This window comes from Beduini massiliensis (genome assembly GCF_000829905.1).
Lineage (GTDB): Bacteria > Bacillota_I > Bacilli_A > Erysipelotrichales > Coprobacillaceae > Beduini > Beduini massiliensis.
On the sequence record NZ_CDPP01000006.1, the window covers coordinates 173,014 to 403,699 of the forward strand.

General features: G+C 37.2%; 242 protein-coding genes, 3 rRNA genes and 2 other annotated features (2 of these 247 running past the window's edge). Of the genes, 60 read left to right on the forward strand and 185 right to left on the reverse strand.

Translation table 11 applies throughout. From position 1 onward, the window contains the following. The 40 genes from rplM to BN1225_RS11040 all read right to left on the reverse strand — a co-directional run. Positions 1-249: the 5' portion of a 50S ribosomal protein L13 gene (gene rplM / locus BN1225_RS10840; protein WP_041139844.1), read on the reverse strand. 189 nt of this gene lie to the left of the window's left edge; only the first 249 of its 438 coding nucleotides appear in the window; its start codon is at positions 247-249; the stop codon falls past the left edge of the window. Positions 250-504: 255 nt separating this feature from the next. Further along, positions 505-1,071, reverse strand: coding sequence for a GNAT family N-acetyltransferase (locus tag BN1225_RS10845; RefSeq protein ID WP_187117556.1), 567 nt, complete (start codon positions 1,069-1,071; stop codon positions 505-507). Beyond that, entirely contained in the window at positions 1,055-1,804 is a 750-nt protein-coding gene (gene truA, locus BN1225_RS10850; RefSeq protein WP_041139846.1) for a tRNA pseudouridine(38-40) synthase TruA, read from the reverse strand. The genes BN1225_RS10845 and truA overlap by 17 nt, the downstream gene beginning before the upstream one ends. A 1-nt stretch (position 1,805) precedes the next feature. After that, positions 1,806-2,603: an energy-coupling factor transporter transmembrane component T family protein gene (locus BN1225_RS10855; protein WP_041139847.1), complete on the reverse strand. Its 798-nt coding sequence runs from the start codon at positions 2,601-2,603 to the stop codon at positions 1,806-1,808. Further along, positions 2,604-3,446, reverse strand: coding sequence for an energy-coupling factor transporter ATPase (locus BN1225_RS10860; protein WP_041139848.1), 843 nt, complete (start codon positions 3,444-3,446; stop codon positions 2,604-2,606). After that, positions 3,422-4,252: an energy-coupling factor transporter ATPase gene (locus BN1225_RS10865; RefSeq protein ID WP_041139849.1), complete on the reverse strand. Its 831-nt coding sequence runs from the start codon at positions 4,250-4,252 to the stop codon at positions 3,422-3,424. The genes BN1225_RS10860 and BN1225_RS10865 overlap by 25 nt, the downstream gene beginning before the upstream one ends. 105 nt (positions 4,253-4,357) lie before the next feature. Further along, the gene (gene rplQ / locus BN1225_RS10870) at positions 4,358-4,720 is read right to left on the reverse strand and encodes a 50S ribosomal protein L17 (protein ID WP_041139850.1); all 363 of its coding nucleotides are present in this window, start codon (positions 4,718-4,720) and stop codon (positions 4,358-4,360) included. Between the two features lie 26 nt (positions 4,721-4,746). Next, complete coding sequence (locus tag BN1225_RS10875) at positions 4,747-5,694, reverse strand: DNA-directed RNA polymerase subunit alpha (protein WP_041139851.1); 948 nt, start codon at positions 5,692-5,694, stop codon at positions 4,747-4,749. Between the two features lie 30 nt (positions 5,695-5,724). Then, positions 5,725-6,120, reverse strand: coding sequence for a 30S ribosomal protein S11 (gene rpsK / locus BN1225_RS10880; protein WP_041139852.1), 396 nt, complete (start codon positions 6,118-6,120; stop codon positions 5,725-5,727). Between the two features lie 17 nt (positions 6,121-6,137). Continuing rightward, positions 6,138-6,503, reverse strand: coding sequence for a 30S ribosomal protein S13 (rpsM, locus tag BN1225_RS10885; protein WP_041139853.1), 366 nt, complete (start codon positions 6,501-6,503; stop codon positions 6,138-6,140). Between the two features lie 17 nt (positions 6,504-6,520). Next, the gene (gene rpmJ, locus BN1225_RS10890) at positions 6,521-6,634 is read right to left on the reverse strand and encodes a 50S ribosomal protein L36 (RefSeq protein ID WP_041139854.1); all 114 of its coding nucleotides are present in this window, start codon (positions 6,632-6,634) and stop codon (positions 6,521-6,523) included. Positions 6,635-6,659: 25 nt separating this feature from the next. Continuing rightward, on the reverse strand, positions 6,660-6,884 hold the full coding sequence (gene infA / locus BN1225_RS10895; protein WP_041139855.1) for a translation initiation factor IF-1: 225 nt from the start codon (positions 6,882-6,884) through the stop codon (positions 6,660-6,662). Positions 6,885-6,903: 19 nt separating this feature from the next. After that, entirely contained in the window at positions 6,904-7,650 is a 747-nt protein-coding gene (gene map, locus BN1225_RS10900) for a type I methionyl aminopeptidase (RefSeq protein WP_041139856.1), read from the reverse strand. A 1-nt stretch (position 7,651) separates the two neighbouring features. Further along, entirely contained in the window at positions 7,652-8,296 is a 645-nt protein-coding gene (locus BN1225_RS10905) for an adenylate kinase (protein WP_041139857.1), read from the reverse strand. A 24-nt stretch (positions 8,297-8,320) separates the two neighbouring features. Next, on the reverse strand, positions 8,321-9,634 hold the full coding sequence (gene secY / locus BN1225_RS10910) for a preprotein translocase subunit SecY (RefSeq protein ID WP_041139858.1): 1,314 nt from the start codon (positions 9,632-9,634) through the stop codon (positions 8,321-8,323). Between the two features lies 1 nt (position 9,635). Continuing rightward, on the reverse strand, positions 9,636-10,076 hold the full coding sequence (gene rplO / locus BN1225_RS10915) for a 50S ribosomal protein L15 (RefSeq protein ID WP_041139859.1): 441 nt from the start codon (positions 10,074-10,076) through the stop codon (positions 9,636-9,638). Between the two features lie 14 nt (positions 10,077-10,090). Then, positions 10,091-10,273 carry a 50S ribosomal protein L30 gene (gene rpmD / locus BN1225_RS10920; protein WP_041139860.1) on the reverse strand — a complete coding sequence of 61 codons (183 nt, stop codon included), beginning with the start codon at positions 10,271-10,273 and terminating at the stop codon, positions 10,091-10,093. A gap of 12 nt (positions 10,274-10,285) precedes the next feature. Continuing rightward, positions 10,286-10,828, reverse strand: a complete 543-nt coding sequence (rpsE, locus tag BN1225_RS10925; protein WP_041139861.1) for a 30S ribosomal protein S5 — start codon at positions 10,826-10,828, stop codon at positions 10,286-10,288. Between the two features lie 13 nt (positions 10,829-10,841). After that, positions 10,842-11,198: a 50S ribosomal protein L18 gene (rplR, locus tag BN1225_RS10930; RefSeq protein WP_041139862.1), complete on the reverse strand. Its 357-nt coding sequence runs from the start codon at positions 11,196-11,198 to the stop codon at positions 10,842-10,844. A 27-nt stretch (positions 11,199-11,225) separates the two neighbouring features. Beyond that, entirely contained in the window at positions 11,226-11,771 is a 546-nt protein-coding gene (rplF, locus tag BN1225_RS10935) for a 50S ribosomal protein L6 (RefSeq protein WP_041139863.1), read from the reverse strand. A 29-nt stretch (positions 11,772-11,800) separates the two neighbouring features. Further along, complete coding sequence (gene rpsH, locus BN1225_RS10940; RefSeq protein WP_041139864.1) at positions 11,801-12,196, reverse strand: 30S ribosomal protein S8; 396 nt, start codon at positions 12,194-12,196, stop codon at positions 11,801-11,803. A gap of 44 nt (positions 12,197-12,240) precedes the next feature. Next, complete coding sequence (locus BN1225_RS10945; RefSeq protein WP_003536834.1) at positions 12,241-12,426, reverse strand: type Z 30S ribosomal protein S14; 186 nt, start codon at positions 12,424-12,426, stop codon at positions 12,241-12,243. Between the two features lie 18 nt (positions 12,427-12,444). Then, positions 12,445-12,984 (reverse strand): 50S ribosomal protein L5, encoded by a 540-nt coding sequence (gene rplE / locus BN1225_RS10950; protein WP_041139865.1) that lies wholly within the window; start codon positions 12,982-12,984, stop codon positions 12,445-12,447. A gap of 18 nt (positions 12,985-13,002) precedes the next feature. Next, positions 13,003-13,326, reverse strand: coding sequence for a 50S ribosomal protein L24 (rplX, locus tag BN1225_RS10955; protein ID WP_041139866.1), 324 nt, complete (start codon positions 13,324-13,326; stop codon positions 13,003-13,005). Between the two features lie 14 nt (positions 13,327-13,340). Next, positions 13,341-13,709 carry a 50S ribosomal protein L14 gene (rplN, locus tag BN1225_RS10960; RefSeq protein WP_041139867.1) on the reverse strand — a complete coding sequence of 123 codons (369 nt, stop codon included), beginning with the start codon at positions 13,707-13,709 and terminating at the stop codon, positions 13,341-13,343. A gap of 26 nt (positions 13,710-13,735) precedes the next feature. Next, positions 13,736-13,996, reverse strand: a complete 261-nt coding sequence (gene rpsQ / locus BN1225_RS10965) for a 30S ribosomal protein S17 (RefSeq protein WP_041139868.1) — start codon at positions 13,994-13,996, stop codon at positions 13,736-13,738. A 12-nt stretch (positions 13,997-14,008) separates the two neighbouring features. Then, positions 14,009-14,203 carry a 50S ribosomal protein L29 gene (rpmC, locus tag BN1225_RS10970; protein ID WP_041139869.1) on the reverse strand — a complete coding sequence of 65 codons (195 nt, stop codon included), beginning with the start codon at positions 14,201-14,203 and terminating at the stop codon, positions 14,009-14,011. Between the two features lie 2 nt (positions 14,204-14,205). Beyond that, positions 14,206-14,616 (reverse strand): 50S ribosomal protein L16, encoded by a 411-nt coding sequence (rplP, locus tag BN1225_RS10975; RefSeq protein ID WP_041139870.1) that lies wholly within the window; start codon positions 14,614-14,616, stop codon positions 14,206-14,208. Between the two features lie 2 nt (positions 14,617-14,618). Beyond that, positions 14,619-15,272, reverse strand: coding sequence for a 30S ribosomal protein S3 (gene rpsC / locus BN1225_RS10980; RefSeq protein ID WP_041139871.1), 654 nt, complete (start codon positions 15,270-15,272; stop codon positions 14,619-14,621). An 18-nt stretch (positions 15,273-15,290) separates the two neighbouring features. Further along, positions 15,291-15,623: a 50S ribosomal protein L22 gene (gene rplV, locus BN1225_RS10985; protein ID WP_041139872.1), complete on the reverse strand. Its 333-nt coding sequence runs from the start codon at positions 15,621-15,623 to the stop codon at positions 15,291-15,293. Between the two features lie 17 nt (positions 15,624-15,640). Beyond that, a complete protein-coding gene (rpsS, locus tag BN1225_RS10990; protein ID WP_041139873.1) occupies positions 15,641-15,922 on the reverse strand; it encodes a 30S ribosomal protein S19 in 282 nt (93 codons plus the stop codon). 14 nt (positions 15,923-15,936) lie between these two features. Continuing rightward, positions 15,937-16,770, reverse strand: a complete 834-nt coding sequence (rplB, locus tag BN1225_RS10995) for a 50S ribosomal protein L2 (protein WP_041139874.1) — start codon at positions 16,768-16,770, stop codon at positions 15,937-15,939. 49 nt (positions 16,771-16,819) lie between these two features. Then, positions 16,820-17,110 carry a 50S ribosomal protein L23 gene (gene rplW / locus BN1225_RS11000; protein WP_041139875.1) on the reverse strand — a complete coding sequence of 97 codons (291 nt, stop codon included), beginning with the start codon at positions 17,108-17,110 and terminating at the stop codon, positions 16,820-16,822. Continuing rightward, positions 17,110-17,733, reverse strand: a complete 624-nt coding sequence (gene rplD / locus BN1225_RS11005; protein WP_041139876.1) for a 50S ribosomal protein L4 — start codon at positions 17,731-17,733, stop codon at positions 17,110-17,112. Before rplD ends, rplW begins: the two co-directional genes overlap by 1 nt. A gap of 24 nt (positions 17,734-17,757) precedes the next feature. Beyond that, positions 17,758-18,507 (reverse strand): 50S ribosomal protein L3, encoded by a 750-nt coding sequence (rplC, locus tag BN1225_RS11010; protein WP_041139877.1) that lies wholly within the window; start codon positions 18,505-18,507, stop codon positions 17,758-17,760. Positions 18,508-18,531: 24 nt separating this feature from the next. Next, on the reverse strand, positions 18,532-18,840 hold the full coding sequence (gene rpsJ, locus BN1225_RS11015; protein ID WP_041139878.1) for a 30S ribosomal protein S10: 309 nt from the start codon (positions 18,838-18,840) through the stop codon (positions 18,532-18,534). Between the two features lie 477 nt (positions 18,841-19,317). After that, a 5S ribosomal RNA gene (rrf, locus tag BN1225_RS11025) occupies positions 19,318-19,426 on the reverse strand. A gap of 48 nt (positions 19,427-19,474) precedes the next feature. Then, a 23S ribosomal RNA gene (locus tag BN1225_RS11030) occupies positions 19,475-22,383 on the reverse strand. Positions 22,384-22,549: 166 nt separating this feature from the next. Continuing rightward, positions 22,550-24,075 (reverse strand): 16S ribosomal RNA (locus BN1225_RS11035). Together the 16S, 23S and 5S rRNA genes form the textbook arrangement of a ribosomal RNA operon. Before the next feature lie 274 nt (positions 24,076-24,349). Next, complete coding sequence (locus BN1225_RS11040; protein WP_041139880.1) at positions 24,350-25,702, reverse strand: PTS sugar transporter subunit IIC; 1,353 nt, start codon at positions 25,700-25,702, stop codon at positions 24,350-24,352. Between the two features lie 218 nt (positions 25,703-25,920). Here BN1225_RS11040 and BN1225_RS11045 point away from each other — a divergent pair, with 218 nt between their 5' ends. Continuing rightward, complete coding sequence (locus BN1225_RS11045; RefSeq protein WP_041139881.1) at positions 25,921-27,084, forward strand: MerR family transcriptional regulator; 1,164 nt, start codon at positions 25,921-25,923, stop codon at positions 27,082-27,084. Between the two features lie 164 nt (positions 27,085-27,248). On the opposite strand, the gene tuf is transcribed toward BN1225_RS11045, so the two are convergent. From tuf to rplK, 13 genes are all read right to left on the reverse strand, one after another. After that, the gene (gene tuf / locus BN1225_RS11050) at positions 27,249-28,433 is read right to left on the reverse strand and encodes an elongation factor Tu (RefSeq protein WP_041139882.1); all 1,185 of its coding nucleotides are present in this window, start codon (positions 28,431-28,433) and stop codon (positions 27,249-27,251) included. 95 nt (positions 28,434-28,528) lie between these two features. Next, complete coding sequence (gene fusA / locus BN1225_RS11055; protein ID WP_041139883.1) at positions 28,529-30,601, reverse strand: elongation factor G; 2,073 nt, start codon at positions 30,599-30,601, stop codon at positions 28,529-28,531. Positions 30,602-30,634: 33 nt separating this feature from the next. After that, positions 30,635-31,105 (reverse strand): 30S ribosomal protein S7, encoded by a 471-nt coding sequence (gene rpsG / locus BN1225_RS11060; protein WP_041139884.1) that lies wholly within the window; start codon positions 31,103-31,105, stop codon positions 30,635-30,637. A gap of 42 nt (positions 31,106-31,147) precedes the next feature. Further along, positions 31,148-31,561 carry a 30S ribosomal protein S12 gene (gene rpsL, locus BN1225_RS11065; RefSeq protein WP_041139885.1) on the reverse strand — a complete coding sequence of 138 codons (414 nt, stop codon included), beginning with the start codon at positions 31,559-31,561 and terminating at the stop codon, positions 31,148-31,150. Positions 31,562-31,770: 209 nt separating this feature from the next. Continuing rightward, the gene (locus BN1225_RS11070) at positions 31,771-33,585 is read right to left on the reverse strand and encodes a glycerophosphodiester phosphodiesterase family protein (protein ID WP_041139886.1); all 1,815 of its coding nucleotides are present in this window, start codon (positions 33,583-33,585) and stop codon (positions 31,771-31,773) included. 96 nt (positions 33,586-33,681) lie between these two features. Then, positions 33,682-37,350, reverse strand: coding sequence for a DNA-directed RNA polymerase subunit beta' (gene rpoC, locus BN1225_RS11075; protein WP_041139887.1), 3,669 nt, complete (start codon positions 37,348-37,350; stop codon positions 33,682-33,684). Between the two features lie 14 nt (positions 37,351-37,364). Then, entirely contained in the window at positions 37,365-41,060 is a 3,696-nt protein-coding gene (rpoB, locus tag BN1225_RS11080; RefSeq protein ID WP_041139888.1) for a DNA-directed RNA polymerase subunit beta, read from the reverse strand. Positions 41,061-41,196: 136 nt separating this feature from the next. After that, positions 41,197-41,793 carry a class I SAM-dependent methyltransferase gene (locus tag BN1225_RS11085; RefSeq protein WP_041139889.1) on the reverse strand — a complete coding sequence of 199 codons (597 nt, stop codon included), beginning with the start codon at positions 41,791-41,793 and terminating at the stop codon, positions 41,197-41,199. After that, a complete protein-coding gene (locus BN1225_RS11090) occupies positions 41,790-42,050 on the reverse strand; it encodes a hypothetical protein (protein ID WP_041139890.1) in 261 nt (86 codons plus the stop codon). Before BN1225_RS11090 ends, BN1225_RS11085 begins: the two co-directional genes overlap by 4 nt. 58 nt (positions 42,051-42,108) lie before the next feature. Continuing rightward, complete coding sequence (rplL, locus tag BN1225_RS11095; RefSeq protein ID WP_041139891.1) at positions 42,109-42,483, reverse strand: 50S ribosomal protein L7/L12; 375 nt, start codon at positions 42,481-42,483, stop codon at positions 42,109-42,111. 19 nt (positions 42,484-42,502) lie between these two features. Continuing rightward, on the reverse strand, positions 42,503-43,021 hold the full coding sequence (rplJ, locus tag BN1225_RS11100) for a 50S ribosomal protein L10 (RefSeq protein WP_041139892.1): 519 nt from the start codon (positions 43,019-43,021) through the stop codon (positions 42,503-42,505). A gap of 38 nt (positions 43,022-43,059) precedes the next feature. Beyond that, positions 43,060-43,181 (reverse strand) — a sequence feature (ribosomal protein L10 leader region). Positions 43,182-43,193: 12 nt separating this feature from the next. Then, a complete protein-coding gene (gene rplA, locus BN1225_RS11105; protein WP_041139893.1) occupies positions 43,194-43,880 on the reverse strand; it encodes a 50S ribosomal protein L1 in 687 nt (228 codons plus the stop codon). Positions 43,881-43,962: 82 nt separating this feature from the next. Then, positions 43,963-44,379 carry a 50S ribosomal protein L11 gene (rplK, locus tag BN1225_RS11110; protein ID WP_041139894.1) on the reverse strand — a complete coding sequence of 139 codons (417 nt, stop codon included), beginning with the start codon at positions 44,377-44,379 and terminating at the stop codon, positions 43,963-43,965. Between the two features lie 221 nt (positions 44,380-44,600). Here rplK and BN1225_RS11115 point away from each other — a divergent pair, with 221 nt between their 5' ends. After that, on the forward strand, positions 44,601-45,056 hold the full coding sequence (locus tag BN1225_RS11115) for a GAF domain-containing protein (protein ID WP_041139895.1): 456 nt from the start codon (positions 44,601-44,603) through the stop codon (positions 45,054-45,056). A 24-nt stretch (positions 45,057-45,080) separates the two neighbouring features. Here the strand turns inward: BN1225_RS11115 and nusG are convergent, their stop codons facing one another. From nusG to BN1225_RS11155, 8 genes are all read right to left on the reverse strand, one after another. Further along, the gene (gene nusG / locus BN1225_RS11120; protein ID WP_041139896.1) at positions 45,081-45,638 is read right to left on the reverse strand and encodes a transcription termination/antitermination protein NusG; all 558 of its coding nucleotides are present in this window, start codon (positions 45,636-45,638) and stop codon (positions 45,081-45,083) included. 1 nt (position 45,639) lies between these two features. After that, on the reverse strand, positions 45,640-45,828 hold the full coding sequence (gene secE / locus BN1225_RS11125; protein WP_041139897.1) for a preprotein translocase subunit SecE: 189 nt from the start codon (positions 45,826-45,828) through the stop codon (positions 45,640-45,642). An 11-nt stretch (positions 45,829-45,839) separates the two neighbouring features. Next, on the reverse strand, positions 45,840-45,989 hold the full coding sequence (gene rpmG, locus BN1225_RS11130) for a 50S ribosomal protein L33 (protein WP_041139898.1): 150 nt from the start codon (positions 45,987-45,989) through the stop codon (positions 45,840-45,842). A 52-nt stretch (positions 45,990-46,041) separates the two neighbouring features. Beyond that, positions 46,042-46,659, reverse strand: coding sequence for a sigma-70 family RNA polymerase sigma factor (locus tag BN1225_RS11135; RefSeq protein ID WP_041139899.1), 618 nt, complete (start codon positions 46,657-46,659; stop codon positions 46,042-46,044). 16 nt (positions 46,660-46,675) lie between these two features. After that, positions 46,676-47,401: a 23S rRNA (guanosine(2251)-2'-O)-methyltransferase RlmB gene (gene rlmB / locus BN1225_RS11140; protein ID WP_041139900.1), complete on the reverse strand. Its 726-nt coding sequence runs from the start codon at positions 47,399-47,401 to the stop codon at positions 46,676-46,678. 10 nt (positions 47,402-47,411) lie between these two features. After that, a complete protein-coding gene (locus tag BN1225_RS11145; protein ID WP_052466589.1) occupies positions 47,412-47,822 on the reverse strand; it encodes a Mini-ribonuclease 3 in 411 nt (136 codons plus the stop codon). After that, complete coding sequence (gene cysS, locus BN1225_RS11150; protein WP_041139901.1) at positions 47,822-49,159, reverse strand: cysteine--tRNA ligase; 1,338 nt, start codon at positions 49,157-49,159, stop codon at positions 47,822-47,824. The genes BN1225_RS11145 and cysS overlap by 1 nt, the downstream gene beginning before the upstream one ends. Positions 49,160-49,326: 167 nt before the next feature. Further along, a complete protein-coding gene (locus BN1225_RS11155) occupies positions 49,327-49,866 on the reverse strand; it encodes a hypothetical protein (RefSeq protein ID WP_041139902.1) in 540 nt (179 codons plus the stop codon). 323 nt (positions 49,867-50,189) lie between these two features. Here BN1225_RS11155 and BN1225_RS11160 point away from each other — a divergent pair, with 323 nt between their 5' ends. Together BN1225_RS11160 and gerQ are read left to right on the forward strand one after the other, a co-directional pair. Beyond that, positions 50,190-50,558 (forward strand): cell wall hydrolase, encoded by a 369-nt coding sequence (locus tag BN1225_RS11160; RefSeq protein ID WP_074434820.1) that lies wholly within the window; start codon positions 50,190-50,192, stop codon positions 50,556-50,558. 10 nt (positions 50,559-50,568) lie between these two features. Beyond that, positions 50,569-51,009 carry a spore coat protein GerQ gene (gene gerQ, locus BN1225_RS11165; protein ID WP_074434821.1) on the forward strand — a complete coding sequence of 147 codons (441 nt, stop codon included), beginning with the start codon at positions 50,569-50,571 and terminating at the stop codon, positions 51,007-51,009. 22 nt (positions 51,010-51,031) lie between these two features. Here gerQ and BN1225_RS11170 read toward each other — a convergent pair whose 3' ends face one another. Then, positions 51,032-52,225 (reverse strand): bifunctional folylpolyglutamate synthase/dihydrofolate synthase, encoded by a 1,194-nt coding sequence (locus tag BN1225_RS11170; RefSeq protein ID WP_041139904.1) that lies wholly within the window; start codon positions 52,223-52,225, stop codon positions 51,032-51,034. Between the two features lie 124 nt (positions 52,226-52,349). Between BN1225_RS11170 and ung the strand changes: the two genes are divergently transcribed. After that, positions 52,350-53,018: a uracil-DNA glycosylase gene (ung, locus tag BN1225_RS11175; protein WP_041139905.1), complete on the forward strand. Its 669-nt coding sequence runs from the start codon at positions 52,350-52,352 to the stop codon at positions 53,016-53,018. Between the two features lie 35 nt (positions 53,019-53,053). Here the strand turns inward: ung and BN1225_RS11180 are convergent, their stop codons facing one another. From BN1225_RS11180 to BN1225_RS11200, 6 genes are read right to left on the reverse strand one after another with little or no spacing between them, the layout of a single operon-like run. Beyond that, positions 53,054-54,505 carry a UDP-N-acetylmuramoyl-L-alanyl-D-glutamate--2,6-diaminopimelate ligase gene (locus BN1225_RS11180; protein ID WP_041139906.1) on the reverse strand — a complete coding sequence of 484 codons (1,452 nt, stop codon included), beginning with the start codon at positions 54,503-54,505 and terminating at the stop codon, positions 53,054-53,056. 15 nt (positions 54,506-54,520) lie between these two features. After that, positions 54,521-54,763 carry an FtsB family cell division protein gene (locus BN1225_RS11185; RefSeq protein WP_052466591.1) on the reverse strand — a complete coding sequence of 81 codons (243 nt, stop codon included), beginning with the start codon at positions 54,761-54,763 and terminating at the stop codon, positions 54,521-54,523. 8 nt (positions 54,764-54,771) lie between these two features. Then, a complete protein-coding gene (gene yabQ / locus BN1225_RS14795) occupies positions 54,772-55,218 on the reverse strand; it encodes a spore cortex biosynthesis protein YabQ (RefSeq protein WP_052466594.1) in 447 nt (148 codons plus the stop codon). Beyond that, positions 55,218-55,517: a sporulation protein YabP gene (gene yabP, locus BN1225_RS11190; RefSeq protein ID WP_443984280.1), complete on the reverse strand. Its 300-nt coding sequence runs from the start codon at positions 55,515-55,517 to the stop codon at positions 55,218-55,220. The genes yabQ and yabP overlap by 1 nt, the downstream gene beginning before the upstream one ends. A 50-nt stretch (positions 55,518-55,567) precedes the next feature. Further along, positions 55,568-55,840: an RNA-binding S4 domain-containing protein gene (locus BN1225_RS11195; protein ID WP_041139909.1), complete on the reverse strand. Its 273-nt coding sequence runs from the start codon at positions 55,838-55,840 to the stop codon at positions 55,568-55,570. Next, positions 55,837-56,562 carry a glycerophosphodiester phosphodiesterase gene (locus tag BN1225_RS11200; RefSeq protein ID WP_041139910.1) on the reverse strand — a complete coding sequence of 242 codons (726 nt, stop codon included), beginning with the start codon at positions 56,560-56,562 and terminating at the stop codon, positions 55,837-55,839. The genes BN1225_RS11195 and BN1225_RS11200 overlap by 4 nt, the downstream gene beginning before the upstream one ends. 156 nt (positions 56,563-56,718) lie before the next feature. Here BN1225_RS11200 and BN1225_RS11205 point away from each other — a divergent pair, with 156 nt between their 5' ends. Next, positions 56,719-57,501, forward strand: a complete 783-nt coding sequence (locus BN1225_RS11205) for a Cof-type HAD-IIB family hydrolase (protein ID WP_041139911.1) — start codon at positions 56,719-56,721, stop codon at positions 57,499-57,501. Positions 57,502-57,511: 10 nt separating this feature from the next. On the opposite strand, the gene BN1225_RS11210 is transcribed toward BN1225_RS11205, so the two are convergent. Both BN1225_RS11210 and BN1225_RS11215 read right to left on the reverse strand, forming a co-directional pair. Then, positions 57,512-58,210 (reverse strand): transglutaminase-like domain-containing protein, encoded by a 699-nt coding sequence (locus BN1225_RS11210; RefSeq protein WP_041139912.1) that lies wholly within the window; start codon positions 58,208-58,210, stop codon positions 57,512-57,514. A gap of 9 nt (positions 58,211-58,219) precedes the next feature. Next, positions 58,220-58,966, reverse strand: a complete 747-nt coding sequence (locus BN1225_RS11215) for a DeoR/GlpR family DNA-binding transcription regulator (protein ID WP_041139913.1) — start codon at positions 58,964-58,966, stop codon at positions 58,220-58,222. Between the two features lie 169 nt (positions 58,967-59,135). Between BN1225_RS11215 and BN1225_RS11220 the strand changes: the two genes are divergently transcribed. After that, positions 59,136-60,029: a glycyl-radical enzyme activating protein gene (locus tag BN1225_RS11220; protein WP_041139914.1), complete on the forward strand. Its 894-nt coding sequence runs from the start codon at positions 59,136-59,138 to the stop codon at positions 60,027-60,029. Here the strand turns inward: BN1225_RS11220 and BN1225_RS11225 are convergent. The 7 genes from BN1225_RS11225 to kdpA form a co-directional block, all read right to left on the reverse strand. Then, a complete protein-coding gene (locus BN1225_RS11225; protein WP_041139915.1) occupies positions 60,026-60,217 on the reverse strand; it encodes a hypothetical protein in 192 nt (63 codons plus the stop codon). The two genes, BN1225_RS11220 and BN1225_RS11225, sit on opposite strands and share 4 nt — an antisense overlap. Positions 60,218-60,317: 100 nt before the next feature. Further along, positions 60,318-61,028, reverse strand: a complete 711-nt coding sequence (locus tag BN1225_RS11230; protein ID WP_041139916.1) for a response regulator — start codon at positions 61,026-61,028, stop codon at positions 60,318-60,320. Beyond that, positions 61,021-63,759, reverse strand: coding sequence for an ATP-binding protein (locus BN1225_RS11235; RefSeq protein WP_317621639.1), 2,739 nt, complete (start codon positions 63,757-63,759; stop codon positions 61,021-61,023). Before BN1225_RS11235 ends, BN1225_RS11230 begins: the two co-directional genes overlap by 8 nt. 57 nt (positions 63,760-63,816) lie before the next feature. After that, positions 63,817-64,683, reverse strand: a complete 867-nt coding sequence (locus BN1225_RS11240) for a hypothetical protein (protein ID WP_147585211.1) — start codon at positions 64,681-64,683, stop codon at positions 63,817-63,819. A gap of 14 nt (positions 64,684-64,697) precedes the next feature. Then, complete coding sequence (kdpC, locus tag BN1225_RS11245; RefSeq protein WP_041139919.1) at positions 64,698-65,303, reverse strand: potassium-transporting ATPase subunit KdpC; 606 nt, start codon at positions 65,301-65,303, stop codon at positions 64,698-64,700. An 11-nt stretch (positions 65,304-65,314) separates the two neighbouring features. Continuing rightward, the gene (gene kdpB / locus BN1225_RS11250) at positions 65,315-67,384 is read right to left on the reverse strand and encodes a potassium-transporting ATPase subunit KdpB (RefSeq protein WP_041139920.1); all 2,070 of its coding nucleotides are present in this window, start codon (positions 67,382-67,384) and stop codon (positions 65,315-65,317) included. Between the two features lie 15 nt (positions 67,385-67,399). After that, positions 67,400-69,136, reverse strand: coding sequence for a potassium-transporting ATPase subunit KdpA (kdpA, locus tag BN1225_RS11255; protein WP_317621640.1), 1,737 nt, complete (start codon positions 69,134-69,136; stop codon positions 67,400-67,402). Between the two features lie 218 nt (positions 69,137-69,354). Between kdpA and BN1225_RS11260 the strand changes: the two genes are divergently transcribed. Then, on the forward strand, positions 69,355-69,822 hold the full coding sequence (locus BN1225_RS11260; protein ID WP_041139922.1) for a GNAT family N-acetyltransferase: 468 nt from the start codon (positions 69,355-69,357) through the stop codon (positions 69,820-69,822). Here the strand turns inward: BN1225_RS11260 and BN1225_RS11265 are convergent. Both BN1225_RS11265 and BN1225_RS11270 read right to left on the reverse strand, forming a co-directional pair. Next, complete coding sequence (locus BN1225_RS11265; protein WP_041139923.1) at positions 69,819-70,319, reverse strand: 2'-5' RNA ligase family protein; 501 nt, start codon at positions 70,317-70,319, stop codon at positions 69,819-69,821. The two genes, BN1225_RS11260 and BN1225_RS11265, sit on opposite strands and share 4 nt — an antisense overlap. Continuing rightward, on the reverse strand, positions 70,309-70,767 hold the full coding sequence (locus BN1225_RS11270; RefSeq protein WP_041139924.1) for a GNAT family N-acetyltransferase: 459 nt from the start codon (positions 70,765-70,767) through the stop codon (positions 70,309-70,311). Before BN1225_RS11270 ends, BN1225_RS11265 begins: the two co-directional genes overlap by 11 nt. 161 nt (positions 70,768-70,928) lie before the next feature. On the opposite strand from BN1225_RS11270, the gene BN1225_RS11275 reads away from it, so the two are divergent. Further along, positions 70,929-71,561, forward strand: coding sequence for a CatB-related O-acetyltransferase (locus BN1225_RS11275; protein WP_041139925.1), 633 nt, complete (start codon positions 70,929-70,931; stop codon positions 71,559-71,561). 123 nt (positions 71,562-71,684) lie between these two features. Here the strand turns inward: BN1225_RS11275 and BN1225_RS11280 are convergent, their stop codons facing one another. The 6 genes from BN1225_RS11280 to BN1225_RS11305 all read right to left on the reverse strand — a co-directional run bounded on the left by BN1225_RS11280 (position 71,685) and on the right by BN1225_RS11305 (position 78,214). Beyond that, on the reverse strand, positions 71,685-73,931 hold the full coding sequence (locus BN1225_RS11280; protein WP_041139926.1) for an ABC transporter permease: 2,247 nt from the start codon (positions 73,929-73,931) through the stop codon (positions 71,685-71,687). 2 nt (positions 73,932-73,933) lie between these two features. Continuing rightward, on the reverse strand, positions 73,934-74,629 hold the full coding sequence (locus tag BN1225_RS11285) for an ABC transporter ATP-binding protein (protein WP_041139927.1): 696 nt from the start codon (positions 74,627-74,629) through the stop codon (positions 73,934-73,936). A gap of 62 nt (positions 74,630-74,691) precedes the next feature. Further along, the gene (locus BN1225_RS11290) at positions 74,692-75,276 is read right to left on the reverse strand and encodes a TetR/AcrR family transcriptional regulator (protein WP_041139928.1); all 585 of its coding nucleotides are present in this window, start codon (positions 75,274-75,276) and stop codon (positions 74,692-74,694) included. Between the two features lie 182 nt (positions 75,277-75,458). Next, on the reverse strand, positions 75,459-76,301 hold the full coding sequence (locus tag BN1225_RS11295; RefSeq protein WP_041139929.1) for a hypothetical protein: 843 nt from the start codon (positions 76,299-76,301) through the stop codon (positions 75,459-75,461). A 258-nt stretch (positions 76,302-76,559) separates the two neighbouring features. Beyond that, complete coding sequence (locus BN1225_RS11300; RefSeq protein ID WP_187117557.1) at positions 76,560-77,726, reverse strand: aminotransferase class I/II-fold pyridoxal phosphate-dependent enzyme; 1,167 nt, start codon at positions 77,724-77,726, stop codon at positions 76,560-76,562. Further along, complete coding sequence (locus BN1225_RS11305; protein ID WP_041139931.1) at positions 77,726-78,214, reverse strand: Lrp/AsnC family transcriptional regulator; 489 nt, start codon at positions 78,212-78,214, stop codon at positions 77,726-77,728. The genes BN1225_RS11300 and BN1225_RS11305 overlap by 1 nt, the downstream gene beginning before the upstream one ends. A gap of 117 nt (positions 78,215-78,331) precedes the next feature. Between BN1225_RS11305 and BN1225_RS11310 the strand changes: the two genes are divergently transcribed. The 6 genes from BN1225_RS11310 to BN1225_RS11335 all read left to right on the forward strand — a co-directional run bounded on the left by BN1225_RS11310 (position 78,332) and on the right by BN1225_RS11335 (position 84,285). Further along, a complete protein-coding gene (locus tag BN1225_RS11310) occupies positions 78,332-78,880 on the forward strand; it encodes a manganese efflux pump MntP (protein WP_041139932.1) in 549 nt (182 codons plus the stop codon). Between the two features lie 137 nt (positions 78,881-79,017). Continuing rightward, the gene (locus tag BN1225_RS11315; protein ID WP_041139933.1) at positions 79,018-79,584 is read left to right on the forward strand and encodes a peptidylprolyl isomerase; all 567 of its coding nucleotides are present in this window, start codon (positions 79,018-79,020) and stop codon (positions 79,582-79,584) included. Between the two features lie 62 nt (positions 79,585-79,646). Beyond that, on the forward strand, positions 79,647-81,779 hold the full coding sequence (nrdD, locus tag BN1225_RS11320; RefSeq protein WP_041139934.1) for an anaerobic ribonucleoside-triphosphate reductase: 2,133 nt from the start codon (positions 79,647-79,649) through the stop codon (positions 81,777-81,779). Continuing rightward, the gene (nrdG, locus tag BN1225_RS11325) at positions 81,779-82,270 is read left to right on the forward strand and encodes an anaerobic ribonucleoside-triphosphate reductase activating protein (RefSeq protein WP_041139935.1); all 492 of its coding nucleotides are present in this window, start codon (positions 81,779-81,781) and stop codon (positions 82,268-82,270) included. Before nrdD ends, nrdG begins: the two co-directional genes overlap by 1 nt. Before the next feature lie 105 nt (positions 82,271-82,375). Further along, entirely contained in the window at positions 82,376-83,371 is a 996-nt protein-coding gene (locus tag BN1225_RS11330; protein WP_041139936.1) for a sensor domain-containing diguanylate cyclase, read from the forward strand. Between the two features lie 14 nt (positions 83,372-83,385). Further along, positions 83,386-84,285: an ROK family protein gene (locus BN1225_RS11335; RefSeq protein WP_041139937.1), complete on the forward strand. Its 900-nt coding sequence runs from the start codon at positions 83,386-83,388 to the stop codon at positions 84,283-84,285. Between the two features lie 39 nt (positions 84,286-84,324). Here BN1225_RS11335 and BN1225_RS11340 read toward each other — a convergent pair whose 3' ends face one another. From BN1225_RS11340 to BN1225_RS11355, 4 genes are all read right to left on the reverse strand, one after another. Next, a complete protein-coding gene (locus BN1225_RS11340; protein WP_041140396.1) occupies positions 84,325-86,865 on the reverse strand; it encodes a cation-translocating P-type ATPase in 2,541 nt (846 codons plus the stop codon). Positions 86,866-87,084: 219 nt separating this feature from the next. Beyond that, a complete protein-coding gene (locus BN1225_RS11345; RefSeq protein ID WP_041139938.1) occupies positions 87,085-87,765 on the reverse strand; it encodes a fructose-6-phosphate aldolase in 681 nt (226 codons plus the stop codon). Between the two features lie 12 nt (positions 87,766-87,777). Further along, positions 87,778-90,183: a glycyl radical protein gene (locus tag BN1225_RS11350; RefSeq protein ID WP_041139939.1), complete on the reverse strand. Its 2,406-nt coding sequence runs from the start codon at positions 90,181-90,183 to the stop codon at positions 87,778-87,780. Positions 90,184-90,316: 133 nt separating this feature from the next. Further along, positions 90,317-90,709: a zinc-ribbon domain-containing protein gene (locus BN1225_RS11355; RefSeq protein WP_041139940.1), complete on the reverse strand. Its 393-nt coding sequence runs from the start codon at positions 90,707-90,709 to the stop codon at positions 90,317-90,319. 391 nt (positions 90,710-91,100) lie between these two features. Between BN1225_RS11355 and BN1225_RS11360 the strand changes: the two genes are divergently transcribed. From BN1225_RS11360 to BN1225_RS11370, 3 genes are all read left to right on the forward strand, one after another. Then, complete coding sequence (locus BN1225_RS11360) at positions 91,101-91,406, forward strand: DUF1648 domain-containing protein (protein WP_041139941.1); 306 nt, start codon at positions 91,101-91,103, stop codon at positions 91,404-91,406. Positions 91,407-91,532: 126 nt separating this feature from the next. After that, positions 91,533-92,153 carry a bis(5'-nucleosyl)-tetraphosphatase (symmetrical) YqeK gene (yqeK, locus tag BN1225_RS11365; protein ID WP_074434823.1) on the forward strand — a complete coding sequence of 207 codons (621 nt, stop codon included), beginning with the start codon at positions 91,533-91,535 and terminating at the stop codon, positions 92,151-92,153. Continuing rightward, a complete protein-coding gene (locus BN1225_RS11370; protein WP_052466596.1) occupies positions 92,150-92,737 on the forward strand; it encodes a VanZ family protein in 588 nt (195 codons plus the stop codon). The genes yqeK and BN1225_RS11370 overlap by 4 nt, the downstream gene beginning before the upstream one ends. Positions 92,738-92,822: 85 nt before the next feature. Here BN1225_RS11370 and BN1225_RS11375 read toward each other — a convergent pair whose 3' ends face one another. From BN1225_RS11375 to BN1225_RS11395, 5 genes are all read right to left on the reverse strand, one after another. Next, positions 92,823-93,569 (reverse strand): copper homeostasis protein CutC, encoded by a 747-nt coding sequence (locus tag BN1225_RS11375; RefSeq protein WP_041139942.1) that lies wholly within the window; start codon positions 93,567-93,569, stop codon positions 92,823-92,825. Between the two features lies 1 nt (position 93,570). Beyond that, positions 93,571-94,686, reverse strand: a complete 1,116-nt coding sequence (locus BN1225_RS11380) for a Sapep family Mn(2+)-dependent dipeptidase (protein ID WP_041139943.1) — start codon at positions 94,684-94,686, stop codon at positions 93,571-93,573. Between the two features lies 1 nt (position 94,687). Next, positions 94,688-95,638: a glycosylasparaginase gene (locus BN1225_RS11385; protein ID WP_041139944.1), complete on the reverse strand. Its 951-nt coding sequence runs from the start codon at positions 95,636-95,638 to the stop codon at positions 94,688-94,690. 141 nt (positions 95,639-95,779) lie between these two features. Next, entirely contained in the window at positions 95,780-96,442 is a 663-nt protein-coding gene (locus BN1225_RS11390; RefSeq protein ID WP_041139945.1) for a potassium channel family protein, read from the reverse strand. Positions 96,443-96,454: 12 nt separating this feature from the next. Then, entirely contained in the window at positions 96,455-97,747 is a 1,293-nt protein-coding gene (locus BN1225_RS11395) for a TrkH family potassium uptake protein (RefSeq protein ID WP_041139946.1), read from the reverse strand. A gap of 148 nt (positions 97,748-97,895) precedes the next feature. Between BN1225_RS11395 and BN1225_RS11400 the strand changes: the two genes are divergently transcribed. Continuing rightward, positions 97,896-99,335, forward strand: coding sequence for a DUF4118 domain-containing protein (locus tag BN1225_RS11400; RefSeq protein ID WP_052466598.1), 1,440 nt, complete (start codon positions 97,896-97,898; stop codon positions 99,333-99,335). Next, positions 99,325-100,005: a response regulator gene (locus BN1225_RS11405; RefSeq protein WP_041139947.1), complete on the forward strand. Its 681-nt coding sequence runs from the start codon at positions 99,325-99,327 to the stop codon at positions 100,003-100,005. The genes BN1225_RS11400 and BN1225_RS11405 overlap by 11 nt, the downstream gene beginning before the upstream one ends. A 374-nt stretch (positions 100,006-100,379) precedes the next feature. On the opposite strand, the gene BN1225_RS11410 is transcribed toward BN1225_RS11405, so the two are convergent. The 9 genes from BN1225_RS11410 to BN1225_RS11450 all read right to left on the reverse strand — a co-directional run bounded on the left by BN1225_RS11410 (position 100,380) and on the right by BN1225_RS11450 (position 107,535). Continuing rightward, the gene (locus tag BN1225_RS11410; RefSeq protein ID WP_041139948.1) at positions 100,380-101,681 is read right to left on the reverse strand and encodes a hemolysin family protein; all 1,302 of its coding nucleotides are present in this window, start codon (positions 101,679-101,681) and stop codon (positions 100,380-100,382) included. Positions 101,682-101,770: 89 nt separating this feature from the next. Next, positions 101,771-102,286: a DUF6568 family protein gene (locus BN1225_RS11415; RefSeq protein WP_041139949.1), complete on the reverse strand. Its 516-nt coding sequence runs from the start codon at positions 102,284-102,286 to the stop codon at positions 101,771-101,773. 58 nt (positions 102,287-102,344) lie between these two features. Beyond that, complete coding sequence (locus tag BN1225_RS11420; protein WP_041139950.1) at positions 102,345-102,932, reverse strand: recombinase family protein; 588 nt, start codon at positions 102,930-102,932, stop codon at positions 102,345-102,347. A 155-nt stretch (positions 102,933-103,087) separates the two neighbouring features. Further along, positions 103,088-103,522 carry a PH domain-containing protein gene (locus tag BN1225_RS11425; protein WP_041139951.1) on the reverse strand — a complete coding sequence of 145 codons (435 nt, stop codon included), beginning with the start codon at positions 103,520-103,522 and terminating at the stop codon, positions 103,088-103,090. A 46-nt stretch (positions 103,523-103,568) separates the two neighbouring features. Next, positions 103,569-105,083: a 2,3-bisphosphoglycerate-independent phosphoglycerate mutase gene (gpmI, locus tag BN1225_RS11430; protein WP_041139952.1), complete on the reverse strand. Its 1,515-nt coding sequence runs from the start codon at positions 105,081-105,083 to the stop codon at positions 103,569-103,571. Positions 105,084-105,203: 120 nt separating this feature from the next. Continuing rightward, a complete protein-coding gene (locus BN1225_RS11435) occupies positions 105,204-105,386 on the reverse strand; it encodes a LiaF transmembrane domain-containing protein (protein WP_041139953.1) in 183 nt (60 codons plus the stop codon). Between the two features lie 50 nt (positions 105,387-105,436). Then, positions 105,437-105,841 carry a hypothetical protein gene (locus BN1225_RS11440; RefSeq protein ID WP_041139954.1) on the reverse strand — a complete coding sequence of 135 codons (405 nt, stop codon included), beginning with the start codon at positions 105,839-105,841 and terminating at the stop codon, positions 105,437-105,439. A 1-nt stretch (position 105,842) separates the two neighbouring features. Further along, positions 105,843-106,469 (reverse strand): response regulator, encoded by a 627-nt coding sequence (locus BN1225_RS11445; protein WP_041139955.1) that lies wholly within the window; start codon positions 106,467-106,469, stop codon positions 105,843-105,845. Position 106,470: 1 nt separating this feature from the next. Next, a complete protein-coding gene (locus BN1225_RS11450; protein WP_052466600.1) occupies positions 106,471-107,535 on the reverse strand; it encodes a sensor histidine kinase in 1,065 nt (354 codons plus the stop codon). 144 nt (positions 107,536-107,679) lie between these two features. Between BN1225_RS11450 and BN1225_RS11455 the strand changes: the two genes are divergently transcribed. Genes BN1225_RS11455 through BN1225_RS11465 form a run of 3 tightly spaced genes read left to right on the forward strand, consistent with a single transcriptional unit; the run spans position 107,680 to position 110,905 of the window. Next, positions 107,680-108,618 carry an ABC transporter ATP-binding protein gene (locus BN1225_RS11455; protein ID WP_041139956.1) on the forward strand — a complete coding sequence of 313 codons (939 nt, stop codon included), beginning with the start codon at positions 107,680-107,682 and terminating at the stop codon, positions 108,616-108,618. A 21-nt stretch (positions 108,619-108,639) separates the two neighbouring features. Further along, positions 108,640-109,749, forward strand: a complete 1,110-nt coding sequence (locus tag BN1225_RS11460; RefSeq protein ID WP_187117558.1) for an ABC transporter permease — start codon at positions 108,640-108,642, stop codon at positions 109,747-109,749. Then, complete coding sequence (locus BN1225_RS11465) at positions 109,736-110,905, forward strand: ABC transporter permease (RefSeq protein ID WP_041139957.1); 1,170 nt, start codon at positions 109,736-109,738, stop codon at positions 110,903-110,905. The genes BN1225_RS11460 and BN1225_RS11465 overlap by 14 nt, the downstream gene beginning before the upstream one ends. A 22-nt stretch (positions 110,906-110,927) precedes the next feature. Here the strand turns inward: BN1225_RS11465 and BN1225_RS11470 are convergent, their stop codons facing one another. The 5 genes from BN1225_RS11470 to BN1225_RS11490 form a co-directional block, all read right to left on the reverse strand. After that, on the reverse strand, positions 110,928-111,359 hold the full coding sequence (locus BN1225_RS11470; protein WP_041139958.1) for a DUF3788 family protein: 432 nt from the start codon (positions 111,357-111,359) through the stop codon (positions 110,928-110,930). A 37-nt stretch (positions 111,360-111,396) separates the two neighbouring features. Beyond that, positions 111,397-112,158: a GNAT family N-acetyltransferase gene (locus tag BN1225_RS11475; protein ID WP_041139959.1), complete on the reverse strand. Its 762-nt coding sequence runs from the start codon at positions 112,156-112,158 to the stop codon at positions 111,397-111,399. A gap of 61 nt (positions 112,159-112,219) precedes the next feature. Then, entirely contained in the window at positions 112,220-112,765 is a 546-nt protein-coding gene (locus tag BN1225_RS11480; protein ID WP_041139960.1) for a GNAT family N-acetyltransferase, read from the reverse strand. Between the two features lie 96 nt (positions 112,766-112,861). Then, a complete protein-coding gene (tpiA, locus tag BN1225_RS11485; protein ID WP_041139961.1) occupies positions 112,862-113,605 on the reverse strand; it encodes a triose-phosphate isomerase in 744 nt (247 codons plus the stop codon). Between the two features lie 24 nt (positions 113,606-113,629). After that, on the reverse strand, positions 113,630-114,814 hold the full coding sequence (locus BN1225_RS11490) for a phosphoglycerate kinase (RefSeq protein WP_041139962.1): 1,185 nt from the start codon (positions 114,812-114,814) through the stop codon (positions 113,630-113,632). Positions 114,815-115,007: 193 nt separating this feature from the next. Here BN1225_RS11490 and BN1225_RS11495 point away from each other — a divergent pair, with 193 nt between their 5' ends. From BN1225_RS11495 to BN1225_RS11505, 3 genes are all read left to right on the forward strand, one after another. Further along, on the forward strand, positions 115,008-115,340 hold the full coding sequence (locus BN1225_RS11495; protein WP_052466604.1) for a rhodanese-like domain-containing protein: 333 nt from the start codon (positions 115,008-115,010) through the stop codon (positions 115,338-115,340). An 89-nt stretch (positions 115,341-115,429) separates the two neighbouring features. Continuing rightward, positions 115,430-115,750 carry a DUF6442 family protein gene (locus tag BN1225_RS11500; RefSeq protein ID WP_041139963.1) on the forward strand — a complete coding sequence of 107 codons (321 nt, stop codon included), beginning with the start codon at positions 115,430-115,432 and terminating at the stop codon, positions 115,748-115,750. Between the two features lie 5 nt (positions 115,751-115,755). Then, positions 115,756-115,971: a helix-turn-helix transcriptional regulator gene (locus BN1225_RS11505; protein WP_041139964.1), complete on the forward strand. Its 216-nt coding sequence runs from the start codon at positions 115,756-115,758 to the stop codon at positions 115,969-115,971. 275 nt (positions 115,972-116,246) lie between these two features. Here BN1225_RS11505 and BN1225_RS11510 read toward each other — a convergent pair whose 3' ends face one another. The 8 genes from BN1225_RS11510 to BN1225_RS11545 all read right to left on the reverse strand — a co-directional run bounded on the left by BN1225_RS11510 (position 116,247) and on the right by BN1225_RS11545 (position 122,347). Beyond that, positions 116,247-116,825, reverse strand: coding sequence for a TetR/AcrR family transcriptional regulator (locus BN1225_RS11510; protein ID WP_041139965.1), 579 nt, complete (start codon positions 116,823-116,825; stop codon positions 116,247-116,249). Between the two features lie 107 nt (positions 116,826-116,932). Continuing rightward, positions 116,933-117,901, reverse strand: a complete 969-nt coding sequence (locus BN1225_RS11515; RefSeq protein WP_041139966.1) for an aldo/keto reductase — start codon at positions 117,899-117,901, stop codon at positions 116,933-116,935. A gap of 88 nt (positions 117,902-117,989) precedes the next feature. Then, positions 117,990-118,745: a helix-turn-helix domain-containing protein gene (locus BN1225_RS11520; RefSeq protein ID WP_041139967.1), complete on the reverse strand. Its 756-nt coding sequence runs from the start codon at positions 118,743-118,745 to the stop codon at positions 117,990-117,992. Between the two features lie 168 nt (positions 118,746-118,913). Further along, positions 118,914-119,654, reverse strand: coding sequence for a carboxymuconolactone decarboxylase family protein (locus BN1225_RS11525; RefSeq protein ID WP_041139968.1), 741 nt, complete (start codon positions 119,652-119,654; stop codon positions 118,914-118,916). A 1-nt stretch (position 119,655) separates the two neighbouring features. After that, positions 119,656-119,994, reverse strand: coding sequence for a MerR family transcriptional regulator (locus BN1225_RS11530; protein ID WP_041139969.1), 339 nt, complete (start codon positions 119,992-119,994; stop codon positions 119,656-119,658). Positions 119,995-120,008: 14 nt separating this feature from the next. Further along, positions 120,009-120,410 (reverse strand): cupin domain-containing protein, encoded by a 402-nt coding sequence (locus tag BN1225_RS11535; RefSeq protein WP_041139970.1) that lies wholly within the window; start codon positions 120,408-120,410, stop codon positions 120,009-120,011. Between the two features lie 138 nt (positions 120,411-120,548). Then, positions 120,549-121,436: a LysR family transcriptional regulator gene (locus BN1225_RS11540; RefSeq protein ID WP_041139971.1), complete on the reverse strand. Its 888-nt coding sequence runs from the start codon at positions 121,434-121,436 to the stop codon at positions 120,549-120,551. A gap of 95 nt (positions 121,437-121,531) precedes the next feature. Next, a complete protein-coding gene (locus BN1225_RS11545; protein WP_041139972.1) occupies positions 121,532-122,347 on the reverse strand; it encodes a Cof-type HAD-IIB family hydrolase in 816 nt (271 codons plus the stop codon). Positions 122,348-122,530: 183 nt separating this feature from the next. On the opposite strand from BN1225_RS11545, the gene BN1225_RS11550 reads away from it, so the two are divergent. Continuing rightward, positions 122,531-123,088 carry a GNAT family N-acetyltransferase gene (locus BN1225_RS11550; protein ID WP_041139973.1) on the forward strand — a complete coding sequence of 186 codons (558 nt, stop codon included), beginning with the start codon at positions 122,531-122,533 and terminating at the stop codon, positions 123,086-123,088. Positions 123,089-123,179: 91 nt separating this feature from the next. On the opposite strand, the gene BN1225_RS11555 is transcribed toward BN1225_RS11550, so the two are convergent. After that, the gene (locus tag BN1225_RS11555; RefSeq protein ID WP_041139974.1) at positions 123,180-124,598 is read right to left on the reverse strand and encodes a family 1 glycosylhydrolase; all 1,419 of its coding nucleotides are present in this window, start codon (positions 124,596-124,598) and stop codon (positions 123,180-123,182) included. A gap of 126 nt (positions 124,599-124,724) precedes the next feature. On the opposite strand from BN1225_RS11555, the gene BN1225_RS14165 reads away from it, so the two are divergent. Further along, a complete protein-coding gene (locus BN1225_RS14165; RefSeq protein ID WP_187117559.1) occupies positions 124,725-125,285 on the forward strand; it encodes a TetR-like C-terminal domain-containing protein in 561 nt (186 codons plus the stop codon). A gap of 29 nt (positions 125,286-125,314) precedes the next feature. Here the strand turns inward: BN1225_RS14165 and gap are convergent, their stop codons facing one another. Continuing rightward, the gene (gene gap, locus BN1225_RS11565; protein ID WP_041139975.1) at positions 125,315-126,331 is read right to left on the reverse strand and encodes a type I glyceraldehyde-3-phosphate dehydrogenase; all 1,017 of its coding nucleotides are present in this window, start codon (positions 126,329-126,331) and stop codon (positions 125,315-125,317) included. A 154-nt stretch (positions 126,332-126,485) separates the two neighbouring features. Here gap and BN1225_RS11570 point away from each other — a divergent pair, with 154 nt between their 5' ends. Continuing rightward, positions 126,486-127,064: an ATP-dependent Clp protease proteolytic subunit gene (locus BN1225_RS11570; protein ID WP_041139976.1), complete on the forward strand. Its 579-nt coding sequence runs from the start codon at positions 126,486-126,488 to the stop codon at positions 127,062-127,064. A gap of 24 nt (positions 127,065-127,088) precedes the next feature. Here the strand turns inward: BN1225_RS11570 and BN1225_RS11575 are convergent, their stop codons facing one another. From BN1225_RS11575 to BN1225_RS11600, 6 genes are all read right to left on the reverse strand, one after another. Next, entirely contained in the window at positions 127,089-128,180 is a 1,092-nt protein-coding gene (locus BN1225_RS11575; protein WP_041139977.1) for a radical SAM/SPASM domain-containing protein, read from the reverse strand. Positions 128,181-128,273: 93 nt separating this feature from the next. After that, positions 128,274-130,028, reverse strand: coding sequence for a sulfatase (locus BN1225_RS11580; protein ID WP_041139978.1), 1,755 nt, complete (start codon positions 130,026-130,028; stop codon positions 128,274-128,276). 15 nt (positions 130,029-130,043) lie between these two features. After that, entirely contained in the window at positions 130,044-131,045 is a 1,002-nt protein-coding gene (locus tag BN1225_RS11585) for a LacI family DNA-binding transcriptional regulator (protein WP_041140404.1), read from the reverse strand. An 80-nt stretch (positions 131,046-131,125) separates the two neighbouring features. Then, positions 131,126-132,445, reverse strand: coding sequence for a PTS sugar transporter subunit IIC (locus BN1225_RS11590; protein WP_197066564.1), 1,320 nt, complete (start codon positions 132,443-132,445; stop codon positions 131,126-131,128). 131 nt (positions 132,446-132,576) lie between these two features. Next, complete coding sequence (locus BN1225_RS11595; protein WP_041139979.1) at positions 132,577-134,064, reverse strand: sulfatase family protein; 1,488 nt, start codon at positions 134,062-134,064, stop codon at positions 132,577-132,579. 134 nt (positions 134,065-134,198) lie between these two features. Next, positions 134,199-135,686 (reverse strand): sulfatase family protein, encoded by a 1,488-nt coding sequence (locus tag BN1225_RS11600; protein WP_041139980.1) that lies wholly within the window; start codon positions 135,684-135,686, stop codon positions 134,199-134,201. A 188-nt stretch (positions 135,687-135,874) separates the two neighbouring features. On the opposite strand from BN1225_RS11600, the gene BN1225_RS11605 reads away from it, so the two are divergent. Then, on the forward strand, positions 135,875-136,639 hold the full coding sequence (locus BN1225_RS11605; protein ID WP_041139981.1) for a MurR/RpiR family transcriptional regulator: 765 nt from the start codon (positions 135,875-135,877) through the stop codon (positions 136,637-136,639). 93 nt (positions 136,640-136,732) lie between these two features. Here the strand turns inward: BN1225_RS11605 and rpoE are convergent, their stop codons facing one another. From rpoE to BN1225_RS11620, 3 genes are all read right to left on the reverse strand, one after another. Beyond that, positions 136,733-137,086, reverse strand: a complete 354-nt coding sequence (gene rpoE / locus BN1225_RS11610; RefSeq protein WP_041139982.1) for a DNA-directed RNA polymerase subunit delta — start codon at positions 137,084-137,086, stop codon at positions 136,733-136,735. Positions 137,087-137,098: 12 nt separating this feature from the next. Continuing rightward, a complete protein-coding gene (gene argS / locus BN1225_RS11615) occupies positions 137,099-138,760 on the reverse strand; it encodes an arginine--tRNA ligase (RefSeq protein ID WP_041139983.1) in 1,662 nt (553 codons plus the stop codon). A 106-nt stretch (positions 138,761-138,866) separates the two neighbouring features. Beyond that, positions 138,867-139,253 (reverse strand): YwiB family protein, encoded by a 387-nt coding sequence (locus BN1225_RS11620; RefSeq protein WP_041139984.1) that lies wholly within the window; start codon positions 139,251-139,253, stop codon positions 138,867-138,869. Positions 139,254-139,310: 57 nt separating this feature from the next. Between BN1225_RS11620 and BN1225_RS11625 the strand changes: the two genes are divergently transcribed. The 4 genes from BN1225_RS11625 to BN1225_RS11640 all read left to right on the forward strand — a co-directional run bounded on the left by BN1225_RS11625 (position 139,311) and on the right by BN1225_RS11640 (position 144,937). Continuing rightward, positions 139,311-141,230 (forward strand): transglycosylase domain-containing protein, encoded by a 1,920-nt coding sequence (locus tag BN1225_RS11625; protein ID WP_052466608.1) that lies wholly within the window; start codon positions 139,311-139,313, stop codon positions 141,228-141,230. Between the two features lie 148 nt (positions 141,231-141,378). After that, positions 141,379-142,128, forward strand: coding sequence for a DeoR/GlpR family DNA-binding transcription regulator (locus BN1225_RS11630; protein WP_041139985.1), 750 nt, complete (start codon positions 141,379-141,381; stop codon positions 142,126-142,128). After that, a complete protein-coding gene (pfkB, locus tag BN1225_RS11635) occupies positions 142,125-143,045 on the forward strand; it encodes a 1-phosphofructokinase (protein ID WP_041139986.1) in 921 nt (306 codons plus the stop codon). The genes BN1225_RS11630 and pfkB overlap by 4 nt, the downstream gene beginning before the upstream one ends. Next, positions 143,045-144,937, forward strand: a complete 1,893-nt coding sequence (locus BN1225_RS11640; RefSeq protein ID WP_041139987.1) for a PTS fructose transporter subunit IIABC — start codon at positions 143,045-143,047, stop codon at positions 144,935-144,937. The genes pfkB and BN1225_RS11640 overlap by 1 nt, the downstream gene beginning before the upstream one ends. 7 nt (positions 144,938-144,944) lie before the next feature. Here BN1225_RS11640 and BN1225_RS11645 read toward each other — a convergent pair whose 3' ends face one another. Continuing rightward, a complete protein-coding gene (locus BN1225_RS11645) occupies positions 144,945-146,192 on the reverse strand; it encodes an HD domain-containing protein (protein WP_041139988.1) in 1,248 nt (415 codons plus the stop codon). A 180-nt stretch (positions 146,193-146,372) separates the two neighbouring features. On the opposite strand from BN1225_RS11645, the gene BN1225_RS11650 reads away from it, so the two are divergent. Further along, the gene (locus tag BN1225_RS11650; RefSeq protein ID WP_041139989.1) at positions 146,373-147,191 is read left to right on the forward strand and encodes a purine-nucleoside phosphorylase; all 819 of its coding nucleotides are present in this window, start codon (positions 146,373-146,375) and stop codon (positions 147,189-147,191) included. 106 nt (positions 147,192-147,297) lie between these two features. Here BN1225_RS11650 and BN1225_RS11655 read toward each other — a convergent pair whose 3' ends face one another. Genes BN1225_RS11655 through BN1225_RS11675 form a run of 5 tightly spaced genes read right to left on the reverse strand, consistent with a single transcriptional unit; the run spans position 147,298 to position 150,548 of the window. Further along, on the reverse strand, positions 147,298-147,768 hold the full coding sequence (locus tag BN1225_RS11655) for an NUDIX hydrolase (RefSeq protein ID WP_041139990.1): 471 nt from the start codon (positions 147,766-147,768) through the stop codon (positions 147,298-147,300). Positions 147,769-147,797: 29 nt separating this feature from the next. Further along, positions 147,798-147,980 carry a glycine zipper domain-containing protein gene (locus tag BN1225_RS11660; protein ID WP_041139991.1) on the reverse strand — a complete coding sequence of 61 codons (183 nt, stop codon included), beginning with the start codon at positions 147,978-147,980 and terminating at the stop codon, positions 147,798-147,800. Positions 147,981-148,015: 35 nt separating this feature from the next. Further along, on the reverse strand, positions 148,016-148,765 hold the full coding sequence (locus BN1225_RS11665) for a class I SAM-dependent methyltransferase (protein ID WP_052466610.1): 750 nt from the start codon (positions 148,763-148,765) through the stop codon (positions 148,016-148,018). 48 nt (positions 148,766-148,813) lie between these two features. Next, complete coding sequence (locus BN1225_RS14425; protein WP_074434824.1) at positions 148,814-150,034, reverse strand: acyltransferase family protein; 1,221 nt, start codon at positions 150,032-150,034, stop codon at positions 148,814-148,816. Further along, complete coding sequence (locus BN1225_RS11675; RefSeq protein WP_041139992.1) at positions 150,027-150,548, reverse strand: GNAT family N-acetyltransferase; 522 nt, start codon at positions 150,546-150,548, stop codon at positions 150,027-150,029. The genes BN1225_RS14425 and BN1225_RS11675 overlap by 8 nt, the downstream gene beginning before the upstream one ends. 175 nt (positions 150,549-150,723) lie before the next feature. Here BN1225_RS11675 and BN1225_RS11680 point away from each other — a divergent pair, with 175 nt between their 5' ends. The 4 genes from BN1225_RS11680 (at position 150,724) to BN1225_RS11695 (ending at position 154,364) form a co-directional block, all read left to right on the forward strand. Next, the gene (locus tag BN1225_RS11680; protein WP_041139993.1) at positions 150,724-151,605 is read left to right on the forward strand and encodes a YitT family protein; all 882 of its coding nucleotides are present in this window, start codon (positions 150,724-150,726) and stop codon (positions 151,603-151,605) included. A 77-nt stretch (positions 151,606-151,682) separates the two neighbouring features. Further along, complete coding sequence (locus tag BN1225_RS11685) at positions 151,683-153,071, forward strand: MATE family efflux transporter (RefSeq protein ID WP_041139994.1); 1,389 nt, start codon at positions 151,683-151,685, stop codon at positions 153,069-153,071. A gap of 62 nt (positions 153,072-153,133) precedes the next feature. Then, the gene (locus BN1225_RS11690) at positions 153,134-154,015 is read left to right on the forward strand and encodes an SPL family radical SAM protein (protein WP_041139995.1); all 882 of its coding nucleotides are present in this window, start codon (positions 153,134-153,136) and stop codon (positions 154,013-154,015) included. A gap of 31 nt (positions 154,016-154,046) precedes the next feature. Then, positions 154,047-154,364 carry a PTS sugar transporter subunit IIB gene (locus BN1225_RS11695; protein WP_041139996.1) on the forward strand — a complete coding sequence of 106 codons (318 nt, stop codon included), beginning with the start codon at positions 154,047-154,049 and terminating at the stop codon, positions 154,362-154,364. A 35-nt stretch (positions 154,365-154,399) separates the two neighbouring features. On the opposite strand, the gene BN1225_RS11700 is transcribed toward BN1225_RS11695, so the two are convergent. From BN1225_RS11700 to BN1225_RS11720, 5 genes are all read right to left on the reverse strand, one after another. Beyond that, positions 154,400-154,765, reverse strand: coding sequence for a GntR family transcriptional regulator (locus BN1225_RS11700; protein ID WP_041139997.1), 366 nt, complete (start codon positions 154,763-154,765; stop codon positions 154,400-154,402). Between the two features lie 12 nt (positions 154,766-154,777). Next, positions 154,778-155,506, reverse strand: a complete 729-nt coding sequence (locus BN1225_RS11705; RefSeq protein WP_041139998.1) for a hypothetical protein — start codon at positions 155,504-155,506, stop codon at positions 154,778-154,780. Then, complete coding sequence (locus BN1225_RS11710) at positions 155,500-156,201, reverse strand: ABC transporter ATP-binding protein (RefSeq protein ID WP_041139999.1); 702 nt, start codon at positions 156,199-156,201, stop codon at positions 155,500-155,502. Before BN1225_RS11710 ends, BN1225_RS11705 begins: the two co-directional genes overlap by 7 nt. Positions 156,202-156,591: 390 nt before the next feature. Further along, the gene (gene gltA / locus BN1225_RS11715; protein WP_041140000.1) at positions 156,592-157,980 is read right to left on the reverse strand and encodes an NADPH-dependent glutamate synthase; all 1,389 of its coding nucleotides are present in this window, start codon (positions 157,978-157,980) and stop codon (positions 156,592-156,594) included. A 1-nt stretch (position 157,981) separates the two neighbouring features. Further along, positions 157,982-158,809, reverse strand: a complete 828-nt coding sequence (locus BN1225_RS11720; RefSeq protein WP_041140001.1) for a sulfide/dihydroorotate dehydrogenase-like FAD/NAD-binding protein — start codon at positions 158,807-158,809, stop codon at positions 157,982-157,984. A 92-nt stretch (positions 158,810-158,901) separates the two neighbouring features. Here BN1225_RS11720 and BN1225_RS11725 point away from each other — a divergent pair, with 92 nt between their 5' ends. Beyond that, on the forward strand, positions 158,902-159,921 hold the full coding sequence (locus BN1225_RS11725; protein WP_041140002.1) for an NAD-dependent epimerase/dehydratase family protein: 1,020 nt from the start codon (positions 158,902-158,904) through the stop codon (positions 159,919-159,921). Between the two features lie 2 nt (positions 159,922-159,923). Beyond that, entirely contained in the window at positions 159,924-160,709 is a 786-nt protein-coding gene (locus BN1225_RS11730) for a Cof-type HAD-IIB family hydrolase (protein WP_041140003.1), read from the forward strand. 10 nt (positions 160,710-160,719) lie between these two features. On the opposite strand, the gene BN1225_RS11735 is transcribed toward BN1225_RS11730, so the two are convergent. The 6 genes from BN1225_RS11735 to BN1225_RS11760 all read right to left on the reverse strand — a co-directional run bounded on the left by BN1225_RS11735 (position 160,720) and on the right by BN1225_RS11760 (position 167,477). Next, positions 160,720-161,073, reverse strand: coding sequence for a hypothetical protein (locus BN1225_RS11735; protein ID WP_041140004.1), 354 nt, complete (start codon positions 161,071-161,073; stop codon positions 160,720-160,722). Between the two features lie 13 nt (positions 161,074-161,086). Further along, positions 161,087-162,364, reverse strand: coding sequence for a DUF308 domain-containing protein (locus BN1225_RS11740; protein WP_052466612.1), 1,278 nt, complete (start codon positions 162,362-162,364; stop codon positions 161,087-161,089). A 36-nt stretch (positions 162,365-162,400) separates the two neighbouring features. Further along, entirely contained in the window at positions 162,401-163,084 is a 684-nt protein-coding gene (locus BN1225_RS11745) for a VanZ family protein (RefSeq protein ID WP_041140005.1), read from the reverse strand. Between the two features lie 109 nt (positions 163,085-163,193). Then, entirely contained in the window at positions 163,194-165,854 is a 2,661-nt protein-coding gene (gene adhE / locus BN1225_RS11750) for a bifunctional acetaldehyde-CoA/alcohol dehydrogenase (protein WP_041140006.1), read from the reverse strand. 415 nt (positions 165,855-166,269) lie between these two features. Further along, positions 166,270-166,578, reverse strand: a complete 309-nt coding sequence (locus BN1225_RS11755; RefSeq protein ID WP_041140007.1) for a rhodanese-like domain-containing protein — start codon at positions 166,576-166,578, stop codon at positions 166,270-166,272. A gap of 26 nt (positions 166,579-166,604) precedes the next feature. Continuing rightward, a complete protein-coding gene (locus BN1225_RS11760; RefSeq protein WP_041140008.1) occupies positions 166,605-167,477 on the reverse strand; it encodes a LysR family transcriptional regulator in 873 nt (290 codons plus the stop codon). A 111-nt stretch (positions 167,478-167,588) separates the two neighbouring features. Here BN1225_RS11760 and BN1225_RS11765 point away from each other — a divergent pair, with 111 nt between their 5' ends. Beyond that, entirely contained in the window at positions 167,589-168,167 is a 579-nt protein-coding gene (locus BN1225_RS11765; protein WP_041140009.1) for a chromate transporter, read from the forward strand. After that, positions 168,160-168,708 (forward strand): chromate transporter, encoded by a 549-nt coding sequence (locus tag BN1225_RS11770; RefSeq protein ID WP_041140010.1) that lies wholly within the window; start codon positions 168,160-168,162, stop codon positions 168,706-168,708. The genes BN1225_RS11765 and BN1225_RS11770 overlap by 8 nt, the downstream gene beginning before the upstream one ends. Before the next feature lie 24 nt (positions 168,709-168,732). Here the strand turns inward: BN1225_RS11770 and BN1225_RS11775 are convergent, their stop codons facing one another. Beyond that, positions 168,733-169,521 carry a Cof-type HAD-IIB family hydrolase gene (locus BN1225_RS11775; protein ID WP_041140011.1) on the reverse strand — a complete coding sequence of 263 codons (789 nt, stop codon included), beginning with the start codon at positions 169,519-169,521 and terminating at the stop codon, positions 168,733-168,735. A 91-nt stretch (positions 169,522-169,612) separates the two neighbouring features. After that, a complete protein-coding gene (locus BN1225_RS14800; protein ID WP_052466614.1) occupies positions 169,613-172,792 on the reverse strand; it encodes an SEL1-like repeat protein in 3,180 nt (1,059 codons plus the stop codon). Positions 172,793-173,114: 322 nt separating this feature from the next. Between BN1225_RS14800 and BN1225_RS11785 the strand changes: the two genes are divergently transcribed. The 10 genes from BN1225_RS11785 to BN1225_RS11825 all read left to right on the forward strand — a co-directional run bounded on the left by BN1225_RS11785 (position 173,115) and on the right by BN1225_RS11825 (position 183,322). Next, entirely contained in the window at positions 173,115-173,465 is a 351-nt protein-coding gene (locus BN1225_RS11785) for a helix-turn-helix domain-containing protein (protein WP_052466617.1), read from the forward strand. Positions 173,466-173,672: 207 nt separating this feature from the next. Next, positions 173,673-174,290: a recombinase family protein gene (locus tag BN1225_RS11790; RefSeq protein WP_041140012.1), complete on the forward strand. Its 618-nt coding sequence runs from the start codon at positions 173,673-173,675 to the stop codon at positions 174,288-174,290. 271 nt (positions 174,291-174,561) lie between these two features. Then, complete coding sequence (locus BN1225_RS11795) at positions 174,562-174,972, forward strand: RrF2 family transcriptional regulator (protein WP_041140013.1); 411 nt, start codon at positions 174,562-174,564, stop codon at positions 174,970-174,972. 18 nt (positions 174,973-174,990) lie between these two features. Then, a complete protein-coding gene (locus BN1225_RS14170; RefSeq protein ID WP_052466618.1) occupies positions 174,991-179,670 on the forward strand; it encodes a Cna B-type domain-containing protein in 4,680 nt (1,559 codons plus the stop codon). Between the two features lie 224 nt (positions 179,671-179,894). After that, a complete protein-coding gene (locus tag BN1225_RS15130) occupies positions 179,895-180,089 on the forward strand; it encodes a helix-turn-helix domain-containing protein (protein ID WP_052466621.1) in 195 nt (64 codons plus the stop codon). A gap of 184 nt (positions 180,090-180,273) precedes the next feature. Beyond that, positions 180,274-180,717 (forward strand): MarR family winged helix-turn-helix transcriptional regulator, encoded by a 444-nt coding sequence (locus tag BN1225_RS11810; protein ID WP_052466622.1) that lies wholly within the window; start codon positions 180,274-180,276, stop codon positions 180,715-180,717. A 90-nt stretch (positions 180,718-180,807) separates the two neighbouring features. Further along, positions 180,808-181,638, forward strand: a complete 831-nt coding sequence (locus BN1225_RS11815; protein WP_041140014.1) for a sialate O-acetylesterase — start codon at positions 180,808-180,810, stop codon at positions 181,636-181,638. Between the two features lie 563 nt (positions 181,639-182,201). Then, positions 182,202-182,408 (forward strand): hypothetical protein, encoded by a 207-nt coding sequence (locus BN1225_RS15170; RefSeq protein WP_187117560.1) that lies wholly within the window; start codon positions 182,202-182,204, stop codon positions 182,406-182,408. Positions 182,409-182,470: 62 nt separating this feature from the next. Next, entirely contained in the window at positions 182,471-182,830 is a 360-nt protein-coding gene (locus BN1225_RS14600; RefSeq protein WP_443984279.1) for a DUF4368 domain-containing protein, read from the forward strand. 147 nt (positions 182,831-182,977) lie between these two features. Continuing rightward, on the forward strand, positions 182,978-183,322 hold the full coding sequence (locus tag BN1225_RS11825; RefSeq protein ID WP_052466626.1) for a hypothetical protein: 345 nt from the start codon (positions 182,978-182,980) through the stop codon (positions 183,320-183,322). A gap of 79 nt (positions 183,323-183,401) precedes the next feature. Here the strand turns inward: BN1225_RS11825 and BN1225_RS11830 are convergent, their stop codons facing one another. The 3 genes from BN1225_RS11830 to BN1225_RS11840 all read right to left on the reverse strand — a co-directional run bounded on the left by BN1225_RS11830 (position 183,402) and on the right by BN1225_RS11840 (position 185,388). After that, positions 183,402-183,845 carry a DUF1893 domain-containing protein gene (locus BN1225_RS11830; RefSeq protein WP_041140015.1) on the reverse strand — a complete coding sequence of 148 codons (444 nt, stop codon included), beginning with the start codon at positions 183,843-183,845 and terminating at the stop codon, positions 183,402-183,404. Between the two features lie 116 nt (positions 183,846-183,961). After that, a complete protein-coding gene (locus BN1225_RS11835) occupies positions 183,962-184,486 on the reverse strand; it encodes a GNAT family N-acetyltransferase (protein WP_041140016.1) in 525 nt (174 codons plus the stop codon). A gap of 77 nt (positions 184,487-184,563) precedes the next feature. Continuing rightward, positions 184,564-185,388 (reverse strand): oxidoreductase, encoded by an 825-nt coding sequence (locus BN1225_RS11840; RefSeq protein WP_041140017.1) that lies wholly within the window; start codon positions 185,386-185,388, stop codon positions 184,564-184,566. 167 nt (positions 185,389-185,555) lie between these two features. Between BN1225_RS11840 and BN1225_RS11845 the strand changes: the two genes are divergently transcribed. Then, positions 185,556-186,656: a GGDEF domain-containing protein gene (locus BN1225_RS11845; protein ID WP_041140018.1), complete on the forward strand. Its 1,101-nt coding sequence runs from the start codon at positions 185,556-185,558 to the stop codon at positions 186,654-186,656. 48 nt (positions 186,657-186,704) lie between these two features. Here the strand turns inward: BN1225_RS11845 and BN1225_RS11850 are convergent, their stop codons facing one another. The 19 genes from BN1225_RS11850 to BN1225_RS11935 form a co-directional block, all read right to left on the reverse strand. After that, on the reverse strand, positions 186,705-187,331 hold the full coding sequence (locus tag BN1225_RS11850; RefSeq protein ID WP_041140019.1) for a VanZ family protein: 627 nt from the start codon (positions 187,329-187,331) through the stop codon (positions 186,705-186,707). A gap of 255 nt (positions 187,332-187,586) precedes the next feature. Then, on the reverse strand, positions 187,587-189,260 hold the full coding sequence (gene ilvB / locus BN1225_RS11855) for a biosynthetic-type acetolactate synthase large subunit (RefSeq protein ID WP_317621642.1): 1,674 nt from the start codon (positions 189,258-189,260) through the stop codon (positions 187,587-187,589). 12 nt (positions 189,261-189,272) lie between these two features. After that, positions 189,273-190,949: a dihydroxy-acid dehydratase gene (ilvD, locus tag BN1225_RS11860; protein ID WP_041140021.1), complete on the reverse strand. Its 1,677-nt coding sequence runs from the start codon at positions 190,947-190,949 to the stop codon at positions 189,273-189,275. A gap of 14 nt (positions 190,950-190,963) precedes the next feature. Beyond that, positions 190,964-192,046 carry a 3-isopropylmalate dehydrogenase gene (leuB, locus tag BN1225_RS11865; RefSeq protein WP_041140022.1) on the reverse strand — a complete coding sequence of 361 codons (1,083 nt, stop codon included), beginning with the start codon at positions 192,044-192,046 and terminating at the stop codon, positions 190,964-190,966. Then, on the reverse strand, positions 192,046-192,546 hold the full coding sequence (leuD, locus tag BN1225_RS11870) for a 3-isopropylmalate dehydratase small subunit (RefSeq protein WP_041140023.1): 501 nt from the start codon (positions 192,544-192,546) through the stop codon (positions 192,046-192,048). Before leuD ends, leuB begins: the two co-directional genes overlap by 1 nt. A gap of 11 nt (positions 192,547-192,557) precedes the next feature. Beyond that, the gene (leuC, locus tag BN1225_RS11875) at positions 192,558-193,823 is read right to left on the reverse strand and encodes a 3-isopropylmalate dehydratase large subunit (protein WP_041140024.1); all 1,266 of its coding nucleotides are present in this window, start codon (positions 193,821-193,823) and stop codon (positions 192,558-192,560) included. Positions 193,824-193,914: 91 nt separating this feature from the next. Beyond that, positions 193,915-194,925, reverse strand: a complete 1,011-nt coding sequence (gene ilvC / locus BN1225_RS11880; protein ID WP_041140025.1) for a ketol-acid reductoisomerase — start codon at positions 194,923-194,925, stop codon at positions 193,915-193,917. A gap of 17 nt (positions 194,926-194,942) precedes the next feature. Continuing rightward, positions 194,943-195,446 (reverse strand): acetolactate synthase small subunit, encoded by a 504-nt coding sequence (gene ilvN / locus BN1225_RS11885; RefSeq protein WP_041140026.1) that lies wholly within the window; start codon positions 195,444-195,446, stop codon positions 194,943-194,945. Positions 195,447-195,450: 4 nt separating this feature from the next. After that, positions 195,451-197,133 (reverse strand): 2-isopropylmalate synthase, encoded by a 1,683-nt coding sequence (gene leuA / locus BN1225_RS11890; protein ID WP_041140027.1) that lies wholly within the window; start codon positions 197,131-197,133, stop codon positions 195,451-195,453. A 52-nt stretch (positions 197,134-197,185) separates the two neighbouring features. Next, positions 197,186-197,446: a binding site (T-box leader), on the reverse strand. A 124-nt stretch (positions 197,447-197,570) separates the two neighbouring features. After that, positions 197,571-198,041: a GNAT family N-acetyltransferase gene (locus BN1225_RS11895; RefSeq protein WP_041140028.1), complete on the reverse strand. Its 471-nt coding sequence runs from the start codon at positions 198,039-198,041 to the stop codon at positions 197,571-197,573. 59 nt (positions 198,042-198,100) lie between these two features. After that, positions 198,101-199,741, reverse strand: coding sequence for an alpha,alpha-phosphotrehalase (treC, locus tag BN1225_RS11900; RefSeq protein WP_041140029.1), 1,641 nt, complete (start codon positions 199,739-199,741; stop codon positions 198,101-198,103). After that, positions 199,728-201,551 carry a PTS trehalose transporter subunit IIBC gene (gene treB / locus BN1225_RS11905; protein WP_041140030.1) on the reverse strand — a complete coding sequence of 608 codons (1,824 nt, stop codon included), beginning with the start codon at positions 201,549-201,551 and terminating at the stop codon, positions 199,728-199,730. The genes treC and treB overlap by 14 nt, the downstream gene beginning before the upstream one ends. 86 nt (positions 201,552-201,637) lie before the next feature. Then, a complete protein-coding gene (treR, locus tag BN1225_RS11910; RefSeq protein ID WP_041140031.1) occupies positions 201,638-202,348 on the reverse strand; it encodes a trehalose operon repressor in 711 nt (236 codons plus the stop codon). Between the two features lie 76 nt (positions 202,349-202,424). Then, complete coding sequence (locus BN1225_RS11915) at positions 202,425-203,468, reverse strand: D-alanine--D-alanine ligase family protein (RefSeq protein ID WP_041140032.1); 1,044 nt, start codon at positions 203,466-203,468, stop codon at positions 202,425-202,427. A gap of 84 nt (positions 203,469-203,552) precedes the next feature. Continuing rightward, complete coding sequence (locus BN1225_RS14805; protein WP_156133057.1) at positions 203,553-203,699, reverse strand: hypothetical protein; 147 nt, start codon at positions 203,697-203,699, stop codon at positions 203,553-203,555. Between the two features lie 158 nt (positions 203,700-203,857). Continuing rightward, a complete protein-coding gene (locus BN1225_RS11920) occupies positions 203,858-204,220 on the reverse strand; it encodes a hypothetical protein (protein WP_041140033.1) in 363 nt (120 codons plus the stop codon). A gap of 131 nt (positions 204,221-204,351) precedes the next feature. After that, positions 204,352-205,209, reverse strand: coding sequence for a polyphosphate kinase 2 family protein (locus BN1225_RS11925; RefSeq protein WP_041140034.1), 858 nt, complete (start codon positions 205,207-205,209; stop codon positions 204,352-204,354). 65 nt (positions 205,210-205,274) lie between these two features. Then, positions 205,275-206,033 carry a peroxide stress protein YaaA gene (gene yaaA, locus BN1225_RS11930; protein WP_041140035.1) on the reverse strand — a complete coding sequence of 253 codons (759 nt, stop codon included), beginning with the start codon at positions 206,031-206,033 and terminating at the stop codon, positions 205,275-205,277. Between the two features lie 41 nt (positions 206,034-206,074). After that, on the reverse strand, positions 206,075-207,421 hold the full coding sequence (locus BN1225_RS11935) for a UDP-N-acetylmuramoyl-tripeptide--D-alanyl-D-alanine ligase (RefSeq protein ID WP_041140036.1): 1,347 nt from the start codon (positions 207,419-207,421) through the stop codon (positions 206,075-206,077). A 163-nt stretch (positions 207,422-207,584) separates the two neighbouring features. On the opposite strand from BN1225_RS11935, the gene BN1225_RS11940 reads away from it, so the two are divergent. Both BN1225_RS11940 and BN1225_RS11945 read left to right on the forward strand, forming a co-directional pair. Then, on the forward strand, positions 207,585-208,010 hold the full coding sequence (locus BN1225_RS11940) for a PTS sugar transporter subunit IIB (protein ID WP_041140037.1): 426 nt from the start codon (positions 207,585-207,587) through the stop codon (positions 208,008-208,010). Between the two features lie 51 nt (positions 208,011-208,061). Then, positions 208,062-208,919, forward strand: coding sequence for a GNAT family N-acetyltransferase (locus tag BN1225_RS11945; RefSeq protein ID WP_041140038.1), 858 nt, complete (start codon positions 208,062-208,064; stop codon positions 208,917-208,919). A 432-nt stretch (positions 208,920-209,351) separates the two neighbouring features. Here BN1225_RS11945 and BN1225_RS11955 read toward each other — a convergent pair whose 3' ends face one another. The 3 genes from BN1225_RS11955 to BN1225_RS11965 all read right to left on the reverse strand — a co-directional run bounded on the left by BN1225_RS11955 (position 209,352) and on the right by BN1225_RS11965 (position 212,463). Next, positions 209,352-210,095 carry an AAA family ATPase gene (locus tag BN1225_RS11955; protein ID WP_041140040.1) on the reverse strand — a complete coding sequence of 248 codons (744 nt, stop codon included), beginning with the start codon at positions 210,093-210,095 and terminating at the stop codon, positions 209,352-209,354. A 74-nt stretch (positions 210,096-210,169) separates the two neighbouring features. Continuing rightward, a complete protein-coding gene (locus BN1225_RS11960) occupies positions 210,170-210,904 on the reverse strand; it encodes a helix-turn-helix domain-containing protein (RefSeq protein WP_041140041.1) in 735 nt (244 codons plus the stop codon). Between the two features lie 95 nt (positions 210,905-210,999). After that, positions 211,000-212,463 carry a PstS family phosphate ABC transporter substrate-binding protein gene (locus tag BN1225_RS11965; RefSeq protein ID WP_041140042.1) on the reverse strand — a complete coding sequence of 488 codons (1,464 nt, stop codon included), beginning with the start codon at positions 212,461-212,463 and terminating at the stop codon, positions 211,000-211,002. Between the two features lie 132 nt (positions 212,464-212,595). Here BN1225_RS11965 and BN1225_RS11970 point away from each other — a divergent pair, with 132 nt between their 5' ends. Together BN1225_RS11970 and BN1225_RS11975 are read left to right on the forward strand one after the other, a co-directional pair. Further along, the gene (locus BN1225_RS11970; RefSeq protein WP_052466628.1) at positions 212,596-213,318 is read left to right on the forward strand and encodes a glycoside hydrolase family 25 protein; all 723 of its coding nucleotides are present in this window, start codon (positions 212,596-212,598) and stop codon (positions 213,316-213,318) included. 63 nt (positions 213,319-213,381) lie between these two features. Beyond that, on the forward strand, positions 213,382-214,197 hold the full coding sequence (locus BN1225_RS11975; protein ID WP_041140043.1) for a prenyltransferase/squalene oxidase repeat-containing protein: 816 nt from the start codon (positions 213,382-213,384) through the stop codon (positions 214,195-214,197). Between the two features lie 3 nt (positions 214,198-214,200). On the opposite strand, the gene BN1225_RS11980 is transcribed toward BN1225_RS11975, so the two are convergent. The 12 genes from BN1225_RS11980 to BN1225_RS12035 all read right to left on the reverse strand — a co-directional run bounded on the left by BN1225_RS11980 (position 214,201) and on the right by BN1225_RS12035 (position 224,224). Further along, complete coding sequence (locus tag BN1225_RS11980; protein ID WP_041140044.1) at positions 214,201-215,568, reverse strand: MATE family efflux transporter; 1,368 nt, start codon at positions 215,566-215,568, stop codon at positions 214,201-214,203. After that, on the reverse strand, positions 215,552-216,010 hold the full coding sequence (locus BN1225_RS11985) for a MarR family winged helix-turn-helix transcriptional regulator (RefSeq protein WP_041140045.1): 459 nt from the start codon (positions 216,008-216,010) through the stop codon (positions 215,552-215,554). Before BN1225_RS11985 ends, BN1225_RS11980 begins: the two co-directional genes overlap by 17 nt. Positions 216,011-216,098: 88 nt before the next feature. Then, positions 216,099-216,359: a hypothetical protein gene (locus BN1225_RS11990; protein ID WP_041140046.1), complete on the reverse strand. Its 261-nt coding sequence runs from the start codon at positions 216,357-216,359 to the stop codon at positions 216,099-216,101. A 234-nt stretch (positions 216,360-216,593) separates the two neighbouring features. Beyond that, positions 216,594-217,034 (reverse strand): hypothetical protein, encoded by a 441-nt coding sequence (locus tag BN1225_RS11995; RefSeq protein WP_041140047.1) that lies wholly within the window; start codon positions 217,032-217,034, stop codon positions 216,594-216,596. Beyond that, positions 217,034-217,240 (reverse strand): helix-turn-helix transcriptional regulator, encoded by a 207-nt coding sequence (locus BN1225_RS12000; protein WP_041140048.1) that lies wholly within the window; start codon positions 217,238-217,240, stop codon positions 217,034-217,036. Before BN1225_RS12000 ends, BN1225_RS11995 begins: the two co-directional genes overlap by 1 nt. Before the next feature lie 101 nt (positions 217,241-217,341). Next, positions 217,342-218,139 (reverse strand): 7alpha-hydroxysteroid dehydrogenase, encoded by a 798-nt coding sequence (gene hdhA, locus BN1225_RS12005; RefSeq protein WP_041140049.1) that lies wholly within the window; start codon positions 218,137-218,139, stop codon positions 217,342-217,344. A gap of 225 nt (positions 218,140-218,364) precedes the next feature. Next, positions 218,365-218,619 (reverse strand): hypothetical protein, encoded by a 255-nt coding sequence (locus BN1225_RS12010; RefSeq protein WP_052466630.1) that lies wholly within the window; start codon positions 218,617-218,619, stop codon positions 218,365-218,367. A 40-nt stretch (positions 218,620-218,659) separates the two neighbouring features. Beyond that, a complete protein-coding gene (locus BN1225_RS12015) occupies positions 218,660-219,055 on the reverse strand; it encodes a hypothetical protein (protein ID WP_041140050.1) in 396 nt (131 codons plus the stop codon). A 38-nt stretch (positions 219,056-219,093) separates the two neighbouring features. Continuing rightward, the gene (locus tag BN1225_RS12020) at positions 219,094-220,593 is read right to left on the reverse strand and encodes a carboxypeptidase M32 (protein WP_041140051.1); all 1,500 of its coding nucleotides are present in this window, start codon (positions 220,591-220,593) and stop codon (positions 219,094-219,096) included. An 84-nt stretch (positions 220,594-220,677) separates the two neighbouring features. Continuing rightward, the gene (locus tag BN1225_RS12025) at positions 220,678-222,048 is read right to left on the reverse strand and encodes an MATE family efflux transporter (protein WP_041140052.1); all 1,371 of its coding nucleotides are present in this window, start codon (positions 222,046-222,048) and stop codon (positions 220,678-220,680) included. A 112-nt stretch (positions 222,049-222,160) separates the two neighbouring features. After that, the gene (locus BN1225_RS12030; protein ID WP_041140053.1) at positions 222,161-222,946 is read right to left on the reverse strand and encodes a hypothetical protein; all 786 of its coding nucleotides are present in this window, start codon (positions 222,944-222,946) and stop codon (positions 222,161-222,163) included. 87 nt (positions 222,947-223,033) lie between these two features. Beyond that, positions 223,034-224,224 (reverse strand): FprA family A-type flavoprotein, encoded by a 1,191-nt coding sequence (locus BN1225_RS12035; RefSeq protein ID WP_041140054.1) that lies wholly within the window; start codon positions 224,222-224,224, stop codon positions 223,034-223,036. Between the two features lie 183 nt (positions 224,225-224,407). On the opposite strand from BN1225_RS12035, the gene BN1225_RS12040 reads away from it, so the two are divergent. Continuing rightward, on the forward strand, positions 224,408-226,312 hold the full coding sequence (locus BN1225_RS12040; protein ID WP_041140055.1) for an NAD(+) synthase: 1,905 nt from the start codon (positions 224,408-224,410) through the stop codon (positions 226,310-226,312). A gap of 113 nt (positions 226,313-226,425) precedes the next feature. Next, positions 226,426-227,418, forward strand: coding sequence for an HRDC domain-containing protein (locus BN1225_RS12045; protein ID WP_041140056.1), 993 nt, complete (start codon positions 226,426-226,428; stop codon positions 227,416-227,418). A gap of 39 nt (positions 227,419-227,457) precedes the next feature. On the opposite strand, the gene BN1225_RS12050 is transcribed toward BN1225_RS12045, so the two are convergent. After that, a complete protein-coding gene (locus BN1225_RS12050; protein WP_041140057.1) occupies positions 227,458-228,900 on the reverse strand; it encodes an ABC transporter substrate-binding protein in 1,443 nt (480 codons plus the stop codon). Between the two features lie 33 nt (positions 228,901-228,933). Then, positions 228,934-230,686 carry the end of an SdrD B-like domain-containing protein gene (locus tag BN1225_RS12055; protein ID WP_041140058.1) on the reverse strand. Its footprint extends 19,031 nt past the window's final position, so only the last 1,753 of its 20,784 coding nucleotides appear in the window; its start codon lies off the right edge, out of view; the stop codon is at positions 228,934-228,936.

Genomic DNA, 230,686 nt, shown 5'->3' on the forward strand with positions numbered 1-230,686 from the left:
ACCTAACCATCCTGAGTGACTGTAATATTTTACTTTATCTAATTTCTTACCAGTCATTACTACTTTTTCAGCATTAATAATAATTACATAATCACCTGTATCCACATGTGGTGTATAAGTTGGTTTGTGTTTTCCTCTTAATACTGTTGCTACTTCAGAAGCTAAACGTCCTAAAGTAAGTCCTTCAGCGTCAACTACGAACCATTTACGTTCAATTGTTGATTCCTTCGCCATTGTTGTTTGTCGCATTGTAAATTCCTCCTGTAGTTTCCGGGGCTACTAGGCATAACAGTGCCAGTATTCATTATACTTTTTCGTATTTTGAATGTCAATAGATTAAAATAAAATATTTTATCTATTTAACTATTAAAAAGCCACTCTGTCATTCTTTATGAACCCATTAGTAGACTTCTTCTTTTAGGGATAGAAAAAATAATTAGTTATCATTTAATCCCGATAATGTCACATCATTATTTAAGGTAGTAATATTTTTGATTGCCCATACTATTTTGTTAAATAAGTATCTCTTGATAAGGAATAATGCAAAACATCATGACTGCATTCCTGCCAAAAGATTCCGTTCATTGTTTTTCCGATCAACTGCATTCCATTCTTTTCAAGTACACGACAGCTTGCCTGATTTTCACTCATGCAATCTGCCGTTAGCCTTTGATACCCCACCGTAACAAACAAATGATTTAAAACGGTAGAGATAGCTTCACTCATATATCCGTTATTCCAATGATGAGGAGAAAGAGCGTAACCGATCTCGGCAGAAGCATGATCATCATTGACATCAAAGAGGCGGATCAGACCGATCCATTCGTTTCCCTCTTTTAAAGTAACAGCCCAGTTATATGTCTTAGAGCGATAGGCTTTAATCATCTGTGTCATCATCTTTTTTGTTTCAAAAATATCTTGATGATAAGGAATCAGAAAATAGCGTCTTACCTTATTATTACTGGTGATATATTCATGAAAAGCAAATGTGTCCTCCAAAGAAAAAGGACGCAGGCAGAGACGATCCGATATTAATTCGATCGTTCCTGTATGATTAAGCGCCATTTTCATCTTCCTCATAATTTACTTGACATAAATATAGCCCTTGTGGCTTTGCTTTAAATAAAATATGTTTTTCGCCGCAGCTTTCCAATCGCTTTTTAGCTTCTTCTACGGTAAAACGATGAGCTCCAATCTGAATTAAAGCCCCTACTAAATGACGCACCATATAGCGTCTAAAGCCATTTCCACTGACAATAAATTCTACAATGCCTTCTTTCTCTGTCACATCAAACTGATAAATCGTACGTACGGTTGTTCCGTGTTGATCACTGACACAATATGAGGCAAAATCATGCTCACCTACAAAAATTTTTGCGGCGTCATTCATTAGTCCTACATCTAAAGGACGATTATACTGATAGATATAATGAGTATCAAAAACAGAATATTCATTTGTATTTAGATAATAGCGATACTCTTTCCCCACTGCACTATAGCGAGAATGAAACTCTTGACTTACTTGATGGGCTTCATGGATATAGATATCATTTGGTAAAAAATGATTCAGTGCCATCTTCCATCTCTCATCGGGCAATTCTTTTTCTGAATCAAAATGGAAGACTTGCTTTCTGGCATGAACTTTTGCGTCGGTTCTTCCCGAAGCATGGATAATAATGTTTTCCCGGGTAATATTATGAAGAGCTTTCTGAATTTCTCCTTGAATTGTCCTTTGTTTATCCTGAACCTGAAATCCATAGAATTTCGATCCGTCGTAACTGACTATACATTTAATTCTCGGCATCTTAGATCACGCTCATTACAATGATTCCAACACACATCACTACTGTTGTCAATAAACTTAATGTATCGCTCATACGCCATTTTAATACTTTATATTTTGTTCGTTTGCCGTCTGGATTATAACCTCGGCTTTCCATTGCATTGGCTAAGTCTTCGGCTCGCTGAAATGCGGAAATAAATAAAGGAACAATCAATGAAACAATAGCTTTTACTTTATCTTTTAATGAACCTTCTTTGAAATCAACCCCTCGGCTTGCCTGTGCTTTCATGATTCTTTCTGTTTCTTCTAATAAGGTTGGAATAAAACGCAAAGCAATTGAAATCATCATAGATACTTCGTGTGCCGGAAATCCGATTTTTCTTAGTGGATTAAAGAGATGCTCTAATCCTAAAGTAAGATCCAACGGTTTTGTCGTTGCAGTCAAAACAGTCGTTAAAGCAACGATTAATACTAAACGAATCAGAATATAGGCGGTTTGAATTAAACCTCCTGAATAGATTGCTAGGGGGCCTATACTGAATAATACAGTTCCTTTTTGTATCATAAATACATTTAAAATCATTAAAAAGGACATCATAAAGATCATTGGTTTTAATGATTTAAGGATATACGTAATTTTAATTTTTGATAATACGACTACCAAACAAACAAATAATCCAATAATCCCGTATCCGATAAATCCTGCATCAAAGAAAACACTAATCAGTAAGAATAATAGGCTGACAATCTTCATGCGGGGATCTAGGCGATGAATAAACGAATCAAACGGTAAATATTTTCCTAACGTCATGTTTCCCATTTATTTACCTCCTATCGCTTTAATCAAAGTATCTAAATCTTTTATAGATGGATCAATATGAAATCCATTTTTATTTAATTCATGAATAAAATGTGTCATAATCGGTAAATCAATACTTAATGTTTCCAAATACTCCGGATCTTTAAAGATTTCCTCTACTGTTCCTGTTTTGATAATTTCTCCCTTATTCATGACAACCGCATGATCACAATAGTTCAGAACTTGATTCATATCATGTGTAACAATAATGACTGTTTTCCCTTGATCATTTAACGCTTTAAACAGTTCCATCATTTCTTTAGCACCTTGAGGATCTAAACCGGCAGTAGGTTCATCTAACACAAGAATATCGGGTTCCATTACTAAAATCCCTGCAATCGCAATGCGGCGTTTCTGTCCGCCAGAAAGATCAAAAGGAGACTTTTCTAAATAACTTTCATCCATTTTGACCATGGCTAAAGCTTCTTTAGCTTTTTGCTTAGCCGTTTCTTCATCTACGCCAAAGTTTTTAGGACCAAAAATAATATCTTTTTCTACACTGTCCTCAAACAACTGATATTCCGGGAATTGGAACACTAGTCCCGCCATCTGACGCAATGGACGCAATACTTTAGGTAAGTTATTGGCATCTACCACAAAATCATTAACAGTGACGATTCCCGAAGTAGGTAAAATTAATCCATTGATATGCTGTATCAAAGTAGATTTTCCGCTTCCGGTATGCCCGATGATTGCCGTAAACGATCCTTTTTCAATCGCTAAATCAACATCCTTTAAAGCTATATATTGAAAAGGAGTATTCTTTGAATATGTATGGCTTACTTGTTCAAATTTAATAGACATAACTTCTCAATCAACTCCTTTTCTTTAAGATTCTTTCCTACTTCAATGCCGTTTTCAGCAAGCTTTTTTGATACTTTATAAGCAAACGGAACATCAAGTTCCAAGGAATACATTAATGCTTCATCTGTTAATATGTCTTCCGGTGTTCCGTCTTTCACTACTTTTCCGTTGTTTAAGACAACCACACGGTCGGCATTGACGGCCTCTTCGATATCATGGCTGATAGAAATGACAGTCATGTTCGTTTCTTCGTTCAATTCTTTTACCAGTGCATTAATTTCTCGGCGTCCTTTTGGATCTAACATACTGGTCGCTTCATCCAAAATAATAATGTCCGGAGACATGGCTAAAATACCGGCTATTGCCACGCGCTGCTTCTGTCCGCCCGATAATTTTGTCGGCTCATGGTCAAGGAAATCAATCATATCTACTTTTTTGGCATACTTATTAATAATCCCATCCATTTCTGTTTGTGGGACACAGCGATTTTCTAAACCAAAGGCAATATCATCGCGAACAGTAGCACCGATAAATTGATTATCCGGATTTTGAAAAACGATTCCTACTCTTTCCCTGACTTTATATACATTCTCATCATTTAACTCAATACCATCAACAACGATCTTACCGCTTTTTGCTTCCAACAGTCCAATGATCAATTTCGCGATTGTACTCTTACCGCTCCCGTTATGACCTAAAATGACTGTATAGCTTCCGTTTTCTACATCAAAAGAAACATCATCGATCGTATTTAAGTTTTCATCATATTCAAAAAACAAGTTTTTAATCTCGATACTTTTGGTCATAGTTCCTCCTTATTTTTCTATTTGAAAAATACACTGTATTTATTGTAGTGTTAATCAAGACATCTGTCAAGACATTAAAAAAAGGAGGTCTACCCTCCTTGATTGTTATGCTAAAGTGATGATTGCCATTGGAGCATTGTCACCTTTACGATTGTGAGTTTTTAAGATACGAGTGTATCCTCCGTTCACGTCTGCATATTTAGGTGCAATTTCATCAAATAACTTTTGAACTGCATTCATAGATGAATCTTCATCTTTGATGTTACGAAGCACAGCTGCTGCTTGTCTTCTTGCATGCAAATCTCCACGTTTTCCTAAAGTAATCAATTCATCAACAACAGAACGAACTTCTTTAGCTCTTGTTTCAGTCGTTTCGATCTGCCCGTACATAATTACTTCAGTAGCAAGATTACGTAACATAGATTTTCTTTGAGCAGATGTACGTCCTAATTTTCTATTTCTAGCCATTAATTAGCGCTCCTTCCTATCTAGAATTATTCAACCGGTTTAAAACCTAATCCTAATTCATGTAATTTTTCTTTTACCTCTTTAAGAGATTTCTTACCTAAGTTTCTAACTTTGATCATATCATCTTCACTCTTATCTGCTAATTCTTGTACAGTTTGAATGCCTGCACGTTTTAAACAGTTATAAGAACGAACAGATAGATCTAATTCTTCAATTGTCATATCTAATACTTTGTTAGTAGAATCAGTAGTAGCTTCTGACATGATTTCCATATTAACCGCCATATCATTTAATTCAACAAATAAATTCAAATGTTCAACTAAAATCTTTGCCGCTAATGCTAGTGCTTCATGAGGTTTGATAGATCCATTTGTAGTGACTTCCATCATTAACTGATCATATTTAGCACTTTGTCCTACACGTGTTGGTTCAACAGAGTAAGATACCTTTTCAATTGGAGAGTAAATAGAGTCAGTTGGAATAATTCCAATTTGATTAATCGACTTTTTATTAATATCTGAACTAATGTATCCACGATCTTTCTTCGCGTACATCTCCATGTAAAAATTAGCTCCTTCTGCTACGTGGCAGATAACTAAATCATTACTAATCATTCTTACATTTGACGGACATTGGATATCTGCTGCAGTTACTGTAGCAGGTCCTTGTACATCAATGACCATAGTGACCTGTTCATCTTCCTTATCAATATCAAAAACTAATTGTTTTAAATTAAGGATAATCGTTGTCACATCTTCAACTACCCCATCAACTGCTGAGAATTCATGGATTGCTCCTTGAACTTTAATTGAGTTTACAGCTGACCCAGGAAGAGATGATAATAATACACGTCTTAATGAATTCCCTAAAGTCGTACCGAATCCTCTTTCTAGAGGTTCGATGACAAACTTTCCATAATTTGCTGACTCATCATATTCTTGGATATTAAAGTTTGCTTTTTCAAATTTCTGCATGCCTTTTCCCTCCTCTTTGGAATTTAGTTATTATCCACGAGGACGTTTTGGTGGACGACATCCGTTATGTGGAATTGGTGTTACATCATTGATAGCTGATACTTCTAATCCAGCTGCTTGTAAAGCACGAACTGCTGCTTCACGTCCAGGTCCAGGACCTTTTACGTTTACTTCAACAGTTTTCATTCCTTGATCCATTGAAGCTTTAGCTGCTGCTTCAGCTGCCATTTGCGCTGCGAATGGAGTAGATTTTCTTGATCCCTTGAATCCTAATGCTCCAGCACTAGACCAAGTTAATACGTTACCATGTTCATCTGCAATGGTAATGATGGTGTTATTAAAAGTTGAATGCACATGTGCTACACCTTTTGCAATATTTTTCTTAACACGTTTTTTAGTACGTGTACTTGTTTTAGTCTTTGCCATTTAGTACAACCTCCTCACTATTTCTTCTTTCCAGCAATTGGACGTGCCTTACCTTTACGTGTACGAGCATTTGTCTTAGTTTTTTGCCCACGTACAGGAAGTCCTTTACGATGACGGATTCCACGGTAGCTACCAATTTCCATTAAACGTTTGATGTTTAATGCTGTTTCTCTACGAAGGTCACCTTCAACTTTAAAATTTTCTACTTCTTTTCTGATTTTTGTAACTTCTTCTTCAGTTAAATCTTTAACTCTGACATCTTCACTGATACCAACAGTTTTTAAGATTTCCTGAGCTCTTGGCTTACCAATTCCATAAATATATGTTAATGAGATTACAACGCGCTTTTCACGTGGTATATCTACACCTGCAATACGTGCCATTTACTATTTCCTCCTAATTATCCTTGTCTTTGTTTATGTTTAGGGTTCTCACAAATAACCATGACTTTTCCCTTACGTTTAATAACTTTACATTTATCACAGATTGGTTTAACTGATGTTCTTACCTTCATCTTCATTTACCTCCTTTTGGAAGACTTATTTATGTCTAAATGTGATGCGCCCACGTGTTAAATCATATGGAGATATTTCCACTGTTACCCTATCCCCTGGTAAAATACGAATGTAGTTCATACGGATTTTACCAGAAACGTGAGCATCAATAACAGCTCCATTTTCCAAAGCAACCTTAAAAGTCGTATTTGGCAATACTTCTATAACGGTTGCCTCAACTTCAATTACATTATCTTTTGATTTAGCCATTGAATATCGCTCCTTCACCTTAAAGTTTTGTTAGAATTTCATATCCATCTTTTGTAACCACGATGGAATGTTCATAATGAGCTGCTAAAGAGCCATCCTCCGTTATAGCAGTCCAATGATCTTCTAGTATATGAATATCTGCTTTTCCGCCATGACCCATCGGTTCAATAGCGAGGGTCATTCCTTCAACAAGCCTTGGTCCGCGTCCCGGTGCACCATAATTAGGCACCGCCGGATCTTCATGCAATGCACTTCCAACCCCATGACCAGTATATTCTAAAGGAGTTGTACAACCATGTTCATTTAAGTACACTTCAACAGCGTGAGAAATATCAGACAATCGATTACCGGGCTTAACCATTGCCAGACCGGCAAATAAAGAACCTTTTGTCGCTTCCATCACGCGCTTTGCCTCATCACTGATGCTGCCAACAGCATAAGTCCAAGCACTATCGCCATGATATCCCTTATAACAGGCTCCAACGTCAATAGAGATGATATCTCCTTCTTTTAAAGCATACTTACTCGGAATTCCATGAACGATCTGTTCATTGATCGAAGTACAAATACTTGCAGGAAAACCATTATAGTTCTTGAATGAAGGCTTAGCTCCATGATCTAAAATGATTTTTTCTGCAATAGCATTTAGTTCTAAAGTAGTGATTCCTGGTCGAACCACTTCTGCCATCTTTTGATGAACCAAAGCAACAATACGACCAGCTTCTCTCATGAGATCAATTTCTCTTTGATTTTTAGTAATGATCATTCTATTTCTCCAACTGAGTTTTGATATCATTGAAGACATCATCCATAGCTTGATCACCATTGATATTGATCAGTTCCCCTTTGTTTGTATAATAATCAATCAAAGGCTGAGTTTGTTCCACGTAAGTGTTTAAACGTGTTTTCACTGTTTCTTCATCTTCGTCGCTGCGCTGATAAAGTTCGCCACCACATTTATCACAAACTCCTTCAACTTTACTAGGTTTGAATTTAAGATTGTAAGTTGCCCCACAGCTTCTGCAAATTCTTCTTCCAGAAAGTCTGCCAATCAATTTTTCAAAATCAACGTCAATATTGACTACTGCGTCAATTTTAATATTTAACTCTTCAGAGATTTTTTCTAAAGATTCTGCCTGGAATACATTACGAGGATAACCATCCAAGATAAATCCATTACCAAAGTTACCTTGAAGAAGTCTTTCTTTTACGATATCATTAGTAATTTCATCAGGTACTAACAGCCCTTGATCCATAAAGGATTTAGCTCTTACACCAGCATCTGTATTTTCTTTCATGGCAGCTCTAAACATATCTCCGGTTGAGATTTGTACAAGTCCCAGTTTCTCAACTAATTTCTCAGCTTGAGTTCCTTTTCCGGCACCTGGAGGACCCATTAAAATAATATTCATTGTAATGCCTCTTTTCTATTATTGTTATCTACGAATGTAGCCTCTGTATTCTTTACGAGTCAAGTGCGTCTTAATCTGATTTACTGTTTCAAGGGCAACACCGGTTACGATAATTAACCCGGTACCATATAAAGTAACGGCTGAATTGGCTACTGTTTTCCAAATAACCGGAATCATAATTGGGATAACCGCAACAATCAGTAAGAAGATCGATCCGACAACTGTTACTCGGTTTAATACTTTTTTAATATAGTTTTGAGTTTCGATTCCTGAACGAACACCAGGAATAGATCCTCCGTTCTTTCTTAAGTCACCTGATATCTTCTCTGCATCGATTTGCAGGTTTGCATAGAAGAATGAAAAGGCAACGATCAATACCAAATACAGAACAAATCCGATTGGGTATTGTACGGGTTGATTATACGTACAAATCTTTTGAATCACATTACTTACACTAGTATTCCCAATTAATTGCGAAACTGTCAGCGGTGTCGCTAAAACAGATGATGCAAAGATAACCGGAATTACTCCTGATGTATTAATTTTGATTGGCATATGAGTTCCATCTTTGGTTCTCATCATTGGATTTGAATTCGTCGCATAAACAATTGGAATTTTCCTATTAGCGCCTTCGTTATACACTACAAATACTACAATCAGCAAGTAGAGTAGGACGAACAGGCCATAGTTAAGTGCACCCATCACTAATTTCTGAGTGCCTTGGTTCGTAACAACTAAAGTATTGAAGACGGTGATAAAGCTTGTAGGTAAGTTTGAAACAATTCCTGTAAAGATCAATAAAGAAACCCCATTTCCGATTCCTTTATTTGTGATCTGATCACCCATCCACATTGCAAACATAGCTCCGGCTACCATGATGATAACCACATAGGCATATGAAAGCGGCGTAGATTCTCTCAAAATTCCATAACTCTTATCAAATGCATATGTCAATGAGAAGGCTTGAACCGCAGCTAGAATAACTGTTACATAACGTGTTACTCTGTCTTTTTTCTTTCTTCCCGTTTCTCCTTCTTCACGCCACTGCGTTAAAGTCGGAATAACGTCCATTGATAATAATTCAATAATGATGGATGCCGTAATATACGGCGAAACCCCTAATGAAAATAGGGAGAATCTTTCTAATGAACCCCCGCCTAACATATTCATGATAGCAAGGATTCCCGTTGTTTCTAAACCGGAAGATAATTTCGCTGAATTGATCGCCGGGATAGTTACTGCACTTCCGATACGGAAGACAAATAACATCCCTAGCGTAAAGATTACCTTATGTCTCAATTCACCTTTTTGAAATATCTTTTTTAAGAAGGTAAACATATTAGATCACCTCAGTTTTTCCACCTGCTGCTTCGATAGCGGCAATAGCAGACTTAGAGAACTTGTTAGCTTTTACAGTTAATTTCTTTTCTAATTCACCATTACCTAATACTTTAATACCATCTAATTCTTTTTTAACTAATCCAGTTTCGATTAATAATTCTGGCGTTACTTCAGTTCCATCTTCAAATTGATTTAATGAATCTAAATTAACGATTGCGAATTCTTTTCTAGTGAAGTTAGTAAACCCACGTTTTGGAAGACGCATGAATAAAGGAGTTTGTCCACCTTCAAATCCAGGTTTCTTACCTCCACCTGAACGAGCACCTTGACCTTTTTGTCCTCTACCAGATGTCTTACCAGTACCTGAACTTGTTCCACGACCTACACGTTTTCTAGATTTACGAGCACCTTCAGTGTATTGCAATTCATGTAATTTCATTGTGACACCTCCTATTAAATATCTTTAACTTCTACAAGATGAGCAACTTTTTTGATCATTCCTTGAATCATCACGTTGTCCTCTTTAGTAACACATTTTCTAATTTTTGTACATCCTAACGCTTTAAGAGTGTCTTTTTGGCTCTTAGAAGACCCAATTGGACTTTTTACAAGCGTAATCATCACTTGTTTGGCCATTATTTACGCCTCCTATCCGTATATTTCTTGTTCAGTTTTATCTCTTAACTGAGAAACTTGTTTAACTGTTTTTAATCCGGCTAAACCTTCCATAGTCGCTCTAACCATATTGATTGGTGTTCTTGATCCAATACATTTAGATAAGATATCTGTGTATCCTGCCAATTCGACAACCGCACGAACAGGTCCTCCGGCAATAATTCCAGTACCTTGAGCAGCCGGTCTAATAAATACTTTACCAGAACCATATACTCCAGTTGCTTCATGAGGAATTGTTCCGTGAAGAATAGGTACATTAATTAAGTTACGTTTTGCAGCTTCAGAAGCTTTTCTGATTGCATCTGGTACTTCGTTTGCTTTACCTGTACCAAACCCAACACGACCTTTTTTATCTCCAATTACTACTAAAGCAGCAAAACGGAATTTACGTCCACCTTTAACTACTTTTGTAACACGGTTAATCGTAACAACACGTTCTTCAAATTCTTTTTCTTGATTTCTTGGATTCTTAGGACCTCTAGAGTTTCTAGGATTTCTTTGTCTACGTTGTTCCATGTTTTACCTCCTTTTAGAATTTAAGCCCAACTTCTCTAGCTGCTTCAGCAACAGCTTTTACACGTCCATGGTATACATATCCACCACGGTCGAATACTACTTTTTCAATATTTTTAGCTAATGCTCTTTTAGCGATTTCAGCACCAACAGCTTTAGCGGCTTCAATATTTCCACCGTTTTCTAATTTCATTTCTACACTTGATGCAGACACTAAAGTTACACCGTTAACATCATCAATGATTTGTGTATGAATGTGAGAATTAGAACGGAATACGTTTAAACGTGGGCATTCTGGAGTTCCACTAATTTTATTACGAACTCTAGCATGACGTTTTAATCTAACATCATTACGTGAAACCTTTTTAATCATAATATTGTAACTCCTTTCTTAAGTTAACTATTTCTTACCAGCAGTTTTACCTTCTTTACGGATAATAGTTTCATCTTTGTATTTAATCCCTTTTCCTTTATAAGGTTCAGGTTTTCTTACGGCTCTGATCTGAGCGGCAACTTCGCCAACTCTTTCTTTATTGATTCCAGAAACAACGATTGTTGTTTGGTTAGGAGTTTCAACTGTTACTCCTTCTTCAGGAATCATTTCTACTGGATGAGAATATCCAATATTAATTACTAATTTATTACCTTGCATAGCAGCACGATATCCGATACCAACGATTTGTAATTCTTTTTTGAATCCAACGCTGACACCTTCGATCATATTCGCTAAAAGCGCTCTTGTTGTACCATGCAATTGTTTATGTGATTTAACTTCACTGCTTCTTTTTACAGTGATTGTTTCTCCGTCTTTTTCAATTGTAATAACGGGAGAAAATTGTTTCACTAAAGTCCCTTTAGGTCCTGTTACAGTAACAGTATTATCTGCTGCGATATCAACCGTTACTCCTGCAGGTACCTGGATAAGTTTATTTCCAATACGAGACATTTATAGTACCTCCTGGATTAATTTTTTTATTACCAAATATAAGCTAATACTTCTCCACCGATTTGTTTAGCTTTTGCTTCTTTATCAGTCATAATACCTTGAGAAGTTGATAAGACAACGATACCTAAACCATTTAATACTCTAGGAATTTCGTTTACTTTCGCATAAACACGTAACCCTGGTTTAGAAATTCTTTTTAACCCAGAAATTACTCTGTCATTACCTTTGTATTTTAAAGTCAATGTGATATTTCTCTCTGCTTTTTCACCTTCGACTTTATACCCTTTGATAAATCCTTCATTTTTCAAAATTTCAGCGATTTCCACTTTCATATTTGAAGCTGGCACAACAACTGTTTCATGACGTTGTTGATTAGCATTACGGATTCTTGTTAACATATCTGCAATTGGATCTGTCATAACCATCTGCAAGTCCTCCTTCCACTTGGATCATTATATCTAAGTCTATATTACCAGCTTGCTTTCTTTACACCCGGAATTTCACCTTTATAAGCTAATTCACGGAAGCAAATACGGCAAAGCTTAAATTTACGAATAACTGAATGTGGTCTTCCACAACGTTCGCAACGTGTATATTCACGTACTTTATACTTCTGAGGACGTTGTTGTTTCACTTTCATAGATGTTTTAGCCATGCGTTAAGTCCTCCTTTACTATTTTTGGAAAGGCATTCCTAATTGTCCTAGCAATTCGCGACCTTCTTGGTCTGTATTTGCTGTTGTTACAATTACGATGTCCATTCCTCTGATTTTATTTACTTTATCAAAATTGATTTCAGGGAAAATTAATTGTTCTCTGATACCTAATGTATAGTTACCTCTACCGTCAAAAGCATCTTTAGATACACCTCTAAAGTCTCTTACACGAGGTAAGCTGATAGATACTAATTTATCAAGGAATTCGAACATTTTTTCTCCACGTAAAGTTACTTTGCAGCCAATTGGCATACCTTCACGTAATTTGAACCCCGCAATTGATTTTTTAGCTTTAGTTACAACTGGTTTTTGTCCTGTGATTTGTGCTAATTCATTTACAGCATCATCCAATACTTTAGAATTAGATACAGCATCACCAACTCCCATGTTGATTACAATTTTTTCGATAGCAGGAACTTGCATTACTGATTTGTAATTAAATTTTTCCATCATCGATTTCACTACTTCTTGTTTGTAACGTTCTTGTAAACGGTTCATTCGTTATGTCCTCCTTCCTTATTTTTTCTTACTTTTATCAATTTGTTTTCCAGATTTTTTAGCGATACGAATTTTACGTCCGTCAACTCTTTCAAAACCGATTTTTGTAATTGATTTAGCTTTTTCATCATAATAAGCTACGTTAGATACATGGATTGGGGCTTCTCTGGAGATAATACCACCTTCAGGATCTTGCTGAGAAGGTTTGATATGTTTTGTTACCATATTAACGCCTTCAACAACGACTCTGTTTTCTTTAGGAAGAGTTTGTAGTACTTCACCTTGTTTACCTTTATCTTTACCTGCGATAACTTCTACTTTGTCACCTACACGTATTTTCATACTTATACCTCCTATTATAATACTTCAGGAGCAAGTGAAACGATTTTCATGAAATCTGCATCTCTTAACTCTCTGGCAACAGGACCAAAAATACGAGTCCCTCTAGGTGATTTATCATCTTTAATAAGAACAACTGCATTGTCATCAAATTTAATGTAAGATCCGTTTGTACGACCTACACCGTATTTTGTTCTTACCACAACTGCTTTAACAACATCACCTTTTTTAACGGCACCACCTGGAGCGGCACTCTTTACTGTACATACAACGATATCACCGATACCGCTTGATTTTTTATTTGAACCACCAAGATTTCTGATAACTAATACTTCCTTAGCACCAGTATTGTCGGCTACTTTTAATCTAGATTCATTCTGGACCATTTCTATTTGACCTCCTTTCGAAGTATTTAGATAACTTCAGCTTTTTTAACGACCTCTACTAAACGGAAACGTTTTGTAGCAGATAACGGTCTTGTTTCCATAACTGTTACTGTATCACCGATTTTTGCAATACCTTCTTCATCATGAGCTTTAAACTTTTTAGAAGATTTCACACGTTTTCCGTACAACTTATGTTTAACATGAGTTTCGACTAATACTGTAATTGTCTTATCCATTTTGTCAGAAATAACAGTTCCAGTATATACTTTACGACTATTTCTTTCCATTGTTCATCCTCCTTACTGGTTTAATTCTCTTTCTCTAATTACTGTCTTGATCTTTGCAATTGATTTACGCACTTGTCTAACACGAGCTGTGTTTTCTAATTGACCAGTTGCTTGTTGGAATCTTAATTCGAATAATTCTCTTTTATACTCTTCTACTTTGTTAAGTAACTCTTTAGTTTCGATTTCTCTGATTTCTTGAACTTTCATCATTACTCACCTTTCTTAATGATTTTACATTTGATCGGTAGTTTATGAGATGCAAGTCTTAAAGCTTCACGTGCTGTATCTTCATCAACACCTGCTACTTCAAACATCACTCTACCTTGTTTTACTACTGCTACCCATTCTTCTGGATTACCTTTTCCGGAACCCATACGTACTTCTAATGGTTTTTTTGTTTTTGCTAAATGAGGGAAGATTCTAATCCATACTTGACCACCACGTTTCATGTGACGGTTGATGGCGATACGTGCAGCTTCGATTTGACGGCTTGTAATCCAAGCACCTTCAGCTGCTTTTAATCCATATTCTCCAAATGATACTTCTGCTCCACCTTTTGTTTTACCTTCGTATCTAACTCTGTGTGGTCTTCTGTATTTTGTTCTTTTAGGCATCAACATGGTTATTTATCCCCTTTCTTCTTTTCTGGTAAGATTTCTCCCTTGCAAATCCAAACTTTAACTCCTAATTTACCATAAGTAGTATCCGCTTCAGCAGTAGCATAATCAATGTCAGCTCTTAAAGTATGAAGAGGTACGTTACCTTCAGAATATCCTTCGGCACGAGCCATATCAGCTCCGCCAAGACGTCCTGAAACGCTAGTTTTAATTCCTTTTGCTCCAGCTCTCATTGCTCTTTGAATAGCACGTTTTTGTACTGTTCTGAATGAAGCACGGTTTTCTAATTGTTCAGCGATGCTTCTAGCAACTAACTGAGCAACTACATCCGGATTTTTGATTTCAACAATGTTAATAAATACTTGTTTATCACCAGTAATTTTTGCTACTTTTTTACGTAATGCTTCTACTGATTCACCATCTTTACCGATAACGATACCTGGTCTAGCAGTATGAACATAAACGTTTACACGATTTTTAGTTCTTTCAATTTCAATTCTTGATACAGAAGCAGATTTCAATTCTTTTCCTAAGAATTCACGGATTTTGATATCTTCATGTAATAATCCTGCGAAATCTTTATCATTAGCGTACCATCTTGAATCCCAATTACGGTTAATACCTACACGTAATCCTATTGGACTAACTTTTTGACCCATTGTGTAACCTCCTTCTTACTATCTTTCATCTACCACAACTGTGATATGACTAGTTCTTTTTAAAATTTGAGCGCCACTACCTTTTGCTTTAGTAGTATATCTCTTTAAAGTTGGACCTTCATCAACATAAATTTCCTTGATGAATAATTTATCTGCATCTAATCCTTGATTGTTAACAGCGTTTGAAGCTGCTGATTTTACTACTTTATAAACTGCCGGACTAGCTGATTTGTTAGTATATTCTAAAATACCTAACGCTTCCTTTACATCCTTACCCCTAACCAAGTCTACAACTAATCTTGTTTTCTGAGGGGCAACACGAATCATTTTAGCTGTTGCTCTAGCTTCCATGACATCTTCCTCCTCTCTTATTTCTTACCTGCTTTTTTGTCATCTGCACCATGACCATGGTAAGTTCTTGTTGGAGCGAATTCTCCTAATTTGTGTCCTACCATATCTTCAGTTACATAAACTGGAATATGTTCTTTTCCATTATACACTGCAAATGTATGCTCAATAAATTGAGGGAAAATAGTTGAACGTCTTGACCAAGTTTTAATAACTTCTTTTTTACCAGAAGCGTTTAATGCTTCTACTTTTTTCATTAAGTGACCATCTACGAAAGGCCCTTTTTTAAGACTACGTGACATTATTTTATCCTCCTTTATTTAGCATTACGACGACGAACTATTAATTTAGTTGAAGCCTTTTTAGATTTTCTAGTTTTAACACCAAGTGCTTTTTTACCCCAAGGTGTCATTGGTGCTTTACGACCGATTGAAGTTTTACCTTCACCACCACCATGAGGGTGATCATTAGGGTTCATTACAGAACCACGAACAGTTGGTCTTACACCTTTCCATCTCATACGTCCGGCTTTACCATAGTTTACTAGTCCATGATCTTCATTTCCTACTACACCAACAGTTGCTGTACATACTGATAAGAATTTTCTAACTTCACCAGAAGCTAATCTGATAATAACATATTTGTCTTCTTTCCCTAAGATTTGAGCAGACACACCAGCAGCTCTTGCTAACTGTCCACCTTTACCTGGGTGCATTTCGATATTGTGGATAACAGTACCTTCAGGCATATTTCCCATTGGCAATGAGTTTCCTACTTTAATATCGGCATTTTCAGAAGCAATGATTTGCATTCCTACTTCTAATCCTTTTGGAGCTAAGATATATCTTTTTTCACCATCAGCATAATTGATCAACGCAATGTTTGCTGTTCTGTTTGGATCATATTCAATAGTTGCTACTTTTCCAGGAACGTCTAATTTATTACGCTTGAAATCGATAATACGGTATAAACGTTTATGCCCACCACCATGATGACGAGTAGTGATAACACCTTGGTTATTACGTCCACCTTTTTTACCGAAACGAACAACTAGTGATTTTTGTGGTTTATTTGTTGTAATTTCATCATAAGTTAATGATGTCATATTACGACGACCATTTGTGACTGGCTTATATTTCTTAATTGCCATCTCTAGTTTCCTCCTATTTTCTGGGTAAGCTTACCCAATAATGTATCGACTATTCTTCACCGAATAAATCGATTGAGCTTCCTTCAGCTAATGTAACAATAGCTTTTTTTCTTCTGTTAGTTTTACCTGTGTATTTACCAACACGTTTAGTTTTAGCTCTAACTCTGATTACGTTTACTCTCTCAACTTTAACGTCGAACATTTTTTCTACAGCAGTTTTGATTTCATTCTTGTTTGCTGTTAATTCAACGTCAAATGTATATTTATTTTCTTCAGCTTGTAATGTTAAAGATTTCTCTGTTAATACAGGTTTCTTTAATACGTCAGTAATATGTGCCATTATGCAAGCACCTCCTCAATTGCTTTTACAGCAGCTTCAGTGATGATCATTTTATTACTGTTTAAGATATCATATACGTTGATTTTGTTAGCTTCTAAAATCATCACTCCTGGGATGTTTCTAGCAGATAACGCTACATTCATATCGATTTCATCAACAACTAATAATGTTTTTGCTGGAGCTTGAAGATTTTCTAATACTTTTATCATCGCTTTAGTTTTTGGAGCTTCCATAGTGATTGTATCTACTACAGTCAATTCAGAATCCACAACTTTGCTTGATAATGCAGATCTTAATGCAAGTCTACCAACTTTACGATTAAGTTTGAAGCCATATTTTCTTGGAGTAGGTCCGAAAACAACTCCCCCACCACGCCATTGAGGCGCACGAGTTGAACCTTGTCTTGCTCTACCTGTTCCTTTTTGTCTCCATGGTTTTTTACCACCACCGGCAACTTCTGTACGATTTTTAACTTTATGTGTTCCTTGTCTGATAGATGCTCTTTGTAATAACACCATATCAAACATCGCTTGTTTATTTGGTTCGATACCGAATACCATATCGTTTAATTCGATTTCTTTTACATTAGCACCATCTTGGTTGTATACTGCAACTTTTGCCATTTGTAAAATCCTCCTTCCCTACAATTATTCAGCAGCTTCAGCTGTCACTTCAACTGCCGCTTCTGTATTTTCTTCTACAGCTGTTACTTCTTCGATTTCTTCCACTGGTTGTTGATTTACTACTAATTCAACAGCAGGGTTTACTTTTCCGTTTCCTTTAACAGCAGATTTTACAATTACTAAACCTTTTTTAGGTCCTGGAATTGAACCTTTGATTAATAATAAGTTATTTTCAACGTCAACTGCTACGATTTCTAAGTTCTGAATCGTTCTCGTTACGTTCCCCATTTGTCCTGGTAATTTTTTACCTGGAGCAATACGGTTTGGAGCAATTGGCCCCATTGATCCAACGATTCTATGAGCTCCTGACCCATGTCCTTTAGGACCAATTTTTTGACCATGTCTCTTAATTACACCTTGATAACCTTTACCTTTTGAAGTTCCTTGTACATCTACTACTTCGCCAGCTACAAAGCTATCAACTTTAATTGAGTCTCCAACTTCATAACTCATCATTTCGCTATAACGAAACTCTCTAACGAAGCGCTTAGGGGCAGTATTTGCCTTGCTAGCAATTCCCTTTTCAGGTTTGTTTGCTAAACTTTCTCTTTTGTCTTCGAAACCAACTTGGATGGCTTCGTAACCGTCGTTTTCTACTGTTTTCTTTTGTAATACAACGTTTTCAGTAGCTTCAACTACAGTTACAGGAATTAAAGACCCATCAGTTGTAAATACTTGAGTCATTCCTAATTTACGACCTAAGATTCCTTTCATGAGTTACACCTTTTACCTTTCATTCTATAATTTGATTTCGATATCCACACCACTAGGTAATTCTAATCTAGTTAAAACATCAATTGTTTCTGGTGTTGGATTAACGATGTCGATTAAACGCTTATGTGTTCTGATTTCGAATTGTTCACGTGAATCTTTGTACTTGTGAACCGCTCTCAATACTGTGTAAATTTCTTTTTCAGTTGGTAAAGGTACTGGACCTACCACCTGTGCACCAGTCTTTTTAGCTGCTGCTACGATTTTTTCAGAAGACCCGTCTAAGATCTTGTGATCAAAAGCTTTTAATCTAATTCTAATTTTGTTGTTTGCCATGTTTACTTCCTCCTTTCGCCTATTTAAATAATAGACTGCTCCATGCGAATTACCTGAAACACTGCCATGACAACGTTTATCGGTGTTTCAGCAACCTCGCACTTCTTCGCACGCCAACGGATAGATTATATACTAAATATTCCCTATTTACAAGCCTTTTTTTCATTTATTTTAAAAAAATTTCAATATTCTTCATTCCTCTTATAAAGTAAGAAAAGATAGATTAAAAGCCCTGCTTTTTCATTCTATCTTTTCCTATTCTATTATATATAAATACATTCTTTTTCTGCCAAGCTCAATATATATGTTCCAAATTCTTTCTTATTAAGCCATTTTGTTTTTAAAACGTGATTGCTGCTTATCCTAATAAGATGAAAAGAGAAATAGTACACAAAAAAGAGTAGAAATCTCTCTTCTCTCTCTATAGACAAGTCTCTTTCCAATACATAAAAAAAAGGAGGAACTCCTCCTTCTCTTACCCGGCAATCTGCTATTTTCGCGATCGCTCACTATCTTCGCCGTTGATATGCTTAACTTCTGTGTTCGAGATGGTTACAGGTGTCTCCATATCCCCATCATCACCGGATTCCTCTGAGCTCTCACTCAAAACTGGATAATAAGTTCTTTCTTCTTCTAGGTTAAGTTCTCGACCTATTAGTATCAGTCCGCTCCATATATCACTATACTTCCACTCCTGACCTATCTACCTTATCGTCTTTAAGGGGTCTTCCAACTTGCGTCCGGAAGTCTCATCTTGAAGGGGATTTCACGCTTAGATGCCTTCAGCGTTTATTCCTGCCACACTTAGCTACCCAGCTGTGCCACTGGCGTGACAACTGGTCCACCATTGGTGTGTCCATCCCGGTCCTCTCGTACTAAGGACAGCTCTTCTCAAACTTCCTGCGCCCACGACAGATAGGGACCGAACTGTCTCACGACGTTCTGAACCCAGCTCGCGTACCGCTTTAATGGGCGAACAGCCCAACCCTTGGAACCGACTTCAGCTCCAGGATGCGATGAGCCGACATCGAGGTGCCAAACCTCCCCGTCGATGTGAACTCTTGGGGGAGATCAGCCTGTTATCCCCAGGGTAGCTTTTATCCGTTGAGCGACGGCCCTTCCATTCGGTACCGCCGGATCACTAAGCCCGACTTTCGTCCCTGCTCGACTTGTCTGTCTCGCAGTCAAACACCCTTTTGCCTTTGCACTCTGCGCTTGATTTCCATCCAAGCTGAGGGTATCTTTGGGCGCCTCCGTTACTCTTTGGGAGGCGACCGCCCCAGTCAAACTGCCCACCTGACACTGTCCCGTTGCTTGCTTCAAAGCATCCGGTTAGAACCCCAATCAAGGAAGGGTAGTATCCCAACGTCGACTCCTCACACACTGGCGTGCATGTATCCCTGTCTCCTACCTATTCTGTACATCCTTCATCAAAGTCCAATATCAAGCTACAGTAAAGCTCCATGGGGTCTTTCCGTCTAGTCGCGGGTAACCTGCATCTTCACAGGTACTAAGATTTCACCGAGTCTACAGCCGAGACAGCGCCCAAATCGTTACGCCTTTCGTGCGGGTCAGAACTTACCTGACAAGGAATTTCGCTACCTTAGGACCGTTATAGTTACGGCCGCCGTTTACTGGGGCTTCAATTCATTGCTTCGACCTTACGATCTTACAACTCCTCTTAACCTTCCAGCACCGGGCAGGCGTCACCCCATATACTTCGCCTTGCGGCTTCGCATAGAGCTGTGTTTTTGATAAACAGTCGCTTGGGCCGTTTTACTGCGGCTTATTTTCATAAGCACTCCTTCTCCCGAAGTTACGGAGTCATTTTGCAGAGTTCCTTGGCCATAGTTCTCTCGCTCACCTTAGGATTCTCTCCTCACCCATGTGTGTCCATTATCGGTACGGGCTAATAAAAATTTGCTAGAAGCTTTTCTTGGAAGCTTGCTTCGACAGCTTCTGTACTTGGGTCGCCCCTTTCCATACGCTTCACGTCTTCTCCTTGCGGTATGCGCATTTTTCTACACACCAGATATCCCGCTTGCTCCGGCTCTTCCATCCGCCGGACCTGTCTAGCCTTCTCCGTCACTCCATCACTCTTTATTAGGTACAGGAATCTCCACCTGTTGTCCATCGACTACGCCTTTCGGCCTCGCCTTAGGTCCCGACTTACCCAGAGCGGACGAACCTTCCTCTGGAAACCTTGGGTTTTCGGTGCGTGGGATTCTCACCCACGTTCCGCTACTCACACCGGCATTCTCTCTTCTATCCTCTCCACATGTCCTTACGATCATGCTTCTCCGATGATAGAACGCTCCCCTACCACTCACATTTTTCAATGTCAATCCATAGCTTCGGTATATTGCTTAGCCCCGGTAAATTTTCGGCGCAGAGTCATTCGACTAGTGAGCTGTTACGCACTCTTTAAAGGGTGGCTGCTTCTGAGCCAACCTCCTAGTTGTCTGGACATCTCCACATCCTTTTCCACTTAGCAATAATTTTGGGACCTTAGCTGATGGTCTGGGCTGTTTCCCTTTTGACAATGGACCTTATCACCCACTGTCTGACTGCCAGGTATGTTTTCGTGACATTCGGAGTTTGATTATGTTCAGTACCCCGGGATGGGGCCATCACATATTCAGTGCTCTACCTTCACGCTACTTTACCCTGACGCTAGCCCTAAAGCTATTTCGGGGAGAACCAGCTATCTCCGAGTTCGTTTGGAATTTCACCCCTAGCCACAACTCATCCGCCAACGTTTCAACGGGGGTCGGTTCGGTCCTCCATCGGGTTTTACCCCAACTTCAACCTGGTCATGGCTAGATCACTCGGTTTCGGGTCTATGACATCCAACTATTCGCCCTTTTCAGACTCGCTTTCGCTTCGGCTCCGCATCTCCTGCTTAACCTCGCTGACTATCATAACTCGCCGGTTCATTCTACAAAAGGCACGCCATCACCCCTTAACGGGCTCTGACTTCTTGTAAGCATATGGTTTCAGGTTCTCTTTCACTCCCCTCCCGGGGTTCTTTTCACCTTTCCCTCACGGTACTGGTTCACTATCGGTCACAATGGAGTATTTAGCCTTTCGAGATGGTCCTCGATCCTTCCGACAGGATTTCTCGTGTCCCGCCGTACTCAGGATCAGTCTTGGCTTCGCTCTACTTCGAATACGGGGCTCTCACCCTGTCTCGCATACCTTCCCATGTATTTCTTCTGTAAAGTGTCTTGCCTTTCTTGACTGTCCTATAACCCCAAGATAACTCTTGGTTTGGGCTCCTTCCCTTTCGCTCGCCACTACTCAGGAAATCATTCTTTATTTTCTTCTCCTACAGGTACTTAGATGTTTCAGTTCCCTGCGTCTTGCTTCCTATGCATTATGTATTCATGCATGGATACTATCTCGTAGATAGTGGGTTCCCCCATTCGGATATCAGCGGCTCTTGCGTGTGCTTACCACTCGCCGCTGCGTTTCGCCGTTTGCTGCGTCCTTCTTCGCCTCATTGTGCCTAGGCATCCTCCATACGCTCTTCTTTTCTTATCCTAGATTTGCTTTTGTTACTTTTTCTTAGTTTTTTCGACTATTAGGAAAGATCCTTGATTTCTCCTGATCTTTCTAATATTTCTTTTCATCTTATTATCCAGTTTTCAATGATCTCTTTTCCTTGAGTGTCTCCACTCAAAACTGAACAGAACCTTTTTCTCCTTAGAAAGGAGGTGATCCATCCCCACGTTCCCGTAGGGATACCTTGTTACGACTTCACCCCAATCATCGATCCCACCTTAGACAGCTCTCTCCTTTCGGTTAAGCCACCGGCTTCGGGTGTTATCAACTCTCATGGTGTGACGGGCGGTGTGTACAAGGCCCGAGAACGTATTCACCGCGGCATGCTGATCCGCGATTACTAGCGATTCCATCTTCATGCAGGCGAGTTGCAGCCTGCAATCCGAACTGAGAACGGGTTTTTGAGTTTCGCTCCAAGTCGCCTCTTCGCTTCCCTTTGATCCGTCCATTGTAGCACGTGTGTAGCCCAGGTCATAAGGGGCATGATGATTTGACGTCATCCCCGCCTTCCTCCGGCTTGTCACCGGCTGTCTCGTTAGAGTCCCCATCTTACTGCTGGTAACTAACGACAAGGGTTGCGCTCGTTGCGGGACTTAACCCAACATCTCACGACACGAGCTGACGACAACCATGCACCACCTGTCTTGGATATATCTATCCCTCTATCTCTAGAGTCTTTATCCAGATGTCAAGACCTGGTAAGGTTCTTCGCGTTGCTTCGAATTAAACCACATGCTCCACCGCTTGTGCGGGCCCCCGTCAATTCCTTTGAGTTTCATTCTTGCGAACGTACTACTCAGGCGGAGTACTTATTGCGTTAACTGCAGCACTGAGGCTTGTCCCCCCAACACTTAGTACTCATCGTTTACGGCGTGGACTACTAGGGTATCTAATCCTATTTGCTCCCCACGCTTTCGGGACTGAGCGTCAGTTACAGACCAGATCGTCGCCTTCGCCACTGGTGTTCCTCCATATATCTACGCATTTCACCGCTACACATGGAATTCCACGATCCTCTTCTGCACTCTAGCTATTTGGTTTCCATGGCTTACTGAAGTTAAGCTTCAGCCTTTTACCACAGACCTCCATTGCCGCCTGCTCCCTCTTTACGCCCAATAATTCCGGATAACGCTTGCCACCTACGTATTACCGCGGCTGCTGGCACGTAGTTAGCCGTGGCTTCCTCACAAAGTACCGTCACTCTAATACCATTCCCTGTATTAGCCGTTCTTCCTTTATAACAGAAGTTTACAACCCGAAGGCCTTCTTCCTTCACGCGGCGTTGCTCGGTCAGGGTTCCCCCCATTGCCGAAAATTCCCTACTGCTGCCTCCCGTAGGAGTCTGGGCCGTGTCTCAGTCCCAGTGTGGCCGTTCACCCTCTCAGGCCGGCTATGCATCGTCGCCTTGGTAGGCCTTTACCCCACCAACTAGCTAATGCACCATAAGCCCATCTGTTCCCTATCCCTTAGGATATTTAACTTTATCTAAATGCTTAGTTAAAGCCTATGCGGTCTTAGCGCATGTTTCCACGCGTTATCCCCCTGGTACAGCCAGGTTGCTTATGTCTTACTCACCCGTTCGCCACTCATCACCAAGGTGATGCGTTCGACTTGCATGTATTAGGCACGCCGCCAGCGTTCATCCTGAGCCAGGATCAAACTCTCCATGATATTTTATATCATCAAAGTGTTTTTCTTTGACTCTTTTGTCTTCTGACTTTTGTTTCTTTTTTTCTTCTCAATTTTCTTTCTTTCGATCGAAATTGTTTGACGTGTTCTGTTCAGTTTTCAATGGTCTCCGCGGCCCTTGATTGGACTGCCTGTTTATATTACCACGTCCTTCCTCTCTTGACAAGTCTTTTTTATTATTTTTTGAATTTTTTTGAATAATATGGAAAACAAAAACCAGAGATTTCTCTCTGGTTTGTTGAGCAATAGCTAGTTTTTATTCTGCATTGGCATTTTGTTTGTTTGATACCATAACGAATGGCATCCATAATAATGTCAATAGTACAATTTCGATAGCGTTGTAAATCGCTGCCTTGATTCCTCCACCTGTTGCTAAGAATGCATACAAGATTGGCGGTGTTACCCAAGGTGCTGTTAACGAAACTCTCTCGATAATGTTCAAATCCATTAAGATATAAGTCAATGCTGCCAAAATAACTGGTCCTGCAATGAACGGTAACATGTAGACAGGGTTCATTACGATAGGTACACCAAATGTGATAGGTTCATTAATTTCGAATAAACCTGGTGCAATTGAGATTCCGATAACTGTACGTTCTGCTTGTACTTTACCAAAGATCAATACGGCAATGATTAATCCTAATGTTGATCCTGATCCACCGATAACAGCAAATGGTGACATACCATGAGCGATGTTTGGAATATCTGCTCCTGTTTTTCCTGCTTCATAAGCTGCTGTGTTTTCTAGTAACATTGGAGTAAAGATTGGTGTTGTTACTGATCCAACAATGTTTGCCCCATGTAACCCGAATACCCATAAGAAGTTAATTAAGAAGTAAACTAAGATTACTGTACCTAATGTATCGGCTACACTGTTTAATGGTGCAGACACGAATTTCTGTACGATTACCCATAAGTTCATTCCTGCTAATTTGTCAATATAGATTCCAGCTGCTACAATTAAGATAACTGTAATGATAGCTGGGATCAATACTGTAAATGATCCGGCTACTGCTGGTGGTACTCCATCAGGCAACGTGATTTTTAATTTATCGTTTCTTGATAATCTTACGAAGATTTCTGCAACGATAATCGTTAAAATCATCCCTACGAACATCCCGTTTGAATCCAGTTTGTTCGCTGCTAATCCGCCGCTGGCTACATCTGCTGTTAATACATCTACATTCGTTGCTTTATCAGCCCATTTGTAGCTGTTCGTTAATGTTTGCACTGCTGGCGCTAATCCTAAATAGCAAGTTAAGGCTACAACTGAAGTGGCAATCCCATCTCCGTTTAATCCTTTTGCCATTTGGTATCCTAATGTCACAACTAACAAGATCGCCATCATGTTGATAGATCCTTTGTTAACTGCATTCATTACATCTTGAATACCTGTTGTTTTGATAAAGTTTGTGTATCCTTCTTGAATTGAAACAACGTTCAACCCGTTTTCTGCGAATACACCTTGGATGTTGTTGATCAATACCGCAATCGCACCAACGATTGTAACTGGCATGATAACAACGAAGGCATCCCTGATTGCAACTAAGTGTCTTTGAGACCCGATTCTAGCTGCAAGAGGGACAAATTTTTCTTCCAAAAATTTCATTGTCTTTTTTCCTCCCGTAAGGTTCAGCTAACGCCTGCTCAGAGCGCTAACTGATTGCTGTGTCTGTGCACTATTGTAGTATATATTGTGGAAGCGCTTTTGTCAATCATTTTGGAAGCGATTTCCGAAAAAAGTTCACATAAAATTCACAATTCAAAAAACATTATCTTGACAGTGACGCATGGTCAATCGCTATACTAAATACAGGAGGATGACATATGTTATATTATACAATACTTGAATTTTCAAGAGCAGCGCAGACTACCCCAAGAACTATTCGATTTTATATAAAAAAAGAATTATTAAAATCAGAATATGACAAAACACGTAATATTACCGTTTTATCGGAAAAAGAGTTTATAACATTGCAAATCATTGATCTTTTAAAATCCGCACACTTTACATTAAAAGAGATTAAATTCATATTAGAAAATAACAATTTCAAAGAACGTTTAACATTACAAAAAAATATTTTGCTTAAACAAATTGCCCAAAACCATGCAATGTTGGAAATGATCGAACACATTGAAAACAGCAGCGAAGATTCCCCTCAAGACTATTTGAAGCTGTATCATCACCACTTAAAAGATCATCATTATAAACAACAATTTTTAGATACTTCACCGTTAGATATCCGGATTCGTTTTCATGAACGTTATAATACTATTAAACCGGAATGGTTTTTATGGCTTTTTGAACAATATCAATTCAATGCACACGATTGTGTGTTGGAGGTAGCCTGCGGTCAAGGCACATTATGGAGAAAAAATCAAAAAATGATCCCTCCGGATATTTCCATTACCCTTACTGACTTATCAGACAAAATGATTGCCAGCTGCATGGATCTGCTTTCTTTCCCGCAAATCAAAGAAGTAAAAACCGCTGACGTCCATCACTTACCCTTTCCTGATAATACTTTTAATATTGTCATAGCCAATCACTTATTCATGTATTTTAATGATTTAGATCATGTTTTAAAAGAAATAGCACGTGTATTAAAACCAAACGGTCGTCTATACGCATCTACGATTTCACAGTACCATAATTTAGAATTAGAGAGCTTATTAAAACAGTTTAATGCTCGCGCCAATATGGGACAAAAACAATTAACCGATCAATTTTCATTGGAAAACGGTGAAGAAAAGCTATCTTACTACTTTAAAAATATAAGGCAAACAAAACGTCAGATTCCCTACCTGATTGATGATCCGGAAATGCTTAGCCAATATATTTATTCGACAAGATGGATCGGTAATATTCAAGAGATTCTTGACGATCGCTATAATGATTTCAAGAGTTTTGTTGAAAAAGAGCTATTAAAGCATGGATGCTTTAAGACAACCAATTATAGTGGGCAATTTATCGCAACAGTAAAAAAATAAATTTATGTGTTTTCTTTAAAAGATGCTTGTTGGCATCTTTTTTCTAGTCATGCCGATATAGTAAAAATCTCTATAGAAGTCCATTCAACAGTTTAAATATTGTTTCCTTATAACAACTTTTTTTGACAAAAGAAAAATCCCGCCTAAGCGAGATTTTAGTTTAATTATTCAATGATTTCTGATACGTTACCAGCACCAACTGTTCTACCACCTTCACGGATAGAGAATTTAGTACCGTTTTCGATAGCGATTGCGTGAATTAATTCTACAGTTAATTCAACGTTATCACCAGGCATAACCATTTCAACACCTTCTGGTAATTCGATTACACCAGTGATGTCAGTAGTTCTGAAATAGAACTGTGGTCTATAGTTTCCGAAGAAAGGAGTATGACGTCCACCTTCGTCTTTTGATAATACGTATACTTGACATTTGAATTTTTTGTGAGGATGTACTGAACCTGGTTTAGCTAATACTTGTCCACGTTCGATTTCATCACGGTTAACACCACGTAATAATACCCCTACGTTATCTCCTGCTTCAGCGTAATCTAATAATTTACGGAACATTTCGATACCAGTAGCTACAGTATTTTTAGTTTCATGGATACCAACGATTTCTAATGGGTCATTTAATTTTAATTGTCCACGTTCAACACGTCCAGTAGCAACAGTTCCACGTCCAGTGATTGTGAAAACGTCTTCAACTGGCATTAAGAAAGGTTTGTCAGTGTCACGAGTTGGAGTTGGAATGTAAGAATCTACAGCAGCCATTAATTCATCAATAGCTGGAGTCCATTTTGGATCTCCTTCTAATGCTTTTAATGCTGATCCACGGATGATTGGAGTATCATCTCCAGGGAATTCATATTCGTTTAATAATTCACGAACTTCCATTTCAACTAATTCTAATAATTCTTCGTCATCAACCATATCACATTTGTTTAAGAATACGATGATGTAAGGTACACCTACTTGACGAGATAACAAGATATGTTCTCTAGTTTGAGGCATAGGTCCGTCAGTTGCAGCTACTACTAAGATAGCTCCATCCATTTGTGCTGCACCAGTGATCATGTTTTTGATGTAGTCAGCATGGCCTGGACAGTCAACGTGTGCATAGTGACGAGTTTCAGTTTCGTATTCAACGTGAGAAGTATTGATTGTAATACCTCTTTCTTTTTCTTCAGGTGCGTTATCGATCGCAGCATAATCCATTGCAGCAGCTCCACCTTTTTTTGCTAAGCAAGTAGTGATAGCAGCTGTTAAAGTAGTTTTACCATGGTCAACGTGCCCGATAGTACCAATATTTACGTGCGCCTTTGAGCGGTCAAATTTTTCTTTAGCCATTCTAAAGTTTCCTCCTATATTTAGTATATTTATTAAACAATTACAACATCATTGTAATTTATTTAACTGTAAAAATCAACAGTATTTTTTAAGAATTAATTACCAGTATTTTTCTTGATAATTTCATCTCTAATACTCTTAGGAACTTGTTCATAACGATCAAATTGCATTGTGTAATTTCCACGTCCCTGAGTAAATGAACGCAAGTCAGTTGCATAACCGAACATTGCTGAAAGTGGGATGCTTGCCTGAACAACAATCGCATTTCCTCTTTCTTCTTGTCCTTCGATCATACCACGTCTAGAAGACACATCTCCCATAACGCTTCCTAAGTATTCTGAAGGTGCTGTTACTTCTACTGCCATGATTGGTTCTAGTAATACTGGATCACATTTCTTAGCAGCAGCTTTTAAAGCCATAGAAGCAGCGATCTTATAAGCCATTTCTGATGAATCGACATCATGGTAAGATCCATCAAATAATGTAGCTTTAACATCTAATACCGGATATCCAGCAATGATACCTGTATTTAATGCATCTTCAAGACCAACTCTTACTGAGTTAATGTACTCTCTAGGTACTGATCCACCAACGATAGCATCAACGAATTCAAATCCTTTACCTTCATTAGGTTCAAATTTGATCCATACGTGACCGTATTGTCCACGACCACCTGATTGTTTAACGTATTTCCCTTCACATTCAGCAGCAGATTTAATTGTTTCTCTGTATGCTACTTGTGGAGCTCCTACGTTAGCTTCAACTTTAAATTCTCTTTTCAAACGGTCAACGATAACGTCTAAGTGTAATTCACCCATTCCGGCGATAATCGTATCTCCAGTTTCTTCGTCTGTATAAGTTTTAAAAGTTGGATCTTCTTCAGCTAATTTAGCTAAAGCTAAACCTAATTTATCTTGGTCTTGTTTTGTTTTTGGTTCAATCGCAACGTTGATAACTGGTTCAGGGAATTCCATTGATTCCAAGATTACGAAGTGATCTTCATCACAGATAGTATCCCCTGTTGTTGTGTTTTTAAACCCAACCGCTGAAGCGATATCCCCAGCGTATACAGTTGAGATTTCTTCACGTTTATTAGCATGCATCTGTAAGATACGTCCTAATCTTTCTTTCTTGTCCTTTGTAGAGTTCAATACATATGAACCTGATTCAACAGTACCAGAATATACACGGAAGAAAGTTAACTTTCCAACAAATGGATCTGTCATGATTTTGAAAGCTAATGCTGCAAATGGTTCATCATCTGATGCATGTCTTTCTACTTCTTCACCTTTTGCATCAATTCCTTTGATTGAAGGAATATCAGTAGGTGCAGGTAAATAATCGATTACGGCATCCAACATCTGTTGAACCCCTTTGTTTTTGTAAGCAGAACCACATAATACTGGGAAACATTCAACAGCGATCGTACCTTTACGCAAAGCTGTTTTGATTTCTTCTTCAGTGATTTCTTCTTCTTCTAAGACTTTCATCATTAAATCGTCATCGAATGAAGCAGCAGCATCAATCATTTTAGCACGATATTCTTCTGCTTGAGCTTTGTATTCTTCAGGAATATCAGTATATTTTTGATGTTCACCTTTTTCATCTTCATTGAAGATAGCTTGCATCTTAATTAAGTCGATAATTCCTTCAAAATGATCTTCTGCACCGATTGGAAGCTGTACTGCCACGGCATTTGCTCCTAATCTTTTGTGTAACGTTTCTAATGACATAATGAAGTCAGCACCCGTTGCATCCATCTTGTTACAGAATACGATACGAGGTACTTTATAAGTTGTAGCTTGGCGCCATACTGTTTCAGTTTGAGGTTCAACCCCAGCTTTTGAATCCAATACGGTAACCGCACCATCTAATACACGTAATGAACGTTCAACTTCAACAGTGAAGTCAACGTGACCCGGAGTATCAATAATGTTTACACGATGTCCAGCCCATTGTGCTGTAGTAGCGGCTGAAGTGATTGTGATACCACGTTCTTGTTCTTGTTCCATCCAGTCCATCTGAGAAGCACCTTCATGTGTTTCACCGATCTTATGGATTTTTCCTGTATAGTACAGGATACGTTCAGTCGTAGTTGTTTTACCAGCATCGATGTGAGCCATGATCCCGATATTACGAGTTTTTTCTAGTGAAAATTGACGAGCCATAATAATCTCCTTTCTAAATTGTTAATGAGAATATTACCAACGGAAATGTGCAAATGCTTTGTTTGCTTCTGCCATTTTGTGAGTATCTTCTTTTTTCTTAACTGAAGCACCAGTTCCATTAGATGCATCAATAATTTCGTTAGCTAAACGATCTACCATTGTATTTTCGTTTCTTAAACGAGAATAGTTTACTAACCATCTTAATCCTAAAGTAATTCTTCTTTCAGGTGATACTTCAACTGGTACCTGATAGTTAGCTCCACCGATACGTCTAACTTTAAGTTCTAATACCGGCATGATATTGTTAATCGCTTTATCAAAAACTTCCATCGCTGGAGTTTGTGTTTTCGCTTCAATTTTAGTAAATGCATCATAAAGAATGTTTTGTGCAACACCTTTTTTACCATCTAGCATAATATTGTTTACTAATTTAGTAATTAATTTTGAATTGTATACTGGATCTGGTAATACATCTCTTTTAGCAACATGACCTTTTCTTGCCATTGCGTCTTCCTCCTTCCAAAGATTAAATATCTATTTCTAAGCTTATTGTTTTGGTTTTTTTGCTCCGTATAAAGAACGTCCTTGCATACGATCTTTAACACCAGCACAGTCCATAGTTCCACGAATGATATGGTAACGTACCCCTGGTAAGTCTTTAACACGTCCACCACGAATTAATACAACACTATGTTCTTGTAGGTTGTGACCAATTCCTGGGATATATGCTGTAACTTCCATACCATTAGATAAACGAACACGGGCATATTTACGTAAAGCCGAGTTAGGTTTCTTTGGTGTCATTGTAGCAACACGAGTACAAACTCCACGTTTTTGTGGTGCAGCAACTTTAGTAGGTCTCTTAGATAAAGAGTTATATCCTCTATTTAATGCTGGAGATTTTGATTTTGATACTTTATCACTACGTCCTTGTTTTACTAATTGATTAATTGTAGGCATTTCTTATCTCCTTTCTTGAACTAAACACACATTACCAGGTGTTTCAAATTCAATTGTTATTTTTATGCTCAATAACGAGCACCTTTGACATTGTATTATAAATATTTCATAGTGTCAACCTAAAATTTAAAATTTTTATTGAAAAATTCCGCTTTTTATCTATTTATGCAAAAACGGATCATTAGTAAGTATGATCCGTTTATCGATTCTTATTCATCTAATAACTGTTTATAGAAATTCCGCAATTCGTTGTCACTGGCAAAAACTTCTTCACGTGCTTTGATCGGATGATCGGTAATCATCGCATCTCCGTCCAATCCGATACAACGCTGCATGTCCCCTTCGGTATTAACCGTCCAAATATAAACATCTTTTCCTGCCAAATGCACCTTTGCTACTTCATCTTTACTTAAATAGGTTTGTTCTAAAGTGAAGAAATCAGCTGCCGGCAGCTTCCAATATTGTCCATAGCTCATCGAAATGATAAATCCACACTGCATATTGGGATCGATCGCTTTAACACTTTCCAAGATGGAATAATCCAAACAATGAATTTGAACATCCTTGCTCATGCCGGTTTTTTTCACAACTTCCATTGTGGCTTCAGCCAAACGCTGATCATGCCCATTCGGTTTAGGTTCAATTAAGACTTTGATACGGCCACGGCACAATTTTAAAACATCTTCTAAGGTAGGCACTGTAGCAGAGGCATATTGACCGTTAAAATCATTTCGACTGTTGACATGTAAGGTTTGCAGTTCTTCTTTAGTCCATTCCCAAACATTGACATCCTGATCAAAGATACGTCCTAAACTGCTGTCATGCGTGACCATCACTACGCCATCCTTTGATTCCTGAACATCGAGTTCTATGTAGTCTGCTTTAGCATCAATCGCGGCGATAAATGCTGGCAAGGTATTTTCTGGTGCGACAGACGAATAACCGCGATGAGCAATAATCTTCATTTTATTGCTGGCTAAGCTTTGATCCCAATCTCCTTGTCGAAGTGAATTCATGGAAATCAGATTGACAAAAAAGACGCCTGCCACAAAAGCTGCCAATACCCCTATTGTTAAGAACCCATTTTGAATCTTTCGGTGCTTTCGGGTAGGTTCAATTGCTTTCGGCAATTCTTCTTTTTTCTCTTCACGTAATCGAAAATAGAGCTGAGATACATAAGCATACGTTGTAAACATTGCCAATGAATTGGAAAAAGAAGTAAAAATACTTTCCAGTGAATCTGTAATCGTCAGATACATGGCGCCTTTTACCCCTTGTGGATAATAGTGATTGACTACTAGGAAAACTAAAGCTGAAATTCCTGCAGAAATCAATGTAGTCACCAAAAAAACAAGCAGTGTTAATAAAATGTAATCCCAAATCATTTTAATACGGTGCTTTGCACTTAATTTCCAACTGGCAATCATTGATTTTAAACCACCGTAGCCATCCAAAGTAAAATACTGATATGTAAATAAAGTGCCTAAGGCAAAGACGGATAATAAAATAAGTGTACCATAATAAAGTATTTCCAGTCTAAATGGCAATGCTTCGGTGATAAAACGAGGCAGTTCTAAATTACTGATAAAGCTGGAAGTCAAAATCAATTGTGTAAACGGAATAATGACTACCGTAAAAGGAATCAATATCCAATTGCGTGGTGACAACAGTTTTTTAGAACGAGAAAAGCCCTGTTTAAAAAGCTGAATGATCCCCAATTCTTTATTTTCCCTTGCCTGATTGAAACAGATTGCTAAGCAATTGAATTCAAAGATCATGACAACTGCCATCACAATGATTGCCGTTATAATAAAGAACATCATTCCCGGTGACGTGGCAATCCGATATATATTAGTACTGCTGATATAATTAATTTTAGTTAAACTCAGCCCTATATTAAGCCAGCCGTGAAGCAAGGGAATCAGAATCAATGATCCCAGCCCCTTATAGAATATTTCAAAAAGAAATAGGACCCGCCAGCTCTTCAATGTCAGTTTGAGTGCATTTCGAATGCTCTTTTTCATTTTATCGCTCCTATCTACTCTTTCTATTCTACACATTTTTAGACAAACTTTCTACTTTCATTAAAAGAAATAAAAAAGAGCGGGTTTCTCCACTCTTTATGCATTGATTTGTGTTTCTTCTGCTTCAGATGTTTCTTCATTCAATCCTTCATAATCGAAATCTTCATCATCTTCCATCATATCTTCTACCAGTTCCGCTTTATTTGGATCTACTAACGGTCCTCTTAATCCAGTTCCGGCAGGCAATAATTTACCGATAATAACGTTTTCTTTTAATCCGGCTAAATGATCTACTTTTCCTTTGATCGCTGCATCAGTCAAGATACGTGTTGTTTCTTGGAATGAAGCGGCTGATAAGAATGAATCTGTTTCTAATGAAGCCTTTGTAATCCCCAGCAAGATTGGACGGCCAACTGCCGGACGTTTTTGCAAACGCAGAGCTTCTTTATTTAATTCAGTGAATTGTGTCACGCTGACATGGATACCCGGTAATGTTCCTGTATCTCCGCCTTCGACGATTGACATCTTTCTTAACATCTGTTTGATGATAACTTCGATATGCTTATCTGAAATCTCGATCCCTTGAATACGGTATACTTTTTGTACTTCTTTTAAGATATAGTTTTCAACAGCTTTGATATCGGCTACCGCCAATAATTCTTTTGGATCGATTGAACCTTCGGTAATCTTTCCACCAATCTTCACTTCGTCTCCGGTATTGACTCTTAACTTAGCACCATAAGGTGTTAAATAGCTTCTTGTTTCAAGATCGTTGCTGACCACCACTTCCGCACGGCCATCATGATCTAAGATTGTTGTGACAACCCCTTCGATTTCAGAAATAATTGATTTTGCTTTCGGATTACGGGCTTCAAACAACTCTTGAATACGAGGTAACCCCTGAGTGATATCGGCACCACCGGCAACTCCACCCATGTGGAATGTACGCATGGTTAACTGTGTCCCTGGTTCACCGATTGACTGTGCTGCCATAATACCGATTGCTTCACCGATTTCAACTTCGTTTCCAGTGGCTAAGTTACGTCCGTAACACTTCTGACAAACACCACGTTTAGCATTACATCCTAATACTGAACGAATTTCTACTTCCTTTACTCCGGCATTCACAATTTCCGTTGCCATTGCTTCTGTAATTAAAGTATTTCTTTTGACAATGACCTCTTTTGTTTTTGGATGCAGGATATCTTTTTGTGTATAACGTCCTACTAAACGGTCATATAACGGCGCAATGATTGAGTTATCTGATGTATCATATAAGTCCGTTACGATAAATCCTTTATCTGTTCCACAGTCCTCTTCTGTAATAATGACATCTTGAGCAACGTCAACTAAACGACGTGTTAAATATCCTGAATCGGCTGTTTTTAATGCAGTATCGGTAGATCCTTTACGGGCACCATGGGTAGAAATAAAGAATTCTGATGCGGTTAACCCTTCACGGAATGAAGATTTGATAGGCAATTCGATGGTTTCTCCCTTAGGGTTAGACATCAGCCCACGCATCCCTACTAACTGCGTAAAGTTTGAAACGTTACCACGGGCACCAGAGTCTGACATGATGAAGATTGGGTTCAATGGATTGCTTTCAAAGTCTTCTTTTACGACATCCTGAACACGATCTTTAACATCGGTCCATAAACTGATTACCTGTTGTTTACGTTCTTCTTCCGTTAACTTACCTTTACGATAATATTTTTTAATAACCTCTAATTGTTCATCGGCTTCATCGAATAAACGATATTTTCTTTCCGGTACTTGGATATCATCTGCCGAAACGGTAATTCCGGCGATAGTTGAATAATAGAATCCTTGATCTTTCATTTTATCCAGCATGACGCTTGTATCGGAAATTCGGTTTGCTTTAAAGGCAGCATTGATGATATTTCCCAAAGCCTTCTTATTTAAAGGCTTGATAATCGGTTGATTTTGAATATGTTCCTTAATGTTCGTTCCCATTGGCACAAAGAATTTATCCGGTGTACGAATTAAGTTCTCTGATGATGGTTCATTGATGAATGGGAAATCCCCATTAAAGATCGTATTGAAGATAATCTTCCCTACACTGGTAATTAGGAATTTTTCATTTTGTTCTTTTGTGAACGTGACATTGTTCATCGCTTTTGCCGGAACTGCCACACGTGTATGCAAATGTACAGCTTTCGCATTATAGGCTAGCAAAGCTTCATTAACATCCTTAAAGACGCTTCCTTCACCGACTGCTCCCGCTTTTTCAAGTGTTAAATAATAGTTTCCTAATACCATGTCCTGAGAAGGCGTAACGATAGGCTTACCATCTTTAGGTCCTAAGATATTGTTAGACCCTAACATCAATTGACGTGCTTCTTGAATCGCTTCATCTGATAAAGGAACATGGACTGCCATTTGGTCCCCATCGAAATCGGCGTTGAATGCCGGTGTTACCAATGGATGCAGACGGATTGCACGTCCTTCTACTAATTTAGGTTCAAACGCTTGAATTCCTAAACGGTGAAGTGTTGGGGCACGGTTCAATAATACCGGATGCTCTTTAATGACTCTTTCCACGATTGGCCAGATCTTATCATCCATTTTATCGATTAAACGTTCTGCAGCTTTAATGTTTGTTGCTAACCCATCGCTCACTAATCCAGAGATAACAAATGGTTTAAATAAGTTCAATGCCATCTCACGAGGAATTCCACATTGATACATTTTCAAGTCAGGTCCTACGGCGATAACTGAACGTCCAGAGTAATCAACACGTTTACCTAATAAGTTCTGACGGAAACGTCCCTGTTTCCCTTTTAATGTATGTGATAGTGACTTTAACGGTCTGCTTCCTGCACCGGTAATCGGTTTAGAACGACGTCCATTGTCAATCAAAGCATCGACTGCTTCCTGCAACATACGTTTTTCATTTTGTACGATAATAGAAGGTGTTCCTAATTCCAATAGTTTTTTAAGACGATTGTTACGAGTAATGACACGACGATATAAGTCATTCAAATCACTTGTTGCAAAACGTCCACCATCTAATTGCAGCATTGGTCTTAAATCAGGAGGAATAACCGGAAGAACATCCATGATCATCCATTCTGGTTCATTTTGTGAACTTCTGAAAGCTTCGATTGCTTCCAAACGTTTTAATAATTTAGCACGACGCTGTCCTTGTGCTTCTTTTAATTCTTTGGTCACATTGGCAAATTCAAAATCAAGATCTACTTTTTGCAGTAAGATTTTAATTGCTTCTGCTCCGATTTTTGCTTCAAAGTTGTTGCCGAATTTTTCGCAACAGTTACGATAGTCTCTTTCAGATAAAACTTGCTTATACTCTAATGGTGTAGATCCTTTATCAGTTACCACATAAGATACGAAGTAAATGATTTCTTCTAATTGTTTTGGTGACATATCCAAGATTAATCCCATTCTTGAAGGGATTCCCTTTAAATACCAGATATGTGCGATCGGTGTCGCTAATTCAATATGTCCCATACGTTCACGACGTACAGAAGATTTTGTGACTTCAACTCCACAACGATCACAAATTACACCTTTATATCTTACTTTCTTGTATTTACCGCAGCTACATTCCCAATCCTTAGAAGGACCGAAAATTCTTTCACAGAATAAACCGTCCTTTTCCGGTTTTTGAGAACGATAGTTGATTGTTTCCGGTTTTTTGACTTCACCATAAGACCATTCACGAATTTTTTCTGGAGAAGCTAACCCTATTTGTATCGCTGAAAATTTATTAACATCTGCCATGGTTAATTCCTCCTCTATTCATCTTCGTCTTCAAAATTATCTTCTTCATCAAGGTCGTCATCAGTTTCCTCATCATCGAATTCTAACTCGATATCCAAATCCATATCTTCTTCTAAAATATCTTCATCATCTTCAAGATCCGTATCTTCAACGACTTCCTCTACGACTTCAGTTACGCCATTATTGACGTCTTCAATTGAAGTTGGGAATCTTCTTTCCTCTTCTTCAATCTTTCTCATATCAATTTCATTGCCATCATCATCCAATAAACGAACATCTAATGCCAATGCCTGCAATTCTTTCTTTAATACTCTGAATGCTTCAGGTAATCCCGGTTCAGGTAATTTTTGTCCTTTAACGATCGCTTCATAAGTTTTCACACGACCGACAACATCATCGGATTTAACTGTTAAGATTTCGCGTAATGTATAAGCGGCACCATAAGCTTCCAATGCCCAGATTTCCATTTCCCCAAATCTTTGTCCACCGTTTTGGGCTTTACCACCAAGCGGCTGTTGTGTAACTAATGAGTAAGGTCCGACTGAACGGGCATGTAATTTATCGTCAACCATGTGGGCTAACTTAATCATGTACATGATTCCGACAGAAATTTTTGAATCGAAGTAATCTCCTGTTTGACCACTGATTACCCATTGTTTACCATCTTTTGCCATTCCGGCTTCTTCCATGATGTTTTCCAAATCATTACGATGCAAACCATCGAATGCTGGTGTTGCAATATATAATCCTAATTGTTTAGCAGCATATCCTAAATGCAATTCCAATACCTGTCCGATGTTCATACGGCTTGGTACCCCTAATGGGTTTAACATGATATCAAGCGGTGTTCCATCTTCTAAGTGCGGCATATCCTCAACTGGTAAGATACGAGAGATAACCCCTTTGTTACCATGACGCCCAGCCATTTTGTCCCCTTCAGAAATTTTACGTTTCTGAACGATATAGACTTTAATGACTTGGTTTACTCCCGGCTGTAAGTCATCTCCATTTTTTCTTGAGAAAACTTTGATATCATGAACAATCCCAGCTCCGCCATGAGGAACTCTTAATGAATTGTCTTTTACTTCTCTTGATTTTTCACCGAAAATAGCTAACAACAATTTTTCTTCTGCTGATAATTCGGCTTGTCCTTTAGGGGTTACTTTCCCAACTAGGATATCGCCTTCTTTTACTTCTGCCCCGATCATAATAATTCCGTTTTCGTTCAAGTTCTTACGAGCGTCTTCCCCAACGTTTGGAATATCACGTGTAATTTCTTCTGGGCCTAATTTTGTATCACGGCATTCAATACTGTATTCTTCAATATGAATAGACGTATATACATCTTCCTTCACCAGTCTTTCAGACATGATGATGGCATCTTCATAGTTATAACCATTCCATTCCATGAATCCAACTAAAACGTTTTGTCCTAATGCCAATTCTCCTTGTTCCATAGCTGGACCATCGGCGATGACTTCACCTTTAGCTACTCTTTCTCCTACTTTAACGATTGGAGAATGATTGATACATGTTCCGGCATTGGAAATATAGAATTTCAGCAGACGATATGTTCTTGGACCGTTTGCTTCTTCAATAATCACTTTTTTAGCATCGACATAAGTGACGATACCTTCTTCTTTAGCCACAACGGCACTACCAGAGTCTCTTGCTGCCTGATGTTCCATTCCGGTTCCGACAAATGGCGTATGCGGTTTTAATAAAGGAACTGCCTGACGCTGCATGTTGGCCCCCATCAAGGCACGAGTCGCATCATCGTTTTCCAAGAATGGAATACAAGATGTTGCAACAGAAACGATCTGTTTAGGTGAAATATCGATAAAATCGACTTCTTCACGTTTAGCCATGATGTTTTCTCCCAAGTGACGGGCAATCACCTGTTCATCTAAGATTTCTCCATCTTCACTTGTTCTTACGTTTGCCTGTGCAATAACGTAATTCTTTTCTACATCTGCTGTTAGATAACGCACATCACTTTCATTGATAATCGCGTGATTTACTTTACGGTATGGTGTTTCAATAAACCCATAATCATTGACTTTTGCATAAGATGCCAAGGTCGTAATCAAACCGATGTTTGGACCTTCCGGTGTTTCAATTGGACAGATACGGCCGTAGTGAGAACTATGAACGTCACGTACTTCGTATCCGGCACGATCACGGCTTAATCCCCCTGGCCCTAAAGCTGAAAGACGACGTTTATTCGTTAATTCGGCTAATGGATTGATTTGGTCCATGAACTGTGATAACTGACTTGAAGAGAAGAACTCTTTCATCGCCGCTGTCAATGGACGAATATTCGTTAAAGACTGTGGTGTTGCTGAATCGCCTTCCGCTAAAGACATTCTTTCACGAACGACTCTTTCCATTCTTGATAAACCGATTCTGAATTGGTTTTGAATCAATTCACCAACGGTACGTACACGTCTGTTTCCTAAGTGGTCAATATCATCCAGTAATCCTAAACGCATCATATATTTAATACGGTCATCTGTCGGATATTGTAACTCATCAAAAATATCCACTAAGTTAAACATATATGAATAAGCTGCCAACATATCAGAAATGGTAATAAATTTACTGTCTAAAGATAAATCCGTACCGATAATACGCATTTTCTTTTGTTTTGTATCATCTACCCAAACGTCCACATACTGAATAGTTCCATGAGAATTCATTCTTTCATTTGTTTTAACGCTGGTCTGATGTGCCCCTGCTTCAAATACTGCCTGTAAACGATCTAATTGATCTTTATCGATAAAAGTTCCTTCTTTTAATACAACATTGCCATCTACATCAACGATGTCTTGAGCTAATACACGTGTATAAAGACGGTCTAATAAGCTTAATTTTTTACCAAATTTGAAACGTCCGGCACTAGCCAAATCGTATCTTTTTGGATCGAAGAATTTTGTGAATAATAAATTGTTTGCTCCGTCTAAAGTAGCCGGTTCACCAGGTCTCAATTTATTATAGATTTCAATTAATGCTTCTTCAGTGTTATGTGTTGGATCTTTCGCTAGAGTATTAGTGATATATTCATGTTCACCAAACACTTCAATGATATCTTCATCGGTTGAAAGACCTAAAGCACGAAGTAAGATCGTCCCAGGGATCTTTCTAGTACGGTCAATACGCACATTTAATACATTTTTAGCATCATTTTCAAATTCTAACCAGGTACCACGTGACGGAATGACACTTCCGGCAAAAACAGTCTTCCCGCTTTTGTCCACTGCATCATTAAAATAAGCTCCTGGAGAACGAACTAATTGAGAAACGATAACACGTTCTGCTCCATTGATAATAAAGGTTCCTCCATCCGTCATTAATGGAAAATCACCCATAAATACTTCATTTTCTTTAATTTCACCGGTATTGGTGTTTACTAAACGTAACGTAGCTCTTAACGGTGCCGCATAGTTAGTATCACGATCTTTACTTTCATCAGCAGAGAATTTCTCCTGATCAAAATAACAATCCACAAATTCTAATGATAAAGTTTCATTGTAATTCTTAATAGGATATATATCATGAAAAACTTCCTTGATTCCTGTTTCTCTAAACCAACGATAAGAATCCGTTTGGATCTCAACGAGATTAGGTAATTCCAAAGAACCACTGATTCTTGAATAATTACGACGAGTTATTCTGCTTTTTTCGCGCGTTTTGTTTTGTTCCACGTACATCCACCCCTTTAAAGTTCTCTATTTCCATGTTTAGGTAGCATAAAAATCCCACTTTTAAACATTAATAGGCATTTTAATATGCTAGCACAAGTTTTTCCATAAGTCAAGCACTTCAATGTCAAAAGTAGGATTTTGTTTATTCTTTCTTTGATTTTAAGATATAATACCCTTTATCTTTTTTAACGATCTCACAATTGCCAAATACTTCATTCATTTTACTTTTGGCACTGGGAGCCCCTTGTTTTTTCTGAATCACGATCCACAGTTCACCGTTTTCATTCAGATGCTCATAAGCTTTCTCCAAGATCTGATGAACCACTTCTTTTCCCGCACGGATCGGTGGATTACTCACAATCAGATCAAACGATTTTTCTACATTTTCATAAATATAACTTTTATAGATTGTCACATCTTGAATATTATTGGTCTCTGCATTTTTCCTGCATAAATCTAATGCCCGTTCATTGACATCCACCATCTCCACTTTCAGCCATGGGTAAACAGTTTTCAAGCAAACCCCAAACGTTCCATAGCCACAGCCCACATCAAGCAATGTTGCTTTTGTTTCATCTGCCTGAATGGCATCTAATAATACCCGAGATCCATAATCTATCATCGCTTTTGAAAAAACACCGTGATCACTGGTAAATTTCAGTATATGTCCCCGATAGTCAAATTGAAAAACAACAGGTTCACTGATTAAATCTGTATTATCTGTATAATAGTGTTTCATGACTTCCCTCCATTCTTTTCAAAGTAAAAAGTCCACAGTCCTCCAATAAGAAGAATATCTACACCAATAAATAAAATAGCTGTTATACATTGTCTTTCTAAGATCATTTCGATACTTAAAGACAGTATACCCAAAATAATAAAACCATATAAGCCTATGATGACGAATAAAATCGGATAACGGACCCATTTTGAAATTTTCTTATTCTTTGTCATGTACATGACAAACTCTAACAATAATTCACCAATCCATTCCATTTTCATTTTCTCATTAAACAAAAGAGTCCTAAAATTAGGACTCTTTATTTTAAATAAATTATTTAACTTCTACAGTAGCTCCAGCTGCTTCTAATTTTTCTTTGATTGATGCAGCTTCATCAGCTGAGATGTTTTCTTTGATTGTTCCAGGTAATTTGTCAACTAAACCTTTCGCATCAACTAAACCTAATCCAGTGATTTCTCTTACAGCTTTGATAACTGCAACTTTAGTAGCTCCAGCTTCAGTTAATGTAACAGTTACTTGTGCAGGTGCAGCATCAGCAGCAGCGTCTCCACCACCAGCAACAACAGCTACAGGAGCAGCAGCAGTTACATCAAATTTTTCTTCGATTGCTTTTACTAAGTCATTTAATTCTAAGATAGTAGCTTCTTCTAAGTAAGCTAAGATGTCTTCATGTGATAATTTTGCCATTTTTCTTTTCCTCCGTTAATTAAGCTTCTTGTGCAGCTTCTTCAGATCCGCCTCTTGCGTCTGATACTGCTTTTACAACACGTGCAAATTTACTGATTGGTGCTTGTAAGCATCCAAGGAACATAGAGTACATACCTTCTCTGTTCGGTAATTTTGCGATTTCTTTCATTTCGTCTTGACCTAAGACTTTTCCTTCAACGATCCCAGCTTTGATCACTAATAAATCATTTTTCTTAGCGAAGTCAGCTAAAATTCTTGCAGGCGCTACAGCATCGTTTGTTCCGAATGCGATAGCGTTAGGTCCAACTAATTGAGAATTAATTTCTCCATACCCTAAGCTTTCAGTCGCTCTTTGTACCATTTTGTTTTTGTAAACTTTGAATTCAACGTTTTCTGCTCTTAATGCTCTACGTAATTCAGTTACTTCAGCCACTGATAGACCACGGTATTCTACAACAACAGCAGATTGAGCGTTTTGAAATTTATCAGCGATTTCAGAAACGACAACTTTTTTTGCTTCAATTGCTTGTGCAGACATTGTTACACCTCCTATTAAATTTTTAATATATGCAACAATATATCCTAATAAAAACCCTCAGATTGCTCCGAGGGTTATGTCAGCGTTAAAAAACGATAACACCTCGGCAACATAATTAAACTTTCGTCGTTGCTGTCTACGGTATATTGGTTGCGTCTAGTTTGTTTGCTAATTAGATAGCAGTTGCTACTTTGATGCTTGGTCCCATTGTTGATGAAACCGCGATGTTTTTCATGTAAACACCTTTAGCACTAGCTGGTTTAGCTTTTACTAATACATCATAGATAGCCATATAGTTTTGTACTAACTTTTCAGCATCGAAAGATGCTTTTCCGATTGTTACATGAACATTTCCTTGTTTGTCAGTACGGTATGTTACTTTACCAGCTTTTACTTCGTTAACAGCTTTAGTAACATCCATTGTTACAGTTCCAGTTTTAGGGTTAGGCATTAAACCTTTAGGTCCTAAGATACGACCTAATTTACCTAATTCAGCCATCATATCTGGAGTGGCGATCATAACTTCGAAGTCTAACCAACCTTTTTTGATTTCTTCTAAAACTTCGTTTCCGCCTACTACGTCAGCTCCTGCAGCTTTCGCTTCTTCAGCTTTAGCGCCTTGAGCTACTACTAATACTTTTTTAGATTTTCCGGTACCGTTAGGCAATACGATAGCACCACGTAACTGTTGATCAGCATGACGTGTATCTAATCCTAATTTGAAAGCAACATCCACAGTTGCATCAAATTTAACCGTACTTGTTTTCTTTACTAATTCGATCGCTTCTTCGATTGAATAAGCTTTTCCTTTTTCGATTAAAGCTTTCGCTTCAACGTATTTCTTACCTTTCTTAGCCATTTTGCTTCCTCCTTAAGTGGTAATAACGGATCATCCTCCCACGAGGTTGTTATATCCTTAACTTTTTAACTTTACATCAAGATTAAAACGCTTCTACTTCAATACCCATATTACGTGCAGTTCCGGCAACAATTTTCATTGCTCCTTCGATATCATTAGCATTCAAATCTGGCATTTTGTATTCAGCGATCTCTCTTAACTTATCAGCTGAAAGAGTAGCTACTGTTTCTTTTCCAGGGTTGCTAGATCCTTTTTTAACTCCACAAGCTTTTAAGATTTTTTCAGCTGCTGGTGCTGTTTTTAATACAAAGGTAAAATCTTTGTCTTCAAAAACAGTGATGACAACTGGTACTGTTTCACCCATACGATCTCTAGTTTGATCATTGAATGCAGTACAAAATTTAGGCATTTGAATCCCTGCACCTGCTAATGCCGGTCCCGGTTTCGCTTGTCCTGCTTGGAATTGAATCTTAACTGTTTTTAATACTTTTTTACTCACGCGACACACCTCCTATAAAATTTGTCCGTGCTGTGGTCAATCGGACATTGTCCTTCCACGCTTGGTTAACACATACTGTGCCGATTACTTATTTTACATTAAATCGTGTAAAATGCAACACTTTTTTTCATTTTTTTCAATTTTATTGATTGTTTTGCAAATTCTTTTTCTTCCTCTATATTTTTACCCTATCCATCGCTATAATATACGTGGGTGATAAAATGAATGAACTGATGAATCAACAGCTCCATGCATTAATTGAAGATACAGAACATGAGATTTCTATTTTAAGTAACGCTTCCGCCTTGCTCAATGAATGTTTGAAGGATATTTCTTGGGCAGGCTTCTATCTTTACCAAAATAACGAATTGATCTTAGGTCCCTTTCAAGGCAAAGTAGCGTGTACCCGTATCCCTTTAGGAAAAGGGGTCTGCGGAAACAGTGCGGCCGATAAAAAAACCTACGTGGTACCGAATGTGCATGAATTTCCCGGGCATATCGCCTGTGACAGTGCCTCAAACAGCGAAATTGTGATTCCGATCCTGCTTCATGGTCAGCTTTATGGGGTTTTGGATATTGACTCCACTTCCTTTGATCGTTTCACGAACGAAGATCAGCTTCTCTTAGAAACATTTGTCAATATTTTAGCAAGTCGTTTACTTCAATTAAAGCAGTAAAGGTATCCCGTGGGATACCTTTTATTAATACTCTACTTTTTCTAATTGTGATAACTCTACTTCCATCGGTACTAAAGTGCCTAACATATCGACCAAGATTTTAGCTTCTTGTTTATCCATATCAATCACTTCTACTTTACCGATCTTATTTGCCATTGGTCCGGAAATAACTTTCACGTCATCTCCAACCCCAAAATTAAGATTAACGATTTCACTGCGGATTCCCATCTTTTTCAAAATAGGTTCCACTTCCCCTTTTTGTAACGGGAATGGCTTTGCTCCACCCCCAGAAGAACCGATGAACCCGGTAACTCCCGAAGTGTTACGTACGATATACCATGCTTCATCTGTCATGATCATTTCAACCAAGACATATCCTGGGAACATGTTTTTAGTTACATTGACTTTTTTACCGTCTTTAATTTCTGTTTCGGTATGTTCCGGAATTACAATATTAAATAAATAATCCTGCAATCCCATTGATTCTACACGTTTAATCAAGTTTTCTTTTACTTTATTTTCATGACCTGAGTATGTATTGACTACATACCATTGTCTTCCTTCATCATTCATTCCAGCCATATTAGTTCAACCCCAACATTCTCAAAATTACAGCGATGATGGCATCACTGCCAAAAAAGAATAAACCTAAAACCAAGCAGAAAGCCAACACAGTTGCTGAATTCACAAACAGTTCTTTCTTTGTCAGCCATGTGACTTTTTTCATTTCCGCACGAATACCGCTAATACTGAACCAATCTCTAAATTTCATACTGGGCCTCCTTATTTTGTTTCTTTATGCAGGGTATGTTTCCCGCATTTCTTACAATATTTATTTAATTCCAAACGCTCTGGATTCGTTTTTGTATTCTTATATGTCGAATAATTCCTTGATAAGCACTCTGTGCAAATCAGCGTTACTTTTTGCTTCATTTTTCATCACCTACAATAATTAAATTTAGCATATAATCTCCTATTAGTCAAATTAATGTTTGTTTAAATCAAACTTTTTTCTGATTCGGTAAATCGTATTCGATACTTTTTTGTCACTAATCGAAAGTCTTTCAGCAATCTCCTTATCACTGTACCCCAGCATCTTCATTTGCGCAATATCCGCTACATATTCCATTTTGCTTTCTTCTACCGCCTGATAGACTTGATTGAGCGTTTCTTTGATCATCAAGCTTTCTGCCGGCTGATGACCACGATAAGGGTCTGCCAATGCATTTTCCAAACAGATCGTACTTTCTTCATTGTCGGTCGTATACAACGGCTGATCAAGCGAAATAAATTGGTAATGAAACTTATTTTTGGCTATCGTTGCTTTCTTGACCATCGTATACCACCTTTTTTCCACACAATTCCTAACGAATGTGCGAAACGTTGCTAAAGTATCATGCCGATATCGATCATAAACTAAATACAAGACAATTTGCGCTTCTTGCAAGAGATCATCTTCACTTAATGACCTTAATAGATCATAGTAATAATTATTTAAAATCTTTTTAAAATAAACGCGATACTCTTTAAATAAAAAACGTAACGCGCATTCACTTCCTTGAAATATTAAATAGAGTAACTCATAATCATTGACTTCTTCCACGTCGTTTCCTTTCTACCTAGAGTGGAAAACGAGAATGATAGACCTGATAGAGAATCACCGCCGCTGCGACAGAGGCGTTCAATGACGTCACATGCCCCACCATCGGCAGCACCACTTTATAGTCACACTGCTGTTTGACGATGCGGGTAATGCCCTTTCCTTCTGACCCAATGACAATGCATGTTGGCATATTGTAATCAACTGCTCGATAGTCCTGTGACTGATCGTTATCACAACCGACGATCCAATAACCACGCTTTTTCAAATCTTCCAATGTTCTGGCAAGATTCGTCACTTGCGCCACCTTCACATGATCAATCGCTCCCGTCGAAACTTTTGCCACCGTCCCATTTAAAGAGACACTGCGGTTTTTAGCGATAATTACACCATCTGCCCCAACCGCATCGCAGGTTCTTAATATAGCCCCTAAATTATGCGGATCTTCCAAACCATCCAGCATTAAAAGCAATGGCTGTTTATTTTCAGGAATTGCCCCCACGATCTCATCGATCGAATAATAACGGTACCCCTCAACACTTGCAATGACTCCTTGGTGGTTCACATTTCCAACCAAGCGATCCAATTCATTAGGAGAAACGATCCGATAAGGAACCTTTAGCTGCTGACACAGTTTGGGAATCGTATGATCTTTCGTTGTCTTGCTGACCAATACTTCATAAACTCGTTTTTGCCCATTCAAGGCTTCTGATATTGTATTTTTTCCGTAGATATATTGTCTCATACTTTACCTCTTAATTCTTTTCATCTTTGCATTCTCTTTGTTCAACAAATGCTTCATAGATACTAAATAATTGTGCCAGTCTTTCTTCATTATGGTTCAAATGCAGATGTCCGATAACCGCCTCAAAACCTGTCGATTTGCTGTGAGCCAAAGGACTGGTATTTTTTAATACTCGTGTTTCTTTAGCATTTTTGCCACGACGATAAAAGCTGAATTCTTCCTCTGTAAAAACATTTTCTTTCAATGCGTAATCAATGAATGCCGCCTGTGCTTTGGCGCTGACATAAGCGATCGATGCCTGCTGAAGCAGATTCGGCTTAACAATATTCAAATCTAAAATAATATGTTCACGTACCCTTGTTTCCAAGACCGCATCCCCAATATACGCCAAAACAACCGCATTCATTAATTCTGTTCTCACTACAAGATGCCTCTTTCCATCAATTGACCGCGAAGCACATCAGCATTCTCAAAATCTTTTGCCATTTTGCATTCCTGCCATTGCTGATATAAATTAATGTCTTCATCGGTGAGTGTTTTAATGTCAAACTTAAATCCAAATATATCCAGCATCATCAGCAATGTATGATAAAGTTCAGCTATCCTTTTGACATCTTTTTCTTTTTGACGATACAGCTGATTCAACCCTTTAACAGCTTCCAACACTTTTGACAGTGCCAATGATGTATTCAAATCATCTTCCAAAGCTTCTACCATTTCCTCTAAAAGAGGATCACATTGTGAACTAGGATCAATATGATTCACCTGCATCCATAAAGAAATCTGTTTAAGAACACTGCTGACTTTATCCACTTCTTTTTTGACGTTTGTCACCAATTCTTCTGTATAGTTGAGTGGGTTACGATAGTGCGTTGACATCATGACCCATTTATAAACGTTCATTCCTAATTCCGGAATCAAATCCTTTGCCCACATGACATTGCCTAATGATTTCGACATTTTTGCATTATCGATGTTGATCATCTGATTATGCACCCAGTAATTGGCAATCGGATGATGATGACAAGCCATTGACTGAGCGATTTCATTTTCATGATGCGGGAATTTTAAATCCTGTCCGCCCCCATGAATATCAATCTTTCCGCCTTCAAACAAATCATTAATCATCACCACACATTCTGTATGCCATCCCGGTCTTCCTTTTGACCACGGACTATCAAACTGAATGCCTTCGTCTGTCTTTTTCCATAAAGCAAAATCCACCGGACTTTCCTTCTTATTGTTTTCTTCTACACGATTGCTGGCACCATTAAGCAAATCTTCAATGCGAATCCCTGACAGGTGTCCATATTCTTCAATCTTCTCTACTCTAAAGTAAACATCTCCATCTTTTTCGTAAGCAAATCCTTTTTTTACCAAGTCATCAATAAACGCAATGATCTGATCCATCGTTTCGGTTACTCTTGGCGTATACGTCGGATGCAGTAAATTCAGTTCATCACGAACCGCATTGTAAGCATCAATATAACGCTGTGCTAAAACACGTTCATCAATTCCCTCCGCTTTTGCCGCTTTAATAATTTTGTCATCCACATCTGTAAAATTGGAAACAAAAATGACTTTCTTTTTGCGGTATTCTAAAACTCTGCGCAGAACATCAAAAATGATCAGCGGACGCGTATTACCGATATGCGCATGATTATAAACGGTAGGACCACAAACATAAATACTCACTTCATCCTCTTTTATAGGAATAAATTCTTCTTTTTTATTGGTCATTGAATTAAATAATTTCATGTTTTACCCTCCTAACAAAAAAGGCATGCACTCAAAGAAGCTTCACTTTTCATGCTATGCCAGATAACGAATCTTTAATGAGTAAGTTGTCTCTACCCTTTATTGTACTCGCATCATAACTATTCTATTATTAACTTTATCATAACCGCTTTTAAATAGCAATTCCCTTATTCACCTTGCTCTTTTACGGCAAACGTATAAAGAAATTTATCCATATTAATGATCTTGTCATCATATTTTTTGGTCGTTGTTTTATATTTAAGACAATAGCGGTCGCCACCTTCAAAAATCACCATATATTTCGCTTTAACGTCTCCGTTTTCAGCCACAATCTCATAACAGCTATCCCCATTTGTCAATGTGACTTTCGCATTTGAGATAATGGTAGCTCCCGTAGTTTCCACTTCCACTCGGAAAAGCTGGATCAATTCTTCTACTTTATTGTTTTCGATTACCGGATCGATCATCAATGTAATCTCTTCTTGATCCTTCGTAAAAATAGTTTTAATGTGATCACTTAATGCTTCTGCATCATTATATAAAGTTGCATCTTGTTTCTTAAAACTATTGGGATAAGTAAAAGAAACATTAGCGTATTCATATACCGTTCCGTCTTTTGTAATATTCACTGTTTTGTTTTTAGCTCCGCAGGCCACAACTACCATAAAGGCTACAACCAAAAGAGCGAATTTGATGATTTTTTTCATCAAACCACCTCCAAGCAGTTATAGTATACAAGATTTTATTTAATAAATCAACTTTTCTAAAAAACGCTCTGTTCATCAATACTTTTCTCATTTTTAAAGTTTATATTCACAGTGATAATTCTTCACTTATCCTCCAGTTTCAAGACAAGGTTTCACCGATGATATGACACCTGCAACTCGCTTTCTTGTCTTATGATCTACAGAAATATTTTTCATGTATTTTTCCTTAGTTTCTCACATATATTAGAACGTATAGAAAAGAAGGTGAGAAAATCGCTAGATGTAAATATATCTCAAAAGATATTGATTTATTAGGCCGTATCATGCGTTCAGAGGCATTGGGAGAAGGAAATTTCGGGATGCTTCTAGTTGGTAATGTCGTGATTAATCGTGTTGTTGCCAGTTGTGATGTATTCAAAAATACGACCACGATCCAAGAAGTCATCTATCAAAAGAATGCCTTTGAAGGGGTTGGCACCGATCTTTGGTTTGGAAATGCTAACGGAAAAGAACGTGAACTTGCCTTAAAATGCATTAATGGCTATCGTGCTGATCCGGCTACCAGAGCTTTATGGTACCGTAATCCCGGCAGGGACGTTCCTTGCCCGCCTGAATTCTATGGGGTTCTAGCAGGTCGTTTTAAACAGCACTGCTTCTATGACCCAAAATCTAATTTAGACTGTAATATATAAAGGAGACAATATGGATTACCAAAAAACTTACACTTATCCCTCAACTTTAAATCAAACAACATCGGATACACCGGCACCTGCCCCTTATACGCCGCAGCAGACCATACCGCAATATGCGCCTAGTCAGCCCTATCCAACACCACCAACCCCATTACAGCCAACTCAGCCGCAGATCGTACCACAGCCGGTACCTCCTATTAACTTTCAGGAACAATCTTACATTGAAAACATACTTCGTTTAAATAAAGGAAAGGTAGGGACTTTCTACTTTACTTATACGGATTCAAGTGAATGGCGTGACCGCGTTTACAAAGGGGTTATCGAAGCAGCCGGACGAGATCACTTAATTATCAGTGATCCTAAAACCGGAAAACGCTATCTGTTCCAAATGATTTATTTTGATTGGGCAGAGTTTGATGAAGAAATTCAATATCAATACCCATATCGTTAAAAAGCGAACCGACGTTCGCTTTTTATGTGATTAATTTTCTTCTGACATCTGAGATAAAATGCAAAGATCCGGTCACCACAATCATTTGATCTGTTGTAAGGGCCTGACTCAATGCTTCTTCAAAAGAAGCAAAGACGAAAGAATGAGCTTTCAAATCTGATAGATTCACTTTGCGTTCATCCGCGAAAACCGTTAAGTAGACAGTATAGCGCTTCTCCAATTCGGCAATCATCAATTCATAGTCCTTATCTTTCAAAGCAGAAAAGATGATAATCACGTCTTTTTGTTTAAAAGCATCGATCGTTTTTTCCAAGGCGATGATCCCGTCAATATTATGCGCACCATCAATATAAAGCGAACGTCCATGATAAGGGATTTTTTCAAATCGGCCGGGCCAGTTGGTTTCCAAAATAGCCGCTTCGATTTGTTGTGATGTCAGCGAAACTTTCAAATAAAATAATGCTTCCAAAGCCAAACAAACATTTTCTACCTGATATAAAGCGGTTTGGTGTAATTGTAATGGCATATCACGATAAGAAAAACATATCGGATAAGTATTCACAATCGGTGGCTGACACACAATCATTTGAGCATGTTTTAATTCTGCTTCTTCTTTGATGAGAGCTAAACAGCCGGACTGACTGACGGTAGTGATCACAGCCGTATTTTCTTTGATGATTCCTGCTTTTTGATAGGCGATCTCCTCAAGATTATTTCCTAATGAAGGAATATGGTCATGTCCGATATTGGTAATCAATGATAAACAGCTGCTAATCACATTTGTTTTATCATATCTTCCGCCAATCCCGACTTCAACGATGGCATAATCCACCTGCGAAGATGAAAAATACTCCAGCATGATCAAAACATCGATTTCAAATTTAGAGAGCTGCTCACTGATGATCCACTCATAATGCTTATTCACGATAGTCAGTAATTCTTCATCACTGATAGGCTTTTTGTCAATACAGATACGATCATGATAACTGATCAGATAAGGGGAAGTAAATGTGCCAACCCGATACCCTGCCTGATTCAATAAGCTGCGCAAATAATTGACCGTGCTTCCCTTGCCATTAGTGCCGGTAACATGAATAAACTTTAGTGTATCCGTCGGTATTTGATGCTGTTTTAATATTTCCTGATAAGCAGATAATGATGATTTATGAATTTGTCTTTCTATATAATCAATCGCTTCCTGAGCCGTTTTAAACATGCGTTGACCTCCCCTACATACTTTTAGCACACCTATTATACTCCAAAGTGAAAATAAAATATAGAATAAATAAAATCTATGATACAATAAAGAAAATATTGTAAAAGAATGGAGTTATTTATCGATGGTAAAAATGAACAACGACTGGGACGATTTGTTAAAGGAAGAATTCAGTAAAGACTACTTTACTTTATTACAGGCATTTTTAAAAGAAGAATATGAAACCCAGACAATCTATCCGCCTAAAGAAGATGTATTTAATGCATTAGCGTATACACCGTATCAAAATGCCCGTGTAGTTATCTTAGGTCAAGACCCCTATCATGGAAAAGGACAGGCCCATGGTTTATGCTTTTCTGTCAGAAAAGGCATTACTCCGCCCCCGTCCCTAAAAAATATCTATAAGGAATTACAAAGTGATCTAAACTGCACGATTCCCAATCACGGTGAACTGACAAAATGGGCAAAACAAGGGGTATTGATGCTGAATACTGTATTAAGTGTACGTGAAGGAAAACCTAATTCTCACGCCAAAAAGGGTTGGGAAACCTTTACCGACCAGATTATTTGTAAGATGAATGAAAAGAAGACTCCGGTGGTCTTTCTTTTATGGGGACGCCACGCTTTGCAAAAGGCTGAACTCATTACCAATCCTTTGCATCTTATTTTAACGTGTGCCCATCCAAGCCCTTTTTCCGCAAGAAACGGGTTCTTTGGCTGTCAGCATTTTTCTAAAACAAATACCTTTTTAACTGAACATCAGTTAATGCCCATCGACTGGCAGATAGATTAAACAAAAACGACAGTGAAACAAATCACTGTCATTTTTTATGCCGCTTTGTTTTGAAGACATTCTAAAATCACTTCTTTTTCGATAAATTCTTTTTTGACGCCGTTAAGTTCTTGGTACTGTTCATGTCCTTTACCTAAGATCAAAATCATATCTCCCGGCAAAGCGAGCTGAAGAGCAAATTCAATCGCACTTTTACGATCTTCGATCGCCACATATTTACCGTTGGTTTCTTTCATTCCGCGAATGATATCTGCCATAATGTTCTCAGTTGATTCATAACGGGAATTATCTGACGTAATGATGCTTAACGTCGCATAGGTCCCCGAAATTTTTCCCATCTCATAACGACGCTGGCGATCGCGATTACCGCCGCAGCCAAACAATGTAATCAACCGCTTAGGCTGATAGTGAAGCATTGTTTTTAATATATTTTCCATGCTTAAGGCATTATGCGCAAAATCGATGAATACATTTACTCCCGGATAGGTTTCGACAAATTCACTGCGTCCGCTGATATGAATATCCTGCAATGTCTCTTTGATTGTCATCACATCTATTCCTAAATATTCACAGACACCAATACATAATAAGGCGTTGGAAACATTGAACTTACCAGGCAAAGGAATCGTGAAAATCAACTGTTTATAGAGAAACCGCATTTTTAATCCTTGTTCATTTAAGTAATCCACAGCACTGATCGGTTCATCTACCACACGTGTCAAATCATACAAACGAACTTTCCCTTTGGCATTGTTAATCATATCCACCGCATAAAAATCATCTCGGTTGATAAAACAAACATCACTGCGGCGCATCAGTTCCATCTTATAATGCTTGTATTCCTCAAAACTGTTATGCTCATTTTCACCGATATGATCAGGAGATAAATTGGTAAAGCAGCCAATGTCAAAGGTGAATCCATCTACACGATGGCGCATGATCCCGATCGACGTCACTTCCAATATGACATGTGTATACCCCTGATCTGCCATTTTTCTTAAATAGTATTGAATTTCATAGGATTCCGGAGTTGTATTTTCGGAAGGATAAACTTGATCCCCCATAAAAATACCGTTGGTTCCGATCAGCCCTACTTTGATTCCGCTTTTTTTCAATGTTTCGTAGATCATAACCGCCACGGTCGTTTTGCCTTTAGTTCCGGTAATGCCAATCATTTTCAGCTGCTGAGCCGGTTGGTCAAAAAAACGGCAGGATAATAACGCCAACGTCTTGCGAATATCTTCGACATAGACCATCGTGACATCGGGATAATTCACACTTCGATTTTGCGTTACAATAGCAACAGCGCCATGTTCAATCGCTTCGTTGATAAACTGACTGGCATCCTGTCGTGTTCCGTTTATACAAACAAATAGAGATTGAGGTTTAACTTTCTTTGAGTGATAAGCTAAATGTTCAATCTCTACATCTAAATCTCCATGCATTAATACAAAATCTATTTGATCAAATAGTTTTGTCAGTTCCATAACATACCTCAATCTTTATTGATTTTTTTGAGGTAAGATGACGACTGTTTCTCCGTCTTTTGTGAAAACATAATTTTCTCTGGCATATCGCGTGACATAATCTTCATTATTCAACATCTCGATTTCCAGCTGAATCGCTGCTTTTTCTTTTTCCAGCGCTTCTTTTTGTGCCGTTACTTCGGCCATTTCTTTCTTTTGTGTTTCAATGGTTTTATAATAATCGGAGACCAGCAGCCCCAATAAAACAACGCTCACCATTAAATATGCTACTCCTCGTAGTTTTGAGAAGTCGAGTTTTCTTTTCTTTTTACGATGCTTTTTCGCAGCCACTGTCTCACCTTCTTTTTGCATAGTTTAAATATACCACAAATCTTTTTAAAAATGAATACGCAGGGGCTAAAAATATATTTCAGCCCACGCATCACATATTCCATGTAATATAATGTATAAACTGCATAATAATGTTCATACATAATCAAACCCATCATTAAGCATAACAGCATATAAAGATTGATTCGACCATCATTGATGTAAACATTCACGATCACATAAAGAAAAGAAAAAGCTGCCATCATTACCATTTCGAGCAAATAACGCAGAATCGTTTTTCTTAAGACAAACACCAAACGATTGATTGTACTGTAAATAAATCCCATGATGAGTCCGTAAGCAAACGATACCATTAAACTTAGAAATTGAACGGAAAGGCTCATTATTTAAGTAATTTTCCCAGCATCTTTTCTTTTTGGACCATTTTCTTCTTGTTGGATACATAACTCATAGATTCAATATTCCCTTTGATGCCTACTTCCCCTTTTTCCTGATCATAGCGAGCTAAAGCTAAGTCATTGCCGATGATATTCAAGAATCCCAATGAAGTTTCAATCAAAAATTCTAAAGAATCAAAGCTTTCTATTTTCTTAACCCCTGTTAATTCCACCGTTTTACGATCTTTTAAATAAACATGATGAAACGGTGCATGGTCAAAATGGACATTATTTTCCATATTGATTCCTCCTTTCATCATAAAATATGAAAAAAGGCTCTCTATTATGTCAAAACTTAATCATCATAATTCTGACTGATTTTCTCTTCTTTTACTATTTCATACAACATCGTACTATCATTTTTTAAAACATGCTCCTTTAGTTCCAGCACTCTGACAACTAAACGACGTGTTCCAAACTCGACCGTAATCAAATCTCCGATTTTAAGCTGAGTACTCGGCTTAGCCACTTTATCATTCACAAGAACACGTTCGCTCTCTGCAATTTCTTTTGATAAAGTACGTCTTTTGATAATACGTGATACTTTTAAAAACTTATCTAATCTCATGATTTCTCCTTATTAACTATCTTTTTAGCCGCTAATACACGGTTCGTAATACACATATTCACTCCATAGTCATTGACCATTTCTAAGTTCTCCTCTTTATTAGGCGTCCACACATTTAGTTTTAACCCATTTTCCAATGCTTTTTTCACAATGTTATCCGTCAGCATGGAATAGCGAGGATGCAGATATTCAATTTTATAATGTCTTGCCTTGATGGCATTATCTTCAAAACGACGCTCAAACACATAACCGGCTTGAATTGTCGGATCGATTCCTTTTAGCTTCGTTAATGAATCCATATTGCTTGATGAAAAAATGACTTGATCCAACAACCCATATTTTTTGACTAAATCATAGACTTTTTCCTCAAGACCGATATAATCAATGCAATCCGTTTTTAAATCCAATACCAATGGGATCTTTTTTTCTTTAGCTAACGCTAATAACTGTTCAAGATTAGGAATCTTCACCCATTCTTCCACATCTTTGCCATTATTAAATTCAAATTCCAGTAATTCACGATAAGTGTAATCCTTGACCCATCCCATACCGTTGGAAGTACGATTGATCGTTTCATCATGGATCAATACACAGATGCCGTCTTTGCTTAATTGAACATCGGCTTCAATGCCATCCGCTCCTTTTTCAATTGCCTGTGTAAAAGCCAGCATCGTATTTTCCGGGTATTGATCACTTGCACCGCGATGTGCATAGACTTTCATAACACCACCCCTTTATATAAGTATACGATAAAAGTTTCACAATGTGTAGAAAGAATTGACCGTGTTGATACGTTTACTCCATTTTTACAAAATTTGAATGTTTCGATTCATCTATTAAAAATATGGTATAGTAGGAGTGAAAAAAGGAGGAACATAATGATTAAAGCAATTTTCTTTGATGTGGATGGAACTCTGTATTCCCATACATCCCATTCGATTCCCAGCAGTGCCTTAGCGGCTTTAGAAAAACTAAGGGAAAATGGGATTCAGCTCTACATTGCAACAGGACGCCATATGCGTGAATTAGAGTATCTTAAAGTTCCTGAAACCTTTTGTTTTGATGGCTATATTACTCTAAATGGGCAGTATTGCCTCGACCATGACGAAGTGATCTATCACCGTCCAATTGACATGGAGGATATTCAACGTTACTTAGACTATATCAAACAAAACCCAATCTCCACTTTATTTATTGAAAAGGAAGATATGTATGTCAATTTTGTTGATGAGCATACTTTCGCTGCTCAAGCGGCAATCTCTACACCAATCGAACCGATCCGTGAAAAGATCGATGGAAAAGCCCCAATCTATCAGATGTGTCCTTATGTCAGTTTAGAAAGCCATCAAGAAATCTTAGCGTCTTTATTGCCTCATTGCTCGATTACTTCCTGGCATCCTCAAGCGCTGGATATTACCCCGCTTAACGGAACGAAAGTGACCGGGATTGAAAAGATTATGGAAAAATACGGCTACCAAAAAGAAGAAGTGATGTCCTTTGGTGATGGGCATAATGATTTGGAAATGATGGAACACACCGGTTTTTCTATTGCGATGGGCAACGCTAACGAAGAAGTCAAAAAAAGAGCCGACTATATCACCACTTCCGTTGATGAAGATGGCATTTATCTGGCTCTTAGCCATTATAATTTACTTAAATGATGCACAGGCATCATTTTTTTCTTATAGTATTCACATTATGATTCATGAAGTGACGTCCTAAATGACGAAATAAAAACGCCTTGCTTTTAGATAAAGTCTGATGATGAACACGTAGTAAATCATCGGGAGAATCATAAACCCCAAAATCTTGATTGATGCCTTCACTTTGGATATAGGTATTGTTTTTATCCCAGTCAATCACCATATGTTTAAAATCCTTAACAGCTACGCCATAACCGCAAAAAGCCCCGGTGCATTCTTTGAAAATAGTCTGTAACTGAGTTAAATAGGCCCGATCTAAAATATAGGCTTCTAGTTCATACCACGTATCTTCAAACCATATCTCCACCCAACTGTGGAAGACATTGCGAGGGGAACATTTATAGACCAATCCGGTCATCGCTCCTTTTTGCAGTTTCTTATCGATAGTAAAGCCATGTATGCGGCAAGGAATCCCCACTCCACGCAGTAATGCCATGAATAAAGTCCCTTTTGTGTTACATTGTCCATAGCCGTCTTTTAAAACCTGTGTCGCAGTGATGTCATCACTGACATTGTAGCCAAAATATATCTCATCACGAACATAGGCATAGATGGCTTTTATCTGTTGTTCTTTAGCCAGTGTTTTCCATCCGCGCTTTTGAATCAAATCTTGCAGCATTGGAGAATTAAAATCAAGCATGACAGTTTCCCTTAAATAGCGATCCATCTGTTCCCCCTATACTTTATACACATCAATATGATGTTCTTTTAAGACAGCTTCATCCTCGATTGAAAGCTGCTCATCTGTAAATACAGAGCTGATTTGATCAAAACGGAACTGCAAGACAACCCCTTGCTGGTGAAATTTTGTAGAATCGGTTAATATTGCGACATGCTGAGCCGACTCTGCCATGTTGCGGACGGCTTCACATCGCAGCATATCTCCCCCGGTAAATCCTTTCTGCCTTAAAAAGCCGTCGGTTCCAACAAACAACTTATCGACAAATAAATCAGCCACCTGTAAACGGATCATCGGTCCGAGCGTGACTTGTGATTCTTTTTGATAGTCTCCCCCTAATAAAATAACCTTGCATGAAGGTGCATCTTTAATATAAGAAGCAATAAAAGCAGAGTTCGTTATGATGGTTACCTCTTTTTTATGATAGGCCAGCTCTGATGCTAACAAAGCACAGCTGGACCCTGATTCAATCATCACCGTTTCACCATCATTGACTAACGCCGCCGCTTTTTTAGCGATCCTTAACTTAGTATCATAATTAAAAGCTAAACGTTTATTGATATCATCGGAATTGTTCAATACCGCATAGCCATGCTCACGAATCAAAAGACCCCTTGACGTCAATAAATCCAAATCTTTGCGGATTGTGACCTGAGACACATGAAGCATTTCCGATAATTTTACGACTTCTATTTTTTTATGTTCATTAACAATATCTAATATTTTTGTTTGTCGTTCATTCATTTCCAGCACCTCTTATGTAAGCAGTATAGCATAATCCCTTCATTTAAACAAATTGAAATGTTTCAATTTAGTCATTATTACTTTCATTTGAAATATATTTTATATTTATATGTAATTATTGATTTACTAACACTGGGGATCATGCTATGATGGGGGAGAGGTGAAATACATGAAAGCCACGATTTTCAACATTCAAAAATTCAGTATTCATGATGGTCCCGGTATCCGGACTGTTGTCTTTTTTAAGGGATGTCCATTGCACTGTGCGTGGTGTTCCAATCCCGAATCGCAATCCATGCACATTGAGCTAACATATAATTCGTCAGTATGCCAACACTGCCTGACTTGTCTAAATCAATGCCCTGTGCAAGCCATCACGCATATTCAAAATAAAATTCATTTCGATCCTAAAAAATGTACACTTTGTTTTCAATGCATCAAAGTTTGTCCGATGCAGGCAATTGACAAAGAAGGAGAAAACAAAGAAATCGAAGAAATTGTTCAGGAAGTATTGAAAGATATGCCTTTTTATGAAGAATCAGGTGGGGGGGTTACTTTTTCCGGCGGTGAGTTTTTAAGCCAACCCCAAGCGGCGTTGGAATTGGCCCATCAGTTAAAAGCCTATCATATTCATTTAGCTTGTGAGACAACCGGTTTTTGTGCTCATGATACGTTTAAAGAAGTGATTGCTCCTTTCGATTTGCTTTTATTTGATATGAAGCATCATAATGCAAAAAAACACCAGCAGTATACCGGTGTTTCCAATGATCTGATCATTAAAAATCTATCTTATGCCGTTTCACAAGGTAAAGATGTGATTGCCCGTATTCCGGTCATTCCCCATGTCAATGATTGCTTGACTGATGCCAAAGAATTCGCGCAGCTGCTGCAAACGATCGGAATAAAACGTGTCGATCTTTTGCCATTTCATCAGTTTGGTCAAAATAAATATGAATTATTAGATCAGTCCTATACGATGAAAGATATCCCTGCCCTGCATCCAGAAGATTTAAGTGCCTATCAACAGGTTTTCTTAGATCATGGCTTCGATTGTCATCTTTAAAAGAAAAGTTTCATTATAAAATCACCGATAACAACAATCGTTCCGACACTTAAAAATAAAGCTGTGATCATACTGATCGACAGAAAAAACATCATACCTACTATTTTAATTAAACAAAGACTGTTTTCCCATCGTTCCTTGGCTAAATGATGTAATTTTCTATGTGACATGCTCATTGTGATTTGCATATGGATCTCCCCTTTTCTACTTAAACAATACCATTTCTTTCATAAAGATGGCATCAAGGGTATATCCAAGATCATTAAAGTTATATAAAGAAAAGGGAAGTTATCCCTTTTTTTGTTCGATCTGCAGCATACGATACCCTACCCCAATATGGGTCTGAATATATTGCGGATGTGCTGTATCCTTTTCAATCTTTTTACGTAAGGTAGCCATGAACACTCTTAGAGAAGGGACATCTTCCGCTATCGCATTCGCCCATACCTTTTGCAGGATATAGTTATGAGTCAGCACTTTTCCAACGTTCTTAGCTAATAAACAAAGCAATTTATATTCAATCGGAGTTAAATGAATCTCTTCTTCATCAATATAGACAAGACGAGTCCTATAATCAATTCGCAATGCACCATTGATAAATTCCGTTTCATCCGGTTTAATCTGCGCATCATAGCTTAAACGGCGAATTGTGACACGCAGACGTGCCAACAATTCTTCGACACTAAAAGGCTTAGTAAGAAAATCATCCGCGCCGGCATCCAATGCCTCGATTTTATCCCGATCCTCGCTTCTGGCACTAACGACAATGATCGGTACATTGGACCAACCTCTGATCTTCTTAATGACATCTATTCCGTCAATATCCGGCAGACCCAAGTCTAAGATAATAATATCCGGTGCTCTGGAGACAGCTTCCATAATCGCCGATTCTCCTGTTTTGGCAGAATAAAATACGTAATGCTGTGTTTCTAAAGTAGTGGTAATGAGGTTACGGATCGCGCGATCATCTTCCACAACTAAAATAGTAATATCAACCATATAGATTAACCTCCTGAGCTGGCAAAGTAAAGTAGAAAACCGTTCCTTGCGGCTGATTATCCCGAACTCCGATTTCTCCTCCATGTGCCTGAATGATGGATTGACATAAAGCTAAGCCTAAACCTAAGCCTCGACGGCTGTCACCTGATATTGAATTAGCCGTATAAAACATTTCAAACAGTTTACTTTTATCCTCGTCTGGAATCCCTTTTCCATTATCCGCAACTTCAAAGAGAACCATTGTTTTTTCTTTTCTGACATTAATGTCAATTTTAGACCCAATCTGTGTATATTTGATTGCATTATCCACAATGTTAATCAACACCTGCACAATTAAACGGGTATCCATTTTTGCCATCAGCCATTCATTTTCCACATGTAAGGATATCTCATGTTCTCGGCTTTTGCGACTGATATGACTTAATGCATCGACACATACTTCCTCTACTAATTCCGGTTCCATATGAAGAGCCATTGTCCCATTGTCGATACGCGTAACAGCCAGCAAATTTTCTACCAGATTAATCAGCCAGATGGAATCTTCATAAATATCACTGTATAAAGATTGTTTTTTAACTTCATCTAAAATCGTCCCATTATTTAATAAAATACCTGCATTTCCGGAAATAGAAGTCAGTGGCGAACGTAAATCATGAGAAATAGATCTTAGTAAATTAGCACGCAGCTGTTCCTGTTTGGCTTGCATTTCTATTTCATTTTTAGTACGGGTAGCCGCTTCTTTTTCTAAAGCCAAGGCACATTCACCTAATAAGGCAACTAACAGATTCTTTTCCAAAGAGCTGATCTGTTCCTTGTTTTTTATCGCAATACCCAAGACTGCAAAGACTTGATTTTGACTGCGCACCGCTAAATACAGACATTTTGCACCCGGTAAGGTATTCGTAGAAGCTCCGGCATGTTTATTATTTTTAAGGACCCATTGCGCTACTGCCTGTTCATCTGCCGCGATATAATCTTCCCCTGTGGTACTAGGGTCTACGGGATAAAAAATCGGTGTTTTTAATGTTTCATTTTCGCAAGCATACACCACAACCGGACAATTCAGCAATTTGATTACCTGAAAAGCTGTCTGTTTGAGAATTTCATCATAGGTCATCATTCGTTGCAGTTTTTGACTGGTTTCTAAAAGAACACTGGTACGATGTGCCTGTCGTGCCGATTGACGTGCCTGTTCTTTCACCCGAGTAGTTAAGGTACTGATCAAAAATGAAGCAATAAACATCACTAAGAATGTAACCGGATAGCCTTTATCATATGCCAGCAATGTAAAATGTGGGTACGTAAAGAAATAATTAAAGATAAGAACACTAAGCAAAGAAGAAGTGACACTGTAAATTCTCCCTTTTGTCACCATTGCAATAACCACAGTACTTAGAATATACACGGTGATAATATTAGCATCACTAAATCCCAGACTGTAAAACCAAGCACCGATTAAGGTAGCAATGGCCAATATACTCATTGTTTTCCACAAATCAATAAAAGAAAAATGAACTGCTTTTTTCCAATTCTTCCTTTTATGAAACACTGCATTGGGATAATCAGGAATAATATAAACATCTAAATTAGGAGCTAAGACAGTCAGTTTCTCTACTAAACTCTGCTTATTGAAAAAATAACGTCGTTTATTGTTGGAACGCCCAATCACGACTTTCGATACACCTGCAGCTTTTGAAAATTCAGAAATTTGCTCAGCTATATCCTCACCATGCATCGTCACGATCCTTGCTCCGGATTGTTCGGCTAACTTGATATTATTAAGCAAACGTCCATTATCCTCTGTGCTTAATGTTTCTGATTTTTCCACATATAGAGCGGTAAAAGAGCCATTGAACGCTCTTGCCATACGGGAAGCCGCTCGAATTACTTTCGCATTGGAAGGAGAAGAAGACAGGCAGATCAAAATATGTTCCTCCGTAAAGTAGTCTGCTTTATGCGTTCTCTGCTTGTTTTTTTCAACCAGACGATTCACCCTGTCAGCACTGCGCCGCAATGCAATTTCTCGCAATGCCACTAAATTTTCCTTTAAAAAGAAGTTTTCCAACGCCTTACTTACCTGCTTTTGCGAATAGATTTTCCCTTCGTTTAAACGTTCAATCAATTCATCAGGTTCTATATCAACCAATTCTACCTGATCCGCAGAATCAAAAAGATCATCAGGTATACGTTCGCGAACAATAACCCCCGTAATGGAAGCAACGATATCATTTAAACTTTCTAAATGCTGGACATTGACCGTCGTATAAACATCGATTCCCGCCCTTAATAATTCTTCTATATCTTGATAGCGTTTTTTATGACGCATTCCTAAACTATTGGTATGCGCCAGTTCATCAACTAAAATCAACTGCGGATGACGTGTGATCGCACGATCGATATCAAAATCTTTCAACATCATATTCTTATAGGCAATTTCAAGTGTGGGAATCTGCTCCAGCCCTTCGACTAGTGCCATTGTTTCCGGACGGGTATGCGGTTCAATATAGCCGATAACGACATCGATTCCCGCTTTCAATGCCGTGTGTGCGGCTTTAAGCATAGCATAAGTTTTTCCAACACCGGCAGCATAACCAAAAAAGATTTTTAATTTCCCCCGATGCTTCTCTTCATTTATGCTTTCTAAGAGTTCATCGGGATTCAAGCGTTCTTCTTCCATTTCGATATCCCCCGTTTCATCATCTTCATTATACACAATAATTTTTTCAATCACATTAGGATACTATATAGATTTTTAGCGATGTATTAAGATTGTATAAAGAAAAGAAGATTAAAATCTTCTCTTCACCGGAAATAATATTTTTAGGAATAGTTTTTCTCCTTCTGCTGCCGAATGACTATCTAACCACAATCGTTGATCATTCTTATAAATCTCAAAATATCGCGAGGTCAAAACTACTTTGATTTCACTCTGCACTAAAGCCATACGCAGTGACATTTCCAAACGAAACAGATCTAAATGAGACATCCCCTGTTCAAATAAGGATAATTCATAGGGAGTGACTTGTTCATTTAAGAAGATCTCCCATAATTTAGATAACTGTTTTAACGACAATGCTTCTTTCAACAATTCATTTCTATTTTCTTGTTCTTCTAAGAGAATATAATCATAGTAATAACTATCAGTATCTGTCTCAAACAGATCTTTTTCTTTAAGTTGATTTTTCCAAAAAGGATCAGCCGCAATCAACGGCTTAGAAAAATCCCACTCCATTAATATTGTTTTGACAAATCTCTCAGCAATTTCATTTGAGAAAGTCATTTGCAGATGAATAGCATAAAGCTGCAAAAAGGGTTCGCCGGAAATATTCTGATAGGTAACCTCTAAACATTTTTCCTTTGCACTAAACATTAAGCAAGCCGGCTCATTTGCTTCACTGATACCGTGAACCGTGAGCTGAAAGTCATCTTGCAATTCATAAAGGGTCTCTTTATATTCGTGACCAAACATACTGCAATCCATGCAGGAATTGGGAAACAGCAGCCATAGCTGCGATGTTTCCTCTAAAGTCAGCACTTCACATTTGGTGTCAAAATCTCGGGCTAACCCCAAGACCAGATAAAACAGATTCTTTATTTTAGATGACGAGCCAGTCATCTGAAAAACAGAGTATTCTCTGCTTAGCACCTTATTCATCGGGTATATGACGGTCATTTTAGGATGCCGTCCAACGCTAGATTAACTTTCAGCACATTGACAACCGGTTCACCAAAGATACCTAGAAATCTTGAAGTAGTATAACGGTCAATAATCGCTTCTACTTCCTGAGAAGTTATATGACGTTGATTGGCAATACGTTCTATTTGGTATTTCGCTGCAGCTACAGAAATTTCCGGATCCAATCCGCTTCCTGAACAAGTGACTAAATCCACAGGAATCGGCTTTCCTGCCTGATCGGGATGTGCTGCCAAAATTTTCTGTACTCTTTCACTGATAAGCTGCTCATATTCTTCACTTGTTACAGCTAGATTAGATGGAGTGCCATAAGATAGCGGCTGTCCGGATTCATCGGTAAAGGTTGCGGTATCCACATTCATAATACGTCCCCACAAATACTTATCCTCTGTAAACTGTTGAGCTAACAAAGCACTGCCGTATTTTTTACCGTCAATTTCGATGATACTGCCATTGGCAGTATGAGGAAACAGCACTTGAGCAATACCCGTCACACTTAATGTATAAAGACCTCCGCATAAGATTGTGAGCAATAAAGCAAAGACGATCATCTTTCTAAAGATCGGTAAAATAGTTTTCATGTGTATTCCTCCTATATAATGCCTAAAGCGGTAATAATAATATCAATGACCTTCACTGCAATAAACGGAGCAATAATTCCGCCTGCACCATAGACGAGCAAGTTTCTTGTCAACAGCTTTGAAGCAGATACTTCACGGTATTTAACTCCTTTTAAAGCAAGTGGAATTAAAGCAATAATAATCAACGCATTATAAATAACAGCGGAGAAAATGGCACTTTCCGCACTATGAAGATGCATGATATTTAAAGCCCTTAATCCCGGATACAATCCCATGAATAATGCCGGAATGATTGCAAAATATTTGGCTAAATCATTCGCAATACTAAAAGTAGTCAAACTGCCTCGTGTCATCAGCAGCTGTTTACCAATACGAACGACTTCAATCAGTTTTGTCGGAGACGAATCTAAATCGACCATATTCCCGGCTTCTTTTGCTGCTTGTGTTCCGGTATTCATTGCCACTGCTACATCTGCCTGTGCCAACGCCGGTGCGTCATTTGTTCCATCCCCCGTCATCGCTACTAAATGACCTTTTGCCTGAAAATCACGAATCATTTGCAGCTTGCCTTCCGGTGTAGCTTCTGCCAGAAAATCATCTACTCCTGCTTCTGCGGCAATAGCAGCTGCTGTCAATGGGTTATCACCTGTAATCATGATAGTGCGAATCCCCATTTTTCTTAGATCTGCGAATTTTTCCTGAACACCCTGTTTAATAATATCTTTTAAATAAATAACCCCGAGAATTTTGAAATCTTTTGCCACAATCAGCGGTGTTCCGCCTTTATGGGATATCTCTTCCACCACCTGCTGACATTCTTTTGAATAAACATGTCCATGTGCTTCCACATACTCTTTGATCGCGTCCATGGCTCCTTTACGGATTTCCAAACCATTAAGATTCACACCGCTCATTCGTGTTTTTGCGCTGAATGGAACAAACTCCATATTTAATTCGTGCAGATTACGACCACGGATATTAAACTTTTCCTTCGCCAAAACAACGATGCTGCGACCTTCCGGTGTTTCATCCGATAATGAAGATAGCTGAGCGGCATCCGCTAATTCTTCCATGTCTGCTCCATCTACCGGAATAAATTCACAGGCTTGACGATTCCCTAAAGTAATTGTCCCTGTTTTATCAAGCATCAAGATATCCACATCTCCGGCAGCTTCGATGGCACGCCCGCTCATGGCTAACACGTTGGCTTGATTTAAACGGCTCATCCCGGCAATCCCAATAGCAGAAAGCAACGCTCCGATGGTCGTCGGCGCTAAACAAACGAGCAGTGCGACTAAAGACGTCACAGAGATCGGATTTGCAATTCCCGCTAAACTAGCCGAAAAAGCAGAATAGGTGTAAAGCGATACAGTGACTAACAAGAAGATAATCGTCAATGCAATCAGAAAAATCTGCAATGCGATTTCATTTGGTGTTCTTTTTCTTGCCGCACCTTCGACCATTGCGATCATTTTATCTAAAAAGCTTTCTCCGGAAGCATGAGTAACTTGGATCACCAGCCAATCCGAAATTAATGTGGTTCCACCGGTAACCGCACTGCGGTCACCACCGGCTTCACGAATGACCGGAGCGGATTCTCCTGTAATGGCACTTTCATCTACAGAAGCAGCACCTTCAATAACGTCACCATCTGCGGGAATCTGTTCCCCTGCTTCTACATAGACGATATCGCCCTTTTTTAAAGCTGTCGAATATACGTTTTCAATCTGATCTTTACGGTTGACAGAAGGAATACGATGTGCCTCGACATCTCTTTTAGATGCACGCAGCGCATCCGCCTGTGCTTTTCCACGTCCTTCGGCAATTGCTTCCGCAAAATTCGCAAATAACACAGTAAACCACAAAATCACTGTAATTCCAAAGATAAAGACAGGTGAGGCATCGCTGTATCCGCATAATGAAGCAATCCACAATAATGTCGTTAAAATTGAAGAAAGATAGACCAGAAACATCACCGGATTTTCTTTCTGTGTTTTAAAAGACAGTTTAATAAAGGAATCCTTGATCGCTCGTTTTAGCATTTTGCGATCGATAAAGCCATTTTTATTTTTCACATTCATCTTATTCTCCCCCTATCACATACCAAAGAATTCGGCAATGGGTCCTAATGCCAGCGCCGGAAAGAAGCTCAATGCTCCGATCAATACGATCACAAAGATTAACAGTCCGACGAACATAGCATTATGCGTAGCTAAAGTTCCCGCCCCCGTCGCTATTTTTTTCTTTTTCACCAAGCTTCCGGCGATTGCTAATGTTGCCAATATCGGTGCAAAGCGTGCAAACAACATAGAGAATCCTGTACTTAAATTTACAAATATCGTATTGGCATTGAACCCAGCAAATGCTGAACCGTTATTTCCCCCGGCAGATGTATACGTATACAGCAATTCAGAAAAGCCGTGTGCACCACCGTTATTTAAACTATCTGCGACGGAAGGAACGATTGCGGCTATTCCGCTGCCTATCAAGATCGCAATAGGTGTCGCTAAACATAAAACAACTGCCATTTTCATTTCATAAGGCTCTATTTTTTTGCCAAGATACTCCGGTGTTCTTCCTACCATCAATCCAGCAATGAATACCGTTAGAATGACAAAACCGATCATTCCATATAATCCACAGCCGACACCACCAAAAATCACTTCACCAAGCTGCATTAAGATCATCGGGATCATTCCTCCAAGTGGTGTATAGCTGTCATGCATCGCATTGACAGAACCGTTTGAAGCCGCTGTCGTAAAAGCCGTCCAAGTGGAAGATGCCGCAATACCAAAACGGCTTTCTTTTCCTTCCATATTCCCGCCTGCCTGCTGATGGGGTGTAAGATCTACCGTTTGATTTTGAGATAACTGCGGTGTTGCCATTTGTTCATTAACGACGATAGCTGAAGTTGCCAATGTTAAAACGATGAACATTGCCGCAAATATTGCCCTTCCCTGTCGGCGGTCATGAATATTGCGGCCAAAAGTAAAGCATAAGGCTGCCGGAATTAATAAGATAGAAAGCATCTCAATCAGATTAGTTACATTATTCGGGTTCTCTAAAGGATGTGCCGAATTGGTACCATAAAAGCCACCGCCATTTGTCCCTAATTGCTTAATTGCAATTTGACTTGCCGCCGGTCCCAGTGGAACCACTCCTTTTTCAATCACAGTACCATCTTCTAAAACGATCGGTTCCACAAGATCCACTTGTTCATAAGCTTTAAAATTCTGAGAAACCCCTTGAGATGTTAACGCAACAGCAGAAACTAGAGATAAAGGAATCAAAATATAAAGGATAATCCGTGTAACATCTTGGTAAAAATTACCTAATCCCTTTTTTTGAACCCTTACAAAACCACGAATCAAAGCAAACAAGACTGCAATTCCTACCGCCGCCGAAACAAAGTTCTGTACAGTTAACCCTAGCATCTGCGTAAAGTAAGATAATGTGCTTTCCCCTGAATAAGCCTGCCAGTTTGTATTCGTCACAAAGCTTGAAGTGGTGTTAAATGCCAAATCCCATCTTACATTTTTCAAGCCTTCAGGATTTAAAGGAAGAACTCCCTGCAAAACCTGGATACCAAATAAAAGAACAAAGAAGATACCGCTGAAAACAAAGACACTTATGGCATACTTTTTCCAGTTCATTTCTTCTGAAACATCTACTTTTAACAATTTATATATTACTTTTTCGATTGGGGCAATCAGCTTACTAAGAAATACTTTTTCCCCAGTCATTACTTTCCCGATATAGTTTCCTAACGGTATCGCTAATAAAATTAAAATGATTAAATATAACGCTATTTGAATCCATGCTGATGTCATCATTTATCCCCCCACAATAATATTTTAACCAGATACATCAGAAAGCCTATTGCACACATTCCGATGCCTACGACAATCCAATTCATGTATACCCCTCCTTATTACGTTTTCAGTCTAGCACAGTAAAAATTAGAATAGTGTTAAGGAACCTGTATCCGTATTAAGATCGTATTAATATCTAAATTTCTGAAAATATGCTATTATGGGTAAGAGGTGAAACAATGATACAATTAATACCTGTCAGTGCAAAAAACAAAGAAGAAATACTAAAGCTGTCACTTTTACCCAGTCAGACACATTTCATCGAATCGGTAGAAGATTGTTTGAAAGAAGCTGATGCCTTGCCCTTATGGAAACCTGTAGGTATCTATGATGATGAAACTTTGATTGGTTTTGCCATGTACGGATTATGGAAAACAGAAGGAGATCATGGACGTGTCTGGTTAGATCGTTTTTTGATTGATCAAAGCCAGCAGAAAAAAGGATATGGCAAAAAAGCATTAATTACTTTGATCCAACATATTTTTAATCACTATGACGATGAAGAAGTATATTTAAGCTTATATGAAGATAATACGGTAGCTTTGCACTTATATAAAAAGCTTGGATTTTTATTTAACGGAGAAAAGGATATTCACAATGAGCAAATCATGGTATTAAAAAAGACAGCCTTTCAAAGCTGTCTCTAAAGAGCGTTCTCGCTCTTTTTTAGTTTTACCGAACAAATCAAACGAGCAGGAAAAAATTCATAAAGATATAAACAATCTACTTTCCCCTCAAACGCATGAAATGTTTCCAAAAGAATGGCTGACGCTTGACAAATAACCTCTGATTCATTCATCAGCATGGTAGTATGGGCTGTCCAATTCCAACTCTCCCCAAATCGTTCTTTCAAGTTAAGCAACGCCGAATTCACATCAGGTGCTATAAACAGAACCTTAGCTCCGCCAAATATCCCGATGTGATTAAACGTCACAGGAAATATGGATATTTCAGCAGCAGCCTTTTTCATCGCTCTTTGTATGTCTTCTTTCTTTTCAACAGGTACACAACATAGCGTGATATGATGAGGCAGCCCTCTTGTTTCATTACTTTTAAAATCTTTCAAATATCTTTTAAAGACATCGAATTGCTGTGAAGTCTGATCATCATATCCCGCTAACACGCAAAGCATTTTATCCGTCATGTCGCTTCCCTCTGATCTTTTTATTCATCAAAATCATTTCATTTAAGGTTGTATATCCCCTTTTATGATAGAACCCTTCTGTTTGCGGCGCTTTTAAAGTCAATAAGATAATCTCATCTATCCCTTGAGCCAGCAAACGTTTTTCAAACTCCGCTAAAAGGGTTGTCCCATATCCTCCACTTTGAAAACGGGGATCGATACAAAACTCTTTAATCTCAAACTTAATGCCATCATAATACTGCTGCGCATTGCCTAAAATAAAACCTACTATATCATTCTCCTGATACAACATTAACCCATAAAAGTCAGGTGCTTTTGCCATCTGCATCAAACGTTTTTGAACACTCCATGTTTCCCAGCGGTCGTTCCATGGTGCTTGATTAAAGGTACGAATATAGAGATCCGTTATTTTAAAAACATCCTCATCTTTCATTTCAATATAAGTCATCTTAGATCTCCTTTCTTTTTACTTTATCTCTATCCTCTCAAAAAATCTTACTAAAGTAAACCCTCTTATGATAAAATTAAAGATAGAGAGAAGGGATAGTGTGAAACGTTGCATTGCAGTAACTGGAATGATCAATATGGACAAATAGAATAGGAGAAATAATGATGATTCCAGATAAAACTAAACTATATCCTCGTTTGGGGGATACACAAACGATTTATTTAAAAAACGCCGTTCAAGATGAGCGCATTCAAATTGGAGATTTTACGATCTATAATGACTTTATTCATGATCCCCGGGATTTTCAAAAGAATAATGTATTTTACCATTACCCCATCAATCAGGACAAACTGAAGATTGGGAAGTTCTGTTCGATTGCCTGTGGAGTGAAATTTTTAATGAACAGTGCCAATCATACTTTAGATTCTTTATCGACATACCCTTTCCCCATTTTTTATGAGGAATGGGACCATGGCATGAGTCCGAAAAAAGCTTGGGACAACAAAGGCAATATCGTCATTGGGAATGATGTTTGGATTGGTTATGAAGCCATCATCCTAGCTGGTGTTACGATTGGTGATGGGGCTATTATCGGTACCCGTGCCGTTGTAACGAAAGATGTTCCGCCTTATACGATTGTTGGTGGTATCCCTGCGAAAGCCATACGCCTTCGCTTTCCTAAAAAGGACATTGAGCAGCTTCTTGAGTTAAAGTGGTGGGATTGGTCGATTGAAAAGATATCTGAAAATCTGCTTGCCATCCAACAAGGCGATCTGTCTTCACTTACAAAATAGAAAAAAGTACTGATTTCACTGATGAAATCAGTATTTTTTATAAGTAATGGCATCTTCCTTGATAAATTTACAGTAACAGCCGGCAAGTATTGTCGATCTGCTTATACATCGAATCTTGTGGTTTTACTCGTTAGCTTTTAATGCTGCCACCATATCGATATGATAAACGTTTCTGGAAAGCAGACGATTGATTCCCCATGACAGGAGCAATGTCCCTAAAATACTGAATAAATAAATATACATAGGAATATAGACGGTAATGTCAATGGTCGCTTGAACCGTCGAAAGTAAGACCAAAATAAATGAATATCCTGCCGGCAATCCCAGAATGATGCCAATAATACTTAGCCATAGATTCTGCTGGATCATCAACTTTCTTATCCTCATATTAGAAAAGCCCAGCACTTTTAAGGTTGCCATTTCATAATAACGTTCATTATAGGAAAGAGTGCCTAAATTATATAGGATGACACTCCCCAACAGCACCGCCGCAGCAACAAAGATACTGCACATCATGATCGATGCCTGCATCATTGTATCTAATCCATTTTGCAGATCTTCTTTATTTTGAATACTGGTTGTATTCTTTGCTTCTAGTAAAGATTCATCCAAGGTCTGCCCTATGATTGAGGTGGGCTGATAATCAAGGTCTAAGCGCTCCATCTCTTCTTTTTTTATAGTAATCCCTTGATTAAGGGGGGTACGAATAATGGCTTTTACTGTGCTGGTTATCCATTGATCGCTGCCATTTAATTTCCATTGAAGCGGATCTCCGATATTCAGGTTTAAATCATCGGCAATATTTTTGGAAATAGCCAGCCCATCACTCAGGCTTATTTCTTCTTGCTCATTTTTCATCAAATGCAGATATTGCTGAGATTCAAGTGCGGTAAAAGTGACCGAACGTGATTTTTGATCATAAAGAATTTCTACACCGCTTTCCATGATCGTATCGCCATCCATGAGTGCTTTAATCTGCTGAGTATATTTTTCGTCACTGAAATCACCGGTTACTTTGGTCTCATAAGTTTGTACTGTATTCATATTCCAAATAGTCAAGTGATTCATTGATGTGTAAAGACCAAACGCTCCATAAAGCAAGGCAACACAGCCAATCACCCCTAAAATACTCATCATGCTTCGCAGTTGATTACGGAAAATATCACGTCCATTCCATTGCGTTGAAAAAGATAGATGCTGCCAGAACATAGGAAAAGGCAATGCTTTATATTTCTTTTTACTTGTTTTGCCATTTAAAATATCAGCGGCATTACCACACAGATATTTGCGGCAGATTAAAAATGAAATTACCGCACATCCCCATGCACACCCCAATGGCAAGCACCAGCCATAAGGCAGCGGCTGTGCTTTTAAATCGGGAATCGTGTACATCTCATTCATAAAGTTAAATAGCAAGGGCGGCAGTGCTAAAGAGCCAAGAAAAAAACCAAGGAGCGATCCGGCTAAACAAACACATGTACTGTGAGTGATATAGTGAATAAATAACTGACGCTTATTAAAGCCCAAAGATTTCAAGACCCCAATTTGGATTCTTTGTGAACTCAACAGACGATGCAAGGTTGTCATTGTTACCAATGCCGCGATGAATAGGAAAGCACAAACAAACAGTATCCCTATTTCTTTATGTTGATTAATTTCTTCATTGACCATTAAATAAGCAGGATGATCTTTTTGCATCAGCAATGTTGCCTGAGAAAAATGATTCTGAACCGTTGTTTGCAAATCCCCCTTCCCTAATATCAACAGCTGATTATATGCCATAGGATAAGGAAAATAGATTTTGCTTATCAAAGCAAATCCGCTGTTTTGATGATCTGGCACCATCTGTCCGTCATCTGCATGATAGATATATTCAGGATGATAGCCCAATCCTACAATTTCTTTTTCCAGCTTAATCCCCTGATATTCTAAAGTAATCGTATCATGAAGCCGATAACCATTCGCTTGGGCAAACTGTGCATCTAACCAAATACCATCGTTCTCTTTTTGGTATGCTATGCCTTCGACCACTTTAAACTTGGACAGCGTATCCCCTTGTTTTATATAAAGGTCTATAGATTTTTCAGGATGATCTGTCAGTGTTGCCGGAATAAGAATTCGTCCCTCAGCCGTCTCAATATTGGATTCATTGCTTAATTCCTGTATCTTATCTTCTTCAAACAGCTGGCCATAAGCCCAGCTATCCGCTAACTTTGTTTCCTCAATATAATGATTAAATTTTGACTGCAAGCCATAGTATTCACTGGTAATCCCGGAAAAAATAAAATTAGCCATGAACATCATTAAGAAAATAGCAATAAACGGTATTTTATTGACTTTGATATCTCTCAGCATTTTTTTATACAGCATGATTACCACTCTACTTCCTGAATGCTTAATGGATGTGCATTCTCTTGAATATCTTTGATTTTACCGTTTTTAACTGTAATGACTTTATCTGCTGCCTGGGCAATACTTGCATTATGGGTCACAATAATTGTGGTTTTACGATATTCCCGACAAATATCCCAAAGCAGCTGCAGGACCATGCTCCCTGTCTCACTATCCAATGCACCGGTGGGTTCATCACATAAGAGTACCTTAGGATTTTTTGTCACCGCTCTGGCAATCGATACACGCTGCTGTTCCCCGCCCGAAAGCTGATTGGGAAATTTTTTTGCGTGCATTTTTAATCCTACCCGTTCTAAAACATACATTGGATCTAAGATATCCTTTTTAATATCTTTCATCAAAGCAATGTTCTCATATACCGTTAAGGTTGGAATCAAATTATAGAATTGAAAGATAAAGCCAATCAGATTGGCTCGATAGAAAGATAATGCATTCTCACTCAGCTGTCCGATAGCTTGCTGATCAACCAGCACTTCTCCCTCACTCAGTCCGTCAATCCCCCCTAAAATATTCAGTAAAGTGGATTTACCAGCTCCCGATGGTCCCAAGATCACCACAAATTCTCCCTCTTTTATATCAAAACTGACATGGTCCAATGCCACAGTTTGTTTTCCCCCACTTAGATAATATTTACATAAGTTGCTTACATGAATCATTTTAATGTCCTCTTTTCCATTTTTTTGCCATAATAAAAACACTGACTTAAAAGCAAGTGTTCCTATTTATAACGTGTTGCGATCCCGGTACAAAAGAAACGAAATAATTTAATAAATTCTTTTCTTGTTTCAATGAACGTCTCATTCTCCAGCAACGCCTGTTTAATACAATCGGTTACCATGTTGATAATAATCTTACTGTATGATCCATCTTTCTCGCCCATCCCTAGATGCCAGCAAAGATGCTCATTAAAGGTCTCTAACAGTTTCTCCTTTCTTTCTAACAAGGAACTGCTGTTTAGTTCTAAAAGAATGACAATCTTCTTATCCAAAAGAAAATCTAATTCTTTAAAATCTTCCCCTTGTTCATAACGATCAATATAATCAATAAGATCTTGCAGTGTATATGAAATCTCTGTTAGTTTTAAATGATCGGCTAATCCGATATCTAAATTATCCAAGGTTGGAGTAAGCAATTCTACCAGTAAAGCTTCTTTATTAGGGAAGTAGTGATAGATGTTCCCCAGTGTCGTATTGGCTTTTTTGGCAATCACTCGCATAGATGCGTTCTCGTATCCGCGTTTTAAGAATTCATCTTCTGCAACATCTAATATCTTTTGCCTTATTTCTTCTTTCTTTACTTGCATTTTTGTTTCCTCCTTGAACTCATCTTAGTCTATCTTTTAGGGACTTACAATAGCTGTTCATTATTAAAAATCATTAGTTAATTCCTGTTCATTTTTGAACCCATCTATTGTATTACGAGACAGAAAAATATCGAAAAAGGATGAACCCTAACGTTCATCCCCAATATCGGCTAAATTAAATTTTATGAATATTTGAATTCCTCTAAAGGATACTTGCTCATTTTCAGTTGTGTATCCAATCCTTGCAAAGTATTTAAAACATCATTATTTTTCACTTTAACAAGATAATTATTCGTTCTAACCTCTTCTATCTGATGTTCTTTGATTAACGCTTGCATCAGTTGCAATGGAACATATAACTGTCCGCGTGATGATGAAAGTTCATCATTCAAGATTCCTGCTATCTTAATTTTTAATGTATAAGGATATAAGAATTGCTTATTATTCGTTACATCCTGTACCAGATCCGGATATTCCTCCAGCATTGTCTCATCGATTGTATTGCTTACAGGAATCAAACAATAAATTTCCAGCGTGTAAGAATCATCTAAATGGCTAATCCCTAACTGCTGTGCGACATCTGCACTCAAATAGCATCCATCCTTGACTCCCTCTTTACTTTGAACAGCAGTATACGCATTCATATCTAAACCACTTGGGTACCCCAGTATATTTATTAGTTGAAAACTTTTCACAGTCTCATGTGCCGGATCATAGAAATATTCAGAAACCAAATCAGCGTCTTTATATACTTTTACATTGCCATAAGGACTATCTAATTTACCCGGTTCAGTCAAGTTTGTATCAAAAATATAAATAGGCTGTACCTCTTCTACGCCCTCTGTTTTCTTGATTTCTTCCAAAGAACTATCCGTGAAATACGCTTCATCTAAAAACGGGATATATTCTGCATCACTTTTTGTGGATTTCACAGCCATATACCAATTTTCATTTTGTACGTTTGGTTCTTGTTTCTGACACCCCACTATCAAAAGCATAAGGATACACATCATCATTTTTTTCATAAGTCAGCACTCCCTTCTTGACTCCTTATAAAAAACATTTATTGTTAGACAATTTCGCCCCTTTTGTCTAATCAGCAAAAACAATCCTGTTCCCCATACACATTATAAAAATTATTTATATTATTTATCTATATAAATTTTATCATGTTTCTTGATATAAGTCAACGCAACCCCTTTACATTTAATGAAAATCAAAAATATAATTTAAAATATTTATAATATCATAAAAAAGCTGTTTCTATTTGAAACAGCTTCTCATTATTTCCTTATCTTATTTAAAAACAGTTCAATTCGCCCCAATGCTTCTTTGATCTGATCGATACTGTAAGCATAAGAAACACGAATAAATCCTTCTCCGGCATCACCAAAAGCTGTTCCCGGTACACAGGCAACTTTTTGATCATTCAGCAACGCTTCGCAAAATTCCTCACTGGTCATTCCAGTCGACTTTATGCATGGAAAAATATAGAAAGCCCCTTGCGGCATAAACGTTTCCAAGCCCAAGTTATTAAATCCTTCAACGATATAATTTCTCCTCAGCATGTAAGACTGCTGCATACTTTCAATTTCACTGTCACAATGACGCATGGCTTCAATAGCGCCATACTGAGCTGCCGTTGGTGCCGACATAATCACAAACTGATGAATCTTATTCATCGCTTTTATAAAGGTTTCATGTGCTAACACGTAACCTAAACGCCACCCCGTCATCGCATAAGCTTTAGAATAACCGCTGATCAAGATCACATGATCCTTAATTTCATCAAATGATGCAATTGAACAAAACTTTTCATCATAACTTAATTCCGCATAAATCTCATCGGTAATAACTAAAAGATCATGTTGCTTAATAATCGGAACGATTTTTTCATAATCTTCTTTCGTCATGAATCCTCCGGTTGGATTATTCGGGAAATTCAATAAAAGCAGTTTGGTTTTATCGGTGATTGCCGCCTCTAACAATTCCGGGGTCAGCTTAAACTGATTTTCTTGTGTTAAAGTAATGGTAACAGGCACTGCCCCTGCCAGTTGTACTCCCGGCATATAAGCTACATAGCTGGGATCTAGCAAGATGACCTCATCGCCCGGATTCACTAATGCACGCAAAGCGATGTCAATTCCTTCACTTCCGCCAACAGTGACAATCGTATTTTTAATCGGATCATAATCCAAGTTAAAACGTCTTTTTTGATACTTACAGATTTCTTCACGCAGTTCCAATAACCCCTGATTGGCTGTATAAAAGGTTTTTCCCTTTTCAATCGAATAGATAGCAGCCTCACGAATCTTCCATGGAGTCGCAAAATCCGGCTCTCCTACCCCTAAAGAAATAACGCCCTCCATCTGACTTGCCAGATCAAAGAATTTACGGATGCCACTTGGTTTTATTTCTTTTACTTTCTGACTTAAATATTCTTCATACATTATGGTGTCACCACCAAACGGTCATTAGGGTCCTCATCCGCAACAAAAGCAACCCCATTATTTTTATATTGCTTTAAGACAAAATAAGTAGATGTTCCGGTCACAGATTCAATAATCGCCAGTTTGCTCGCCACAAAGTTAGCCACATCCTGCATTGTCTTTCCTTTAATAATCACTAAAAACTCATAGGCTCCGCTTAATAAATACATCGTATCTACTTCCGGAAATTTATAAATGTTTGCTGCGACACGATCATATCCGTATTCTCTTTCAGGAGTGGCATTGATTTGGATCAAAGCCATGACATCATCCTTATTCAAATGATCATAATTAATCATCGTATGATACCCACAGATTACTTTTCTTTTTTCCAGATCGCTCATTGTATTTAATACATTCTCTTCGCTTTCCTGCAAAGCCATTGCCAAGTCTTTTACTTCCATGCGGGCATTCTTTTCCAACAATGATAATAAAGCCAATTCTTTCATGGGAACTCCTCCTATCTGATTTATAGACTCTATTATAGCTTTTTTATAATTGAAAATCTATACTAATAAATTAGATTTAAACTGCGTATGTATAGAAAAGAAGGTCAGGTGAACACAATGGGATATACAGAAATGATTTTTATCGCTGTCGGGCTGGCAATGGACGCCTTTGCCTTAGCTTTATGCTTAGGTTTGCCAATGCACAAGATGGATTGGGGAAAAGGAATTAAAGTCGGTATCTATTTTGGTTTTTTTCAAGGACTGATGCCTTTTATCGGTTATTTATTAGGCAGGCAGTTTGCCGCTCACATCGTCCAGATCGATCATTGGATCGCATTTATTTTATTAACTTATACCGGCATTAACATGTTAAGGGAAGCGCATATGGAAGAAGAAGTCTGCCCTGCTTTTGATTTTAAAACACTGTTCCCATTATCCATTGCCTGTAGTATTGATGCTTTTGCCGTTGGCATCACATTTGCATTTTTTAGGATAGAAATTCTTGATGCGACACTGATCATTGCCGTTATCACTGCCGTCATTTCTGTCATAGGGGTTAAAATCGGGCATCTGTTTGGAAGCAGACTTAAAGCCAAAGCAGATATTCTTGGCGGAGTGATTTTAATCTTAATGGGAATCAAAATTTTGATCGAACATTTATTTTGATAAATTGAAAATAGATTGAAAGCGGATAAGTACTGAATAAATCAGTGCTTTTTTATATTTCTTGTCAATTTCAAAAGAAAATTAGCGATTGCACCTCCCCCAAAGACATAGTATAATTTGGCGAAGGAGGTATTTTTATGAATCCCATCATGTGTATCACTTTAAATAATCAAAAACAAATTAAAATTGAACTGTATCCGGATATCGCTCCCAATACCGTCAACAGCATGATCACCCTCATTCAGCAAGGCTTGCTTGATCATCGCCCAATTCAAAGAATTGCCTATGATTTTGTATTGCAGTTTACATATAACGGATTTAATCATGATCCTAAATGTGAATATATCATCGAGGGAGAATTTGAGGAAAATGGGCATCCTAATCCGATTGCTTTTGAAAAAGGGGTTGTCGGAATGGGCGGAGATGGCAGCAGCATCGCTTCAGGCTGTGATTTTTTTATCGTCATCGGCGATGACTGTCAGGAACGCCTAAACAAAAAATTTACTGCCTTTGGCAAAGTGATCAGTGGTTATAGTGAAGTGGAACGGATCATACAAGTACCCACTAAAAAAATAATTCCTGAAGATAATCCAAATGTGGATATCAATGAACCTCTGGTTCCTGAAATAATGGAAAAGGTCACAGTTGAAACCTTTGGCATCAAATATCCAAAGCCGCATATTTTACGCTATGGAGAATCCTAAGCACATCTTTAGTAATCAAAAAGATTTTATTTTATAATGAATCATATATAAGGAGTGGGAAAATGAAATTAGAGGAAATTAGAGTTATCAAAAAGGATAATACGAAAGAAGTATTTAATATCCAAAAAGTAGTGATTGCAGTCAATAAATCAGCATACCGTACATTAGTCACATTCACAGATGAGGATATTCAAAAAATCTGTGAAATCGTAGAAAAACGTGTCAGTGAATTAACACATCCGGAAATCTATATTGCCCAAATGCATAATATCGTTGAAGAAGCATTGGAAGCAACAAATCCAAAAGTAGCGAAAAGCTATCGTGATTATCGTAACTATAAACAAGATTTCGTACAAATGTTGGATGAAGTCTATAAAAAGTCACAATCGATTATGTATATTGGGGATAAAGAAAACAGTAATACAGACAGTGCCTTGGTTTCTACAAAGCGCAGTTTAATTTTTAATCAATTAAATAAAGAATTATATCAAAAATTCTTTTTAACGACGGAAGAACTGCAAGCCTGCCGTGATGGTTATATTTATATCCATGATATGTCAGCTCGCCGTGATACGATGAACTGCTGTCTTTTTGACGTTCAAAACGTTTTAAAAGGTGGATTTGAAATGGGGAACCTTTGGTATAACGAACCTAAAACATTAGATGTTGCATTTGATGTTATCGGGGATATCATTCTTTCGGCTGCCAGTCAGCAATATGGTGGATTTACAGTGCCAAGTGTCGATTTATTATTAGAACCTTATGCCAAAAAACAGTATGAAATCTTAAAAAGAAAATATACCAACTTAGGACTAGGACAAGAAAAAGCAGAAGAAGCTGCTTTAAAAGATATCGAAAGAGAATTCAGACAAGGATTCCAAGGATGGGAATATAAATTCAACTCTGTGTCTTCGTCACGTGGAGACTACCCGTTCATCACTGTAACAACAGGTACCGGAACCGGGCGCTTTGCGAAAATGGCATCTATTAAAATGTTGGAAGTCCGCCGCATCGGTCAAGGAAAAGAAGGAAGCAAAAAACCGGTATTATTCCCTAAGATCGTTTTCTTATATGATGAAGAACTGCATGGTGAAGGAAAACCACTAGAAGACTTATTTGAAGCCGGAGTGCTTTGTTCAAGTAAAACCATGTATCCTGACTGGTTAAGTTTAAGCGGTGACGGTTATGTGGCAAGCATGTATAAAAAATACGGAAAGATTGTTTCACCAATGGGATGTCGTGCTTTCTTATCGCCATGGTATGAAAAAGGGGGAATGGAGCCTGCGGATGAAACCGATGAACCTGTTTTTGTCGGACGTTTCAACATCGGAGCAGTCAGTCTGCATTTACCGATGATCTATGCCAAAGCAAAACAAGAGTCACGTGATTTCTACGAAGTATTGGATTACTATCTGAACTTGATCCGTGAGCTACACATTCGTACATATGACTATTTAGGAGAGATGAAAGCTTCTGTTAACCCGCTTGCTTACTGTGAAGGTGGATTCTATGGCGGTAATTTGAAATTAAATGATAAGATCAAACCATTGCTTAAATCTTCAACCGCTTCATTTGGAATTACAGCCTTAAATGAATTGGAACAGCTGCATCATAAAAAATCGCTTTATGAAGATGGAAGTTTTGCGTTGGAAGTCCTTGACTATATCAATAAAAAAGTAAATGAATTTAAAAAAGAAGATGGTATTCTGTATGCGATTTACGGGACTCCGGCAGAAAGTTTATGTGGCTTGCAGATTCAGCAGTTCCGTAAAAAATATGGTGTGATCGAAAATGTATCTGATCGTGAATATGTCAGCAATTCTTTCCATTGCCATGTCTCTGAAGATATTACGCCAATCGAAAAACAAGACAGTGAAGGACGTTTCTGGGATCTGTGCAATGGTGGAAAGATTCAGTATGTGAAGTATCCAATTGATTATAATATTGATGCATTTAAAACATTGCTGAAACGAGCAATGAAAAAAGGATTCTATGAAGGCGTTAATTTATCTCTTTCTTATTGTGATGACTGTGGTCATGAAGAATTAAACATGGATGTATGTCCGATCTGCGGAAGCACTAATCTGACAAAGATCGAACGTATGAATGGCTATCTGTCTTATTCAAGAGTAAAAGGCGATACTCGTTTAAATGATGCCAAGATGGCAGAAATCAAAGAAAGGAAATCAATGTAATGCGTTATCATGATATTACTAAAGATGACATGTTGAATGGGGACGGACTGCGTGTCGTACTTTGGATTTCCGGGTGTACCCATGCCTGTGAGCAGTGTCAAAACCCCATTACTTGGGATATCAATGATGGCTTGGTTTTTGATGAAAAAGCAAAGACTGAATTATTTGACATCCTCGAACGTGATTATATTTCCGGTATTACGTTAAGCGGCGGTGATCCTTTACATCCGCAAAATCGTGAAGAAGTCGGAAAGTTAATTGAAGAAATAAAAGAGAAATTTCCCAATAAGACGATTTGGTGTTATACCGGATTCTTATATGAAGAAATTGAAGATTTAGATTTTATGCCTCTCATTGATGTATTAGTAGATGGCAGATTTGTGATTGGACTGCTTGATCATCAGCTTCATTGGCGCGGCAGTTCCAATCAGCGTGTCATCGATGTAAAAGAAACCAAAGCATTGAATAAGATCGTTTTACATAATTCTTAGAAGATGGTTTCCCATCTTCTCTTTTTTTCTCTTTTATTTTCTAACCTTTTATAGTATGATGGTGCTGAAAGCATTTTCAAAATATGAAAAGAGAGTGAAAAAAGAGTGAATCATAAAGATAATTTTGACTACTTTCTGGAAGAAAAACAAATTAATACGTATCAATTAGTAAAAGAAATAGTAAATCAGGAAGAACATCGGGTATTCTATTTCAAAGACTTAGAAAGTCGCTTTTTGTATGTGAATGATGCATTTGTCAGTAAGTTTAATTTAAGAAGTCGTGATGAAGTGATCGGTATGACAGATTATGAACTGTTTACGCATTGCCCCGAACACGCTAAATTAGCGTATCGTGATGAACAGGAAATTATCGCTACCGGTAAAGCTATTGATATCTTAGAATACGAAGGTATCCGAGATGGAATTGAACGCGTTGTCCGTACGCATAAATATCCTCTCTATGACCATCAGCATCACATCTGCGGGACATTTGGGATTTCCGAGGATATCAGCATGGACCTTCAGATTATTCAAGAAGAACGGCAAAAAGAACAGGAAATGGCACAGCAGATTGATAAGCTGAATGAAAAGGTCAATGAAGATGCATTAAGCAAGCTTAAAAATGCCCGTTATGCTAAGCGTCGCTATCGTTATTTGTATCAGCAGTTTATCAAGGAATATATTCCCTTTTCCATTATTCTTTTAGACAGCGATAACTTTAAACAAGTAAATGATGAATTTGGGCATATGATCGGCGATCTGGTAATTAAGTATATTGGCAAGATCCTCTTAACGATCAAAGAGACTTATAAAAATGAATTAAATATTTGTCGTATCGGCGGTGATGAGTTTTTAGTTATTTTACCGAGTACGACGATCAAGGAGGCGGCAGATGTCGCATTCATGATAAAAGATGCCTTTTCCCAGCATCCTTTTTGTGAAAATGAGATTTTGACACACATTACTTTTTCGATGGGAGTCGGTGAAATTCAGCTGAATGAAACACTTGAAGACTTCTTACATCGAGTAGATACCCATTTATATCGTGCAAAACGTAATGGGAAAAATGACATTGATTTTAATGTTTCAAATTTAATTTAATAGGAGAGAGATTTATGTATTTAGTATTTGATATTGGCGGAACATTTGTAAAATATGGATTGATGAATGATCAAGGAGAAATCTTTAATAAAGGAAAAACTCCTACAATCAATCATGATTTAGAAGCCTTCTTAAACAGTTTGGTAACAGTCTATCAACAACAAAAAGATATTAAAGGGATTGCCATCAGTTGTCCCGGGTTAGTCGATATTGATAAAGGAATCGTCTATGGCGGTGGTGCTGTTACTTGTTTGGATCAGGTTCATATAGTCGATGAATTGTCAAAACGCTGTGACGGACTGCCTGTCTCAGCGGAAAACGATGGGAAATGTGCCGGATTAGCAGAAGCTTGGATCGGGGCAGCTAAAGACGTCGATAACTGTTGTGTACTGGCATTTGGTACCGGGGTAGCCGGAGCAATCATCAAAGACAAGAAAATTCACCGTGGTAATCATCTCGTTGCCGGTGAAGCCAGTTATTTTATCATGGATGCCGATCGTAAAAGTGTAAAGCTTAAATATTTTGGTCACGATTCTTCAACTTTAGGCACCCTTAAAAAAGCTGAACGTCTATTAGACATGGAACCGGGAACTTTAAGCGGTGAAAAACTCTTTAGCTTAGCTAAAGAAAATAATCCGATTGCGACAGAAGTATTGGAAGATTTCTATTTTAATATTGCGGTTCAATGCTATAACTTACAATATGTGTTTGATCCCGATATTATTTGTATCGGTGGTGGCATCAGCGAACAGCCTGCGGTCATCGAAGGTATCAATCGCTATGTCACTGCTATCTATGAAAATACCAAACAGTTTTTAAAGCCGGAAGTTACTGTCTGTCAGTTTAATAACGATTCTAATCTAATTGGTGCTTTATATAATTTTAAACAGATTCACGAATCCCAAGACCGTTAAAACGGTCTTTTTTATATTCAATAAAAAAGAATCGCAGTATTAACCGCGACTCCCTAATTTTGTTCTTATCCATTTAATGATTTGAATCACAAATAAATTGGATAAAGCCAATCCCCAGATCAATCCTAACAATTCAAATGAAATATCCGCTACACTGAATAATCCATGTAATCCCGGAAGCAATAAGACACTCATCAGTAATGTTACGCCTACTAAGAATGCTCCCAATAAATATTTATTATTCATAAATTGTCTAGTAAATAATACCGGATGCTGTGATTTACAGTTATACCCATGCACTAAGCGTGAAAGACATAAGGTCGCAAACGCCAATGTCTGTGCAGTTAATGTATCAAAATAAGTGATTCCAACCCAGAATGCAATAAACGTTGTTATCGAAATAACGATTCCTTCAATTAAAATCGTGGTCACAAAGTCCCTTGTCAAAATACCCTCACTCTTTGGTCTTGGCTTTTCCTTCATCACATCTTTTTGATCAGGTTCCAGTCCCAATGCAATCGCCGGTAAACTATCCGTTAATAAGTTAATAAACAATAAGTGAACCGGAGCAAACGGAACCGGTAAAGCCAACAATGAAGACAACAGGACAACGATAATCCCGGCTGTGTTTCCACTAAGTAAGAATTGAATAGAACGTTTGATATTAGCGTAGATGTTACGTCCGTTTTCAATGGACTTCACGATAGTGGCAAAGTTATCATCGGTCAAGACCATACTTGCCGCATCTTTTGATACTTCTGTTCCGGTAATCCCCATAGCGACACCGATATCTGCTTGTTTTAAAGCCGGAGCATCGTTAACACCGTCTCCGGTCATTGATACGATATGACCTTTTTCCTGCCATGCACGCACAATCCTGATTTTATGTTCGGGACTTACACGGGCATACACCGATTTATTTTCCACAAACTCTTTTAATTCTTCATCACTCAAACTATCGATTTCCATACCTTCCACCGCTTCATCGATATTGTCTAAGATACCGATCTGTTTAGCGATAGCGGCTGCCGTAATCTTATGATCGCCTGTAATCATGATCGGTTTGATTCCTGCTTCTTTACATTTCGCTACTGCTTCTTTAGACTCTTCTCGAGGAGGATCGATCATGGCAATCAAGCCGACAAAGGTCAAATCCTTTTCATCTTCTATAGTTAAATCAAGATGGTCGATCGTTTTATAACTAAATGCCAAGACACGCAGTCCTTGACTGGAGAACTCTTGATTCACCTGAACCAATTGTTCTTTTTGTTCTTCACTAAGATCCATACGTGTCAATAAAACATCGACTGCTCCTTTGGTAATCATGACATCCTGTCCGCCGATATGATGTGTCGTTGACATCAGCTTACGATCGGAATCGAATGGAATCTCTGATAAACGAGGGTATTCACGACGAATATCATCACTTGAAAAATCATTTTTAATCGCATAATCAATTAATGCGACCTCAGTCGGATCACCGATTTGTTTTCCATCTTCATCAATCAAAGCATCACTGCATAAAATTCCATCCAAAATCAGTTTACGTAAATGCTGTTCATCATCTTTGAATAAGAAATACTTTTGCACCGTCATCTTGTTTTGAGTTAAAGTTCCGGTCTTATCCGAACAGATAATGGAAACACTGCCCAATCCTTCCACTGCCTGTAGTTTTCTTACAATGGCGTGTTCCTTCACCATTTTTTGAGTACCGAATGATAATACGATAGTAACGATCGAACTCAGCGCTTCCGGAATTGCGGCTACTGCAAGAGCGACGGCAAACATAAAGGAATCTAAAATCGGCATTCCTCTTAATGCACTGACTCCAAAAATAATGGCACAAATAATTAATATGATAATCGATAAACGCTGTCCAAACTGATCTAAACTGACCTGTAATGGTGTTTTCTTTTCTTTTGTCTGTTTGATCAAGGCGGCAATCTTTCCTACTTCCGTATCCATTCCAATATTGGTTACCACATAATTGCCACGTCCATAAGTCACATAGCTTCCTGAGAAAACCATATTTAACTGATCTCCCAATGGCATATCCTTATCAAATACGGTATCTAGTTTATCGACACTTTCACTTTCACCGGTCAAAGCACTTTCGTTGATTTTCAAGCTGGCATTTTCAACGATACGTCCATCCGCACTGATATAATCACCGGCTTCCAACATCACGATATCCCCGATTGTCACTTCATTTGACGGAATGATCATCGGTTTCCCTTCACGAATCACTTTTGCCGATGGGGCAGATAATTTTTTCAAGCTGTCAATCGACTGATCGGCTTTGGTCTGCTGATAAGTCCCTAATAAGGCATTCATCACCACCACCGTAAAAATAACAATAGCACTTTCATGATCACCTAAAATCGCTGAAATCGTTGCGGCTACCAATAAAATAATCACTAAGAAGTCTTTAAACTGTTCTAAAAAGACGAGAATAATACTTTTTTTCTTCGTTTCAACTAATTCATTCAAACCATACTTCTGCTGATTTTGTTTGACTTGGGATTCTTCTAACCCATCAGCCGAACAATGCAGTTCATCAAGTAAAACCTGCTTATCCATCTGATAAATCTTTTTGCTAGTTTCCAATGTATATTCCTCCTATTTGTATATAAACGAAAAGCGAGCCCATATTGAAAACGCGCTTAACGTTTCAATAAAGTCTCGCTATTTAAACTTGCTCCGGATGAATTCACCGTGTATTGACGGAAAACAAGTACACTATTGGCTAGCTACTCCCTTTATGATTTATATCATACTCGATTAAAATTTAGTTGTCAACTAAAAATTCTGGAGCTTTGCGTCTTGTCCGTAAACAGATTTAAAATCTTGATTGAAGTCTTTAACGGCTTTATCGATTGAAGGATGGCTTAATGCTGCTGCAATAACGTCGACATCCATCGTAGCGGTTTGTGCGCCTTTCATAAAAGCATTATTGACTTGATTCATGTTTTTAAAACTTGCCGCAAGAATTTTTGTTGGATAATGATATTTTTCAATCATTTTAGCTAGACTCTCAATCACCTCCATTGGATCAATATTAAGATTTTCCATACGATTATAATAAGGGGCAATAAAATCAGCTCCGGCTTCCATCGCCATGAATCCTTGAGCTATCGTATAAATGGCAGTAGCGGTAATATGCACCCCTTTTTGTTTTAACTGACGCATTGCTTTTAAGCCTTCTTCGTTAGTAGGAATCTTAATATAAACAAGAGAATCTACTTTTTCTAAGATAGTCAAAGCATCTTGTACCATTCCTTCGCAATCCTCAGAAACAACCTGAACATGCAGTGTTTTTTCATTTCCGATTAGCTCACGGATTTTGCGAAGATGAGCAAACAGATCAATCTTCCCTTCCTTTTTTAAAATGGTGGGATTACTGGTAACACCCGTAATGTTGATAATTTCCTGATATTTTTTTATTTCTTCTAAATTAGCAGTATCTAATAAATATTCCATTTTCATTCTCTCCTATAGTATATGTTCCGTACGGGCAATGATATCATCTTGAGTCGTTTTTGATAACACATTGAAGAACGCTGAGTATCCGGCAACACGTACAATCAGATCACGATGTTGTTCAGGATGAATCTGAGCATCAATCAATGTATCACGAGATACCACATTATATTGAACATGAAATCCATGCAGACGATTAAAGAACGTTCTTAAAAGGAAAATCAGTTTTTCTCTGTCCTCTTCTTTTTCCAAAACCTGTGGTGTCACTTTTTGATTGAGCAGAACCCCTCCGGTAATCTCTTTTGTCGGTAATTTGGATACAGACTTAAACACAGCCGTCGGTCCATGCATATCCATAGCATGTGTTGGTGAACACCCTTCTGCCAATGGTGTATAAGCATGACGGCCATCCGGTGTTGCCATCGTTCCTAATCCCTGTCCGACATTGGCAGAAATAGAAGATGTTCCGGCATAACGAGTTCCTCCAATAGGTCCTCTTTGATAACGTGTATTAGGATATTTAACGACTTCATCAATATAACTCTTATAGGCTTTTGTGACTAATAAATCGACATAGTCATCATCATTGCCGTATTTTGGTGCTGCCAACAGCATCTTTTGAATGCGTGCCCCCTCTTCTCCCGCAAAATCATTCATGAGGGCTTCCCATAGCTGAGCAGGCGTTATCCATTTCTTTTCAAACACACATTGTTTAATAGCGGCTAATGAATCAGCCAAATTGGCAATACCGACTTGCAAACCACTGATAAAGTCATAAATGGCACCGCCTTCTTTTAAGGTCTTTCCACGCCCGATACAATCCTTTGTTAAGGCAGAACATAATACATCAGGAACATCCGCTTCTAACACTAAGTCACATGTATTTTCAATGATAACACTATGACGAGTAATCTCTCGAATCACTTTATCCCAAGCTGCTTCTAGTTCTTCATAACTTTGCATCGTTGTAAAATGCCCTGATCCTTCCACCAGTTTCTTACCGCTTTTTGGATCAATCCCATCATTCATCACAATCAATAATGATTTAGGGAAGTTAATAAAACTCATTCCGGTGCAGCGATAGCCCCATTTTCCCGGAACCGCTACTTCGACACATCCAATAGCACTGTAGTTATAAGCATCTTCTTCACTGATGCCGCGATCGATAAAAGATTTAATAATAATCTCATCATTGTTGAATGCCGGCATCCCTGTTCCTAATCGAATCATCTCAATACATTCTTTCATAAAACGATCATCTAATCCGGCATGATAGCGTACGGTTAAGTTAGGTTGTGGCAGCTTTGTCTGAGCCACACTCTTTAAAATCAAGTAAGTCAGAGGATTGACTGCATCTTGATGATCTGTCGTTTGTCCACCAATCGTCACATTCTGATATAAAGGACTTCCTGCACTGAACTGGGTATGTGACCAACTGCGAATTTTATTAATCGTATATGTTTTTATCCATAAATTAGTCAATAGCTCGACAGCTTCTTCACTTGTCAAAATACCTTTTTCGATATCCTTTTGATAGTAAGCAAATAAATATTGGTCCATTCTGCCATAAGATAAAGAATGCCCATTCGATTCAATCTGCAGCACTAAATGCACCAGCCACATCGATTGAACGGCTTCATAAAAATTATCAGCAGGCATATAAGGGACTTTGCCCGTCATTTCCGCAATCTTATTTAGTTCTTCTTTACGTTTCGCATCCTTTGTTTCCATTGCTTTTTGTTTAGCTAATTGTTGATATCTTTGAGCAAAACGACGAACCGCTTCGATCACGATCAAGATGGCCTGATAGAAATGATACTTTTTCAGCACTCGAAAATCCGTTAAATCCAGCTTTGACAGCATTTCTTTTGTATAATCTTCATAATATTTTAATCCATGCTGCATGATCATACCATAATCCACGGCTAAATGTGCATCACCGGAAGTGATGTTTCCTTCTGCCTTAATAATACCTAGATCATAAAACAATCGGCTTTCCTTCGGCATTGCCGCCAACCCTTTATCTTTCGTCGTATTATGATACCAAAACGGAGCGATCTGTCTTAACTGTTCCTTAGTTTCTTCTGTAATATAAAAGACATCCCCATCTCTTTTTTCAAATTCATCTAATTCGGCGATGACCCAATCCATAGCATATTCAGGAAAAATCGGTGCTGAACGATTACTTGATGCCTGATTCCCTACAATAAGTGTATCGTCCTCAATAAAGATTTTCATATTTTCCAATATATTCTTTAACATATAAGCACGTTTTAATATTATCGGCTGATCTGCATGCTCCTGATAGCTCTCTGTCGCTAAAATGGCACGTGTCGCATCTACATAGGGTTTTTGACTTAATACTTCTTCTCTAAACGATTCCATTCTTTTCGTTAAATGACCAAAATAAGCTTCCATTCTATTTCCTCACTTTCATTTGAAACTATTTTATACTTTACTTGCAATTAAAATATATCATTCTTTTATTTATTAGTCAATCTTATTTCAAATGAAACTAAAATATGTCAAAAAGAAAAGATCTTTCGATCTTTTAAAAAAATACAGATATAAATCTTACCAAAAATAATACAATCACTGCTACAACCACTACAGTCACGACAATAGCGTTCTGTTTCGATGCCATCTTATTAAGTTCACTCATCTCATGATCTGTCATTTTAGTACTGCGATAATTTTGACCGCTCATTATTTTATTCATTATTTTCTCTGCTGATGTCTGTGCGCTATAGTGTTCAATATGGTTAAAATCATTTAATTTTACTTTAGGCGTCACTTTCCTTGTGTCAAATTCTGTTGGTCTGAATGTTGTTTCAATATGATCAAATCGACTCATCGCTTTTTTCTTTTTCAGCATTCGTCCGCAGTTTAAACAGTAATCATCATTATCATAAAGTTTACTATGACAGTATGGGCAATATTTCATCTTAATCCCCTCCCCATTCACTATACTCCAGTTATTTTTATTGTAGCACTAATATAAGGAAAGAGGTATGAATTGTTGTGAATTTTCACACTCCTTTAACATCTTTCATGGTTATTCTCGATTATTCACCTTCTTATTTTGTTTTTGTATGATTGATATCCATGGTGAGTTCATCTTTATTTTCCCACCACCTGATTGCTAAGAAAAAGATATCAGACATTTCACAAATTGAGAATAGGTTTAAACATGATTATATTAATAATGATCGGATTTTCCAGAAATAAACAATACAGTATGTGATGATGAATAAAAGTTATATAGTTATATTTTATTGTGATATATTATAAGCATGCTATAATTATTTTATACATTATAATTTGAGGAGATCTTTATGAAATATATAAAATATGGAGTTTTATGTTTTATTCCATCTGTAATATTATTGATGTTTTGGGATTTACTCCCTAATGAAATAGCTACACATTTTAATTTTTATGGGAATACCGATATTTATTCAAGTAAATGGTATATTACTTTATTAGTCCCCTCTCTTGGCTTTTTAGGACATGTCATATATATGGTTGTATTAGAAAAGAAACCTAATTGGATAGGAAGAAATGGTGTAAAGAAATATTCTTTTCTATACTTTCCAATATTAACGTGTTTTGTAATAATTTTTATGCTATGGAATAGCTAAATCCTAGTAGGCCGAACAATTAGTCATATAAAGATTCGTTATTTGTTTGTAAAAGAATTTCATTATATCCAGAATGAATCATTTTTTATAAATATTCAGTAATTTATAAACGCGGAGGTTTTTAGGATGTACATTGATTTAACTCATTATTCTTATCTTACTCTTTTATCAAAACGAATCGATTTAAGAGAGGATTGCAAAAACTTGCTTTGTTTAAACGACAAAGAAAAAACATGGCAGCATGTTCAACAGGTTGCAAAAGCAGCTCAAGATTTAGCGATCGCCTATTCCGTCGATTCAAAATCTGCTTATATTTGTGGTTTACTGCATGATATCAGTGCTGTCATAAAACCTGAAGATATGAAAGCATTGATGAAACATCTTCAGCAAGACCTTGATCCCGCAGAAGATACCTATCCCTTTTTACTTCATCAAAAAATATCTGCCTTGATTGCCAAAGATTATTTTCATATCAATGATCCGATGATCTTATCAGCCATTGCCTGTCATACCACCTTACATAAACAGCCAAGTCCGCTTGATATGATTTTATTTTTAGCCGATAAGATTGCTTGGGATCAAACGGGTCAACCACCCTATTTAAAAGAGCTTACGGCTGCACTTTCACATTCCTTAGAAGATGCTTGTCTAACTTATATCAACTATCTCTTTAAGGAAGGCAATTTGCTTTATCCACATCACTTATTGATCGAAGCTCACCAGTATTTAAAGGGGATCCAATCATGAAAATAAAGCGTTTCTTCATCTTATTTGGACTTTTCATTTTAATTACTATTCCTAATTATTTGATTTATCGAAAGGTTATTTTTTCCTATCTAAGTCAGGTTCGTTCATTTTATACAATTCGCTTCACTAATACTCCCCTGTTTATAATCAGTTATCTCATTTTAAGTGGACTTTATTTTGTGACTGTTTTCTATCAATTATACAATAAAAAAGTACATAAACATTTCGTCACCATATCACTTTTCATCTATTTCTTACTCTTAATTTTTATCTTATTTTTTAAAAGTGTCGGCATTCGGGGTTATGAATGGAATATCTTTAAATTACTTGAATATCTGCGTTATGATACCATCGCTGCCTTAATTAATATTTCCTTATTTATTCCGCTGGGTGTATTCATTAAAAAATTAAATATTAAAACGCTCTTTCTTTTAATTTGTATGTTGTTTGGAGTGGAAACCATTCAATATATTTTCTCACTGGGAATTTTTGATATCCTCGATATTCTTTTTAACTTTATCGGTTTGCTTCTGGGATATCAATTAAGACGTTTTTTAAAATCACAGAATATCGTTATTGAATAAAAAAATCATCGATCAAATAGTCACCTCCTAAAGTCAGTCTAACTTTAGAGAGGGTACGATATAAGTTCGATGATTTTTATATACTTTATTGGTTTACTGTTTCCACGATCTTCTTTACTAATTCCAATGACACTACATCATAGTCATTATGATGGGCTTCGTCAGCATACGCATAGGTAACTCCGTTTGCTGTGGTGGTCGGATCATTCAGCCAATCTTTACATGAACTATGTACCTGATGAATACCAGTATACGCTATCATTTCATTGGCATTTGCAGCGTTGATACCACTTCCGGCTAAGATTTCAATACGTCCGTTAAAACGTTCCTGCAATTGCTTGATCATTTCTTTTCCATCCATTGCTTTTGCTTCAAGTCCACTGGTTAAAACACGATCAACACCTAAAGAAATCAAAGTCTCCATCGTTGCAAAAGGATCTTTCACACAGTCAAACGCACGGTGAAAAACTGCTGTGCCATTATATTTTTTTATAATGGCGATGATCTGTCGGTTACGTTCAATATCGACTTCCCCTTGAGCATTTAATATTCCAAATGCCAAGCCATCGGCATGATGCTGCATCAATAATTCAGCGTCCGACAACATTACTTTGAAATCTTCATCATTATAATGAAAACCTGCCCCTCGAGGTCTTACCATACAGATAACATTGAGATCAAACTCTTCTTTCACTAATTTTAAACTCGCTAATGAAGGGGTTAATCCTCCTAAGTGCAATGCACTGTTTAATTCTATTCTTTTTGCTCCGCCCAATGCTGCCATTTTAGCGTCATAATAACTGCCACAGCAAATCTCAACGATCTTTTCCATCTTATTCTTTTCCTTTCTTGGCATTTAGATAATAGAAACTTAATGCATATATTTTTGCATTAGTGATGATATCCTCAACTTTCATCCACTCATTCGGCAGATGAGCGATGCCTTTTTGTCCGGGGAAACTTGGTCCAAAAGGAACAATATTCGGCATTAGTTTCGCATATGTTCCGCCGGTTGTCGTGACCGGTGTTCCATCTTTTTGGGTCACTTCTTCATAAGCTTTCTGCAATGAACGGACTAAAAAACTGTCTTTTTCAAATCGAACCGGTCTGTAATGTTTTGTACATTCACATTCAAATGGACATGTTTCTTTGATTTTATCCATCAAAATTTCCAAAGTGACTCCGGCTGGATAGCTTAAAGTAAAATCAAAATAAAGATATTGTTGATCACTATCCAAATGATAACCTCTCATTTCCAACATGCCAAATTCCTGATCTCTAAAATCTATGCCCAATGTTTCACCATTGTTTTTAGCGTTCATAAAATAAGTATTCAGATAATCAAAGAACTGCTGATGCTGGTTATGTGGTGCTGTAATGTGAATAACGGCACGTCCGCGTTCTCCATAAACAACAGGATATTTGCAGTCCGGTGTAAACCCCATTATCGGTGGCTTTTCTTTTGTAAGATAATATTCTAAATCTTTAAAACCGGTCTCTTCATCACAGCCAAAGATGATACGGACTTCTTTTTCCATTTCAATCCCCAGTTCTTTTAAAGCATACAACGCATACAAACAACTAAGAATCGGTCCTTTGTTGTCTAAGACACCACGTCCGTAAATAAAGCCATCTTCTTCAAAAGCACTAAAGGGCGGATGCTTCCAACCGGTTCCCACAGGTACTACATCTAAATGTCCGATAGCACATAAGTAGTCATCACTTTTTCCCCAAGAAGCATAACCGATCTGATGATCCATGTTCGTAATATCGAAGCCTAGTTCCTGACTGATAGACAAAGCTTCCAGTAATGCTTTTTTTACTCCCTCACCAAAAGGGGCATCTATCTTGGCCGGCTGTTCGACACTGTCAATCTGAACCATTCTTTTGATATCGTGAATGAGACGCTCTTGCAGTTGATCGATTTTATTTAATATTTGTTTTTTCATATTATTCCTCTAAAGGTGCCATTCTGGTACGCATATAATTATCCAGCCATTCCTGACTGGCAACTTCATGAATACAATGTCCGTCTACATTTTTAGTCAGATAAACTGTCGGTGCTTCTTTTTGGGTGGCTACTGCAAATGAGAATCCCTCAATATTGGTCGCAACACCCCATTCACCTTGGTTATTCATTGCGATCACAGAAAGATCTCCTGCCTCACCACGACGTTTTGTCAATTCTGCATGCAAGTGGTTAACGGCTGTTTCACAAGCTAATTGCGGATGCATGCCCTCTTTCATTAAGCGTACGATTTCATAAGAAATACATCCTTTCATCAAATCTTCACCTAATCCGGTAGCACTCGCTCCGCCAACTTCAGAATCCGCATAAAAACCGGATCCGGCAATTGGTGAATCGCCGACACGTCCTTTTTTCTTCATAAAAAGTCCGCTGGTAGAAGTTGCCGCTGTCATTTTTCCGCTTTGATCCAAACACACCATTCCAACTGTATCATGTCCTGAATAAGGTTTGATTTCCTGACTTAATTCTTTGACACGTTTACGATAATGAATCTTCGCGCGATCCGTTAACATATTTTTACGTTCAAAGCCTTCTTTATGAGCAAACTTTTCTGCTCCCTCGGCTACTAAGACATTGTTTACCTTTTCTTTTGCTAAACGTTTTGCGATTGAAACAGGATTGGCAAAATCTTTAATCGCCGCTACAGCTCCGATGCTTAATGTATTCCCGTCCATAAAAGCCGCATCTAATTCTACTTCCATCTCTTCATTAGGCAGTCCGCCATACCCTACTGATTTATAATAGGGAAAGTCCTCTACTTCTCGAATAGCTGTTTCAATAGCGTTTCCGGCATCTCCACCGCTTTCTAATTCTTCTTTTGCTTTGGTAATGCCTTCAACTGCCATTCGCCATGTTGCAATAATACCCCACATATCTATATCCTCCTTTAATCCGGGTTTTCCCACTATAAGTAGTATAACTTTTTGAATAAATATTGTCTATTCCTTACACGAAATTTACATGATTTTCAACCATAAAAAAATAGGCAGAAGATACGATCAGCCTACTTTCTTTCAATACCCCAAATAAGTTTCAAAACGTTTAATATCACTCTTTTTGCCAACCACGTATAATTTATCACCGGTTTGAAAAACGTAATCCGGTGTAAATTCAACGGTTGTTTCATGATCATGACGGACAGCGATAATATTCAAATGATACTGCTGTCTTAATGATGCTTCCAAAATCTTTTTCCCGATTAAGATTTCTGTTACGATCACCTCAAAAATAGCGATGTTTTCATCCAATTCAATAAAATCCGATAATGTCGAATACAGCAAACGATTGGCTAAACGGCATGCCATATCTTTTTCAGGATAAACCACTTCTGCTCCGATCTTTTTTAAGACAAAGCCTTGGTCCTCACTGATGGCTTTGGCGATGACTCGTGGAACTCCCATCGAAATGACATTCAATGTGACTAAGATGCTTTTATCAATTTGCTGACCAATGCAGACAATCACTGTCTGACAGTTTTGAATCCCCGCTTCAATCAAGCTTTCTTTCGTTAAATGCTCAACGACCAAAGCTTCTTCCACAACATCACGAATATCTTTTATTTTAGATTCATTATTATCGATCACGAGAACTTCTTTTTTATTATTGGCAAGTGCCAGAGCTAATGCCATGCCAAAGCGGCCTAAGCCTATGATTCCATATTCAATTGTTTGTTTCATACTCTTTTCCACCTATCCTATAGTAATTGTCTCTTTTGAATAATGCACTCCGGATTTTTCATTGAATGACCAAAGTGATGCGATTGTCAGTGGTCCTAAACGACCAATAAACATAGTAAGAATGATCAGTAATTTACTGATGACATGTAGATGCGTTGTAATGCCGGCAGATAATCCCACTGTCCCAAAGGCACTTGTTACTTCAGTCAATATATGGATAAAAGAAAATTCCGGCTGTAAGATTGTAATACTGAGCGTCACAAATACAACGACCAATAATCCTAAGAGCAGAATGATATTTGCCTTTGTAATCGTATCCTGACTGATTTCACGTTTAAAAGTACTGCAATTTTTATTTTTAGCGATGCTTACTACATGTTTAAATAAAATATAGGCTGTCGTCGTCTTGATTCCACCCCCGGTAGATCCCGGAGAAGCCCCGACAAACATCAAAATAATTAATATAAATAGTGTCGCATTTGAAAACTGTCCTAATGGAAATGTACTAAAACCAGCCGTTCTGGCAGATGTTGAGTTAAAGAAAGCCCCCAGCCAAGTTATGTTTTCGGTACACTTAATGCCAATCGTTCCGACTATTAATAAGAATACCGAAGTCACAATAACCACTTTTGAATGCAGAGTTAGCTTTTTAAATGAACGTTTTTTCATAATATCTAAAATAACCAAGAAGCCTAATCCGCCAAAGATGATGAGACCGCAAGTAGTCAAATTCAATAATACATTGTTTTGATAAGGAATCAAATTTTGTAATCCGCCTAATATATCAAACCCTGAGTTATTGAATGCAGCGATGGAATGAAAGATGCTGATCCATACCGCTTGAATAAATGGATAATCTTTTGAAAAAGTAATAAAGCTTAAAAAGGCCCCGATGCTTTCAAAAGTCAACGTCATCAGCAGAATTGCTTTTACTAACTTCACGATTCCGCCTAAAGAATCCAAATTCATTGCCTCCCTGACTAAGATTCGGCTTTTGATGCCTACCTTTTTACCGGCTAAAATAATGAAGCCTACACCAATACTGGTTACACCTAATCCTCCGATCTGAATCAACGCGGCAACAACGATTTGTCCGAATAAATTGAATGTATCTGCTGTATCCACTGCAATTAAGCCGGTGACACAGACCGCACTCGTTGAAGTAAACAAAGCATCGATCAAAGAAACATGAACCCCTTCATTCGCACTGATCGGCAGCCATAATAAAAAAGCCCCCAACAAAATAACAGCGGCAAATCCCAAAGAGATGATTCGTCCCGGTCCGAGTTTTTTAAAGATACGCATTTTTCTCACTCCCTACGCTAACAGTGTATTCCCAAATAATTTTCAACTCAACAAAATCTACTTTATCTTAACGACATCTTAATCCTTATTCACACGATTTGCTTTTGCTTAATCGATGTAAATGTATATAATGAGAATAGGTGATAAAATGAATAAATCAAAAGATCTGCTGATCACGATTTTAGCGATGGGATGTGCAACACTCATTGCTTGGCTGTTTACTCTCTTTACCAATAATCCGGCCAATACTTCTATTTCTTATATATTTTTTATCGTGCTCATTTCACGTTATACCTCTGGTTATCGTTGGGGTGTTATCGCTTCAATATTTTCTGTTTTTGCGATTAATTTTCTTTTTACGTACCCCTATTTTAAAATCAACTTTACTTTATCCGGCTATCCTTTAACGTTCATTGGACTTTTACTGATCTCTATTTTTTGCAGTGCCATCACAGCACATGCCAAAGAACAGACACGTATTGCCAATGAACGAGAAATGATGATGATGCGTTTAAACGATTTCAATCGTTCTTTATTGATTGCTAAAGACAGTGATCAGACTATCGACATTACTTTGGCATATATTCATACCTTACTGCATCGTGACTGCCTCATCTACTTTGAATACGAAGATATAAAAAAACAGATATCCACTTGTGACCCGGCCTGTTTTGAAGAATTCTCCGTCAAAACCAGCATAGCGCATGTTTTAAAGGAACAGACCATCTTTAGAGATCATGGCTACACATATTTGCCATTAGACCAACTCGGGGTTGTCGGAATCAAGGATTTAACCAGTGATACTTCTTTAACTTATCTTTCCTTGATTGTTCAGCAGTCTGCTATGAACTTAGAAAAGCAAGTCCTTCAAGATACACATCATCGTTTAAGTGTGGAAACGGAAAAAGAAAAGATGAGAGCCAATCTATTACGTGCCATTTCTCATGATCTGCGAACCCCTTTAACGAATATGATTGGGGCAAGTGCCACATATATTGAAGCGAAGGAACATTTAAGTCAGGAAGAACGTGATCGCTTAGTCGCAAGTATCCACGAAGATTCTAACTGGCTTTTGCACATGGTAGAAAATCTTTTATCCGTGACCCGCATTCGCCAAGAAGAAACAAAGGTCACTAAAACGGCGGAAGCAGTAGAAGAAATTGCTGCCGAGTCGATCACGCGTATCAAAAAACGTTATCCTGAAACAAAAATTAAAGTCACCGTTCCCGATGAATATTTATTGGTACCGATGGACGCTACGTTGATCGAACAGGTTATTATTAATCTAATCGAGAATGCCATCAAATATGCCAAATCAGTCCAGCCAATCGAACTTGTTGTCACAAAAACGAAGACTCACGCTTTTTTCAATATTATCGATTATGGGGTGGGATTTGACACTGAAGACATGGAAACAATCTTTGATTCTTATCGCAGTAATGATACTTCTAAAGGAATGGGCATTGGACTTTCTATTTGCAAAACGATTATTCTTGCCCATGATGGAGACATATTTGCGAAAAAAAATCCGCTGGGAACACAGTTCACTTTCTTATTACCGTTAGGAGGTCAATCTTATGAAAGCTAAAATTATGATCATTGAAGATGAAATCAATATATGCAACTTTGTATCGACTACTTTACAGGCACATCACTATGATACCTGTAAATTTCTAAAAGGAAAAAAAGCATTAGATTACCTTCAATCCAATACGATCGACTTAATTTTATTAGATTTAGGGCTTCCGGATATGGATGGCATCGATATTTTAAAATACGTTAAAGACCATACGACCATCCCCATCATTATTATTTCTGCACGTACCGATGAAAAACAGAAAGTAGAAGCACTGGATCTCGGTGCAGACGACTATATTACAAAACCTTTTGGAACAGAGGAATTGTTAGCGAGAATCCGCACTACTTTTCGTCATTTTGATCATCTTAATCCATCGCATTATCATTATAAAGATTTGCTGATTGATTTTGACAAACGTCGTATTACACTTGCCAATGAGGATATTCATCTTACTCAAATTGAGTACAAACTGGTCTCTTTACTCGCAAAAAATGCCGGTAAAGTATTGACATATGATTTCATTATCAAACAAATCTGGGGTCCTTATGCTCCTGATGATAATCAAATTCTTCGCGTCAACATGGCAAACATTCGTCGCAAATTAGAATCAAACCCGGCAGATCCGCAATATATTTTTACAGAGGTCGGTGTGGGCTATCGGATGGCGGAACCGCAGTAAATATCTAATTTAATTTATGCCAAAAGATTGTGACATTTTTCTACATTGATTTTTAATCCTCTTTCTTTTATGCTTATAATAGAATAAATAATAGGAGGCAAGGTATGGAAAATAAATATGTACGTCTTCTTGTATTGGTCGTGGGAGTATTACTTCTTAGTGGCTTTATGTAAAAAGAACTCCCTTAAAAAGATGCTAGGTTAAATTTGGGCTAATTTAACTTAGCATCTTTTTTTACAGTATAATTATCATTTGCACAGCAAAAATTCTGATCAGCTTGAATTTAGACATCGGCATGAAATATTTCTATTTTATCCCTTCTCCATAATAAAAAAAGTCATAGGTTTCCCTACAACTCATCTAGTCACTATTGACTATTTTTTTAATTTTACTTTTTCTATACGCAGATCATGAATATCTACGACCGTAAACTCTAAATCATCAATCATCACAATCGGATGAGTTCCCGGTTTAGGAATATATCCCAGCTTTTCAATGATCAGACCTGACACTGTATCACTATTGACAGAAGTTAATTTCAAATCGAGATCTTCATTGATTTCCACTAAACTTAATTTTCCATCGATAAGATAACTGCCATCTTCATTGCGGAGAATCTGATCTTCTTCAAAATCATATTCATCATTTAAGTCTCCGACAATCTCTTCGACTAAGTCCACCATTGTCACAATCCCACTGAAAGCACCATACTCATCAATAAGAATTGCCATATGCTGACTGCTGTTTTGCAGTTGAGTAAATAATTCTTTTGTATTCTTGCTGTCTGGTATAAAATAAGGTTCTTTCATGATCTTTCTGATATCCACTTCTTCAAATGAATGACGATGTGCTTCGATCATGAAATCTTTCATATTCAAAACCCCGATGACATCATCAATATCTTCATCATAAACCGGTACACGGCTATGGTAAGTATTTAATAATTCATCCAAGTAATTTTTTATTGGTTCATTAATATCAATTGCATAAACATCCACACTTGGTGTCATAATATCTCGAGCCGTTTTATCATCAAATAAGAAAATCGAATTGATCATCTGAGCATCTTGTTCATTAAATACACCGATTTCACTTCCGTTGTCAAGCATGGCAATGACTTCTTCTTCAGAAACACTTTCTTCAAATTCTGATGAACGAATACCTAATAATCTTAATACACCGTTGGTAGACAACGATAACAATTTGATAAACGGTGACATCACTTTAGATATAAAATTAATGGGTTTAACTGTCAACAAACTAAACTTTTCTGCATGATGCAGCGCTAAACGTTTGGGTACCAATTCCCCAAAAACTAAAGTGAAGTACGATAAAATGATCGTTACGACTATAACTGCTAATGTAGATGAATAAGGAATTCCTGCATTTACCATCACATTGGCTAAAACCTGTGAAATTCCTGTTGCTGCCGAAGCACTTGAAAAGAATCCGGCAAAAGTAATAGCGACCTGAATCGTCGACAAAAACTTTGTTGAGTCATCAAACAGATGTGTCAATAAAGTCGCTCTTGAATCGCCTTGGGCAGCTCTTGCACGTATCTTATTCTTATTGACAGATACGATGGCCATCTCTGCTCCTGCAAAAAAGGCATTCACTAAAGTTAAAAAAACTAAAAATAATAATTGAATTAATATGTTTCCCGACGCGGGGTCCATTTCTTCATTCCTCCTAACATATTGCTACCATTATAGCAAAACAATTATGAATAGATGATGAATAAAATGAAATCTTAACGCTTTCTTTATTATTCTTGTTTGTAATTTTCGTCCATCCACTCTTTAAATTCTTCTACAAATTCATTAAACTTATCTTGTTTTTTGGCTTCATCGGTAATTCCGTAATAATCTAAATCTAAAAATGTATAGCGATCTATGATTTTATTATTTCGATAATGCTGTAAAGTGGGGGTCCAATCATAGTCTAAATTCTTTTGCAGATGATCATAGAACTCAATTTCTTGTTGGGAAGCTCCTTGCTTTTTGGCGTTATCTCGAAAATTCTTCACATTCAAATAATAAATCCCCTGTCCGGTTTCATTGACATAGTCCTCTAAATAAGGATAAAAGACCTGACAATCCCCACAATCAGGCCGCCCGATATAAAGCAGGAAATCTGTTTGCGAAGATAGCTTCTCTTTCAATTGTGTATAATCTATTTCTTCGATCGCGGTTGTACGATCATATTGGGTTTCTTCTTTTTCTCTTTGGGTACAACCCGCTAAAATGAGCATGAAACAAATAACGATTAACCATCTTTTCATAAGATCCTCCTTTTTTTATGACTATATCATAAATAGCTGATAGTTTCTATGACTTTCATTATTTCTTACGCCATCTGTAGAATGTTGAGATACTGACGTTTAGCATATCTGCTGCTTCTTTTGTCGTAATTTGCTTTTTATTAAATAAACGAATCACCTCACTGTAGTAATCCGGTTTATTAATGGGAGTCGGTCCAAATTTCACACCACGTTTTTTTGCAGCTTCGATTCCTTCCGCTTGTCGCTGACGAATATTTTCTCTTTCATTTTGGGCAACGAAACTTAATAACTGTAGGACTAAATCCGAAATAAAGGTTCCCAACAAGTCCTTGCTTCGGGTCGTATTCAGCAGCGGCATATCAATGACGACGATATCCGCTCCAATCTTTTTTGTGATCAGTTTCCATTGATCAATGATTTCTTCATAGTTTCGCCCTAACCGATCAATTGATTTCACATAGACGACATCGCCGTTTTTAAGTCGTTTGATCATGCGCTTGTAAGCCGGACGGTTAAAGTCTTTTCCGCTCAGTTTATCCGTATAGAGATTCTTTTTAGGTATATCATATTGATCTAATGAAAACTTTTGACGGTCATCATTTTGATCTTTGGTTGAAACACGGATATATCCAAAATTATTTACCATAATTTACCTCCTTATAGTGTTAGTATGACTACGCGAATTAATAGTATACTAAATAGTATTTTGCAGTAAATCATCGTAAAAGAAAATAGTAGTTTCTATACTTGCCTTTCTTTTTTTAAATACTAAATTAAAAACACGATACAAGCTGTTCGTGTTTATTTATTCAAAACTTGAATATGATTTGCCTTTAACAACAACTGTTGAATAAATTCCTTCTTTCTTACAGGTGAGATCAGTATTTCATCTTCTCCGTTTCCACCGTTTTGTGCTTTAAAGACCAAATCGATGCGATCCAATGACAATCCTGAAGAGGCAAGCGGATTATATGTTTCTTTTAATGTTCGAATATCTTGGTAAGGAATTTTCAAATGCGTCATAATGCCACAGCGAATAAAAAGATAATCTTTTTCTAAAACATAGTACGTTCTAAATGTAAGATCGAAAATAAGCAAATCACAGGGAATCAAAACAAGTAAAGCAATGATATTTGCGGTATTTGAAAAACCATGTTCAACCAATGGAAAATGCAGCCAAATCATCAACGCTATGGAAAGAATCCAGATAATTCCTATTTTAGAATGATATTTCATAAGCCCTCTCCTATTAGACAAAAAGATCCCGTGAAGGGACCTTTTATTATTTTAATAAGCTGTTTCCTGTCATTTCTTCAGGGATTGGCAATCCAAGAAGTTCAATGATCGTCGGTGCTAAATCACCTAATTTTCCACCTTCTGCTAATTCTAAATGAGAATTTGTCAGAATTAATGGTACATCATTTGTAGTATGCGCAGTAAATGGATTATTGTCTTCATCCAACAGCATCTCACTGTTTCCATGATCGGCAGTAATCAGCATTGTTCCACCTAATTCCAAGACTTTTTCATAGATTTCACCAACGCATTCATCAACAACGCTAACCGCTTTGATGGCAGCTGAAATAATTCCGGTATGTCCCACCATGTCACAGTTTGCAAAGTTTACAATCACCACATCATGAATATCTTTATCTAATTCCGCAATCAATTTATCTTTTACTTCATAAGCAGACATTTCCGGCTGAAGATCATAAGTCGCTACTTTTGGTGAATTTACCAATACACGTGTTGCTCCATCGATTTCTTTGTCAATTCCTCCATCCATGAAGAAAGTAACATGGGCATATTTTTCAGTTTCGGCAATTCTTAATTGCTTCATTCCCATTGCTGATAAGTAATCTCCCAATGTATTGGTTAATGTAGGCAACGCAAATGCGATGTCTCCATTTACAGTATCGGCATATTTCATCATGCACACAAAGGCAAGATTTTTTGGTTTGTTGTCTGGTTTATAATCATAAACGTCAGCAGTTAATACATTGGCAATCTGCATTGCACGATCCGGTCTGAAGTTTGCGAACACGACGGCATCATTATCGGCAATTGCACCGTTGACTTCACTATTATATGCCGGAATAACGAATTCATCGAAAACTTCTTTCGCATAGCTGTCTTTAATATATTGTACCGGGCAAGTAAATGATTCTCCTTTATGGTTAACCATTGCCTGATAAGCTAAATCAATACGTTCAAAACGTTTATCTCTGTCCATCGCATAATAACGTCCTGAAATGCTTGCTACTTTACCGATTCCGATTTCTTTCATTTTATTTAATAATTCTTCTACGAATGAAGCTGCTGAATCAGGAGCCACGTCACGTCCATCTAAGAACGCATGCACATAGACTTCTTCTAATCCTTGTTGTTTTGCCATTTTTAATAAAGCATAAATATGTTCATTAGAAGAGTGAACCCCACCATTTGATAATAATCCCATGATATGGAATTTAGAACCATTCGCTTTAGCGTGATCCATTGCTTTAATAAATTTTTCGTTTTTAAAGAATTCTCCGTCTTCTACTGCTTTATTGATTAATGTCAATGATTGATAAACAATTCTGCCGGCACCGATATTCAAGTGACCTACTTCACTGTTTCCCATTTGTCCTTCTGGCAATCCTACCATTTTTCCGCTGGCTTTGATCGTTGTTGTCGGATACATTGCCATCAAATCATCAAGTGCTGGTGTATTCGCTAATTTAACGGCGTTCCCTGATACTTTAGGGCTTAATCCGTAACCATCTAAGATACACAACACAATTGGTCTTTTTTTCATCAATAATTACCTCCTATATGCTTCATATTATAATCATTTTAACGAAAGAATTCAAATATTAAAAGGAAAATACACCGTTATTCAGCCATTATTTTTATGCAACCGTTTACATTATGTTTTTTATTTTTTCTTTCTTGGTTCTCCCCAAAGATATATTCCGATAAACACCAAAACCAACGGCCAGTAATTTTCAAAGAATGTGGTGAGTTTTTGCAGGATTCCGTTAAACTCACTGGTTTGGTCCATCGTTAATATAAAACCTAAAATAATCAACATAATTCCTAAGTTTTTTCTGATTTGCATCCTTATCACCCACTTTATCTTAACAGTGAGGGGAAAAGAAAAATGTCAAATCATAAATTTGACACTTCTTTTGCGAAAATGAGGAATTTATCCAGTTTGATTCGTTCTTCTCCTCTTCGTGAAAAGACACGAATAAAGCGTTCCTGTGTATCATATTCAAAACGTGCTGAATGAATCAGAGCATTGACATCATCTCGAATATATTCCGGAATGACGATATAGCTGTTTTCGCTCATTTTTCTTAACAAGACCGCAAGCAGAGCCAAAGTGATTTCTAAATCAAAATAGCTTTCTTCTAAGTCTAATTCTAAATAATGGTCGGCTATGAAATCTTCCCGATCATAGATCTTATCGATTCTGTTCATCACCATTTCTACTTGATTGATATTGGCTTCAACCGCTTCGATAAAACATTGCTTTTTCATTTTCCGTGTTCTTTTTTGAGTTTCACTCATTCTACTCTCCCCCTAGATGCTGATAATAGAAAATTGCCAGCTGTGTGCGATCCCGCAGTTCCAATTTATTGAGTAAAGAACTTAAATAGTTCCGCACCGTTCCTTCCGATAAAAACAAAGTAGCTGCTATTTCCTTATTATTAAATCCTTTTGCGACCAACGTAATAAAATTCAATTCTTTCTCGTTGAGTTCATACTTTTCTATCGCAGAGGGGATTTTATTATCTTTTAAAGTAGGAATCTTAGAAATAATCTCTGTATTAAATACATTCTGACCTGCTGCCACTGCTTTTAAAGAAGGAACAATACAGTCAAAGTTTTGTTTTAAGATATACCCTTTAATCCCCAATTTAAAGGCTTCCATAATATATTCATCATCTAAAAAGGTCGTTAAAAATAAAATCTTGGCAAAGGGGTCGGCAGCTAAAATATGCTGACTGGCTTTGACGCCATTCCCGGATGCCATGCGAATATCCATGAGGACGACATCGGGATGCCAAAGCTGATAAAGTTCGACAGCTTCATTGCCGCTGTGTCCTACTGCCAGTACTTCAATGTGATTGGCTTCAATAATCGTTTTTAAAGAACTGGTGACCAATGGATCATCATCAATAATTATAATTTTCAAATTACTTCTCCTCCTTAGGTATCGTAATAAAGATTTCAAACCCGGCTTCTGTTTTAAAATTAATATATCCTTTATATTGTTCAACACGGTCACGCATATTTTTTAAACCCATACCATTTCCTTGAATGGTGCTTTGGCTTCCGTTATCTTTGATGATGAGCTGATAAAAGACAGGCTGTTCTCTTAACAATATATCTATCTTCGTTGCATCAGAATGCTTATATGTATTATGAATCGCTTCTTTTACAATCGCGATGATTGTATATTTCAGCTGAATATTATTTAAGTTCATCACATCATAAGCAAAGTCTATCTGATATTGAGGATAGGCATTCATTATTTTTTTTACTGCCACTTCCAAATCCAATGCATCATCTTTCATATCGTGGACATTGGTGCGAATCGCATCCAGTGCTTCTGTTAAGGTCATTTTCAGATTGAGCAAGGGTTCTTGCATATTGACTTGTTGGTTAATTGCGATTAATGCACCAACCTGCAATAAAGAACTGGATAAACCATGTCCGGCATGATCGTGAATCTCACGGGCAATACGGTTACGTTCCGTCAGGATCGCTAATTGCACTTCATAATCTTTTTGAATGATCAGATCTTTATTCTGTCTTGTTAGAAGCATCGAGATTTCCTGACTCTGATCACGCTGTAAACGATATAATGCATCAATTTTTTGATGTTCTTCATAACGTTTCTTTAAAATAACTGCCATCAGCACACCGATCGCCACCGCAAACAAGAACAGGCCATCGCACAAAAAGATATTCCAGATAAACGGCAAAGCCAAAAAAACAGTCAGCCAGTAAGCCCTTTTTCCATACACATCATAGACTGCCAAAGGTAAAAAAGCCAAGAAACTCGGATGAATAAAACAACAAACGCCTATCATTAATGGCAATATCCATGAATAATGCTTATCTTCCCATAAATAATATAGGGCGCTGAAAATTAATGCCCCCAATAATACAACGATGGAATAAAAATCAAGTCCATATAGGAATAACAATATCCAGCCTAATATATAAAAAATACACTTATCTATTATTTTTGTCATGATGTGTCCCTCTTTTTCTACTATAACAAACATTTCCGGATTACTCAATTGCTTATTATGACAAATGTCACTTGTGATTGTGACTTCCTGCACTTATAAATAACACTAAAACATAATAAGATAGAAGCATAAGGAGGAATACTTATGATTATTCATGTGGAACAATTAGTAAAAAGATATAAAGATTTAATTGCCTTGGATCATTTTGATCTGGATGTCCAAGAGGGCGAAGTGCTTGGGTTGTTGGGTCCAAACGGGAGTGGAAAAACAACAGCGATTAATTGTATGCTGTCACTGCTTAAATATGATAAAGGTAAAATCGAATTATTCGGTAAACCGATGACTGCTAATTCTTACGATATTAAACGGGATATCGGTTTAGTATTGCAGAATGTTGCGGTATTTGATGAATTGAGCGTAGAAGAAAATATTGATTATTTCTGCGGACTTTACATTTATGATAAAGCACAGCGCCAACGTTTAGTCAATGAAGCGATTGACTTTGTCGAATTAAATGACTTTAGAAAATTCAGACCTAAAAAACTAAGCGGAGGATTATTAAGAAGATTAAATATTGCCTGTGGGATTGCTCATCGTCCTAAATTGATTTTTATGGATGAACCCACCGTTGCCGTTGACCCGCAAAGCCGCAACAGTATTTTAAATGGTATCCGTCGTTTAAATAAAGAAGGAGCGACCATCGTCTATACCTCTCATTATATGGAAGAAGTAGAAGAGATTTGCAGTCATATTGTGATTATGGATAATGGGAAAATGGTAGCACAAGGGACAAGAGAACAGCTGAAAGCGATGATCTCTTTAAAAGAAAAAATTGAGATTGATCAGATCAAACTATCATCACAGCAGCTCGATGCCATTCGGGATATTGCCAATATCAATGAAGTCCAATACTATGGTGAACATTTAGAAGTAAAATGCAATGGCGGAGATCATAATTTAGTAAATTTATTAGATTATTTTAAAGAAAACAACATTGACTTTGGCATGATCTATTCTAAATTACCAACGTTAAATGATGTATTTTTAGAGATTACAGGTAAAGAATTAAGAGATCAGGGGTGATGAAGCATGATGTGGCATTTAATGAAATACCGATTTAAAACCTTACTTAAAGATCGAAGCCTGCTGTTCTTTTCCATTTTGTTTCCAATCGTGTTAGCCACTTTCTTTGGAATGACATTAAAAGGGGCATACAATGTCGATACATTAAAACCGGTAGAAGTCGCCATTGTAACCAATGAAAATTACGATCAGGATCAGGCATTTCAAGAATTTATTAAAACCATTTCACAAGAGGATGGATTGCTTGCACCTCGATACGTCAGTGAGAAAGAAGCGGAATCTCTTTTAGAAAGCGGAGATGTGAAAGGGATTATTACAAAAACAGAAACAATTTTGTTAAAAGTGAAATCTTCCGGAATTGATCAAACGATTCTTAAAACAGTAACCGATGAATATTTAGTCAAAAGTCATATGATTGAAAACCTGTTAGCTAATGGTGCCGATTTCCAACAGCTTATGGCGACGATGAATGATACAACTAATTATTTACAGTCCAATTCAACGGATAATGTGAATTTATCTGTCATCTTTTTCTACACCATTATTGCGATGTCTTCTCTCTATGGGGGAAACTGGTACATGCGTTGTATCTGTGATACGACTGCCAACCTGAGTGATCGAGGGATTCGTTTCAATGTGTCTCCGGTGAAAAAATCACAAGCATTACTTTGTGATTTCATCGCCGCAAATGTCATTCAGTTTGTTTCCATGCTTATTCTTCTTGCCTATCTAATCTTTGTCATCGGCATAGATTTTGGGAATCAGATATCGTTAATCTTCCTTACTATTCTAGGAGGAAGCCTTGCCGGAAGCTCAATGGGAAGTTTGATCAGTGCCGTTGGTACACAGGCTTATCAAGTCAAAACCAGCTTGCTCGTTGGCATTACCATGCTGATGTCATTTTTATCAGGAATGATGATGGTTCAGGTAAAATATTATGTCCAAGCCTATGCGCCGATTATCGCTAAGATTAATCCTGCCAATATGATTACAGATGCCTTTTATTCACTTTACTACTATGGCGGTGGTTCCCGCTTTTATATGAACATTGCTTCACTCTTCATTTTTTCAGGGATTCTTTATTTCATCAGCTTTATTATTTTAAGGAGGAAACAATATGACAGTTTATAAACTCTATCTAAAATTAATCCGTCGTAATTCCAAATCCATCCTTCTTTATTTATTCATCTTTGTGGGAATCTTCTTTATGTTTGCAATCATTAACTCATCGGAAAAAACAACCAATAGCTTTAAAGAAGTAAAACCGGCTATTGCCTATATCGATGAAGAACAAAGTCAGCTCTCTTTGAATTTAAAAGATTACCTGTCAACAATCACTGTGATGTCTGATATTGATTCAGCCGAAAATGCAAAAGATGCCTTATTTTTTGGTGATATTGCTGCTTGTATCACTATTCCACAAGGATTTAGCGAACAATTCAATAGTCAGCAGTCCACCAATATTCAAATTGAACAAAGAGAAGACGAAAGCAATGCAATGTTAGTACAGCAATACATCAACAGCTACTTGCAATCGGCTGCCACGTATCAAAAAAATACTACGTTAAGCTTAGATGAGATTCATGCTCAGATCTTAGCTGATCAATCCGTTAAAACAGAGATATCTTTTGCCTTAGCTAATCCTGAAAAAGCCAATGATGATGTGATATTACGTCAGTTATTCTTCAACTATTTATCCTTTATTTCTTTAAGTGTGACAATCTTGATTGTCGGCATTGTCATGCACAGCATCAACAACAGTGAAATTCGAAAACGAAATTTAGCTGCACCGATTAAAAGTGCTTCAATGAATATCCAGATGTTCCTAGGAAACCTTACTTTCTCGATAGGACTATGGCTTCTCTTTATGATCATTATCAGTATTTTCAGCAACAATATGCTGAATTCGGTTGGATTTACTTATATGCTGAACAGTTTGGTATTCTTCCTAGTTGCTTTAAGCATTGCATTCTTAGCCGCAAACTTAATCGTCAACGTGTCCCATCCAACCGAACTTCTCAGTGCCATTACAAACATTTTGGGATTAGGAATGACCTTCCTTGGCGGTGCTTTCGTACCACAAAAACTGATTAGTGATACGGTCTTGGCAATTTCCCGCTTTACACCTACTTACTGGTATGTATTGGTAAATGATAAACTGGTAGATCTAAATGAACCTACTTTAGAAATCTTTCAATATATCGGCATTCAGTCTTTATTCGCAATTGCCTGCTTCATTCTAAGTATGGTTGTTTATAAAAATAAACGGGTACAAGAAAGTATATAGTAAAAGATATAGCGTTTGAACGCTATATCTTTTTAGTTTCTCTTGAAAGGCATTTAATATCTAATAGTTTTTTTATATCCTCGATATGGTCAACACACGTGATACGATAATGTATCCAGCCACCATCTCCGCAAGGATATCTGTGATCTATATAATATTGCGTATAGTCCTTTAAATCGTGATAAACCGATTGATATTGTTTATCCGATAAGCGCATCATGACTGTAAAAGCATCATTCTCTGCGAAGATATTACAGATCAACTTCGTTTTTATTTTCCAAGCAACTCCCCAGCCATAACGATTGCCATAAGGAAAAACGATCTTTTGAACACTCCCCTCTTTTTTAGAAAGCCAGTCATTCAATTCTATAAATAAAGCCTTTTGCTCACCACAATATGCAGCCATTTCTTCAAATGTCGGCATTATGGTTTTATCCAGCATTCTTTCATACATTTTCTATCCCTCCCAAAACAGTTACAAATATATAGGTTTAAACAAGTCCTTGAGCCGCTAAAAATTTTTCAAATCGTTTTTCACTCATGATTTCATTGGTAATAAACTTTCCGTTATAAAATAAAGTATATGTGGTAAAGGGTGTTGGTGCTGACTGTGCTTCGAGTGCGGTCGTTATCTCATGCACCGATAAGTTCAGTCCATGTTTTATCGCACACTCTTTTAATACAGGCACATATTTATCGGTATGAGGGCATTGACGGGTGTAATATAAAACAAGTCCCATTTCTTCTATTTCACCTGTTTTAACGGAATCGGCAAATGTCGGTATAGGGGCTTCATCATGAAAGGGAAGATAGTATAAGATAAAATCATTAGGTACTTCATCTGCTACTTGAAACCCTTTATATTTCATATAATCCGGATCGGATAAATAACCCCGCTTCTTCTTAGAAGAAATGATCGTTACCCCGCATTTCCCTTGCTGCTTTGCATCTTCAATACAGTATTCCAACAACCTATTTGCAAACCCCTGTCCCTTAAACTGACCGGATACCCAGAAACAGTTAATATGCATATAGTCATCTGCACAAATAGGATACCATGCCTTTTTTGCCGGAATATATTCGATAAAGACTTTTCCGCGTGCATCTAACTTTCTAAAAACCAAACCGTCTTTAAAACGTTCGCTTAACCATGCTTTTTTCGATCCTACACAGTTTTCGCCCTTTTTATCAGATATTGCACAGCAGACATGTTCATCTTTAATATTATGTTCATCAACGTTAATAAAGTTCATTTTAATAACCTCCTCTACCCTTTCCATTATACATTGGTTAACTTGACAACAGGGTGTCCAGTTACAAATTTAAACTCATCAAATATTCATCCTCATAGTGTCCATCACGATATTTAAAAGACTTTTTTCTTAACCCATACACTTCAAACCCTATTTTTTTATACAATGCCAAGCCTCTTTCGTTGCTTGCGACAACTTCTAATTCTAATTGTTCATACCCCATTTCTTTTGCTTTATCGACTAATGCTTGAGTGATGGCACTTCCAATACCTAAGCCCCAGTAAGCTTTTTGAATAGACACTCCAAATACTGCCCGATGTTTCCCCCGATCACAATTTCCCACCGGATCAATTCCTCCGTTAGCGACAATCACGCCATCGACTACCGCACAAATCATCAGACTTCTGTGATCTTTTTCCACCTTTGCTAAATATCTTTCTTCCATTTCTTGTGTCATTTTAATTTCATCCGGATAACGCAGCATAAAATCAGTTTCAGCAGAGGTCATAACGAGATGACGCAAGATGCTTTCTGCATCTTTTGATGTCGGATGTCTTAATAAACACTCTCTGCCATCTTTTAAATAAATAGATTGTCTATAGATCATGACGTTTCCTCCTCCAGTCCCTTTTTAAAAGTATACCATATTTACAAGGGTTTTTATGAACAAAAAAAGATAGAGTTTTCACTCTATCTAAATCAATTATCCTAAGTTTTCGATCATTGCGATATAAGAATCAGCAACTAATGAAGCTCCGCCAACTAACGCTCCATCAATATCAGGCTGTTCTAATAAAGTTTTGATTCCTTCAGGTTTAACAGATCCACCGTATTGGATACGTACAGCGTCTGCTGCTTCCTGACCAAATAATTTAGCAAGTTCATCACGAATGATAGCACATACGTTTTGAGCGATTTCGTTCGTAGCTGTTTTACCAGTTCCGATTGCCCAAACAGGTTCATAAGCGATGACAACTTTTTTGATGCAGTTAGGACATACATCTTTTAAAGCTGCTGCTGTTTGAGTTCTTACAACGTTTTCAGTTTCGTCTGCTTCAAATTGTTCTAAAGTTTCCCCTACACAAACAATCGGAGTCAATCCATTTTTTAAAGCTTGTAATGTTTTAGCGTTTACTGTTTCATCAGTTTCACCAAAATATTGTCTTCTTTCAGAATGTCCTAGGATTACCCATTCAATTCCGATTTCTTTCAACATTTCCGCACTCACTTCACCTGTGTAGGCTCCGTTATCTTTGAAATGCATATTTTCAGCAGCAATATTTAGATTTCCTGCTAATTCTTTTGCTTTAGCTAACGCTAAATAAGGAACACCGATTCCCCAATCCGCATTATCCTTTACTTCTTTATCAACTGCATTGATGAATTCAACTGTTTCAGCAATTGTTTTATTCATCTTCCAGTTACCAAAAATGACTGGTTTTCTCATTTTATTTCTCCTTACGCTTTCTTCTTATTTATCATCAATAGCGGCAATACCAGGTAACACTTTACCTTCCATGTATTCTAATGAAGCACCACCACCAGTTGAGATATGAGATACTTTATCCGCATATCCTAACTGCATAACTGCAGCAGCTGAATCTCCACCACCGATAATTGTATTGCATTCAGGTAAGTTAGCTAAAGCTTCACATACCGCGATGGTTCCTTTAGCGAATGGTTCTAATTCAAATACACCCATTGGTCCATTCCAGATAACTGTTTTAGCCCCTTCTAATTCTTTTTTGAATAACTCAATAGATTTAGGTCCGATATCTAATCCTAAGTATCCATCAGGGACATCTTCACCACATTCTTTGATATCTCCATCAGTACCGAATTTATCAGAACAGATAGAATCGATTGGTAAGATTAATTTTCCTTTACCTTCTTCGATAAATTTCTTAGCCATTTCTACTTTGTCATCTTCACATAAAGAGTTACCGATAGAATGACCCATTGCTTTAGCGAAAGTATAGCACATACCCCCACCAACAATAACTTTATCTGCAACTTTTAATAAGTTTTCGATAACACCGATCTTATCAGATACTTTAGCTCCACCTAAGATAGCAACTAAAGGTCTAACTGGATCATTAACAGCTTTACCGATATAAGCGATTTCTTTTTCTACCAAGAACCCTGCTGCTGATGGTAAATGAGCTGGAATCCCTGCTGTAGAAGCATGTGCTCTATGCACTGAACCGAATGCATCTTCAACAAATACATCCCCTAATGAAGCCCAATATTTTCCTAATTCAGGATCATTTTTGCTTTCACCGGCTTCGTAACGTGTATTTTGAACCAAAATAACATGTCCGTTATCTGCTTTTGCGATTGCTTCTTCCAATACCGGTCCTCTTGTAGCGTCAACGAATTCAACTTCTTTACCTAATAATTTAGATAAAGCAGGAGCTACGACTGCTAAGTTATTTTTAGCTTTGTCTTCTTCTGTTTTTACTTTACCTAAGTGAGAGAATAAGACAACTGCTTTTGCTCCGTTATCGATCAAGTATTTAATCGTTGGTAATGCTTGAACAATACGGTTATCATTAGTGATTTCTCCAGTAGCTTTATCTCTTGGTACATTGAAGTCAACACGAACTAAAACTTTTTTTCCTACTACGTCAATATCTTTGATTGTTTTTTTATCCATTGTAAAATCCCTCCATGCAAGAATTATACCAAAATTAGCGGTTGATGTAAATTTCTTTTACCACTTTTCACAAGGTTTTCCCCCTTTTGTCAAGCTATTTTAATAAAAATAAAAAGAAGTCTGAATTTCTTGTTTTTTCGTATTCTTTAGCACATTTATACATTTCTTTCATATACTACATTGAGGTGGTCACATGTTCTATTATGATGATTATATGCGCGGGTGTTTCTATCAAGACCTTGCAACGATCCCAACGCTTCAGCAGCAAAAAGCACAGATGATTGATTTAAGAAACAGCAGTGCTTTTGAGCATGCCCATATTCCCGGTTTCATCAATATTCCCTATTCCCAAATTTACCAGCAGCTCCACTATATCGATAAGCGTTATCCGGTTTATTTTCTATGCGATAACGGACAAAAAAGCGAAATCGTTGCCAGTGATCTATGTGCCCATGGCTATCAAGCCTATTCGTTTATCGGCGGCTATAACCACTATCGCTATCAGCCCGACCAATCTCTTTATTAAAGACATCTGTGGATGTCTTTTTATTGACAAGTATACTTGGTATAATTATAATAAAATTGACAAGAAAACTTGGCAAAGAGGTGAATCCTATGACAAAAGAAGAAATACTAAGAAGAAGTCGTAATGAACGAAACGATGAAGGAAATGAATATGCGGCACAGAAAGGATTGAAATACGGCTATATAAGCTTTGGGTTAATCTCCATGATTATCATCATTGCGGATGCTTTTGGCGGAAGTGATATGCGTGCCTTTTATGCCGTCAGTGCCTTAATATGGGGATTTTTTTCAACCATCAATTTTGAATCGGCCCGCTTTAAGCATAATAAAAGCCTTATCCTAGCGAGCATTTTAGGTGCATTAACTGCCATTTTATCCCTTATCCGCTATTTCTATATCTTATTAGGTTAACTTGTATGGAAAATAACTTAATCTTAAAAAACCGACTTAAAACAGTCCGTACGCAAAAAAATCTATCCCAAACTCAGTTGGCTGAATTAGTCGGCGTATCACGCAATACGATCAGTTCGATTGAAACCGGACAGTTTAATCCTACCGCTAAGTTAGCATTGATTCTATGTATTGCCTTAGATAAAAAGTTTGAAGAATTATTTTATTTTGAAGATATTTAAAAGCACTGATTTTCGTCAGTGTTTTTTGATACGTTTTAAATTATATAAATTAGATGCTCCGGTAATTCCCCCAGCCAAAAAACTTCCTAAGCCAAATCGACTTCCTTGAAGCATGCCCCATACCCCGACGCCAAGAAGAATACCGCCAACCCCAAGCCCGATTGCAGAGCCTGCTCTGGCAACTTTTACATTTGGATAAGTTCCGGCTATGGCACGTTAGGATATTTCTTTTATTTTTTTATTACGTTCTTTTATCGTTTGCATTTTATTTCTCCTTACTCAAAGATATCATCGATCAAATGATCAATCATAAAGCCAAAAACCGCTTTGGGATCTGACAACATTTCATCTTTATGAGCAATCGTATTCAACATTGCCGATAAGATCGAAATCGCTAAATCTTCTTCTACCTTTAATTTTAAAAACGGTTTATTCAGCATAAATTTTGTTCCTACATAGCTATTTTCATTCAACTGCCGGCGTTGACTTTCACTCAGTTTATTTATAAAGCTTAAGAAATCCGGACTTTTATTATCATACATAAAAGGATGAGCGATATACTCCGCATAGACTTCTTTTAATGCTGAGGCAACCCCTATCTTGCTGGGATCTTGTTTAAGGCGACTCTCCACCTTTTCATATAAATCTTCTTGAATACGCACAATGACTTCATAAAACAACGATTCCTTTGTTTCATAGAAATGATAGAAAGACCCCTTGGCAATCCCAATATTTTGACACAACATATCAACGCTTGTTTTTTTGTATCCGTATTTTTGCCAACAAGCTTTGCATTCATCCAATAATTTTTGTTTTACTCTCTTTTTTTCTTCTTCACTAAATCCTTTTGGCACGCTCTCCCTCTTTTCTGTGACTATTATTTTAATTTCAGTCATATATATTTTATATCTGCCACCTCTTTTTGTCAACAAAGAAAAAACCAGCTGAACAAATCAACTGGTTATCTAAATCCATATTGAGTATGGGGAACATAGGGTGCCTCTAAATATTGAATATCTTCTTTAGAAAGGGTAATATCCATTGCTTTGATTGCTTCTTCTACATATTTTATCTTGGAAGCCCCTACCAAAGTACTGGTGATATAAGGTTTAGAATAAACCCAACTTAATGCAATCTGACTGGCAGACACATGATAACGCATAGCTAACTCATGAACACGTTTAATAATTTCACGATCGCTTTCTAACTGATAGGTATTCTGTAATTTACCAACCCCATCGTTTCTGGGAGCATCTGCTACTTTAACCAAGGCACCATGGGCTAACGGAGACCAAGGTGTAATCGCAATATTTTCGTACTGGCACATCGGAATCATTTCCTTTTCTTCTTCACGATAAAGCAAGTTATACATATCCTGCATACTAATAAATTTAGCCCAACCGTTCTTTTCGGCAATGCTGTTTGCTTTGATGAACTGCCACGCATACATGCTCGAAGCTCCGATATATCTCACTTTGCCCATTCTGACTAGATCATTCAATGCTTCCATCACTTCTTCGATTGGGGTCGTATAGTCCCAACGATGAATGATATACAGATCTAAATAATCGGTTTGAAGTCTTTCTAACGTTTTATCAATTTCCGTAAAAATGGCTTTTCTTGATAACCCTTTCGCATTTGCTCCATCAAACATTGGATAATACAGTTTACTGGCGATCACCACTTCATCTCGATTCGCAAAATCTTTTAATGCTCGTCCAACGATTTCTTCACTTGCACCCAAAGAATAATAATTAGCTGTATCAAAGAAATTGATTCCTTGTTTTAAAGCATATTGGATAATTTCTCTTGCTTCTTCTTCATTGGTTTTGCCCGGTACTCCGCCACGATCCAATTCACCAAATCCCATGCATCCTAAACATATTTTTGATACTTTTAATCCTGTCTTTCCTAAATTAACATATTCCATGATCTTTACTCCTTTGCTTTATTTCTTTACATTCCCACTTTAGCATTTGGAGCGCACTCCAAGTCAATAGATTTTTTAAGCAATGGATTTATTCATATTTCTTCCCAACAATATAAGTCCCAATGACCAAACTGCCTAACCCGCACCATATCAAAGGCCCTTTAATCTGATTCCATAAAGTAAGATCGAATACATGAATAATAATTAAACAAATAAGCGGATATAAAACCGCGATGGATAGCGTTCCTGTTTTCAATAATCGGCAGATGCAGCTCCAATTACTGTTGTTGAAAGATAAACCGGGCAGATGCATTCTCACTATTCCCTGAGTATAATAATTCACTTTATTGCCGTCATAATACCTCGGCAGTAAATCTTTCGCAAAGAAACAAAACCAACCCCCAAATACCAGCATTAAACCTGTTACTGCCAATACATCCTTTCTATCAAATGTCAGATCAGACATAAACAAAAGTACTGCTTCTCCAACAACAAGGAGACAACAGATTAAAAAAGCCAATGCCCAATTTCTTTTTTGTTGTCGCAATGTATCTTGGAGCTTTAAATCAAGTGATCCTACCACTAATCCCTCTACTTCACTTACAGCAATTCTTTCATCTTTGATGATTCTTTCCCCCCTTAAAAGTTCTGTCACAGTGACATTCAGCACTTCGGCAATCGGAATCAGCAAAGCAACATTCGGCATACTTAACCCTCTTTCCCATTTACTCACTGTTTTATCGGTCACATACAACTGTTCTGCCAATTCCTTTTGTGTAAGATTTTTTTCTTTTCTAAGCTCTGATACAAAACGTCCAAATTTTTCATTACTTATCGGTTCCATCTTGATCTCCTTTCGCTTTCATACTAGCGTGTTAACGTTTATAAATCAATCGACTGCCGGTAGAATCCGCTTGTCTACATCAATATGGTTTCTCAAAGACAGCTATTTTACTTAATTTTATATCCATAAAAAAAAGAGATAACAACATTCGCTGTATCTCTATGATGATTATAAAGTGACCTCATTAATTATATGAATAGCATTCAAGGTTCTGGGGAACCCGATATATGGAATACATTGAGTAATCGCTTCAATCAATAGTTCACGGGTATTTCCGACACGTATATTGGCTGCTGTGTGACTGCGCAGCTGATTTTCACATCCGCCTAAGGTGGCCAACATGATAAAGGTCATTAATTCACGCTGTTTTAGATCCAGTCCTTTTCTTGTATAAAAATCACCGAAACAATATTCAGATAGATAATTTTGAATATGTTTTAATTCTTTAGGTGCTTGATCATGTCCGCCTTGAATGGCAGCTTTAGTAAAAGCTGTACTTTGTACCTCAAACCCTTTTTCAAAACGTGTTTCTTCACTCACTGTTTTTTGCGAAGATAAAGGCAGTTCGATTGAATAATCAATGAATGTCTTGTTTACCACTTCTAAGGCATCCGTTACTTTTCCCACACCGATATAAGGCGTACATTGATAGATGGCTTCTTTGATCGCAATTGGTGAAAGATCACCGTTCAATCCCGCTATGACATGTTCCTTTAAGGTTACTAAAGTATGATTGGCTGTATTGGCAACGATCGCAATCAATTCTCTTGTTTTTAAATCCATTGTTCCATGTTGGTAAACATCTCCATATATAAAATCATTCATGATTTGCTGATACTCTTTGTCATAGTCTAAAGGACTGGCATGTAATGTATCATATAATTTTTGTGCTTTCTTTGATCTTTCCATTTTATTTCTCCTTTTCCAGCATATAAATCAGATAGTCAATCGAATCAATATTCTTTTGACCATCATGCACACTTTCTAAAAGTCGTGTTCGTTCTTTTTCTAACAGCTTGATTTTTTCTTGTTTGCCATATACCGGCAAATCTAAATAATTGGATATAGCCGATAATGTAAATCCGGCGTTTTTCAGCGTTATAATTAGGCTTAATCGATGAATATCCTCATCGCTGTATTCGCGGATTCCATTTATCCTCTTAACGTTATCAAACAGTCCTGAGCGTTCATAATACCGAAGCGTTGACATCGGGATTCCAAAATTTTTACTTACTTCACTGATTTTCAATGATAGTCCCTCTTTTATTTCAATAAGGCATACGCTTCATCACTGACCGCTTCCAACCATTCATTGCTGGCATTCTCTGCTGGAATCTCAATGGCTAAATGAACAAATGAACTCTCTTTTGCAGCACCATGCCAGTGTTTGACTTCCGCAGGAATATTCACCACATCTCCCGGTTTAAGAACTTGTGCCGGTTTTCCCCATTCCTGATAGTAACCTCTTCCGTCTGTCACTAATAAAATCTGTCCCCCGCCATGATGGATATGCCAATTATTGCGGCACCCCGGTTCAAAGGTGACATTGGCTACTCCAACGCCATGATTTCTTGCCAGCATATTCAAATAGCTTTGCCCAATAAAATAGGCCGCAAACGCATCGTTCTTTTCACCAATACCAAATAAACTCTTAATTTCAGCCATAAATATTTCCTCCTTTAATCCATTCACTTTCTTCAACTTCATCTTAAGATAAAAATCAATAAATGTCTAATGCCTATAATTCATCTTTATCCATTCATTTTAAGCATGAAAAAAGGTTTATCCTATATCGAATAAACCTTATTGTGAGTGATAGTGATGCACTAATTCTAAAAAACGCTTCATGATTGGTGTAAGCACTTGATGTTTTTTCCATACCAACACAGTATTTGACACCAGTTTGGGAGAAAAGGGAATAAAGCGCATATCTGTATGATACCGTTTGGTTAAAGCCCCCTCAATCGCAATCGCCCCTCCCATTTCATTTTTGAGGAGTGCAATCACATTTGAAATCAAGTTATAAGAGGCAAAAAAACGATAGTGATGATAGTAACCTTTTGCCCAGCTTTCCAGTTCATTTTTAATGATTGTCCGGCGCTCATTAAAAAATAGAGGGACTCCGACTAAATCTCTAGGTTCCAAACTCTCTTTATTGGCGAGAGGATGATTTTGATCAACAATCAGTCCCCAAGAATCTTGATAAGGGAGACGAATGAAATCAAATTCTTCAATATCAATGGGTTCAAGCAAGATTCCCACATCTAAAATTCCTTGATTTAGTTTTTCTTTGACTAAATTGGCTTCTCCTGTATAAAAATCATAGGTTACCAAAGGATATTGAGAAGAAAACGAACGAATGATATCGGGAAGAAAATGATAAGAAGCACTGCTTTCAGCCGAACCGATTGCGATTTGTCCGATCAGCTGTTCAAGTTCGCTTGCCATTTCACGTTCGGTCTTATTGACAAGGTCCAAGATTTCTTCTGCACGCCTTCTAAAAAGCATACCGGCTTCTGTCAGCTGAATCCCACGCTTTCCACGAATGATTAATTGTTGTCCAAATTCCTCTTCCAATGAAACTAACTGTCGGCTTAATGTTGGCTGAGTAATATGCAGAAGTTCGGCACTGCGAGTAATATTCTTTTCTCTGGCTACGGTTAGAAAATATTCCAATAGGCGTGTTTCCATGCAGTCATCTCCCCCTTTTACTTTATTATAAGGGATTTAGAATAAGATATCAAAAGATAATAAAAAGCTAAAAGTTTTACACTCTTAGCTAACTCTTATAAAACAAATTTTTCAATCGCTTCCTTTACTGCTCCTTGATCATAATCATGTTCGGTCACATATTGAGCCAGTTCTTTAATATCTTCTTCTGCACAAGGGACACAAATTCCCAATGCAGCTTCTTTGATCATCTCGACATCATTATAGTTATCTCCGATTGCAATGGTCTCACTGATATCGATGCCCAGATATTCTGCCAGATAACGTAACGCAGAGCCTTTACTTACACCGATTGCGTTGAATTCCAAATAGCGATAAGAAGAATAACTTGCACAAACACCGATTCTTTCAATATCTTCTAACAGCTCCTGTTCAATACTTTTCAATAACGGCATGTTCGGTCGTACATACAGCAATTTAGCGATCTGATCCTCTTTTAAGAAGTCCATATTAAATTCATCAATAATTTTAAAAGGGGCTTTCTGCGCTGTTTTTCTTTCTACTTCTGTCGGATCGGCATTAAATAAATAACACATGCTGGTCGTAAAAATCATGACACATACATCATAATTCTTAGCTAATTCAAATAACTCTTTTGCCTGCTGAAACGTGATTCCTTGAAAATGAAGAACTTTATCATCTTTATTTTCCATAATCAAAGCGCCATTAAAACAAATCGAATACTGATCTTCTTTCTGATAGGTTCCAATCTCCTGTAAGATTTCCTGAATCATATTATAAGCACGTCCGGTCGCCGGTACAAATTTCAAACCTTTTGTCTGTGCTTTTTTGATTGCTTCCACATTTTCTTTAGGAACATGATGATTCACCAGCAAGGTTTCATCCAAGTCCGATAACATTAATTTATACATATCCTTCCTCCTATTACTTTCATCATAATATAAAGAAAGTAGAAAGTCACTCTTTTTTACTTATAGTAACAAGCTGAAAAGATAAAAAGGTTAAGTTGCCAGTCTTTTTAGTATGGTGTATAATCGTAAGTAAATAAAGTTAAAAATACGTTCACTTTTGATAGCCGATGTGTGGAGGTTAGGATGGCAGAATTATTTGATACATTTCCATATTTAGAAAACGATAAAGTTATTATAAGAAAAATGGAATTAAATGATGTTGCAGCGTTATCAGAGATAAGCCACAATGATCATGTATATAAGTATATCCCCCCGTTTCTATACAAGAAAAGTAATAAAGTATTAGAAACTGCAATCAAAAATCTCGGTGGAAGAGATTTTGAAAAGAAAAAATATATCATCGCAGGCATCTATTTAAAAGATAATCCTAATAGATTAATAGGGTTAGCGGAAATGTTTGACTACCAAAAAAGAGAAAATAAAATAACCGTGGGCTATCGTCTAAATGAGGATTACTGGAATAAGAAAATTGCGACCAATGTTTTAAAATTAATGGTTGAATATTTAATCAATGAAGTGAATCTGACAACACTTCAAGCCTTCGTTATGCAAGAGAATGTATACTCATCAAAAGTATTATTAAACAATAAATTTATAAAAGAGGATTATACTTTACAAGAAAAAAATTGGGGTGGCCGAGATATTGTAAAGGTTGATGTATACACATATAAAAAGGATTAGATTACTTTCACTTTATCAAATAGTTAATCAAAAGATTAACTTTTTTTGCGATAATTTGTTAAATAGAGTATATAAAAAGGAGGTTTCCCTCCTAATCCAAATCTTCACCATTGCTGGCAATCACTTTTTTATACCACTCAAAAGAATCTTTTTTCATACGTTTAAAAGTTCCTTGACCCTCATCATCCACATCCACATAAATGAATCCGTAACGTTTGCTCATTTCACCGGTTCCTGCTGAAACTAAATCGATACATCCCCAAGTCGTATACCCTAATAAGTCAACGCCGTCTTTTTCAATGGCTTTTTTAAATTCTTTTATATGACGGCGTAAATAATCGATACGATCAGCATCATGGATTTGTCCGTCTTTGATATGATCTACATCACCATATCCATTTTCTACAATAAATAATGGTATACGATAGGTTGTATAAATCTCGTTTAATAAGATACGCAGTCCCACCGGATCAACATTCCATCCCCATTTGCTTTCTGTTAGATATGGATTCTTCATACCTCCGGCAATATTGCCATCCGATGACCCTGTTTGATGATCGGAATGCGTTGTCAGGGTGACACTTTGATAATAGCTAAACGAAATAAAATCAATCGTTCCTTTTCTTAATGCTTCTTCATCTTCTTTGGTCACATCTAAAGTAATTCCTTTTTCTTTCAAAATAGCCTGACATTTTGGTGTGTACCCCCCTTTGACCATGACATCATTAAAATAAAGGAAGAACTGATCTTTCATTTTCTGTACTAATAAATTATCCTGCGGATCACAAGTTCCCGCATAAACACTTGCCGCAGCCAGCATATTCCCTACTTTTAAACTCGGATCAATGGAATGTGCCAAAGCCCCCGCTTTCGCTCCAGCCACAAAAGCATGATGCAAAGCTTGAAACAGTTTCTTTTCATAATCAGCATTCTTTTCTAACATCATACCCAATGCCGAATAAGTGGAATGCAGTGCAAGATTGATTTCATTAAACGTCAGCCAATATTTTACTTTCGTATGATAGCGTTCAAAAATGACGCGGCAATAATTCATGAAATAATCAATCATTTCCCGACTTTCCCAACTATTGCATTTTTTCATTAATCCATAAGGACTCTCATAATGAGAAATCGTCACCATCGGCTGTATATTGTATTTTAAGCACTCATCAAACACATCATCATAGAATTTCAATCCTTCTTCATTGGGTTCTTTCTCATCTCCGTTAGGAAATATTCTTGACCAGTTAATCGATAAACGAAACATCTTAAATCCCATTTCCGCTAATAAGGCAATATCCTCTTTATAATGATGGTAAAAATCAATCGCTTTATGACTTGGATAATACAGCGTCTCATCAATTTCGGGAGTAAATCCTCTTTTTTTATCTTTACTTCCCGCTAAACGAAGATCGGCAATACTTAATCCTTTTCCGTTTTCTTGATATGCTCCTTCACATTGGTTAGCCGCAACAGCGCCGCCCCACAAAAAATCTTTACTAATACTCATTCGTCTCTTCCTTTCTATTTTCCTTTTGGTTATACTTATTATAGAAATGAATAACCTCTAAAACAAACACTAAAACCATAAGAATCTGTCGGATAATCAACAGATTTAACCGATATGTCGAAAAGGATGAAAAATATGAAAGAAGACCGCCGTATCCAAAAAACAAAACAGGCACTAATCAATGCTTTTGGTGCCCTAGTCAAACAACATGAAAGCTATCATATGACCGTAAAGGAACTATGTGAAAAAGCCGATATTAATCGCAGTACCTTTTATCTCTATTATCAAGATCTCAATGACTTCTTAGATCAGCTTCAAGATACGGTTGCCCAAGAAGTCGCTCAAATCATAAATACCTACCATCACCCAAAGATTCCGATGATTCAAAATCGTGAGATGATCTTTGCTTTATTTACCTATTTTGAAGAAAAGCAGTATTTTATGCAGGCTATCCTATCACGTTCAGCCCTACGCCGAGCGATCATTGATCATTTCTGTTTTATTTTAGAAAGCAAACAGATTTTTCAAGATTATGAAAATGAAGCATTGATGATTCATTATATTACATATGGCTTTATTGGTATTATCAATAAATGGCTGAATACAAAAAAAGAATCTCCCCAAGAAATGACAGAGATAACTTTGGATTTTTTTAACGGAAAGTTTCAGAGAAAGGAAAAAGGATGAGATGACTCATCCTTTTAGCTTGTCTGCAATTATTTACTTAATTCAGAGAAATATTTGATTGTTCTAACCATGTTAGAAGTGTATGAATTTTCATTATCATACCATGCAACAACTTGAACTTCAGTAGTTCCGTTTTCGCAGTCTTTAACCATAGTTTGAGTAGCATCGAATAATGAACCGTAGTTGATTCCGATAATGTCAGAAGATACTAATTGTTCTTCAGTATAACCGAATGAAGGGTTAGATGCTGCTTTCATAGCGGCATTGATTTCTTCAACAGTTACTGTTCCTTCAACTACTGCAGTTAAGATAGTAGTAGATCCTGTAGGTACAGGTACACGTTGAGCTGAACCGATTAATTTTCCGTTTAATTCAGGGATTACTAATCCGATTGCTTTAGCGGCACCAGTTGAGTTAGGTACGATGTTTACAGCAGCTGCACGAGCTCTTCTTAAATCACCTTTTCTATGAGGTCCGTCTAATACCATTTGGTCACCAGTGTAAGCATGAACTGTTAACATGATACCTGATTTGATTTTTGCTAAATTGTTTAAAGCGTTAGCCATAGGAGCTAAACAGTTAGTTGTACAAGAAGCTGCAGAGATGATTGTATCATCAGCAGTTAAGATGTTTTCGTTTACACCAAATACAACTGTTGGTAAATCGTTTCCAGCTGGAGCTGAGATAACAACTTTTTTAGCACCTGCATCGATATGTGCTTGAGATTTAGCTTTAGATACGTAGAAACCAGTACATTCTAATACTACGTCTACTCCTAATTCTCCCCAAGGTAATTTTGAAGCATCAGCTTCTGCATAGATTTTAATTGTTTTTCCATCTACAGTGATTGAATCTTCACCAGCAACAACTGTGTCACCTTTTTCGTATCTACCTTGTGCTGAATCATATTTTAATAAATGAGCTAACATTTTAGGATTAGTTAAATCGTTGATAGCTACTACTTCGTAACCTTCTGCTCCAAACATTTGTCTGAATGCTAGACGTCCGATACGTCCAAAACCATTAATTGCAACTTTTACTGCCATTAAAAAATTCCTCCTTATATTTGTATATACATATTATAAGCCACCATTCAAATAAAATCAACACATGAAACCACTTACATGTGAAATTGTTAACTTTTTAGCATGAATAATTTTTTTATTTAGAACTATAATTTAAACATGGAGGTACGAATACATGCAAATCATTCCAACTGTTATTGAGAAAACAGAAAGATCGGAACATGCTTACGATATTTTTTCAAGATTACTAGAAGAAAGAATCATCATCTTAACAGGAGAAATCAATGATCAGCTAGCCAGCAGCATCGTTGCTCAACTGCTTTATTTAGATTCTAAAAGTTCGACACAACCTATTTATATGTACATCAATTCGCCGGGAGGTTCAATCAGTTCCGGTTTTGCTATCTATGATACAATGAATTTAGTAAAATGTGACGTTTCCACCATTGCGGTAGGGATGTGTGCCAGTATGGCTGCTTTTTTATTGTCTTCAGGTACACCGGGAAAACGTCATGCTCTGCCTAACAGTGAAATTATGATTCATCAACCATTGGGCGGATTTAACGGACAAGCCAGTGACATCGAGATCACTGCCAAACGAATTCTAAGACAAAAGCACCATTTGAATGAATTACTGGCTAAACAAACATCAATTCCTTTAAAACAGATTGAAATCGATACCGACCGGGACCATTTCATGACTGCCAAAGAGGCACTTGATTATGGGATTGTCGACGAGATTATCGAGCAATAAAGAAAACTGCGCCAAATGACGCAGTTATTTTAATTGCTGAGCTATTTTTGCCATACTTTGATAATGCTCTTCTAAAAAGTCCTGATATCCGCAATAATGCTGATCAAAGTAAGTAATGCTTAATCGTTTGCAGTTGCCATGACAGATATTTTTGAATTTACACTCTTGACAGCGATCACATTGCGGGTGCGGCTGGGTCAAGAACGCTTTCATTGCTTCGCTCTGGCGAATCTCAGCAAAGCTGGAATCTTTAATATTACCGGTATCATATTCATCCAATACATAAAAATCGCAAGGATACACATGACCATTGGATTCAATGACATATTGAGGCAGACATTGTCCCAACATACCGCATTGCTGCGGTGGAATCCCTTTAAACATCAAGATCAGATTATCAAAAAGAGTAACCGACATATAATCCCCTTTTAGATAATCGGCTTCCCATAAACGATAAAAAATCTTATAAAATTTAGCGAATAACTGCGGTGTCAGCTTAAATGGGTCCTCTTCATTATCCAATCCCGGCAGACAGGGAATCAGCTGAACATATTTAAACTTCTGTTCCTTAAAAAAACGATAAAGCTTTTCCGGATGTTTCGCTAAAGGCTGAGATAAAACCGTTAAAATATTATAGTCAATCTGATATTTTTTCAAACGCTCAATACCTGCCATAATCGTCTTAAAGGTGGGCTTATTCGCATTCGTTAAACGAAAATAATCATGATTTTCACGGTATCCATCTAAAGATACGCCAACTAAAAAATGATATTTTTTAAATAATTGACACCATTCTTCTTCTAAAGATACACCGTTAGTCTGAATAGCGTATTGAATGGTCTGATTAGCTTTTTTATGTAAAGTAACATAGTCCGTGAATTTCACAAAATACTCTATCCCCGCTACCGTCGGTTCTCCCCCTTGAAAGGCAAAGGTAATGGTCGCTTCATTTTCGACTGTTAAAGCACGATCAATCAGTGTATAGAGTGTTTCATCATTCATGACACCATTAGATATAACTTCTCGATGCTCACTGACATCATGGTAAAAACAATATTTACATTTCAAATTACATAAAGATGAAGCCGGTTTGATTAGATAACTATAATATTCCATATATGTACTCCTATCTTATTAAAAACATATCATCATATAAACAGCTTAGCGAATTAGACACCCTGTTTAGACTAAGAGGGAACGATGTCCCCGCTAGTCTAATCTCATATTCAAGTTTAATTGATACATCACATCATTAATCTTCTCTTTACCGACTGTTTTTTCAATAAGTTGGTAAAACGTTGTTTCATCAATCAAATCCTGCTTTTTAAAACAATCCGAAATAAAAGAAGCATCTGACATATTTTTTACAAAGGCTAAATAGCCTTCTTTTAATTCTTCTGTTGCAAAATGGATACCCTCTATCCACTCTTCTTCACTTTCAATGACCTGTCGATCTAATAATTCGAGATACTTAGAATTAATTTCATGATCAAGTCCGTAAAAGCTGTACAATTCCTTTGGTGCATCATTTTCTTCCATCATCTGTTTGATGGCTTGAAGCAGTTGGCATTGAACCTCTTTATCTTCAATTTTTCTTGTTTGCTTAGGATCGACATCAATATTATATAAGCGATTTTTAAAGCGGCGATAATTGCTTCCGCCAAATCCTTGAGCTGGGATTTTAAGTAATGGCACCCCTTTAGTAAAACTAAATGGCTTCGCTAATGTCATTTCTTGAAGCTCTGTAGCTGAAAATAAAGAATTGATATGGGTTGGCATGATCGTATATTCAAAGATGTGATTTTTTTCATCTGCAACCGGGGCATGCATATACGTATAATGTCCATCGGTAATATTGATATTTGAACCAAAGTAACCATACAGGGCATAAGGGCGATTCGGTTCATCTTTTTCTATGATTCCTTTTAGAGATTGTCCCATCATCTCCTGTGGTTTATCCAAACCAAAGTAATCCAACAAAGTTGCAGGTACGTCAATGTTTTGAGCGATAGATTGACGCTGCTCGTTTTGAATCTTTAATCGCGGATCATAGATAAAGAAAGGAATATTAGCGATTTCATTATAGATTGGCATGATATTCTTCCCCCACCAGTCATGTTCCCCTAACAAGAAACCATGATCGGTGTTCACAATCAGCATAGTGTCTTCCCATAGATTATAGCGATCAAAGGCATCCAACACTTTTCCTACATAGGCATCACACATGCTGACTAACGCCTTATAATAGCCTTTTAATAATGCATTGGTGCGCCCATCTTGATTATTATAGTAATAAGACGGCCACCCGTGGAATCCCTCTTCTAAACCGTACATCTTCAAATATTTTTCGGGTACGAAAAAGGGTTCATGAGGATCAAAGCATTCAATCTGTAAATACCATTGATCGCTCTGATGATTCGTATCGATAAATTCAAGTCCCGCTTGTACAGTACGACACAACGGATGCATCGATTCATCTGTCATATAGCTGCGGTTGACAAAATCCTGATCACGGCTTTTTGATTTGAATTTTTTTGACAAAGGCGCTTCATTTAACTTCAAGTCAACATGGGGCTTATCAACGACACCTTTCCAGTTATCCCCCTCTTGCCCACGAATAAACTCATAACTGCTGTAACGGGGATGATAGGTTGCACCACCATCACGCCAGTAATGTTTATGGTCAGTCACCAAATGCGTATAAATTCCATGTTTCTTCATCATCTCAACAGCTGAGTTTTCCCATGATTCCAAAGGTCCCCAGCTGCGATGCAAAAAATTATAACGACCTGTATGCAGTTCACGTCTTGCCGGCATACAAGGCATGCTGCCGACATAGAAATGTTCAAATGCAACAGTTTTTTCTTTTAATCTTTGAAAATTAGGTGTAATTGTTTCTTCATTGCCATAAGCACTCAGCAAGTCCTTTCGCAATGAATCAAACATCAACATAACTGCTTTCAAAATACAGCCTCCTTATTAAGTTTCACGAATGATCAAACGTTCTTTTCGTTCATCTAATTCCTGAACATATTGATCAATGATCGGTTGAACATCCTCATTTTTGATGGCTGCAATCAAAATATCGACAGCATAGCTGGTGGTTGCCTGACATGTCGTAACGGTCGTCAAAGCAGGTGTAACAAGTTTGGAATAAGGGAGATCATTATACCCCACAACGGATACTCTTTCCGGCACCGAAATTCCATGATCGAGCAGGCATTTCACACCCGGAATGGCAATATCGTCATTAGAATAGAAGATCGCATCGATCTGATCTATTTTCTTAATAATCTCTTTGGTCACTCGATATCCATCTTCATACTCGCTTCCATTGGCATTAAATACAATCTCTTCATTATAATCCAAATTGAACGTTTTCAATGCCTTCAAGTATGCTTTAAAGCGACGAATCGTCCCCAGTGTATGCGGCAATGCTTTCACAAAAGCAATTCTGCGATAACCTTTATTATAAAGATACTCGACAACCTCTTCTCCCTGCGTAACACTTGACAGCGGCTCGGAATAAACATGCTCCCCGGTCAGATAACGTCCAACCACAAAGATTGGCATATCTTTACAAGCATAGCGCAGTACATCTTCATCTTCAATACGATTCGTAAAAACAATCACGCCGTCTGCTCTTCGTTCCGAAATATAACGCTTGGCAGTTTCAATGTGACCGTTAAACGTAGTTGCGATCAACAAATCATAACCGTATTCACTGACCTTGCGCTGTACTGCGTTAATCGTCCTAGAAAAGAACGGACGTGATGCATCATCGACAACCAGTAAAATCAGATTCGTTGACTTACGTTGTAAATCGACTGCAATACCATTCTTGACATAGTTTAATTCCTTTGCTTTTGCCAACACTTTCTGTCTTGTTTCCTCATTAATTCGAGGGTTCCCATTCAGTGCCATTGAGACCGTTGACACCCCTATGTTCAGCTCTCTTGCGATATCTTTGATTGTTGCCATAATCATCACTCCATCCACTTCATTTCAGTTAAATTCTAACATGTTTAAAGAGGGATGGCAAATTTATTGAAACGTCTCAATTAATTGCTTGAAGCGTTCTCCTGCATCAGCATTTGTTTATCATAAGCTTTGACAAATGGTAATAAAATCAAGATATCCACAATGAACATGATCACCCACATAATGACCGCTCTAAAGTCCATCGTCGATAAGAACAGGTTGATAACGCCCGGAGTTGTCCAAGGTACTGTTATGTAGATAGAACCGATCAATCCAGCATCCATTATTAAATAAGCAATTGAACACATCACCAAATTACAAAGCAGTAAAGGCAAGGCAATCAGGATATTCATCACTACCGGAATCCCAAACGTTAAAGGTTCATTAATATTAAAGATATCCGGTACCAAGGCAATCTTACGCAAGGATTTTAACTGAGCGGAACGTGCAACTAAGAAGAAGCAAACCATCATTGCCGGATAAGACATCCAATTTCCAAAGATAGTCATAAATGAACCTGCAAGCGGTGTAGTTGGTCCGCTTCCATTCATGATTGCAGATGCATTTAAGGCGATATTCGCAGTTGTAATCGGTGTTAAAACAGAACCCACGATATTGTTTCCATGAATCCCCATAAACCAAAATAAGCTAAGTAAAATACTGCACAGCATGACAGATGGCAATGAACTTGATGCTCTCATCAACGGATATAATAAAGTAAAAATCAAACGGCAAAGATTATTTCCGGTAATATTGATACATACAATATTCCCAATAAAGAATAGAGTCGTTAAAAAGACTAAAGGAAACAAGGCTTCAAACGGCGCCGCAACATTAGGCGGTACTTGAGCAGGCATCTTTAACTTAATATTACGATCGCTCATCCATTTAAAGACTTCAACAGAGACAAATGCGACGATAATCCCATAAAACATCCCTTCTCCGCCTAGGTTCTTCATTGACATGATCAACCCATTATCGGCACTCGTAAATGGTTCGGCTGATGTCATTAAGAATAAAAATAAAGCAGATACCCCGCATGAAATTCCATTTAACTTATATTGCTTCCCTAATTGATAGGCAATGGAAAACGTAATGTAAACAGCTAATAAGCCAATCGTTAAGTTATAAGGAACACTCAATACTTGAGCATAAGTCGTAGACCACGCTTTCCAGTCCAGTAAAAATTTAAAGAAAAAATTAGTTGGCTGTAACGTAGCCGGATTTACTGGCGGCTGTGCCAGTAACATAAAGAAACCACCAATAATTGTTAATGGAATCGTACAGGTCATCCCATTTTTTAAAGCTGCCAAATGACGTTGTGAATTTAATTTGTCTGCAATAGGTAAAAAGACTTCTTGAATCTTCTCTTGAAAAAGATCCATTTTGCTTGAACTCATTGTATTTTCCTCCCAATGATATATGTTGAAACGTTTCACAACCCCATTATAGCATGTAGGTAAGCGCTGTCAACACTTTTTTGAAACGTTTCAACAATATTTGAGCGAGAGAAAAGCGAACATAAGTTCGCTTATCGTTTGTCTCTTCCCATCGGAACAAAATCTCCGGTTTCCATGAAATACTGTAATAATCGTTCTTTCATTTTCCATACTGTTTCCTGATATTCCGGTTCATCAATCAGGTTCTTTAACTCCATTGGGTCTTTATCTAAATCATATAACTCATCTTTTTCATATAAACGCATTGTATATTTGATATTCCCCATTCGCATCATCGTTGCTTTTGTATGTTCTGGTCCTTCTGATCCTTGTGTCGCCAAACGTGGATAATACGGTGATTCCGGTCCATGTCCTTTTTCCATACATTGTTCTTCCCCATGAATACGTCCGCCTTCACAGAAGACTGCATCCTTATGCGTTTCATTCCCTGCCAATGTTTCCAACAGCGGTTTACCAAACTGTGTATAGCTTAATTCAAAGCCTCCCATTTTTGCGATTGTTGCCGGTAAATCTACCAATTCAACTAACGCTTTGGAAATTCTTGGTTTCACTTCAAACTGTTTAGCCGGTTTTACGACTAACGGTATATTAGAAACCGGATTTTCAAAACAGTTCTGTACCTTTTCACAAATAGAATAGTCTCCTGTATAGTCTCCATGATCACTGTATACAAAGATACTGGTATCCTCATACTGATTCGTTTCTTTTAGTTTGTCGACAATCATTCCAAACTGATGGTCAAAGCGGGATACCATTGCCAAATAAGTCGCTCTTAACTCTGTAAAACGATCTTCACTCCAGTTATCTAAATGTTGTTTTTCGTTAATTCCATAAAGCATGCTGGCTTTATCTTTTAGTGTTTGGATATTAGGTCGGCGTGGCGGTACTTTGCTTCGATCGATCATACTGTACCATGGATCTTCGCAGGCATATGGCGGATGTGGGAAAGAAATTGTACAGTATACAAAGAATGGTTTAGCGTCTTTTTCTTTACTTTTTCTTTCAATATAATCAATTGCACTCTTTACACAGTTCCAGTCCATACTGCCATAAGCACTGCCATTTTCTAATTTACCAATGTAGAAAGAATAAAGACTGCCGTCATTTATCATTTCTTCAGTAATCTTTGGCTGATTGTCTCCATGCCCGCCAAAAGGCTTATCGTTAACCACATCACGTGTATTGGTGAAGTGAATGCCGTCATAATATTCATCACAATAAGCCGTTTTTAACTTATCGCCCGGAATAACGTCGTTGCGCCCAATCCAGATTACTTCATAGCCGTTGTTTTTCATTTCTTTTAAAATATTAGGCTCATTTTCTCTCTGTAAGAAATGCATCGTACGATGTCCGGTTGTATGAGGATATAACCCCGTTAAAAAGCTGCAGCGTGATGGTACACATACCGGATTTTGACAATATGCGTTTTCAAAAGATACCCCATCATTTAAAATATTATCGATATTCGGCGTCACAGAGGCCGCATTTCCTAAATGATGCAGTGAGTCTGCTCGCATCTGATCTGCCACAAAAAATAAAATATTTGGTTTTTTTGCCATGATTTTTCATTCCTCCCTATCTAATTTAACTATACCTTTTGGGATTTCCTTTCTCTATACACCCTTTTGCCACAATCGATGGCATGAGATTAGAAAAAGATATCCTCTATTTTAATTCTGTCTTTTTATTTGAATCACCGCCTGTCTCTTCCCATCGGAACAAAATCTCCGGTTTCCATGAAATACTGTAATAATCGTTCTTTCATTTTCCATACTGTTTCCTGATATTCCGGTTCATCAATCAGGTTCTTTAACTCCATTGGGTCTTTATCTAAATCATATAACTCATCTTTTTCATATAAACGCATTGTATATTTGATATTCCCCATTCGCATCATCGTTGCTTTTGTATGTTCTGGTCCTTCTGATCCTTGTGTCGCCAAACGTGGATAATACGGTGATTCCGGTCCATGTCCTTTTTCCATACATTGTTCTTCCCCATGAATACGTCCGCCTTCACAGAAGACTGCATCCTTATGCGTTTCATTCCCTGCCAATGTTTCCAACAGCGGTTTACCAAACTGTGTATAGCTTAATTCAAAGCCTCCCATTTTTGCGATTGTTGCCGGTAAATCTACCAATTCAACTAACGCTTTGGAAATTCTTGGTTTCACTTCAAACTGTTTAGCCGGTTTTACGACTAACGGTATATTAGAAACCGGATTTTCAAAACAGTTCTGTACCTTTTCACAAATAGAATAGTCTCCTGTATAGTCTCCATGATCACTGTATACAAAGATACTGGTATCCTCATACTGATTCGTTTCTTTTAGTTTGTCGACAATCATTCCAAACTGATGGTCAAAGCGGGATACCATTGCCAAATAAGTCGCTCTTAACTCTGTAAAACGATCTTCACTCCAGTTATCTAAATGTTGTTTTTCGTTAATTCCATAAAGCATGCTGGCTTTATCTTTTAGTGTTTGGATATTAGGTCGGCGTGGCGGTACTTTGCTTCGATCGATCATACTGTACCATGGATCTTCGCAGGCATATGGCGGATGTGGGAAAAAGAGAGAGCAATAGAGAAAAAACGGTTTGGTGTCTTTTTCCTTACTTTTTCTTTCAATATAATCGATCGCGATTTTCACACGATTCCAATCCATTTGACTGCAAAGATCATGTTTTTCTAATTTACCAATGTAGAAAGAATAGAGACTGCCGTCATTCATCATCTCCTCTGTAACCACAGGCTGATTATCTGCAAGTCCGCCAAATAGCTTACCACCGGTGAAATCACGTGTATCCGTAAAATCAATCCCCTCATAATAGGCATCACAATAAGCTGTTTTTAATTTATCTCTGGGAACAATATCATTCCCACCAATCCAGATTACTTCATAGCCGTTGTTTTTCATTTCTTTTAAAATATTAGGCTCATTCTCTCTCTGTAAGAAATGCATCGTACGATGCCCGGTTGTATGAGGATATAACCCCGTTAAAAAGCTGCAGCGTGATGGCACACATACCGGATTTTGACAATATGCGTTTTCAAAAGATACCCCATCATTTAAAATATTATCGATATTCGGCGTCACAGAGGCCGCATTTCCTAAATGATGCAGTGAGTCTGCTCGCATCTGATCTGCCACAAAAAATAAAATATTTGGTTTTTTTGCCATATTTCCCCTCCTCTTTTCTTGTTCAGATATCCTTAAATGTTTTTTTAATACAATGTTCTTATACTCTTTATACCATGTTTTGGAACTTATTTCAATTTAAAATGGTATTTTTATCAACAAAATGGAAAAAGTTCCAAAATAATAGATTTTACTTTCAATCATGCTATAATGGGGACGGAGGGATAAACATGAATCCGATTGATAAATTAAACTTACATAAAGACTCGTTCACGAAATCTGAACGTCTCGTTTATGATTATATTATGAAAAATCCTAATGCGATCATTCGCAACACAATCGATAGTTTAGCAACGTGCACAGATACATCTAAATCAGCAATCATGCGTCTATGCAAAAAAATGGGCTATCAGGGATTTTCTGAATTCAAATTTGAATTATCTCGTTATATCATATCCATGGAAAAAGATTATGAAACTGACAAGCCCGATCCGATCACTAAGATTGCCGGTGAATATTCAAAGCATATCCTAGCATTAAGCGGACATGTTCAGGCAGATCAGTTAAAAAAAATTGTTCAACTATTTAAAAAAGCAAGACGAGTGAAGGTCATGGGAAATAACCGCAGCGGTCTTTCCGCCCAACAGTTTCGCTATCGTGTGGCTCAATTAGGTTTTGACTGTGAAGCCATTATTGACAGTGCACTGATGGTTAATCAAGAAGATATCCTAACCAAAGGCGATCTATGCATTATTTTTACGATTACAGGACTCTCACATGTCTATGAGCAAATAGCTGCCAGCTGTAAAGAAAAAGACTGTGATGTGATTATTTTTACGATGAACCCACACTGCCCGCTGCTGCCTTATGCAAAAGAGATCATTTATCTGCCTTATATTTCCCGTTCTTCTTATGATGCTTTCTTGGACGATCAGGCTATTTTCTTTATCTTTATTGAATTATTCCTAAGTGAACTGGCTACCCAATCCAAATAGTGCTTCTTTGAGGCACTTTTTTATTACGAGAAACTTAACACATAGTATCTACTGCATAAAAAAACAGAGAACATTGTATTCTCTGTCTGATTATTAATATTCGTCTTCTTCTGAAGTTGCTTCTTCTTCACTATCTTCTTCTGTTTCTTCAATAGCGTCTGCTTCTTCAGCTTCATCATCATTATAGATATCATTCATATCAATATGAACACTTTCAAATTTATGTCGGCTTCTTAAATCCCATTGATTTTCACCCACGGTGATGAAACGTCCATCCAATGAGATGTTGGTATAAAATAATGATTGATGTTCACTCGCATCCTCACTGTTAAATCCTTTGATTTCACTTACTTCTTCGTAAAGTTTATAAAAATCTACCGGTTTCTTCTTTTTAGACATTAAATCATAAGCAATGTCTAACATCGAATTTTGACTCATTTCTTGCATAACCTTATCTCCTTACATTTTGTCAGGTGCTTCAACACCAATTAAATTCAAAGCATTCTTTAAAGTGATTTTCGTCGCTTCCACTAACGCTAAGCGCTGAGCACTTAACGCTTTATTTTCGCTGTCCAATACTTTGCATTCTCCATAGAAGCTATGGAAAAGCTGTGCTAGTTTCTGAATATAGTTCGCGATTTTATGCGGTGTACGATTTTTTGCACTGTCAATGATTTCATTTCTGAATTCATTAATATGTTTCACTAATTCAATTTCTTTTTCTTCTACTATTAAATCATATTGCGACGCCTTGTCAATATGAAGTTTCTTAGCTTGTGCCATGATTGAACACATTCTGGCATGTGCATACTGCGCATAGAAAACCGGATTATCATTTGACTGACTCTTGGCCAGATCCAAATCAAAATCGAATCGGCTGCTGGCTGCTTTGCACACGAAGAAATAACGTGTAGCGTCTACCCCGATTTCTTCAACCAAATCACGAATCGTAACAGCATTCCCTGTACGTTTTGACATCTTGACTTCCTGCCCGTCTTGGATCATTCTGACCATTTGGATAATGTCGATTTCTAACTGATCGGCATTATAGCCTAAGGCTTGGACAGCAGCTTTCATACGAGCAATATAGCCATGATGATCTGCACCTAATAAATCGACTAAATAATCGTATCCGCGATTAAACTTATCTAAATGATAGGCGATGTCCGGTGTCAAATACGTATAGCTTCCATCACTTTTAATTAAGACACGATCTTTATCATCACCAAAAGCTGTGGATCTTAGCCATAAAGCGCCTTCTTCTTTATAGGTATATCCTTTTTCATTCAATTTATCCAATGCCGGCTGAATGCGTTCTTCTTCATAAAGACGTGTTTCCGGATACCATACATCATAAGATACTCTGAATTCCTGTAAAATATCCTTGATTTTCTGCAATTCGTATTTTACGCCGATATCTCTGAATTGCTGACGCACCTCTTCATAATCACTATTTACAAAACGGTCCCCGAATTCTTCTTTCATTTTTTCGGCGATATCAATGATATCTTTACCATGATACCCATCTTCCGGCAAGTCTACTTCTTTACCAAATGCCTGTAAGTAACGAGCAAATAATGAAGCCGCTAAATTATTAATCTGATTTCCGGCATCGTTGATATAATACTCTCTTGTAACTTCATACCCAGCCGCATCTAAGATACGACAGATACTGTCTCCTACAGCCGCTCCTTTTGCATGCCCTAAATGAAGATCTCCGGTAGGATTGGCAGAAACGAATTCAACATCGTATTTAATGCCTTTTCCAAAATCCGTACGGCCATATTGATCGCCTTCGCTGATGACTTCCCCAATGATTGATGTCATCGATGCTTTATGTACAAATAAATTAATGAAGCCCGGACCGGCAATCTCCACTTTTGTGATTAAATCTTTATTTGTTTCCAAACTATTCACGATAGCTTGAGCAATTTCACGTGGGTTTCTTTTCAATTTTTTCGTAAGCTGCATCGCAATATTTGAAGAATAATCCCCATGAGTCGTGTCTCTAGGAATTTCAATAACGATATTATCTGCTTCGATTGTATCTAATAAACCACTTTTAATGACGCTCTCCGCCAATAACTGTTTAAGGGCTGTTTCTATTTTATTAATAGCCATTATCTGACCTCCTATCAAAATACACACAAATATACACTATAATAAAACAAAATGATCTCATAGTCAAAGAAAAAATAAATTTTCTTCTATTTATCAATAAAAAAGATCAACTAGCAGGCAGCCAGTGGATCTGCATATAGATATTTGAAATGCATTCCTCTTCTTGAAATAAACGATATTTTATTTTTAAGCGTTCTTCATTTAACTCCAAGACATCTAAATGTGTGATCAGACCCAGCATTCCATAAGGGGTCTGATAGCTGTTTTCAATCTTTTTTTTAATTTCCAAATGAAGTTTGCTTTCCCCTTGCCTCAAATCTAAACAGCCATTTTCAACATCAATTTCAAAAACGATTTTTTCTTTTGATTCAAAATAAATATTGGTATGACCGTCTCGTTCATGAATTGTGCCGCTCGCACTGATCTCAACACTGTTCTTATCGTCCCCATTGACCATAATGCTTTTATATTTTATCCTAACAAACTTATACATTTTTATCACCAGTGAATATTATACACGAAATTATCCAAAATAAAAGCAGGTGATAAAATGAAAAAGTTTACGAAAATCATGATTTGTATTATTCTTACGCTTGTCGCTTTATTAATCAGTGCTTATATCATTGCTTTTTTATCAAGCAAACCGTCTATCGGAAAGAGCTCATATTTGGAAATGTATGACAATAAAGGGGAAATCTTTTATCAGGCTAACCATGAAAACAGTGGCAGCTATGTCAGTTTAGAAGAGATTTCTCCATTATTTATCGACAGTATCATTGCGATCGAAGATCGTAATTTTTATCAGCATCATGGTTTTGATCTGACCGGTATTATCCGTGCCATCACGAATAATGTAACATCGGATACAACTCAAGGAGCCAGTACCATTACCCAGCAGTATGCACGTAATCTTTTTCTGACAAATGAAGTCACATATAAAAGAAAAATCGAAGAAGCAATCTATGCGATGCAGATTGAAACCCATTATTCTAAAGATCAGATCTTAGAAGGGTATGTCAATACAATCTATTTTGGACATGGTGTTTATGGGATAGAAAATGCCGCAAAGTTTTATTTCAATAAATCTGCCAGTGAACTCAATCTTTTAGAAAGTGCGATGCTTGCCGGAGTAATCAACGGACCTAATATTTATTCTCCGTTAATTTCACCCCAAGACGCAAAAGACAGGCAGCAGGTTGTCTTAGCTGCTTTATTAAAACAAGGAAAGATCGATCAGGCAACCTATGATCAAAGTATACTACAAGAGACACCTTTAAATACAGACAATAATCCCTTTATGGACACTACCCTCTACTATTATAAAGATACTGTCATTAACGAATTAAAGGAATTGGGTTTTTATGAAAAAGACTATATCAATCAAGGGTTGAAAATCTATACAACGATGGATGCCGCTGCACAAAATGAAATGAGCAGCAGCGTGAATAATCGCATGACAAATGAACAACTTCAATGTTCTGCGATTGCGATTGAACCTTACACCTTTAAGATTTTGGCATTAACCGGTGGAAAAGATTATCAAGATTCACAGTTTAATCGTGCCACGGATGCTTCTCGTCAAGTAGCTTCCACAATTAAACCGCTTCTTTATTATATTGCCTTAAAACAGGGATTTGATCCTACGACCAGTTTTATCAGTGAACCCACTAAATTTAAACTCGCCAGCGGTAAAGAATATGCACCCACGAATTTTGGCAATCTCTATGCATTCGATAAGATTACACTCGCCTGTGCAGTGGGATTATCCGATAATATTTATGCAATGAAAACGCATCTTTTCTTAGGCGAAGATGTCTTAACCAATCAATTGAAACAATTTGGTTATACGCATATTTCTCCCGATGCCTCTTTAGCGTTGGGAACCTTTACCGGATCTGTATATGATATCGCTCAAATCTATGCCGCGTTTGCTTCGGAAGGATTATATGATAAACCTTACAGTATTGAACGTATCGAAGATCAGCAGGGAAATGTCCTTTATCAGCATTCCAGCAAACCAACCCAATTATTAGATAAAACGACTTGTCTTGTATTAAGTCAGTTATTAACAGCACCCTTTGATGATAAATGCATCCTTTACAGTAATCCTACACTATTAAATTACAAACGCGCTCAGGTGTTTGCCGGAAAGAGCGGAACCAGTGACTATGACAGTTTAGTGGTCGGCTACAATCAAAAAGTGGTGTGTGCCACTTGGGTTGGCTTTGATGATAATACAAACTTAGATAATTATGATGATCGTGTGGTGGCAAAGGATATTTGGTATGATCTAACCAATCTCTATGTCACCGACTCTTGGTACAAACCAAATGATGATATCGAAGAAAGAATCATTGACCCTATCACCGGCAAGTCAACGCCAAACGGCAGTCTCTATTGGTTCAAACGTGAATCTTCAACTAAAATCGTTAACGCTGCACCTAATCAAGAACAGCCGCTTGATCAATAAAGGCTATTAAGAATGAAATAGCCTTTTATTTCAGTCAAAATAAATCATATTTATGACTGTTTGATAATTAATTTGAAATATTTTGATTGTTTTTGATTGACTTATTGATTGAACAGTCATACAATAGGACTGAAAGTGGTGGTTATAGATGATAACAGAAAAAAGACATGATTATATTTTAAAAGAATTACAGAAAAACAAAAGTGTGAGTGTCGTTGATCTGGTAGAGCGGATCGGAGCTTCAGAATCTACGATCCGACGTGACTTATTAGAACTCGATCAGCAAGGGTTATTAAAAAGAGTTCATGGCGGTGCCGTCATCCTCGATAAAAAAAATGTTTTAGTAGAAAACCCATTGAGCGAAAGACAGCTTCAGCATGAACAAGAAAAACAAGCAATTGCTTATCGTGCCAGTCAGTTTATCGAAAAAAACGATATTGTATATATCGATTCCGGTTCAACAACCTTAAAATTATTGGATTATCTTCAGGAAAAAAACGCAACCTATATAACAAACGGCCTTCTCCATGCTCATATCTTAGCCGTTCATGGCTTTAAAGTCATTTGCATCGGCGGAGAGATTCGTGGGATTACCGGTGGCTGTGTGGGCAGCCGAGCAATTAGTGAAGTTTCTCGCTATCATTTTACCAAAGGTTTTTTTGGTACGAATGGCACAGATAGTGAATATGGTTTTACTACACCGGACAGTGAAGAAGCTTCTATGAAAGAAACTGCATTTAACCGCTGCGAGAAAAGGTACGTCCTTTGCGATCACAGCAAATTTAATAAAATCAGCCCCGTTCACTTTGCCAATATTGAAGATGCCATCATCATCACGGATTACTGTGATCACGCAGAATTAAAAAATATGACCCTAATCGAGGAGGTTTCAAAATGATATATACGATAACCTTTAATGCATCATTAGACTATATCATGCAAGTTCCTGATTTTAAAGAAGGAGAAACCAACCGCTCCGTCAAAGAAGACATGTATCCCGGCGGAAAAGGTTTCAATGTGTCAACGATCTTGCAGCGCTTAGGCTATCAAAATACTGCCTTGGGTTTCATTGCTGGCTTTACCGGTCAGCAAATCAAAAAAGAATTAACTCAACGTGGTTTCATCTGTGACTTATGCGAATTAGAAACAGGGCTGTCACGTATCAATATTAAAATGAAAGGTCAAAAAGAAACGGAAATAAATGGGAATGGTCCATATATTTCATCTGGTAAGTTAGCAGAACTAATGGATAAGATGGATACCATGAAAAAAGGCGATACTTTGATTTTAGCCGGAAGTATTCCTTCTTCATTACCCGATGATATGTATGAAAAGATCATGGCTCATTTAAAGGATAAAGAAGTACGTATTTTAGTAGATGCGACAAAACAATTATTATTGAATGTCCTGCCATACCGACCATTTTTAATCAAACCCAATCATCGTGAATTAGAAGAAATTTTTCAAACCGAAATCAACGATCAAACTGAATTGATCAGCTACGCAAAAAAACTTCAGGAACGAGGTGCTATGAACGTCTTAGTCTCACTTGGTAAAGAGGGGGCGCTCCTTATTGCCAATGATCAACACGTATACTACTGTCCCGGAGCAAAGGGAACTTTAATCAATTCCGTAGGCAGTGGAGATTCGATGGTTGCCGGTTTCCTAGCAGGATATTTAAAACATCAGGATTACAGTGAAGCCCTGCGTCTTGGAAGTGCCTGTGGGGGTGCAACAGCTTTCAGCAAGGACCTCGCATTAAAAGAAACCATTGATGAGGTGTATCAGCAATTAAAAACGGAGGTAATACAATAATGAACATCCTAGATTTATTAAAAAGTGTATCCGTTGATATTCATGCAGAAGTCAATACTAAAGACCAAGCAATTGATCACTTGGTCAATTTAATGAATAATCAAGGAAATTTAAAAGATAAAGAAGTCTACAAGCAAGGTATTTATGCTCGTGAAGAATTGAGTACTACCGGGATTGGTGAAGGTATTGCCATTCCTCATGCCCAAAGCGAAACGGTAACGGCACCCGGATTAGCGGCAATGGTCGTTAAAAATGGGGTGGATTACCAGTCATTGGATCAGCAGCCGGCATATTTATTCTTTATGATCGCAGTACCTAAAACCGGGGGAAATGAACATCTTTCAATCTTGGCAATGCTTTCGCAAATGCTGATGGATACTGAATTTAAAGATAAGCTTATCAATGCAAAAGATAAAGAAGCGTTCTTAGCCCTGATCAGCGAAAAAGAAGCCAGTCAAAGAAAAAAAGAAGAAACAAAAAACCAAGAACAAAACGCTTCTAATCAGTCTTATCGCTTATTAGCCGTAACTGCTTGTCCAACCGGTATTGCTCATACTTATATGGCAGCCGAAGCTTTGGAAGAAAAAGCGAAACAAATGGGAATATCGATTAAAGTCGAAACGGATGGAAGCGGTGGAGTTAAAAACGCTCCTACAGCTCAGGAAATTGCGGAATGTGAAGCGATTATCGTAGCGGCGGATAAAAATGTTGAAATGGCAAGATTTGATGGAAAACCTGTCATTCAAGTCAAAGTATCTGATGGGATTAATAAAGCAGAAGAATTAATCAATAAAGCTATCAGCGGAAAGGCGCCGATTTATCACAGTGATCATTCTGCACAAGCTGTTGAAGAAACATCTTCTGAAGGGATCGGACGTACGATCTATAAACACTTAATGAATGGAGTATCTCACATGCTGCCATTTGTCATTGGCGGAGGAATCTTGATTGCCTTGGCATTCTTGTTTGACGATTTTTCTATTAATCCGGCAAACTTTGGTTCCAACACTCCGTTAGCGGCTTTCTTTAAAAAAGCCGGTGATACTGCCTTTGGTTTCATGCTGCCGATTCTAGCAGGTTACATTGCCATGTCGATTGCCGATCGTCCCGGATTAGCTGTCGGTTTTGTTGGCGGTGCTTTAGCTAATGCCGGTGGTTCCGGGTTCTTAGGGGCTCTGGTTGCCGGATTTGCTGCCGGATATTTAGTGAATGGTTTACGTCGTCTATTCGATCATTTGCCAGATGCTTTTGAAGGATTAAAACCGGTTCTGCTTTATCCGTTCTTTGGAATCCTGCTTATGGCATTGGGGATGACCTTCTTAATCAACCCACCCATGTCCGCAATCAATAACGGTATTACCGGATTATTGAATTCAATGGGCGGTTCAAGCAAAATATTGTTAGGCATTGTCTTAGGCGGAATGATGGCGGCCGATATGGGCGGTCCCATCAACAAAGCTGCTTATGTATTCGGAACCGCATCCATTGCAACCGGAAATTATGATATCATGGCAGCTGTCATGATTGGGGGAATGGTTCCACCATTAGCTATTGCCTTAGCAACGTTCTTCTTTAAGAATCGCTTTACTAAAAAAGAACAGCAAACAACTTTAACAAATATTATCATGGGATTTTCTTTCATCACCGAAGGGGCGATTCCATTTGCCGCTGCTGATCCGCTGCATATACTGCCATCTTGTGTGGTGGGTTCAGCGGTAGCCGGCGGTCTGTCTATGGCATTAGGATGCACCTTGATGGCACCTCATGGCGGAATCTTCGTTATTGGGGTTATCGGTAATCCGCTCGGGTACCTTATTGCCTTAGTCGCCGGAGCAATTATCGGCATGATCATGCTTGCCTTATTAAAAAGACCACTTAAAAACGCTTCATAATGAAGCGTTATTTTATTTCTTTAGGATAATATACTTTTTGATCTGTTTTATTACGCTTGCTGCGGACAATAGCGTCTACAATTTCGGATACTTCGGGAAGATCTTTCAATGTTTTTTGATCATCCATCAATATTTTAATATCTTCGATGGCGCCATCAGTTCCATAATGTTTATAGGGAATCTGACGCTGATTGTCAGTAATAATATAATAGTTGGGATCAAATCCCTTTTCTAAAGCAATCTTGGATAACTGTTCCACTTCTTTAGGATCATGATAATCCTGATGTTTCAACAGGTGACGATCTAAAAAACGACGTGATAAATCAGATAATATCGGATCTTTGCTGTCACTAAAGCATCTAAAATAATATTGCACTACGGATTCATCTAAATTAAGATAGTCGCGATAATCCCATTGATTCTTTAAAAACGGCAGCAGATAACGAATATCGGTTTCAAAATCAAAACCGTCCTGATAAAGATCTTTGATGCGTTTAAACACTTGCGATAAAAGCTGTTCAAATGAACGTGCGGTAGGATGATAATACACCTGCCAATACATATGATAACGTGCTAATATATAGTTTTCGATTGCTTGTACTCCCGAATTCTTATACACGATCTGGTGGTCTACCAAACGTAAGGTTCTTAGTATTCGTGCCAAATCAAATTGCCCATAAGTTGTTCCGCTAAAATAAGAATCACGCAATAAATAGTCCATACGATCCGCATCGATCTGACTGGATACCATTTGCACAAGCACCTTGTTAGGGTGTTTTTTTTCAATAACTTGTGCCACATCTTTTGGTAAATCAGGATGATAACGAGTCAGAATTTGATTGACTTCTGTATCTCCTAATATAATATCCACCGTAATCGTTTCATGATGCGTCAAAAAAACCTGCTCAAAAGAATGGGAATAAGGACCATGTCCTAAATCATGGCATAACCCGGCACATAGCACCGTTGCCATATCATAATCACTCAAATATTGTTTAATTTCTGTTTCTTCGATCATGCGGCGAACAATCTCGTAGACCCCTAAAGAATGGGTAAAGCGTGAATGTTCGGCACTCTGATACACCTGAAAGGTTCCGCCTAATTGTTTGATACGGCGTAAACGCTGAATCTCTCGGGTATTAATCAGCTGCCAAAACAATAAATGATTAATATGAATATAGTTATGAATCGGATCTCTAAACACACGACTGTCATGCAGCTGCAGTTTATCTAGTTTAAAATGTTCTTTATTCATTTTCCCACCTCGCTCTTTATACTTATTATACATGAAAGTTTCTCTTTCTTCTTTATATTTGTTTTACTTTTTCTTATTTTATTTACGCTATACCGGCAAAATTTGCTTTTTTATCGAGCCACTTTAAAAACAGACATAGAACATGATATAATACTAAAAAAGAATAAAGGAGAAAAATCGATGATAAATAAAATTAATGAAGCATCAAGCTACATCCAACAATACTTGCCATGGCAGCCGGAAATCGCTATTATTCTAGGTTCGGGATTAGGACCCCTTGCGGATATCGTAGAAAATCCTATTACTCTTGATTATAAAGATATTCCTCATTTTCCGACACCAACGATTGCATCTCATGCAGGCAAATTAGTAATCGGAACCATCCGTAACAAAAAAGTGGTTATTTTAAATGGACGCTTCCATTATTATGAAGGACATGATATCTATACAAATACCTTACCTGTCCGTGTATTTAGAAAACTTGGTATTGAAACTTTGATCGTTACCAATGCCTGCGGAGGCTTAAAAGATGATATGGAAGCCGGAACGATCTCTATCATTGAAGATCATATCAGTTTCTTTGCCCCAAGTCCGCTGCGTGGTCCAAATTTAGATGAATTCGGTCCTCGTTTTAAAGACATGACCGAAGTCTACAACAAAGACTATCAAGCATTAGCCAGAAAAGTCGCAGATGAACTCGCTATCCCTGTAACAAGCGGTATTTACTGTTTCTTCCAAGGTCCGATGTTTGAAACCCCGGCAGAAATCCGTATGCTGAGAATGTTAGGTGTGGGAATGGTTGGAATGTCTACGGTACCGGAAGCCATTGTCGCTCGTCATAGCGGAATGAAAACCTTAGGCATTTCTTTAGTTACAAATAAAGCCGCTGGTTTATCACAAAATCAGTTATCCCACGAAGAAGTGATGGAAGCAGCAAATAAAGCAGAAAAAAACATGGTTGCCTTAGTATCCGGCATTATCGAAAAGATAGAGAGTTAGTCTCTATTTTTTTATACGTTAAAAGGACTGCCAAAGTTCCCCTATTCAGATACTGTCAGTCCTTAATTCTATTTCATCAACGCTTCACAAATCATGATTTAATGTTTTATTCGCAACTCGTAATAAACTTTATGCCTTCGGGCAAATTCACCAACTCTTTCGCAAAAAAGCTCGGAAAAACTGTATAATTCTCCAACTGATCAATGGGGAGCCAGCACAATACCTCTTTATTGCCCGTCTCTGATACAGAGGTGCATACCATTTCTTGATCATCGTTTGGTTGTTTCATCAAATAATAGATCGATATTTCATGAAAATGTTCTTTGGAATCTACCTCATCAAAGAATTGCTCATGAAAAAAGACAGGTCGTTCAATCTCCAAATCAATGCCTAATTCTTCTTTCACTTCACGTTTCACTGCTTCTTTTGTCGTTTCATCAAAATGGACACGACCGCCTACACTGTAATAGTAAGCAGACCATTCATTTTTAACGACCAATACTTTTCCATCTTTTATCAAAATTGCTCCTACACGATAGTTAAAACGTCCGTTATCTGTTTTAAATGTGAGATCCATAGTATCTCTCCTTTTTATAGAATTATAGTCTATGATTGCTTATTTTTCGCAATCAAACCAATGATCGCTCCTCCGCATAAACCTAGACCAATGCCCAGTGCCAAATTGTTCATTGTGATACCAAAAACAACACCGAAACATATACCTAAGGAAATCCCCAAAGCCACGTAATTTCTTTCGGGTTGTGTCTCCCCTGTCTTATTGTCATTCATCTAATTCTCCCCCTTGTTTTTATCCTGTAATCCTATTATACGCCTGTTTTTTTTAAAATGATATGATGAAAGGAAGCTATATCCCTCAATTCCGGAATCTGGTCCGCCCTTCTTTCTAAAGTAAACATTTCTTCCAGCCAACCCGGCTTTACTTTTAGCTCATTATTTTGTAACGCAAAGAAAATTCTTACGCCATAATAATCCTCAATCTTTAAAACTCCCTTTGAATAATTTTCAATGTCTTCATTATCGTAGATATCAATCGTTCCAAAATTAGATGATTTTACATTTCTATTTTCTAGTAAAGTCAGCGCTTCTTCCACTTTATACTCAAGGACTGCTTTTTGCATAATTTTCCCCAATTTATTATGCTTTACGATGGATATAAACCCATCTTTTTTTAAGATACGATGAAACTCCGCGATCAGCGCTTCTCGATCTTTTACATACTCTAATACATTATGACAGATAATCACATCATATTTTTGATTGGGTTCTTGCTTTAAAGACTCGATTGTTCCGACTAACTGCTGATATGCGTTTTGTTTATATCTCAATTTAATCATATCTTTATTCGGTTCTATCGCTGTCACATCATTTTGGGCAGCTAACTCATTTGCTGTGACACCAAATCCACTGCCATAGTCCAATATCTTTTTATTCTTTAATTGGCCTAGCTGATCCCAGATAATCCTATAAAACAGCAATCCCCAAGGGGCTTCTATATTTCTTTTATAGCTTTTCAATCCTTCGATCATTGAATTTTCTTTTTGCTTATCGTTCATCTTTATTCCTCCTACTGTAATATTGATTTATTCATTTTAAAATCGTACTCATCGCACCAGTTCCTCTTTTTCAGTTGTACTTTTATGCTTATCTAATAGATAATATATCACAAAACTGCAGTAAAGCCATAAACATGGGACAAGTTCAAACTTAATCACAATATCCAAAGGATTAAACATAAAAAATAGACTTGCGATGATAAAGGTGAAACCAATCCCCAACAGTGCCGACCAAAACACAGCAGTCTTTTTAAGCGGGAATTTTATTTCAAGTATCAAACAGCTTAATCCATGCGTTAACATAATGACCACCAAAAGACTGATGATACCCGATGATAAAACCGGCAAATGATAAGCTTTTCCTATTTCCTCAACGATTATGATACAAACCGGATGAATAAAATAATAGTATTTTGACAAACCCCGAATCTGTTTTGTTTCACATTTAGGCATATAAGGAAAAGAAAGCATCCAAATAAAAAAGAAGAAACTAAAAGGAACCAACATCAGTAAAAAATTCATATCCAATCTTTCTGAAGAATAAAGAAAAGTCCCCTCTAAGACTAATAAAACAGCACAAACGACTGTGCATAACGGAACATATTTCAATAATGCGTTTAATTGTTTCTGGTGATCATAAATATAGAACCCCATTAGTGTAAATATCATTCCAAAAAACAATCCACTTCTTGTGGTAAATATTATTTGAATAAGTCCATCGAAAAAATCTTTGAATACACCTAAAGGCAAAAGTCCGTAATAAGTTTCCAGACTGCCAAACATAAATAATGCAGACGCTATGATGAAAAGACTTTTATAAGAACAGCGCTTTAATAATAGATTCACTGAAAAGACAGAAAAAATAAATGCCGGGATATACCAAAGATGGTAATACGTTCCAATATGAATAAGTCCATAAATAAAAGCGAAAGGCAATAAATAACTGGCAATGTTTAAATTTTGGTGAATCCAATCTAAGCCAACGGGGATAAAAACCAAACTCCATGCCCAATAAGACTTCATCAATCTTTTTAAATAGTTTGTGACATAGGCCGGATTGCCATCGCTGCCTTTTCTGACAAAGTATGCTCCACTGATAAAAAAGAATGGGACAGCGATTCGGCAGACAATCTGTTTTATAAAAAAATTAAGATAAGGCTGTCCAAACAGGACATCACAATGGATACAAATCACCATGATCGCACATATATATTTAACCAGATCCGGCAATTTAAAGTTATTCATGGCTGTTCCACTCATTTTAATCATATATCATTTCCTTTAAATCTATTTCAAATCCATATTCACGCAGCATCCGTTCATCCTCTATTTTTTCTTCCAAGACGCCCTCTGCTTGCTTAAATCCATTTTTCTTATAAAGGTTGATTGCCGGAATATTGATGTCTACAACAAATAATCGCAGATAGTCGGCTTCTTCTTTTACCATTTGGATTACCTTTTGAAGCATCAAACTGCCTATCCCTCTTTTTAAATCTTCCACATTAACCCCAAATCGATCTATATACATTGCTTTTGCCTGCGTGTTTTCCCATTGTACCGCCTCTTTGCCACAATGGGTATCATTCAAGGCAAGAGCCGCCACAATTCGATTGTGAGCGGTTAAAACATAAAGCCGCTCATGCTGGATATCTTCCGCTAAAAATTCAGTTGGATAAACATCATCCCAAATCAACATATTATTTGCCTTCATGTGTGCTACTATCTTTTTATACATTTCTTTAAGCTGCGGTAAATCGTTTATATTTGCTAACCTTAATTTCATCTGGTTTCTCCTTGTTGTGATTTGTTTTTTTATTCATTCTCCCCCATTATAGCAAAGCGTCTCCTACAAAAACATCTTCAATAAAATTAATTCTAAACATCTTACACTTTTCATTGTATTTTTTTTGATACATACTATAATGATAAAGGAATTTACATAAGGGAGAATTTAAAACATGGTTTATGCAAAATCCAAAGAACAAAAACTTTGGAAAAAACATCTTATTTCGATTATTTGTGTCGTTATCGCTTCATTCATTATGTCATGCAATATCAAGTCTTTTGTACGTGCAGGAAACTTATTGCCCGGTGGCTTTACCGGATTGTCTTTACTGATTCAAAGAATTGCTTTGGAATTGCTGGGTATCTCTTTACCTTATTCCATTATCAATATTACTTTAAATGCCATTCCGGCATATATTGGGTTTAAAACAATTGGTAAAAAGTTTACCGGCTATTCAATTTTGATGATTGTGCTCAACTCATTTTTAGTTGATTTGATTCCGGCGATGCCGATCACTTCGGATCCTTTGCTGGTTTCAGTATTCGGAGGAATTTTTAATGGTTTAGCCATCTCGATTGCATTACATGGTAAAGCTTCAAGTGGGGGAACCGATTTTATTGCTGTCTATTTGTCTGATCGTTGGAATACGTCTTCATGGAACTTTGTTTTTGGCTTAAATACGATCATTCTCATGATTTCCGGCATCTTATTTGGTTGGGAAGCAGCTTTATATTCGATCATCTTCCAGTTTGTATCAACGCAGATTATCGGTCAGCTTTATCAGCGTGATCAGCGAACAACCTTGTTTATCGTAACTGCTGATCCCAATAGTTTAGAAAAAGCATTACTAACGTATACGCATCATGGAATCACACGTTTTGAAGGGAAAGGCTGCTATAAAGATGAACCACGAACTTTGCTTTATACCGTTGTTTCAGCAAATGAGGTAAAAGATGTCGTACAATTTGTAAGAACCTACGATCCAAAAGCCTTTGTCAATATTACTAAATCTATTAAAATAGATGGGCGTTTCTATAAAGAACCAATGGAATAATGGGTTCTTTTCTCTTTATTTATGGGTTGACTTTTTTATTTCGGTACCTTACAATATAACAATGTAGGAGGAATTATATGGAAAAAAATGAAATGGGGACGGGAAAGATTTCCCAGTTATTAATTAAATTCTCTGTTCCGGCTATTATCGGAATGTTAGTAAACGCTATATATAATATCGTCGACCGTATGTTTATCGGAAATGCACCGCATTTAGGATCATTAGGAATTGCCGGAATTACGGTAAGTTATCCGGTGACACTGATATTAATGGCTGTAAGTTTAATGTGTGCGGTCGGAGGTGCTACTTGCTTTTCTATCAGTCTGGGTGCAAAACGAGAGAAAGATGCCAGCATATACATAGGGAATGCTTTAACTTTAGCGATTATTTTCGGTGCTGTCATCATGATTTTCGGAAATTTATTTATTAATCAAGTTTTGGGGATATTAGGAGCCAGCAGTAATGTATTGCCTTATGCCCGTTCATATTTAAGTATTATTTTATACGGAGCTGTTTTCTCATGTATCACCATGTGCGGAAACAACTTTTCAAGAGCACAAGGAAATCCTAAAAATGCGATGGTTTCACAGTTGATCGGAGCCGGATTCAATATCGCCTTTGACTATATTTTAATCTTTAAATTTAATATGGGGATGGAGGGAGCCGCTTTAGCCACGATTGGCGGACAGTTTTTAAGCATGGTTTGGCAGTTAGCCTTCTTATTCTCGAAACGTTGTTTAATTCCTATCCAGTTTAAATCGATGGTTTTAAAATTTGAACACACAAAGAAGATTATCACAACAGGAGTTCCCGCTTTCTTAATGCAGTTTTCAAACAGTATCTTGAATATCATTTTAAATGGTACATTAGTCAATTACGGTGGGGATATCGCTATTTCTACAGTCGGAATCATCACCAGTGTACAAACCATCTTGTTCATGCCGATTACCGGTCTGACTCAAGGACAGCAGCCTTTAATCAGCTACAACTTCGGGGCAAAACAAATGAGTCGTGTAAAAGAAACCTTGAAATATGCGATTATTGCTGCCAGTACCATTGCGATTATCGGTTTTGCCGTAATCCAGCTTTTACCGGGATTTATTATCACTGCCTTCAACAAGGAAACCGATATTATCAACTTAGGAACGAATGCTTTACGTATCTGGTTCTTATGTTTACCATTGATCGGAGCACAAATCTGCTGTGCCAACTATTTTCAGGCAATCGGAAAAGTACGCGAAGCCAGCATTCTGACCTTATTAAGACAGATCATTATTTTGATTCCGATGATCTTAATTTTATCTAATCTGTTTGGTTTATACGGAATCTTCTTTGCCGTACCAATCGCCGATGCTGCTTCCTTCTTGATTACCACTCTATTAACTTATCACCAAATGAAGCAGATCCGAACTGAACCCGAAGAAACTCCAAAAATAACAGATGAAGTCATTGAAGAGGCGCAATAAGCCTCTTTTTTCTTGGCGTAGTTTTAGGGAACATGCTATGATGGTTAAAATGAGGTGATATCATGCGAACCATTAAAGCAAAATCAATACTGCAAAAAGCCGGCGGAAATTCCGATTTTTGGTTTGGCATTGATTATAATATTAATCTTTATAAAGGATGCCCGCATGGATGTATCTATTGTGACAGCCGCAGTGAATGTTATGGGATTGACCATTTTGATGAAGTGCGCATCAAAGAAAATGAGATCGCTATTTTAAATAAAGAATTACAATCCAAAAAGAAAAAAGGGGTCGTAGGAATTGGAGCTATGAGTGACACCTATAACCCTTTTGAAAAGGAACTCGAGATTACGCGTCAGGCATTAAAACTGCTGCAGTTTTATCATTTTGGTGTATCGATTGATACAAAAAGTGATTTAGTGGTCCGAGATATAGATATCTTAAAGCAAATGAAAAATGTGATTGTCAAATTGACTGTAACCACTGCGGATGATGAACTATCCAAAAAAATTGAACCCCATGTCTGTGTTTCTTCCAAACGTTTTAAAGCGATGAAAGCATTAAGCGATGAGGGCATCTTTACCGGAATCTTATTTACCCCGATCCTGCCTTTTATCACGGATCAGGAAGATAATATCAAAGCAGTGGTACGTCTTTCTCATGAACATGGGGCTAAATTCATTTATTCCATGTTTGGCGTAACCTTGCGTACGAATCAAAGGAACTACTATTATCAGCAGCTCGATCGTTTATTTCCTATGTTAAAAGAAAAATATCAAGAATCTTTTGGAAACAGATACATGTGTGAAATCCAAAATTATCCCCATTTAAAGCAAGTTTTTATAAACGAATGTCAAAAATACGGACTCCTTTACAAAATGGAAGATATTATTGCTGCCTATAAATTAGAGAATGAGCATATTCAGTTAACATTTGATTTATAGTGTGCTAGAATAAATGAGGAGGTATAAGATAATGATGAGGATAATGTTAGCATGTGCTGGTGGAATGTCAACAAGCTTGCTTGTAACAAAAATGCAGGAAGAAGCTAAAAAACAAGGTATCGAATGCAAGATCTGGGCGATAGGAGAATCGGGTATCGAGAATTATCTTGGTGATTTTGATGTTTTACTGCTGGGACCGCAGATTCGTTATAAATTAGAATCGGTCAAAAAAATCTTAAACGGTAAATATCCTGTTGAAGTCATTGACATGCGCAATTACGGAACGATGAACGGAAGTGCAGTATTTACCGCTGCCGTGAATCTTTACAACGAGTTTTACCAAAAATAATAGTGAAAAAGTACGGAAATAAACTCCGTACTTTTTTATTGTGCCTCAAATTCTTCGTCAATGGCATCAATAATTCCTTGTCGATCATATCCTAAGCCCTTCATTTCGCTGACAAATGTGTGTACTTTTTCATGACTGATCTCATAACGCAGTCGATCAATCAGTTCAAGGTCTTCTGTCACAAAGCGTCCGACAGTTCGCTCACTATGCAGTAAACCAACTCTTTCCAGCTCACTGAGCGCTTTTTGAATGGTATTGGGATTAACACTATACTGTAAGGCTAATTCACGTACAGAAGCAATTTTATGCCCTGGTAAGTAGTGATGAGTGAAGACATCTTTTTTGATTTCGTCCATGACTTGCAGATAGATCGGTAAATTCGGATCGAAACTGTTCTTCATATTCTCACCTCGCTATTCAATTTGTAATTTATTGTCGATTAAATATGTTGTTCCAACAAAGAATACCACAAGAAATACAGCGTTGATAAAGATATTAAAGATATAAAGTGATGTTCCATTCAATGAATTAATTAACCCATAGAACAGTGATGAATCCATAATAAATCCTAAAGCTAAAAGTCCAAGAATATACCCACCTACACCAATTAATACTCGATTCTTTGTTACATATTTAGTATGCACAAAGGTAATCGTAAAATAGAAAGAAGCAATCATTGCCAAAGTAGAAGTTAAAGCGGCAATAAGTGATCGAACCACAGCTCCCGGATAAAGAGAGATATAATAACAAAATTGGTTAATAGCAGTAAAGATATCCCCAAATGAGAAGTCAGCAATCAACATCATCAAGATCATCAATCCTAATCCTAAAATGAAGAAAGCGGCAAAAGTCCAAATCAATGCCCCGATCATTTTAGAAAAGACAAGTTCTTTAGATGATACCGGCAGCGTTAATGTCAGATATCCGGGACGGCTGAACATTGAGCGTGAAAAGTGCTGAACGATATTCACAAAGATTGAAATCACAATTCCAAATAACGCCACCATCAATAAACCACTTAAGAATTGATTGATGACAGCCGGTAAGAACGGTGTCGCACAACAAAGCAGCAAGTAAATCACAAAAGTTAATAAGTATTGGCGATAAGAACCAATCAGTTCATATTTTAATAATTTTAGCATTTGAATACCTCCCTAAACAATTCATCGATAGACATATGACGATCATTTCTCAATGTCTCCGTATTTTCATGCATAATCAATTTCCCCTCTTTGATAAAGACAACTTCATCAAAGATCGTTTCCAAATCACTAATTAAATGGGTAGAGATAATAACTAAGGCATCTTCTGCATAGTTATTTAATATCACATCTAAAATGACTTCTCTGGCTGCCGGATCGACCCCTGCAATCGGTTCATCCAAGATATAAATCTTTGCTTTTCGTGACATGACCAAACATAATTGAAATTTTTCTCTCATCCCTTTTGACATGGATTTGATTTTCATTTCCGGTGTTAAATTAAAGCGGGTCATCAACTCTATGCAATGAGCATATTGGAAGTCGGAATACAGTTCCCTAAACATGTTTAATGCATCTTTAGCGTGCATCCAGTCTAAGAAATAAGATTCATCCGGCAAATAAGAGATTATCTCTCTTGAATGAACACCAATGGGTTGTCCATCAATCAATACATTCCCGTTATATGCCTTTAATAATCCGTTTAATATTTTGATTAAAGTTGTTTTCCCCGAACCATTCGGTCCTAATAAGCCAATAATCTTTCCTGATTTAAGACTTAAAGAAATATTGGTTAAAGCGATTTTCTTTCCATACATCATGGAAAGATCTTCTATTTTAATTAATTCGTTTTCCATAGTTTCCCTCCTACTGTATTAATACACTAATACAATAACACGCACTATTAGGTTTGTCAACAAGATAAACAAAAAAAGTTAGAAATTAATCTAACTTTATGCTCGATAGTATCAGCTTGAATTACCAAATGTTTTTTCATTCAACTACGTAAGGCATTGTTTTTAACTGATATATTGATAGGAAAATCCAAATAAATAGATAATTCCCCCAATCAGAAGCACGTACTCTTTATCAGCTCCCACATAAGCATAGGAAATCATTTTTATACAGTTTTAAATTCTGAACATAAGGGAACAGCGTATTCAAAAGTAACCGCTGTCTCCAATATATAGTCTTATGAATCACAAATCACTCTTGGGTCTCTTCAAAACATACTATACGTATCTCGATTATTTTTTACTTAATGCTTCATCGATTGCTTTGGCTGCATTTTTTCCAGCCCCCATCGCTAAAATAACAGTTGCCGCTCCAGTGACAACATCTCCACCGGCATAAACCCCGTCTTTACTGGTTGCCATGGTTTCTTCTTCAACGATGATTCCGCCCCATTTTTGTGTTTCTAATCCCGGCGTTGTCTGACGAATCAAAGGGTTAGGACTTTGACCGATTGCTTCAATAACAGTGCCTACTTCCAATAAAAATTCACTGCCTTCTTTTTCAACCGGACGTCTTCTTCCAGACGCATCCGGTTCTCCCAATGTCATTTCCACACATTCCATTGACTTTACCCAACCGTCTTCGCCATGAATCGCAATTGGGTTATTTAATAGTTTAAAAATGATGCCTTCTTCTTTGGCATGATGGATTTCTTCTTTTCTGGCTGGCAGTTCTTCTTCACCACGACGATAAACAATATAAACTTCTTTTGCACCAAGACGTTTCGCTGTTCTGGCAGCATCCATAGCGACATTTCCGCCACCGATTACTGCCACTTTTTCCCCGATTTTAACAGGGGTTGGATGATTTGGAAACTGATAGGCTTTCATTAAATTGACACGTGTCAAAAATTCGTTAGCCGCATATACCCCATTCAAATTCTCTCCGGGAATCCCCATAAAACGCGGCAGTCCGGCACCGGATCCAACAAAGATCGCTTCATACCCCTCATCTTTTAATTCATCGATTGTGATTGAACGTCCGACGATTACATTCGTTTCAACATGAACCCCTAGTTTTTTAACGTTATCCACTTCTTTTGCAACAAGCGCTTTAGGTAAACGGAATTCCGGAATACCGTAAACCAATACACCGCCGGTCTCATGCAATGCTTCAAATACCGTCACATCATAGCCACGTTTTGCTAATTCCCCGGCACAAGTAATTCCCGCCGGACCGGAACCCACGATTGCAACTTTATGATGATTCTTTTCGATCTCAACTGTTTCTTCTTTATTTAATGCCATATGATAATCGGCAACAAAACGTTCCAAACGTCCGATTCCTACAGCTTCACCCTTAATCGCACGAACACATTTTCCCTCACATTGATTTTCCTGTGGGCATACACGTCCGCAAATAGCCGGCAAGGCATTTTCACGTTTAATGGTATGATATGCCGCTTCGATATCCCCCTGTGCTACATGCTGGATAAATTCGGGAATTGGTACTCCTACCGGACACCCATTCATACAAGGTTTATGACGACAGTTTAAACAGCGTGTTGCCTCTTCTTGAGCCTGTTCCAAAGTATATCCCAAAGCAACTTCCTTAAAGTTTTTATTACGTACATCTGCCTCTTGTTCAGGCATCTTGACTTTTTTCAATGACATGTTTGGCATCTTATCTTTCCTCCATAGTGAGGTGACAGATATGCTGTTCCTCAGATTTAAACATACGCTGACGATTGATCAATTCATCAAAATCTACTAACATTCCATCAAAATCAGGACCATCAACACATGCAAACTTAATCTTTCCGTCTACACTGACACGACAGCAGCCGCACATTCCGGTCCCATCAATCATAATCGGATTTAATGATACCGATGTTTTGATTTGATAAGGACGTGTCACATTCACGACTGCTTTCATCATTGGTACAGGTCCGATCGCAATGACTTCATCAAATGTTTCGTTCTTATCTAACAGTTCCTGAAGTACTGTAGTAACAAATCCCTTTGTCCCTGCTGATCCATCATCTGTCGCAATATAAACGTGTTCGCAGATAGGTTCAAATTTCTCTTTCCATAAAATATATTCTTTACTTCTTCCCCCGATAATAACATCCACTTTCACTCCCATATCATGCAATGCTTTTAACTGTGGATACAGCGGTGCAGCACCAACGCCACCAGCAACACCAATCACATGCTGATGTTTGGATAAAACGGTTGGAACTCCTAAAGGTCCGGCAAAATCTTGAAGTTCATCCCCTTCATTCAGCTTCGCTAATTGTGCCGTAGAATACCCGACAATCTGATAAATAATCGTTACCGTTTCTTTTTCACGATCAAAATCAGCAATCGTTAACGGAATCCTTTCGCCATCTTCACTTACTCTTAATATGATAAACTGTCCAGCAAGACATTTACGTGATACATGAGGTGCCTTAATTTCCATCAATTCAACGACATCGTTTAATTTCTCTTTTTTTATGATTTTATACATTTTTCAACCCTCTTTCCACTTTTTCCTTATTATATATAAATTTTATTTTAAAATCAATCCATCTTTGTTACTATTGATATGGAGGTAACAGCATGAAAATATTAATTATCGGTGGTACCGGTACAATCAGTACCCCAATCACCAATGCTTTAGCAAAACACACACACAATGAAGTCTATGTCTTAAACCGCGGTCATCATAATGAGCGCCTGCACCCCAACATTATTCCATTAGTCGGGGATATCCATGATAAAGAAGCGATTGCTTCTTTAATCAAAGAAATGACATTTGATACTGTCATTAATTTCATTTTATTCACACCTGCCCAAGCCTATGATAATATTGCATTATTTAAAGGAAAAACGAAACAGTTTATTTTCATTTCAACAGTCGTGACTTATAACCATGACGGTGCTGTTTGCTTTAATGAAGAGCATCCACTTGGGAATCGTTATTCTCACTATGGTCAAGGCAAGCAAGCTTGTGAGGAAATTTTCAGAAAAGCCTATCAAGAACAAGGGTTCCCGATCACGATCGTTCGTCCTTCCCAAACCTATTCCAATGATCGTATTCCTTTAAGTATCAAGGGAAAGAACTGCTATAGTGTAATCAAAAGAATGTCGGAAGAAAAAGAAGTTATCATTCATGGCGACGGAAACAGCTTATGGACATGTACCCATGCCGATGATTTTGCCAAGGGATTTATTCCCTTAGTGGGAAATCCAAATACAATCAACGAGGCCTATCAGATTGTTTCCGATGAACACGTCAGTTGGAACATGATTTATCAATATTTAGCGAAATTATTAAATGTTCCTTTCAAACCGATCTACATCACCACCGACCTGCTTTCTAAAAGCAAAAAGTATTCATTAGGAGAAAGCATTCAAGGGGATAAGCAGTTTTCACATCTTTTTGATACAACAAAGATCAAACAGATCGCTCCTGACTTTGATTGTGCCATTCCTATTGAAAAAGGATTAGCTATGTATCTTGATTACATGGAAAAGCATCCTGAATTAAAACAAGCAGATGCCGAGTTTGATCAGTGGTGTGATCAAGTCATCGATGCCTATAAATCAGCAATGAAAAATGTAGAAAAGGTTTTATAATAATGAAGAAGCTATTATTCTTTGATATTGATGGCACATTATTGAGCGAAACGACTCATGAAGTACCGCTTAGTGCCAGAGCGGCATTAAGACAAGCACAAGCTAATGGGCATCTTGTGTTTATTAATACCGGCCGTCCCTATGCGTCCATCTCCCAAGACATCAAAGACTTAAACTATGATGGGATTTTATGTGGCTGTGGTACTTACATTGAGTTTCATCAGCAGATCCTGTTTCATCAGGAAATTTCCCCGGAAATAATCGATCACATTATCCCCTCTTTAAGAAAGCATCAGATTTCTGCTTTATTAGAAGGCAAAGATGCTGTCTACTATGACCCACATAATCAACATCCGCGTGTCGCCAAAATAAAAAACAACTACACGGCAATGGGCATGGATACTCAGCATACTTGGGATGATCCTGATATCCATTTTGACAAATTTACTTTCTGGCATGATGAACACAGTAATTTTTCAGCCTTTCAAAAAGAGATGCTGCCTTATTTTGATTATATTGAACGTGCTCATGACTTTGGTGAATGTGTTCCGCACGGCTTTACAAAAGCAACCGGTATTCAATTTCTGATGAATGCGATGAACATCAGCCATGAACATACCTATTGTTTTGGTGACAGTACAAACGATCTTTCCATGCTTGAATACTGCCAGCATAGTGTCGCTATGAAAAACAGTGATCCACGTATTTTCAGTCATGTCGAATATATCACCACAGATGTTGATGATGATGGGATTGCCAATGCCTTGCTTCATTATCAGCTCATTTAAAAAGGACAATCTAGCATTGTCCTTTTCTTGTGATAAAACTGCCATAAACTTCATCGAGAGGCAAAATCATCAATACTCCCGAATTAGGCTGGTCCAATCCACCTGTTACTTCATTTACAATCTGTTTAAACTTCGCAATCTTTTCCTCTTCCATACAAAAAAGCATCGTCTTGTTGGCATCACGAGGAATAATAAACAACTGCTTTAATACGGATACTAAATCCTCATTTTGATAATCGGTTTGCTTCTTTGCCATTCCCATACTATCCAAAATTGTACCGCCACGAATCCCGGCATTATAAAGCTTGCCTAAAAACGTTTCTTGCAAATCCGGATTGTTGAGAATAAAAATGACTAATTTCATTTTTCTCACCCCATTATTTATAAACTGTACGTGTTACCACGAAACTGCCTTCTTTTTTGAACTCACGTTCAAAATAATCGTAATAAGTTCCCGGTGTTATCATGCCGTTAATATTCAACAAATCGGTTCCGGCTTTACCTAGAACGCTGTCTGCCAACAAAACACAGTTTGTACTCATAACAAAATAAGTCTTAAAACGGCTGTATTTAAACTTATATAGTTTGGCGTCACAATCTTTTACTAACAGACTTCCATAATCCTGATACTTTTCCGGATGCTCGGGATCTTTCATGATCGGCGGCTCCCAAGGCACTAACCTTGATTTTAATTCATCGATCTTCGCTTTTACATTTTTATATTGTTCTTGATCTAACTTTAATCCATAACTAAATAACGTTTTTTTACTGTGTTCAATACAAAAGGGAATGTATTTTTCTTTACTTGTAATAAACAAAATACCATCACCGATCGATTCCATTAATTTAAACGAATCCTGATCGTAATTCCCATAAGAGATGATCTCATGATCAAAATACAAATCAACATGTCCCAATGCACCATAGCCATTTTGGGTAACATGGATAAAAACCTCAATATCAGGATTCACTTCTTCTTTCTTTTCTACGAACTCTGTCACTTCACCATCATCATCGTATTCGCCTAAATATTTATTGATTGCCTGCAAGGCACGATACGGCAGCAATGCCACCAAGAAGATGGGCAGGTTAAAGCGAACCATTCTTTTATATTTTGTTTTTGTTGCTTTAGGAATGATCAGTTCAAAACCATCACGCACATAAGTATATCCCAAACATACCGCGTACAGCCCCAACAGCAAAAACAATTGTCCTACTCTGGCAAATGGCGTTAATACCAAAGATAACCCTAAGCCAATAAATAAGAGCGCATCTAATAACAAGATCAGACGACCTTTTACATGATCCTTACGATAAATAAAATAAGTAATGAGTTTTAATACTCCCGTCATTATTCCATATAATCCAAATAAGATAACAATCAACGAAACAGGCACTTTTGGAAACAGCTGTATCAATTCTCCCGCAACGATACTGGCTAAAGCTGTCGTCAAAGATATTGATTTCTTGACATCATTTGAACCAATCACTAAAGCCACTAATTGAAATACTCCGGCAATAATCAATAGGGAAGCGATGAGTTCGATCATCGTTATCGCAAACGTTGCCCGCATAATCATAACACTGATCCCTAAAACAACAAGACATGTTCCTCCGATGACCATGGAAGAGGATTCCCAACGTTTATCCTTCATCGCTCTCCCCCCCTTAAAGTTATTATATAATAATAATTAATCACGATAAAGCAAATGTTTCCATGCTTTCTTCACAAATGGAATCTTATAGATTAAAAAGACAATCATGACTCCCGTAAAATTTAAAATAAAATCATCGATATCCCCGACCCCGACACTAAAATACACTTGTGCACATTCACTTAAAATGATGGTGGTTGCCATAAAAAGCGGAAAACGAAAGAAAGAATCCATCGTATCCGATAAAGTGGGCAGCAGGATTCCCATCGGAGCAAAAACAATCAAGTTCCCTACCACATTGAGTAATAAATGAGATAAATAAATATGACCGTTTTGATATGCCAACATATAATCTTTCATCATTTTAAAGGGTTCCAAATTGATTCCTTCCACCATATTGGATAACAGTTTATTATTTTGTACTGTGATGCTTCTGCCAAAATCACCATCAAAAAATAAGACATAGATAAGATTAACCAAATAAATAACAAAAACAAGCGAGATAAAGGCAGTCATTAACTTACGTTTTTGTGAACGCTCTTTTAACTCTTTCAATAATTGCCAAACGCTTAGGCTTAACCATAAAATCCCCAGTGTCACAATCATAATTTTTTCTTTTACGCCAAATGTGATGACCGGACTTATGGCAACAAAGATTTGATAAAGAAGGGTAGATAAAAATAAAATAAAGTATAAGATGAATGGTTTATTTATTTTCATACGCGCCTCCTTCTTAACCCTTATAGTATATCATAATGTCAGGCTAATCCAAATAAAAAGCAAAAAAATAATCTGAGGTTTAATCCCCAGATTATTTCAATTTCAGACATTATTTTTTAGTCGCTTTTCTTTCATAGCTGTAAGTATATCTTAAGATTTGTTCCATATCTTTAACCATAGGCATTCTAGGGTTTGCAGGTGAACATTGATCTTCGTAAGCATTCATTGCGATTCTGTGAACTGCTTCTTCCCAATCTTCTTTGCTGATTCCTTGAGATGCGAAGTTAGAAGGGATTCCAACTTTTGCAGTTAATTCATCACAAGCTTGAGCAAACATTTCTACACCTTCAGCAGGAGTTTTAGGATTTAATCCGATTAACTGTGCTAATTCCATGTATTTAACATCTGCTTTGTAGTTTTCGATCTTAGGCCAAATGTTTAATTTAGTAGGCACTGTTCCGTTGTAACGGATAACATGTGGTAATAAAATCGCATTTGTACGTCCATGAGGTACATGGAATTCTCCACCGATCTTATGTGCTAATGAGTGGTTCATACCTAAGAAAGCATTAGCGAATGCCATACCAGCGATAGTCGCTGCATTATGCATTTTTTCTCTTGCTTCAGGATCGTTTTTACCGTTTTTAACTGATCTTTCCAAGTAGTCAAATACTAATTTAACCGCTTGTTTAGCCCATCCGTCAGTAAAGTCAGAAGCTAAGATAGAAACATAAGCTTCAACAGCATGTGTTAATACGTCAACTCCAGTATCAGCAGCGATAGAAGCAGGCATACTCATTGCGAATTCTGGGTCTACGATTGCAACTGTTGGTGTCAATGCATAGTCTGTTAATGGATATTTTTTATTTTCTTTACGATCAGTAATAACCGCAAATGGTGTTACTTCTGAACCTGTACCTGAAGTTGTTGGGATACAGATCAATTTAGTTTTCTTTCCTAATTCAGGGAACTTGAATGCACGTTTTCTGATGTCCATGAATTTTTGTTTGATATCATCGAAGTTTACTTCCGGATGTTCATGTAATAACCACATAACTTTAGCGGCATCCATTGAAGAACCTCCACCTAACGCGATAATAACATCAGGATTGAATTTGTTCATTAATTCAACACCCTTTTGTACAGTATCAACACTTGGATCTGGTTCAACATCAAAGAATAATTCGATATCTACTTTATTTCTTCTTCTCTTGATCGCATCTTCAATTTTAGCTACATAACCTAAATTATACATACCACGGTCAGTGACGATCATAGCTTTTTCCATTTCTTTCATATCAATCAAATATTTGATTGAGTTCTTTTCAAAATAGATTTTTGGTGGAAGTTTAACCCATTGCATATTGTTGTTACGTCTCCCTACTCTCTTAATATTTAATAAGTTGATGGCACTTACGTTATTAGAAACTGAGTTTCTACCATAAGATCCACATCCTAATGTTAATGAAGGAATGAAAGCATTGTAAACTGAACCGATTCCTCCGAATGTAGATGGAGCATTTTCGATGATACGGATTGCTTTACAAGCTTTACCGAATTCGATTGTTACATCATGATTTTGAGTATGGATAGCTGCAGAGTGTCCTAAACCGTTGAATTCAACCATCGCTGCCGCTTTTGCAATACCATCTTCTGTAGAATCAGCTTTTAAGATAGCCAATACCGGAGATAATTTTTCTCTAGTTAAAGGTTCTTTTGGTCCTACTTCACTACATACTGCACAAAGAATCTGTGTATCTTCCGGTACTTTTACTCCGGCTTCTAAAGCGATTGAATAAGCTGAATGTCCAACAATATTTGGATTTAATTTAGCGTTTTCAACACCTTCAGAGTTAGCAGCAAATCCGAACATATATTTTTCTAAAGCTTCTTTTTCTTTATCATTTACAAAATATACTTTAAAGCGTTTCATTTCATTGATCACTTCATCATAGATTTCATGATCGATGATTGCAGCTTGTTCAGATGCACAGATCATTCCGTTATCGAAAGATTTTGATAAGATCACGTCATTTACTGCACGTTTGATATTACAAGTTTTTTCTAAGTATGCAGGCACGTTTCCAGCCCCTACACCTAATGCCGGCTTACCACAAGAGTAAGCAGCCTTAACCATTGCGTTACCACCTGTTGCCAAGATTGTTGCGATACCATCATTATTCATTAATGAAGTAGTAGCATACATTGATGGCGTTGGTAAATCCAACCATTGAATACAATCTTCCGGAGCTCCGGCTGCCACTGCGGCATCTCTCATGCAAATAGCTGCTAACTTAGAACATTGTTGAGCAGATGGATGGAATGAGAAGATGATTGGGTTTCTAGTTTTTAAAGCGATTAATGATTTAAAGATAACGGTTGAAGTTGGGTTTGTTGTTGGGATGATTCCACATACTACCCCAACTGGTTCAGCGATTTCAGTGATTCCAGTTAGTGGATCTTCATTGATGATTCCTACTGTTTTTAAATGACGTAAGTTAGAGTTTACGTATTCGCAGGCAAATAAGTTTTTAACGGCTTTGTCTTCAAATACCCCTCTCCCTGTTTCTTTAATAGCAGCTTCTGCTAAAACACCGTGTTGATCTAATCCAGCAACTGAACATTTCGCAACGATATAGTCTACTGCATCTTGATCTAAACGTCTAAATTTTTCTAATGAAACTAAGGCTTTGCTTACCAGACCATCTACATAAGCATCCACTTGTTCATTTGTCATTTCTTCTACTTTGGCAACTTTTTTTTCTGCCATGATCACACCTCCGTATGTTTTTTGTGAAATATTTAATTTGATTTACACACGTAGTTTATCATCTTGTGAAAAAAAATACAATAGCTTTTTTACCTCCTTTTTGACATTAAGCGCTTACACTTAAAAAATTTTTTTAAACCCCGTGAAATGTAAATCAAACTAGCTCTTATTTATCTTGATTTTACCATACTTTTTTGTATTTTTAAAGGATATCCCCAAAAGAACATTTTTTTCAAAATTTTACACTTTTTTTACAATCAAAATGGCATAAATTATATTCATTTATAAGCGAAAACCCTTTCATAACAGAACCATTTATTTCATTTTTTTTAAAGTCTTTTTCCCGCCCCTAAAGCCAAAGTACTGTTGTCAGCATCACCATTTCGTTAATAAAAAAGATCGCTGTCTGCGATCCTTATTGATTCGTGTTGTAAGGCCAATCTAAAATGCCGCCAAAGTTATACACATTTTGATATCCTATTTTTTCTAACTGCTCGCATGCCACAGCACTTCTTTTGCCACTGCGGCAATAAACCAAAATCTTTTCATTTGGATCTTTTAAATAAGTCATAGCAGTTTGTGAGATTGTTCCTAATGGCAATAAGATTGAACCGGATATATGAGACACTGCATATTCATCTGCTTCACGAACATCGACAATCGTCACTTGCTCATGATCGATCATTTCTTTTGCTTCTTTCGCTGTAATGGTTTTATACTCCATCCTATTCTATTCTCCTTTTCACCTTATTATAACAAGATATCATGCGATATATTCGTACAAAATGCTTCTAGTATTGGCGTCATTTTTTTATTTTTGTTCATCACCATCGTAATCGGATTGCTCATGTTTAAACCGGTAATCTTCACTTCTGCTAATGACTTCTCTTTTAATTCTTGTAAAACCAAGACTTTTGGCAATATCGCAATCCCAAGTCCCATTTTTGCCGCTTCTTTCAAAGTTTGCGAATCGACACTGACCCATTCAGCAAACAACTGATACCCTGCCAAGGTCACGACCGATTCAAATGTTTCACGCACAGCACTGCCTCTCTCCCTTAACAACAAGCGATGAGCGAGCAGTTCTTTTAAAGATAATTCATGAGGGATGTGTGCATCAAAAGAAGTATAGGCTCCAATTTCATAGCTCAAAATCGGAGTCGTTAAAAAGGCTTGTGACGGCAGTGCCCCTTCAATAAAAGCAACATCCACTTTCCCCTCCCGCAATGCCTTTAATGCCAAGGCGGCACTGTTGATTTCTACTTGTACTTTGGTATGATATTCCTTTTGAAATTTCTGTATGCAGTGGGGAAGCCAAATTTGAGCAAAAGTTATACAACTGGAAATCGTTAAAGGCGTGGCATCTTTCAATTCACCCAGACGTGATTCCAGACGTTCCATTTCCTCAAGCAAAGGTAAAATTTCTTTTAAAAGCAATTCTCCGCTTTTGGTCAGTTTTACGCTCTTATGCATTCGTTCAAATAAAGGTGTATTGACTTTGCTTTCTAATTCTTTCATCGCATGAGAGATAGCAGACTGTGTTAAAAACAGATTTTCAGCAGTACGTGTAAAGTTTTCTGTTTTTGCTACTTCTCTAAAAATAATGTAATGTTTAAGGTTCATATGAAACTCCTTTTATCATGAATTTTATTCATGTCTATGCCCTTATATTATCATTTCACAAATGGCTAAGCAACTTTTATAATAAAGCTTGTATACAAAGAAGGGAGTTCTATGAAAGAGAAAATTCGTTTTTATTTATGGTTATGTTATATCAATCTATTTATCAGCACATTTACTTTTGGCGGTGGCTATGTAGTCATTCCCATGATTCAAAAATACTTTATCGAACAAAAGAATCTATTTAGTGAAGAAGAACTGATGGAAATGGCTGCCGTTGCTCAATCTTCTCCGGGAGCGATTGCCATCAATTTAACGATCTTAGCCGGAAAACGCACTGCCGGCTGGATTGGTATCCTGATTAGCGGTATCTGTTCCATTCTTCCTCCTATCATTATTCTTAGCTTTATATCCACCTGGTATGTCGCTTTTTCTAATAACCTTTACATTGCTGCTATCTTAAAAGGCATGCAGGCAGGGGTTGCCGCTTTGATCGTTGATTTAATTATGGATATGTATAAAATGATCTTAGAAGAAAAATCAGTATTATTAAATCTGTTCGTTCCTGCCGCTTTTATTGCCAATGCTTTTTTTAATATCAATGTCATGCTGATCTTACTTGTCAGTTCTTTCATCAGCGTTGTCTTTTTATTTATGCAGTCTGTCGTTGGAAGGAGACAAGAGCATGTTTAATCTTTTTATGACCTTTTTAAAAATCGGGCTATGCAGTATCGGCGGCGGTTATGCGATTATTCCGATAATTCAGCAGCAGGTTGTTTTAAATCAAGGATGGATCAGTGAAAAAGTATTTACCGATATTATCACAATTTCCCAAATGACTCCGGGACCCTTGGCTGTAAACACTTCAACGTTTGTCGGCATTCAGATTGCCGGTATTCCCGGTGCTATTGCTGCCACTGTAGGATGTATTCTATGTGGGATTCTTATTTCTACACTTCTTTATGAATTCTTCAAGAAATACAAACATTCCAAATACATTTTTGAAATTCTTAAATCATTGAAAGCAACGTCACTAGGTTTAATCGTCTCTGCTGCTTTTACGATTTTACTGCTGACCTTTTTTGGCACTTCCACTTTAAATTCCTATATTCATGGGGATTTGTTAGCAATGATGGTATTTGGTGCTGCCTTGTTTTTATTAAGAAAATATAAAGTCAATCCAATTTTAATGATGAGTTTATGTGGAATGGTCGGTTTATTGATCTATATGTAAAAAGGTTGGAAAACCCAACCTTTTTTATATAAACTGATAATATTTCAGTGCTTTTGCAACCCCATCGGATCTCACATCTTCGCTGATATGCTCAGCAATTTCCTTTAGGGCATCTACTGCATTTCCCATCGCAATGCCATGACCAACCACACTCAGCATTTCAAGGTCGTTGTTTCCATCACCAAAAGCATAGGTCTCCTTAATATCAATGGCTAAGGCTTTGGTGAGTTCAATAATTCCCACCCCTTTATTGATTCCCTTGATATTAAGGTCAAAAGAAAGCTGATTAGGATGCTGAGCGATATCAAAATGATCTCCCAATAATTGATAGACAATCTCAAATTCTTTTGGATCTTGAACTTTAATCATCGCAATATAGGCTTCGATCTGATCTTCATCAAAATCATCTATCATCGTTTCAGGTGCCATTTCCCAACGTCTGCTGAAATCTTGAATACTTTTTCTATTTTTATCATTTACATAAATATGGTCATATCCTTCAATATAATAGTCAAAGCCATACTGATCACACACATTAATCAATGCACTGATCGCCTGCTGAGGGATTTTTTTCTTAAAAATACATTTCCCTTTATATTCCACATAAGCCCCGTTACACGTCACAAAACCACTAAAAGGAAAATCTCGAATCGGCTTTACAATAAAACACTTTGTTCTTCCTGTCGCAATAAATGCCAAATGTTCCTGCTGAAGTTTTAAAATAGCCGCTTTATTTACTGGTGAAATATCAATAAGTCCATGCGGAGTATCTAACAGCGTCCCATCTATATCAAAAAAGAAAGCTTTGCTCATAACCTACCTCCTACCCTGTCTATCATACCAAGAATCTTTTTAAATTACTATCGATAACGAAAGAAAAACTATCGAATTAACGGCAGTCATTCTATTTCTTAAGGAAACCAAAGAGTCCTTTTTTCTTATTCTTTTCTTGTTCTGCTTTTTCTTTTTTTACGTTTTCCAGTTTTTCAACTGCTTCTTCGTAACCGGCATCTACTGCTTCTTGATACCAACGAATTGCTTCATCTAAATCCTTTTCAACACCGATTCCCTTTTCATAGCAGTGCCCTAGATTACTTTTTGCAATGCGATTGCCCTGACGAGCTGCTTTTGCATAAAGTTCGACCGCTTTTGCTTCGTCTTTTTTTACGCCGGTTCCGTTTTCATAGTTAACCCCTAAGTTATTAATCGCGGTTACATGCCCTAAATCGGCAGCTTCTTGATAAAGGGCTACTGCCTTTACTTCATCTTTTTTCACCCCGGTACCAAAGTCGTAGCAGCAAGCTAAATTATAAATACCTTGTGGGAACTTCGCATCTGCGGAACTTTGATAAAGTTCGACTGCACGTTTAAGATCCGCTTCGACACCGATACCCGTTTCATAACAATAGCCTAAGAAACACGTTGCTCTGGCATAGCCAAGATCAGAGGCACGGCGATATAATTCGACGGCTTTGTTGGGGTCTTTATCGACACCATAACCATTTTCATACATCACCCCTAAATTCGTCATTCCTCTGCCGGAGTTCATATCAGTGGCTTTTTGATAATATTCTACCGCTTTTTCATAGGACTGTTCCACACCTTTTCCAAATTCAAAGAACACGCCGAGATTACAACATGCATTGATATCATCTTGATCGGCTGCCTTTTGATACCATTCGGCAGCTGTTTTAAGATCAGCTTCAACACCGTCTCCTACCTCATAACAATACCCTAAATTACATTGTGCACGCGGATAGCCTTGTTTAGCAGATGCTTGATACCATTTAAAAGCCAGATTAATGTCTTTTTCTGTTCCAATTCCGTAATCATACATATACCCTAGGTTACATTGTCCGACAGCATCATCGTTTTCTGCCGATAACGTATAATAATGGAAAGCTTGGGCAAGGTCTTTTGCTGTCCCTTCTCCCATTTCATAGCAATACCCAGTTACACATTGAGCTCTGGCAAATCCTGCATCGGCAGCTTTTTTATACCAAACAAAAGCTTCTTCCATATTGGCTTCGACACCATCACCGTTTTCTAAACAGCATGCATAATTATACATGGCACGCGGATAATTTTGATTGGAAGCAGCTATATACCATTTCACTGCTTCTTCCATATTTTTTGGCGTTCCACGTCCTACTTCATAACATAATCCCAAATTGCATTGTGCTCTTGGATACCCTTGATTTGCCGCTAACTGATAAAAATGAACAGCCTGCGCAGCATCTTCTTCAACACCGATTCCCACTTCATAGCAATAGCCTAAGTTACACTGTGCCACCGGATACCCAAGATCAGAAGCTTGCCGATAATAATCTGTGGCCTTTTTCTCATCCTGCTCACATCCTTGCCCCGCTTCATAACAGTAACCAAGGCAAGAAATGGCACGCGGATACCCCTGCTGAGCTGCCATATCATAATATTTGAAGGCTTCATCATAGTTGATTTCCACCCCAATACCCACTTCATAGCAATACCCTAAGTTACACTGTGCGACGGCATATCCTTGTTCTGCTGCTTGGCGATATAAAGACACCGCAATTTGCGAATCCTCCTTACAGCCTAACCCCACTTCATAGAAATAACCCAGATTCGCTAATCCACGGGGATAACCCTCTTTAGCAGATTGTTCATAATATTTAAAGGCTTCGTCTGCATTTCTTTCGACACCGATTCCATTTTCATAACAATAGCCTAAGTTGCATGCTCCGACCGGATCTCCCTGCATAGCTGCACGGCGATAATAATCACACGCCAAAGCTTCATCTTTTTCAACCCCAAATCCAACTTCCAAACAATATCCGTATTTACATTGTGCCTGCGGATAATTTGCTTCCGCTGCCTGATGATACAGGGTTACTGCACGTTCAATATTTTCTTCTAAGCCAATCGCATTTTCATAGTTATAAGCAAGATTATACATCGCTCTTGGATAGCCTTGATAAGCGGCACGTTCATAAAGTTCGTTTGCCTTTTGAATATCTTTTTCTACGCCACTGCCATTTTCATAACAATAAGCTAAATTGCATAAGGCAGGTGCATAGTCTTGATTGCTGGCAGCCACATACCATTCGATGGCGGCATCTATATTTTGTTCAATCCCTTCTCCAAATTCATAGCAGTATGCTACATTGAACTGTGCTCTGTCATAACCATCTTCAGCCGCTTTTAAATACCATTCAAATGATTTTTCCGGATCAGGATTAACATGAATTCCAAATTCATAGCAGGCACCAATACACCATTTAGCCGGTGTAAAGTTTTTTTCTGCTGCTTTTGTATAATAGTCAAAAGCTTTTTGATAATCTTTTTCGATCCCAATGCCATATTCATAACAATGCCCTAAATTACATAAAGCGCGTGCATACCCTTGTTTTGCTGAAGCTTGATACCATTTCACCGCTTCTTCAAAATCTTTTTCTACGCCACGTCCCACTTCATAACAATACGCTAGATTACATTGTCCGACATCATCCCCATTATTGGCTGAAATCGTATACCAATGAATCGCTTCGGATAGGTCTTCACTTACTCCCTGCCCCATTTCATAGCAATATCCTAAAATACATTGAGCAGGGGGAAATCCTAAGACTGCCGCTTGTTTAAACAGTTCCGCAGCTTTAATTTCATCATGCAGCTTTCCATTTCCATAAAAATATTTTAAACCTAATTCATAGATTCCTTCCGGTGTAGATGGCATTTCTTCTGCTTCTACAAGAATCTCATCTTCCTTCATTAAAAAGCAGATATCCATTCCTAAAATACGATCCTCTTCTTCTATATAATAATGTTCTTCATTGATGTACGGCGTATTTGTAAAGTCAAGATCCTCTATTTCATAATTGCTTAATACTTGTTTATACGCTTTATCAAGTTCATTCATTTTCTGATCATTATCGTCACTATCGGTCGCCATTAATGTTTTTACTTTTAATAACTTTGTTTGAGTCTCACTGATGCCTTCGATTTTTACTTTGCACCAGGCAATATCACCTTCACAAGTGATGATTTCATCCACGTTCCATTGATTAAACAATGGCTCATAAAATTTTAACCTTTCTAATATGTCCATATTATTCTCCCCGTATTTATAATTTATATATATCTTTATCATACCATATCTATAATATTTGAACAAAAAAATAATAAAAATTTCAATTCTTAAAAGTAACTTTATAATTTTGAACCATAATAAGACTGTACCAATAAAATATTTAGTGTTAATATTAGTTTGGTGTATGCTATTGTTTCCAAATAGCTAACAGAAACTACGATAATAAAGGAAAAAAAGAAACAAATAATTTATTTTTATACAAGTTTAGAGATTTTATCGTATTTTCTACATGAATCGTATATAATATATTTAAAGTTTTTAAAAAAAATGAGGGTATAAAATGAAGAAATTAGGGTCAAGAATCGTTGGATTACGACAAGAATTAAATATTACGCAAATTTCTTTAGCGAAGTCTGTAGGTATAACAAAGTCAATGTTATCTAAATATGAAAATGATATCAATGTTCCAAAAGCGGATGTGCTTGGAGAAATTGCTACTCGTTTAGATACTTCAACTGACTATTTGCTTGGTAAAACGGATAATCCGGCACCAATTATAAAGAATGATACATGGATTCAACTTCGCGAAGATGAATATGAAATTCTTCAGGGCTTCAGAGCACTGAATGAAGAAAATAAAGTGCGTATTAAAGAACGTATGGATTGTTTGTCGTCTTTCCAAGATAAGTAAAAAAACGTAAATAACGAAATTATCTGTCATTAGGTAATTTCGTTATTTTTGTTTTCCTTGCTAAACCAACAATTAACGAAAAAATCTTTTTAAATACCATAATCATTAAGACCATTATTCCATAATATAATGGTCTTTTTTCATTAAACTCACTGTTCTTTTACCTTATAATTAGAAGTTGATATTAAGTATAGGAGGACAACAAAAATGAAGCAAAAATATGGCTATGTGAGGGTATCGAGCAAAGATCAAAATATTGATCGTCAGATGGCAGCAATGAATATGGCAGGAATATCTGTAAGGAAAATCTTCGTAGACAAATTATCTGGCAAGGATTTCAATCGCCCTAAATATCAAAAATTGGTTCGCAGACTTAAATTCGGAGATGAACTTTACATTAAATCCATTGATCGACTAGGTAGAAATTATGATGAAATTATTGAACAGTGGCATTATCTAACTAGAAAAAAGGATATAGATATTATCGTTCTTGATTTTCCCCTTTTAGATACAAGAAATCAAATAAATGGTATTACCGGAAAATTTATTGCTGACTTAGTTTTACAAATCTTATCTTACGTCGCACAGATAGAACGTGAAAATATTCATCAACGACAAATGGAAGGGATCAAAGAAGCGAAAAAAAGAGGAGTACACTTTGGCAGACCAAAACAACCTCTTCCGGATAATTTTTATGAGATTGCAGCCGCATGGCAAATGTCTAAAATCAGTAAACGAGAGGCTGCAAGACGACTCAATATCAGTCATACGACATTTTCACGTTGGCTGGATTACTACCTCAGCAATGATGCAAAAACTTTATAAAACGGAGATTTTTGGCATTTATTGTAGACTTTTAGTGCCAATCTATTTTTAGTCGTTTATCCTTTAAAAACCCTATAATCTGCCTCATTGATATTATATTACTAATGTCACAAAAAGTCTGATTTATCGTCCATTTGCCACAATACATTATATTATAGAAATTTCAGATAACAGGTGAGTATGGCATTTCAAAAAATATTCCCTGTTAAATTTCAGTTAAAAAGAAACCCTGCGATAGTCTGGTTTGAATTAAAAAGAAAGGAGGATAAACATGCAATTAAATCTTACAACCGACTATGCTATTCGTATAGTTATTTATCTTTCACTAAAAAAAGAAGTTGTTTCATCTGCAGAAATATCGGAAAAGATGGGAATCTCTCAAAATGCAGTATTAAAAATTATACGACAACTTAAAAAAGCGGGAATTACGAATACTCACATTGGGATTCAGGGCGGTTTTAGTATAACGAAGTCCCCAAAAGAAATTTCTTTATTAACGATCATTCAAGTAATGGAAAATACAACAAAAATCAATAGATGTCTGGAAGAAGATAAATTTTGCAGCCGTTTCGCTACAGAAAGTTGTCCTGTCCGAAATTTCTATTGTACTCTGCAAAATGAATTAGAAGCGAAGTTATCTTCCATCACAGTGCAAGATTTATTAGAAAGCACTTCATCATAAAGGAAGGGAAGAAAAGAGATGAAAATTAGAAAACAACTTTTAACATTCATGCTGACAGTGGTTATGGCAATCACAGCATTGACTCCAACGAATTTAGTCTTTGCTGAAGATACATCTAAACAAGAAACAGAAGGATTCTATTACTCGTTAGAACAAAAACTAAATGAAGAACAGACAGAGGAAAAAGTAACATTAACATTACATGAGAAAGACAATATCATCATACAGGAAGTCATACTTCCAGATGGAAATTCATTGGCATACTCTCAAACTCCCATAAATTTTGTGGTGTTTGAAAACGGCAAAAAGAATTTTATTGTTAAGTATAGTCAAAAGACGATAACAACTGATTCAACAGATACTAAAGAAAGCATCATTTCATTTGAAACTACTGATATCCAAAAAAAGGACGAAAGTGATTTTGAAACGCATACTGAAATATCTGATACAAAAAACAATGAACAGATTAGGAGCTTTAAATTAGATAAAGTCGAAAGGATAAGTACCGGAACAAAGCCTTTTGATCAAACTGCTTCAGCAGGAAATGATACTTCACCAACTGATGCTATTGTGCGATCATTCGACAGTGCGCAATATCAAATGACATATTCCGGGGAAATTTCAACAGATGCTAAGCAAGTCGAAATTGACTTTGAATTATCCCTAAATGTATCAAAAAAGTTTGCTGAATTTAATACCCAAATATTATCTAATTGGATGACAGATATTACACAAGAAGATATTAACGGGAAATGTGTATTAAAAGGTAAAACAACGTATACATATGATCAAGGAGTACCCGGAGGATTCCAAGCTTTTTCAGAAACTAAAGCAATTGAAATCAATATTAAAGGGATGAATCAATTTGAAGAAGTTACCCCTACTTTTAAAGTAAAAATTAGTAATGAAGGGGATACACAATGGCAGCAAAAAGAGATGAAAAAAGACAGCGAGAAAATGATTATTTCAGCTGTACCAATGTATGATATTGAACTTGTAAGTGCAAATAAATTAGGAAGTATAGGTAATTTTGATTTTAAAAGCGGAACTGATAATGCACCTAATAAAATGGATGCCATTATTTATGGCAGATTAATGGATTTTGGGGTTGCAGTACGTTTAAAAGCAATCGATAGTGACAAGGGGATGAAAGGAATTTACATTCCTGAACCCACAGATACCATTTCTTTTAAAATTGATGCCGCAATCAGTGAAAACGGAACGCTTCAAACATCAAAACCATTTTTATGGGATTATAAAGAAAATAAAAGAGGAAGTGAAGGTATCTTTGGACGTGATTTAACCAATGGTTCTAGTGATACAGGATTGTTTGCTGGCTCTTTACCACTCACCGATTCCAACAATCCGGCAAATTCATATACCGTCAATAACGGTGGTGTCTGGGAATTTAAACAAAACGGAGATGGAAGTATCAGCGTAACTGTCTCAGGTGCAATGTTATACAAAGATAACGGAGAACTCCATGCACCTACCATGAAAGGAAATGGAAGTACTCAAATAAGCCCTTCACCTTCTCAGGGAAATTTATATTTATCTACTGCATTCTTTGAAATCGTGGTTCCTATCGATAATTCTAGTACAGAAAATAAAAAATATGCCCTCACATTAACAGATAGTGACATGCGTATTTCTTACAAAGATGGTAACGGAACCCCTCAGATAGCAACAAATCAAACAGATATAAAAAATGATACTGTAATAAAAGATTATGAAACCATTATGTCTGGACAGTATGGTTTATTTCACTATTTAGCTAAAGAGAACCAACAAAATAGGTTTTGGGGGGACAACTTATCAAGTGACAAAGCCGGAATGGGACTTGATGCTTATGCATTAAAAGGTACTGCCATCCAAGTTGTCGGTGCATTTTCTTATGCCGGGGATTATATTAGTGAATTGGAATCTATAAATCTATTAATGAGAATTGACGATAAAGCCATTCAACCAAGTCAAAATAGTTCAACTGGGATTCCAACAAGCAATAATGTACCCGGTAATACGACATTACTTTATGCAGCGAAACCGGGTGGAAAAGGATGGGATTCAGATGCAGAAATGCTTTCCACTAAGGAAGAAGATTTGGAATATTTTAAATCAATGGCAGATTTAAAAGCAAAATATCCTAATGGTGTTTGTGTTGCTGTATTAGCAGAATCAAGAAATATGGAAAACTTGAATGAAAATGCTCAATACACCGTTGGTTTTAATGTAGACGTATTAAGTACAGCAAAAGAAAATAGTGTCTCACAAACTATTCACACCATTGCCTTTTACAATAAGGATAAAAATATCACAAGTACTGATACGCGATTAAACAACAGTCATCATATAAAACTTAATCAACCTAGTCATTACCTTAGAGAAAATAACAATTATGAAAAAGCGATGTACAATGATGAACATCAAGTGATAAATAGTAGTGCCGCCAATGCCTCTTACATACGTGGTGCCTCCTTGTTAATTGTAGGAATAGAAGCAGGAATAGAAAAGAAAATCGATAGTGCAAACTCTTCTTTTGATTTATCTAGCGGTATTACATTTCTGCCATACCAATTACAGCCCGTATTAAATATAGTAAAGGATAAAGAGGGCACTACAATAAGAGAAATGAAAATTATTGATATTTTGCCTAAACAATTAAAAGTTACAGAAGATACGAAATATTATTATGGTGACAACGAAATTGTACCTGTTATTGAAGTGCAGGCAGATGGAACTACAAGGATTATTTTCACTATAGAAAATGTGAAAACAGGAGAAGCCTTACCAAAAATCACCTTTAATGCTGAGTTAAATTTTAAAAATATAGATTTAAAAGAACTCACACATACAGTCACTAATACATCATTTATTTCTGCTGATGGAGATTACAGAAGTTTTAGCTCAGAATGGACATCACATCCAAACAAATCCACTGTACAAGCAATTCTAGTTGTAAATAAATCATTAAATCTATCCAAACAGGCATTAGATCCTTTAGTTGAGGTAGATAAAGACGTAAGATATAGGATTGCCTTCACCAATACAGATGCCTTAGATTATAGGAATTACAAAATGCTGGATATACTTCCATTTAATGGAGATAGTACCGGAAGCAATTTTAGTGGGTCTTACACAACAAGTGCAAAACTAACAGCGCCTTCCAGCATAGAATTATACATATCAAAAGATGAGGATGCACGTTTGATGACATTAGATAATATGGATATAGATGCCTTTATTAAAGTAGATCCTACATCTGAAAAAGACGACTATAAGTATTATGAATTGCCAAATGATACAAAAGCCATTTTATTACAAGGGACCCTCCCTACATTAACTCAATATGTACTGGATATTACTTTACATACTAGCGATAATCATGGAAAAGATGTATATGCAAATAGTGCTTCTATGAAAGCCGACGGGAATATTAATTTATCCACCCCGATTGCAAAAGCTGAAGTCGTTGAGCGCAATTTATCTGGGATTGCATGGATTGATGATAATCAAGATGGGGAAATTAATCCATCAGAAATAAGAGTTGCAGGATTAATCGTAAACTTATATCATATCAACCCTATTACAGGTATAGAAGAATTAGCAAGCGATGTTCTAGGAAATCCATGTATCACTCAAACAAACCAGCAAGGAGAATATAAGTTTGAAAAGCTTCCTTCTGGTACATACCGAATTGAATTTAAAGATCAAAATGGTATTCCTATTCATTTATTAGATTACTCTCTAACCGTCAAAAATGTTGGAGATAATAAAATTAATTCTAAAGCAGATGCAATATTAGACAATAATGGACAAATGATTGCGGCTGATATACAAAATATTACGATGCCAACACTAGGAGAAATGAAAGACGAAAACATTAGAGTTTATAATAAAGATTATCAGCACTTAGGACTATTTAAGATTGAAACTACAAAAACAGTAACAAAAGTATGGGAGGATAACCATAATCAAGACGGAATTCGTCCAAATGAAATATTTGTACAGCTTTACGCAAATCATAAAGAGATGGGAGATATTGTAATACTAAATTCAGATAACCAGTGGTCTTATACATGGTTAAATCTTGCAAAAAGTGAAGGCGGTAAAGATATTACATATTCGATAAAAGAAATGATTATTCCAGATGGTTATACGAATTTAATTGAGATAAATCAAGATGGCGATTTCATCCTCACGAATACTCATATTCCTGCTGTTTTAGAAAAAACAGTTACAAAAATATGGGATGACCACAACGATCAAGATAAAATGCGTCCGTCACAAGTATTGGTTCAGTTATATGCAGATGATAAAGAGATTGGAGACATTGTAACATTGAATTCGGATAATTATTGGTCTTATACGTGGTCAAATCTTCCAAAATACTCAGAAGGAAAACAAATCCAGTATTCCATTAAAGAAATAGATATTCCAAATGGATATACAGTAAATATTGAAACCGATAAGAATGGAAATTTCCAAATTACAAATACACTTATAACAATGCCTAACACCCCTGTTATTCCTGATAACCCCTCAAAACCGAATGATATATTATTAACACCTAATACACCTACTGATGGTCCTAAAACAGGGGATACAACAAACATCAATGTCTTTATTACCTTATTGAGTATCTCTATAACGCTATGTTTACTCACTGTTTATAAACGTAAAAAACAAGAAAGTTTGTAATCTGCTTTCTACATAGAAAAACAGCATTGTAGGATTGCTGTTTTTTTGCTTAATAAAAACTTCATTAATCCCAGAATTTAAAATCCATAAAAGTATAATAAAAGAAGAATTTAAGAATATATTTTTATAATTGAAAAGTGTATAATCATTAATTTTGTTTAACTCGCCGGAGCGTTGGTTGTTTAAATCAAGGATCTTGCTACAATGGTAGAGGAGGTATTGTTATGAATAGTTTAAAGGTAGGACAATTAATTTTAGCTTTGCGTAAGGAAAAGAAGATGACCCAAAAAGATTTAGCGGATCGGCTGATGATCAGTGATCGTACCGTCTCAAAATGGGGAACGTGGAGTTTCCCAAACAAAAGGATGTTAGAAACAATCCATGAAATACCTGCTTACAACTCTATCAAAGGTAATTAAGAAGATAGAGAATTATGAGCTCGGATTAAGAGACCGTGTTGTGACATAGCGACTCTTATCTGGGCTTTTTTTATCTTATCAGATATGGGAAAATAGTTAAAACCCTTGACAAAGGATTTCAAAACCCTATAATAGTATTTGTAAATATTAAATAAGGTTTTAAAAGTATTGTTAGGAGGATAATATGCATCAACTTACAAAAGCGTATGAGTTATTGTCTGTGTGGTCAAAGGGAACATCTCTTTATGCCCGTTGGGCAAATCAGTGTGAAATAGGATATCCAGAACTCATAATTCTTTATGCCCTGCATGCAAAGAACAGACTTACTCAAAAGACAATTACTGAAGAATTTGGGTTGATAAAAGCGACGGTAAGTACAGTAATACGTGATTTGAAGAAGCGAGGACTTATTGTTCTTGAAGCAAGCAAAGAAGATAAAAGAGAAAAACTGGTTGTTTTTACAGAAGACGGAAAAAAGTATGCGGAAAATATCATACGGCCATTATTGGAAACAGAAAAACGTATTACAAAAAAAATAGGTGATGAGCGAATGGAACAAATTATAGATACCCTGGATCTTTTTAATATTTTGTTTGAAAAAGAGCTGAAAGGAGTGCATAAGAAATGAGAGAAAGTATAATAGTGATAGAGACACTCTAATGTTTAAGAGAAATGATATAATGACAAAAAACAAATTGAAAGAGAAAGGAAATTAGCAATGAAATCAGTTTTACTTATAGGACAATCAAATATGGCAGGACGTGGTTTTTTGAACGAGGTTACGCCGATTTATAATGAAAACATTTTTATGCTCAGAAATGGCAGATGGCAAATGATGACAGAACCTATCCACTTTGACAGGTCAGTTGCTGGTGTCGGACTGGCGGCTTCCTTTGCACAGGCATGGTGTAACGCGAATAAGAATGAACAAATTGGACTTATCCCTTGTGCAGAAGGAGGAAGTTCCATTGATGAATGGAATAAAGAAGGTGCTTTATTTCGTCATGCCGTTAGTGAAGCAAAATTCGCTATGGAAAACAGTGAATTGATTGCAATTTTGTGGCATCAAGGAGAAAGTGATGGTCGTAGCGAAAAATACAAAAATTATTATCAAAAACTTAATGTTTTAGTTAATTCATTTAGAAAAGAATTGAGAGCTTTGGAAATTCCGTTCATTGTTGGCGGGTTGGGAGATTATTTAGGTAAGTCTGGATTTGGAAAAAGTTGTGTAGAGTATGATTTAATTAACAAAGAATTACATAAATATGCAGAAAATAATAAGAATTGTTATTTTGTAACGGGGGAAAAATTATACTCTAATCCAGATGGTATTCATATCAATGCGGAGTCTCAAAGAAGATTTGGCATTAGATATTTTAAAGCTTATCAAACCAAATCCAATATTATCGAGCCATTAGACAATGAAGCGAATATAGTAAAGGAATTGTGTGAAAGAGAATACACTATTGCGGAGAAAAGATACATAACACTAGAACAATTCACCTTAGGAAAAGGTTCCATGGAAGAAGTAATGAAATTTTTAAAGTAAAAGATATCTTCCAGTTTATGTAGGAAACAAGCTGAAAACCTCATAAACAGATGGAGTGATCCACCGTCGTAAAACATATCGCCACGCTAGCTTGCTGGCGAGAGGGCGGTTCACTTTGTTAGTCGGGCGAGCATGCAAGCTTTCTAAGCCCCCGTTATCTAACAAGGGGGCATAAAAGACAAGAAACAATAGATGTTAGCAAGCGGAAAATGCTGTATTTATATGGCAAAACCTTATTTTGCAGTAGTGTTAACTCAGTAGGGGTGGGCGTTAACATTTGCTTAAAAAACTAAATACTGATGTTATAAGGCAGTAGATTTTATATCAACTGTCTTTTTTTCGTACAATGAAACAGAAAGGAATAATTTAATGAACGATAAAACTTTTATAGAAGAACTGAAGACAAGGCGTGAAGAATACAGAATTACACAAAAAAGGTTTGCCGTGCCTATGGTATCAGTCGTGAATACTATAACCGCATTGAAAACGCACAGACAAATGCAAGCGAAGAACTAAAAGCAGAGATACAAAGGTAGTTAGAGCGATTAAACCTACTAGAGCCTATGTTCATACTGATTAATTATTTCCGTATCCGTTTCCTTACCACAGACCCGTTGACAGTTGTTAAGGATATTTTGCATATCAATTTCCGACACATTTTCCATGAAGAATACGGACGCTACGGCTATGAGGAACAATACTTGATAGGCAATATTACCGTTCTGGTATCTTCCAACCCGTCATTGGGTGTCCAGAAGAAAAAGTCTTAAAGAAGATACAGAAAGCTGGGAATGCGGAACGGATAAATGTAAAGAAAAAGACGGTATCTGCATTGAAACGGGCAGAAAGCCGTCAAAAGGAAGTAGACAGGCTGTTCTTGAAAATGTATGTGGACAGAGCCAGTGAGAAGATAACGAAACGAAATTTTGTCATGCTTTCCAGCAAGCAGATAGAACTGGAAGAACAGGTAGCAAGCCTAAGAGAAGAAATACGGAAACCAGAACAGGAAACGATAGGTGCGGAGAAGTGGATTGAACTCATCAAAGAAAATGCAGTGCCGAAAGAGCTGACGGCAACACTGCTGAATACCATGATTAAAAAAATCCTCATTCATGCACCAGAGATAAACGAGAACGGCGAACGAATACAGGAAATCGAGATATATTATCGCTTTATCAGAAAAAACGAGTAATAAAACGGGTAATATTTTTAACTAAGGGAAATCGGGATTGGCTGTCCCGATATCAGTTTGCTTCCCTCATTAGCCACTCTGTTTAGCGTGAGTGTTGAAGATATTCTTGCCGGAGAACTTTCATCCAACAACTCAGACGGAGGAAATATGAAACGAATTAAATTTTATGTATGTCCCACTTGCGGCAATATTATCTATTCTATGAATCCTATTGATATTGCCTGCTGCGGACGTAAACTTGAACCTTTGGAACCAAATAACCCCAATGACTCACATCTTTTAAATATTACTGAAAGTGACGGTGAAGATTATATTACTTTTGATCACCCTATGACAAAAGAGCATTTTATTTCTTTCGTCGCTCAAGTCATGTATGAGCGAGTAATACTCGTTAAACTATATCCTGAACAATCAGGAGCATTACGAATACCAAGAAAAAGAGGAAGCAAGCTTTATTATTATTGCACTCAAGAGGGTTTATTTATGATTTAAGATCCTGCGGGATCTTTTTTCTATATCAAAAAAGATAGGCTTCCCTATCTCATTTTTCTTTTTATAAGAAATAGCATCACTAAGCCGTCAATTTCCACATCAACGAATGCATAGACTGACTTAGATGTTGAACAATAATTTTAAATCCTTCATCAAGATCATCAATTGCCAACAAATCCTCTTCCATTGAGCAGATACGATCTTTACAAATATTTTCTATATAATCCACCTCATGATCATATGTATAGCAAATGTGATAACGATCTAAGATTTCCTTAGCCGGGCGGCTGATGATATGTGCATGTAAATATTGAATACGGCTTCTGGCAAGTAAGATTGCCGTTGCTTTTCCTACGCGACATTCTAAAATAACAGCATCTTTAAAATAATCGCGATGCTTCACCGCTTTATATAAGATCGGCGTTGTTCCACTATCATTCGCCGTATACAGATAATCCTGTGAACTCGCTACAAAAGAGTAGTGATTTTTTCTTTGCATTTCTTTTAATTCTTCAATGGTCATATGAATCCCTCCAATCGAATGTCTATTGAATGAACAACTATAGCTTATCACTTGGAGTTAACTCTAAGTCAAGGGGTTTTTAACACTTTTGCAAAAAAAGTAAAAGCATAACGCCTTTACTCTTTCCCCCATTCTTCTTTTAAGATGGCATATTTTAAAGTATCCTGCCATATCGGATTCCCATTTTCATCTTTGAAAAACCAAATGTTTTTGATATGATGTGCCTCTCGACGCATATTCAATCGTTCCATCAGTTTCCATGAAGCCGTATTTTCCGGATTACACATCGCAAGTACGCGATGTGCCCCCTGATTAAGAAACGCATCATCAATCAGGGCTTTGGCAGCTTCTGTTGCATATCCTCTCCCTTGGAAATTTTGGTTAAACACATACCCTAATTCCCATGTATCAAAGTCTTGCTTTTCAAAATATATATTACCGATTAGTTTTCCGCTCTCCTGTAAGCAAACCGCCCAGAATGCTGGATTATCAGATCGTTTAATCGCTTCTTTTTTTGCCTTTTCCAAGGTAAAGACATCATAGGGTTCATATTTTACCACCTCTGCCTGTGATAAATACTCATATAAGTCCTGACCATCTGCCGGCGTAAATGCTCTTAAAATTAATCTTTCTGTTTTCATATCATACCTTCTTTCTCCCCATTTACACCATTATAGCATAAATAGCTCATATAAAAAAAGACCCGCTTAGTGGTCTCCTAATAGTCTGATTTTGAGCTAATCGTTTTAAAATCTTCGATTTCCTTTAGTCTTTCCTGCAATGCTTCTGAAACGATTCTGACCGCATCACTTCCCAATAATAATCTAAATGGATAATCATCACGTTCAATCGTTTCAACAATAATTTCTCCGCCTTTCATTGGATCGCCCGGCTGATTTTTCATATTCACCACATTTTCTTTACGTGTTTTGCCGGCAGTTTCAGCGTAATCTTCAATCTTCTTTTCTGTTCCTTTCAATGAAGTATCATAGAAATGTGTTCTGAATGATCCCGGCTCAACGATCATGACTTTAATCCCTAATGGTTTCAATTCTTTTGCCAATCCATCGGTCATCAGTTCCAAAGCGGCTTTGCTTGCGGCATAATATCCAGAACCAACCCCTGATCGAACCGCGGCAATAGAAGATACATTGACAATAGCTCCGCTTTTATTTGCTCTCATCGTTGGCAATACTTCCTTAATCAATTCAATCGGTCCAAAAAAATTTGTACTGAACAATTGATCGACTCCGTCAATTTCGCCTTCTTCTACTGAAGAACGATACCCATATCCCGCATTATTGATTAAAACATCAATCGTACCAAACTTTGCCAATGCTTCTTTAACGGCATTTGTAATACTTTCTCTATCGGTCACATCTAAAGCAACCACATAAGCTGTATTGGGGTATTCTTTCACTAAATCAGCAAGCTTTTTTGGATTTCGGGCTGTCACCACGGCTTGATCTCCTTTTTTTAATACTGCTTTCGCGATGCCTTCCCCGATTCCACTTGAACATCCCGTAATTAACCATGTTTTCATACTTATTCCTCCTTGTTATCTCTTTCACACTTCCAGTATAGCGTTTGGAGTACACTCTAAGGCAATAAGAAAAACAAATTTTTTTAAAACTCTTAAATTTAATTAAAAAATAAACATATCCCTATAAATTATATTATAATGAAATCAAGAATAAAGGAGGAGGCAAAATGAGTTTTATATACGATATGGTGATAGTCATGGAAATTATTCTCATGAACTTATATATTTTCAAAAAGAATGTGAAAGCAAAGTATTCAATGACATTTATTATTTTTATTTTGCTTTTATATACGGTTGGACTCATTGCAATAGGCGTGACAGCAATTAAAGCCTTGGGTATCTATGGAAACGGAAATGGTTTATTTACGATGATGGGTTTTTTCTATTTGCTCCCCCTGCACTATTTATTTGAAGGATCATCACTCAGACATTTCTTTATCATCTGTTTTGCTTGGATCTATACCTTATCCATATTTTCCGTTTCGGTACAATTCGGTTATATCTTCCAACAATATGGTTTGTCTTTTGCGGCGATGATTACCCAAAGTCTTTTGTTTTCGCTAACGTTTTACTTTGTCGATTATTTTGTACGCCATTTCTATATTTTGATCCTCCAATGCAAAGAAATCAGCATTCAAAAATATCTTAGTCGGACAAGTTTTCTTTGGTTTCTTACTATCTTCATTATAAATATGCATTTCATCTTCGATCAAAATAAATATTTAAAAATACTGTCTATCTTAATCTTAATTATTAATGTGGTCTTTAATTACTTATTAATCTATGAAATTTTAATTAAACGTAAAGAAATTGGTTCATTAGAGGATCTGGTGGCTAAAGATTCTTTAACGAATCTGGGAAGCAGAATAAAATTTACCAGTGTTATTGAAGAAATGATTCAAAAGGGTCAGCCTTTCCATCTTATTTTTATGGATCTCAATCAGTTTAAGGATATCAATGATTGTTATGGACATATCACTGGAGATCATTATTTAAAAGAGTTTGCCAGACAACTCACTTTGATCGCAAAAAATGATCTTGCCTTTCGTATTTCCGGTGATGAATTTATATTACTTAGTCATCAATCTGATATTGAAGATACCCTTGAAAAAATTTTGAATATTAATTTTTGTTTGAAAAGTCCTATGGTTAAATTTAATGGCGTAAGCTGTGGGTTGGTTCATTTCCCTGAAGATGGTCAGGAAATGGATGAACTTGTCTATTTAGCTGATCAAAACATGTATAAAATGAAACCAAAAAAGTCCTAAAATAAAAGCGGAGAGCGTTTCGTTTCTCCGCTTTTATGTTTATCCTCATTAACTTATAAATACTGTGACAAAGGCTGTCATGATGATCAAGAGCGGCAATCGCTGAACTGCCTTACTATCAAATATCGGGGTCTCTTTTACACCTAATTTTAAAACCATTTGATAACAAAAGAACCCAAGCAAAGCCCCAAAGGTGTTCGCAATCAAATCATTGATATCGGTTGCCCTATACAGGGTAAACAACTGGCTTAATTCGATTGCCAGAGATAAACCAAATCCCAATGCAACGCTATACTTCATTTTATTAAACGATTGGCTGACAAGCGGACAAAGAAATCCCAATGGTATAAAACAAAAAATATTTAAAATAAATTCCAAACTAACACCGCCAACCAACGTAATTAAATTAATATTAGGATTAAACACAGACTCTCCTAAACCGATAACACGTATGATTTCACTGATGGTTGGGATACCCACGACATTTTCTAAAACAATACATAAATAATAAAACAATAAAAATGAAGCAATAACGATCTGTCTTATCGGTCGTTTATTCTCTTTCTTAAACAGCCAAAACAACATTGCAGTCATCAATATAAATCCGATGATAAAAATTGGCTTTAATCGCAGTATATCCATGACAGCTTCAAAAATAGTTAACTGACTTTCCATAGTTTTTATTTCCACCTACCTTGCTTACAGGATACAATAAAAGCCTTAAATTAAAGTCAAATTATATGAAAACATTTCTTAATATTTATGAAGCTTCTTTAAGCAATGACGAAGTTTTTCAAAAGAATAACAGTAACCTACGCTCGCCTCCATTCGATTGACAGCTTACACCTTCAGATGCTTTTAATTAATAGAATCAAAATAACTTTCTTTACTAAAGCAAAAAACTCTACTGCGACGTAGAGTTCATTTTATTTATTTCAAATCTTCACCGGTAAAGGTTTCCACGATAGCGCCTCCCGGTGCTACCATCGGCCATACTTTATCATCCTGATCAATGACACATTCAATTAAAACAGGAGCGTTTAAAGCAATGGCTTCTTTGATGACATCTTCCAATTCATCTTTTTTGGTAACACGATATGCTTTTGCCCCAAAAGCTTCTGAAAGTTTCACAAAGTCCACACCATCATTTAAGATCGTATGTGAATAGCGCTGATCATAGAACAGTGTCTGCCATTGTCGCACCATTCCCAAAACCTGATTATTTAATACGACTTGAATCAATGGAATATGGTTGCGGCATACGGTTGCCATTTCATTTAGATTCATTCTGAAGCATCCGTCTCCGGCAATATTAAACACTGTTTTTTCTCTGTTGCCTAATTTGGTTCCGATTGCCGCACCTAAGCCAAACCCCATTGTCCCTAATCCACCTGAAGTAATCAACTGACGAGGATGCTTGTATTTAAAATACTGTGCTGCCCACATCTGATGTTGTCCGACTTCGGTAACGATCAAGGCTTCTCCGTTTGTCACACGATCAATCGTTTCGATAATATAAGGACCGGTCAAAATCGTTTGATCATAAGTTAAAGGATATTTTTCTTTTAACTCCTGAATCGTTTTCATCCATGATGAGTGATCTTGTTTTTCTAAACGGCTGTTTAATGCTTTTAAAATCTCTTTAGCGTCACCGACGATCGCATGATCAACTTTAATGTTTTTATCAATTTCTGCTTCATCAATATCAATATGAATGATCTTAGCCTGACTGGCAAATGTTTCCGTATTTCCGGTAACACGATCACTAAATCTAGCACCAATGACAATAAGTAAATCCGATTGGCTGACACCAAAGTTCGTTGGTTTTGTTCCATGCATTCCGATCATGCCGGTATAGCGTGAGCACGTGTTAGGATAGCTTCCTTTTCCCATCAACGTATCGCAGACAGGGGCATCTAATCGATCAACAAAAGTTTTTAATTCCTCTGCGGCTTCACTGATAATGACCCCACCGCCACTCATAACAAACGGCTGCTTCGATCCTTTGATCATTTCAATAGCCTGATCGATTTCATCTAAAGTAAATGTATCTTTTGCAATTTCTTTTTCCTGTTTCGGCATTTTTTCATATTCATATTTAGCGGCTGTCACATCTTTTGTGATATCGACAAGAACGGGTCCCGGTCTGCCTGATGTTGCAATTTTAAATGCTCTTCTGATAGCCGGTGCTAAATCGCGAATATCTTTGATCATATAATTATGTTTCGTAATGGGCATTGTCATTCCCATGATATCCACTTCTTGAAAACTGTCCTTACCAATTAAATTGGTAATTTGGTTACACGTAATGGCAACGACAGGGACAGAATCCATATAAGCAGTTGCCAGTCCGGTTACTAAATTCGTCGCTCCCGGACCGGAAGTTGCCATGCATACCCCTACTTTTCCGGTTGAACGGGCATACCCATCAGCGGCGTGGGAAGCGCCCTGTTCATGCGAGGTCAAAATATGCGTCAGCTTATCTCGATATTGGTATAAGGCATCATAGACATTTAAAATGGTTCCTCCCGGATATCCAAAGATAGTGTCTACCCCTTGTTCCAAAAGACATTCAATGACGATCTGTGCTCCTGTCATCAACATATTCATTCCCCCTTACTTTTCTTCTGGTACTTTTAATACGGCTCCTGTATTTGCAGAAGTCACTAAAGCGGCATAACGTTTTAAATACCCCGTTGTGATCGATGGTGTTTTTGGTTTCCATCCTACTTTTCGTGCTTCTAATTCTTCATCACTGATTTGTATTTCTAAAATATGATTTGGAATATCGATATGAATCATATCCCCTTCTTTAACGAAAGCAATGGTTCCGCCTACTGCGGCTTCCGGTGAAATATGTCCGATCGAAGCCCCTCTGGTTGCTCCGGAGAAACGTCCATCGGTAATTAAAGCAACATCTTTATCCAAGCCCATTCCGGCAATCTCCGATGTTGGTGAAAGCATTTCACGCATTCCCGGTCCGCCTTTAGGTCCCTCATAACGAATGACGACCACATCGCCTTTAACGATCTTATTTCCACGAATGGCTTCAATCGCTTCTTCTTCTGAGTTAAATACTCTGGCTGGCCCTGTATGCACAAGCATTTCCTTAGCGACAGCCGATTGTTTCACAACTGCACCATCTTTGGCTAAGTTTCCTTTCAATACAGCGATCCCCCCGGTTTTTGAATAAGGCTGATCTATTGGGCGGATAATGGTTGGGTCTAAGTTGATGCATCCCTCAATATTTTCTCCCACTGTTTTTGTTGTACAAGTAATAATATCCGTATTCAATACTCCGATTTTATTTAATTCATTCATCACCGCATAAATACCACCGGCATCGTTTAAATCTTCAATAAAGGTATCTCCGGCTGGTGCTAAATGACATAGATTCGGCACTTTTAAACTTACCTGATTGGCTGCTTCCAAATCCAGTTCAACTCCGGCTTCATAAGCAATGGCAGGAAGATGCAGCATGGAATTGGTTGAACATCCTAATGCCATATCCACTGCCAATGCATTCATGAACGCCTTTTCGTTCATGATATCTCTTGGTTTGATATCTTTTTTTACAAGTTCCATGATTTGCATTCCGGCATGTTTAGCTAAACGGATTCTTTCTGAATAAACAGCAGGAATTGTCCCATTTCCTTTCAATCCCATTCCTAATACTTCTGTTAAGCAGTTCATTGAGTTAGCGGTATACATCCCTGAACAAGAACCACAGGTTGGACATGCTTTATTTTCAAATTCTCTTAATTTTTCAGCCGTCATTTTTCCGGCATTAAACTGTCCGACTGCCTCAAATAAGGATGATAAGCAAGTACGTTTACCGTCTAAGGCTTTTCCAGCTAACATAGGTCCGCCACTGACAAAAATCGTCGGAACATTGACACGGGCTGCCGCCATCAGTAATCCGGGAACATTCTTATCACAATTAGGAATCATGACAAGTCCATCAAATTGATGAGCAATCGCCATCGCTTCTGTGGAATCGGCAATCAATTCACGTGTCGCTAAAGAGTATTTCATCCCTACATGTCCCATTGAAATTCCATCACAGACTGCGATTGCAGGAATCTCTACCGGTGTTCCTCCGGCAAGATAGATTCCTTTTTTTACAGCTTCTGCAATTTTATCCAAATTCATATGTCCAGGTACGATTTCATTATACGAATTTACAACCCCAATCAACGGACGTGCCAATTCTTCTTCGGTATATCCTAATGCATTATATAATGAACGGTGTGGTGCACGCTCTACACCGCTTTTTGCGTTATCACTTTTCATCCTTGTTCCCCCTCTTATACTCTTTGGGCAATTAATGAACCCATTTCACTTGTTGTCACTTTCTTTGTTCCTTCTTCATAGATATCACTGGTACGATATCCTTCTTTTAATACTTGTCCGACTGCCGCTTCGATCTTTGCGGCTTCTTCATCTAAATCAAAGGAATAGCGAAGCATCATCGCTGCGGATAAAATAGTCGCAATTGGATTTGCTTTACCTGTTCCGGCAATATCCGGAGCTGATCCATGGCTGGGTTCATATAAACCGAATTTACCTTCCGCTAAAGATGCACTTGACAACATTCCGATTGATCCTGTGACCATGCTGGCTTCATCAGATAGGATGTCGCCAAACATATTTTCCGTTAAAATAACATCAAACTGTTTTGGATCACGAACTAGCTGCATCGCACAATTATCTACCAGCATATGTTCTAATTTGACTTCCGGATAATCCTTAGCCACTTCTTCTACTACCTTACGCCATAATCTTGAGGAATCCAAGACATTGGCTTTATCGACGCTAATGACCGATTTTCTGCGTTTCATGGCGATATCAAATCCCCATTTAGCGATTCTGCGAATTTCGTTTTCATCATAGGTTAAGATATCGGTTGCTTTCATAACACCATTTACTTCTTCTGTTTTACGGTCTCCAAAATAGATACCTCCGGTCAATTCACGCATAATCATCATATCGAAACCACCCTTTGTGATTTCTTCTTTTAATGGGCATGCTCCCTTTAATTCTTCATATAAATAAGCCGGTCTCAAGTTTGCGAATAAGCCAAGCTCTTTTCTTATTTTTAAAAGTCCTGCTTCCGGACGAAGATTAGGTGACAGCTGATACCAAGGTGAAGTCGTTGTATCGCCGCCGATTGCTCCCAATAAGACCGCATCGCTCTTTTTAGCAATAGCAATGGCTTCATCGGTAATCGGTACACCATAAGCATCGATCGATTCTCCCCCCATCAATACACGTTCATAATTGAATTGGTGTCCGTATTTTTCACCGACTGCATCTAATACTTTGATTGTTTCATCGACGATTTCAGGACCAATCCCGTCTCCTTTAATTACGGTAATCTGATAAGCCATTATTGTGCCTCCTTCTTTTTTGAGTTCACATAGTTGACTAACCCATCCAGTTCAATCATCTTCTGTAAGAATGGCGGGAACGGCTGAGCCTGATAGTGTTTATTCTTTGTTTTATTATAGATAATTCCTGTAGTGTAATCGATTTCGATCTCATTTCCTTCATCAATATCCTCTGCAGCTTCTTCACATTCTAAAATCGGAAACCCGATATTGATTGAATTACGATAGAAAATACGAGCAAATGATTTAGCAATGACACAGCTGACCCCACATGTTTTGATTGCCAAAGGGGCATGTTCACGAGAAGAACCACAACCGAAGTTTTTGCCTCCGACAATAATATCTCCGGGCTGCACTTTATTCACAAAATCTTTATCGATATCTTCCATGCAGTGCGCCGCCAGCTCACGAGGATCAAATGAATTTAAATAACGTGCCGGGATAATCACGTCTGTATTAACATTATCCCCATATTTGAATACTTTTCCTAATGCTTTCATAGTGTTCCTCCTTAAATGTCTTCCACACATGCAATGACACCTTTGATAGCGCTGGCAGCAGCTACGGCAGGTGAAGCAAGGTATACTTTTGAATCTACATGTCCCATACGTCCGACAAAGTTACGGTTTGTGGTTGAGACACATTTTTCTCCGGCAGCTAATACGCCCATGTGTCCGCCCATGCAAGGTCCGCAGCTTGGTGTATTGAAAGTACATCCACTCTCAATAAAGATTTCTGCCAAACCTTCTGTGATACATTGCAGATATATTTTTTGAGTTGCGGGAATGACCATTACTCTGACATGGTCTGCAACTTTATGTCCTTTTAAAATGGCAGCCGCTTCACGCATATCGTTCATACGTCCGTTTGTACAAGAACCGATGACTACCTGATCGATTTTAATAGGTTCCATTGCACGAACTTCATCAATTGTTTTGGCGTTGCCAGGTAAATGCGGGAACGCAATCGTCGGACGAATGGCAGATAGATCGATCGTATATTCTTCATCATATACGGCATCTTCATCCGGTGTATATTCTGTATATGTTTTGACAGAATGTTCCTGCATATACGCTCTTGCAAGATCATCAACGATAAAGATTCCGTTTTTCCCTCCGGCTTCGATTGCCATGTTGCAAATGGTGAAACGATCATCCATAGTAAGAGAAGAAACGCCCTCCCCGACAAATTCCATCGATTTATATAAAGCCCCATCAACACCAATCATTCCAATAATATGCAAAATAACATCTTTTCCACTGACATGAGGGGAAAGTTTTCCGACTAAATTAAACTTAATGGCAGAAGGCACCTTGAACCATAATTCTCCAATTGCCATTCCGGCCGCTATATCGGTACTTCCGACACCGGTCGAAAAAGCACCCAAAGCCCCATAAGTACATGTATGACTGTCTGCTCCGATAATGCATTCTCCTGCTACAACGATTCCTTTTTCCGGCAGTAAAGCATGTTCAATTCCAACACGTCCGATTTCATAATAATGTGTTAAACATTGTTCACAGGCAAATTCTTTCATTGCTTTTGCGTTTTCCGCAGATTTGATATCTTTAGCCGGTGTAAAATGATCCGGTACGATGACCACTTTATCCTTGTCAAAGACTTTTGATCCCATTTCTTCAAAAATAGGCTTAGCCATTGGACCGGTAATATCGTTTGCCATGACGATATCCAATTTTGCTTCAATCAGCTGTCCGGCTGTTACTTCTTTCAATCCCGCATGTGCTGCCAAGATTTTTTGTGTCATTGTCATTGCCATAATTGTATCCTCCCTTTTGTTTAAATGACGAAGCTACTAATGAGTAATTTTTACTCATTACTAGCATCGCATTAAATGCGATGTATGAAATTTAGTTATCTAATAATTTGTTGTCATCATTCCAGCTGTATAATTTACGTAATTCTTCTCCGGTTTTTTCTGACTGATGGCTTGCTTCATTTTTTCTCATAGCCAAGAAGTGTGGACACCCTACTTCATTTTCTACTAACCAATCTCTGGCAAATGTTCCATCTTGGATATCTGATAAGATTTTTTTCATCGCTTTTTTAGTATCTTCTGTGATGATCTTAGGTCCTGTGATGTAATCTCCATATTCTGCTGTATTAGAAATAGAATAGCGCATACCTTTGAATCCGCTTTGGAAGATTAAATCAACGATTAATTTCATTTCATGGATACATTCAAAATAAGCACTTTCAGGTTCATATCCGGCTTCTACCAATGTTTCAAATCCGGCTTTCATTAAGGCAACAACGCCACCGCATAATACTGCTTGTTCTCCAAATAAGTCAGTTTCTGTTTCTTCTCTGAAGGTTGTTTCCAATACTCCGGCTCTGGCACCACCGATTGCTAAGGCATAAGCTAATCCAATATCATAAGCTTTTCCGGTTGCATCTTGATGAACGGCAATTAAGCAAGGCACTCCTTTTCCTTCTTGATATTGGCTTCTTACTGTATGCCCCGGTCCTTTAGGTGCAATCATGAAGACATCGATGTCTTTTGCCGGTGTAATACATCCGTAATGAATATTAAATCCATGAGCAAACGCTAAAGCTGCCCCTGATTTTAAGTTTGGTTCAATATCGTTTTTATATAATTTTGCTTGTTTTTCATCATTGATTAAGATCATGACGATATCTGCTTGTTTTGTCGCTTCTGCCGCTGTATACACTTGGAATCCTTGTTCTTCTGCTTTTTTCCAAGATCTTGATCCTTCATATAATCCAATAATGACATTCACGCCTGATTCTTTCATGTTTAACGCATGAGCATGTCCTTGTGAACCATAACCGATCACCGCTACTGTCTTTCCATCTAATACTGATAAATCACAATCACTTTCGTAGTAAATCTTTGCCATTTTCTTTTCCCCCTTGGTTATTGATTGTTTATGTTTCCATCACTGATGCCTCGGCTAAGTCCGGTCAAACCGGTTCTTGCCATCTCAATAATGTTGAAACCTTTCATCATGGCGAGCAATCCATTGATTTTTGATTGATCCCCTGTTACTTCTATAGTTAAAGATGCCGGTGCGACATCAATAACCTTCGCTCTAAATAAATCAACGATTGAGACAACTTTTTGACGGCTGTCATCATCGACTTCTACTTTTAATAAGACAAGTTCTCTGAATACCGATCCTTCTTCCGGCAATTCATAAAGTTCTACCACATCGACTAATTTACTTAACTGTTTTTTTAGCTGTTCAATCACATCTCGTTCACCGCGTGCCACTACTGTCATTCGAGAAATTCCCGGTATCTGTGTGGTTCCGGCGGTCAGTGTATCAATGCTGTAGCCACGGCGAGCAAACAGTCCGGTGACACGGCTAAGCACTCCAAATGAATTTTCTGCCAGGATTGAAATTACAAATCGTTTCATTATTTCACCTACTTTTCATTTTTTCATCTATACGATTCATTGCTGAGAAGATGGCTTTAATCGATGCGATATTAATATTCGGATCGACCCCTGCACCAAATTCACAGATGCTGCTTGTAGTTTCTTTTAGCTGAACATATGCTGCAGCTTTGGCACTTGAACCGGAAGCTAAAGCATGCTCTTGGTAATCGATTAATTCTGTTTCGATATACCCATTTTGATCTAACGCATTTTTAACGGAATCGATCGGTCCATTCCCATGTCCGACAATTGTTTTTTCTTCGCCATGATCGATCAATGTAATCTCCACTCTAATTGGATGCTCACACGTTGCATCATGATGATCCACGATGCGGTATCTGACAAAAGTATAAGGTGTCTCTTTCTTTAAATATTCGTGATCGAATACTTGATAAATTCTCTCCGGAGTGATTTCTCCTTCGGTTTCGGTAATCTTTTGAATACTTTTAGAGAAATCCTGCTGCATTGCCTTTGGTAATCTAAAGCCATAAGTTGTCTCCATCACAAAGGCAACTCCTCCTTTTCCAGACTGAGAGTTAATACGAACGATGGGTTCATATTGGCGATTTAGATCAGCCGGATCAATCGGCAGATAAGGTACTTCCCAAATGCCTGTATTTCTTTCATGATATGCTCTCATTCCTTTGTTAATAGCGTCCTGATGACTTCCTGAAAAAGCAGTAAAGACAAGCTGTCCGGCATATGGGTGTCTAGGTTCAACTTCCATTTTAGTTACACGTTCATAAACACCTTTGATCGCATTCATGTCGGACATATTTAACTTTGGATCAATTCCATGAGTAAACATATTCATTGCTACATTGATGATATCTACATTTCCGGTTCTTTCTCCGTTTCCAAACAATGTTCCTTCCACACGATCGGCGCCGGCTAAAAGTGCTAATTCTGTAGAAGCGACACCGCATCCACGATCATTATGCGGATGCACGCTGACAATCACACGACGACGATCTTTAAAATGCCTGCAGCAGTATTCTATTTGATCGGCATAAACGTTGGGTGTATTCATCTCCACTGTCGAAGGAAGATTGATAATCACTTTTTTATTTTCCGCTGCTTCCCACTCATCCATAACCGCGTCACAAATTTCCACTGCATAGTCCATTTCCGTTCCGGTAAAACTTTCCGGTGAATATTCCAAGATAACTTCTCCATCAAATTCAGAAGTTAAACTTTTAACTAAACGTGTTCCTTCTACGGCAATCTGCTTGATTTGTTCCTTATCCATTCCAAATACGACATCACGCTGTAATACTGAAGTTGAATTGTAGATATGCACGATTGCTTTTTTCAATCCTTTTAAGGATTCAAATGTACGTCTGATCAAATGTTCTCTCGCCTGTGTCAAGACTTGAACAGTCACATCGTCGGGAATCAAATGACGATCGATCAAGGCTCTTAGGAAATCATATTCGATCTGTGATGAAGAAGGAAACCCCACTTCGATTTCTTTAAATCCCATATTAACCAACATTTGGAACATCTCAATTTTTTCTTCGATATTCATCGGCGTAATTAATGCCTGATTGCCATCTCTTAAATCAACACTGCACCAGATCGGTGCTTTTGTGATTTCATTATCCGGCCAAGTACGGTCTTTCAATTTCACTGTTTCAAATTTTTTGTATTTTTTATAATTCATCATTGTTTCGCCCTTCCTCCATATAAAATAAAAACTCTCGCACTAATCTCAAAGATTAGAGGACGAGAGTTGTATGCTTCCGTGGTTCCACCTCAATTTATTAATATGTCACCATATTAACCTTATCAAGTACGCTGAATAAATCAGGTTATACTCTAGCACAATAACGGGTGCAGGGACCGTAGCAGCTTACTTGCCAATGGCGTTTAGTGCTCTGCTCGTGGACGAGTTCGATTAATCACATACGATTCTTTACACCAACCAGAATCTCTCTATGCTATGCTCATCATCTACTATTTCCATTCATCGCATTTGTTATGTTGACATGATATTACCTGTTTTTTATTGAAAAGTCAACCCCTTTCATTATATTATTTAAAAAATTTTTTTATTAATTTAGTAATATTATAAAAATGCATTCATTTGTACAATAACAATTATTATTTTTCATATGCGGATCGCCTTTTTACCATGACATAATTTCTCATTTGAACCCCTGCTTTTTCAACAATTTGTGCATGATCTACCACATATCCCATTCTGATAAAAAACGGTTTAGCGGTAATAGAGGCATGGGTCACGATATCTTTATCTTTGGCAACATATTCCTCCAATGCTTCTAATAAACACCTGCCTGCTCCTTTCCCTTGAAAGAGAGCATGTATATAAAACCGATCAAGATAGCCGGTATCATCTATGTCACCAAATCCAATCACCTGATCTTCTTCTTCTATGATTAAGCTATAATGTTCAAGAAAAGAGGTATTCCATTGATTCACATCTCGATTTTTAGGTGCCCATACATCTAACTGTTCCTGATTATAATCACGACAGTTGATTTGATGAACGGTATCATAAAATAACTGCATGGTCACTAAAGCATCTGACGGCTGATAGTTTCTTATTTTCATATATCCTTCCTCCTATTTTTAAGTATACACGATAAATGAAAAAGATGATCCATGATCACCTATTCTCGATAATAAACACAAGATTCATAAGGACGAAGTATCAACTCTTGTTTCAGCGGTTGTTCCGGATAATTGCTTAATAATAACTCATAATCTGCTATATCTTCCAGTTGGATTGCCGCTTCTTGAGGATAGAAGTTATTTAGCACCAGCAGCATCTTGGACCCTAGACGACGCAGATAGGCAAAGACTTGATCCGAATCTTCTAGCAAAGGAATGTATTCTCCCTCTTGAATCACAGAATATTGTTTTCTTAACTGTATCAATTTCGTGTAATGGTAAAAGATCGAATTTGGATCTTTCAAAGCTTCTTCTGCATTGATTTTCGTATAATTAGAATTGACTTCAATCCAAGGGGTCTGATCACTGAATCCTGCATTTAAAGTATGATCCCATTGCATCGGGGTTCTTGCGTTATCACGTGATTTTGATTGCAGTATCGCATATATTTCATCATCGCTTAATCCTTGCTTTTTAAGAATGTGGAAATGATTGATGCTTTCAACATCACGATATTGCTTTAAGTCTGTGAAATAAGCATTTGTCATCCCCAATTCTTCCCCTTGATAAATATAAGGAGTCCCACGCATCATATGAATCGATGTTGCCAGCATCTTTGCCGATTCACGATGATACTCCTGATCATTGCCAAAACGAGAGACAATACGGGGCTGATCATGACAGCACCAAAACAAAGCGTTCCAGCCTCCCCCTTCTTGCATACCGATCTGCCAATCATTAAACAGTTGTTTTAATTCCTTGAAATCAAACGGCATTAAGGTCCATTTTTCTTTGTTTAAATAATCTACTTTTAAATGATGAAAATTAAAGGTCATATCTAATTCATGGTTTTCTTGTTTACTATAGCGCAAGCAATTTTCGATTGTAGTAGCGGACATTTCACCCACCGTCATTGTATGTTGACAACGTCCAAAAGAATGTTCGTTTAACTCTCTTAAATAGTCATTCACTTTTTTACAGTCGGTGTAAAAACGTTTCCCAACTCCCGTAAAATCGTCTTCAAAACTTTCCTTGCTGATGAGGTTAATCACATCAAAGCGGAATCCGGTCACGCCCAATTCCAGCCAGTAATTTACAATTTTTGCCATCTCTTTTCTGACATTCGGATTTTCCCAATTCAGATCAGCCTGTGTGACATCAAATAAATGCAAATAATATTCATCAAATGCCTCTACATATTCCCAGGCATTTCCTCCAAATTTGGATTCCCAATTCGTTGGCGGCTGGTGATCTTTTCCTTTTTTGAAGAAATAAAAATCTTTATAGTAAGGATCGCCTGCCATTGCTTTTTTAAACCACTCATGATGTGTGGACGTATGATTGAAAACCATGTCAAACATTAATCCAATGTCTCTCTTTTTTGCTTCATGAATTAATCTTTTCAAATCTTCCAATGTTCCATAACGCGGATCTATTTCATAATAGTTTTCCACATCATAACCATTATCATTTTGCGGTGAAATAAAGAAAGGGGTCAGCCACAGCATATCTGCTCCCAGCTTTTTTAAATAGTCTAATTTTTCTGTCACACCGTTTAAATCGCCGATGCCATCATGGTTCGTATCCTTAAATGACTTTGGATAAATCTGATAGACCACTTTATCTTTAAAGTTCTTCATTATGTTCTCCTTTTAAATCGATTAGCCGTGCTTGTAATGCATGAATTTTCCCGGTTTGCTTTACCATAATCTTTTGCCCACTAGTAAAAATAACCGGTGAAACCAACGATTTACCTTGTTTGATAATATAAGCCCGATCTACTTCTGCCAATTTATCCCCTTGCTTAATTCTATCCCCTGCTTTTACTAAGGGAATAAATCCTTTTCCCTGTAAAGCAACTGTATCCATGCCGATATGAATCAATACTTCCAATCCATTCTCACTTTTAATACCATAAGCATGCCCGGTCGGATAAGTCATCACAACTTCCCCATCAAAGGGTGCATACACGGCATTCCCCTCTAGTGCAATCGCAAAACCATCTCCCATTAGGCGTTGTGAAAAGACTTGATCTTCCACCTCTTCTAAGGGCATCATGATCCCTTCCATCGGCGAAAGAAAGAACGCAGACCCTTTTGGCTTTAATCGTAGTTTTCCCACAATAAACGTCAGTATAAAGGATATCCCTACCGCCATCAGCAAGGCCAGAAGATAAGAAGGAATAAATTGCGGCAGGATTGAAAAGATGCCCGGTAATCCGCCTACTCCAATAGAGGCTGCCATGATCTGCTGATGCACCGCATACAAGGCGGCACAACTGCTGCCAATCACCGCACAAACAAAAGGAAACCCGTATTTTTTATTCACACCAAACAAGGCAGGTTCGGTTACGCCAAACATACAAGAGACACAAGCAGGCACATTTACCGCCTGACGTGACTTGTCTTTTCTTTGCAGACAGATCATTCCCAATACAGCTGATCCTTGTGCCACATTCGCTAAAGCGATCAAAGGCCAAAGCATCGTTCCGCCAAAACTGCTGATATACTGTAAGTCCAGTAAGGTTGTGATATGATGCATACCTGTCATCACCAAAAACATATAACCACCACCAAACAATATGGCAGTCAAATAAGAAAGCGGTGAAGTAAAAAGAAAATAAAGCAGATCAGCTAACCCTCCGCCAATTAAACTTCCTAAAGGCGCTAAAATAAATTGTGTCAGTAACACTGCACTCACGAGTGAACCAAAAGGAACACTCAGCATACTGATCGATTCCGGTGATAACTTTCTAAAGAAACGCTCTAAATAAACTAAGGCAAATCCGGCTAAAATTGCCGGAATGACTTCAGATGGATATCCTTGAATACTGTCCATCTGTAAAGTGGGGCTAAGTAAACTCGGAGACACCATAGTAATGCCTAAGACTATCCCCAATATCTCACTGCCCTTCATTTTTTTCATGATCGACCAAACAATGGCGATAGGCATAAAATAGAACACCGCATTGCCAATCAGTCCCAATAGTTGTCCCAAACGATGAAAGAAAGGAGAAATCTGCGCTAGAGAATGGGTTCCCTGATCAAAGAAACGGATATCACGGATTATATTTTCTAAGCCAATGACTAAACCACCGCAAATAATCGCAGGAATAATCGGCGCAAATATAGCACCTAAATTTGCCATTATCTTTTTTAAAGGCGGCACCTTTTCCTGCGACGTTAATGATACAGATACATTCGGCTGATAAAGCTGCATAAAATCTTGGTAAAACAAAGAGACATCATTTCCGATAATAATCTGAAACTGTCCGGATTGCTTGACAATCCCTTTGACGACGTTGATCGCTTCAATCGCTTCTTGATCTATCCTAGATGAATCGTTTAACTCAAAACGAAGCCGTGTCACGCAATGACTCACTGTTTTAATATTTTTACTTTCTCCGATTGCCTTAAACAATAGTTGTGCTTCTTTTTTATATTTTCCCATCTTGCTTCTCCCCTCTTTTGTCAGTTGCATTATAACTTGTACGTACATGTATGTCAATAGCCAAAATAAAAACTATCCGAAGATAGTTATTCATGACGTCTGGCAAAATCCACAAAACGAAATTTATCGGGACGATGACGTGATTCAGTAAATTGAAACAACCGTGTATCTTCCAGATAAACCAATGATTTTACCACAACGATTACATCATAATTGAGCATATCCAAATAAGCCTGATCGGTCTTTGTACATGGCTGCACCGTTATTTCTTTTTGGGCAAAGCTGATGGGTAAATGCAATGTATTTTCAATATATTCATACAGCGAGTCACCGGCGATTTGTTCATCCATGAAAGGGATAATATCTTTTATCAAGTAATCAATATCATAGATGATTTTCTCATCATCATACTGACGAACCCGCTCTATTTTATATAGCTCTGTGTTTAGGGGAACTGACATTTCTGCACTTAACGTTTGGTCGGCTTTCATGATATCTACTTTTTTCACAAGCGTTTTAATCGTTTCCGGACGTTCTTTTGCCAGTTCTTTGAAACTAATGACACCTGAAACGGGGAAATTAATGCGATCCATTTTCAAAACAATCGATCCTTTTCCTTTATTTTTTTGAATAAGACCATTTTGAGCCAGTAACGTTAATGCTTTACGAATCGTATCACGGCTTGCCTCATAGGTTTTCATTAACTCATTTTCACTAGGAAGCAATTCTCCCTTTTGGTATTTTCCCTGTTCAATGGCTTGTTTTAACGCTAAATAGATTGCATAATATTTGCTCATATTCCCACCTCTTTATTATTCTATAATAATTCCAATATCTCTACAAGCAAACAAAAGAAAAAGATGGCTGCCTATCTTATCTTTCAAACGCCAATTCAATTAAACGATCCAATAGTTTTTGATACTCCAATCCACTGGCTTCCCATAATTTGGGATACATGCTGATGCTTGTAAACCCGGGCATTGTATTGATTTCATTGAGGTAAACTTCCCCGCTATCTTTATCTAAAAAGAAATCCACACGTGCTAATCCATGCCCATCTACGGCTTTAAATACTTTGACTGCTGTTTCTTGAATATATGTCGCTACTTCATCACTGATGCATGCCGGTGCTCTTGTTTTTGAATTTTCATCTTCATATTTAGATTCAAATGTATAGAAATCTCCTGCTGGCAGAATCTCTCCTACAATCGTTGCTGAAGGATCATCGTTTCCTAATACCGCACATTCCAACTCTGTACAGTTGATGCCTTCTTCCACTACAACTTTACGGTCATACTGAGCCGCTTCTTCTAGTTTTGCCATTAACTCATGACGATCATTGACCTTATAGCAGCCTACTGAAGATCCGCTGTTTGATGCTTTGACAAAGCATGGGTATCCCAGCTTTGCTGTGATGATTTCTTCAACGTTTTGATGTTCACTAAAATCCTGATCGACAACGACCAAAGTCCCATCATAACGTTTTTTCACATAGGCGGATTTAACTTGTTTTATCCCTGCTTGTTCTAGGATCATCTTTGTATAAATCTTATCCATCGAAACACTTGACCCTAACACGCGACAGCCTACATAAGGAACTCTAGCCAATTCCAATAATCCCTGAATCGTTCCATCTTCCCCATACATGCCGTGAAGAACCGGAAACACAACATCAAAAGATTGGATCAATCCATAAAGATCCTCTACTTTCTGACTTTCTTCCAACCACGTCGGTAAGGTCAAATCTGTTTGCTTAGGCGATAAAATATACCATTGCCCCGCTTGGTCAATCCCAACTAAAGTAATCTCATATTTATTTTTATCTAATTCTCTATATACGGATGTACATGACATTCTTGATACGGAATGTTCTGTCGATTGTCCTCCGCAAATGACAAGTAATTTTTGTTTATCCATCTCTCTTTTCCTCTTCCTTTTTTAATCCTTTCCTATTATACCATTGAACTAAAAAAAATCACTAAAAAATAAAAGAAATCCATTTCATAGATCATAAAGCCATTTTTCAATTTCAATAAGATCATTGACAGACTCTTTAAATACCAAATCAACTGTTGTTACCACATCTTTAACGTCCATGTCAGAAAAGTATTGCTGATACTCTTTATCATAAAAGATATCATTTTCCAATAGATCCAACTGACCATAAAGTAAAATAGCAGAGATATTGAAGCTTTTCCTTTATATCTGTCATCTCTTTAAGATCATGGTAGGCTTTATCGAAGATAAAATCAGCAGAGTTCTCTAAACACACGAAGTTTTATCAATGAATTTCGGCTGATGAGCTTTTATACTTCCATAAATATTTTGTATTTTTTAGTGTCTCTTTTTAGTCTATGAATCCCTTCTTTAAAAAAGAACGCTATTGAATGATCGTTGAGTTCTTTAGGAGCTTGACAGCCATGTTTAAACATATAATCAATAACATCGATAATTCTCAAAAACTGACAGCGACTCACTGAACTACTGTTTTGTTGCTGGTAATACAAAGCTAAATTCAAGGATTCAGCTCGATCCATTCCAATTGCCCGTAGACCTGTTTTTGATAAGTAAGCAGCTTTTGATAATCTTCTAATGACACTATCACATTGATTTCCAAAAAATTCTGCTTTAATTTCAATCATTCTTTTTTGCTTGTTTTTTATGAGCATATGTACTCTCCTCTTTCAAGGCTACATCCTTAATAGCATATCCCTGTTCATAGATCAATTCTTAAAAAATTCTTAATTTTGTGATAATATGAACGTAGAGATAAAGAAAAAACGTGTTCATCGACACGTTTTTATTGTTCAAGCTGTTTTTTGGCTTCCTGCATCGCTTCACGCATTTGATCAGATACTTCGGGATATTGCGGATCCATCTTCTTAAGAGCGTCCAACATAATTTCCGATACTAAATAACGTGTATACCACTTTTGATCGGCAGGAATGACATACCATGGAGCTTGTTTGGTTGCGGTTTTCGTTATTGCCGTATTAAAGGCTTCCATGTAATCTTCCCAAAGGGCTCTTTCTTTCAGATCACTTTCTGAGAACTTCCAATTCTTTTCCGGTATTTCAATGCGTTCTAAGAAACGCTTTTTTTGTTCTTCTTTTGAAACATTCAAAAATATTTTAACGATACGATAACTATTATCATAAAGGTATTCTTCATAGTTGCGAATATGTTTATAGCGTTTTTCAAAAAAATCTTTTTTTAAACAGCGTTCAGCCATCTGATAAGTCTTTTGCAGTTCATGTACTTTTACCACTAAGACGTCTTCATAATACGAACGATTAAAAATTGCCATCTTTCCTCTTCTTGGCATCGCTTTGTTTGCCCGCCATAAAAAATCATGTGCTAACTCTTCACTGGTTGGCTGTTTAAAACTGTAAACATCAATTCCTTGAGGATTAATACCGCTCATGACATGTTTGATTGTGCTGTCCTTTCCGGCAGCATCCAATGCTTGAATAATAATGACTAATGATTCTTTGGAATCAGCATATAACCGATCCTGTAAAGCATCGATTTTCATCTGATTTTCGTTGGTTTTACGAACGATTTCTTCTCGCCTTGATTTCTCTATCTTACTGTTGGTTGGCATCTTACGAATATCACATTCTTTCTCTCCATCAAATCGATATTCTTTTATCTCCATACTTTCGTCCTCCTCATTGGTTTCATTATACCCCTATTTATATGAAATTACCAAAAAGATAGACGTTATCTTTTTAGTTTCTGCTTTCTTACAAATATGTAGTGTGAAGTATCTGATTTTGCTTCGTCAAAACGATAACCTAATTCATGAAATGTTTTTACGCCTTCAAAATCTAAGATATTATTTTCACTTAAATAACGTACCATTGCTCCTCGTGCCATTTTGACATATACCCCTTTTTCTCTTAACTGAATGCCATCATCTTCCATGAAATAGCATTTCACATATCTTACGTTTGGAGTAACAAATTTTTGAACGATATGACTATGCTGTGCACTGGCTAAATCTAAGATATCTTGATCCTCCTTGATAATGGCTTGGTAAATTTTATCTTTCCAAAAATCATACAAGCTGCTGCAAAAATCTGTATGAAAAGGATTATTGATTTCCAAGCGATAAGGAACCACCCCATCAAAAGCACGCAGCACTCCATAGAACCCCGATAGGATATAAAGATGTTGTCTTGCATAGTCATACCATTTTGTTTCAAAGATATGTGGTGCCATATAGGTGTATTGAATCCCATCAAACGCTAATAACGCAGGAACCAGAGCGTCATGAAGATTCATCGTTTGATACATCTGATAAGCTTGCACAGCAATCGCTTCACTGCATCCTAATATCTTTTTTAATGACGGGACATCGAGTGTTTGCATGTAGCGTTTAAGCTGTTCGCTCTCTTGAATAAAAAGCGGTGTTGTCTCAGCTTCCATATAATCGATTGAGGAAAGCATCTTTTTGGCAGGCGCTATAATAATCTTCATGTTCTCACCTCCGATAAAAAGAGACTGTCTTTTGACAATCTCTAAGCCTCTTTATAACGTTCCATCAAATAACGTGTAATCTCCACTAAATTCATGCCCTGTGATCCTTTCACAAGTACGATGTCATCTGGTTTTAATAAAGTATCCAGCTGACGAATTGCCGCTTCGTTATCTTTAAAATGGTAGGTTTCCTTGATACCGTTTCTTTGGGCACTGTCTTCAATAAACTTTGCCTCTTTTCCAATGCAGATCAAAAGATCAATCTTCTTTTTCGCTAGGGTGCTTCCAACCTGACGATGCAAATCTTCACTAAACTCTCCTAGTTCCAACATATCTGCAAGGATTGCTACTTTTCTTTCCTTATATTTAGATAAAACATCAATACTAGACATCATGGAATCCAAATTAGCATTATAAGTCCCATCAATCAATGTCATATTTTGTGATAATGAATAAAAATCCATTCTTTTCTTTGTGAGTTCAAACGATTCAATGCCTTTGATCATCGCTTCCGGTTCAATCTTTAACTGATCGCCTACCGCAATCGCAGCTAAAGCATTCGATACAAAATGACTGCCCGGAACATTTACTGTCACTAAACGATTTCTCCACTTAAATGTGCTTAAATGAGGAATGGATACGATATCCGCTGCCTGATAAAGGGAAGGCTGTTCCATGCCGAAAGTGATGACCTCATGGTGTAAAGCATAATCATGTAGTTTATCATTATCATTATTAATGATTAATTTTCCATCCTCTTTTAATCCGTCAATAATTTCCAGCTTTGCTTTTAAGATATTGTCACGTGATCCTAAGTTGCCGATATGGGCTGTGCCGACATTCGTAATAACCGCAATATCCGGTTCTGCAATCAGACTTAACTCATGAATTTCACCTAAGTTATTCATTCCCATTTCCAGCACCATGACTTCTTCATCCTGTAATCTTAAAATAGTGAGAGGCAATCCGATTTGATTATTATAATTTCCTAATGTTTTTAGTGTTTTATATTTTGTTTCAATGACACTGGCAATCATATCTTTCGTACTGGTTTTTCCGACACTTCCGGTAATCGCCACCACTTTAACATTCCGATGCATACGATGATAATGTGCCATATCCTGCAATGCTTTTAAGGTATCGTCTACTAAAATGACAATTTTATCCGATGGATAATCGCCTTCTTTTGCCGTAATAATCGATCCTGCGCCATTTTGAAAAGCGGTCTCAATAAACGCATGACCGTCAAATACTTCCCCTACTAACGGAATATACATATCTCCCGGCTGAATTTTACGTGTATCTTGATTAAATGATCGAATGTCTGCATTTATATCCCCTTGAAGCAATTTTCCGTTTGTCGCCGCTAAGATCTCTTTTACTTTCATGTTATCCCCACTTTCGTTGTAATTTTATTATACTATAAAAATAAACTGGTGCAAGTTATAAGCCGTTTTCTCCGCTTAAAATGGAATCTCCTCTTTATAGCATTGTAATCTTAGAAGAGATTGCTTATAATTAAATTAATGTGAAGAAACGGAGATTATAATCATGATCAAAATATTAATCAGCTGCGGAGCTGGGATGTCATCAAGCTTTTTAGCTCAAAAACTGCAGAATGCCTGTATCGAAAAAGGATTAGATCAGGAATACAGCTTTGACTTTTACCCTATTCATATGGCTGGTGTGGAAGCCGTCAATAAACTAAAAGAATATGATGTATGTATGGTATGCCCCCACTTACGCCTTTTTGTGAAAGATCTGTGCGCTAAACAAAATGTCACCACCCCTATCTATGTTCTGCCGCCAAGAATGTATGGTACTATGTTTTTAGACCAAGTCGTTACTGACGCTAAGGATATCGTCGAAGGATTTAAGCAGGATCATATGAATCCATGGCACTTTCCCGGAGAAGATAACCCCTTGAAAGTAAGAAGAAGATTTGCTTATCGCAATCAAGACCAAGATAAAGAATAAAATCGTTAAGGCAAAACAGTGTTTTGCCTTTTTTAGTGAAAGGAGTCTGTCATGTATACACTAAAAAAACAAATAAAAGAAGATGAAAAATTACGCAAAAGTTTCAATGAACTTGCCTTGAATACTTTTGACATCAGCTTTGAAGCATGGTATCAAAACGGTTTTTGGACAGATCGCTATATTCCCTATGTCCTTATTGAGGGAGACAGTGTCATTGCCAATGTATCGGTTAACTTGATCGATATCATAGATCAAGGTCTAAATAAAAGATATGTTCAGCTTGGTACTGTAATGACTAAAAAGGAGTATCGTCATCAAGGCTTAGCCAAACAACTGATGAACGAAGTCCTTAAAGACTGGCAAGATCAGTGTGACGGTATCTATTTATTTGCCAATGAAAATGCTTTGGAATTCTATCCAAAATTTTCTTTTATAAAAGCCAGGGAATATCAATACCGTTTCTTAGTCCAGCCAAAGACCGGTGATTTTCATAAACTGGATATGACCCTAGAAAAAAATCAAAAACTGCTTAAAAATTACTATACACTTGGAAACCCATATTCTAGTTTTAGTATGAAAGAGAATTTTGGCTTATTGATGTTTTATTGTTTAGATTCTTTAAAAGAGTGTGTTTACTATTCAAAACAATTTGATCCGATTGTGATTGTCGAACAGTTAAATAAAACTTTACTTTGTTATGATATTTTTGGCAAAACAGATACCCCATTAGAAAAGATTGCCGCTTTTTTTGCCGATGATAACCATCCGTGCATCACACTTGGCTTTACCCCAAAGGAAACGATTGGATATACTGTGGTGCCTTTAGAGGAAAATCACTTATTTGTATCAAAAAAGATGCTTATTGGTTGGGATGAACAGAAGATGTTTCCACTGTTATCCCATGCTTAAATGAAACATAAAAAGATAGGCAATGCAAAAGCCTATCTTTTCTTTGTTCAACTGTTATTTTTTAGTTTATGAAGTTTTTCAATCCACGCTATTATAAATTTACAAAATTCAATGACCAAGGTAACAACTGCCATCGCTATAAAAACTAAGGCTATCCAAGTCAACCATAATGTAATCTGTGAAACATTCATATAATAACTGTTTTTCAATGTCCAACTAACACCATACAGTAACAGTGCATTCGCTAAAATCAAACCGGATATGATGAAGTATTTTATTGAGTTCTTAAATCTATTCTTATTTTCCATAGGCTGTATTGAGCTCCTTTCCAAATAGTTGATTTTTACCAAAATAAGTTCATTTAATCTACTCTATCTTATTATTAACCTATTTATTGAACGCTGTAAACATAGCATAAACAAAGCCTTTTTATCATTTCTCATCCTGATCATCAAGCAGGTGATGCTGTAAACTTTCGGGGTCATCTAAAACCAATTTATAAGTCTGGTAGATATCGGTATCTTTGAGATGCACTTTCTTAAAATCATGGTTTAAGTCATAAATGATCCCGTCTCGATAAGTAAGCAGGATGGGCGAATGGGTACTGATAATAAACTGTGATCCCCCTTTAGCAAGATCATGGATCAAGATTAGTAAAGCGAGCTGGCGTGACGGAGAAAGCGCGGCTTCCGGTTCATCTAATAAATATAATCCGTTTTTAGAAAAACGATGGGTCATCAGCTGCATAAAGGATTCACCATGCGAACTTTGATGAAGGCTTTTCCCGCCATAGCTATTAAAAGCACCGGACTGCACTTCATCTAATTCCTCCAATTCCGTTGCCACATTATAAAAACTTTCTGCTCGTAAAAAGAATTTAGTTTGGGGGCGGCGATATCCTTTTATTATTTTTAGATATTGATATAAATCCGAATGGGTATTAGCGGTCTGAAATAAGAAGTTTTGAGTTCCACCTTCAGCGTTCAACCCTAATCCTACCGCTAAGGCTTCCATGAAAGTGCTTTTCCCCACTCCGTTTTCACCGATAAAGAATGAAACCGGGCTTTCAAAAGTCAATGTATTAAAATGTTTAATGAGTGCTATATTAAAGGGGTAGGACTCCAAAGGAGCCCCTTCTTTTACTAAACGCACTTGTTTGACAAATAATCCATCCATAACCGTCCCCCCTTTTTATCATTATAACAAATAACCACGTAAGATGCTTATAAAAAAAGGACATTTATGATGTCCTAATTCAACATACTCAGAAAATGAATCAGCCACGAAGGAAGCTGACTGTTCCATTGACGAATAAATTCATAAATCTGTGAAGGTGTCGTATTCTCCATCACTTTTAATACATGGGTTCCCTGCGCTTCTGCACCAACGGCGACATACCCTTTAGCAAAACCGCCTACCGCAAGCTGAGCACCTAAAGCCACCCCACCAAAACTATATATTCCTAAAGCAAAGCCGCCAAGTGCAAAAATTCCTAATGCGATTCCGCCAAATACCGCAAACCCTGCCGCTAAGCCTGCCAAAACAAATAGTCCTAATCCTAATCCACCTAAGGCAATGCCCCCACAACTTAATCCTCCTATTGCGAAAGCTCCGACAGCGATATTACCAAAAGCAAAGATTCCTTTTGCCACGCGATAGCCATAACCAAAATTAATATGCACCAATGGAATCTTTCCAATATGCAGCTTACTCTTATATTCATACCCCATTGCCTGACGAATAGTATGGCGTAATGTCATCGGATCAAGCTCATTTGTTGCGACAGCGGTCCGACCCCTGATAAGCTCATCTAAACTGACATGGAATAAATCTGCCATCTCAATAAGTCTCTCTAATTCCGGTGTGGACTGACCGGCTTCCCATTTACTTACGGACTGTCTGGAAACGCCAAGTTGATTTGCCAGTTCTTCTTGAGAATAGCCCTGTTTTTTTCTTAATTCAATGATCTTATCTGCAAGTTCCATGTTTCTTCCTCCTCATTGCCCCTCCATCATAACATGATACTTATAAAAGGCAATAAACTGCTGCTTATCAATCTGTCAACCAATGGTTGCATCGCTTATAAAGCAACATAGCCACTCTTTTCAACCAAGGTTTGTCCTTGCTCAGACAATATAAATTCCAACATTTTATTTACATTTTCATTCTTATTTCCTTTAACTGTAATACAGTACAAATTCACTGTAAGAGGATATGTTCCATCTCGAATAGTTGTCTTATCGGGATAAATCCCATCAACACTTAACATATCAACCTCCGGATCGGCAGTCATTCCCGTTAAAAAGAAACGGAAAGAATAGCCAATGGCGCCGGATTGATTGCGATAATCGGCAACTTTTTCCGCGATTCCCGCCATTGCTTCTTGATATTCCTCTTTTAAAGGTGTTTTCAATGGGATATCCCCCATAAACTTGACCATCATGGATTGACTGCCGGAACGTTCCGGTCTTTGAAATGCCATGATTTTTTGATCATTCCCGCCAAGTTGCTTCCAATTGGTATATTCCCCCGAATAAATTTTACGAATTTGCTCACTGCTTAATGCTTTGATGGTGTGATTTTTAGGAACAAAGAAAACAAATGCTTCTTTTCCGATTGGCGTAAATTCCAGTTCTGCCCCTAAGTCTTTAGCTAATTGAAGCTGTGAAGCTGAAGGATAGGCACCAAAGAACATATCTACCTTTCCATTCACCAAGCGTTCAAAGCCAACTGCCGTATTATAGAATGAAACGATACGCTGGTCTGTATTTTCATATTCCTTTTTAGTGTCCTCTTCATTTGTTGCAGAATCCATTCCCAATCGATTTCGTTCGATTTCGGCAATATTCTCATACACCGCATTTGCCAATGCACTATAAACCGGATATGCTGCTTCTGCCCCATCTAAAACAGGCATCTTCTCAGGATCATGGATAATAAAAGCAGACGGTTCATCTAATTGAGCTAATTTATTATTTTGATTAATGACATCATACTCCTTTAAATCCACACTGGAATAGCCGCCGCTGTAATCAAAGCCATGTCCCGGCAAAACGACTTGTCGGCGCTGATATAAAATAACACCGCATAAACTTAATCCAATCCCCAAACTTAAAATCAATTTCAAATGATGTTTCCATTGATAATCTTTATTTACTATAACCATGCCGATATAGATGGCTCCCTGCCATAACAGCGGAAGCAGATAATAAACCATTGTATCATTATAAAGTGCCGCAAAGAGACGAGTTGGAATAGAAGGAATTAACGCATAGTTGTAAAAAGCCCATATTTGATGACTGGCGGCTCCTTTTGATATAAATAAACAGATACATAATACCAATATTGTATAGATCATATAATAGCTGAATTGTTTTTCAATAGGATAATTGATCTTTTTTCTTTTGATCCACACGAATAGAATCGCACACATCGCCATACCTAATCCCATGATCCACGTTGAAGCAAAATAAGAAGATAACGCAATAAATAAACCTGTGATAATGAGTGAACTTATAAATTCATAAAGCAGCCAGATAAACATAAAGATCTCCTCCTGTCACTTTTATCTTACCATAATTATCGATAGGGATAAATCTTAAGATTTTCTTCCAAATTTTACCCACAATTAATTTAAAATTATCAGGTACACTGTACACGAAAGTGAGTGAGTAAAATGAGGCATCGCCGTTTATCGAATAAATTTTTAACTGTTGTATTTTTCCCAATCATCATTCTGCTGTTGATGTTTGCTAATTTTTTAATTGACCAACCGAGTCATCAAGCTTTCAGTCAGCAAAAAATGATGCAGACACCTACCGGATTAGGATTTGATGTCAGTGAACATCAACAGACAATTAATTGGAAAGAGATTGATAACAGCACCTATCGTTTTGTCATTATCCGGACCGGATATGGAGATGCTTTCACCGGCGCTATTGATCAATATTTTTATGAAAATATAAAACAAGCAAAACAACAAGGATTAAAAGTTGGTGTCTACCATTACAGTTATGCAATGAATGCTCAAGAAGCTAAACAGGAAGCAGAATTTGTGTTATCTATTTTGGATGGCATCCAGCTTGATCTTCCGGTTTATTTTGATTTTGAAGATCCCTGTCACGATACATTAAGCAGTAATGAAATGAATAAAATCGCCAATGCATTTTTAACGACTATTAAAGACAGTCATTATACAACCGGTATTTATGCCAATAGTGATCGTTTGAGTTTTCTTTCATCCCAGCTCTTAGATCAGCATGATATTTGGATTGCCAGCTATGGAAAGGAACCGATTTATGCTGGAGAGATAAAACTTTGGCAATATACCAATCAAGGTAAAATTGCAGGAATCTCAACGGATGTCGATATTAATTATGGGTATTATCCATCCCTGTGACTTACATAAGACAAATAAAAGATATCATGGTAGAATAAATATATATAACCATGGAGGACTATTATGGCAACAGACATTGAACACATCTTATCCCACCGCTATGATTTAGGAGATGATTATTGGACAACCCCCGATCATCGGTTGCAAAAAGGAGCCCCTTTTTCCACTTTAGAAAGTATCCTCTATCTATTAGAATTAGGATTTGATCCTAGTGATCCGCTCATGAAAGCAACTGCTGATTTAATTTTCAGTACTCAAAAGAAAGACGGACGTTTTAAAACCATGCCTAACAGTGGTATTTATCCCTGCCATACTGCCATGGCTTTAAACACCTTATGTTATATGGGATATAGCCAAGATGAACGTTTACAGCGAAGTTTTCGTTACTTTTTAGATACTCAGCAGGAAGATGGCGGCTGGAAATGCAATAAATATAGTTTTGGCAGAGGCGAAGAAACTCAATATTCGACACCGAATACAACTTTATATGTCTTAGATTCTTTCCGTTTTACTCCCGGATTCCAACAAAACACACAGTTGGAAAAAGCAGCAGAGTTCTTACTTTGGCATTGGGAAGTCCGCAAACCGATCAGTCCCTGTCATTATGGGATCGGTACTCTTTTTATGCAGGTAGAATACCCTTTCCGCGGTTATAATCTATTTTATTATCTGTATGTTCTTTCTTTTTACCCCTGTGCAAGAAATGACCCTCGTTTTTTAGAGGCCTTGAAGAAACTGGAAGAAAAAACGATCAACAATCAGATCATTGTCGAAAGGGTCGTTCCTAAATTAAACACATTAGCATTCTGTCGAAAAGGAAAACCAAGTTTGCTTGCGACTAAGCGTTATCAAGAAATATTAACAAATTTAAAAAAATAGCCATTAGGCTATTTTTTCGTTAGATGAAGCAGACATCATCTTTTTCATTTTAGAATGGTAAGCGAAGAATAAGATAAATACTGCCCCACACCATGCGGTCACTTCCGCAAAATAGATTCCATTTGAACCTAAGAAATGCGGTAAGATCAAGGCTGTACCTACACGCATGATCAATTCAGCGATACCTGAAACCATTGGCATAAATGTATCTCCCATCCCTTGCAGGGCTGAACGGTAAATATGAAGCATATATAAAACCCAAAGCAGACAGCTCATGACAAATAAATAGTGATAAGCAATATTCAATACTTGCGATGTAACCTCCGGTGTACCTGAAACAAATAATTGTAAGAATACTTTGCCAAATGGAATAAGAATTGCCGTTAATACAAAGGAAATCAGTAACCCCATAATCAACGCCGCTTTTACTCCGGCTTTAATACGATCATACTTTTTAGCGCCCAAATTCTGTCCGGCATACGTTGCCATTGAGAACCCTAATGATGTTGCGGCTAATTCTAATAATCCATATAATTTATTGGTTGCGGTAAAGCCTGCTACATAAATAAAGCCGAATCCGTTTACAACACTTTGAACGACCATCCCACCAATGGAAATCACGATATTTTGAAACGCAGTCAGTGTTCCTAACTGAATCAGTCTTTTAATGACGGAAAAGTCTACTTTAAAATCTTCTTTATGAATCTGAATGATCGAGATACGTCTGATCGCAAAAAAACAGAAAACACTAGAGAAAAACTGAGCAATAACCGTAGCGATTGCGGCTCCGGCAACGCCCATTTTAAATACCATGACAAACAGTAAATCCAATACGATATTGATGATTGCGGCGACAATCATCGCATACAGCGGTGTCCTGCTGTCTCCCAAGGCACGTAAAATCGATGAAAATGTATTATATAAAGTAATAACGATAATCCCCGAAAAGACGATATATAAATATGTCAGCGATTGATTGATGATATTCGCCGGAGTATTTAATAAATGCAGAATCGGCTTTGCCATAAATAAGGCAAGCACAGTGAGAGTGACTGCCATGATCATCCCTAATACAAATGACATCGCAATCGATTTTCTCAATTTATTCTGATCATTCGCACCGAAATTATGAGAAATAAGAATAGAAAATCCTTGAGTAAAACCCAAAACAATCCCTAAGACCATCCAGTTCAGCCAGTCCGCAGCCCCCAATGCCGCTAAGGCTTCTACCCCTACACCACGCCCTACAACCATGGTATCCACCATTGCATAAAATTGCTGACAGGCATTTCCCAGCATCAGCGGAATTGCAAAGCTGAATATCAGTTTAGCGGGTGATCCGCTTGTCATATCTTTAACGCGTGTTGCCATTGTTTTCCCCTCCATTCATTCCTTGTTCGATGAGTTGCGTTAATCGTACATTAATACGTGTAAAATCCTCACGATCTTTTTGACTTAATTGATTAAATGCCTCAAACTCTATTTTATCTAAACTTGCTATAATTTCTTCACAAAGTGCACAGCCGGATGGCGTAAGATAATACAAATGCAAACGTTTATCCGTGACACACTCTTTTTTATAGACGAATCCTTTTTTTTCTAAGTTGCTCATCACACTGGAAACCGTCTGTTTGGGTATATTTAATACCTGACAAATATCTTTTTGACTGCATCCGTCTTCATGGTGATAGATTTCATCTAATGCTGTCATAGTTGCCCGTGTTAAATGGTAACGACCGGCATATTTACTATATAAAGATTCAATGTACAACCACTGGACATACCAACTTTTAATATGCTCGTTAATTTCCATTATCCCGCCTCCTTTTAGTCCGATATGGGACTATATTATCATAATCTAATTAAAATGGCAATAAAAAAGAAGTGATCTTTCTCACTTCTTATTCCAATCCTTTGATTAAGTCTAATTCCTTGATCGCATCTTCTTTTAACTTATTGAAATGTTCTCGATCAAAATTTGCCCCTTGATCGATCAATTCTAACAGCTGATCATATTTTTCAACCGCCAATTCCATGGATGCTGCTTTAATCGTATAATCTAATTCCTCATGTGCGGACTGCATGATTCCATTCAATGCTTTATATTTTTCCTTAAACACTTCATCTAAATCCACGGTTTTTTTCTTATTAAATAATCCCATAGGCATCCTCCTTAACTTTGAGTATACCACTAGTCCTCCTTATAAACAATCCCTGCGTTTTCGCTCTTTGATCAATCCTAATACCATGATTATTATTGCCACAACATATAAGGCTAATATAATAAAATGAGGTATTAATTCTCTACATAAATAACAAAATGAATTCAATAGTAAACCAAAGCAAATATAATAATTGGGTTCTCTGCGGTTTCTACACATTATAATTCCCTCTTTCTAATATTTTTTTGCGTAATACACCTTTAATATACATAAAATAATACCCATACCGTAAATAACACTGATGAGTGTAAATGCAACGGTTTGATTTATATAAACAGCGATTAGTGTTGCGATGCCTAAAAGTCCAATACTGATAAACAATGTGCTCATTGCCATCTTGCTTTTAATTAAAATTTTTCTTTCATCATGTTCCTTGATATAAAGCATTTTCAAACGTTCATCATTGCGATAGCTGCGTTCATACATATAGAGATTGACCGATAATAAAATCATCATTCCTATTAGCACACCTACTTGATAACCAAACGCATAGTCCGGAATATTTGTGAAACGGTCCCTAAATACATTTAATAAGATTTCAATCACAATCACGCCTGCCAATAAACTTCTTCTGAGTAATATGCGTTTGTGTACTTCAGCTTTAAAATTTTTCATCAAAATTCCTCCAATTCCGAAAAATCAAATACCTCTTCAATAGTCAGACCAAAATAATGTGAAATACGATATGCCAATGGCAAAGATGCAAGATATTTTTCTTTTTCTAAAGAAATGATCGTTTGTCGTGTAACCCCTACAGCCAAGGCTAATTCATCTTGAGATATTCGTCTTGCTTTTCTTAATTCTTTAATTCTTGTTTTCAATGACAGCCCCCCTGTCTCCTCACAAATAGTATAGTACGCTTTACATATTTTGTAAAGTATATTTTACATTCTTTATCAAAATAAAACCACTTTAACAGTGGCTAATGCTTCTTATTTAAATGAATCATATCTCCATATAAAGATGTCGCCAACCCAAAACCACCCGATACGGCCATAACCTGTCCGGTCGTAAATGCTGATTCGTCACTGGCAAAATAAACGACAGCGTGGGCAATTTCTTCCGGCTTTGCCATTCTTTGAATCGGGCTGTGCTTTAAGAAAAATTGGGTGAAATCTTCACTCATATTATTTGTGACTGCTTCTGTAGCGGTCATTCCCGGCATGACTGCATTACAGCGAATCTGATCTTTTGCAGCTTGTACGGCGATGTTTTTTGTCAGGTAGTTAACAGCATTTTTAGAAATGGCATAACCGATTCTTGAGAGATCGGGGATTATCCCTCCAACAGATGAAATATTAATAATGCTTCCCCCTTTGTTTTGGCGCATATAAGGGATGACTGCTTGAACAGGTAAAAAGACACTTGCCAAGTTCATCTGAATTGTGTCGATAAAATGATGATAGTCCGTATGTTCAATATCAAGATCTGTCTTTGGATCGGATGTCCCAAAATTATTTATTAAAACATCAATATGACCCGAAAGATCAATGACAGATTCTATCATTTGCTGATAGCTTTCCAAAACACTTGCATCATTATATACAGGACGTACCTGATACCCTTGAGCATTCAATGCTGCCGCTCGTTCTTTTGCCCGTTCCATGTTTCTTGCTCCCATATAGACGATGGCACCTTCTTTGGCACATGCTTCAACAATCGCCAAACCAATTCCACGGGTGGATGCCGTTACTACAACTACTTTATCTTTAAGTCTCACTAAGTATGACCTCCTCTTTCCTATACATTCATTATTGCTCTAACGGTTAAAAATATGCAGGTCATTCATCTGTTTTAAGGAATCTTGATAAAAGCATAATGAAGCGGCAAAGAAAACAGATCCCTTAAATCTAAGCAGAAAACAAGAATAGGGCGGCATAGGGTTGTGATTTTGAAATATCAATAGCATGAGGATTTATTACGATATAATAAAAAGATATTCAAGTTAAAACTCAAATACCTTTTCTTGATAATCATGTGTTAGAGATTGTGTGTCTTTTAAAAACTGCTTAGCTTCTTCAAATTCTTCTTTTTCCACATCTTCAATAATACCGTCATGATAAAGTTTGCAAACATCATACATACTAAACCAGATCCCATCAAAAGGGTAGTCCATTTCTTTTTCATCTGCTTTTTCCGATGTTTCATAAACATACATCTCATGTGCGGCTATTGTGGCTGTATCGATCGTATATTCCATAATACTTCCTTTCATATAAAAAGTCGGTTATCCCGACCTTTTATTTTACTTGATCCTTATGATCAAAGTAGTTTCCTAATCTTACCTTAATTAACAGTTTTACATCATGTCGCATTTCTTTTTCTTTATGCTCTAAGAGTGGGACAGGTGTAGAATCCACAATATTTTTTTCCAATTCCGGATAAAAGGCATCCATTAAAGACCCGTTAATCCAATCAATCATCCCCATTTGAATGGTTAAACGTGTTGAAACATTATGCCTAAAGATAACAGTACAAGACTTCGTTGCTGTTTTGCTTCTTCTGATTTGGCAAGCATAGCGAGCCCCATCTTCTTCACTTTGGAATTCATAGCCTTTAATTTCAGCGTAGAATCTTAAATCCTGTTTTAACTGCTCCATTTCTTTTTCATTAAACTTATAATAGTAGCGTTTCATTGAATTCTCCCTCCTTAATTAAAATATAACGCACAACCCTAATTTTGACAATCTTTTAATTGATAAAGTCGCATAAATTTCTCTTTTAAATAGTCTACATAGTAACGAGCATTGAATTTCTCTTTCGTTAACATCATTAAAAGTTCATTTGTATCATAAATGGCACCATATTGATGGATATGTTCTTTCAAGTATGCTTTGACAGAGGCAAAATCTCCTTCGCTGATCCATTGATCGATTGCTGTATTTTTCTGCATATAAGCATAAATTTGGCTGGCGATCGCACTACCTAAAGCATAGCTTGGAAAATACCCCAACATTCCCCCTGCCCAGTGGACATCCTGTAAAATTCCCGCAGTATCATTTGGCGGTGTAATTCCTAAGTAGTCCTGATACATTTGGTTCCATAATGCAGGCAATGCATCATAGTCGATGTCTTCACTGAACAATTTCTTTTCTATTTCATAACGGATCATGATATGCAGTGAATACGTTAATTCATCGGCTTCTGTACGAATCAAACTGGCTTCTGCCTTATTGATTGCTTCCATAAAATGATCAAAAGTAATATCGTCTAATTGTTTAGGAAATAATCCTTTCAATTTGGGATATAACGGTTTCCAAAAGTTTCGACTGCGCCCGATGACATTTTCATAGAAGCGTGACTGTGATTCGTGTCTCCCCATTGACACTTGATTTGCCGATGTTAATGTGATATCGTCGGCAATATTGAATTCATAAGTCGCATGTCCGGTTTCATGAATGGTTGAAAAGATCGCACTTTCTAAATTATTCAAATAATAGTGTGTTGTTAAACGCACATCATGATTATGGAAATTCGTGGTGAATGGATGTTCACTTTCCTTAATGACTCCACGTTCAAAATCAAATCCAATATATTTAGCCAGCTGCAAATTAAAGGTCTTCTGCAAATCGATCGGATACTCACGATTCATGAAAGATTTATCAATCTTTTTTGGTGATGCCTGAATCTTTTTAAGTAACGGTACGATTTCTTGACGCAGTAAGGCAAAGAATTCATCCAATTCTTTAGTAGTAAACCCTGGTTCAAAATCATCAAGTAATACATCATATAAACACGCTTCGTTTTCCTGACGGTATTTTGCAAAGCGTTTTTGATCTTCCACGATCTTTTTCAAATAAGGTTTAAATAACGGATAATCGTTCGTTACTTTCGCTTGCTGCCAAACACGCTGCGCTTTCATGACTAACTCCTGATGTGCCTGATACTCCTCAGCCGGAATTTTTTCAAGCTGTTTAAGGTCTTTCAGCCATTTTTTCACAACTGCCTTTTGTGCCAATGGCAGATCCTGCTTTGATAAATCCAATAATATTTTTTTTGCTTCCGGATTAGTGACTGCTTCAAAGTAATCATTGGTCAGCACTCCAACAAACTTAGCTGTGTTATCCACCGACTCTCTAGGTGCCTCGGTATCCTGATCCCATGCAAATAATGTCAATGCGGCGTTCAATGCCTGACATCTCAATATATGTGGTTTTAAATCTTCATATGTCATTCAATTCTCCCCCCTTCATGTGTTTAATCATATCACAAACCATTGAAAAATGGGGCAATAATACAAAAAAAGCGTATTTCTACGCTATGATTGAGTCAGCATTTTACGTTTACGCCACATCCCACTGAAAAAGTAAACTGCCGCCGGAATTGTTGTTCCATAAGCCGCCAGAGAATATCCTAAGAAAAATCCAAATAAACCTAGATTCAAAAAGATGCCTAAGAACCAACTTAAAGTAATACGAATCACAATTCCGTCCAGCAAAGCCGTTACAAAAGAGAAAGTAGCAAAACCAATTCCCTGAATAAAAGCATTGATAGGGGACATAAATGCCATTGCCGGGAAACCTAAAAGCATCGATGTAACAAACATTCTTGATAAGTCAATGACTTCCTGTTCATTGGTGAAAATAGAAAAGATCTGACTTGGAAACAAGAAGAAAATAATGCCCATCAATGTATAAATACAAGTGGTAAACATTAACCCGACATGCACGGTATGTTTGGCACGTTCCGGTTTTCCCGCTCCCATATTTTGTCCGACCATCGATGATACGGCCATTCCGATTGATTGTCCCATGATTCCCGGAATTTGAGAAACCTTCGTCCCAACACCGAAAGTTGCCGAAGCAAAAACACCAAACGTATTGACTAATCCACTCACAAATACCATGGATAATGAGATAGCACTTGACTGTAAGGCGAAGGGCACTCCTAATTTAACTAATACTTTCAAAGTAGGACGATCGATTTTAAAGCTTTCTTTCTTAAAGTCAAAAGAAAATGAAGTTCTGTTTTTATATAGGAAATATAAAGCCCATAAAAATGAAACAGCTTGCCCGATAATCGTCGCTAAAGCCGCACCGGCTACCCCCATTTTAAGCGGTCCGACAAACAGTAAGTCAAGAATAAGGTTGACAATGGATGCAATCGCTACGAACATAAAAGGACGTTTAGAATCCCCCATTCCCCTTAACACAGCCGATACCATATTGTAGCCAAAGGTAAAAATAATCCCGCCACTGCAAATATACATATAGGTATTTGCCTGAGCAATTGATTCTGCCGGCGTATTTAACAGATGCAGAAAGGTACTTGATCCGACAATCCCAATAATACTCATCAACACTGCACCGATCATCAATGTGGAAAACAATGTGCCTATTGCCTTTTTAATCCCCTCTTTATTGCCCGCTCCGGTCAACTGCGATATATAAACCTGTCCGCTGGTTGAAAAGCCCATACACAGGGTTGTCATCAACATCACAATTTGTGCAGAAATCGATACAGCTGAAAGTCCCGAACTCCCTACAAATTTCCCTACCACAACCATATCGACCATATTGTAGATCATCTGCAAAGCATTGGATAACATAAAAGGCAAAGCAAAAATTAAAAGTTTTTTCCCAACATGCCCTTCTGTAAGATTATTTGTTAATTTTCTATCATTCGACATGATTTTCCTCCTTAAAATATATCTTTTTTACAATACCATACCTAATTAGTATATCGATATATTTTTCAGGTTTTGAAAACTAAAAAGAAGCATTAAGTCTGCTTCTTTCTCATTATTCAATCAATCCCGCAAGGGTTCTTTCATTATAAAACCATTTTGGTTCTTTGGTAAAATCAGCTTTCACATAAGTTTTAATGATATTAAAATAACCTCTTGATTTGCCGGATTGATCAATCTTTTCAAGAATCCGGTTTAAACACAACAGCAATGGTTTAAACAAACGTTCATTATTGTCAGGCTTTACTTCAATTACTGAATTCATATATTCCTTTAATGCCGGATTAAGATACGGATCACTGCAATATAGAATATTCTTAGCTAAGAAATGCAAATCCTCTTCCACGTAATCTTCATAACGATGTGTCTTTTGATCGATTTCATCAAAAATCGTTTGAATAACAATATGCAGTATCTTTTTTGCGTCACTTTCATTTATCTCAAAAAGCAAATATGCCATATACAACGATTCTTCAATCGCGATGAGTTCATCTAAATACTGACGTTCGTTTTTTCTTAGATCCCCGTATTCCTTTTTGATCCGTTTGCTGTTGTATCTGGCATCACGTTCATCAAATGATTCAGCCTCAACATCGGGAATCGTATAATAGACACCATTTAAGTATGCTTTCCATTCAAATTCACTGAATGGCTGATTAGATCCAACGATTTCTTTTGTATAGATTTCCAGAACATAAGCCATCAGCTGGACGATTCGCTCTTCATGACATCCCTCTTTCAACAGTTTTTCATAATATTCAACTGTCGTTTTAGGATTCTTTGTATTCAGTTGATGACGAATGATGCTTTGAAACTGTCTTCTTAGTTCTGTTCTCCCCATAAATTCCTCCTAATATAATGAATAGTAAGATTATATTAGCGTATTTATGCTTTTAACGGTTCTTTTTTTCAAATTAAGACAATTGTTTTACTTTAAATGTTCGGCAAAGTTCAATGCATATGCCTTAATTTCTTCAATCTGCTGTGTACTTGGTTTAAATTTCACACGATAGCCTTCATCCACAATTTTATGTTTCTGCTGTTTTAAACGGGTCATCATATTTCCTACTGCTTCTCCCGTCCAGCCATAATCGCCAAAGGCAGAAACTACTTTTACTCCATCATAGGCACTTATGATGCTGTTCATCACATCATAGATGGGTGGCAATGCATCATTCAGCAACGTTGGACTTCCATACATAATCCCATCTGCCTGCTTCATTTCCTGAACCACTTGATTACGATCGGCTTCTACTAAATCGTAAGTCTTCACTTGAATGCCATTATCCTTTAATACTTCCGCAATTGTTTCTGCCATTGTTTGTGTATAGCCATAAGCGGAAACAAACGGAATGACTACTATTGGCTGATGACTTGGCTTAGGTGCACAAAGTTCATAGTAATGATCTTGAATCTCTTTAATTTCCTGATCTAATACCGGTCCATGCCCTGGAGCAATCATATCAATCGTCAATCCTTCGATCTTTTTTAGTGCCTTCAACATAAACGGTTTAAATGGTCCTAAGATCATATTGAAATAATAATCCAAAGCTTCCTGATAATCCGCTTTGTTTTGAATTGTGGAAAGAAGAACCCCATCATGAGCATAATGTGCGCCAAAAGAATCACATGTCACCAATGTATTTAATTCTTTGACATAGGTATACATGGTATCTGGCCAATGCAGATTTGGTACCATTAAAAATCTAAATGAATATTCTCCGATTGTCATCTCTTCATTGTCTTTAACGATCTTAGAATTAAATTCTTTATTAGTAATTTCCTTTAAGTAATTCGCCGCAATCGTCGTTGAAACGATCGTAATATTAGGATTTAATTCTAACAGCCTTTCAATTGAACCGCTGTGATCCGGTTCAGTATGCTCAACAATGATATAGCGGATATCTTCTATAGCGCAGTATTCTTGAATCTTTGCTAAATAATCATCAAAGAACTTAGCTTTGGCAGTTTCAAATAAAACAACGCCTGCATTCGTCTTTAATAAATAAGAATTATACGTCGTTCCGAATTTTGTTTCCATGATAATATCAAATACTCTTAATTGTGTATCTTGAATACCAATCCAATAAAAATTATCTTTTAATTTTAAGCAATTCATATGTACTTCCCCCGTTTCCAGTTAAGATTATAGTCGTTTATTTCGTTTTTTTCCATCAATATGATTGATAAATTATGAGCTTTTTCTTATCTGTTTTATAATCGACAGAGATTCTTTTTTAATTCATAGCATAAAGTCAAAAATTTGCTATAATAATAGAGATGAATAAGGAGGATACATATTATGAAAGATGGCTTTATTCGTGTAGGTGCCGCTTCCATTCATACCAAGATAGCGGACTGCATTTCTAATACAGAACAGATCATCGCGATGATGAGAACTGCACAAAAGAATCAGACTAAAATTTTAGTATTTCCGGAACTTGCCATTACAGGATATACATGTGAGGATTTATTTTTTCAGGATCGTCTTCTTAATGAAGCATTGCTGCAATTAAAAAATATTATTACTGCTTCTAAATCTTTAGATATGGTGACTATTGTCGGCTTGCCCTATGTTTTTAATCATAAATTATATAATGTAGCTGCTGTCATTTATGAGGGACAGTTATTGGGGTTAGTTCCTAAAACGCATATTCCTAATTACAGTGAATTTTATGAAGCCAGACATTTTGAATCCGGCCAAGAGATCTTAACCGAAGTGCTCTTTGAGGATCAAATTGTTCCTTTTGGCAGTCATTTATTGTTTGAAAATGCTCAAATGCCTGCTATGAGCATTGGGGTGGAAATCTGTGAAGATTTATGGGCACCTAATCCCCCAAGCAGCGCCCATGCACTTGCCGGGGCTACAATCATTGCTAACGCATCTGCCAGCAATGAATTAACCGGAAAAAGCGATTATCGTCGTTTGCTTGTACAGTCTCAATCTGCGCGATTGGTCACAGCTTATATTTATGCCAATGCCGGGGTGGGTGAATCCACAACCGATGTTGTCTTTAGCGGACATAATCTCATCGGTGAGAATGGGGCTATTTTAAATGAATCGGATTGCTACTTTGTAGGCATCACTTATGCGGATATCGATGTTTCCAAATTGGCATCGGAAAGAAGAAAAATGACAACGTTCAAAACTCATGATGAGTATGATCGTGTGTATTTCAATATGCCGATTAAGGAATTTAAGATTAATCGCTATTATGATCCAACCCCTTTTGTTCCAAGCAATCCTCAACTTAGGCAAAAACGTTGTGAAGAGGTATTCAATATTCAGATCATGGGACTTAAACAAAGACTGGAAGCAACGCATACTAAAAAAGCAGTCATTGGGATTTCCGGCGGATTAGATTCTACATTAGCTTTATTAGTAACACATATGACTTTTCAAAAATTAGGTCTGCCTAGTGAAAACATCTATGCGATTACTATGCCTTGCTTTGGAACAACGTCAAGAACTTTGAACAATGCTCTAGGATTAATGGAAGAGTTAGGGGTAACAAGCAAAACCATCCCAATTAAAGAGGCTGTTCTTTTACACTTCGACGATATTGGTCATGATGAAAATCTTCATGATGTAACGTATGAAAATGTTCAGGCAAGGGAACGAACACAAGTGTTGATGGATCTTTCCAATCAGATTGGTGGTATAGTGGTTGGTACTGGTGATCTTTCGGAAGTTGCTTTAGGATGGTCGACTTATAATGGAGACCATATGTCCATGTATGGAGTGAATGCGTCTGTACCAAAAACATTGGTCCGCTATCTGGTAGATTATGTTGCCGGTCAATATAAAGGACAGCGACTGGAAACGCTTTTGCGTGATGTTTTAGATACCCCGGTTTCTCCGGAACTATTACCAGCTGAAGATAATCAAATCACTCAAAAAACCGAAGATATCGTAGGTCCTTATGAACTGCATGACTTCTTCTTATATCATGTTGTTCGATTTGGTTACGAACCTAGTAAAGTGTTGCGTATCGCTGAGATTGCCTTTCACCATCAATACGATAAAGAAATCATTTTAAAATGGCTGAAAACATTCTATCGTCGCTTTATCACTCAGCAATTTAAACGCAGCTGTATTCCTGATGGACCAAAGGTCGGAAGTGTCGCTTTATCCCCACGTGGAGATTTACGTATGCCAAGTGATGCCAGTTATCGCTTATGGCTTGAACAATTAGATCATTTATAATAGAATGCCTCTTTTATGAGGCTTTTTTCTTCGCTTTTCAGACAAAGTTTACTATTAGATAATGAAATACCTATATGAATTATGATATACTAATATTATAAAAGGAGAAACATATGAGTATTTTTAATCAGTATAAGGAACCTGTTTTTCTAAATACGTCAACTTCATTACAAGATCAAATTCATCAGCTCAAAGAATTAGAATCGAAACTAAATGATGATGGAAAAGAGAGAGTAAAAAAGGATATTAAATTGCTGGAATATGGTGTATTCGGTGAAAATTCTATTATTTATGAACTTCAGAACAGTCATATGCCACTGTATATCCTTCATGATGTCTATTTTGAAATTGATGGTTTTACCGCACAAATCGATTTTCTTGTTTTTACACCAAAACTCTGTTTTGTCATTGAATGCAAAAATCTTTATGGGAATATCACAGTTAATAATGACGGCAGCTTTATCAGAAAAGTGTATTTTGGCAGCCGTTATATTTCCGAGGGAATCTATTCACCGCTTACCCAAAATGAAAGGCATCTTCAAGTCATTAAAAAAATAAGACTCAATCAGGCGGGGACAATCAAGAAATTGCTTATCAATAATTCATTTGATATCACCTATAAACCGATTGTTGTCATTGCAAATTCTAAAACGATCTTAAACACTCGTTACGCCCCTAAAAACATTAAATCCAAAATCATACGTGCCGATCAGTTGATTGAATATATGAAATCAGAATATCATGCTTCTAAGATATCCCCTGCATCCGATAAAGCCACTCGACAATGGGCGGAATCTTTCTTAGCTTGCAGTAAAGTGAATACGGCAGATTACCTAAAAAAATATAATGAATATATTATAGAAGTACCTAAGCAATTAGATAAATCTATATTATATGAACAATTAAAAACATTCAGATATGAAACGGCTAAAGCTGAAAATATTGCCGCTTATATCGTTTTTAATAATAAAACTTTAGATGCCTTGATTGAAAAGTACCCAACGACATTAGAAGAATTGAAAGAGACGCCTGGATTCAAAGATGTAAAAGTTCAAAAATATGGCAAAGCCATCCTAGATATATTTTTAGGAAATACCAACAAGTAAAACAGTCCTTACATAAAATAAGGACTGTTTTCTTATATGCTAATTTATATCATTGAATACGCCGAGATCTTTTTTATTACACAAATGAGCAATATAGTAATTTTCATAGTGCAATGGAATGCCATAAGCCTCATCGACTAAATATTTTTCAAGCAAGTCTCCTGCTTCAAGCAATGATTTCCCATCTAATTGCATATAAAACTCACTCAAATCCCAATTATTCAATAAGTCCTCTATTTGACCATAGTAATAATAAAGCGAAACATCGGTTTCCTCTATTATTGAAGAATTATTGGGAGTCTTTCTCCCCTCAACATTTAGCCCCACTTTCATCAGCTGAGAGTTTAAAGCCTCATAGAGTCCCTGTTCTGTTGCTTGATACCCAAATTGAAAAATAATACTTTTATTTAAACTGTGTTGCTTATGTTTAGCTAAAGATTGATAATTAGGGCTCTCTTTTTCACTAGATAACAGCCCCTTAGACAGTTGCCCGGTTTCATAAGCTGTTTTAAATAATGCCTTTGCATCGACAGATTCGATAATCTCACGACGCTTTTTCACATCTGCCATCTCTTCATTATTAAGATTACACAAAATAAAGTCTTGTTCATTCATTCCCTGCAAAGAGATCTGATAGCCGCCTAGTTCTTTCACTGCGTCTAATTGTGTCTGTGAAATGATCATCGTATCTATATGTTGCGATTCAAGCAGATTAAAATCAGCAGGAATAATTCTTATTGTTTTATACGGAGCTTTTTGATGACTATGCGTATTTTTAGTTAATGTCATTTCTTGATAAAGGATATGCTTATCTAATTGATATACGCCTGCGCCTAAATGTGTTTTTCTCATGTTTAAAACAGAGTAGTCGTGATCTTTTGGATGCAGGATCGGTGTTTCAAACACTTGAAATATTTCCCATGATTTGTTAATAAAATCAATTTGTATCTCTTGATCGGAAATCTTGGTAATGCCACTAATCTCATTAGTAGACCCGGTTTGATATTCACTCATGCCTCGAATACAGGAATAAATCGCTTTATTGTCATAAGCTATGTTTTTATGATTGAAAAACATAAACGAATACAAAATATCTTCTGCCGATAGTTTACAGCCATCGCTAAAAGCAACACTCGAATCAATCTTTATTCTAGCACTGTTAGATTCATCTTGAAAGACGATACTCTTGGCTAATTGGTATTGATAGTCTCCCTCTGTTTTCTTTGCCAGAGAAGGAAATACGAAGTCATTTACAACACGTGATCCTTCTGTCAATTGTAAGTAGGGCTGCATCGTCATCGGTAATTGTGAAACTCCAATTATATATGTATTCTTTCTTTCCTGATCTTGTGGAAATACTTTACTTGCATCCCCTTTAAAAAAGAGATGGGATGATTCATGTTTACTGTTATTAAAATAAAGTCCACAGGCTGCCATAACGATCAGACCAATGCATACAATGATAAATCCCTTCTTTTTCATTTCTTCCTCCTATAAGAAAGAAAAGGAGTAATATTACTCCTCTTCCTTTTTCTTTCTATTCAACATGACGATCACTAAGCCTGATATTAGCATTAAGCCTGCGATTCTAACAAGTGAATGTCGATCTCCAGTGTCAATATTGCTTACTGGTTCCACGTAAGATAATCCTAAATACAGTTTACCTTCTTTTAAGATATCCTGTGGCTTGTACTGTAATCCATAATAATTACTGCTGTTCGCATATGTCTTGGCATTGCCAACTAATTCAAAACTATGGGTAATACCATCATGTTCTGAAGAATTACTGTCTGATCCATGACGTTTACCGTAAACATTTAATGCTTCATTATTATGAATGTCATTTGCTTTTACATAAGTAAAATTTGCTTGTTCCGGTTTAATCATACGCAGACGATAGCGATACAATTCATTTGTTTCTTTATCCAACATTGGAATATCTTTGAATTTTACTTTTCCTTCTTCATCGGAAGTCGCTACCGCATCGTTATATAACTGATAGATACCGTCTTCTCCAACACTTGTATCAGAAGAAATCGTCATTGGTAACTGACTGTTTTCTACCATTACCTCAAGCATAACCTGCTGTCCGGAAATGACAGATTCTCCCTCATCGAAAATTCCATTGTTGTTTTCATCTTCAAATATGATCGCTTCAATATCCCCTGACTTATATGGTGTTAAACCGGCATCCAAATTCAGCTCATGGTCTACCTTAACGAAGTTATAACCGTTAAGCACATAACTTGGATCAATAGAAGCATCTGCTTTTTGAGCTAACACAATATATTCATCAGAATGATTCAAATATCCGTTACTTTCATCTAAGTCACTGTCTAAATGTTGATCGTTCACCTGATAATCGGTAACGTTGTATCCTTTAGGCAAGGCTTCTATTTTTACTTTATAGCCTAAGAGAACTTGTTCATTATCGACATAGCTAAATGTTGCTAAATGATTGAATTCGTATTTTCCATCTGCACTTGTGATTGCCGTCAGGTTTTTATTTTCCATCAAGTGCCATTTACTATTTTGATAATAATAGGTTTCTAATGTCACTTCAATATCAGAAAGACCTCGTTCATTTTCATGCTGAATACCATTGTAATCATCATCTTCCCAAATCATTCCGGAAATTGTTCCTTCATCGATCGTTGTCAGTCCTACGTTATAATCCGTTAAGTGTTTTGCGGAAATAATATCGTAGTCGCCAATTGTATAATGAAGGTTTTGATAGCTTTCCGCTTTGACATTTTCAGCAATCGTTATATAACCTTTATTCATTTCCGGTAATTTAGAATCTTTTTTGATAATCTGCAAAGTATTAGCATTTAAAGCACTGTCTTCTACACCGTTATTTTGCTGATACTTAGTCGCCGCATATCCTTGCGGGATACCATCGATCCACAGTTCATAACCATAAACATAGCGTTTTCCATCGATCTCTTTGTATGTCTCTAAGTTATCAAAGATGTAATGTCCATCTTTTTTAGTTAAATACATACGGTAGAAGCTTTCTGGTTTTTGAGTGTTATCACTATCTTCATCATCTTGTTCCATTACTCTTGGACTGCGATTATCTTCAATCCATTTTCTTTCATCACTATTATAATAATAGCGTTTTAACTGAACCAAGATTTCCTCTTTAAATGAATCGCTGTTGTTGAAAATTCCATCATAGTCATCATCTATAAAGGCAATCCCTTCAATGCTTCCTCGCTGATATTCCGTATATCCGGCACTGTAATCTTTGTTGTTTTGTCCTACT

Excerpts from the sequence above, each read along its gene's own strand:
- BN1225_RS10845 (WP_187117556.1), bottom strand. The coding sequence starts at position 1,071 with ATGAAAATGGCGCTTAATCATACAGGAACGATCGAATTAATATCGGAT.
- truA (WP_041139846.1), bottom strand. The coding sequence starts at position 1,804 with ATGCCGAGAATTAAATGTATAGTCAGTTACGACGGATCGAAATTCTAT.
- BN1225_RS10855 (WP_041139847.1), bottom strand. The coding sequence starts at position 2,603 with ATGGGAAACATGACGTTAGGAAAATATTTACCGTTTGATTCGTTTATT.
- BN1225_RS10860 (WP_041139848.1), bottom strand. The coding sequence starts at position 3,446 with ATGTCTATTAAATTTGAACAAGTAAGCCATACATATTCAAAGAATACT.
- BN1225_RS10865 (WP_041139849.1), bottom strand. The coding sequence starts at position 4,252 with ATGACCAAAAGTATCGAGATTAAAAACTTGTTTTTTGAATATGATGAA.
- rplQ (WP_041139850.1), bottom strand. The coding sequence starts at position 4,720 with ATGGCTAGAAATAGAAAATTAGGACGTACATCTGCTCAAAGAAAATCT.
- BN1225_RS10875 (WP_041139851.1), bottom strand. The coding sequence starts at position 5,694 with ATGCAGAAATTTGAAAAAGCAAACTTTAATATCCAAGAATATGATGAG.
- rpsK (WP_041139852.1), bottom strand. The coding sequence starts at position 6,120 with ATGGCAAAGACTAAAACAAGTACACGTACTAAAAAACGTGTTAAGAAA.
- rpsM (WP_041139853.1), bottom strand. The coding sequence starts at position 6,503 with ATGGCACGTATTGCAGGTGTAGATATACCACGTGAAAAGCGCGTTGTA.
- rpmJ (WP_041139854.1), bottom strand. The coding sequence starts at position 6,634 with ATGAAGGTAAGAACATCAGTTAAACCAATCTGTGATAAATGTAAAGTT.
- infA (WP_041139855.1), bottom strand. The coding sequence starts at position 6,884 with ATGGCTAAATCAAAAGATAATGTAATTGAAGTTGAGGCAACCGTTATA.
- map (WP_041139856.1), bottom strand. The coding sequence starts at position 7,650 with ATGATCATTACTAAAAATCAAAGAGAAATTGATCTCATGAGAGAAGCT.
- BN1225_RS10905 (WP_041139857.1), bottom strand. The coding sequence starts at position 8,296 with ATGAATATTATTTTAATGGGTCCTCCAGGTGCCGGAAAAGGAACTCAA.
- secY (WP_041139858.1), bottom strand. The coding sequence starts at position 9,634 with ATGTTTACCTTCTTAAAAAAGATATTTCAAAAAGGTGAATTGAGACAT.
- rplO (WP_041139859.1), bottom strand. The coding sequence starts at position 10,076 with ATGAAATTACATGAATTGCAATACACTGAAGGTGCTCGTAAATCTAGA.
- rpmD (WP_041139860.1), bottom strand. The coding sequence starts at position 10,273 with ATGGCCAAACAAGTGATGATTACGCTTGTAAAAAGTCCAATTGGGTCT.
- rpsE (WP_041139861.1), bottom strand. The coding sequence starts at position 10,828 with ATGGAACAACGTAGACAAAGAAATCCTAGAAACTCTAGAGGTCCTAAG.
- rplR (WP_041139862.1), bottom strand. The coding sequence starts at position 11,198 with ATGATTAAAAAGGTTTCACGTAATGATGTTAGATTAAAACGTCATGCT.
- rplF (WP_041139863.1), bottom strand. The coding sequence starts at position 11,771 with ATGTCTCGTATTGGAAATAAACTTATCCAGGTACCTGCAGGAGTAACG.
- rpsH (WP_041139864.1), bottom strand. The coding sequence starts at position 12,196 with ATGGTTATGACAGATCCAATTGCAGATATGTTAACAAGAATCCGTAAT.
- BN1225_RS10945 (WP_003536834.1), bottom strand. The coding sequence starts at position 12,426 with ATGGCTAAAACATCTATGAAAGTGAAACAACAACGTCCTCAGAAGTAT.
- rplE (WP_041139865.1), bottom strand. The coding sequence starts at position 12,984 with ATGAACCGTTTACAAGAACGTTACAAACAAGAAGTAGTGAAATCGATG.
- rplX (WP_041139866.1), bottom strand. The coding sequence starts at position 13,326 with ATGAAAATACGTGTAGGTGACAAAGTAGAAGTTATCGCAGGTAAAGAT.
- rplN (WP_041139867.1), bottom strand. The coding sequence starts at position 13,709 with ATGGTCCAGAATGAATCTAGATTAAAAGTAGCCGACAATACTGGTGCT.
- rpsQ (WP_041139868.1), bottom strand. The coding sequence starts at position 13,996 with ATGGAAAGAAATAGTCGTAAAGTATATACTGGAACTGTTATTTCTGAC.
- rpmC (WP_041139869.1), bottom strand. The coding sequence starts at position 14,203 with ATGAAAGTTCAAGAAATCAGAGAAATCGAAACTAAAGAGTTACTTAAC.
- rplP (WP_041139870.1), bottom strand. The coding sequence starts at position 14,616 with ATGTTGATGCCTAAAAGAACAAAATACAGAAGACCACACAGAGTTAGA.
- rpsC (WP_041139871.1), bottom strand. The coding sequence starts at position 15,272 with ATGGGTCAAAAAGTTAGTCCAATAGGATTACGTGTAGGTATTAACCGT.
- rplV (WP_041139872.1), bottom strand. The coding sequence starts at position 15,623 with ATGGAAGCTAGAGCAACAGCTAAAATGATTCGTGTTGCCCCTCAGAAA.
- rpsS (WP_041139873.1), bottom strand. The coding sequence starts at position 15,922 with ATGTCACGTAGTCTTAAAAAAGGGCCTTTCGTAGATGGTCACTTAATG.
- rplB (WP_041139874.1), bottom strand. The coding sequence starts at position 16,770 with ATGGCAATTAAGAAATATAAGCCAGTCACAAATGGTCGTCGTAATATG.
- rplW (WP_041139875.1), bottom strand. The coding sequence starts at position 17,110 with ATGGCACATATTACTGACGTATTAAAGAAACCTGTATTAACAGAGAAA.
- rplD (WP_041139876.1), bottom strand. The coding sequence starts at position 17,733 with ATGGCAAAAGTTGCAGTATACAACCAAGATGGTGCTAATGTAAAAGAA.
- rplC (WP_041139877.1), bottom strand. The coding sequence starts at position 18,507 with ATGAAAGGAATCTTAGGTCGTAAATTAGGAATGACTCAAGTATTTACA.
- rpsJ (WP_041139878.1), bottom strand. The coding sequence starts at position 18,840 with ATGGCAAACAACAAAATTAGAATTAGATTAAAAGCTTTTGATCACAAG.
- BN1225_RS11040 (WP_041139880.1), bottom strand. The coding sequence starts at position 25,702 with ATGAAATTTTTGGAAGAAAAATTTGTCCCTCTTGCAGCTAGAATCGGG.
- BN1225_RS11045 (WP_041139881.1), top strand. The coding sequence starts at position 25,921 with ATGTTATATTATACAATACTTGAATTTTCAAGAGCAGCGCAGACTACC.
- tuf (WP_041139882.1), bottom strand. The coding sequence starts at position 28,433 with ATGGCTAAAGAAAAATTTGACCGCTCAAAGGCGCACGTAAATATTGGT.
- fusA (WP_041139883.1), bottom strand. The coding sequence starts at position 30,601 with ATGGCTCGTCAATTTTCACTAGAAAAAACTCGTAATATCGGGATCATG.
- rpsG (WP_041139884.1), bottom strand. The coding sequence starts at position 31,105 with ATGGCAAGAAAAGGTCATGTTGCTAAAAGAGATGTATTACCAGATCCA.
- rpsL (WP_041139885.1), bottom strand. The coding sequence starts at position 31,561 with ATGCCTACAATTAATCAATTAGTAAAACAAGGACGTAGTGATAAAGTA.
- BN1225_RS11070 (WP_041139886.1), bottom strand. The coding sequence starts at position 33,585 with ATGAAAAAGAGCATTCGAAATGCACTCAAACTGACATTGAAGAGCTGG.
- rpoC (WP_041139887.1), bottom strand. The coding sequence starts at position 37,350 with ATGGCAGATGTTAATAAATTTTCAGCGATACAAATAGGGTTAGCTTCT.
- rpoB (WP_041139888.1), bottom strand. The coding sequence starts at position 41,060 with ATGTACGTGGAACAAAACAAAACGCGCGAAAAAAGCAGAATAACTCGT.
- BN1225_RS11085 (WP_041139889.1), bottom strand. The coding sequence starts at position 41,793 with ATGAAACACTATTATACAGATAATACAGATTTAATCAGTGAACCTGTT.
- BN1225_RS11090 (WP_041139890.1), bottom strand. The coding sequence starts at position 42,050 with ATGGAATGGATTGGTGAATTATTGTTAGAGTTTGTCATGTACATGACA.
- rplL (WP_041139891.1), bottom strand. The coding sequence starts at position 42,483 with ATGGCAAAATTATCACATGAAGACATCTTAGCTTACTTAGAAGAAGCT.
- rplJ (WP_041139892.1), bottom strand. The coding sequence starts at position 43,021 with ATGTCTGCACAAGCAATTGAAGCAAAAAAAGTTGTCGTTTCTGAAATC.
- rplA (WP_041139893.1), bottom strand. The coding sequence starts at position 43,880 with ATGGCTAAGAAAGGTAAGAAATACGTTGAAGCGAAAGCTTTAATCGAA.
- BN1225_RS11115 (WP_041139895.1), top strand. The coding sequence starts at position 44,601 with ATGAATGAACTGATGAATCAACAGCTCCATGCATTAATTGAAGATACA.
- nusG (WP_041139896.1), bottom strand. The coding sequence starts at position 45,638 with ATGGCTGGAATGAATGATGAAGGAAGACAATGGTATGTAGTCAATACA.
- secE (WP_041139897.1), bottom strand. The coding sequence starts at position 45,828 with ATGAAATTTAGAGATTGGTTCAGTATTAGCGGTATTCGTGCGGAAATG.
- rpmG (WP_041139898.1), bottom strand. The coding sequence starts at position 45,989 with ATGAAGCAAAAAGTAACGCTGATTTGCACAGAGTGCTTATCAAGGAAT.
- rlmB (WP_041139900.1), bottom strand. The coding sequence starts at position 47,401 with ATGAGACAATATATCTACGGAAAAAATACAATATCAGAAGCCTTGAAT.
- cysS (WP_041139901.1), bottom strand. The coding sequence starts at position 49,159 with ATGAAATTATTTAATTCAATGACCAATAAAAAAGAAGAATTTATTCCT.
- BN1225_RS11155 (WP_041139902.1), bottom strand. The coding sequence starts at position 49,866 with ATGAAAAAAATCATCAAATTCGCTCTTTTGGTTGTAGCCTTTATGGTA.
- BN1225_RS11160 (WP_074434820.1), top strand. The coding sequence starts at position 50,190 with ATGCGTTCAGAGGCATTGGGAGAAGGAAATTTCGGGATGCTTCTAGTT.
- gerQ (WP_074434821.1), top strand. The coding sequence starts at position 50,569 with ATGGATTACCAAAAAACTTACACTTATCCCTCAACTTTAAATCAAACA.
- BN1225_RS11170 (WP_041139904.1), bottom strand. The coding sequence starts at position 52,225 with ATGTTTAAAACGGCTCAGGAAGCGATTGATTATATAGAAAGACAAATT.
- ung (WP_041139905.1), top strand. The coding sequence starts at position 52,350 with ATGGTAAAAATGAACAACGACTGGGACGATTTGTTAAAGGAAGAATTC.
- BN1225_RS11180 (WP_041139906.1), bottom strand. The coding sequence starts at position 54,505 with ATGGAACTGACAAAACTATTTGATCAAATAGATTTTGTATTAATGCAT.
- BN1225_RS11185 (WP_052466591.1), bottom strand. The coding sequence starts at position 54,763 with ATGGTGAGCGTTGTTTTATTGGGGCTGCTGGTCTCCGATTATTATAAA.
- yabQ (WP_052466594.1), bottom strand. The coding sequence starts at position 55,218 with ATGAGCCTTTCCGTTCAATTTCTAAGTTTAATGGTATCGTTTGCTTAC.
- BN1225_RS11195 (WP_041139909.1), bottom strand. The coding sequence starts at position 55,840 with ATGAGATTAGATAAGTTTTTAAAAGTATCACGTATTATCAAAAGACGT.
- BN1225_RS11200 (WP_041139910.1), bottom strand. The coding sequence starts at position 56,562 with ATGAAAGTCTATGCACATCGCGGTGCAAGTGATCAATACCCGGAAAAT.
- BN1225_RS11205 (WP_041139911.1), top strand. The coding sequence starts at position 56,719 with ATGATTAAAGCAATTTTCTTTGATGTGGATGGAACTCTGTATTCCCAT.
- BN1225_RS11210 (WP_041139912.1), bottom strand. The coding sequence starts at position 58,210 with ATGGATCGCTATTTAAGGGAAACTGTCATGCTTGATTTTAATTCTCCA.
- BN1225_RS11215 (WP_041139913.1), bottom strand. The coding sequence starts at position 58,966 with ATGAATGAACGACAAACAAAAATATTAGATATTGTTAATGAACATAAA.
- BN1225_RS11220 (WP_041139914.1), top strand. The coding sequence starts at position 59,136 with ATGAAAGCCACGATTTTCAACATTCAAAAATTCAGTATTCATGATGGT.
- BN1225_RS11225 (WP_041139915.1), bottom strand. The coding sequence starts at position 60,217 with ATGCAAATCACAATGAGCATGTCACATAGAAAATTACATCATTTAGCC.
- BN1225_RS11230 (WP_041139916.1), bottom strand. The coding sequence starts at position 61,028 with ATGGTTGATATTACTATTTTAGTTGTGGAAGATGATCGCGCGATCCGT.
- BN1225_RS11240 (WP_147585211.1), bottom strand. The coding sequence starts at position 64,683 with ATGAATAAGGTGCTAAGCAGAGAATACTCTGTTTTTCAGATGACTGGC.
- kdpC (WP_041139919.1), bottom strand. The coding sequence starts at position 65,303 with ATGAAAACTATTTTACCGATCTTTAGAAAGATGATCGTCTTTGCTTTA.
- kdpB (WP_041139920.1), bottom strand. The coding sequence starts at position 67,384 with ATGAATGTGAAAAATAAAAATGGCTTTATCGATCGCAAAATGCTAAAA.
- kdpA (WP_317621640.1), bottom strand. The coding sequence starts at position 69,136 with ATGATGACATCAGCATGGATTCAAATAGCGTTATATTTAATCATTTTA.
- BN1225_RS11260 (WP_041139922.1), top strand. The coding sequence starts at position 69,355 with ATGATACAATTAATACCTGTCAGTGCAAAAAACAAAGAAGAAATACTA.
- BN1225_RS11265 (WP_041139923.1), bottom strand. The coding sequence starts at position 70,319 with ATGACGGATAAAATGCTTTGCGTGTTAGCGGGATATGATGATCAGACT.
- BN1225_RS11270 (WP_041139924.1), bottom strand. The coding sequence starts at position 70,767 with ATGACTTATATTGAAATGAAAGATGAGGATGTTTTTAAAATAACGGAT.
- BN1225_RS11275 (WP_041139925.1), top strand. The coding sequence starts at position 70,929 with ATGATGATTCCAGATAAAACTAAACTATATCCTCGTTTGGGGGATACA.
- BN1225_RS11280 (WP_041139926.1), bottom strand. The coding sequence starts at position 73,931 with ATGCTGTATAAAAAAATGCTGAGAGATATCAAAGTCAATAAAATACCG.
- BN1225_RS11285 (WP_041139927.1), bottom strand. The coding sequence starts at position 74,629 with ATGATTCATGTAAGCAACTTATGTAAATATTATCTAAGTGGGGGAAAA.
- BN1225_RS11290 (WP_041139928.1), bottom strand. The coding sequence starts at position 75,276 with ATGCAAGTAAAGAAAGAAGAAATAAGGCAAAAGATATTAGATGTTGCA.
- BN1225_RS11295 (WP_041139929.1), bottom strand. The coding sequence starts at position 76,301 with ATGAAAAAAATGATGATGTGTATCCTTATGCTTTTGATAGTGGGGTGT.
- BN1225_RS11300 (WP_187117557.1), bottom strand. The coding sequence starts at position 77,726 with ATGTATGAAGAATATTTAAGTCAGAAAGTAAAAGAAATAAAACCAAGT.
- BN1225_RS11305 (WP_041139931.1), bottom strand. The coding sequence starts at position 78,214 with ATGAAAGAATTGGCTTTATTATCATTGTTGGAAAAGAATGCCCGCATG.
- BN1225_RS11310 (WP_041139932.1), top strand. The coding sequence starts at position 78,332 with ATGGGATATACAGAAATGATTTTTATCGCTGTCGGGCTGGCAATGGAC.
- BN1225_RS11315 (WP_041139933.1), top strand. The coding sequence starts at position 79,018 with ATGAATCCCATCATGTGTATCACTTTAAATAATCAAAAACAAATTAAA.
- nrdD (WP_041139934.1), top strand. The coding sequence starts at position 79,647 with ATGAAATTAGAGGAAATTAGAGTTATCAAAAAGGATAATACGAAAGAA.
- nrdG (WP_041139935.1), top strand. The coding sequence starts at position 81,779 with ATGCGTTATCATGATATTACTAAAGATGACATGTTGAATGGGGACGGA.
- BN1225_RS11335 (WP_041139937.1), top strand. The coding sequence starts at position 83,386 with ATGTATTTAGTATTTGATATTGGCGGAACATTTGTAAAATATGGATTG.
- BN1225_RS11340 (WP_041140396.1), bottom strand. The coding sequence starts at position 86,865 with ATGGATAAGCAGGTTTTACTTGATGAACTGCATTGTTCGGCTGATGGG.
- BN1225_RS11345 (WP_041139938.1), bottom strand. The coding sequence starts at position 87,765 with ATGGAATATTTATTAGATACTGCTAATTTAGAAGAAATAAAAAAATAT.
- BN1225_RS11350 (WP_041139939.1), bottom strand. The coding sequence starts at position 90,183 with ATGGAAGCTTATTTTGGTCATTTAACGAAAAGAATGGAATCGTTTAGA.
- BN1225_RS11355 (WP_041139940.1), bottom strand. The coding sequence starts at position 90,709 with ATGAAATATTGCCCATACTGTCATAGTAAACTTTATGATAATGATGAT.
- BN1225_RS11360 (WP_041139941.1), top strand. The coding sequence starts at position 91,101 with ATGAAATATATAAAATATGGAGTTTTATGTTTTATTCCATCTGTAATA.
- yqeK (WP_074434823.1), top strand. The coding sequence starts at position 91,533 with ATGTACATTGATTTAACTCATTATTCTTATCTTACTCTTTTATCAAAA.
- BN1225_RS11370 (WP_052466596.1), top strand. The coding sequence starts at position 92,150 with ATGAAAATAAAGCGTTTCTTCATCTTATTTGGACTTTTCATTTTAATT.
- BN1225_RS11375 (WP_041139942.1), bottom strand. The coding sequence starts at position 93,569 with ATGGAAAAGATCGTTGAGATTTGCTGTGGCAGTTATTATGACGCTAAA.
- BN1225_RS11380 (WP_041139943.1), bottom strand. The coding sequence starts at position 94,686 with ATGAAAAAACAAATATTAAATAAAATCGATCAACTGCAAGAGCGTCTC.
- BN1225_RS11385 (WP_041139944.1), bottom strand. The coding sequence starts at position 95,638 with ATGTGGGGTATTATTGCAACATGGCGAATGGCAGTTGAAGGCATTACC.
- BN1225_RS11390 (WP_041139945.1), bottom strand. The coding sequence starts at position 96,442 with ATGAAACAAACAATTGAATATGGAATCATAGGCTTAGGCCGCTTTGGC.
- BN1225_RS11395 (WP_041139946.1), bottom strand. The coding sequence starts at position 97,747 with ATGCGTATCTTTAAAAAACTCGGACCGGGACGAATCATCTCTTTGGGA.
- BN1225_RS11400 (WP_052466598.1), top strand. The coding sequence starts at position 97,896 with ATGAATAAATCAAAAGATCTGCTGATCACGATTTTAGCGATGGGATGT.
- BN1225_RS11405 (WP_041139947.1), top strand. The coding sequence starts at position 99,325 with ATGAAAGCTAAAATTATGATCATTGAAGATGAAATCAATATATGCAAC.
- BN1225_RS11410 (WP_041139948.1), bottom strand. The coding sequence starts at position 101,681 with ATGGACCCCGCGTCGGGAAACATATTAATTCAATTATTATTTTTAGTT.
- BN1225_RS11415 (WP_041139949.1), bottom strand. The coding sequence starts at position 102,286 with ATGAAAAGATGGTTAATCGTTATTTGTTTCATGCTCATTTTAGCGGGT.
- BN1225_RS11420 (WP_041139950.1), bottom strand. The coding sequence starts at position 102,932 with ATGGTAAATAATTTTGGATATATCCGTGTTTCAACCAAAGATCAAAAT.
- BN1225_RS11425 (WP_041139951.1), bottom strand. The coding sequence starts at position 103,522 with ATGAAATATCATTCTAAAATAGGAATTATCTGGATTCTTTCCATAGCG.
- gpmI (WP_041139952.1), bottom strand. The coding sequence starts at position 105,083 with ATGAAAAAAAGACCAATTGTGTTGTGTATCTTAGATGGTTACGGATTA.
- BN1225_RS11435 (WP_041139953.1), bottom strand. The coding sequence starts at position 105,386 with ATGCAAATCAGAAAAAACTTAGGAATTATGTTGATTATTTTAGGTTTT.
- BN1225_RS11440 (WP_041139954.1), bottom strand. The coding sequence starts at position 105,841 with ATGAGTGAAACTCAAAAAAGAACACGGAAAATGAAAAAGCAATGTTTT.
- BN1225_RS11450 (WP_052466600.1), bottom strand. The coding sequence starts at position 107,535 with ATGACAAAAATAATAGATAAGTGTATTTTTTATATATTAGGCTGGATA.
- BN1225_RS11455 (WP_041139956.1), top strand. The coding sequence starts at position 107,680 with ATGATTATTCATGTGGAACAATTAGTAAAAAGATATAAAGATTTAATT.
- BN1225_RS11460 (WP_187117558.1), top strand. The coding sequence starts at position 108,640 with ATGAAATACCGATTTAAAACCTTACTTAAAGATCGAAGCCTGCTGTTC.
- BN1225_RS11465 (WP_041139957.1), top strand. The coding sequence starts at position 109,736 with ATGACAGTTTATAAACTCTATCTAAAATTAATCCGTCGTAATTCCAAA.
- BN1225_RS11470 (WP_041139958.1), bottom strand. The coding sequence starts at position 111,359 with ATGTATGAAAGAATGCTGGATAAAACCATAATGCCGACATTTGAAGAA.
- BN1225_RS11475 (WP_041139959.1), bottom strand. The coding sequence starts at position 112,158 with ATGAACTTTATTAACGTTGATGAACATAATATTAAAGATGAACATGTC.
- BN1225_RS11480 (WP_041139960.1), bottom strand. The coding sequence starts at position 112,765 with ATGATCTATAGACAATCTATTTATTTAAAAGATGGCAGAGAGTGTTTA.
- tpiA (WP_041139961.1), bottom strand. The coding sequence starts at position 113,605 with ATGAGAAAACCAGTCATTTTTGGTAACTGGAAGATGAATAAAACAATT.
- BN1225_RS11490 (WP_041139962.1), bottom strand. The coding sequence starts at position 114,814 with ATGGATAAAAAAACAATCAAAGATATTGACGTAGTAGGAAAAAAAGTT.
- BN1225_RS11495 (WP_052466604.1), top strand. The coding sequence starts at position 115,008 with ATGTTCTATTATGATGATTATATGCGCGGGTGTTTCTATCAAGACCTT.
- BN1225_RS11500 (WP_041139963.1), top strand. The coding sequence starts at position 115,430 with ATGACAAAAGAAGAAATACTAAGAAGAAGTCGTAATGAACGAAACGAT.
- BN1225_RS11505 (WP_041139964.1), top strand. The coding sequence starts at position 115,756 with ATGGAAAATAACTTAATCTTAAAAAACCGACTTAAAACAGTCCGTACG.
- BN1225_RS11515 (WP_041139966.1), bottom strand. The coding sequence starts at position 117,901 with ATGGAATATGTTAATTTAGGAAAGACAGGATTAAAAGTATCAAAAATA.
- BN1225_RS11520 (WP_041139967.1), bottom strand. The coding sequence starts at position 118,745 with ATGGAACCGATAAGTAATGAAAAATTTGGACGTTTTGTATCAGAGCTT.
- BN1225_RS11525 (WP_041139968.1), bottom strand. The coding sequence starts at position 119,654 with ATGGAAAGATCAAAGAAAGCACAAAAATTATATGATACATTACATGCC.
- BN1225_RS11535 (WP_041139970.1), bottom strand. The coding sequence starts at position 120,410 with ATGGCTGAAATTAAGAGTTTATTTGGTATTGGTGAAAAGAACGATGCG.
- BN1225_RS11540 (WP_041139971.1), bottom strand. The coding sequence starts at position 121,436 with ATGGAAACACGCCTATTGGAATATTTTCTAACCGTAGCCAGAGAAAAG.
- BN1225_RS11545 (WP_041139972.1), bottom strand. The coding sequence starts at position 122,347 with ATGTATAAATTAATGTTATCGGACTTGGATGAAACCTTGCTGGTGAAT.
- BN1225_RS11550 (WP_041139973.1), top strand. The coding sequence starts at position 122,531 with ATGGCAGAATTATTTGATACATTTCCATATTTAGAAAACGATAAAGTT.
- BN1225_RS11555 (WP_041139974.1), bottom strand. The coding sequence starts at position 124,598 with ATGAGTATTAGTAAAGATTTTTTGTGGGGCGGCGCTGTTGCGGCTAAC.
- BN1225_RS14165 (WP_187117559.1), top strand. The coding sequence starts at position 124,725 with ATGAAAAATATGAAAGAAGACCGCCGTATCCAAAAAACAAAACAGGCA.
- gap (WP_041139975.1), bottom strand. The coding sequence starts at position 126,331 with ATGGCAGTAAAAGTTGCAATTAATGGTTTTGGACGTATCGGACGTCTA.
- BN1225_RS11570 (WP_041139976.1), top strand. The coding sequence starts at position 126,486 with ATGCAAATCATTCCAACTGTTATTGAGAAAACAGAAAGATCGGAACAT.
- BN1225_RS11575 (WP_041139977.1), bottom strand. The coding sequence starts at position 128,180 with ATGGAATATTATAGTTATCTAATCAAACCGGCTTCATCTTTATGTAAT.
- BN1225_RS11585 (WP_041140404.1), bottom strand. The coding sequence starts at position 131,045 with ATGGCAACAATCAAAGATATCGCAAGAGAGCTGAACATAGGGGTGTCA.
- BN1225_RS11590 (WP_197066564.1), bottom strand. The coding sequence starts at position 132,445 with ATGAGTTCAAGCAAAATGGATCTTTTTCAAGAGAAGATTCAAGAAGTC.
- BN1225_RS11595 (WP_041139979.1), bottom strand. The coding sequence starts at position 134,064 with ATGGCAAAAAAACCAAATATTTTATTTTTTGTGGCAGATCAGATGCGA.
- BN1225_RS11600 (WP_041139980.1), bottom strand. The coding sequence starts at position 135,686 with ATGGCAAAAAAACCAAATATTTTATTTTTTGTGGCAGATCAGATGCGA.
- BN1225_RS11605 (WP_041139981.1), top strand. The coding sequence starts at position 135,875 with ATGAATCCGATTGATAAATTAAACTTACATAAAGACTCGTTCACGAAA.
- rpoE (WP_041139982.1), bottom strand. The coding sequence starts at position 137,086 with ATGCAAGAAATGAGTCAAAATTCGATGTTAGACATTGCTTATGATTTA.
- argS (WP_041139983.1), bottom strand. The coding sequence starts at position 138,760 with ATGGCTATTAATAAAATAGAAACAGCCCTTAAACAGTTATTGGCGGAG.
- BN1225_RS11620 (WP_041139984.1), bottom strand. The coding sequence starts at position 139,253 with ATGTATAAGTTTGTTAGGATAAAATATAAAAGCATTATGGTCAATGGG.
- BN1225_RS11625 (WP_052466608.1), top strand. The coding sequence starts at position 139,311 with ATGAAAAAGTTTACGAAAATCATGATTTGTATTATTCTTACGCTTGTC.
- BN1225_RS11630 (WP_041139985.1), top strand. The coding sequence starts at position 141,379 with ATGATAACAGAAAAAAGACATGATTATATTTTAAAAGAATTACAGAAA.
- pfkB (WP_041139986.1), top strand. The coding sequence starts at position 142,125 with ATGATATATACGATAACCTTTAATGCATCATTAGACTATATCATGCAA.
- BN1225_RS11640 (WP_041139987.1), top strand. The coding sequence starts at position 143,045 with ATGAACATCCTAGATTTATTAAAAAGTGTATCCGTTGATATTCATGCA.
- BN1225_RS11645 (WP_041139988.1), bottom strand. The coding sequence starts at position 146,192 with ATGAATAAAGAACATTTTAAACTAGATAAACTGCAGCTGCATGACAGT.
- BN1225_RS11650 (WP_041139989.1), top strand. The coding sequence starts at position 146,373 with ATGATAAATAAAATTAATGAAGCATCAAGCTACATCCAACAATACTTG.
- BN1225_RS11655 (WP_041139990.1), bottom strand. The coding sequence starts at position 147,768 with ATGGATCTCACATTTAAAACAGATAACGGACGTTTTAACTATCGTGTA.
- BN1225_RS11660 (WP_041139991.1), bottom strand. The coding sequence starts at position 147,980 with ATGAATGACAATAAGACAGGGGAGACACAACCCGAAAGAAATTACGTG.
- BN1225_RS11665 (WP_052466610.1), bottom strand. The coding sequence starts at position 148,765 with ATGAACGATAAGCAAAAAGAAAATTCAATGATCGAAGGATTGAAAAGC.
- BN1225_RS14425 (WP_074434824.1), bottom strand. The coding sequence starts at position 150,034 with ATGATTAAAATGAGTGGAACAGCCATGAATAACTTTAAATTGCCGGAT.
- BN1225_RS11675 (WP_041139992.1), bottom strand. The coding sequence starts at position 150,548 with ATGAAATTAAGGTTAGCAAATATAAACGATTTACCGCAGCTTAAAGAA.
- BN1225_RS11680 (WP_041139993.1), top strand. The coding sequence starts at position 150,724 with ATGGTTTATGCAAAATCCAAAGAACAAAAACTTTGGAAAAAACATCTT.
- BN1225_RS11685 (WP_041139994.1), top strand. The coding sequence starts at position 151,683 with ATGGAAAAAAATGAAATGGGGACGGGAAAGATTTCCCAGTTATTAATT.
- BN1225_RS11690 (WP_041139995.1), top strand. The coding sequence starts at position 153,134 with ATGCGAACCATTAAAGCAAAATCAATACTGCAAAAAGCCGGCGGAAAT.
- BN1225_RS11695 (WP_041139996.1), top strand. The coding sequence starts at position 154,047 with ATGATGAGGATAATGTTAGCATGTGCTGGTGGAATGTCAACAAGCTTG.
- BN1225_RS11700 (WP_041139997.1), bottom strand. The coding sequence starts at position 154,765 with ATGAAGAACAGTTTCGATCCGAATTTACCGATCTATCTGCAAGTCATG.
- BN1225_RS11705 (WP_041139998.1), bottom strand. The coding sequence starts at position 155,506 with ATGCTAAAATTATTAAAATATGAACTGATTGGTTCTTATCGCCAATAC.
- BN1225_RS11710 (WP_041139999.1), bottom strand. The coding sequence starts at position 156,201 with ATGGAAAACGAATTAATTAAAATAGAAGATCTTTCCATGATGTATGGA.
- gltA (WP_041140000.1), bottom strand. The coding sequence starts at position 157,980 with ATGCCAAACATGTCATTGAAAAAAGTCAAGATGCCTGAACAAGAGGCA.
- BN1225_RS11720 (WP_041140001.1), bottom strand. The coding sequence starts at position 158,809 with ATGTATAAAATCATAAAAAAAGAGAAATTAAACGATGTCGTTGAATTG.
- BN1225_RS11725 (WP_041140002.1), top strand. The coding sequence starts at position 158,902 with ATGAAAATATTAATTATCGGTGGTACCGGTACAATCAGTACCCCAATC.
- BN1225_RS11730 (WP_041140003.1), top strand. The coding sequence starts at position 159,924 with ATGAAGAAGCTATTATTCTTTGATATTGATGGCACATTATTGAGCGAA.
- BN1225_RS11735 (WP_041140004.1), bottom strand. The coding sequence starts at position 161,073 with ATGAAATTAGTCATTTTTATTCTCAACAATCCGGATTTGCAAGAAACG.
- BN1225_RS11740 (WP_052466612.1), bottom strand. The coding sequence starts at position 162,364 with ATGAAGGATAAACGTTGGGAATCCTCTTCCATGGTCATCGGAGGAACA.
- BN1225_RS11745 (WP_041140005.1), bottom strand. The coding sequence starts at position 163,084 with ATGAAAATAAATAAACCATTCATCTTATACTTTATTTTATTTTTATCT.
- adhE (WP_041140006.1), bottom strand. The coding sequence starts at position 165,854 with ATGGCAGAAAAAAAAGTTGCCAAAGTAGAAGAAATGACAAATGAACAA.
- BN1225_RS11755 (WP_041140007.1), bottom strand. The coding sequence starts at position 166,578 with ATGGAGTATAAAACCATTACAGCGAAAGAAGCAAAAGAAATGATCGAT.
- BN1225_RS11760 (WP_041140008.1), bottom strand. The coding sequence starts at position 167,477 with ATGAACCTTAAACATTACATTATTTTTAGAGAAGTAGCAAAAACAGAA.
- BN1225_RS11765 (WP_041140009.1), top strand. The coding sequence starts at position 167,589 with ATGAAAGAGAAAATTCGTTTTTATTTATGGTTATGTTATATCAATCTA.
- BN1225_RS11770 (WP_041140010.1), top strand. The coding sequence starts at position 168,160 with ATGTTTAATCTTTTTATGACCTTTTTAAAAATCGGGCTATGCAGTATC.
- BN1225_RS11775 (WP_041140011.1), bottom strand. The coding sequence starts at position 169,521 with ATGAGCAAAGCTTTCTTTTTTGATATAGATGGGACGCTGTTAGATACT.
- BN1225_RS14800 (WP_052466614.1), bottom strand. The coding sequence starts at position 172,792 with ATGGACATATTAGAAAGGTTAAAATTTTATGAGCCATTGTTTAATCAA.
- BN1225_RS11785 (WP_052466617.1), top strand. The coding sequence starts at position 173,115 with ATGAAGAAATTAGGGTCAAGAATCGTTGGATTACGACAAGAATTAAAT.
- BN1225_RS11790 (WP_041140012.1), top strand. The coding sequence starts at position 173,673 with ATGAAGCAAAAATATGGCTATGTGAGGGTATCGAGCAAAGATCAAAAT.
- BN1225_RS11795 (WP_041140013.1), top strand. The coding sequence starts at position 174,562 with ATGCAATTAAATCTTACAACCGACTATGCTATTCGTATAGTTATTTAT.
- BN1225_RS14170 (WP_052466618.1), top strand. The coding sequence starts at position 174,991 with ATGAAAATTAGAAAACAACTTTTAACATTCATGCTGACAGTGGTTATG.
- BN1225_RS15130 (WP_052466621.1), top strand. The coding sequence starts at position 179,895 with ATGAATAGTTTAAAGGTAGGACAATTAATTTTAGCTTTGCGTAAGGAA.
- BN1225_RS11810 (WP_052466622.1), top strand. The coding sequence starts at position 180,274 with ATGCATCAACTTACAAAAGCGTATGAGTTATTGTCTGTGTGGTCAAAG.
- BN1225_RS11815 (WP_041140014.1), top strand. The coding sequence starts at position 180,808 with ATGAAATCAGTTTTACTTATAGGACAATCAAATATGGCAGGACGTGGT.
- BN1225_RS15170 (WP_187117560.1), top strand. The coding sequence starts at position 182,202 with ATGTTCATACTGATTAATTATTTCCGTATCCGTTTCCTTACCACAGAC.
- BN1225_RS11825 (WP_052466626.1), top strand. The coding sequence starts at position 182,978 with ATGAAACGAATTAAATTTTATGTATGTCCCACTTGCGGCAATATTATC.
- BN1225_RS11830 (WP_041140015.1), bottom strand. The coding sequence starts at position 183,845 with ATGACCATTGAAGAATTAAAAGAAATGCAAAGAAAAAATCACTACTCT.
- BN1225_RS11835 (WP_041140016.1), bottom strand. The coding sequence starts at position 184,486 with ATGAAAACAGAAAGATTAATTTTAAGAGCATTTACGCCGGCAGATGGT.
- BN1225_RS11840 (WP_041140017.1), bottom strand. The coding sequence starts at position 185,388 with ATGAAAACATGGTTAATTACGGGATGTTCAAGTGGAATCGGGGAAGGC.
- BN1225_RS11845 (WP_041140018.1), top strand. The coding sequence starts at position 185,556 with ATGAGTTTTATATACGATATGGTGATAGTCATGGAAATTATTCTCATG.
- BN1225_RS11850 (WP_041140019.1), bottom strand. The coding sequence starts at position 187,331 with ATGGAAAGTCAGTTAACTATTTTTGAAGCTGTCATGGATATACTGCGA.
- ilvB (WP_317621642.1), bottom strand. The coding sequence starts at position 189,260 with ATGTTGATGACAGGAGCACAGATCGTCATTGAATGTCTTTTGGAACAA.
- ilvD (WP_041140021.1), bottom strand. The coding sequence starts at position 190,949 with ATGAAAAGTGATAACGCAAAAAGCGGTGTAGAGCGTGCACCACACCGT.
- leuB (WP_041140022.1), bottom strand. The coding sequence starts at position 192,046 with ATGGCTTATCAGATTACCGTAATTAAAGGAGACGGGATTGGTCCTGAA.
- leuD (WP_041140023.1), bottom strand. The coding sequence starts at position 192,546 with ATGAAAGCATTAGGAAAAGTATTCAAATATGGGGATAATGTTAATACA.
- leuC (WP_041140024.1), bottom strand. The coding sequence starts at position 193,823 with ATGGCAATGACAATGACACAAAAAATCTTGGCAGCACATGCGGGATTG.
- ilvC (WP_041140025.1), bottom strand. The coding sequence starts at position 194,925 with ATGGCAAAGATTTACTACGAAAGTGATTGTGATTTATCAGTATTAGAT.
- ilvN (WP_041140026.1), bottom strand. The coding sequence starts at position 195,446 with ATGAAACGATTTGTAATTTCAATCCTGGCAGAAAATTCATTTGGAGTG.
- leuA (WP_041140027.1), bottom strand. The coding sequence starts at position 197,133 with ATGATGAATTATAAAAAATACAAAAAATTTGAAACAGTGAAATTGAAA.
- BN1225_RS11895 (WP_041140028.1), bottom strand. The coding sequence starts at position 198,041 with ATGAAAATAAGAAACTATCAGCCGTCAGATGCTTTAGTGACCATGCAG.
- treC (WP_041140029.1), bottom strand. The coding sequence starts at position 199,741 with ATGAAGAACTTTAAAGATAAAGTGGTCTATCAGATTTATCCAAAGTCA.
- treB (WP_041140030.1), bottom strand. The coding sequence starts at position 201,551 with ATGGGAAAATATAAAAAAGAAGCACAACTATTGTTTAAGGCAATCGGA.
- treR (WP_041140031.1), bottom strand. The coding sequence starts at position 202,348 with ATGAGCAAATATTATGCAATCTATTTAGCGTTAAAACAAGCCATTGAA.
- BN1225_RS11915 (WP_041140032.1), bottom strand. The coding sequence starts at position 203,468 with ATGGATAAACAAAAATTACTTGTCATTTGCGGAGGACAATCGACAGAA.
- BN1225_RS11920 (WP_041140033.1), bottom strand. The coding sequence starts at position 204,220 with ATGCTCATAAAAAACAAGCAAAAAAGAATGATTGAAATTAAAGCAGAA.
- BN1225_RS11925 (WP_041140034.1), bottom strand. The coding sequence starts at position 205,209 with ATGGAGATAAAAGAATATCGATTTGATGGAGAGAAAGAATGTGATATT.
- yaaA (WP_041140035.1), bottom strand. The coding sequence starts at position 206,033 with ATGAAGATTATTATAGCGCCTGCCAAAAAGATGCTTTCCTCAATCGAT.
- BN1225_RS11935 (WP_041140036.1), bottom strand. The coding sequence starts at position 207,421 with ATGAAAGTAAAAGAGATCTTAGCGGCGACAAACGGAAAATTGCTTCAA.
- BN1225_RS11940 (WP_041140037.1), top strand. The coding sequence starts at position 207,585 with ATGATCAAAATATTAATCAGCTGCGGAGCTGGGATGTCATCAAGCTTT.
- BN1225_RS11945 (WP_041140038.1), top strand. The coding sequence starts at position 208,062 with ATGTATACACTAAAAAAACAAATAAAAGAAGATGAAAAATTACGCAAA.
- BN1225_RS11955 (WP_041140040.1), bottom strand. The coding sequence starts at position 210,095 with ATGGATGGATTATTTGTCAAACAAGTGCGTTTAGTAAAAGAAGGGGCT.
- BN1225_RS11960 (WP_041140041.1), bottom strand. The coding sequence starts at position 210,904 with ATGGAACTTGCAGATAAGATCATTGAATTAAGAAAAAAACAGGGCTAT.
- BN1225_RS11965 (WP_041140042.1), bottom strand. The coding sequence starts at position 212,463 with ATGTTTATCTGGCTGCTTTATGAATTTATAAGTTCACTCATTATCACA.
- BN1225_RS11970 (WP_052466628.1), top strand. The coding sequence starts at position 212,596 with ATGAGGCATCGCCGTTTATCGAATAAATTTTTAACTGTTGTATTTTTC.
- BN1225_RS11975 (WP_041140043.1), top strand. The coding sequence starts at position 213,382 with ATGGCAACAGACATTGAACACATCTTATCCCACCGCTATGATTTAGGA.
- BN1225_RS11980 (WP_041140044.1), bottom strand. The coding sequence starts at position 215,568 with ATGGCAACACGCGTTAAAGATATGACAAGCGGATCACCCGCTAAACTG.
- BN1225_RS11985 (WP_041140045.1), bottom strand. The coding sequence starts at position 216,010 with ATGGAAATTAACGAGCATATTAAAAGTTGGTATGTCCAGTGGTTGTAC.
- BN1225_RS11990 (WP_041140046.1), bottom strand. The coding sequence starts at position 216,359 with ATGGGATTATTTAATAAGAAAAAAACCGTGGATTTAGATGAAGTGTTT.
- BN1225_RS11995 (WP_041140047.1), bottom strand. The coding sequence starts at position 217,034 with ATGAAAAATTTTAAAGCTGAAGTACACAAACGCATATTACTCAGAAGA.
- BN1225_RS12010 (WP_052466630.1), bottom strand. The coding sequence starts at position 218,619 with ATGGAATATACGATCGATACAGCCACAATAGCCGCACATGAGATGTAT.
- BN1225_RS12015 (WP_041140050.1), bottom strand. The coding sequence starts at position 219,055 with ATGAAACGCTACTATTATAAGTTTAATGAAAAAGAAATGGAGCAGTTA.
- BN1225_RS12020 (WP_041140051.1), bottom strand. The coding sequence starts at position 220,593 with ATGACATATGAAGATTTAAAACCACATATATTGAGATGTCAGGCATTG.
- BN1225_RS12025 (WP_041140052.1), bottom strand. The coding sequence starts at position 222,048 with ATGTCGAATGATAGAAAATTAACAAATAATCTTACAGAAGGGCATGTT.
- BN1225_RS12030 (WP_041140053.1), bottom strand. The coding sequence starts at position 222,946 with ATGGGGAGAACAGAACTAAGAAGACAGTTTCAAAGCATCATTCGTCAT.
- BN1225_RS12035 (WP_041140054.1), bottom strand. The coding sequence starts at position 224,224 with ATGAATTGCTTAAAATTAAAAGATAATTTTTATTGGATTGGTATTCAA.
- BN1225_RS12040 (WP_041140055.1), top strand. The coding sequence starts at position 224,408 with ATGAAAGATGGCTTTATTCGTGTAGGTGCCGCTTCCATTCATACCAAG.
- BN1225_RS12045 (WP_041140056.1), top strand. The coding sequence starts at position 226,426 with ATGAGTATTTTTAATCAGTATAAGGAACCTGTTTTTCTAAATACGTCA.
- BN1225_RS12050 (WP_041140057.1), bottom strand. The coding sequence starts at position 228,900 with ATGAAAAAGAAGGGATTTATCATTGTATGCATTGGTCTGATCGTTATG.